Annotated in this window: 225 protein-coding genes, 3 tRNA genes and 1 other RNA gene (2 of these 229 cut by a window edge); 114 read left to right on the plus strand and 115 right to left on the minus strand. The window is 57.2% G+C overall.

The features are described from left to right. The 4 genes from K7H94_RS07605 to dgcQ form a co-directional block, all read left to right on the plus strand. Positions 1–896: the 3' portion of a DUF808 domain-containing protein gene (locus K7H94_RS07605; RefSeq protein ID WP_058757386.1), read on the plus strand. 16 nt of this gene lie to the left of the window's left edge; 896 of the gene's 912 nt are visible here — the last part of the coding sequence; its start codon lies off the left edge, out of view; its stop codon occupies positions 894–896. 36 nt (positions 897–932) lie between these two features. After that, on the plus strand, positions 933–1,067 hold the full coding sequence (locus K7H94_RS23140) for a hypothetical protein (protein WP_254919505.1): 135 nt from the start codon (positions 933–935) through the stop codon (positions 1,065–1,067). A 181-nt stretch (positions 1,068–1,248) separates the two neighbouring features. After that, positions 1,249–1,428, plus strand: a complete 180-nt coding sequence (locus K7H94_RS07610) for a YodC family protein (RefSeq protein WP_010618657.1) — start codon at positions 1,249–1,251, stop codon at positions 1,426–1,428. Positions 1,429–1,561: 133 nt separating this feature from the next. Continuing rightward, positions 1,562–3,214: a cellulose biosynthesis regulator diguanylate cyclase DgcQ gene (gene dgcQ, locus K7H94_RS07615; RefSeq protein WP_222951903.1), complete on the plus strand. Its 1,653-nt coding sequence runs from the start codon at positions 1,562–1,564 to the stop codon at positions 3,212–3,214. Here dgcQ and K7H94_RS07620 read toward each other — a convergent pair. The 3 genes from K7H94_RS07620 to K7H94_RS07630 all read right to left on the minus strand — a co-directional run bounded on the left by K7H94_RS07620 (position 3,211) and on the right by K7H94_RS07630 (position 5,849). Beyond that, positions 3,211–4,431, minus strand: a complete 1,221-nt coding sequence (locus K7H94_RS07620) for a glycosyltransferase family protein (protein WP_058757388.1) — start codon at positions 4,429–4,431, stop codon at positions 3,211–3,213. The two genes, dgcQ and K7H94_RS07620, sit on opposite strands and share 4 nt — an antisense overlap. A 26-nt stretch (positions 4,432–4,457) precedes the next feature. Then, positions 4,458–5,255 carry a mannosyl-3-phosphoglycerate phosphatase-related protein gene (locus K7H94_RS07625; RefSeq protein WP_222951904.1) on the minus strand — a complete coding sequence of 266 codons (798 nt, stop codon included), beginning with the start codon at positions 5,253–5,255 and terminating at the stop codon, positions 4,458–4,460. A 360-nt stretch (positions 5,256–5,615) separates the two neighbouring features. Further along, positions 5,616–5,849, minus strand: coding sequence for a YodD family protein (locus tag K7H94_RS07630; protein WP_058757390.1), 234 nt, complete (start codon positions 5,847–5,849; stop codon positions 5,616–5,618). Positions 5,850–6,165: 316 nt separating this feature from the next. On the opposite strand from K7H94_RS07630, the gene K7H94_RS07635 reads away from it, so the two are divergent. Both K7H94_RS07635 and dsrB read left to right on the plus strand, forming a co-directional pair. Continuing rightward, a complete protein-coding gene (locus tag K7H94_RS07635) occupies positions 6,166–6,324 on the plus strand; it encodes a YqaE/Pmp3 family membrane protein (RefSeq protein ID WP_021509855.1) in 159 nt (52 codons plus the stop codon). Positions 6,325–6,391: 67 nt separating this feature from the next. Beyond that, on the plus strand, positions 6,392–6,589 hold the full coding sequence (dsrB, locus tag K7H94_RS07640; protein WP_170264770.1) for a protein DsrB: 198 nt from the start codon (positions 6,392–6,394) through the stop codon (positions 6,587–6,589). 225 nt (positions 6,590–6,814) lie between these two features. Here dsrB and K7H94_RS07645 read toward each other — a convergent pair whose 3' ends face one another. The 15 genes from K7H94_RS07645 to fliF all read right to left on the minus strand — a co-directional run bounded on the left by K7H94_RS07645 (position 6,815) and on the right by fliF (position 20,699). Beyond that, complete coding sequence (locus tag K7H94_RS07645) at positions 6,815–8,518, minus strand: methyl-accepting chemotaxis protein (RefSeq protein WP_021509857.1); 1,704 nt, start codon at positions 8,516–8,518, stop codon at positions 6,815–6,817. Between the two features lie 163 nt (positions 8,519–8,681). Continuing rightward, positions 8,682–9,317: a transcriptional regulator RcsA gene (gene rcsA, locus K7H94_RS07650; protein WP_021509858.1), complete on the minus strand. Its 636-nt coding sequence runs from the start codon at positions 9,315–9,317 to the stop codon at positions 8,682–8,684. 627 nt (positions 9,318–9,944) lie between these two features. After that, a complete protein-coding gene (fliR, locus tag K7H94_RS07655; RefSeq protein ID WP_021509859.1) occupies positions 9,945–10,733 on the minus strand; it encodes a flagellar biosynthetic protein FliR in 789 nt (262 codons plus the stop codon). After that, on the minus strand, positions 10,733–11,002 hold the full coding sequence (gene fliQ, locus K7H94_RS07660) for a flagellar biosynthesis protein FliQ (protein WP_010618647.1): 270 nt from the start codon (positions 11,000–11,002) through the stop codon (positions 10,733–10,735). The genes fliR and fliQ overlap by 1 nt, the downstream gene beginning before the upstream one ends. Before the next feature lie 41 nt (positions 11,003–11,043). After that, positions 11,044–11,778, minus strand: coding sequence for a flagellar type III secretion system pore protein FliP (fliP, locus tag K7H94_RS07665; protein ID WP_031280176.1), 735 nt, complete (start codon positions 11,776–11,778; stop codon positions 11,044–11,046). Beyond that, positions 11,778–12,173 (minus strand): flagellar biosynthetic protein FliO, encoded by a 396-nt coding sequence (gene fliO / locus K7H94_RS07670; RefSeq protein ID WP_058757392.1) that lies wholly within the window; start codon positions 12,171–12,173, stop codon positions 11,778–11,780. The genes fliP and fliO overlap by 1 nt, the downstream gene beginning before the upstream one ends. Positions 12,174–12,175: 2 nt before the next feature. Further along, complete coding sequence (fliN, locus tag K7H94_RS07675; RefSeq protein ID WP_021509862.1) at positions 12,176–12,586, minus strand: flagellar motor switch protein FliN; 411 nt, start codon at positions 12,584–12,586, stop codon at positions 12,176–12,178. Next, entirely contained in the window at positions 12,579–13,586 is a 1,008-nt protein-coding gene (fliM, locus tag K7H94_RS07680; RefSeq protein WP_021509863.1) for a flagellar motor switch protein FliM, read from the minus strand. Before fliM ends, fliN begins: the two co-directional genes overlap by 8 nt. Positions 13,587–13,590: 4 nt before the next feature. After that, a complete protein-coding gene (fliL, locus tag K7H94_RS07685; RefSeq protein ID WP_021509864.1) occupies positions 13,591–14,076 on the minus strand; it encodes a flagellar basal body-associated protein FliL in 486 nt (161 codons plus the stop codon). A 130-nt stretch (positions 14,077–14,206) separates the two neighbouring features. Next, on the minus strand, positions 14,207–15,472 hold the full coding sequence (locus K7H94_RS07690) for a flagellar hook-length control protein FliK (RefSeq protein WP_058780713.1): 1,266 nt from the start codon (positions 15,470–15,472) through the stop codon (positions 14,207–14,209). Further along, positions 15,469–15,912: a flagellar export protein FliJ gene (gene fliJ / locus K7H94_RS07695; RefSeq protein WP_021509866.1), complete on the minus strand. Its 444-nt coding sequence runs from the start codon at positions 15,910–15,912 to the stop codon at positions 15,469–15,471. Before fliJ ends, K7H94_RS07690 begins: the two co-directional genes overlap by 4 nt. Positions 15,913–15,936: 24 nt before the next feature. Beyond that, positions 15,937–17,292: a flagellar protein export ATPase FliI gene (gene fliI / locus K7H94_RS07700; protein ID WP_021509867.1), complete on the minus strand. Its 1,356-nt coding sequence runs from the start codon at positions 17,290–17,292 to the stop codon at positions 15,937–15,939. Next, a complete protein-coding gene (gene fliH, locus K7H94_RS07705) occupies positions 17,292–17,996 on the minus strand; it encodes a flagellar assembly protein FliH (RefSeq protein ID WP_058757396.1) in 705 nt (234 codons plus the stop codon). Before fliH ends, fliI begins: the two co-directional genes overlap by 1 nt. After that, positions 17,989–18,981: a flagellar motor switch protein FliG gene (gene fliG, locus K7H94_RS07710; RefSeq protein WP_021509869.1), complete on the minus strand. Its 993-nt coding sequence runs from the start codon at positions 18,979–18,981 to the stop codon at positions 17,989–17,991. Before fliG ends, fliH begins: the two co-directional genes overlap by 8 nt. Further along, the gene (gene fliF / locus K7H94_RS07715; RefSeq protein WP_088516928.1) at positions 18,978–20,699 is read right to left on the minus strand and encodes a flagellar basal-body MS-ring/collar protein FliF; all 1,722 of its coding nucleotides are present in this window, start codon (positions 20,697–20,699) and stop codon (positions 18,978–18,980) included. The genes fliG and fliF overlap by 4 nt, the downstream gene beginning before the upstream one ends. 277 nt (positions 20,700–20,976) lie before the next feature. Here fliF and fliE point away from each other — a divergent pair, with 277 nt between their 5' ends. Next, entirely contained in the window at positions 20,977–21,288 is a 312-nt protein-coding gene (fliE, locus tag K7H94_RS07720) for a flagellar hook-basal body complex protein FliE (protein ID WP_021509871.1), read from the plus strand. Between the two features lie 45 nt (positions 21,289–21,333). On the opposite strand, the gene K7H94_RS07725 is transcribed toward fliE, so the two are convergent. Then, positions 21,334–21,507 (minus strand): hypothetical protein, encoded by a 174-nt coding sequence (locus K7H94_RS07725; protein WP_021509872.1) that lies wholly within the window; start codon positions 21,505–21,507, stop codon positions 21,334–21,336. A gap of 440 nt (positions 21,508–21,947) precedes the next feature. After that, positions 21,948–22,148 (minus strand): hypothetical protein, encoded by a 201-nt coding sequence (locus K7H94_RS07730; protein WP_222951905.1) that lies wholly within the window; start codon positions 22,146–22,148, stop codon positions 21,948–21,950. 537 nt (positions 22,149–22,685) lie between these two features. Between K7H94_RS07730 and K7H94_RS07735 the strand changes: the two genes are divergently transcribed. Further along, on the plus strand, positions 22,686–22,949 hold the full coding sequence (locus K7H94_RS07735) for a biofilm/acid-resistance regulator YmgB/AriR (RefSeq protein ID WP_031280177.1): 264 nt from the start codon (positions 22,686–22,688) through the stop codon (positions 22,947–22,949). A 278-nt stretch (positions 22,950–23,227) separates the two neighbouring features. After that, complete coding sequence (locus tag K7H94_RS07740; protein ID WP_022548626.1) at positions 23,228–23,413, plus strand: hypothetical protein; 186 nt, start codon at positions 23,228–23,230, stop codon at positions 23,411–23,413. Between the two features lie 38 nt (positions 23,414–23,451). On the opposite strand, the gene K7H94_RS07745 is transcribed toward K7H94_RS07740, so the two are convergent. Continuing rightward, positions 23,452–24,663: a diguanylate phosphodiesterase gene (locus K7H94_RS07745; protein ID WP_222951906.1), complete on the minus strand. Its 1,212-nt coding sequence runs from the start codon at positions 24,661–24,663 to the stop codon at positions 23,452–23,454. 243 nt (positions 24,664–24,906) lie between these two features. Between K7H94_RS07745 and K7H94_RS07750 the strand changes: the two genes are divergently transcribed. Beyond that, positions 24,907–25,155, plus strand: a complete 249-nt coding sequence (locus K7H94_RS07750) for a hypothetical protein (RefSeq protein ID WP_222951907.1) — start codon at positions 24,907–24,909, stop codon at positions 25,153–25,155. Between the two features lie 57 nt (positions 25,156–25,212). On the opposite strand, the gene K7H94_RS07755 is transcribed toward K7H94_RS07750, so the two are convergent. Further along, positions 25,213–25,848 carry a S24 family peptidase gene (locus tag K7H94_RS07755; protein WP_150058584.1) on the minus strand — a complete coding sequence of 212 codons (636 nt, stop codon included), beginning with the start codon at positions 25,846–25,848 and terminating at the stop codon, positions 25,213–25,215. 141 nt (positions 25,849–25,989) lie between these two features. Between K7H94_RS07755 and K7H94_RS07760 the strand changes: the two genes are divergently transcribed. From K7H94_RS07760 to K7H94_RS07770, 3 genes are all read left to right on the plus strand, one after another. Then, positions 25,990–26,379: a hypothetical protein gene (locus tag K7H94_RS07760; protein WP_031280179.1), complete on the plus strand. Its 390-nt coding sequence runs from the start codon at positions 25,990–25,992 to the stop codon at positions 26,377–26,379. After that, on the plus strand, positions 26,360–26,689 hold the full coding sequence (locus K7H94_RS07765; RefSeq protein ID WP_127834273.1) for a hypothetical protein: 330 nt from the start codon (positions 26,360–26,362) through the stop codon (positions 26,687–26,689). Before K7H94_RS07760 ends, K7H94_RS07765 begins: the two co-directional genes overlap by 20 nt. 82 nt (positions 26,690–26,771) lie before the next feature. After that, entirely contained in the window at positions 26,772–27,281 is a 510-nt protein-coding gene (locus tag K7H94_RS07770) for a hypothetical protein (RefSeq protein ID WP_222951908.1), read from the plus strand. 24 nt (positions 27,282–27,305) lie between these two features. Here the strand turns inward: K7H94_RS07770 and K7H94_RS07775 are convergent, their stop codons facing one another. Further along, positions 27,306–27,896: an acyltransferase gene (locus K7H94_RS07775; protein WP_245001407.1), complete on the minus strand. Its 591-nt coding sequence runs from the start codon at positions 27,894–27,896 to the stop codon at positions 27,306–27,308. A gap of 219 nt (positions 27,897–28,115) precedes the next feature. Here K7H94_RS07775 and K7H94_RS07780 point away from each other — a divergent pair, with 219 nt between their 5' ends. Continuing rightward, positions 28,116–28,382 (plus strand): hypothetical protein, encoded by a 267-nt coding sequence (locus K7H94_RS07780; RefSeq protein ID WP_021509881.1) that lies wholly within the window; start codon positions 28,116–28,118, stop codon positions 28,380–28,382. A 17-nt stretch (positions 28,383–28,399) separates the two neighbouring features. Here K7H94_RS07780 and K7H94_RS07785 read toward each other — a convergent pair whose 3' ends face one another. From K7H94_RS07785 to K7H94_RS07800, 4 genes are all read right to left on the minus strand, one after another. Beyond that, positions 28,400–28,639, minus strand: coding sequence for a DinI-like family protein (locus K7H94_RS07785; protein WP_021509882.1), 240 nt, complete (start codon positions 28,637–28,639; stop codon positions 28,400–28,402). Positions 28,640–28,976: 337 nt separating this feature from the next. Then, positions 28,977–29,300: a DUF6388 family protein gene (locus K7H94_RS07790; RefSeq protein ID WP_222951910.1), complete on the minus strand. Its 324-nt coding sequence runs from the start codon at positions 29,298–29,300 to the stop codon at positions 28,977–28,979. A gap of 73 nt (positions 29,301–29,373) precedes the next feature. Continuing rightward, positions 29,374–30,666: an ABC transporter substrate-binding protein gene (locus tag K7H94_RS07795; protein ID WP_222951911.1), complete on the minus strand. Its 1,293-nt coding sequence runs from the start codon at positions 30,664–30,666 to the stop codon at positions 29,374–29,376. 9 nt (positions 30,667–30,675) lie between these two features. Next, on the minus strand, positions 30,676–32,220 hold the full coding sequence (locus K7H94_RS07800; protein WP_222951912.1) for a methyl-accepting chemotaxis protein: 1,545 nt from the start codon (positions 32,218–32,220) through the stop codon (positions 30,676–30,678). 207 nt (positions 32,221–32,427) lie between these two features. Here K7H94_RS07800 and yedD point away from each other — a divergent pair, with 207 nt between their 5' ends. Continuing rightward, complete coding sequence (yedD, locus tag K7H94_RS07805; protein WP_104188863.1) at positions 32,428–32,889, plus strand: lipoprotein YedD; 462 nt, start codon at positions 32,428–32,430, stop codon at positions 32,887–32,889. 69 nt (positions 32,890–32,958) lie between these two features. On the opposite strand, the gene K7H94_RS07810 is transcribed toward yedD, so the two are convergent. The 4 genes from K7H94_RS07810 to fliD form a co-directional block, all read right to left on the minus strand. Further along, entirely contained in the window at positions 32,959–33,633 is a 675-nt protein-coding gene (locus tag K7H94_RS07810) for a class I SAM-dependent methyltransferase (protein ID WP_058757411.1), read from the minus strand. 178 nt (positions 33,634–33,811) lie between these two features. Continuing rightward, positions 33,812–34,171 carry a flagella biosynthesis regulatory protein FliT gene (gene fliT, locus K7H94_RS07815; RefSeq protein ID WP_088516921.1) on the minus strand — a complete coding sequence of 120 codons (360 nt, stop codon included), beginning with the start codon at positions 34,169–34,171 and terminating at the stop codon, positions 33,812–33,814. Between the two features lie 2 nt (positions 34,172–34,173). After that, positions 34,174–34,575, minus strand: a complete 402-nt coding sequence (fliS, locus tag K7H94_RS07820; RefSeq protein ID WP_021509889.1) for a flagellar export chaperone FliS — start codon at positions 34,573–34,575, stop codon at positions 34,174–34,176. 12 nt (positions 34,576–34,587) lie between these two features. Next, positions 34,588–35,994 (minus strand): flagellar filament capping protein FliD, encoded by a 1,407-nt coding sequence (gene fliD, locus K7H94_RS07825; protein ID WP_021509890.1) that lies wholly within the window; start codon positions 35,992–35,994, stop codon positions 34,588–34,590. A gap of 235 nt (positions 35,995–36,229) precedes the next feature. On the opposite strand from fliD, the gene K7H94_RS07830 reads away from it, so the two are divergent. The 5 genes from K7H94_RS07830 (at position 36,230) to K7H94_RS07850 (ending at position 44,445) form a co-directional block, all read left to right on the plus strand. Continuing rightward, entirely contained in the window at positions 36,230–37,162 is a 933-nt protein-coding gene (locus K7H94_RS07830) for a flagellin N-terminal helical domain-containing protein (RefSeq protein ID WP_058757414.1), read from the plus strand. A gap of 199 nt (positions 37,163–37,361) precedes the next feature. After that, positions 37,362–38,294: a flagellin N-terminal helical domain-containing protein gene (locus tag K7H94_RS07835; protein ID WP_058757414.1), complete on the plus strand. Its 933-nt coding sequence runs from the start codon at positions 37,362–37,364 to the stop codon at positions 38,292–38,294. 199 nt (positions 38,295–38,493) lie between these two features. Further along, the gene (locus tag K7H94_RS07840; protein WP_058757414.1) at positions 38,494–39,426 is read left to right on the plus strand and encodes a flagellin N-terminal helical domain-containing protein; all 933 of its coding nucleotides are present in this window, start codon (positions 38,494–38,496) and stop codon (positions 39,424–39,426) included. A 170-nt stretch (positions 39,427–39,596) separates the two neighbouring features. Next, positions 39,597–43,109, plus strand: coding sequence for a glycosyltransferase (locus tag K7H94_RS07845; RefSeq protein ID WP_222951913.1), 3,513 nt, complete (start codon positions 39,597–39,599; stop codon positions 43,107–43,109). A 184-nt stretch (positions 43,110–43,293) separates the two neighbouring features. Beyond that, positions 43,294–44,445, plus strand: a complete 1,152-nt coding sequence (locus K7H94_RS07850) for a DegT/DnrJ/EryC1/StrS family aminotransferase (RefSeq protein ID WP_222951914.1) — start codon at positions 43,294–43,296, stop codon at positions 44,443–44,445. A 32-nt stretch (positions 44,446–44,477) separates the two neighbouring features. Here K7H94_RS07850 and rfbD read toward each other — a convergent pair whose 3' ends face one another. The 3 genes from rfbD to rfbA are packed head-to-tail and all read right to left on the minus strand — an operon-like array spanning position 44,478 to position 46,760. Next, positions 44,478–45,359 (minus strand): dTDP-4-dehydrorhamnose reductase, encoded by an 882-nt coding sequence (gene rfbD / locus K7H94_RS07855; protein WP_222951915.1) that lies wholly within the window; start codon positions 45,357–45,359, stop codon positions 44,478–44,480. Beyond that, entirely contained in the window at positions 45,344–45,892 is a 549-nt protein-coding gene (gene rfbC, locus K7H94_RS07860) for a dTDP-4-dehydrorhamnose 3,5-epimerase (RefSeq protein WP_021509897.1), read from the minus strand. The genes rfbD and rfbC overlap by 16 nt, the downstream gene beginning before the upstream one ends. Before the next feature lies 1 nt (position 45,893). Beyond that, a complete protein-coding gene (rfbA, locus tag K7H94_RS07865) occupies positions 45,894–46,760 on the minus strand; it encodes a glucose-1-phosphate thymidylyltransferase RfbA (RefSeq protein WP_088517720.1) in 867 nt (288 codons plus the stop codon). Positions 46,761–47,080: 320 nt separating this feature from the next. On the opposite strand from rfbA, the gene K7H94_RS07870 reads away from it, so the two are divergent. From K7H94_RS07870 to K7H94_RS07905, 8 genes are all read left to right on the plus strand, one after another. Beyond that, positions 47,081–48,049, plus strand: a complete 969-nt coding sequence (locus K7H94_RS07870) for an HNH endonuclease signature motif containing protein (protein WP_088517721.1) — start codon at positions 47,081–47,083, stop codon at positions 48,047–48,049. A gap of 143 nt (positions 48,050–48,192) precedes the next feature. Further along, positions 48,193–48,915, plus strand: a complete 723-nt coding sequence (locus tag K7H94_RS07875) for an RNA polymerase sigma factor FliA (protein ID WP_021509900.1) — start codon at positions 48,193–48,195, stop codon at positions 48,913–48,915. 49 nt (positions 48,916–48,964) lie between these two features. Continuing rightward, the gene (gene fliZ / locus K7H94_RS07880; RefSeq protein ID WP_031280184.1) at positions 48,965–49,468 is read left to right on the plus strand and encodes a flagella biosynthesis regulatory protein FliZ; all 504 of its coding nucleotides are present in this window, start codon (positions 48,965–48,967) and stop codon (positions 49,466–49,468) included. A 131-nt stretch (positions 49,469–49,599) separates the two neighbouring features. Next, complete coding sequence (locus K7H94_RS07885) at positions 49,600–50,586, plus strand: D-cysteine desulfhydrase (protein WP_222951916.1); 987 nt, start codon at positions 49,600–49,602, stop codon at positions 50,584–50,586. Positions 50,587–50,734: 148 nt separating this feature from the next. Further along, on the plus strand, positions 50,735–51,535 hold the full coding sequence (gene tcyJ / locus K7H94_RS07890; RefSeq protein ID WP_021509903.1) for a cystine ABC transporter substrate-binding protein: 801 nt from the start codon (positions 50,735–50,737) through the stop codon (positions 51,533–51,535). Next, positions 51,535–52,203, plus strand: coding sequence for a cystine ABC transporter permease (gene tcyL, locus K7H94_RS07895; RefSeq protein WP_058757420.1), 669 nt, complete (start codon positions 51,535–51,537; stop codon positions 52,201–52,203). Before tcyJ ends, tcyL begins: the two co-directional genes overlap by 1 nt. Next, positions 52,200–52,952 carry an L-cystine ABC transporter ATP-binding protein TcyN gene (gene tcyN, locus K7H94_RS07900; RefSeq protein WP_058780700.1) on the plus strand — a complete coding sequence of 251 codons (753 nt, stop codon included), beginning with the start codon at positions 52,200–52,202 and terminating at the stop codon, positions 52,950–52,952. The genes tcyL and tcyN overlap by 4 nt, the downstream gene beginning before the upstream one ends. 412 nt (positions 52,953–53,364) lie before the next feature. After that, a complete protein-coding gene (locus tag K7H94_RS07905) occupies positions 53,365–54,447 on the plus strand; it encodes an acyltransferase family protein (RefSeq protein ID WP_222951917.1) in 1,083 nt (360 codons plus the stop codon). A 155-nt stretch (positions 54,448–54,602) separates the two neighbouring features. Here the strand turns inward: K7H94_RS07905 and putA are convergent, their stop codons facing one another. After that, on the minus strand, positions 54,603–58,547 hold the full coding sequence (gene putA, locus K7H94_RS07910) for a trifunctional transcriptional regulator/proline dehydrogenase/L-glutamate gamma-semialdehyde dehydrogenase (protein ID WP_222952034.1): 3,945 nt from the start codon (positions 58,545–58,547) through the stop codon (positions 54,603–54,605). Between the two features lie 446 nt (positions 58,548–58,993). On the opposite strand from putA, the gene putP reads away from it, so the two are divergent. The 7 genes from putP to K7H94_RS07945 all read left to right on the plus strand — a co-directional run bounded on the left by putP (position 58,994) and on the right by K7H94_RS07945 (position 66,824). After that, positions 58,994–60,478 (plus strand): sodium/proline symporter PutP, encoded by a 1,485-nt coding sequence (gene putP / locus K7H94_RS07915; protein WP_222951918.1) that lies wholly within the window; start codon positions 58,994–58,996, stop codon positions 60,476–60,478. Positions 60,479–60,734: 256 nt separating this feature from the next. Continuing rightward, the gene (gene efeU / locus K7H94_RS07920) at positions 60,735–61,568 is read left to right on the plus strand and encodes an iron uptake transporter permease EfeU (protein WP_021509909.1); all 834 of its coding nucleotides are present in this window, start codon (positions 60,735–60,737) and stop codon (positions 61,566–61,568) included. 51 nt (positions 61,569–61,619) lie between these two features. After that, on the plus strand, positions 61,620–62,738 hold the full coding sequence (efeO, locus tag K7H94_RS07925) for an iron uptake system protein EfeO (protein ID WP_104093194.1): 1,119 nt from the start codon (positions 61,620–61,622) through the stop codon (positions 62,736–62,738). A 2-nt stretch (positions 62,739–62,740) separates the two neighbouring features. Next, the gene (gene efeB, locus K7H94_RS07930) at positions 62,741–64,021 is read left to right on the plus strand and encodes an iron uptake transporter deferrochelatase/peroxidase subunit (protein ID WP_222951919.1); all 1,281 of its coding nucleotides are present in this window, start codon (positions 62,741–62,743) and stop codon (positions 64,019–64,021) included. A gap of 574 nt (positions 64,022–64,595) precedes the next feature. After that, on the plus strand, positions 64,596–65,384 hold the full coding sequence (phoH, locus tag K7H94_RS07935) for a phosphate starvation-inducible protein PhoH (protein WP_058757427.1): 789 nt from the start codon (positions 64,596–64,598) through the stop codon (positions 65,382–65,384). Between the two features lie 98 nt (positions 65,385–65,482). Then, on the plus strand, positions 65,483–66,487 hold the full coding sequence (locus tag K7H94_RS07940; protein ID WP_222951920.1) for an XdhC family protein: 1,005 nt from the start codon (positions 65,483–65,485) through the stop codon (positions 66,485–66,487). Between the two features lie 199 nt (positions 66,488–66,686). Beyond that, positions 66,687–66,824 (plus strand): hypothetical protein, encoded by a 138-nt coding sequence (locus K7H94_RS07945; RefSeq protein ID WP_021509915.1) that lies wholly within the window; start codon positions 66,687–66,689, stop codon positions 66,822–66,824. A 161-nt stretch (positions 66,825–66,985) separates the two neighbouring features. Here the strand turns inward: K7H94_RS07945 and hxlB are convergent, their stop codons facing one another. Further along, complete coding sequence (gene hxlB, locus K7H94_RS07950) at positions 66,986–67,546, minus strand: 6-phospho-3-hexuloisomerase (protein ID WP_141495307.1); 561 nt, start codon at positions 67,544–67,546, stop codon at positions 66,986–66,988. A 661-nt stretch (positions 67,547–68,207) separates the two neighbouring features. Continuing rightward, a tRNA-Ser gene (locus K7H94_RS07955) sits at positions 68,208–68,295 on the minus strand. Between the two features lie 245 nt (positions 68,296–68,540). Here K7H94_RS07955 and phoA point away from each other — a divergent pair. Further along, the gene (phoA, locus tag K7H94_RS07960) at positions 68,541–69,947 is read left to right on the plus strand and encodes an alkaline phosphatase (RefSeq protein ID WP_222951921.1); all 1,407 of its coding nucleotides are present in this window, start codon (positions 68,541–68,543) and stop codon (positions 69,945–69,947) included. A gap of 5 nt (positions 69,948–69,952) precedes the next feature. Here phoA and K7H94_RS07965 read toward each other — a convergent pair whose 3' ends face one another. Further along, the gene (locus K7H94_RS07965) at positions 69,953–71,128 is read right to left on the minus strand and encodes a YbfB/YjiJ family MFS transporter (protein WP_222951922.1); all 1,176 of its coding nucleotides are present in this window, start codon (positions 71,126–71,128) and stop codon (positions 69,953–69,955) included. Positions 71,129–71,214: 86 nt separating this feature from the next. Here K7H94_RS07965 and K7H94_RS07970 point away from each other — a divergent pair, with 86 nt between their 5' ends. Then, the gene (locus tag K7H94_RS07970; protein ID WP_222951923.1) at positions 71,215–72,009 is read left to right on the plus strand and encodes a helix-turn-helix transcriptional regulator; all 795 of its coding nucleotides are present in this window, start codon (positions 71,215–71,217) and stop codon (positions 72,007–72,009) included. A 38-nt stretch (positions 72,010–72,047) separates the two neighbouring features. Here the strand turns inward: K7H94_RS07970 and gap are convergent, their stop codons facing one another. The 5 genes from gap to K7H94_RS07995 form a co-directional block, all read right to left on the minus strand. Further along, positions 72,048–73,058, minus strand: a complete 1,011-nt coding sequence (gap, locus tag K7H94_RS07975; RefSeq protein WP_127834258.1) for a type I glyceraldehyde-3-phosphate dehydrogenase — start codon at positions 73,056–73,058, stop codon at positions 72,048–72,050. Positions 73,059–73,135: 77 nt separating this feature from the next. After that, positions 73,136–74,116 carry a GlxA family transcriptional regulator gene (locus K7H94_RS07980; protein WP_058757529.1) on the minus strand — a complete coding sequence of 327 codons (981 nt, stop codon included), beginning with the start codon at positions 74,114–74,116 and terminating at the stop codon, positions 73,136–73,138. 378 nt (positions 74,117–74,494) lie between these two features. After that, the gene (locus tag K7H94_RS07985; RefSeq protein WP_222951924.1) at positions 74,495–74,746 is read right to left on the minus strand and encodes a hypothetical protein; all 252 of its coding nucleotides are present in this window, start codon (positions 74,744–74,746) and stop codon (positions 74,495–74,497) included. Between the two features lie 420 nt (positions 74,747–75,166). After that, entirely contained in the window at positions 75,167–77,560 is a 2,394-nt protein-coding gene (locus K7H94_RS07990) for a glycoside hydrolase family 31 protein (protein ID WP_222951925.1), read from the minus strand. 11 nt (positions 77,561–77,571) lie between these two features. Further along, positions 77,572–78,873, minus strand: a complete 1,302-nt coding sequence (locus K7H94_RS07995; RefSeq protein ID WP_159378086.1) for an MFS transporter — start codon at positions 78,871–78,873, stop codon at positions 77,572–77,574. Between the two features lie 364 nt (positions 78,874–79,237). Here K7H94_RS07995 and uxuA point away from each other — a divergent pair, with 364 nt between their 5' ends. The 4 genes from uxuA (at position 79,238) to uxuR (ending at position 84,228) form a co-directional block, all read left to right on the plus strand. After that, positions 79,238–80,416, plus strand: coding sequence for a mannonate dehydratase (uxuA, locus tag K7H94_RS08000; protein WP_222951926.1), 1,179 nt, complete (start codon positions 79,238–79,240; stop codon positions 80,414–80,416). Between the two features lie 64 nt (positions 80,417–80,480). Then, on the plus strand, positions 80,481–81,962 hold the full coding sequence (locus tag K7H94_RS08005) for a fructuronate reductase (protein WP_222951927.1): 1,482 nt from the start codon (positions 80,481–80,483) through the stop codon (positions 81,960–81,962). Then, positions 81,959–83,377, plus strand: a complete 1,419-nt coding sequence (gene uxaC, locus K7H94_RS08010) for a glucuronate isomerase (protein ID WP_222951928.1) — start codon at positions 81,959–81,961, stop codon at positions 83,375–83,377. The genes K7H94_RS08005 and uxaC overlap by 4 nt, the downstream gene beginning before the upstream one ends. Before the next feature lie 74 nt (positions 83,378–83,451). Beyond that, positions 83,452–84,228 (plus strand): Uxu operon transcriptional regulator, encoded by a 777-nt coding sequence (gene uxuR / locus K7H94_RS08015; protein ID WP_031280188.1) that lies wholly within the window; start codon positions 83,452–83,454, stop codon positions 84,226–84,228. 103 nt (positions 84,229–84,331) lie between these two features. Here the strand turns inward: uxuR and ychF are convergent, their stop codons facing one another. Further along, the gene (gene ychF / locus K7H94_RS08020; RefSeq protein ID WP_021509931.1) at positions 84,332–85,423 is read right to left on the minus strand and encodes a redox-regulated ATPase YchF; all 1,092 of its coding nucleotides are present in this window, start codon (positions 85,421–85,423) and stop codon (positions 84,332–84,334) included. Between the two features lie 107 nt (positions 85,424–85,530). Continuing rightward, a complete protein-coding gene (pth, locus tag K7H94_RS08025; RefSeq protein WP_021509932.1) occupies positions 85,531–86,118 on the minus strand; it encodes an aminoacyl-tRNA hydrolase in 588 nt (195 codons plus the stop codon). Positions 86,119–86,379: 261 nt separating this feature from the next. On the opposite strand from pth, the gene ychH reads away from it, so the two are divergent. Further along, a complete protein-coding gene (gene ychH / locus K7H94_RS08030; protein ID WP_021509933.1) occupies positions 86,380–86,658 on the plus strand; it encodes a stress-induced protein YchH in 279 nt (92 codons plus the stop codon). Here the strand turns inward: ychH and K7H94_RS08035 are convergent. From K7H94_RS08035 to lolB, 4 genes are all read right to left on the minus strand, one after another. Beyond that, positions 86,655–87,824 (minus strand): GGDEF domain-containing protein, encoded by a 1,170-nt coding sequence (locus K7H94_RS08035; protein ID WP_222951929.1) that lies wholly within the window; start codon positions 87,822–87,824, stop codon positions 86,655–86,657. The genes ychH and K7H94_RS08035 overlap by 4 nt on opposite strands. A gap of 225 nt (positions 87,825–88,049) precedes the next feature. Further along, the gene (gene prs, locus K7H94_RS08040) at positions 88,050–88,997 is read right to left on the minus strand and encodes a ribose-phosphate diphosphokinase (protein WP_006118899.1); all 948 of its coding nucleotides are present in this window, start codon (positions 88,995–88,997) and stop codon (positions 88,050–88,052) included. A 137-nt stretch (positions 88,998–89,134) separates the two neighbouring features. Then, a complete protein-coding gene (gene ispE, locus K7H94_RS08045; RefSeq protein WP_222951930.1) occupies positions 89,135–89,992 on the minus strand; it encodes a 4-(cytidine 5'-diphospho)-2-C-methyl-D-erythritol kinase in 858 nt (285 codons plus the stop codon). Next, the gene (gene lolB / locus K7H94_RS08050; protein WP_058757488.1) at positions 89,989–90,615 is read right to left on the minus strand and encodes a lipoprotein insertase outer membrane protein LolB; all 627 of its coding nucleotides are present in this window, start codon (positions 90,613–90,615) and stop codon (positions 89,989–89,991) included. The genes ispE and lolB overlap by 4 nt, the downstream gene beginning before the upstream one ends. A gap of 216 nt (positions 90,616–90,831) precedes the next feature. Here lolB and hemA point away from each other — a divergent pair, with 216 nt between their 5' ends. Genes hemA through kdsA form a run of 6 tightly spaced genes read left to right on the plus strand, consistent with a single transcriptional unit; the run spans position 90,832 to position 96,138 of the window. Further along, the gene (gene hemA, locus K7H94_RS08055; RefSeq protein WP_021509939.1) at positions 90,832–92,088 is read left to right on the plus strand and encodes a glutamyl-tRNA reductase; all 1,257 of its coding nucleotides are present in this window, start codon (positions 90,832–90,834) and stop codon (positions 92,086–92,088) included. Positions 92,089–92,129: 41 nt separating this feature from the next. Continuing rightward, positions 92,130–93,212 carry a peptide chain release factor 1 gene (gene prfA, locus K7H94_RS08060; RefSeq protein ID WP_058780680.1) on the plus strand — a complete coding sequence of 361 codons (1,083 nt, stop codon included), beginning with the start codon at positions 92,130–92,132 and terminating at the stop codon, positions 93,210–93,212. Then, complete coding sequence (prmC, locus tag K7H94_RS08065) at positions 93,212–94,042, plus strand: peptide chain release factor N(5)-glutamine methyltransferase (protein WP_222951931.1); 831 nt, start codon at positions 93,212–93,214, stop codon at positions 94,040–94,042. Before prfA ends, prmC begins: the two co-directional genes overlap by 1 nt. Positions 94,043–94,051: 9 nt before the next feature. Further along, on the plus strand, positions 94,052–94,450 hold the full coding sequence (locus tag K7H94_RS08070) for a SirB2 family protein (RefSeq protein ID WP_222951932.1): 399 nt from the start codon (positions 94,052–94,054) through the stop codon (positions 94,448–94,450). Then, complete coding sequence (gene sirB1, locus K7H94_RS08075) at positions 94,447–95,256, plus strand: invasion regulator SirB1 (RefSeq protein ID WP_021509943.1); 810 nt, start codon at positions 94,447–94,449, stop codon at positions 95,254–95,256. Before K7H94_RS08070 ends, sirB1 begins: the two co-directional genes overlap by 4 nt. 27 nt (positions 95,257–95,283) lie before the next feature. Then, a complete protein-coding gene (kdsA, locus tag K7H94_RS08080) occupies positions 95,284–96,138 on the plus strand; it encodes a 3-deoxy-8-phosphooctulonate synthase (protein ID WP_021509944.1) in 855 nt (284 codons plus the stop codon). A 299-nt stretch (positions 96,139–96,437) separates the two neighbouring features. On the opposite strand, the gene K7H94_RS08085 is transcribed toward kdsA, so the two are convergent. Together K7H94_RS08085 and chaA are read right to left on the minus strand one after the other, a co-directional pair. Next, a complete protein-coding gene (locus K7H94_RS08085; RefSeq protein WP_222951933.1) occupies positions 96,438–97,127 on the minus strand; it encodes a hypothetical protein in 690 nt (229 codons plus the stop codon). A 691-nt stretch (positions 97,128–97,818) separates the two neighbouring features. Then, entirely contained in the window at positions 97,819–98,910 is a 1,092-nt protein-coding gene (chaA, locus tag K7H94_RS08090) for a sodium-potassium/proton antiporter ChaA (protein WP_021508693.1), read from the minus strand. A 369-nt stretch (positions 98,911–99,279) separates the two neighbouring features. On the opposite strand from chaA, the gene chaB reads away from it, so the two are divergent. Beyond that, entirely contained in the window at positions 99,280–99,510 is a 231-nt protein-coding gene (gene chaB, locus K7H94_RS08095; protein ID WP_222951934.1) for a putative cation transport regulator ChaB, read from the plus strand. Between the two features lie 238 nt (positions 99,511–99,748). Beyond that, positions 99,749–100,420: a gamma-glutamylcyclotransferase gene (locus K7H94_RS08100; protein ID WP_222951935.1), complete on the plus strand. Its 672-nt coding sequence runs from the start codon at positions 99,749–99,751 to the stop codon at positions 100,418–100,420. A gap of 2 nt (positions 100,421–100,422) precedes the next feature. Here K7H94_RS08100 and K7H94_RS08105 read toward each other — a convergent pair whose 3' ends face one another. The 8 genes from K7H94_RS08105 to K7H94_RS08140 form a co-directional block, all read right to left on the minus strand. Next, positions 100,423–101,832, minus strand: coding sequence for a serine/threonine protein kinase (locus tag K7H94_RS08105; RefSeq protein WP_059009785.1), 1,410 nt, complete (start codon positions 101,830–101,832; stop codon positions 100,423–100,425). Positions 101,833–101,898: 66 nt separating this feature from the next. Beyond that, positions 101,899–102,849: a hypothetical protein gene (locus K7H94_RS08110; RefSeq protein ID WP_058757494.1), complete on the minus strand. Its 951-nt coding sequence runs from the start codon at positions 102,847–102,849 to the stop codon at positions 101,899–101,901. Positions 102,850–102,863: 14 nt separating this feature from the next. Further along, positions 102,864–103,640, minus strand: coding sequence for a PP2C family protein-serine/threonine phosphatase (locus tag K7H94_RS08115; RefSeq protein ID WP_058771213.1), 777 nt, complete (start codon positions 103,638–103,640; stop codon positions 102,864–102,866). Further along, positions 103,637–104,767 carry a type VI secretion system-associated FHA domain protein TagH gene (gene tagH / locus K7H94_RS08120; protein ID WP_222951936.1) on the minus strand — a complete coding sequence of 377 codons (1,131 nt, stop codon included), beginning with the start codon at positions 104,765–104,767 and terminating at the stop codon, positions 103,637–103,639. Before tagH ends, K7H94_RS08115 begins: the two co-directional genes overlap by 4 nt. A gap of 33 nt (positions 104,768–104,800) precedes the next feature. Further along, positions 104,801–105,499 carry a type VI secretion system-associated protein TagF gene (gene tagF, locus K7H94_RS08125; RefSeq protein WP_058771215.1) on the minus strand — a complete coding sequence of 233 codons (699 nt, stop codon included), beginning with the start codon at positions 105,497–105,499 and terminating at the stop codon, positions 104,801–104,803. A gap of 13 nt (positions 105,500–105,512) precedes the next feature. Further along, on the minus strand, positions 105,513–107,627 hold the full coding sequence (gene tssM, locus K7H94_RS08130; RefSeq protein ID WP_222951937.1) for a type VI secretion system membrane subunit TssM: 2,115 nt from the start codon (positions 107,625–107,627) through the stop codon (positions 105,513–105,515). Then, a complete protein-coding gene (gene icmH / locus K7H94_RS08135) occupies positions 107,627–108,838 on the minus strand; it encodes a type IVB secretion system protein IcmH/DotU (protein ID WP_058757499.1) in 1,212 nt (403 codons plus the stop codon). The genes tssM and icmH overlap by 1 nt, the downstream gene beginning before the upstream one ends. 85 nt (positions 108,839–108,923) lie before the next feature. After that, a complete protein-coding gene (locus K7H94_RS08140; RefSeq protein WP_021509952.1) occupies positions 108,924–109,415 on the minus strand; it encodes a hypothetical protein in 492 nt (163 codons plus the stop codon). Positions 109,416–110,054: 639 nt separating this feature from the next. On the opposite strand from K7H94_RS08140, the gene flhB reads away from it, so the two are divergent. Genes flhB through flhE form a run of 3 tightly spaced genes read left to right on the plus strand, consistent with a single transcriptional unit; the run spans position 110,055 to position 113,693 of the window. Then, positions 110,055–111,206, plus strand: coding sequence for a flagellar biosynthesis protein FlhB (gene flhB, locus K7H94_RS08145; RefSeq protein ID WP_222951938.1), 1,152 nt, complete (start codon positions 110,055–110,057; stop codon positions 111,204–111,206). Then, positions 111,199–113,286 (plus strand): flagellar biosynthesis protein FlhA, encoded by a 2,088-nt coding sequence (gene flhA, locus K7H94_RS08150; protein ID WP_021509954.1) that lies wholly within the window; start codon positions 111,199–111,201, stop codon positions 113,284–113,286. Before flhB ends, flhA begins: the two co-directional genes overlap by 8 nt. Then, a complete protein-coding gene (gene flhE, locus K7H94_RS08155; protein ID WP_104188954.1) occupies positions 113,286–113,693 on the plus strand; it encodes a flagellar protein FlhE in 408 nt (135 codons plus the stop codon). Before flhA ends, flhE begins: the two co-directional genes overlap by 1 nt. Positions 113,694–113,736: 43 nt before the next feature. On the opposite strand, the gene argS is transcribed toward flhE, so the two are convergent. Further along, on the minus strand, positions 113,737–115,467 hold the full coding sequence (gene argS / locus K7H94_RS08160; RefSeq protein ID WP_222951939.1) for an arginine--tRNA ligase: 1,731 nt from the start codon (positions 115,465–115,467) through the stop codon (positions 113,737–113,739). 166 nt (positions 115,468–115,633) lie between these two features. Then, on the minus strand, positions 115,634–115,756 hold the full coding sequence (locus K7H94_RS23145) for a hypothetical protein (protein WP_007889544.1): 123 nt from the start codon (positions 115,754–115,756) through the stop codon (positions 115,634–115,636). A 313-nt stretch (positions 115,757–116,069) separates the two neighbouring features. Between K7H94_RS23145 and K7H94_RS08165 the strand changes: the two genes are divergently transcribed. After that, on the plus strand, positions 116,070–116,630 hold the full coding sequence (locus tag K7H94_RS08165) for a VOC family protein (RefSeq protein WP_058757503.1): 561 nt from the start codon (positions 116,070–116,072) through the stop codon (positions 116,628–116,630). On the opposite strand, the gene K7H94_RS08170 is transcribed toward K7H94_RS08165, so the two are convergent. Beyond that, complete coding sequence (locus tag K7H94_RS08170; protein WP_058757504.1) at positions 116,627–117,766, minus strand: MalY/PatB family protein; 1,140 nt, start codon at positions 117,764–117,766, stop codon at positions 116,627–116,629. The two genes, K7H94_RS08165 and K7H94_RS08170, sit on opposite strands and share 4 nt — an antisense overlap. An 85-nt stretch (positions 117,767–117,851) precedes the next feature. Here K7H94_RS08170 and cutC point away from each other — a divergent pair, with 85 nt between their 5' ends. The 3 genes from cutC (at position 117,852) to K7H94_RS08185 (ending at position 120,287) form a co-directional block, all read left to right on the plus strand. Further along, the gene (gene cutC / locus K7H94_RS08175; RefSeq protein ID WP_222951940.1) at positions 117,852–118,604 is read left to right on the plus strand and encodes a copper homeostasis protein CutC; all 753 of its coding nucleotides are present in this window, start codon (positions 117,852–117,854) and stop codon (positions 118,602–118,604) included. 168 nt (positions 118,605–118,772) lie between these two features. Continuing rightward, complete coding sequence (locus K7H94_RS08180; RefSeq protein WP_222951941.1) at positions 118,773–119,621, plus strand: hypothetical protein; 849 nt, start codon at positions 118,773–118,775, stop codon at positions 119,619–119,621. 45 nt (positions 119,622–119,666) lie between these two features. After that, a complete protein-coding gene (locus K7H94_RS08185; RefSeq protein WP_058757506.1) occupies positions 119,667–120,287 on the plus strand; it encodes a LysE family translocator in 621 nt (206 codons plus the stop codon). A 3-nt stretch (positions 120,288–120,290) separates the two neighbouring features. On the opposite strand, the gene cmoB is transcribed toward K7H94_RS08185, so the two are convergent. From cmoB to K7H94_RS08200, 3 genes are all read right to left on the minus strand, one after another. Then, complete coding sequence (cmoB, locus tag K7H94_RS08190; protein WP_021509962.1) at positions 120,291–121,259, minus strand: tRNA 5-methoxyuridine(34)/uridine 5-oxyacetic acid(34) synthase CmoB; 969 nt, start codon at positions 121,257–121,259, stop codon at positions 120,291–120,293. Next, positions 121,256–121,984 carry a carboxy-S-adenosyl-L-methionine synthase CmoA gene (gene cmoA, locus K7H94_RS08195; RefSeq protein WP_021509963.1) on the minus strand — a complete coding sequence of 243 codons (729 nt, stop codon included), beginning with the start codon at positions 121,982–121,984 and terminating at the stop codon, positions 121,256–121,258. Before cmoA ends, cmoB begins: the two co-directional genes overlap by 4 nt. Positions 121,985–122,062: 78 nt before the next feature. Next, positions 122,063–122,884, minus strand: coding sequence for a DUF72 domain-containing protein (locus K7H94_RS08200; RefSeq protein ID WP_222951942.1), 822 nt, complete (start codon positions 122,882–122,884; stop codon positions 122,063–122,065). Positions 122,885–123,114: 230 nt separating this feature from the next. Between K7H94_RS08200 and aspS the strand changes: the two genes are divergently transcribed. From aspS to ruvB, 6 genes are all read left to right on the plus strand, one after another. Further along, positions 123,115–124,896 (plus strand): aspartate--tRNA ligase, encoded by a 1,782-nt coding sequence (gene aspS, locus K7H94_RS08205; RefSeq protein WP_222951943.1) that lies wholly within the window; start codon positions 123,115–123,117, stop codon positions 124,894–124,896. Further along, positions 124,896–125,327 carry a dihydroneopterin triphosphate diphosphatase gene (gene nudB / locus K7H94_RS08210; RefSeq protein ID WP_059009760.1) on the plus strand — a complete coding sequence of 144 codons (432 nt, stop codon included), beginning with the start codon at positions 124,896–124,898 and terminating at the stop codon, positions 125,325–125,327. Before aspS ends, nudB begins: the two co-directional genes overlap by 1 nt. Positions 125,328–125,567: 240 nt before the next feature. Further along, a complete protein-coding gene (locus K7H94_RS08215) occupies positions 125,568–126,311 on the plus strand; it encodes a YebC/PmpR family DNA-binding transcriptional regulator (protein WP_021509967.1) in 744 nt (247 codons plus the stop codon). Between the two features lie 37 nt (positions 126,312–126,348). Then, positions 126,349–126,876 carry a crossover junction endodeoxyribonuclease RuvC gene (ruvC, locus tag K7H94_RS08220; RefSeq protein ID WP_021509968.1) on the plus strand — a complete coding sequence of 176 codons (528 nt, stop codon included), beginning with the start codon at positions 126,349–126,351 and terminating at the stop codon, positions 126,874–126,876. Positions 126,877–127,030: 154 nt separating this feature from the next. After that, positions 127,031–127,645 carry a Holliday junction branch migration protein RuvA gene (gene ruvA, locus K7H94_RS08225; RefSeq protein ID WP_021509969.1) on the plus strand — a complete coding sequence of 205 codons (615 nt, stop codon included), beginning with the start codon at positions 127,031–127,033 and terminating at the stop codon, positions 127,643–127,645. Between the two features lie 8 nt (positions 127,646–127,653). After that, positions 127,654–128,658 (plus strand): Holliday junction branch migration DNA helicase RuvB, encoded by a 1,005-nt coding sequence (ruvB, locus tag K7H94_RS08230; RefSeq protein WP_021509970.1) that lies wholly within the window; start codon positions 127,654–127,656, stop codon positions 128,656–128,658. Positions 128,659–128,664: 6 nt separating this feature from the next. Here the strand turns inward: ruvB and znuB are convergent, their stop codons facing one another. Both znuB and znuC read right to left on the minus strand, forming a co-directional pair. Continuing rightward, positions 128,665–129,450 (minus strand): zinc ABC transporter permease subunit ZnuB, encoded by a 786-nt coding sequence (znuB, locus tag K7H94_RS08235; RefSeq protein WP_021509971.1) that lies wholly within the window; start codon positions 129,448–129,450, stop codon positions 128,665–128,667. After that, entirely contained in the window at positions 129,447–130,202 is a 756-nt protein-coding gene (gene znuC, locus K7H94_RS08240) for a zinc ABC transporter ATP-binding protein ZnuC (protein WP_058757534.1), read from the minus strand. Before znuC ends, znuB begins: the two co-directional genes overlap by 4 nt. A gap of 77 nt (positions 130,203–130,279) precedes the next feature. Between znuC and znuA the strand changes: the two genes are divergently transcribed. The 3 genes from znuA to lpxM all read left to right on the plus strand — a co-directional run bounded on the left by znuA (position 130,280) and on the right by lpxM (position 133,696). Beyond that, a complete protein-coding gene (gene znuA / locus K7H94_RS08245; RefSeq protein WP_222951944.1) occupies positions 130,280–131,251 on the plus strand; it encodes a zinc ABC transporter substrate-binding protein ZnuA in 972 nt (323 codons plus the stop codon). 14 nt (positions 131,252–131,265) lie between these two features. Then, entirely contained in the window at positions 131,266–132,594 is a 1,329-nt protein-coding gene (gene mepM, locus K7H94_RS08250; RefSeq protein ID WP_031280193.1) for a murein DD-endopeptidase MepM, read from the plus strand. A 127-nt stretch (positions 132,595–132,721) separates the two neighbouring features. Then, positions 132,722–133,696 carry a lauroyl-Kdo(2)-lipid IV(A) myristoyltransferase gene (gene lpxM, locus K7H94_RS08255; RefSeq protein WP_058757512.1) on the plus strand — a complete coding sequence of 325 codons (975 nt, stop codon included), beginning with the start codon at positions 132,722–132,724 and terminating at the stop codon, positions 133,694–133,696. A gap of 44 nt (positions 133,697–133,740) precedes the next feature. On the opposite strand, the gene K7H94_RS08260 is transcribed toward lpxM, so the two are convergent. The 3 genes from K7H94_RS08260 to K7H94_RS08270 all read right to left on the minus strand — a co-directional run bounded on the left by K7H94_RS08260 (position 133,741) and on the right by K7H94_RS08270 (position 137,488). After that, positions 133,741–134,976 (minus strand): MFS transporter, encoded by a 1,236-nt coding sequence (locus tag K7H94_RS08260; RefSeq protein WP_058757513.1) that lies wholly within the window; start codon positions 134,974–134,976, stop codon positions 133,741–133,743. A 92-nt stretch (positions 134,977–135,068) separates the two neighbouring features. Further along, a complete protein-coding gene (gene pyk, locus K7H94_RS08265) occupies positions 135,069–136,511 on the minus strand; it encodes a pyruvate kinase (protein WP_222951945.1) in 1,443 nt (480 codons plus the stop codon). Between the two features lie 107 nt (positions 136,512–136,618). After that, positions 136,619–137,488 carry a MurR/RpiR family transcriptional regulator gene (locus tag K7H94_RS08270; RefSeq protein WP_031280194.1) on the minus strand — a complete coding sequence of 290 codons (870 nt, stop codon included), beginning with the start codon at positions 137,486–137,488 and terminating at the stop codon, positions 136,619–136,621. A gap of 373 nt (positions 137,489–137,861) precedes the next feature. Between K7H94_RS08270 and zwf the strand changes: the two genes are divergently transcribed. Together zwf and K7H94_RS08280 are read left to right on the plus strand one after the other, a co-directional pair. Further along, entirely contained in the window at positions 137,862–139,337 is a 1,476-nt protein-coding gene (zwf, locus tag K7H94_RS08275; protein WP_021509979.1) for a glucose-6-phosphate dehydrogenase, read from the plus strand. A gap of 279 nt (positions 139,338–139,616) precedes the next feature. Beyond that, on the plus strand, positions 139,617–140,264 hold the full coding sequence (locus tag K7H94_RS08280) for a bifunctional 4-hydroxy-2-oxoglutarate aldolase/2-dehydro-3-deoxy-phosphogluconate aldolase (protein ID WP_222951946.1): 648 nt from the start codon (positions 139,617–139,619) through the stop codon (positions 140,262–140,264). Between the two features lie 85 nt (positions 140,265–140,349). Here the strand turns inward: K7H94_RS08280 and purT are convergent, their stop codons facing one another. After that, positions 140,350–141,528 carry a formate-dependent phosphoribosylglycinamide formyltransferase gene (gene purT / locus K7H94_RS08285; RefSeq protein WP_031280195.1) on the minus strand — a complete coding sequence of 393 codons (1,179 nt, stop codon included), beginning with the start codon at positions 141,526–141,528 and terminating at the stop codon, positions 140,350–140,352. 161 nt (positions 141,529–141,689) lie between these two features. On the opposite strand from purT, the gene K7H94_RS08290 reads away from it, so the two are divergent. Both K7H94_RS08290 and K7H94_RS08295 read left to right on the plus strand, forming a co-directional pair. Then, on the plus strand, positions 141,690–142,331 hold the full coding sequence (locus tag K7H94_RS08290; RefSeq protein WP_222951947.1) for a tellurite resistance TerB family protein: 642 nt from the start codon (positions 141,690–141,692) through the stop codon (positions 142,329–142,331). 119 nt (positions 142,332–142,450) lie between these two features. Further along, complete coding sequence (locus K7H94_RS08295) at positions 142,451–144,514, plus strand: S9 family peptidase (protein ID WP_222951948.1); 2,064 nt, start codon at positions 142,451–142,453, stop codon at positions 144,512–144,514. Here the strand turns inward: K7H94_RS08295 and exoX are convergent. After that, positions 144,508–145,176: an exodeoxyribonuclease X gene (gene exoX, locus K7H94_RS08300; protein WP_021509985.1), complete on the minus strand. Its 669-nt coding sequence runs from the start codon at positions 145,174–145,176 to the stop codon at positions 144,508–144,510. The genes K7H94_RS08295 and exoX overlap by 7 nt on opposite strands. A gap of 3 nt (positions 145,177–145,179) precedes the next feature. Next, entirely contained in the window at positions 145,180–145,410 is a 231-nt protein-coding gene (locus K7H94_RS08305) for a DNA polymerase III subunit theta (RefSeq protein ID WP_010616356.1), read from the minus strand. 153 nt (positions 145,411–145,563) lie between these two features. On the opposite strand from K7H94_RS08305, the gene copC reads away from it, so the two are divergent. The 3 genes from copC to K7H94_RS08320 are packed head-to-tail and all read left to right on the plus strand — an operon-like array spanning position 145,564 to position 147,198. Next, positions 145,564–145,941: a copper homeostasis periplasmic binding protein CopC gene (copC, locus tag K7H94_RS08310; protein ID WP_222951949.1), complete on the plus strand. Its 378-nt coding sequence runs from the start codon at positions 145,564–145,566 to the stop codon at positions 145,939–145,941. Continuing rightward, the gene (gene copD, locus K7H94_RS08315; protein ID WP_222951950.1) at positions 145,941–146,822 is read left to right on the plus strand and encodes a copper homeostasis membrane protein CopD; all 882 of its coding nucleotides are present in this window, start codon (positions 145,941–145,943) and stop codon (positions 146,820–146,822) included. Before copC ends, copD begins: the two co-directional genes overlap by 1 nt. Positions 146,823–146,850: 28 nt before the next feature. Beyond that, entirely contained in the window at positions 146,851–147,198 is a 348-nt protein-coding gene (locus K7H94_RS08320) for a YebY family protein (RefSeq protein ID WP_104188982.1), read from the plus strand. 470 nt (positions 147,199–147,668) lie between these two features. On the opposite strand, the gene K7H94_RS22975 is transcribed toward K7H94_RS08320, so the two are convergent. Next, a complete protein-coding gene (locus tag K7H94_RS22975; RefSeq protein ID WP_150057898.1) occupies positions 147,669–147,893 on the minus strand; it encodes a hypothetical protein in 225 nt (74 codons plus the stop codon). 324 nt (positions 147,894–148,217) lie between these two features. Between K7H94_RS22975 and K7H94_RS08325 the strand changes: the two genes are divergently transcribed. The 3 genes from K7H94_RS08325 to ymcF all read left to right on the plus strand — a co-directional run bounded on the left by K7H94_RS08325 (position 148,218) and on the right by ymcF (position 149,138). Beyond that, the gene (locus tag K7H94_RS08325) at positions 148,218–148,376 is read left to right on the plus strand and encodes a hypothetical protein (protein WP_223815598.1); all 159 of its coding nucleotides are present in this window, start codon (positions 148,218–148,220) and stop codon (positions 148,374–148,376) included. A 379-nt stretch (positions 148,377–148,755) separates the two neighbouring features. Next, complete coding sequence (locus tag K7H94_RS08330; RefSeq protein ID WP_222951951.1) at positions 148,756–148,968, plus strand: cold shock domain-containing protein; 213 nt, start codon at positions 148,756–148,758, stop codon at positions 148,966–148,968. A 20-nt stretch (positions 148,969–148,988) separates the two neighbouring features. Next, entirely contained in the window at positions 148,989–149,138 is a 150-nt protein-coding gene (gene ymcF / locus K7H94_RS22980) for a cold shock small protein YmcF (RefSeq protein WP_223815600.1), read from the plus strand. A gap of 451 nt (positions 149,139–149,589) precedes the next feature. On the opposite strand, the gene K7H94_RS08335 is transcribed toward ymcF, so the two are convergent. The 3 genes from K7H94_RS08335 to K7H94_RS08345 form a co-directional block, all read right to left on the minus strand. Next, the gene (locus K7H94_RS08335; protein WP_215800925.1) at positions 149,590–149,760 is read right to left on the minus strand and encodes a hypothetical protein; all 171 of its coding nucleotides are present in this window, start codon (positions 149,758–149,760) and stop codon (positions 149,590–149,592) included. A gap of 69 nt (positions 149,761–149,829) precedes the next feature. Continuing rightward, positions 149,830–150,222, minus strand: coding sequence for a YgiW/YdeI family stress tolerance OB fold protein (locus K7H94_RS08340; RefSeq protein ID WP_058757753.1), 393 nt, complete (start codon positions 150,220–150,222; stop codon positions 149,830–149,832). 75 nt (positions 150,223–150,297) lie between these two features. Further along, positions 150,298–150,528 carry a hypothetical protein gene (locus tag K7H94_RS08345; protein ID WP_021510007.1) on the minus strand — a complete coding sequence of 77 codons (231 nt, stop codon included), beginning with the start codon at positions 150,526–150,528 and terminating at the stop codon, positions 150,298–150,300. Positions 150,529–150,914: 386 nt separating this feature from the next. Between K7H94_RS08345 and K7H94_RS08350 the strand changes: the two genes are divergently transcribed. Continuing rightward, positions 150,915–151,085, plus strand: a complete 171-nt coding sequence (locus K7H94_RS08350; protein ID WP_021510008.1) for a hypothetical protein — start codon at positions 150,915–150,917, stop codon at positions 151,083–151,085. Positions 151,086–151,127: 42 nt separating this feature from the next. Here the strand turns inward: K7H94_RS08350 and K7H94_RS08355 are convergent, their stop codons facing one another. Together K7H94_RS08355 and K7H94_RS08360 are read right to left on the minus strand one after the other, a co-directional pair. Beyond that, positions 151,128–151,889, minus strand: a complete 762-nt coding sequence (locus tag K7H94_RS08355) for a hypothetical protein (protein WP_088518139.1) — start codon at positions 151,887–151,889, stop codon at positions 151,128–151,130. A 232-nt stretch (positions 151,890–152,121) separates the two neighbouring features. Then, positions 152,122–152,853 (minus strand): class I SAM-dependent methyltransferase, encoded by a 732-nt coding sequence (locus K7H94_RS08360; RefSeq protein WP_141495361.1) that lies wholly within the window; start codon positions 152,851–152,853, stop codon positions 152,122–152,124. A 251-nt stretch (positions 152,854–153,104) separates the two neighbouring features. Here K7H94_RS08360 and K7H94_RS08365 point away from each other — a divergent pair, with 251 nt between their 5' ends. Then, entirely contained in the window at positions 153,105–153,752 is a 648-nt protein-coding gene (locus K7H94_RS08365; protein ID WP_127834766.1) for a metallophosphoesterase, read from the plus strand. A gap of 6 nt (positions 153,753–153,758) precedes the next feature. On the opposite strand, the gene rsmF is transcribed toward K7H94_RS08365, so the two are convergent. From rsmF to yebS, 3 genes are all read right to left on the minus strand, one after another. Continuing rightward, a complete protein-coding gene (gene rsmF / locus K7H94_RS08370) occupies positions 153,759–155,183 on the minus strand; it encodes a 16S rRNA (cytosine(1407)-C(5))-methyltransferase RsmF (RefSeq protein WP_420874727.1) in 1,425 nt (474 codons plus the stop codon). Between the two features lie 113 nt (positions 155,184–155,296). After that, positions 155,297–157,930, minus strand: coding sequence for a PqiB family protein (locus tag K7H94_RS08375; RefSeq protein WP_222951953.1), 2,634 nt, complete (start codon positions 157,928–157,930; stop codon positions 155,297–155,299). Then, entirely contained in the window at positions 157,899–159,143 is a 1,245-nt protein-coding gene (gene yebS / locus K7H94_RS08380; RefSeq protein ID WP_058771236.1) for a membrane integrity lipid transport subunit YebS, read from the minus strand. Before yebS ends, K7H94_RS08375 begins: the two co-directional genes overlap by 32 nt. Positions 159,144–159,361: 218 nt before the next feature. Between yebS and K7H94_RS08385 the strand changes: the two genes are divergently transcribed. The 4 genes from K7H94_RS08385 to htpX all read left to right on the plus strand — a co-directional run bounded on the left by K7H94_RS08385 (position 159,362) and on the right by htpX (position 163,791). Further along, positions 159,362–159,862 (plus strand): GAF domain-containing protein, encoded by a 501-nt coding sequence (locus K7H94_RS08385; RefSeq protein ID WP_150057907.1) that lies wholly within the window; start codon positions 159,362–159,364, stop codon positions 159,860–159,862. A gap of 96 nt (positions 159,863–159,958) precedes the next feature. Further along, on the plus strand, positions 159,959–160,639 hold the full coding sequence (proQ, locus tag K7H94_RS08390; protein ID WP_010616374.1) for an RNA chaperone ProQ: 681 nt from the start codon (positions 159,959–159,961) through the stop codon (positions 160,637–160,639). A gap of 20 nt (positions 160,640–160,659) precedes the next feature. Further along, positions 160,660–162,699, plus strand: coding sequence for a carboxy terminal-processing peptidase (gene prc, locus K7H94_RS08395; RefSeq protein WP_021510017.1), 2,040 nt, complete (start codon positions 160,660–160,662; stop codon positions 162,697–162,699). 210 nt (positions 162,700–162,909) lie between these two features. Then, entirely contained in the window at positions 162,910–163,791 is an 882-nt protein-coding gene (htpX, locus tag K7H94_RS08400; protein ID WP_021510018.1) for a protease HtpX, read from the plus strand. A 41-nt stretch (positions 163,792–163,832) separates the two neighbouring features. On the opposite strand, the gene K7H94_RS08405 is transcribed toward htpX, so the two are convergent. Beyond that, positions 163,833–165,215, minus strand: a complete 1,383-nt coding sequence (locus K7H94_RS08405) for an MFS transporter (protein WP_058774591.1) — start codon at positions 165,213–165,215, stop codon at positions 163,833–163,835. A 162-nt stretch (positions 165,216–165,377) separates the two neighbouring features. Here K7H94_RS08405 and kdgR point away from each other — a divergent pair, with 162 nt between their 5' ends. Continuing rightward, positions 165,378–166,169 carry a DNA-binding transcriptional regulator KdgR gene (gene kdgR, locus K7H94_RS08410; protein WP_058771238.1) on the plus strand — a complete coding sequence of 264 codons (792 nt, stop codon included), beginning with the start codon at positions 165,378–165,380 and terminating at the stop codon, positions 166,167–166,169. 40 nt (positions 166,170–166,209) lie between these two features. Here the strand turns inward: kdgR and K7H94_RS08415 are convergent, their stop codons facing one another. After that, positions 166,210–166,446: a YobH family protein gene (locus tag K7H94_RS08415; RefSeq protein WP_021510021.1), complete on the minus strand. Its 237-nt coding sequence runs from the start codon at positions 166,444–166,446 to the stop codon at positions 166,210–166,212. Positions 166,447–166,664: 218 nt separating this feature from the next. On the opposite strand from K7H94_RS08415, the gene K7H94_RS08420 reads away from it, so the two are divergent. The 5 genes from K7H94_RS08420 (at position 166,665) to rlmA (ending at position 169,812) form a co-directional block, all read left to right on the plus strand. After that, complete coding sequence (locus K7H94_RS08420; RefSeq protein WP_141495364.1) at positions 166,665–166,940, plus strand: YebO family protein; 276 nt, start codon at positions 166,665–166,667, stop codon at positions 166,938–166,940. An 18-nt stretch (positions 166,941–166,958) separates the two neighbouring features. Then, positions 166,959–167,957, plus strand: coding sequence for an MBL fold metallo-hydrolase (locus tag K7H94_RS08425; protein ID WP_222951954.1), 999 nt, complete (start codon positions 166,959–166,961; stop codon positions 167,955–167,957). 540 nt (positions 167,958–168,497) lie between these two features. Then, positions 168,498–168,572, plus strand: coding sequence for a DUF2627 domain-containing protein (locus tag K7H94_RS08430; protein ID WP_110866451.1), 75 nt, complete (start codon positions 168,498–168,500; stop codon positions 168,570–168,572). Between the two features lie 83 nt (positions 168,573–168,655). After that, positions 168,656–168,865 carry a transcription antiterminator/RNA stability regulator CspE gene (gene cspE, locus K7H94_RS08435; RefSeq protein WP_021510024.1) on the plus strand — a complete coding sequence of 70 codons (210 nt, stop codon included), beginning with the start codon at positions 168,656–168,658 and terminating at the stop codon, positions 168,863–168,865. A gap of 140 nt (positions 168,866–169,005) precedes the next feature. After that, positions 169,006–169,812 (plus strand): 23S rRNA (guanine(745)-N(1))-methyltransferase, encoded by an 807-nt coding sequence (rlmA, locus tag K7H94_RS08440; RefSeq protein WP_222951955.1) that lies wholly within the window; start codon positions 169,006–169,008, stop codon positions 169,810–169,812. On the opposite strand, the gene K7H94_RS08445 is transcribed toward rlmA, so the two are convergent. The 4 genes from K7H94_RS08445 to manX all read right to left on the minus strand — a co-directional run bounded on the left by K7H94_RS08445 (position 169,809) and on the right by manX (position 173,040). After that, positions 169,809–170,267, minus strand: coding sequence for a DUF986 family protein (locus tag K7H94_RS08445; RefSeq protein ID WP_222951956.1), 459 nt, complete (start codon positions 170,265–170,267; stop codon positions 169,809–169,811). The two genes, rlmA and K7H94_RS08445, sit on opposite strands and share 4 nt — an antisense overlap. 92 nt (positions 170,268–170,359) lie before the next feature. After that, positions 170,360–171,205 (minus strand): PTS mannose transporter subunit IID, encoded by an 846-nt coding sequence (locus K7H94_RS08450; RefSeq protein ID WP_021510027.1) that lies wholly within the window; start codon positions 171,203–171,205, stop codon positions 170,360–170,362. 14 nt (positions 171,206–171,219) lie between these two features. Next, the gene (locus K7H94_RS08455; protein WP_031280203.1) at positions 171,220–172,020 is read right to left on the minus strand and encodes a PTS mannose/fructose/sorbose transporter subunit IIC; all 801 of its coding nucleotides are present in this window, start codon (positions 172,018–172,020) and stop codon (positions 171,220–171,222) included. A gap of 57 nt (positions 172,021–172,077) precedes the next feature. After that, positions 172,078–173,040 carry a PTS mannose transporter subunit IIAB gene (manX, locus tag K7H94_RS08460; RefSeq protein ID WP_058757739.1) on the minus strand — a complete coding sequence of 321 codons (963 nt, stop codon included), beginning with the start codon at positions 173,038–173,040 and terminating at the stop codon, positions 172,078–172,080. A 92-nt stretch (positions 173,041–173,132) separates the two neighbouring features. Between manX and K7H94_RS08465 the strand changes: the two genes are divergently transcribed. After that, positions 173,133–173,306 (plus strand): hypothetical protein, encoded by a 174-nt coding sequence (locus K7H94_RS08465; protein ID WP_190286063.1) that lies wholly within the window; start codon positions 173,133–173,135, stop codon positions 173,304–173,306. Between the two features lie 244 nt (positions 173,307–173,550). Next, positions 173,551–175,119 (plus strand): TerC family protein, encoded by a 1,569-nt coding sequence (locus K7H94_RS08470; RefSeq protein WP_021510030.1) that lies wholly within the window; start codon positions 173,551–173,553, stop codon positions 175,117–175,119. A gap of 12 nt (positions 175,120–175,131) precedes the next feature. On the opposite strand, the gene K7H94_RS08475 is transcribed toward K7H94_RS08470, so the two are convergent. From K7H94_RS08475 to pabB, 4 genes are all read right to left on the minus strand, one after another. After that, the gene (locus K7H94_RS08475) at positions 175,132–176,694 is read right to left on the minus strand and encodes an EAL domain-containing protein (protein WP_222951957.1); all 1,563 of its coding nucleotides are present in this window, start codon (positions 176,692–176,694) and stop codon (positions 175,132–175,134) included. Between the two features lie 234 nt (positions 176,695–176,928). After that, positions 176,929–178,293: an L-serine ammonia-lyase gene (locus K7H94_RS08480; protein ID WP_222951958.1), complete on the minus strand. Its 1,365-nt coding sequence runs from the start codon at positions 178,291–178,293 to the stop codon at positions 176,929–176,931. 191 nt (positions 178,294–178,484) lie between these two features. Next, positions 178,485–179,054, minus strand: coding sequence for a CoA pyrophosphatase (locus K7H94_RS08485; protein ID WP_222951959.1), 570 nt, complete (start codon positions 179,052–179,054; stop codon positions 178,485–178,487). 1 nt (position 179,055) lies between these two features. Beyond that, positions 179,056–180,408, minus strand: coding sequence for an aminodeoxychorismate synthase component 1 (gene pabB, locus K7H94_RS08490; RefSeq protein ID WP_132462407.1), 1,353 nt, complete (start codon positions 180,406–180,408; stop codon positions 179,056–179,058). Positions 180,409–180,523: 115 nt separating this feature from the next. On the opposite strand from pabB, the gene K7H94_RS08495 reads away from it, so the two are divergent. Next, complete coding sequence (locus K7H94_RS08495) at positions 180,524–180,709, plus strand: YoaH family protein (protein ID WP_021510035.1); 186 nt, start codon at positions 180,524–180,526, stop codon at positions 180,707–180,709. A 13-nt stretch (positions 180,710–180,722) separates the two neighbouring features. On the opposite strand, the gene K7H94_RS08500 is transcribed toward K7H94_RS08495, so the two are convergent. Continuing rightward, complete coding sequence (locus K7H94_RS08500) at positions 180,723–181,067, minus strand: RidA family protein (protein WP_021510036.1); 345 nt, start codon at positions 181,065–181,067, stop codon at positions 180,723–180,725. Positions 181,068–181,192: 125 nt separating this feature from the next. Here K7H94_RS08500 and K7H94_RS08505 point away from each other — a divergent pair, with 125 nt between their 5' ends. From K7H94_RS08505 to rnd, 5 genes are all read left to right on the plus strand, one after another. After that, the gene (locus K7H94_RS08505) at positions 181,193–183,103 is read left to right on the plus strand and encodes a DNA repair helicase YoaA (protein ID WP_222951960.1); all 1,911 of its coding nucleotides are present in this window, start codon (positions 181,193–181,195) and stop codon (positions 183,101–183,103) included. A gap of 52 nt (positions 183,104–183,155) precedes the next feature. Next, entirely contained in the window at positions 183,156–183,857 is a 702-nt protein-coding gene (gene tsaB / locus K7H94_RS08510; protein WP_222951961.1) for a tRNA (adenosine(37)-N6)-threonylcarbamoyltransferase complex dimerization subunit type 1 TsaB, read from the plus strand. A gap of 60 nt (positions 183,858–183,917) precedes the next feature. After that, positions 183,918–184,511, plus strand: coding sequence for a Slp family lipoprotein (locus K7H94_RS08515; protein WP_222951962.1), 594 nt, complete (start codon positions 183,918–183,920; stop codon positions 184,509–184,511). Between the two features lie 208 nt (positions 184,512–184,719). Beyond that, positions 184,720–186,393, plus strand: a complete 1,674-nt coding sequence (fadD, locus tag K7H94_RS08520; protein WP_222951963.1) for a long-chain-fatty-acid--CoA ligase FadD — start codon at positions 184,720–184,722, stop codon at positions 186,391–186,393. Positions 186,394–186,498: 105 nt separating this feature from the next. Further along, entirely contained in the window at positions 186,499–187,620 is a 1,122-nt protein-coding gene (gene rnd / locus K7H94_RS08525; protein WP_021510041.1) for a ribonuclease D, read from the plus strand. A gap of 55 nt (positions 187,621–187,675) precedes the next feature. On the opposite strand, the gene minE is transcribed toward rnd, so the two are convergent. The 3 genes from minE to minC are packed head-to-tail and all read right to left on the minus strand — an operon-like array spanning position 187,676 to position 189,502. Beyond that, positions 187,676–187,945 (minus strand): cell division topological specificity factor MinE, encoded by a 270-nt coding sequence (minE, locus tag K7H94_RS08530; RefSeq protein ID WP_010616394.1) that lies wholly within the window; start codon positions 187,943–187,945, stop codon positions 187,676–187,678. Between the two features lie 3 nt (positions 187,946–187,948). Then, positions 187,949–188,761, minus strand: a complete 813-nt coding sequence (gene minD / locus K7H94_RS08535; protein WP_021510042.1) for a septum site-determining protein MinD — start codon at positions 188,759–188,761, stop codon at positions 187,949–187,951. A gap of 33 nt (positions 188,762–188,794) precedes the next feature. Next, on the minus strand, positions 188,795–189,502 hold the full coding sequence (gene minC, locus K7H94_RS08540) for a septum site-determining protein MinC (RefSeq protein WP_021510043.1): 708 nt from the start codon (positions 189,500–189,502) through the stop codon (positions 188,795–188,797). Positions 189,503–189,655: 153 nt separating this feature from the next. Here minC and K7H94_RS08545 point away from each other — a divergent pair, with 153 nt between their 5' ends. The 3 genes from K7H94_RS08545 to K7H94_RS08555 all read left to right on the plus strand — a co-directional run bounded on the left by K7H94_RS08545 (position 189,656) and on the right by K7H94_RS08555 (position 191,373). Continuing rightward, on the plus strand, positions 189,656–189,931 hold the full coding sequence (locus K7H94_RS08545; RefSeq protein ID WP_222951964.1) for a YcgL domain-containing protein: 276 nt from the start codon (positions 189,656–189,658) through the stop codon (positions 189,929–189,931). A 270-nt stretch (positions 189,932–190,201) separates the two neighbouring features. Continuing rightward, positions 190,202–190,861 (plus strand): fumarylacetoacetate hydrolase family protein, encoded by a 660-nt coding sequence (locus K7H94_RS08550; protein WP_021510045.1) that lies wholly within the window; start codon positions 190,202–190,204, stop codon positions 190,859–190,861. 65 nt (positions 190,862–190,926) lie between these two features. Next, on the plus strand, positions 190,927–191,373 hold the full coding sequence (locus tag K7H94_RS08555; RefSeq protein WP_222951965.1) for a YcgN family cysteine cluster protein: 447 nt from the start codon (positions 190,927–190,929) through the stop codon (positions 191,371–191,373). 57 nt (positions 191,374–191,430) lie between these two features. Here K7H94_RS08555 and dsbB read toward each other — a convergent pair whose 3' ends face one another. Next, entirely contained in the window at positions 191,431–191,961 is a 531-nt protein-coding gene (gene dsbB, locus K7H94_RS08560; protein ID WP_040679952.1) for a disulfide bond formation protein DsbB, read from the minus strand. Between the two features lie 309 nt (positions 191,962–192,270). Here dsbB and fadR point away from each other — a divergent pair, with 309 nt between their 5' ends. Then, positions 192,271–192,990, plus strand: a complete 720-nt coding sequence (gene fadR / locus K7H94_RS08565) for a fatty acid metabolism transcriptional regulator FadR (protein ID WP_058757728.1) — start codon at positions 192,271–192,273, stop codon at positions 192,988–192,990. Positions 192,991–193,314: 324 nt separating this feature from the next. Here the strand turns inward: fadR and K7H94_RS08570 are convergent, their stop codons facing one another. Further along, complete coding sequence (locus K7H94_RS08570) at positions 193,315–194,850, minus strand: SpoVR family protein (protein ID WP_222951966.1); 1,536 nt, start codon at positions 194,848–194,850, stop codon at positions 193,315–193,317. Between the two features lie 499 nt (positions 194,851–195,349). Between K7H94_RS08570 and K7H94_RS08575 the strand changes: the two genes are divergently transcribed. Continuing rightward, positions 195,350–196,651, plus strand: a complete 1,302-nt coding sequence (locus K7H94_RS08575) for a D-amino acid dehydrogenase (protein ID WP_058771249.1) — start codon at positions 195,350–195,352, stop codon at positions 196,649–196,651. A 21-nt stretch (positions 196,652–196,672) separates the two neighbouring features. Next, on the plus strand, positions 196,673–197,743 hold the full coding sequence (dadX, locus tag K7H94_RS08580; RefSeq protein ID WP_058757726.1) for a catabolic alanine racemase DadX: 1,071 nt from the start codon (positions 196,673–196,675) through the stop codon (positions 197,741–197,743). On the opposite strand, the gene K7H94_RS08585 is transcribed toward dadX, so the two are convergent. The 6 genes from K7H94_RS08585 to yeaG form a co-directional block, all read right to left on the minus strand. Then, positions 197,736–198,929 (minus strand): multidrug effflux MFS transporter, encoded by a 1,194-nt coding sequence (locus K7H94_RS08585; RefSeq protein WP_222951967.1) that lies wholly within the window; start codon positions 198,927–198,929, stop codon positions 197,736–197,738. The genes dadX and K7H94_RS08585 overlap by 8 nt on opposite strands. Positions 198,930–199,049: 120 nt before the next feature. Then, positions 199,050–200,516, minus strand: coding sequence for an undecaprenyl-phosphate galactose phosphotransferase WbaP (wbaP, locus tag K7H94_RS08590; RefSeq protein ID WP_058757724.1), 1,467 nt, complete (start codon positions 200,514–200,516; stop codon positions 199,050–199,052). A gap of 379 nt (positions 200,517–200,895) precedes the next feature. After that, positions 200,896–201,129, minus strand: a complete 234-nt coding sequence (locus K7H94_RS08595; RefSeq protein WP_021510054.1) for a DUF1480 family protein — start codon at positions 201,127–201,129, stop codon at positions 200,896–200,898. Positions 201,130–201,204: 75 nt separating this feature from the next. Then, complete coding sequence (locus K7H94_RS08600) at positions 201,205–202,932, minus strand: potassium/proton antiporter (RefSeq protein ID WP_021510055.1); 1,728 nt, start codon at positions 202,930–202,932, stop codon at positions 201,205–201,207. A gap of 231 nt (positions 202,933–203,163) precedes the next feature. Further along, complete coding sequence (locus tag K7H94_RS08605; RefSeq protein ID WP_058757723.1) at positions 203,164–204,438, minus strand: YeaH/YhbH family protein; 1,275 nt, start codon at positions 204,436–204,438, stop codon at positions 203,164–203,166. Between the two features lie 90 nt (positions 204,439–204,528). Further along, a complete protein-coding gene (gene yeaG, locus K7H94_RS08610; RefSeq protein ID WP_021510057.1) occupies positions 204,529–206,463 on the minus strand; it encodes a protein kinase YeaG in 1,935 nt (644 codons plus the stop codon). 409 nt (positions 206,464–206,872) lie between these two features. Between yeaG and K7H94_RS08615 the strand changes: the two genes are divergently transcribed. Both K7H94_RS08615 and K7H94_RS08620 read left to right on the plus strand, forming a co-directional pair. Further along, positions 206,873–207,622, plus strand: a complete 750-nt coding sequence (locus tag K7H94_RS08615; protein ID WP_059009705.1) for a MipA/OmpV family protein — start codon at positions 206,873–206,875, stop codon at positions 207,620–207,622. 83 nt (positions 207,623–207,705) lie between these two features. After that, complete coding sequence (locus K7H94_RS08620; RefSeq protein WP_152390960.1) at positions 207,706–208,554, plus strand: aldo/keto reductase; 849 nt, start codon at positions 207,706–207,708, stop codon at positions 208,552–208,554. 24 nt (positions 208,555–208,578) lie between these two features. On the opposite strand, the gene K7H94_RS08625 is transcribed toward K7H94_RS08620, so the two are convergent. After that, positions 208,579–209,454 (minus strand): D-hexose-6-phosphate mutarotase, encoded by an 876-nt coding sequence (locus K7H94_RS08625; protein WP_222951968.1) that lies wholly within the window; start codon positions 209,452–209,454, stop codon positions 208,579–208,581. A 74-nt stretch (positions 209,455–209,528) separates the two neighbouring features. Then, positions 209,529–210,527, minus strand: a complete 999-nt coding sequence (gene gapA, locus K7H94_RS08630; protein ID WP_021510061.1) for a glyceraldehyde-3-phosphate dehydrogenase — start codon at positions 210,525–210,527, stop codon at positions 209,529–209,531. Between the two features lie 338 nt (positions 210,528–210,865). Here gapA and msrB point away from each other — a divergent pair, with 338 nt between their 5' ends. Together msrB and K7H94_RS08640 are read left to right on the plus strand one after the other, a co-directional pair. After that, on the plus strand, positions 210,866–211,276 hold the full coding sequence (msrB, locus tag K7H94_RS08635) for a peptide-methionine (R)-S-oxide reductase MsrB (protein WP_021510062.1): 411 nt from the start codon (positions 210,866–210,868) through the stop codon (positions 211,274–211,276). Positions 211,277–211,278: 2 nt separating this feature from the next. Next, a complete protein-coding gene (locus K7H94_RS08640) occupies positions 211,279–211,560 on the plus strand; it encodes a YeaC family protein (RefSeq protein ID WP_222951969.1) in 282 nt (93 codons plus the stop codon). A gap of 35 nt (positions 211,561–211,595) precedes the next feature. On the opposite strand, the gene pncA is transcribed toward K7H94_RS08640, so the two are convergent. The 3 genes from pncA to sppA all read right to left on the minus strand — a co-directional run bounded on the left by pncA (position 211,596) and on the right by sppA (position 215,176). Continuing rightward, positions 211,596–212,204: a bifunctional nicotinamidase/pyrazinamidase gene (pncA, locus tag K7H94_RS08645; protein ID WP_058757718.1), complete on the minus strand. Its 609-nt coding sequence runs from the start codon at positions 212,202–212,204 to the stop codon at positions 211,596–211,598. 16 nt (positions 212,205–212,220) lie between these two features. Beyond that, positions 212,221–213,234 (minus strand): asparaginase, encoded by a 1,014-nt coding sequence (gene ansA, locus K7H94_RS08650; protein ID WP_058757717.1) that lies wholly within the window; start codon positions 213,232–213,234, stop codon positions 212,221–212,223. Positions 213,235–213,319: 85 nt separating this feature from the next. Continuing rightward, a complete protein-coding gene (gene sppA, locus K7H94_RS08655) occupies positions 213,320–215,176 on the minus strand; it encodes a signal peptide peptidase SppA (RefSeq protein WP_222951970.1) in 1,857 nt (618 codons plus the stop codon). A gap of 171 nt (positions 215,177–215,347) precedes the next feature. Between sppA and K7H94_RS08660 the strand changes: the two genes are divergently transcribed. The 4 genes from K7H94_RS08660 (at position 215,348) to K7H94_RS08675 (ending at position 219,336) form a co-directional block, all read left to right on the plus strand. Next, positions 215,348–215,899 carry an NAD(P)H nitroreductase gene (locus K7H94_RS08660; protein ID WP_058774609.1) on the plus strand — a complete coding sequence of 184 codons (552 nt, stop codon included), beginning with the start codon at positions 215,348–215,350 and terminating at the stop codon, positions 215,897–215,899. A gap of 153 nt (positions 215,900–216,052) precedes the next feature. Further along, positions 216,053–217,096 carry a selenide, water dikinase SelD gene (selD, locus tag K7H94_RS08665; protein WP_222951971.1) on the plus strand — a complete coding sequence of 348 codons (1,044 nt, stop codon included), beginning with the start codon at positions 216,053–216,055 and terminating at the stop codon, positions 217,094–217,096. Positions 217,097–217,117: 21 nt separating this feature from the next. Further along, entirely contained in the window at positions 217,118–219,040 is a 1,923-nt protein-coding gene (locus tag K7H94_RS08670; RefSeq protein ID WP_222951972.1) for a DNA topoisomerase III, read from the plus strand. Then, positions 219,040–219,336: a YnjH family protein gene (locus K7H94_RS08675; protein WP_021510070.1), complete on the plus strand. Its 297-nt coding sequence runs from the start codon at positions 219,040–219,042 to the stop codon at positions 219,334–219,336. Before K7H94_RS08670 ends, K7H94_RS08675 begins: the two co-directional genes overlap by 1 nt. Before the next feature lie 33 nt (positions 219,337–219,369). Here the strand turns inward: K7H94_RS08675 and xthA are convergent, their stop codons facing one another. The 6 genes from xthA to K7H94_RS08705 all read right to left on the minus strand — a co-directional run bounded on the left by xthA (position 219,370) and on the right by K7H94_RS08705 (position 222,422). Continuing rightward, a complete protein-coding gene (xthA, locus tag K7H94_RS08680; protein WP_222951973.1) occupies positions 219,370–220,176 on the minus strand; it encodes an exodeoxyribonuclease III in 807 nt (268 codons plus the stop codon). 360 nt (positions 220,177–220,536) lie between these two features. Further along, positions 220,537–220,663, minus strand: a non-coding RNA gene (locus K7H94_RS08685) — RtT sRNA. 39 nt (positions 220,664–220,702) lie between these two features. Beyond that, positions 220,703–220,787: transfer RNA gene (locus tag K7H94_RS08690), tRNA-Tyr, on the minus strand. Between the two features lie 44 nt (positions 220,788–220,831). Next, positions 220,832–220,916 (minus strand) — tRNA-Tyr (locus K7H94_RS08695). Between the two features lie 144 nt (positions 220,917–221,060). Next, positions 221,061–221,909, minus strand: coding sequence for a formyltetrahydrofolate deformylase (purU, locus tag K7H94_RS08700; protein WP_031280214.1), 849 nt, complete (start codon positions 221,907–221,909; stop codon positions 221,061–221,063). A gap of 57 nt (positions 221,910–221,966) precedes the next feature. After that, positions 221,967–222,422, minus strand: a complete 456-nt coding sequence (locus K7H94_RS08705; protein ID WP_040679954.1) for a YchJ family protein — start codon at positions 222,420–222,422, stop codon at positions 221,967–221,969. A gap of 96 nt (positions 222,423–222,518) precedes the next feature. Between K7H94_RS08705 and rssA the strand changes: the two genes are divergently transcribed. The 4 genes from rssA to K7H94_RS08725 form a co-directional block, all read left to right on the plus strand. Next, complete coding sequence (gene rssA, locus K7H94_RS08710) at positions 222,519–223,424, plus strand: patatin-like phospholipase RssA (protein WP_021510074.1); 906 nt, start codon at positions 222,519–222,521, stop codon at positions 223,422–223,424. 101 nt (positions 223,425–223,525) lie between these two features. After that, the gene (rssB, locus tag K7H94_RS08715) at positions 223,526–224,542 is read left to right on the plus strand and encodes a two-component system response regulator RssB (RefSeq protein WP_021510075.1); all 1,017 of its coding nucleotides are present in this window, start codon (positions 223,526–223,528) and stop codon (positions 224,540–224,542) included. A gap of 192 nt (positions 224,543–224,734) precedes the next feature. Beyond that, positions 224,735–225,643 carry a UTP--glucose-1-phosphate uridylyltransferase GalU gene (gene galU / locus K7H94_RS08720; protein ID WP_222951974.1) on the plus strand — a complete coding sequence of 303 codons (909 nt, stop codon included), beginning with the start codon at positions 224,735–224,737 and terminating at the stop codon, positions 225,641–225,643. Positions 225,644–225,666: 23 nt separating this feature from the next. After that, positions 225,667–226,548, plus strand: partial view of a UDP-glucose dehydrogenase family protein gene (locus K7H94_RS08725; protein WP_021510077.1) — the 5' portion only. Its footprint extends 459 nt past the window's final position; only the first 882 of its 1,341 coding nucleotides appear in the window; it begins with the start codon at positions 225,667–225,669; the stop codon falls past the right edge of the window.

A 226,548-nucleotide genomic window follows, 5' to 3' on the forward strand; every position in this document is an offset into this window, starting at 1 on the left:
TACTGACTCTTCTGGATGATATTGCCACGCTGCTCGACGACATTTCCGTCATGGGCAAAGTGGCGGCAAAAAAGACCGCCGGCGTGCTGGGCGATGACCTGTCGCTCAATGCGCAGCAGGTGACAGGCGTGAAGGCCAATCGTGAGCTCCCGGTGGTGTGGGGCGTGGCGAAGGGCTCGTTTATCAACAAACTGATCCTGGTGCCGCTGGCGCTGCTGATCTCCGCGTTTGCGCCCTGGCTGATTACGCCGCTGTTGATGATTGGCGGCGCCTATCTGTGCTTTGAAGGGGTGGAAAAAGTACTGCACAGCCTGCACCACGACAAAGCGGAGAAGAGCCCGGAAGCGCGGCAAAAGCGGCTGGATAATCTGGCGCAGCAGGATCCGCGCCAGTTCGAAAAAGATAAGGTGAAAGGCGCAGTGCGCACCGACTTCATTCTGTCGGCTGAAATCGTGGCGATTACCCTGGGCATTGTTTCGGATGCGCCGCTGCTCAATCAGGTGTTAATCCTGGCCGGTATTGCCATTCTGGTGACCATTGGCGTGTACGGTATTGTGGCGATGATCGTTAAGATTGACGATCTCGGCTACTGGCTGCGTGAGAAGTCTTCCACGCTGGCGCAGGCCACCGGCGGCGCGCTGCTGGCGCTGGCACCGTGGCTGATGAAAATCCTGTCGGTGGTTGGCACCGTCGCGATGTTCCTGGTGGGTGGCGGCATTATCGTGCACGGTATTGCGCCGCTGCATCATGCCATTGAAGAGTACAGCAGCGGCTTCCCGGGTGTGGTTTCCATGCTGCTGAGCAACGGCGCGAATCTGGTGCTGGGCTTTATCGTTGGGTCGATTGTGCTGTTAGTGGTAAATCTGGTTGCGAAGCTGCGCGGTAAATCGGTATAAAGCGCAGGAAATTTCTAATCACGGGTCAGGAGAACGATGATGAACGACGATATGTTTGAATTTGATATCGATGCACAGCTGGAGCAGGCGGAAGCCAAAGCGGCAGAAAAAGCCAGCGAAGTACCGGCGGATATCAGCGACGAAGCCGACTGCGAAGGCTGCAAAATCTGATTTTCCACCCGGGGAAATCGTTCAAAGCCGATAATAACTTTTATCGGCTTTGTTTATTTACGGCATTTTTCACTGCTTATTCCGAATTTGTCACAGTAATAGCAATATCCTATAGGCAAAAAACGCGCACAGCTGCTATACCTTAATCCGTTCAATCAACGGTGAGAAGGGAGGGCGCGGTATGACCTTTGCAATCAGTGACGAAGTTCAGCACAAACAGGGCGGACCCACCATGGTGGTGACCGGCTATGCCAGCGGAATGGTAGAGTGTCGTTGGTATGATGGCTACAGTGTACGCCGCGAAGCGTTCCGCAGTGATGAGCTGACGCATCTGTCGGCCGCGCGCCAGCTGGCCAGCTGAGTCCTTCGGGACGGTCAGCGCGCCGTCCCGATGTCATTGTCACTTTTCACGTTTTTCCTGATCTCTGCCTGTACGCCGTTTTCCCGCCTGACTACACTTCTTCAATTCGTTGTTATCCGGAGCCTGGCTACTGATGCCAATCTCGCCACTGTCATCACGCCGCATGACGCCTGCGCTGCGCGTGCATCTCTGTTTTCTGGCGGTCTTTCTCTTTTCACTTTTTCTCACCGTCCATGAAGCGCTGGAATTAAAAAGTAATTATCAGCAGCGGCAGCGCGCCCAGCTGTCGGAGATCCAGCGCAGCCTCGACAGCCGCTTTCAGGAGAGTCTGGACGAGCTTAATTACTATCAGCGGATGCTCAGCTACGCGCTGACGCACCCGCTGGACGCCGATTATGGTCAGCACGCCCTGCAGCGTTTTCAGCAGTTGCGCCATCAGCCGGTGTGGCAGTTGCAGATCGCTAACCTGCGCAGCATGCCAATTAACGGCGTCAGCGACGAATGGCTGCAGCGTGATGCGCTGCTGCAGCGCGATGATACTTATCTGTTGCCCGAGCTGCGCGCTGCGCTGGAGTTCAGCTTTATCATGCAGTTCAGCGATGAGGCGCAGGACTTTCATTCACGCTTCTGGTACACCTCGCGCGCGGGCTACTACATCAGCTCACGTCCGCCGCGCGACGCGCAGGAGCTGGCACAAAGTTACGCCACCATGACGCAGCGACCCTATTTTCGCGACCAGCAGCCGGGCCGGGCGCCGCAGACGCGATGGCACTGGACTGAAGCCTATCAGGGGGAGTTCAACGAAGGGTTGATGCTGACGGTGAGCGCGCCGGTGATCGCCCATCAGCACTGGTACGGCGTGTTATCGATGGATTTCACCCAGCAGCGAATTAATGCATTGCTGCACCAGTCGCGTCACAGCGTGCTGCAGGGCAAGCTGGTGCTCGAAGATCGCGCACTCAACGAGATCACCCGGCTGCCGGCACCGCACGATGTGGCATTGACCCCCGCGCAGCGCGGCCAGCTGATGCAGGCGATTCACCAGCAGCCGGCCGGAACATTGTGGCTGGGCAGTCAGCTGGCCAGCTGGGTTAAGTTAAAAAATGTCGATGCCTGGCTAATCAACGTGCAGAGCCTGCGCCAGGGGCTGGCGCAGGAGCTGGGGCGGGTAGCGCTGTTTCTGCTGGGCATGTGGCTGCTGTTCGTGCTGTTACTGGCGCTGGCGCATCAGGTGATTTTCCGCCTGGTACGGCGGCTGGAGGACCTCTCGGCGCGACTGGCCTGGCGCGCTAACTATGACGGCCTGACGCGCCTGCTTAATCGCAGCGCGTTTTTCGACCAGTTTATCGTGCTGGCGCGGCGCTGCGAACAGCAGCAACAGCCGCTGGCGGTGATCCAGCTCGATATCGATCATTTTAAAAAGGTCAATGATAGCTGGGGCCACCACGCGGGCGATCAGGCGCTAATGCGCGTGGCCGGCGTCATCAAACATACGCTGCGCCCTTACGACGTGGCCGGACGCATCGGCGGCGAAGAGTTTTGCATCGTGCTGCCGCACACCACGCTGGCTGAGGCGCAGGGCGTGGCGGAGCGTATCCGCAGCCGGCTGGCGGCCAAAACCATTCTGGTCAACGCCAGCACCACCTTTAGCGTTACGTTGTCGGCAGGTGTCAGCTGCAGTACTGAGCAGGGCAGTTACCATGCAGAAAGTCTGCAGGCGGTAGCGGACCGCCGCCTGTATCTGGCGAAAAGCGGCGGTCGCAATCGGGTGTGCGCGGCTGGTTAGACTTTGCCCTCGTTATCCTCTTCAACCGCCTGATAGATGCGCTGCAGGATATCAGGGAACGCTGACTGCACGCGGCTCCAGCTGGGGATAAACGGTTTCTCGTTTGGCCGCTCGATGAACGACTGGCCGGCGTCGAGAATCGCCTGAGTGAACATCTCGACCGCCGCTTCTTCAATGTGCTGATCAAACTTCAGTCCGTTCATGGTGGCTTCGTGGTTGTAGATCTCCATCATGTCCAGCGCGTTGCGATAATAGGTGGCCTTCAGCACGCGGAATGAGTCGCTGGTGAGCGGTACGCCCATTGTCGCCAGCTTACGCAGCAGCGACTGCACGATATCATTACTCATGCGTTTCAGGCCACCGGTGCCGTCCTCTTCCGCCAGCGGCTGATGCTTATGGTCGTAGTTGTCCGCGATTTCCACCTGGCAGGTCTGCCGCGTGGTGTAATTGCGATAGATCTCTGACAGCACGCCAATTTCCAGCCCCCAGTCGCCAGGGATTTTGATGCCGTTCAGCACGTGGGTGCGCATGGCAAACTCGCCGGACAGCGGATAGCGGAAACTGGTGAGATAGTCGAGATACTCCGAATGGCCGTAGACTTTCTGCAGCGAGCGCAGCAGCGGGCCCACCAGCAGACGCCCGACGCGGCCATTAAGCTTGCCGTCCGCAACGCGCGCATAGAAACCTTTGCAGAATTCATACTGAAACGCCGGGTTGGCCAGCGGGTAGAGCAGACGTGCCAGCATGCCGCGCTCATAGGTCACGATATCGCAGTCATGCAGCGCCACGCACTGCGAGCGGTCGGAGGCCAGCGTGTAGCCGGTGCAGAACCACACGTTGCGCCCCTTGCCGGGCTGGCTGGGCGACAGGCCCTCTTTATCCAGCTCGGCGTCCAGCGCTTTCAGCCGCGGGCCATCGTTCCACAAAATGCGGTGGCGCTGCGGCAGGCGCGAGAAAAATTCGCGCGCGAAAAGAAACTGATCGCGATCGGCACGGTCAAGGCCAATCACAATCTCCTCCAGATAGGGCACTTTCGCCAGTTCATTGACGATATTATCCAGCGCCGGGCCTTCCAGCTCGGAAAACAGCGAGGGCAGAATCAGCCCCATTTTGCGCTTGCGCGCAAAGCGCACCATCTCTTTTTCCAGCGACTCCACGCTGCGGTGGGTGAGATTATGAAAGTTGGTAATTACGCCGTTCTGGTAAAAATCACTCATCGTCTCATCCTTCTGGTCAGCTGCCGTTATTCAGGTTGGGCAAGAAAGTAATCCAGACCTTCGCGCCAGCCCTCAGGGCCAACGTGAGCGGTGTGGTAAACGTTGTGATGATCGCTGCGTTGCAGCACCACCGGGGTTTTACTGAAACCTTTAATCACCACGGCATAATCGACGCGTTCCAGCATCGGCGCATCGTTAGGGCCATCGCCCAGACCAATCGTGGTGCGCTTCGTGCCTTCCTGCTGCTGCAACTGCTGCAATAACTGTTCCAGCGCCACGCCTTTACCGCTGCCCGCCGGCATTACGTGCCAGAAACGTCCGCCCTGTGTCAGGGCCAGCTGATGCTGCGCCAGCGCCGCGCGGAAGGCGTCGAGCCGCGTTTCATCATCGCGCCATACGATGACTTCAGACGCATCGCGCAGTCGGCTCTGGCTGGCTTCCGTCAACGTCAGGCCGGTGAAACGGGCCACTTCTGCGTCGCTAAAGTCATGAAAGCCGGTGAAGCGAAAATCCGCCTGCAGGTTGCTGAGCGTGGCGCAGAGCGCAAGATAATCGGCGCCGGGCTCTTCGGCGATCTGTGCTTCCCCGCCGAAGGCGACGCGGGCACCGTTTTCCGCGATAAAGGGCGCACCGGCGATGCCCAGCCGCTTCTGCAGCGGAATAATTTCGGCTGCGGTTTTACTCGAACAAATCACCAGCGGAATCTGTTGCTGCTTAAGACGCGCCAGCCACTCGCTGGCGGCCTGCCAGTTATAGTCATGATGATCGAGCAGCGAACCATCGAGATCGGTCACGATCAGCAGGGAGGAATCTAACGGGATCATCAATACACTCCTTACGCCCAAAGGCATCCGTAAAGCGACGTGTAATCAGTATAATAGCGTAATCACGATCACACTTTTCCTTGCCGCCGGCGCGGCCACTATCCAGGATAATTCTTAAAACACCGCCCGGATACCGAAGCGGCTGCACGTTTTGTGCATGCAGAATGTCAGCCGTAGCGCGATGTTTTCGGTAACAGCAGTGCATGATTATGCAGATTTGTTCGAATTGCGTGCAGAATTGAGACTTGTCTTACTTCAGCTAAGGCGTACTCTGAAGCGGTGTTAAGATTTTCCTGGTGTAACGAATTTATTCTTTTTTCAACCCGGCCAGCGTGCCGGGTCTTTTTTTTGAAATCGATTTCAGCGGTTCACTTCGGTGATGGTGAAATCACGAATATCAAGTTCAAACGCCTCGGCCAGTTCGGTGTAAGAGTCAAACGCTTCGCCATTCACCTTCACGCGGTGCGCATCTTCAGCCTGCATAAACTCCTGCACTTCGCCTGACGTTTTTTTCTGAATCGCTTCCAGCAGCGCGTCCACGTCGATGTTCACTTCGCGCTGCACGTTATCGCTGTACTCTTTTGCTGTAGCCATGACAGCCTCCCGGAGGCAAACGGATTCCTGACAAGTATAGACGGTGACAGCGGGCGAGGGACGTGGACGGGAAACGGGCAAAAAAAAGCCCGCGCTGCGCGGGCAAAAATCCTTGTTACTTTTAGGTTGACTGCCCCTTTGGGGTTGGTGCAGTGCTGACAAGTGTACGAGGGTGCCGCGTCAAAAGTCTTTCCGGGAAACGTTAAGAAAGTGAAAAGCCCGGCTTTGACACTTCTTTACCCGCTGCATTCCCCATTCTGGCGTAAAGCAGCTATGCTTACAGCTGGTTGATTATTATGGTTATCAGGGAGTTAGTATGGATTTAATTCGGATTATTATTGCCATTCTGTTGCCACCGCTGGGCGTATTTTTACAGGTCGGCTTCGGCGGCGCCTTCTGGCTCAACATTCTGCTGACGCTGTGTGGTTACATCCCCGGCATCGTGCATGCGGTGTGGGTAATCGCCCGACGCTGATCGCGATCAGGCAGCGCTGACTATCTTCCGTTACACTATGCGCAGGACTGTTTCTGGAGAGAAATCAATGAAGGTCAATGACCGGGTAACGGTAAAAACCGACGGCGGCCCACGTCGCATCGGTACTGTGCTGGCTGTGGAAGGCTTTAATGAGGGCACCATGTATCTGGTGGCGCTGGAGGATTACCCGCTGGGGATCTGGTTCTTTAATGAGAGCGATCACGCCGAAGGCGTGTTTGTCGAGCCGTATGCGGGGGAAGGGTAGTCTGGTTTTGTGCTCAGATTGCCCTCATGTTGCTCTCAGGTTGCCCTCACCCTAACCCTCTCCCGCTTGCGGGAGAGGGAACCGTTCAGCGCAGATGCTTAGTAATAAGTTGTTCCTGAAGCGTTGTGTGAAAACCATACTCAACAGCCGCACGGACGGCCCCCTCTCCCGCAAGCGGGAGAGGGATGGGGTGAGGGAAAAATACCGCACCCCACCTCACTCCTCTTAAAACGTCTCCCAGTTATCATTGCCCGCTGCAGCCAGCGTCGGACGTGGAGCGAGCGCTGGCGCTTTCAGCGCTGGCTGCGGCGCAGCAGCCACCAGCGAGGCCGGCGTATCATTCAGGCGGAACACCGCCACCGCCTGCGTCAGTTTACCGGCCTGATCTTCCAGCGAAGCCGCGGCTGAAGAGGCTTCCTCCACCAGTGAGGCGTTCTGCTGCGTCACGTTATCCATCTCGGTCACCGCCAGGCTGACCTGCTGAATGCCACGGCTCTGCTCATCAGACGCTGCCGCAATCTCGGCCATAATGTCGGTAACGCGGCGCACCGCTTCGACAATCTCGCCCATGGTGCTGCCGGCTTCACCGACCTGATGCGAGCCGTTGCTGATCAAATCTACTGACTCGGCAATCAGCGACTCAATCTCTTTCGCCGCCTGCGCACTGCGCTGCGCCAGATTGCGCACTTCACTGGCGACCACGGCGAAGCCACGGCCCTGTTCCCCGGCGCGTGCGGCTTCTACTGCGGCGTTCAGCGCCAGGATATTGGTCTGGAAGGCGATACTGTTAATGACATTGGTAATCTCGGCGATTTTCTTCGAGCTGCCGGAGATGTTATTCATGGTTTTCACCACACCGCTCACCAGTTCACCACCGCTGCGCGCTTTGCCAGACGCATCGGCGGCCAGCTGGCTGGCGTGATGGGCGTTTTCGGCGTTCTGCTTCACCGTGGCGGTGAGCTGCTCCATGCTGGCGGCAGTCTGCTCCAGCGCAGAAGCCTGCTGCTCGGTGCGTGATGACAGATCGGTGTTACCTGCGGAGATCTCGCTGGAGCCCTGATAAATCGCCACCGCGCCTTCACGGACGGTGCCAACAGTGCGCACCAGCGACGCCTGCATCAGCTGCAGGTTGTGCAGCAGGCTACCAATTTCATTGCGACCATAGGCCTGCTCGGGGGCGGTGAGATCGCCCTGCGCGATGCGCTCAATGCGACCCACCGACAGGCGCAGTGGATTGATCACCACGCGGCGCAGGAATACGAAGGTGAGCAGCACCAGCAGCAGCGCGGCGGCAAAAGCCGCAGCCATCGCGATAAAACCGACGCGCGACTGATGCGCCGCTTCGGCGTTAATCGCTTCGGCGCGCTCGGTGCGGATCTTAATCGCCTTTAGCAGCACGGCATTATAGGCATCATCCAGCTTGCGGGTGACATCGGTCTCCTGCGCGACAATCCCCTCAAAGCTGCCCTGTTTCGCCGACTCGATCATCGGCTTCAGGCCTTTATCAATATAGGCGTTGAAGCTGGTGGTGAGCGGACCGTCGAGCGCCAGGTCAGCCGGCGTCTTCATTTTGCGATCCATATAAATTTTGAAGCCCTCGCGCGCCTGCTTAATGCGCGTTTCGGTGCGCGCCAGATCGGCACGATAGCCATCCATTTCACCGATGCGCGCCGCCGCGCCCGACTGCAGTACATTAAGGCGTGCGGTTCGCAGATGGTTTGAGCTGTTAGAAATGCCCATGCGCACCTGAATCTCATCGGTGGCGTCATTGAGGGAATTATTGCTCTGAATCAGAAAGTAGCTGGCGAGTCCAATGCACAGGGCAAAAAGCAGCAGAATGCCACCAAAGATCATGCTGAACAGAGGCATCAGGCGTAGGTTTTGCCAGATGCTGAGCTTATGTTGCTCATCTATCGATGCTGTTTTCATTTCCTTGCTCTCATAGTGGTAAGGGGTTCTGAAAACAAGCATCGGCAGCAGGGGATAAAGGCTTAGCGGGGAAGTGGGATCGCGCTCGCAAAACGCTCAAAAATAATCAAGGCCAGTCGCGGGGACTGGCCTTGATAACAAAGCGTATTATCGTAAGGTGAAATTATCGCACGTTGACATAAATGCCCGAGGTAACATTATCTGTCAGGCGCACCACATGATAAATAACCTGTTTATTGTGCGTTTTAATTTTGCGTTTAATATTGCCTTTATGTGACGAAACAGTCTTCGCTTTGATTTGCATCTTATCCGAAATCTGAATGGTGTCATGACCTGACATCCACATTTTCAGCATATTCGATTCAGTCTGGCTCAATGTCAGTGGATGAATATCCAGCCCGGCAGAAATGCGCGGTGACGCATTGAGTTTCTTTTGCAGGTAGGTGCCCAGCAGGGAGTCCAGTGTCGATGTTTTTATCGATTTTGACGTAATAATCAGGTTCTTACGAACGTAGAGGTATTCCTCAAAATGGATATTCGAGATCGCCATAAAAATAAAGAATAGCGTATCCGGATGCTGCATGATAATAGAACGAATGCGATCGCTGGAATCGGATTCATGAATAAAGCATTCTTCGTTAATAAATACTACGCCCGGTTTTAATTGCTCACACCGTTGTTGCAATTGTTCGATGTCAGACACGGAAGTAATATTTTTCTTTTTGACTCCTTTTGCCGACATATAGTCTGACAAACCCAGGCGTGTGTAGTTACATGAATCCATAATAATCGTTGGCATTATAGCGACCCTCACCAATTTGTTATCCGTTTAAATCAACGATGAATACGCGTTTGCGGTACGAGAGAGATTTCCAAAGACACTTTTTTATTCTGCTCAGCAGACTGGCGTAATGCATTCCTGCGCCATCTTGACTCGTCCCTGACCCGTTCTGCGAAGTTTATTGTGTTACTTCCACGTCACTCTTGTCCCCGCGATAGTGGGAATCGCCGGGAATTTGGTTTATGTGTTTCTTTCGCTCTGTTTTGAGAGCCCTGTCACTATCGCGCAAGTCACAGACAAATCTGATAGGACAATTCTTAAAAACATTTGAATCGCGAAAGTGTGACGTTTCAGCGAGTGTTGACAATGCCGGAAAAAAGGGATTTAGACAAGAAAAATCGCTGTAATATTTTTTTTGTTTAAAAACAGCCCTTTGAGCATTTTATCAACCGATTCACCGGCTTAACCGGCTTAGGAATCGTCTGACTAAAATACGCGAAGCGCCGTTTAATAAGAATAATTTTCACCATAAATGCGCATTTATCAGAATATCCTCAGTTGATTTCTGAAAAATATGGTTCGAAAAATGCACAGAATGTTTTTGATTACTTAACTATCGTATAAGAAGGTTAACAGTATCGTTAATCAACGGGCAGGGGAAAGTTCTGATACAAACTGCGCGAGTAAATCAAAGACTTCACCGAACAGATGTTCACAGAAAGGTGCAAGCAACGGCATCATCATACCCAGACTCAGGATCCCTACCGTTAAGGTGATTGGGAAGCCGATGGCGAAAACCGACAGCTGAGGTGAAACGCGGTTTAACAAACCTAGTGCCAGGTTTAGCGTGAGGAGCAGAATTATTAAGGGTAGCGCTAACATCATGCCATTAAGGAAAATTAAGCTGGCGGCTTTGGTCAGCGCCATGAAGGCGTTGGCGTTGAGTGGCTGATCGTTAATCGGCAATGTGTGAAAACTGTCCACCAGTAACGAGATCAACCACAGGTGACCGTTGAAGGTCAGGAACAGCAGCATCGCCAGCATGTCGAGAAAACGGGCCAGCAGCGGCATGTTGATCCGGCTGTTTGGATCGAGCAGGGTGGCAAAAGAGAGGCCCATCTGCAGACCAATCATCTCACCGGCCAGCCGCACGGCAGAAAAAGCCAGCTGCATGGTCAGACCAATCCCCACGCCAATCAGCAGCTGCTGCACCAGCATCCAGAAACCGGCCGGAGTAAACAGCGTCACTTCGACCGGCGGCAGCAGCGGCATCAGAATCCAGGTGGTGACTACCGCCAGTCCAATTTTGACCCGTTTCGGAATCGAACGTTCATTTAGCAGCGGCGCGCTGGCAAACAGCGCCAGCAAACGCACCATCGGCCAGAAGAATTGCGCCACCCAGTGCACCAGCTGGCTGCTGTCGAGGGTGACCATTAGCCGATGATGTAAGGCAGGTTGCTGAACAGGGTACGGATGTAGTCCAGCATCAGGTTGAGCATCCACGGTCCGGCCACCACGGCAGTGGCCGCCACGGCAAGAATTTTCGGGATAAACGACAGTGTCTGTTCGTTAATCTGCGTTGCCGCCTGCAGAATACTGATCAGCAAACCGCTCACCATCGCCACCAGCAGCAGCGGAGCGGCCATCATCAGGGCGATACGCATCGCTTCCTGGCCCATTACCATTACCGATTCCGGTGTCATGTTGCGCTCCTGTCGAGAGAAAGGTGAGGGCGGAAAGCCACTCAGGAGTAAAAACTTTGCGCCAGCGATCCCACCAGCAGCTGCCAGCCATCCACCAGCACGAACAGCATCAGCTTAAACGGCAGCGAAATCGTGGCCGGCGGCACCATCATCATCCCCAGCGCCATCAGTACGCTGGCGACCACCAGGTCGATGATCAGAAACGGAATAAAGACGGTGAAACCAATCTGGAAAGCGGTTTTCAGCTCGCTGGTGACGTAGGCGGGCAGCAGAATACGCATCGGCACCGCTTCCGGGCCCTGAATCGGCGCGCTGTTGGCGAGACGGGCGAACAGGGCCAGGTCGGCTTCGCGCGTCTGGCGCAGCATGAACTCACGCAGCGGCTGGGCACCTTTGTCGATCGCCACGTCCATGCTGATTTTGTCCTGGCTGAACGGCAGATAGGCATCGGTGTAAATCTTGTCGAAGGTCGGCGCCATGATAAAGAAGGTCAGGAACAGCGCGAGACCCAGCATCACCTGATTCGGCGGCGCGGACGGCGTGCCCAGTGCGTTACGCAGCAGACCAAACACAATAATGATGCGGGTGAAACTGGTCATCATCAGCAACACCGCCGGAATAAAGGTCAGCGAGGTAATGAAGACCAGCGTTTGCACCGGCAGCGACCAGCTCTGGCCGCCATTGGCCAGCGGCTGGCTGATCAAACCCGGCAGCTGCGCATGGGCAGCCGGTGCCAGCAGCATCAGCAGCGGCAGAAGAGGGAGCAATCGACGCATCATTGGGGTTTTCCGGGACGTTTAACCAGGTTCTGAAACAGCTGACGAAAATCCTGCGGCGCCGCGCTGACAGGTAGCGACGCTTCCGGTGGCAGCGGCGGCAGCGAGTGCAGATGGGTGATCTGCTGAGCGGTGACGCCCAGCACTAAACGCGCATCGGCGGTATCAACAATCACCACCCGCTCCTGACGGCCAACCTGCACGCTGGCGCTGACTTTCAGCGCCTGACCGCTCACCGCTTTCGGCGCAAAGCCGAGGCGTTTCGCCAGCCAGCCGCAGGCCAGAATCAGCAGCACGATCACCGCCAGCACGCTACTGACTTGCCCAACAACCGAACTGGTGGATACCACCGGCTGGGCGTGAGCGGGCTGAACGGTTTGCGCGTTTTTTAACATGATTAGCGGCTCAGACGACGCATACGTTCGGACGGAGTAATAATGTCGGTGATGCGCACGCCATATTTGTCGTTCACCACCACCACTTCACCCTGGGCGATCAGATAGCCATTGATAAGGATGTCCAGCGGCTCGCCGGCCAGGCCGTCAAGCGCCACCACCGAACCCTGCGTCAGGCGCAGCAGTTCTTTGATGGTCATCTTGGTACGGCCCAGTTCCACGGTCAGTTTGACCGGGATATCCATGATCAGATCGATGTCCTGCAGCGAGCCGCTGGCGGCGCTGGCCTCAAGCGACTTAAATACGTTATCGCCTGGCTCCGCTGCACTGCTGGTCGCCGCCTGCTCGTTCATCGCTTCAGCCCACAGATCGTCCGCAGAGATATCATCGGACGGTTTTTTGCTGTCACTCATTGGGCTGTTCCTCATTCAGCGAATTCAAAATCGGGTTAATCAGATGTTCTACACGCAGCGCATACTGGCCGTTGAGCGTGCCATACTGGCTCGTCAGTACCGGTACGCCGTCGACGTGGGCAATGATGCGGTCCGGCTTCTCAATGGGCAGGACGTCACCAGGTTTCAGTTGCAAAATACGTGACAGACGCAGCGACGTTTCAGCGAAGTGGGCAATCAGCTCCAGCTCCGAGTGCTGCACCTGTTTCACCAGATTGTCGCGCCAGTGGTTATCTTCCTGACGCGAGTTCTCCAGCGGTGGATTGACCAGCAGCTCGCGCAGCGGCTCAATCATCGAAAACGGAATACAGATATTGAACTCACCCACCAGGTTGCCAATCTCCACCTGGAACGGTGTGTTGACCACGATATCGTTCGGTGAGGTGGTGATGTTGGTGAACTTCACCTGCATTTCAGAACGCACGTATTCCACTTCCAGCGGATAAATGGCTTTCCATGCGTCGCTGTAGCCTTCCAGCGCCAGCTTGAGCATGCGGCGAATCACGCGCTGCTCGGTGTGGGTGAACTCACGGCCTTCCACTTTGGTCGGAAAACGACCGTCGCCGCCAAACAGGTTATCCACGGCGATAAACACCAGGCTCGGCGAGAACACCACCAGCGCAGTCCCCCGCAGCGGCTGCAGGTGAATCAGGTTCAGGTTGGTTGGCACCGGCAGGTTGCGGGCAAACTCATGGTACGGCTGAATCTTGATTGCCCCAACGCTGATATCCGGGCTGCGGCGCAGCAGGTTGAACAGCGCCATACGGAAATGACGGGCAAAACGCTCATTGATGATCTCCAGCGCCTGCAGACGCTCGCGCACCACGCGACGCTGGGTATTGGGATCATAGGGGCGGATATCGCCATCGGCCCCTTTGGAACTGTTCTCTACTTCCGCACTGTCACTGTCGCCATTGAGCAGCGCGTCAATCTCAGCCTGGGAGAGAATGCTATCGCCCATTAAGTCACCTCAAAATGAAGGCGGTAAACAGCACGTCACTGACTACCTGCGCAGGTTGACCTTTTACCAGCGGTGGCGCCAGCACCTGTTTGATCTGTTCAACCAGGGCCTGTTTGCCTTGCTCGGTTGCCAGCGCGCTGGCGCTCTGACGTGAAAGCAGCAGCAGCAAACGGCTGCGCACCTCAGGCAGGTAGTCATTCAGCCGACGACGGGTATCCTCATCCGGCAGACGCAGGGTAAAGCCTACGTACAGCACGCGATCGGGATCGTTGTCGGGATTGACCAGGTTAACCGTAAACGTATCCATTGCAAAAAATACCGGGGCGGGCGGCGGCTCCACTTTGGCAGCCTCCGGCTTGTCACCCTCGTGTTTATTCATCATTCGCCAGACTGCATAGCCTGCCACGCTGCAAGCGGCCAGCGTTACAATCAGTAACACCGGAATTAGTAATGAACGTTTGCGGCCTTTAGCTTTCGCGTTATCAGACATGTTTGCAGTTACTTCCTGTGAATTATGGGCAAGCCTCTCGGCTTACCTGGACAGATTATCCCGCGTCTTAAGTCAAACAATGGGAAGAAAAGACGCGGGTTTTACGCTTACCTTCAGCGTTTAGTCGCTGTCAGGCAAAGATATCGACAGCGCCGTTGCCGGTCGCGCGCGCCTGGAGGGCTGCCGGGACGGCAATAGGCGTTATCTCGTTGTCACTGTCCTGGGAGAGGGTAAAGCTGCCGTACTGGCCGTCGCGACGTCCTTCCTGCTGGCCCTGATAACTCTGGCCCTGTGCGAAGGCGTCGCTGTTGACGTTACTCTGTCCCAGGTTAATGCCGCTCTCCGCCAGCGCCGTACGCAGCTGTGGGAGGGCCGCTTCCAGCGCGGCCCTCACATGGCTGTGGCTGGAAACCATTGTTAACTGTGCCTGATCTTTATCCAGCGTCAGGCTGATCTGTATCGCGCCGAGGTCTTCCGGATGCAGACGTAATTCGGCGTTCTGCTGGCCGTTACGGCTGAACATCACAATCTGCTGGCTCAGCGCCTGCTGCCACTCGTTGCTGCCCAGCTGCGCATTCAGCATCGGCGTGGAAGGCGCGCTGCTGGTGCTGGCCGTGGTGCTGACCAGCGGACTGGTACTGCTCAGCGGGCTGCTGATGGCCGGCGCGCTGCTGTCATGGCTGCTGAGCATCTCGCGCCGCTCTTCCGGTTTGCTCAGCGTGCTCAGCACCTGCTGAAAACTCTCATCCAGCGTCATACCGCTGTTGCTGGCCGGCGTGCCGCTGGCGGCCGCGCTCTGCACCGGGCTATGGCTGACACCGGTCAGGCTGGTCAGCGCATCGCTGCCTTTAGATGGCTGGCCATCCGGCTTCGCCTGTTCCTCTTTCAGCGCACTTTGCAGCGAACTGTTAAGTAACGCAGCGTTTAAGCTGGTGCGCGCCTCACCCCGGGTCTCCAGTGCGGTGCTGTTATCCGCTGGCGGGCTGCTGCGGTTTTCGACCACCGCTGGCAACATGGCAAACAGCGCCTGCACATTCTGTAAGTCGCTGGCAGTTAACGAACTTGCTGCGCGCTTGTCATTATCATCGGCTGATTTCAGTCCGGCTTTAGTGTTTTCCGGCTGTAAAAGTGCGTTTAACGCCTCTGGTTTGTCCAGTGCCTGCAGCAGGGCGCTTAATGACGCTTTTGTGACGTTTTTCGCGTCAATTTCTGCCGCCAGATCAGCGGATTGCGCGCCATTCCCCTGCTGCTTAACCAGCGTCAGCAGGCGGTTGCCCAGCTCGGTAATAAATCCCTGCGGCAGGGTGTCAGCAGCGGACAGATTGTCCACTGCCGATGAAGGTTGCGCTTTGCCGGTTTTGGCAAGCTGTGTCAGCAGTGTTGGCAGCGTGTTCATTCGCCTTTCCTCAATGCGGCCCGTTGGGCAAATTCATCCATCCGTTTCTGATCGAGACGGCTTTCCTGTCGTAATGCGTTCTCTTCCGCGCGGGTAATCAGCGTCTGATAGGCATTCAGCTTCTTATGCTTTTCACGCCAGTTGCTCAGCGCCTGTTCCAGCCGCTGGTTCCACTGATTAAGCTGCTGGCGATGCTGTTCGATGGCTTTTTCCAGCGTCTGAATAAACTGGTGATAATTGCTCCAGCGCGTGCTGGCGATGCCGCCGGACATATCCTGATTGAGCTTATTACGGTACTCATCCTGGTAATCGAGCAGCATGCTGAGCTGCTGATCGGCCTGCTGCTGACCGCGACGCATGTCGCCGAGGTGGATCACCGCCTGTTCCAGATCCTGCTCCGCCAGGTCGCGCAGCGTATCAATCGCATTGGCTGTTTTCATCGCGTTACCTCAAGTCGGGCGGCGTTAGCCGAACATCGCCTGCAGGTGCAGACAGGCATCGTCATAATCGCTGCGTTCAAAAATGCCCTGCTGCAGGAAAGCTTCCATCTGCGGATAGAGCTTAATGGCCCGGTCCAGCATCGGATCGCTGCCTGCGGCATAAGCGCCGACGCTCACCAGATCGCGGTTACGCTGAAAGCTGGAGAGCAACTGCTTGAACTGGCGCACGCGCGCATAGTGGGTTTCATCAATCAGCGAGGTCATGGCACGGCTGATCGACGCTTCAATATCAATGGCCGGATAGTGACCGGCCTCCGCCAGGCGACGCGACAGCACAATGTGGCCGTCGAGAATAGCGCGCGCCGAGTCGGCAATTGGATCCTGCTGGTCGTCGCCTTCGGTCAGTACGGTATAGAACGCGGTGATTGAACCGCCGCCGTGAATGCCGTTGCCGGCGCGTTCTACCAGCGCCGGCAGCTTCGCGAACACCGAAGGCGGATAGCCTTTGGTGGCCGGCGGCTCGCCGATTGCCAGCGCGATCTCACGCTGCGCCATAGCGTAGCGGGTGAGGGAGTCCATAATCAGCAGCACGTGCTGACCGCGATCGCGGAAATCTTCGGCGATGCGCGTGGCATAAGCGGCCCCCTGCATACGCAACAGCGGCGAAACGTCGGCCGGCGCGGCGATCACCACCGAGCGCGCGCGCCCTTCGGCGCCAAGAATGTTCTCGATAAACTCTTTAACTTCGCGGCCACGTTCACCAATCAGGCCCACCACGATGACGTCGGCTTTGGTGTAACGCGCCATCATGCCGAGCAGCACTGATTTCCCCACGCCGGAGCCGGCAAACAGACCCATACGCTGGCCGCGGCCCACGGTGAGCAGGGCGTTGATCGCCCGCACGCCGGTATCCAGCACATCGTGGATCGGCGTACGCTGCAGCGGGTTGAACGGCGCGGTGATCAGCGGCGCGCGGTAGCCGGTTTCCGGCGCGGGCAGGCCATCCAGCGGTTTGCCGCTGCCGTCCAGCACGCGGCCGAGTAGCTCCGGCCCCAGCAGCAGCTGTTTACCGCTGTGATCGCCGTGCACGCGGGCATACACGCGCGCGCCGGGCAGGATGCCGTCGACCTCTTCCAGCGGCATCAGAAACAGTTTCTGTCCGTTGAAGCCGACCACTTCGCTTTCCACTTCGGTAATTGTGCCGTTGTCGTGGCGCTCAATAATGCAGGTGGCGCCCAGCGGCAGCTGCAGGCCAGTGGCTTCCAGCACCAGACCGGTGGCGCGCGTCAGGCGGCCGTAGCGGCGCACCGTCTGCACCTGACTGATGCGGTCTTCAAAACTGTCGAGCGCGCCCAGCCAGCGCGAAAGGCGTGACGTCATCAGAATGCTCCCGGTGCCGCCAGACGGCACAGCTCCTGCCAGCGCGTGGCGACGCTGGCATCCAGATCGCCGTCTTCGGCGCTGAGTTTACAGCCGCCGGGATGCAGCGAACTGTCGGCCAGCAACCGCCAGCCGTGTAAATCGAGCGTTGGGCCCAGCGTCTGCTCAACGCGCTGCAGATCGTCCGGGTGCACGCGCAGCTGCGGTTTGCCGCTGAACATTGGCTCCTGCTGAATCAGCTGCTGGATCTGGCGCAGCAGGGCGCTGCCATCCACCTGCGTCGCCTGGCCAATCACCGTGCGCGCCGCTTCCAGCGCCAGCTGCATCAGGCGCGACGCAATCACGCTATCCAGCGCTTCCAGTGTGTGATGGAACTCGGTGACCAGCTGCTGCATACGCGCCTGTAACGGCGCCTGCTGCTGCTGGGCATCGGCCAGTCCCTGCTGGAACCCGGCGTCATAGCCGTTTTGCTGTGCTTCGGCGAAGCCTTTCTGATAACCTTCGCTGTAGCCCTGCGTCTGCGCATCTTTACGCATCTGCTGCTGCAGACGTTCCAGCTGCTGCTGCTGTTCATCTTCCTCGCTCAGCACGAGGTCGCTGTCCGGCTCCTCTGCCAGCAGCAGTTCAGGCTCAGGCGGCTGCGGCGCGCCTAAATCTTCAGGCTGCCAGCGCTGCCATGCACGGGCGGAAAAGGCATCAGACATAGGTTTCCTCGCCACCACCAATTACCATCTCGCCTGCTTCCGCCAGACGGCGCACGATAAGCAGGATTGCTTTCTGTTCGTTCTCCACCGCGGACATACGCACCGGGCCACGGTTGGCGAGGTCGTCGCGCAGGATATCGGCGGCGCGCGCCGACATGTTTTTGAGGAATTTCTCGCGCAGCGGCTGCTCGGCGCCTTTCAGGGCAATCAGCAGCTGCTCGGACTCCACTTCCTGCAGCAGGCGCTGAATGCTGCGGTCGTCCACTTCCACCAGGTTTTCGAACAGGAACATCTCGTCGATGATCTTCTGCGCGAGCTCGCCATCGAAGTCGCGTACTGCTTCGATAACCGCTTCTTCCTGCTGGGTTTTCATCAGGTTGATGATTTCCGCTGCGGTTCTCACGCCGCCCATCTTCGCGCGCTTGAGGTTGGTGCCATCCAGCAGGCCATTGAGCACTTCGGTCAGCTCCGCCAGCGCCGCCGGCTGTACGCCGCCGAAGGTGGCGATACGCAGCATCACATCGTGGCGCAGACGCTCGTCGAACAGCGCCAGAATATCTGCCGCCTGGCCGCGCTTGAGGTGCACCAGAATGGTGGCGATAATCTGCGGGTGCTCGTCGCGGATCAGATCCGCCGCCGCCTGCGGTTCCATAAAGTTGAGGGTTTCCATGCCGCTGGTGGTTTCGCGCGTTTCGAGAATGTCCTCCAGCAGGCTGGAGGCGCGCTCTTCGCCCAGCGCCTTGATCAACACCGAACGCAGGTAGTCGTTGGAGTTAAGGCTCAGCGCAGCAAACTGTTCGGCATCAGTTTCGAACTCGCGCAGCACTTCGGTCAGCTGCTTGTGCGAAATCTGTTTCATGCTGGCCATCGCGGCGCTGAGGTGCTGCACCTCACGCTGGTTGAGGTGTTTAAACACCTCCGCTGCACGCTCTTCGCCAATGGTCATCATCAGAATGGCGCTCTTTTCAGTACCGGTCAGACTCATAGTTCGTTACTCATCCATTCGCGGATAACCAGCGCCACAACGCGCGGATCGTTTTCAGACATATCGCGGATGCGCTGGCTCATCACCTCGGCGCTCATGCGGTTGTTAGATTTGCGCTCCTGGTCCAGCTCGTCTTTGTTGATCTGGACGCTGTAAGCGGCTTCTTCCTCACGCGCGGCAGCACGGGCAGCGGCGGCTTCGGCGGCGGCTTTCTCGGCTTCACGCTTACGCAGCAGCTGCGGACGCACCATTTTGCGGTAGAGGATGAAGGCAACCAACGCCACCAGCAGCCAGCGACCGGCGGTCATCAGCTGATCAAAGAACGACTGCTGCTGCCAGAAGGGCAGGTCGCCGCCGGTTGGCTCGGTGGTGTTGAACTGCGAGTTCACCACGTTGACGCTGTCGCCACGCGTTTGCGAATAGCCCATCGCTTCGCGGGTCAGATCTTCAATCTGCTTAATCTGCTGATCGTTCAGCGCCACCGCTTTGCCTTTGCCGTCATCGCGGTAGTTGACCACCACGGCGACCGACAGGCGCTGCACGTCACCGACGTTGAGTTTGGTGTGACGAATGGTGCGATCCAGCTCGTAGTTCACCGTGTCGTTGCGGCTGGAGCTGCTCGGGCCGCTGCTCTGCGCGGTGCTGGTCGAGGTGCCGGCATTCTGCGCGTTGTTGTTGTTCTGCTGACCGTTAGCGTTGTTATTGTTCTGCTGCTGCGGGTTGGTGACCGGCGCGGTATTGGCCGGCGCAGGCTGATTCGACAGCGCACCCGGCACGCCGCCCGGATACGGGCTGCCGTTCTGATCGTTGGTACTGGTCTGGCGTGAGCGAATCGCCGTGTTATTCGGGTTCGCATTCGGCTGGTACTTCTCGTCCGTCTGCTCGCTGCGGTCAAAGTTAATCTGCGCGGTCACCTGCGCATGCACATTACCCTGACCGAGAATCGGATTCAGAATGGCTTCAATGCGCTGCTGATAGCGTGCTTCCACTTCGGAGGCGTATTTCAGCTGGGCATCGTTAAGATCGCGGCCTTCGCTGTCGGAGCGCGTCAGCAGACGACCCGCCTGATCGACCACGGTCACATTGCCCGGTGGCAGACCGGCTACGCTGCTGGAGACCATGTGCTGAATCGCCTGAATCTGGCCCTCATCCAGCGCACGGCCCGGTTGCAGGTTCAGCGTTACTGAGGCAGACGGGGATTTTTGCTCGCGCACGAACAGCGTCGGTTTTGGCATCGCCAGATGCACGCGCGCGCTCTTCACCGGTCCAAGCGTTTCGATGGTGCGCGCCAGCTCACCTTCCAGCGCACGCTGGTAGTTAATCTGCTCACTGAACTGGCTGATACCAAACTTCTCTTTATCCATCAGCTCAAAGCCTACTGAACCCCCTTTCGGCAGTCCCTGCTGGGCAAGGCGCAGACGCAGCTCATGCACTTTATCGGCGGGCACCATCAGGGCGCCGCCGTTTTCAGCGAACTGGTAAGGGATGTTCATCTGGGTGAGCTGGGTAACAATCGCGCCGCCATCCTCATCAGAGAGGTTGTTATAGAGAACGCGATAGTCGGGCGCTTTGGCCCACAGCACCAGCGCCAGAACCACGGCGATAGCGGCCGCGGCAGCAACGATTAATGGAATACGCGGATTTGCGCGCAGGCGGGCGAGAAGGTCATTAAAGCCTTTCTTTGCTGTATCCTGTGTGGCGGCTGCACTCGCATTCATGACCAATTCCTGCCTGACATAATTGACCGGGTGTATGTAGGTGACAAAACTGACTCCCTGATACGCATCCCCGCCCGTTGATGCCGTGTTGCTGGCCGACGGGGTAGGGGAAAAAATGAAATTCCAATCTAATGCCTGGCATTATTTGATGAATCGTGTCACTTCGATGGCTGGATAAGCCGGGTTTTTTGCAGTCATTTAGCGCCTTTGTCCTATTGACAGTGTGTTAACTTTTCCTCCGTGAAAAAAAGAACCCTTCATCTATGAGGTACAGGCAATGTCAATTCAGGCAATTGATGGCGTACTGCAGCAGCTGCAGCTGACGTCACTGCAGGCCAGTGGCAAACCGACCGAGTCCGCCAGTCAGCTCGATTTTGGTGCCACCATGAAAGCCGCGCTGGATAAAATCAGCGCCACCCAGACCGCTGCGCGCAGTCAGGCGCAGGATTTTGAGCTGGGTAAACCGGGCATCCAGTTGAATGATGTGATGGTCGATCTGCAGAAATCGTCGATTTCGATGCAGATGGGAATTCAGGTGCGTAACAAGCTGGTCAATGCCTACAGCGAGATTATGAGCATGCAGGTTTAGCGGCGCGCAATAAAAAACCGCCTGAAAGAGGCGGTTTCGTCAGGGTCAGGACAGTGACAGTTTCTCGCTGATCGCCCTGTAGCCTTGCTCAGCAAAACGTTGCTGACTGATGGCATCGTTTTTGGTGGGTTCAAACCAGGCACCGTCTTCACGGATAGAGAAAAACCAGATTTCGGGTTCTTCATCGCCACGCTGTACCCAATAAAATCCTTCCTGCATTATCATGTCCTCCTCACAGGAATATAGTTCAGCTACGCTGCGCTTAACAGCGTAACTGACAATATTCTCACCTGCAGACGAAAACTTAAGCAGAGTGTGACTCTTCCGGTGGCGTCAGTTTGCCACTCAGGAGTTTAAAACCGGCAGATTTAAAACGAGGCAGAGAAAGCGGTATCGGCTCCATCGGGCGATAAAAGCCGCGTCCAGCATCCCAGTACCATACCTCAGGCTCAGTTGTGCTGCTGCCTACCCAGTAAAAACCCGTTTCCATTAGTGCTCTCCAGAAATGAATGAAGGCACGCCTTCTCTAATTTCCGCAAAATAATGTCTTAATTAAACTCAATGATCAATCTCGGTTGCCGCTTCGCTTATTAACGCCAGCAGTCAGCGGCCGCGAAAATAACATCCGGTGGGTCGGTCCAGATATCATCGAAGGCAATTTACTGATCCTGATAAGGATCTTTTTTGTCATCCTGACTGTCATCGCGCGTACGCGGGATTTCACCGTGCTCACGAGCGTCATCCTGGGCTGGATGGTCATCCTCTTCATAAGCATTACCTGCATGCGGTGCGGCTTCCGGTAAACCTTTGTGCACCTCGCCCTCGTCTTTACGCTCCTTATTGGTTTCGTGTTGTTTCATCTCTCTCTCCAGCAGGGGTTTTGTTGTGATGAATTTTAGCTGATCGCTGGCCGTTTCTGGCGGCCGTAATCGTTTTCACACTCTACACGCAGAACGGCTAAATTGTACAGTTTTGCAAAGTTGTACAAGTTTATGGGGGCTGTATAGAAGTGTGTGAGTCAGCGAGGGGAGAAAAAAATTTGTTGAGCAGAAAGAGGGGGTTAGCACAGATTCTGATATTTTATTCAGGTTAACTGCATGATTTTTCCTGTGAAAATGGCGATTTATTGTGGGAAAGAATGGCGAAATTGTTGTGCAAATCTCCTCTGACCACACGAAATGCTAACGGAATTGTTGTACAAGTTTACCATCTTTGTATAACTTCTCGGTTGTGGCAGTCAGTCACACGTAACGAATGATGCTTTGCATCGCCTCTGAAGGTGTTGTGGATTTCCACTTTCAGAGGCTGCTTTTTTACCTGTGCTGATTCAAAAATTTAACCTGAGTAACCGATTAATCACTGCAGTTTGCACTGCAGCTCACCCGATGAGGCTTGTTATGGAACAGAATGCATTGGCGTCAACAGAGTCTCAATTGTCAGAATATTTCCAGCACGCGGATTCAGAATATGCCAGTGAAAAAGAGATCATTGCGCTGATTTATAAGCAACTGGCAGCGGTGAAACTGCGTGTGAGCAATAAAGATATTATTCTGGCGCTGCTGGAGCGATTAGAGTCTGAACATGACGTGGTTCAGCTGGATATTTATCGCCAGGCACTGGAACTTATTGTTCAGCGTACCCCTGACGATATTGCCTCCTGAATTCTTGTGTCTGCTGTTCTCCACTCCATTGCCGTAACACGGATGTTAGCTTGCCTGTCTGCTTCGCCCCTTAGCTTAGGGGCATTTATTCTTTTACCGCCTCGTTTATTATCTGAATAAGCCCAGCGTTAAGTGCCCGGTCGCTTCTCTTATCTGCTACAGTAATTAGCTGGAGTAAGCTTTCATGCAAGCAGGGTTACTCATTACGCCAGAGGGCGTATCACTTTATCGGGCACGCATGAATGTCTGATTCGCGGCGCAGGCCGCTGGGCAAACCTATGAATGATGGTTATTACTGGATTAAAGATGGCGAGCGTCATCCGGAAGTGTGGCTGTACCAGAAGCAGTTTGGCTGGTTCCGCCCGTGCAGCGCGGTGCCAATGACGCAGCGCACGTTTGAGCTGATGAAATACGTGGTGCTCAGTGAACGGCTGGAGGAACCGGCACGCGAGACTGAGTGTTAAGCGCGTGACCGCCGTAATTACGGCGGTCAGCGTGTGAGTTACTTGATCTCCGGCCAGGCCACTGCCGGAAAACCATTAAACTGCGGACGGGCAAACAGATAGCCCTGGAACTGACTGACACCCACCGCTTCCAGCCACATCCACTCCTCGGCTTTCTCCACGCCTTCAGCAATCACCGCGATCTCCAGCGAAGCGCAGCACTTAATAATGGCATGCACAATCGCCTGTTTTGGACCGCTTTTGTGCACGTCACTGATGATTTCCCGATCGATTTTGATCTTATCCGGCTGGAATTTAGACAGCAGCGACAAACCCGCAAACCCGGCACCAAAGTCATCCAGTGCCAGGCTGATACCCGCCGCCTTAAGTTTTCTTACTTCTGCTGTAAACTCTTCGGCACGCGAGATGATTTCATTCTCCGTCACTTCCACCACGATCTGCTCCGGTACCAGATCGTTGGCCGCGATTTCCTGCAGCAGGAAATCCACCGCATTCGGGACGGTGACCAGCGACATCGGCAGCAGATTGATGGTCAGCGTCTGCTCGCCGAGGCCGAGATTTTTCGCCAGGTTGAAGGCCAGACTCTTGGACTGAATATCGGCGTGGTAAATCGCATCACCGCCAAACGCAGAGAAGTACTCCTGCGGTGAACCGCCGTCCGGCGTGCGAATCAGCGCTTCATAGGCCGTGATACGCCGCGAGAAGGGATCGACAATCGGCTGAAACGCAAACCGGCAATCCTGTACATAGTGCTGCAGACTCTCCAGCTGACGCTGACTTTCCGCATCAGTAATAAATTCCCAGGTATTGGCCGGCGGGATCTCGAAATAGTTCTCTTTTTCCCGCGCCTCAACGAAGGTGCGCAGGAACTGCAGTGCACGGTCGTCATAGGTGAGCTGGTAACGCGAAGTGCCTTTATCCAGCACCGCCTGTAGCACGCTGGATTTGTCATGCTCGCGCAGGTCAAACAGCTCCATACCTACGTTACCAAAGCGCCGGGCTGGCGCGAAGTCATGCATCAGCTCCACCAGATTGTGATGGCGGGCGTCACGGCAGATACGGTCGTAAATGCCCTGAACGGCCTGATCGGGCCCTTCAAGCAGCTGGAAGAAATGTCGTCCATCAAACAACAGAATGCCGGTGACATCTGAAACTTCGTTTTTCTTATTGGCTTTGCCAACCATATCCTCCAGCGTTTTGATGGGAACGTGATCATAGAGGTGGCTGCGGTAAAGGATGGTAGTCAGCATGAGATTGTCCGGCGCTATCGTTATTTTGCCTTACATTAACAGCCAGACGGCAGGATCTGTCCAGCGCTGAGACGCGTGATCGTTAACTATTTTATAAAATTCCACTTAACCGAAGCGGCTGGCGGCTCACGCCAGGGGGAATTTTTACTCAACCGCTGGCCAGCGAGGTTAACGATAAATAAATTCGATTGAAAGGATAAATGAAAAGCGTATCGTTAGCCGGGTTAACCGGAGGTGATAAAGATGTTGCGTGATTATTTGAAGATTGATGAAAGCGATCGTTTAGTTGAGCAGAGCTTGTTAAGCCTGCATAACCGTGGACAGGAAGATGTCACCGAATGGCACATTGTCGGTGCCAACGGTGAGCACAAGGGCAGCGTGGCGCTGTTCGATAAACTGAGTAACCGTCGCTCTTATCGCGTTAGTTACCGTATAACGCAAACCGATCCCGAGGGAAGGGTGATCGTCGATCATCTCACCGACACGTTGTGATTTTTGCCGTAGTCTTTTGTTGGATTTGACCCGCCGCGTGGCGGGTTTTTTGCTGCTTCAGCGGCTGCCGCGCCGCCGCATTTCCACCAGCGTGCCAATCAGTTCCAGCGTACTTTTCTGACTCTGCTGCACGGGAAAATCTTCGTTCAGCGGCCGTAACGAGAAAATTTGCTCGTCGTGCATCCGAATAATTCGCACCATCGCGACGTTGTCTACCCGCGCCAGCACCACATCGCCCGGCTGGGGCACGCGTTGCGGATCAAAGATCAATCGGTCGCCGGCGCGATACGCCGGGTTCATGGCGTCATCTTCCAGCGTAACCGCCAGCGCACTGTCGCTCAGCGCTTCGTCACTGTAAAGAAAGCGGACGGCCTGCTGCTGCCACTGCAGTCGCTGCTCATCCAGCCAGTCCGCGGCCTGCACCAGCGTGACCAGCGGCACGGCAGTGAGAGCGGGGGAAGCGTGCGTACTGGCAAACGGCTGGCCGTCGCCATCAATAATCCACGCCGCGCTACACTGCAGCAACTCCGCCAGCCGCAGCAGATGCTCACCACGCGGCACCGTCTCTTCTTTCTCCCACTGCGAAACCGCAACGTGCGACACGCCAATGCCATTGGCCAGCGCCTGCTGCGTTAATTTCAGTGCCTTACGGCGCTGGCGAATGCGCTCACCACCAGATTCTTTTTTCATCATCTTGACAACTCCTCCAGGCTTGACTTAAGTATACTTAAAATCATTATTTAAAGTAAACTTAAATATGCCGCTGGCCGAGATACTGGCGAGGGAGGTCAGCGGGGTGTCCGGCTAACCCTCGCCAGGTGAGAGAGGTAGGGCATGGAGAGTAGTTTGGTCACCAGCGTAGGCGCACTGCTGCTTGGCGGTGGCGCGGCAGCGGTGTTCTGGAAACCCCTGATGGCGGGGATCGCGTCTATCGTCACCAGCAATCGCGCGGGCGGCGAGATCATCACCAGCTACAAAGAGCAGGTGCTGCTTCTCAAGGAGAGCCATGCGCTGATGCGCCAGGAAAACGATGAACTGCGTATCCGTCACGACAAAAACCTGCGGCGTATCTCATCGCTGGAGACCGATCTGCGTTTAATCAAGAACGCACTCGGTATCCTGCTGGCGACCACCGAAGCCGAGCACAGCGATAAGTTTCGCAGCCAGATAAATCAATTGATCACCACTCTGGAGGAGAACCGCGATGGTGCAGATAAACAGTGAACTGCTGGTGCGAAGCCACCGCCGTCATCTGATGCTGGGTGGCCTGCTGATGCTGTTATCGCTGCTGTGCGTGGCGATGACGATTCTGTTTCTTTACGTCAATAACGACGCCAACCGGCGCGTGGAGGAGATTCGCCAGCAGTACCGGGCGATCTCCGATCGACGCGAAGCAAAGGTCGCCGAACTGACCAGCCAGCTGGTTGAGCTGCAGAAAAAGCTGGATGCTCAGCCGCCGCGCAGCGCCAGCCACACCTCAACGCCCTCCACGCCGCCGGCCGGGCAGCAAACCGCGCCACAGCCGCGGCGCTAAGGAGGACCAGATGCGTATTACCGAGCGGATCGCAGTCCGTTTGCATCAACTGCGGTCTTTATTTAGCAATAAGGAGAAAATTATGAGCGATCAAACTGTCATCAACCCAACCAGCGCTGCGGCGCAACAGGCATTGTCACCGCTGGAGAGTTTTGCCAACGAAACGGCCAGCGCGCCGGCTGCCGCTAACAGCGCAGCTGATAGCGTTACCCAGCCAGCAACGCCGCCGGCAGCTGCAACGACAGCTGCGCAACCGGCAGCGCCCGCCAGCGCTGAGCAACCGTTTCATGCGGATGCCCCGGTCGATCTCGATCAGCAGCTGGCAACGCAGGATACGCTGGCGAACGGCTCGGCCAGCGCAGGCGCCTCGGCGGCCGCCACGCCTGGCGTGCGCAACGCGCAGACCGCCGCACCGGTTGTTGCCCCTGACGCGCCGGTGGCTGCGACCGCCGCCAGCGATGCGGTGGCGCAGGATATCAGCGCCGGGGTGAAGGACTTTGTCCAGGCCTTCAGCTTTGTTGAACAGGGCGTGCTGAAGCTGGGCAGCGCCGCGAAGGATGAACTGATTGCGCTGGCGAAGAAGTATCTGTAATTCAGACGGGCAGGGATGCCCAGGTCACCCGTTCGGTCGCGTGATCTGCTTTTCCAGTTCCTGCGGATTTCGCTGCCGGCTATTAATCTTTTTAGCGGGCGAGCCGAAGTAGATCGACCACGCTTCGGTATCGCGCGTTATCAGTGAATTGGCGCCTACCGCCGTTCCCTCTGCCAGCGTAAGGCCTGGCATAATAATGGATTGCGAACCGACGATAACATGTCGGCCCAGCACCACTTTCCCCGAGGTGACGCCGGTCAGGTGGGCAGGCACGGTGGGATTGGTCATGAATTCCCCACTGTAGTCATCACTTTTCGAGTAGATTTTTACGCCCTGTGAAAGCCCCGAGAAATCCGCCATTTCCACACCGGCACCCGCCAGTACGGCGCAGTAACTGCCAATATGAATGTAGGAGCCAAGCGTCAGATACCCATCGCCGGCAGCCACGAGGGTCGAGAATCCGTCGATGCGCACGTGATCGCCAAGGGTGATATTGTGCAGGCCAATAATGGTGCAGTTTTTTGCCACCATGACCTGCCTGCCGACGTGTTTGAAGCCGAAGCTGTTCAGCTCATGTTCGGTGTAATAACCAGGATTGAAAGGTTCTGTCGACACAGTGCATTCTCCGGATGATCGGGGCTGGGGTGCCATTATAGGTGCGAAGGCAACAGTCTGTAGCGGAAGAAAAGCGCTAAATCTAACGTCAATTCATCGCAATCAGCCACGAATGGAGACTAAGTTAAGATAATTCTGCAGGCGGCTTCGCTATTATCTGCTAACTTTAATTGCTCAGGCGTTATTTTAACTGGCTTTATCAGCAAAAAGGAAAATAGCATGAGTGATACAGAGGCAATCAAAACCAAAACTGACTACCTGCGTGATGTCACCTCACAGCTAAAAGAGATGCGTCACTATGCGCAGACCAACACTGAGACGCTTTCCAGCCACTGGCTGGCCTTTGATGCCGGGGAGTATAAGGATAAAGAGTACGCCACGCGTTTTGATGCGCTGATCAACAAGCAGGGACAGCTGCTGGATGATATCGATCAGGCGATTCAGGATCTGGAAATCGCCATCAATCACAGCGAGCAGGAAAGCTAAACGCGGCTGCTGGTGGCCTAATCGGCCACCAGCCACATCTCGGCTTCATCGAACATCTCTTCAACAATACGCGCAATCGTCGCCTTGTCGTTTTTACTCATATCGGTTTCGATGGCGTTTCGCTCCATCGGCTTAACCCGCACCTCCAGATCCGGAAAGACGCGCTGCACGCGTTTCTCCAGCTCCTGCAAAATCATTTCCCGCGCGCCCGGTAATCCGGCTACGTTGCGCTTGTCGTAAATCAGCTCCACAAACATCAGGGCATTCCAGTAATCAAAGTGGGAGCGTCATATTACTGTAAATAAAACCAGTGACAAGCGGCAGGGCGGCAATTATTTTCATACGGGTGAAACAGCGCGGCGTAAAGATGCAACGACAGGGGAGTAAAGCGGGCAAAAGCAGAGGGCGCACGCAAAAAATCGAACCTCTGGAGGTGGAAATCCAGCAACACCTCCAGAGGCGGTGCAATAGCACCTTTCGTTCAAGGACAATCGACGACAGTCGTCGTGAGTATTAAGTTATACAACTTTTCCCATCTTGTACAACTTTTTCCCCGGAAATTTCTCTCCGATCGCCTTTTTATCAGTACATCGCTTATAACTCGTTCTTAATACAGAACTCTTCCCACGTCATACCCAGTGCTTCCGCGTGAGATTTCAGATAGGTTTCAATCGCTTGTGCAGCAACCGCTTTATCCGGTTCCGCCAGCTGGATGGAGAACAGCATGCCGTCGAGCTTCTTCTGCCGCAGAAACGTGGCATAGATGCGCTCGGCGTGCCACGCGCGCAGTTCACGCAGGGACATATTGGCGGCGCGCGCATCACTCTCACTCAGTTCATCCAGCGCGGACTGAAAATCAGGGTGGGCGGTGAAAAACAGGCTGCGGGCCAGGGCGTAATACTCTTCAGGGGTTTTCATTCGGGGGTTCCTGCCGGTCAAATTGCGCGTTAGTGTAACCCGCACACGGCGACTTGTCAGGAACCCCGAATGTTTACTGCTGTGCGGCTTGCAGGCGCGTCACGTCCTGCTGATTTTTTTCCAGCGTTTGGTCCACCGTCAGCTTGCCCTGCAGCAGTGCTGCCAGATTCTGCCCGACGGCGTTACCCATCTGATCAAAGCCAGCAATACTGACGTACTGCACACCGGTGTAAGGTACGGTATTCAATGTCGGTTGATCGACGGTGGCGGATTCAATCGCGCTGCGCACCTGAGCGGCGTAAGGCGCCAGGCGCTGATAGTTTGGCTGCTGGTAGGTGGAGTTGCGGCTGCCGGGTGGCACCGCTCCCCAGCCGACGGTATCCGCAACCTGCTGAATACACTGCCGCGAGGTCGCCCAGCTGATGAAGTCCACGGCGGCGGCGCGCTGCGGTGAGTTAGCCGGTACCGCCAGCGCCCACGACCACAGCCAGTGCGAGCCGTTGCGCGTAATGCCGCCCGGCGCCGGCGCAAATGCCAGCTTGTCCGCTACCAGCGAAATCTGCGGGTTAATCAGCAGGCCGGCGGCGACGGTACTGTCGATCCACATCGCGCATTTTCCCTGTGCGGTAAGACGCAGGATCTGGCCAAAGCTATTGCTGGCCGTATCCGGCGGACCGTCTTGTTTCACCATCGCCAGATAATCGGTCAATACCTCACGCCACTCTGGCGAATTCAGCGTTGGCTGCCAGCGATCGTCAAACCACTGCGCACCATAGGCGTTGGCCATGGTGGTGAGCAGGGCCACGTTATCGCCCCAGCCGGGCTGGCCGCGCAGGCACAGGCCATTGATACCGTGCTGAGGATCGGTGAGTTTCGCCGCGAAATTTTTGATGTCGGTCCAGTCGGGATCGTCCGGCATGGTCAGCCCTTTCGCCGCAAACAGATCTTTGCGGTAATAGGTCATGCTGCTTTCCCCGTAAAACGGTAGCGCGTACAGCGTTTGCTGCCAGGACAGTGCTTTGCGCACCGGCGTCAGCAGATCGCCGCTGTCATACTCTGGCGGCAGGTTATTGAGCGGCGCCAGCCAGCCTTTTTTACCCCACAGCGGTGCTTCATAGGTACCCACGGTAATCACATCAAATTTTGCGTCACCGCTGTTCATGGCTGCCAGCACCGCCTGGCGCAGGGCGCCATCATCCATCACGTGCCATTGTAGTTTCACGTCCGGATGCTGCTGTTCGTAACGGCTCGACAGCTGCTGCATGATAGTCATGTCACCATTGGCAATGGTGGCGATATTGAGCGTGGTGGCGGCCTGGCTGAGCAGCGGCAGCGCGGCCAGCAGCGCGATTATGGTACGCTTCATGGCGGCTCCTTATGGCTGCTGCAGGCGGAAGAATGCCATTTTTTCCACCAGCAAACCGGCATGCTGGCTCACCGTCTGGCTGGCCGCGCTGGCCTGCTGCACCAGCGATGCATTCTGCTGGGTGGCGCCGTCCATCTGGATTACTGCGGTGTTCACCTGCTCAATACCGCTGGATTGCTGGCGGCTGGCCACGGCGATCTCGCCAACGATATCCACCATGCGCGCCACGCCGTGGTTGATGTCGTTGAGCATCTCGCCAGAGCGCTGCACCAGCGCGCTGCCGGCTTCGACTTTACCTACGCTGGCATCGATCAGCGCCTTGATCTCCTGTGCGGCACCGGCCGAACGCTGCGCCAGCTGTCGCACCTCTGACGCCACCACCGCAAAGCCGCGTCCCTGTTCCCCGGCGCGCGCCGCTTCCACCGCCGCATTCAGTGCCAGCAGGTTGGTCTGGAAGGCGATTTCATCAATCACGCGGTTGATATCCGCGATGCGCTTGCTGGAGGATTCAATCTCCTCCATCGCACTCACCGCGTCGCGCAGAACACCGCTGCCGCGCTCGGCCTGATGGCGCACATCGCTTGCCAGCTCGTTGGCCTGCGCGGCGTTGTCCGCGTTGTGTTTCACCGTGGCGGTCATCTGCTCCATACTGGCCGCAGTCTGCTCAAGCGAACTGGCCTGCGCATGGGTGCGCTCCGACAGATCGTCGTTGCCATCCGCCATCTGGCGTGCCGCATCGCTCAGTGCATGGGCACTTTCGCCCACCTCGCGCACGATCTCTGCCAGCCGCACATCCATGCGCAGCAGCGCCTGCATCAGTTCACCCATCTCATCGCGCGTTACCGTACCGATACGGTGATTGAGCTCGCCGCCGGCAATGGCATCCGCCAGTTCGCGCGCCTGGGCGATGGAACGGTTAATCGAGCGGATCAGCAGCCAGCCGGAGACCAGCGCCAGACTCAGACCCAACAGCAGGATGGCGATCAGGCTATTGCGTGCCAGCAGGTAGTCGTGGTTGCCCTGTTGCCAGGCCGTCTGCGCATGCTGCCGCATCAGCGCATCCAGCTGGTCAATGTCCTGCTGCAGCAACTGGCTGCCGCTGCGCAGGCGGGTTTCGATGACCACCAGTGCGGCGGACGGATTACCGCCTTTCAGCAGCTCACCGGCTTCATGCAGCGCACCCTGCCAGCCGTCGAGATGGGTCAGGAAGCGCTGGCTCAGCGGTTTGGTCTGCGCATCAAACGCCAGCTGCTGCCAGGTATGGCGATCGGCGTTGATTTGCTGACCGTACTGCGCAATGCGCGCCAGGCGTTTTTCCACTTCACTGCTGTCGGTCCAGTAGCGCAGCGCATCGAACAGGGTAGCGGATTGCTCCTGCACCATGCGGTACAGGCGTGAAGAGTATTGCAGCGGGAGCAGCTCGTTCTGATAGGCATTTTGCGCGCGCTGATCGGCAGCGCGCAGGCCGATAATTCCCCAGACGGCAGCAATAATCAGTAACAGGCACAGCAGGCTGACAATCGCAGCCAGACGTGCGCGAAGGGTCAATCGCATAACAGCGTTCTCCGAAACCAGGGTGAGTAAGTCGTCAATATTGTTATGGGTGCAGGTGCTTTAGACTTCACATCAGGTTATCGGCGAAGAGTTGAACAGCTTGAGGGCGCCGGAGAAAGAGAAGGGGGATTCCACCGCAGATACCTTGCGTCACGCCGGGAAAACATTATAACGTAGCCGCCATTGATGCGAGTGTAGGGACCGAAGATGAAAAAGTGGATGGTACTGGCCGCGCTGGCGCTGAGCGGCTGTGCGCAAATCAACAGTTATGACGAAGCGGTAAAAACCCCGGCACCGCTGGAACTGCAGGGTAACTGGCAGACGATGGGACCGCAGAGCAAGCTGATCAGCAGCGAGGCCATGGCCAGCCTGATCGTCAGCGCTGATGGCGCTACCCTTGACTGCCGCCAGTGGCAGCGGGTGATTGCCAAACCGGGCAAGCTGACGCGCCTGGATGATGACTGGGTTAACGTTAACCGTCAGGCGCGCGTGATGCCGCTCTCGCTGGAGAACGGTGAACTGCACTACGATGGCCTGACGCTGCGTAAAGTGGATCGCCCAACCGTCGAGTGCCAGCAGGCGCTGGACGAAGTGGCAAAGCGTCCTGGCGACGCGGTGATTCAGGATATTGAGCCGCAGATTCTCAGGCCGGTCACGGCAGAGAAATAAAGGACAGAGCTGAAATGCTTTTCTTCCTCTCCCGGCTGCGGGAGAGGACATTTCATCAGGCTGGAACGGTTATCGCTTCTGCAATAAATAGCTGTTTTCAAAGCCGGGCAAACTGCCAATCACATCGAACCCATTAAAATAGCCACCCGCGCGTAATAAATCCACAGCAGGACCGACCTGCGGTGAATACTGGTGATCGCGATAATCGTCAAAGACGATAAAGCCGCCTTGCACCAGGGTGGGCGAATATAACAGGAAATCGAGCAATACATGGCGGCCTTCGTGTCCGCCGTCAATATGCAGTAATACGGTACGCGGATTAAGGGCCTGCACCCGCTCAATACTTAATTCAGAGTAGCCACGGATGAGATTAACCTGGGGAAACAGCTTTTCGTGATAAAAGCGCAGCTCACTTTCCTGATTTGCCAGCTCCATGGGATCGATGCTGATAATGCGACGTTTATGCTGGCAAATCTCATTCATGAAAGCCGTCGATTTCCCTTTCCACACGCCGATTTCAATGATGTCACCCGCTACATTATTATGCTCGAGTAACCAGCAAAGATAACCCAGGCATTTTACATGGCTATGGAAAGAGAGCTCACGGCGCGCCATGGCCAGTTCTGCCGGTAATTCTGCCTGCGCCTGTGCCAGAGCATCACCGACCTTATCCCAGGTGTCATCGATGAGCTGCTGTATTTCAGGCTCCTGAAAAAAAACTTTTAAATCCGCGATATCGAGCATGTCGTTGCCTTATAAAGAGAGAATACAGCCGGCAAGGCTGAAAAGGTCTGCGTTAAATGTGCCACAGTTGCCATCATTCAAGGCGGTAATAAGGCTCAGTTTAAGGGGGTAATTAAACGCTTAGCATGGCGGGGGCGGTAAGAATCCAGGGAGAACAGCGTCTCCCTGACAGAGAGGATTATAAATCGCTGGGATAAAGCACCTGACTGGAAAAACGACCATACGCGTTGGTGACTTTCTGTTGCTGCGTGGTTTGCTGGACCAGCGAACGCAGTTCTTCCATGCGGGTCGCCATCAACTGCTTAATCTCAAGCTCATTGTCCATCACCTGCTTCAGCATGGGCCGTAACTGGACACGCAGCGCAGCAGGCAGGGCGGAGGTATCGCGGTCGCGCGCTACGTGCGTAACGCTGCTCACGTAAACTGCCTCATTGGCCACTAAATCATCCCAGTGCCCCTGGCGCGCCTGTTTCAACATCTGATTACTCAGGCTGAGCAAACGCTGATACCCCTGCAGCAGGTCGTTATCTGAAGTCATGGTTACGCTTCCTGGACGGCGTGTGGACCAATTTGTTTCCACGCGTCGGCAATGTTGCTTAGCAAGCGCTCAACTTCCGCAATCGCTGCCGGATCGTTGTGCAGGTTGGCTTCCAGCAGACGGCGGGTCATGTACTCGTAAAGATTATCCAGATTGGCAGAAATCTCTCCACCGGCTTCATGATTCAGCCCGGCGCGTAAGCCATTAGTAATGATATTAATTGCTTTCGACAGCGCCTGGCCTTTACCGGGAATGTCGCCCTGATCCATCAAAATGGTGGCTTTCTTCATGGCGCTGAGCGCGCCATCAAACAGTAAAACCACCAGCTGATGTGGGCTGGCGCTTAACACGGCACTTTCCAGACCGACCTGTGCGTAGGCCTGCGTTCCCGATTTAGCGTACATATTTAACTCCTGTTAACTGCTCATGTTCGCGAACTGCTGCGTCAGATAGTTCTGGGTCTGGGTCATGGATGAGACCAGCGTATTCAGGTTCGTGAACTGGGTCTTGTAGCGCGCCATAGTGGCGGTAATCTGTGCGTTTACCCGATCGTAATCGTCAGACAGTTTTTTCAGCGTTTTATTGATGCCGTCAGTGGCGTTCTGTACAGAGCCATTGCTGCCTAAAATCTGATCCAGATAGTTACTGGTTTGCGTCGCAAAGCCAGTGGTTTTGCCGTCACCGGACAGGAAACTGACCACATCCGCCGATTTTTCATCCAGCGCTTTGTTCAGTTTGGTGCTGTCGACGGTCAGCTTGCCATTCACATCCTGGGTAATGCCGATCTGTGACAGCAGGGAAATGCTGCCGCCGCTCTGGGCACTGGTGGACAGCTTAGAGCGCAGGCTGGTCTGAATGTTACGCAGCGTGCCATCACCTAACAGATCGCCATTGCTGGAGTCCTGCGAGGTACTGCCCTGATCCACGGCGGTGTATTTGGTCTGGTTACTGATGGTGGTCTGCAGCGAGTTGTACGCGTCAACGTAAGCCTGCACCGCGGCGATCATCGGCGCATTATCCTTGGTGACGGATAAGGTCTCCGGGCTGCCGGTGTTGGTTTTGGTCAGGTTCAGCGTGACGCCTTCCGGCGCATCAGTAATGGTGTTGCTGCTGCGGGTGATGGCGACGCCATTAATGCTCAGTTTGGCATCGGCCGCTTCCACCTGCTCCGTCATACCATTGCTGCTGCCACCTTTGGTAAAACCAATATACTGCGCCAGGGCGCTGTCATCGGTAGAAACCGTCATCTCATTGGTGGTGCCGGTATCACGCGAGGTCAGGGCCAGATAATAGGTATTGTCATCGGATTTGATGATACTGGCGGTAACGCTGCCCTGCTGTTTATTAATGGCATCTTTAATGTCCGTCAGGCTGGTTTGATCTTTGCTCAGCGTGATGGTCATTGGGTCTTTCTGACCCGGTTGCGTAATGGTGATGGTGCGCGAGGCGAGGCTGGAATCGCCTAAATCGCCATCTTTACTGGTCGCGCTTTTCGACAGCAGCGACTGCGCTTTAGCCAGTTGGGTGACTTCAACCGAAAAGTTACCGGCCGCCGCATCATTGGCCAGCGTGGCGGTGAACGCGGTGTTGGTGCTGCTGACTTTTGTTGAGGCAATTGCAGATGTGTCTTTGAGCGCAGCGGCAGCTGTCTGGACTTTTGCCAGTGCCGTTTGCACGACGCCCCATGCTGTCAGCTTGGCTTTATAAGAGGTTTGCTGATTTGTAATTGGCGTCAGGTTGGCTTTTTCTGCCGTTTCAAGCTGGTCATACAGATCGCTCAAACCCAGGCTATTACCAGCATTGAGGTTACTTACACTTGCCATGTTGTAATCCTTTATAGGTGGATAATCACTGAGGAGGGTATCGGCAGTGAGCGGAAAAATATTGGACAAAATATAAAAAAACAATGAGGCAAATAAAGAAGGGATAAGGGCCTGTTTTCGGGGTTTAAAAAAATAGCTAAGGTTTTCTCAGGCACCGACGATAACCAAAGCAAGCTGAATGGCCCCGGGCCAAAAGCCCGATAGAATCTCAACTCATTGACTCAAGGAATTTATCATGGCCGTTATCAATACCAACACATTGTCGCTGACCACGCAAAACAACCTGTCCAAGTCACAGGCTTCTCTGGGTACCGCTATTGAGCGTCTCTCTTCTGGTCTGCGTATTAACAGCGCCAAAGATGATGCTGCAGGTCAGGCGATTGCTAACCGCTTTACCTCCAACATCAACGGCCTGACCGTTGCTGCCCGTAACGCCAACGACGGTATCTCTCTGGCACAGACCGCTGAAGGCGCGCTGTCCGAGATCAACAACAACCTGCAGCGTGTGCGTGACCTGACCGTGCAGGCGCAGAACAGCTCCAACTCGGCTTCAGACATCGACTCCATCCAGGCTGAAGTTAACCAGCGTATGGAAGAGATCAACCGCGTAACGTCGCAGACCGACTTCAACGGCATCAAAGTGCTGAACACCGGTTCCGGCTCTACCGACTACAGCTTCCAGGTGGGTTCAAAAGATGGCGAAACCATCGCTATCACCATCAGCTCAAGCGATGGTTATAACCTGGCGAAAGCCGGCACCAGCGGCACCGCGCTGAACACCCGTGCGATGACCTCAGGCGATACCGTTAACGGTACCGCGCGCTCTACTGAAGCCGTTGGTTTTGACGTGCTGAAAGGCGCAGTCACCGGCGGCGCGTCTGGCGCAGCGTCCGGCACCACGCCACTGGCAGACATCGATGCGGCCATCAAATCTGTTGACTCACAGCGCAGCCTGCTGGGTGCTTCACAGAACCGCTTTGAGTCAACCATCACCAACCTGAACAACACCGTGAACAACCTGTCAGCTGCGCGCAGCCGTATTCAGGATTCTGACTACGCGACAGAAGTGTCGAACATGTCGCGCGCGCAGATCCTGCAGCAGGCAGGTTCTTCGGTGCTGGCGCAGGCCAACCAGGTGCCACAGACCATGCTGTCTCTGCTGCGTTAATTCTCTCGCGCACAGACCGGGCCCCGTATGGGGCCCTTTTTTATTTCTGCTGCTGAGATTTTCTTCGATCGTTCCTTACCGCTTAATTTTAATGAAATCATCATTAAAGCTTACGCAGCGGCTGCCGATAAATTTTGGCGACGGCGAGAACGCCACGGGTTTTCGACCTGAATTCATCATCAGTTAAGGAATAAACATCATGGCAGTCATTAACACTAACACCTTGTCGCTGACCACGCAGAATAACCTGTCCAAGTCACAGGCTTCTCTGGGTACCGCTATTGAGCGTCTCTCTTCTGGTCTGCGTATTAACAGCGCCAAAGATGATGCTGCAGGTCAGGCGATTGCTAACCGCTTCACCTCTAACATCAACGGCCTGACCGTTGCTGCCCGTAACGCCAACGACGGTATCTCACTGGCTCAGACCGCTGAAGGCGCGCTGTCCGAGATCAACAACAACCTGCAGCGTGTGCGTGACCTGACCGTACAGGCGCAGAACAGCTCGAACTCGGCCTCAGACATCGACTCCATCCAGGCTGAAGTTAACCAGCGTATGGAAGAGATCAACCGCGTAACGTCGCAGACCGACTTCAACGGCATCAAAGTGCTGAACACCGGTTCCGGCTCTACCGACTACAGCTTCCAGGTGGGTTCAAAAGATGGCGAAACCATCGCCATCACCATCAGCTCCAGCGATGGTTATAACCTGGCGAAAGCCGGCACCAGCGGCACCGCGCTGAACACCCGTGCGATGACCTCAGGCGATACCGTTAACGGTACCGCGCGCTCTACTGAAGCCGTTGGTTTTGACGTGCTGAAAGGCGCAGTCACCGGCGGCGCGTCTGGCGCAGCGTCCGGCACCACGCCACTGGCAGACATCGATGCGGCCATCAAATCTGTTGACTCACAGCGCAGCCTGCTGGGTGCTTCACAGAACCGCTTTGAGTCAACCATCACCAACCTGAACAACACCGTGAACAACCTGTCAGCTGCGCGCAGCCGTATTCAGGATTCTGACTACGCGACAGAAGTGTCGAACATGTCGCGCGCGCAGATCCTGCAGCAGGCAGGTTCTTCGGTGCTGGCGCAGGCCAACCAGGTGCCACAGACCATGCTGTCTCTGCTGCGTTAATTCTCTCGCGCACAGACCGGGCCCCGTATGGGGCCCTTTTTTATTTCTGCTGCTGAGATTTTCTTCGATCGTTCCTTACCGCTTAATTTTAATGAAATCATCATTAAAGCTTACGCAGCGGCTGCCGATAAATTTTGGCGACGGCGAGAACGCCACGGGTTTTCGACCTGAATTCATCATCAGTTAAGGAATAAACATCATGGCAGTCATTAACACTAACACCTTGTCGCTGACCACGCAGAATAACCTGTCCAAGTCACAGGCTTCTCTGGGTACCGCTATTGAGCGTCTCTCTTCTGGTCTGCGTATTAACAGCGCCAAAGATGATGCTGCAGGTCAGGCGATTGCTAACCGCTTCACCTCTAACATCAACGGCCTGACCGTTGCTGCCCGTAACGCCAACGACGGTATCTCACTGGCTCAGACCGCTGAAGGCGCGCTGTCCGAGATCAACAACAACCTGCAGCGTGTGCGTGACCTGACCGTACAGGCGCAGAACAGCTCGAACTCGGCCTCAGACATCGACTCCATCCAGGCTGAAGTTAACCAGCGTATGGAAGAGATCAACCGCGTAACGTCGCAGACCGACTTCAACGGCATCAAAGTGCTGAACACCGGTTCCGGCTCTACCGACTACAGCTTCCAGGTGGGTTCAAAAGATGGCGAAACCATCGCCATCACCATCAGCTCCAGCGATGGTTATAACCTGGCGAAAGCCGGCACCAGCGGCACCGCGCTGAACACCCGTGCGATGACCTCAGGCGATACCGTTAACGGTACCGCGCGCTCTACTGAAGCCGTTGGTTTTGACGTGCTGAAAGGCGCAGTCACCGGCGGCGCGTCTGGCGCAGCGTCCGGCACCACGCCACTGGCAGACATCGATGCGGCCATCAAATCTGTTGACTCACAGCGCAGCCTGCTGGGTGCTTCACAGAACCGCTTTGAGTCAACCATCACCAACCTGAACAACACCGTGAACAACCTGTCAGCTGCGCGCAGCCGTATTCAGGATTCTGACTACGCGACAGAAGTGTCGAACATGTCGCGCGCGCAGATCCTGCAGCAGGCAGGTTCTTCGGTGCTGGCGCAGGCCAACCAGGTGCCACAGACCATGCTGTCTCTGCTGCGTTAATTCTTTCTTACGCAGATCAGGCCCCCAACTGGGGGCCTTTTTTATGGGCGGGATTAACCGCTTTTTTAATGGATAATGGCGCGATTGTTTCCAGGCGCGCCGCGTATTCTGAGCTGAAAGAGACGTCACACAGACGTGAGTTATCGCCGAGGCTGAGGATACAACCGACAATGAACGCGAACGCACTGGTAAGCATAATCATCCCTGCTTATAAAGCCACCTGGTTTGAACTGGCGCTGAAAAGTGCATTAGCACAGGATTACCCTCATTGTGAAATCATCATTGGCGATGATTGCCCTGATGCAAAAATCGAGGATATTGTCAGTGCGTATCAGGTAAACAGTAAATTTCCCATCTATTACCAGCATCATCATCCCGCATTAGGCGAAATCGCCAACCTCAGTCAGGCAATACGTCGCGCCAAAGGCGAATACGTAAAATTCCTTTATGATGATGATGTACTTCTGCCGCAGGCCGTGTCGCAATTAGTCGCGGCGCTGTCGCAGATACCGCAAGCGGTGATGGCGACAGCCAGACGTAATCGCATTGATTCTGTCGGTAAGCTGATGGCAGACGAGATTTACAGCGTATCGCCGGTATTAGAAGACACGATTTTTCATGGTCAGGATATGGCCCGCTGGCAGGCTGATTTCCTGAACAACTTTATCGGTGAACCCAGTGCCGTATTAGTGCGCAGCGCGGCGCTGCACAAGCTGGTGGAGGAGCCGCGCGAGCTGCATGCGTTGATCGATGAAGGGCTACCGTTCATTGCCGATCTGGTGATTTACCTGCGCTTGTTACGTCAAGGTCATCTGGTCTATTTACCGCAGGTGCTGGCGCAGATTCGTATCTCGCGTGAGCAAACCAGTCAGGAAGCGCGCCTCGATGGCAATATAGCCAGTCAGTCTCACCAGCGCTTTCCGGAAGAGATCAAAAAACTGGGCTGGTATAATGAGCAGCTGCCGCAGGGCTGGATTCGTCACGCCACGCTGCGCAGCCAGCAGCACTTTCAGCCGTTTGACCTGACAACGGCGCTGCAGAATGCGCGGGTAGAGAGCCATTTTGCCGAGTGGTTCCGTCAACGCACGCTGCGGCCCATCGAACAACAGCTGATTGCACAGCATCTTGCCAGTCAGCCGGTCGCACGTATTGCCGTGGTGATTGATGTGCGCGACGCGACTGAGACCGAGTGGCTGCTGACACAGACCAGTCTGGATGTCGCCGTGGCCGGTCTGAGCCTGCAGCCGGTGGTGCTGGCGGCACCGTATCAATCGTTTATTCCGGCCTCTGTGCAGCGTATTGATGTGCGCGACAATCAGGTCGTTGCTGCGCTCAACACGCTGACCGAAGAGAGACATTTCGACTGGCTGATAGTATTACGGGCCGGCAGTCAGCTGTATACCTCAGGTTTGCAGGCGCTGGGAACGGTGCTGCCGGAGGTCGGTCATTGCCAGTTGATTTATGCCGATGAGGTGTATCCGGTCAATGGCCGTCCGGTTGGCGCATCCTTCCGCCCTGACTTTAATCTTGACCTGCTGCTCAGTAACCCATCGAGAATGGCCTGCCACTGGCTGTTCCGCCGCGAATTTTTGCAACAGACAGGCGGGTTTGCCACGCACTGGCCGGGCTGTTTTGAACTGGACGTGATTCTGCGCACCATCGAAAGCCAGCCTTTTAATGTGATTGGGCATCTGGCTGAGCCGTTAGTGCAGACCGCCTCATTACGACAGCCGGTGGATGAAGAGCGCGCCCTCATCCGCACCCACCTGCAGCACCGCGGCTACGCACAGGCCGATGTCAGCCTGAGCCCACATAATGTTTATCAGCTGCATTATGGTCACCCGCAGTCGGCCCCGGTTTCCATCATCGTTCTGGTGAGTAATCACCTCCCGAACCTGGTGAGTTGCGTCACCTCGCTGATGGAAAAAACCGCCTCACAGAATTATGAATTGCTCCTGGTTTCTGCTCAGGGCGGAAGTGCCGCCCAGGACGAATGGCTGCGCGGTATCGCTGAGATCGACCCGGCACGCATTCGCACATTGCAGATTGAGGGCGGTTTTCATCGCGCCAGAATGGTCAATGCCGCCGCCGCTGTGGCCAGAGGCGATTACCTGCTGCTGCTGAGTAGCGATTTGGCCATGCTTGATAACAGCTGGCTGGAAAACCTGCTTAACCATGCCCAACGTCCGGAAGTCGCTATTGTTGGCGCCCGGCAAATCTACGCAAATGGTCAGGTACGCCACGCCGGTTATGTGCTGGGGATTAACGGCCTGGTAGGTGAGCCGTTCTATGGTGAGAGCCATGAGACCGCGGGACACATGGCGCGTTTGCAAGCCGACCAGAACTACAGCGCGGTGTCAGGCGATCTGATGATGGTGCGTAGCGAGGTGTTTCGCGCCGTTGAGGGTCTGGATGAGACGCTGCAGCATTTCGACGATGTCGACTTCTGTCTGCGCGTGCGCGAAGCCGGGTTGATGACGGTCTGGACACCGTACGTGCGTATGCTGCGGCAGGTTAATCCTGAACTGACGATCGACACGCAGAGTCGAAGTCAGGAGGAAGATCGTCAGCTGCAGAAATGGCAGGCCATCGTGACCCAGGATCCGGCGTATAACCCCAACCTGACGCTCAATAACATCAACTTTAGCGTGTCCTCCGACAGCGAACTGACATGGCGTCCGCTTTCGTGGCGGCCTTTGCCGGTGGTTATGCCTTTCATGGCTGATTTTGCCGGTTGTGGTTACTATCGCATCATCAAGCCCTATGAGGCGATGCGTGATGCCGGCCTGGTGGATGGCAAACTCTCCTCCACGCTGATTAATGTTGCCGAGCTCAATCGCTTCGCGCCTGATAGCCTGATTTTCCAGCGCCGGATTGACGCGGAGTTCCATGAATGGCTGGAGAAAGTCAGTAAGCATACGCAGGCGTTCAAAATTTATGAGCTCGACGACTACCTGCCCAATATTCCGCTCAAAAACCATCATCGCTCACAGTTTGGCAACGATGTTAAAAAACTGATGCGGCGCAGCCTGAGTTATATGGATCGCTTTGTCGTTTCCACCGAACCCCTAGCCGAAGCGTTCGCGGATATGCACCACGATATTGTGGTGCGTAAAAACCGTCTTTCGCATGACTGGTGGGGCAAGCTGCAGTCGCTGCGCAATCAGGGAAAAAAACCACGCGTTGGCTGGGCCGGGGGCTCCAGTCATACCGGCGATCTGGAAATGATTGTCGATGTAGTGCGCCATTTTGCTAATGACGTGGAATGGGTATTTTTTGGCATGTGCCCGCCAAAGCTGCGGCCTTTTATTCATGAATATCACCACGGCGTAGAAATTGAGCGTTATCCGGCCAAACTGGCTTCGCTTAATCTCGACCTGGCGTTAGCGCCTGTCGAAGATAACTTTTTCAACACCTGTAAAAGTAATCTGCGCCTGATGGAATATGGTGCCTGCGGCATTCCGGTGATTTGCAGTGATGTGGCGTGTTATCGCGGTGATTTAACCGTCACGCGCGTGAAGAACCGCCACAAAGACTGGGTGGACGCCATCAATATGCATCTGCTGGACCCCGCAGCGAGTGCCCAAATGGGCGCCAGGCTGCAGCAGGAAATTCGCCAGGACTGGATGCTGGAAGGCGAGAACCTGCAAAGCTGGTCACAAGCCTGGACGCTGAAGCGTTAATTTTTGACCTGCTGCACCGCAGCAGGTCAATGCAGTTTCAATCTATCTGGATAACACCACACGCTGCGGTCATGCACCGCCTCATCGCTGGCTGAGGCGAATACCTGTTCTGCAGGGAATGACCCGGCTATCAACCTTCAAAGGTGAGTTGGTGTGAAAAGGCACTCTGCTGAGGTGAACGATTATGAATAATAAACCTGTGTATGTAACCAGCCCGCTTATGCCACCGCTGGAAGAGTTCATGCCTTACCTTGAACAGATCTGGCAGAATAAAGTCCTGACCAACGGCGGGCCCTTCCATCAGCAACTTGAACAGGAACTGGCACGCTATTTAGGTGTTGAGCATCTCTGCTTATTTACCAATGGCACGCTGGCATTGCTGACGGCGCTGCAGGCGTTGCGTATTACCGGTGAAGTCATCACCACACCTTATTCTTTTGTCGCCACCTCGCATTCTCTGTTGTGGAATGGGTTAACCCCGGTGTTTGTCGATATCGACCCGATAAGCTGTAATATTGATGCCTCCAAAATAGAGCAGGCCATTACACCGCAAACCACAGCCATTATGCCGGTGCACTGCTACGGCAATCCGTGCGACGTGGAGAATATTCAGCGCATCGCTGACCTGTACGGGCTGAAAGTCATTTACGATGCTGCTCACGCCTTTGGCGTACGTAAAAACGGCAACAGCATATTGAATTATGGTGACTTGTCGATTTTAAGTTTTCACGCAACGAAGGTTTTCAATACCATTGAAGGTGGCGCAATTATCTGCCCGGATGCTAAAACCAAAAAGCGCATCGATTACCTGAAGAATTTTGGTTTTGCAGATGAAACCACCATTGTGGCGACCGGCATTAACGGCAAGATGAACGAGGTGCAATCGGCCTTTGGCCTGCTGCAGTTAAAGCACATCGACCAGGCATTAGCGGAGCGGGCGCGTATTCAGGCGCACTATTATGATTTGCTCGCGGAAATCGATGGCATTACGCTGCCGCATATTCCGGCTGATGTTGAATGGAACTACTCTTATCTGCCGGTGATGGTAACGAAAGATTTTCCGCTGAGTCGTGATGAGCTTTATGCGCATCTGCGTGAGCACAACATTATTGCCCGCCGTTATTTCTATCCGCTGATCACCAGTTTCCCGATGTATCGTGGATTACCTAGCGCTGATGAAGCGGCCTTACCGATTGCACAACAAATGTCTCAGCGCGTGTTATGTTTGCCGGTCTATCCTGGCTTAGCATTGGCCGAAGTTGACAATATTGTGCAAATCATTCACCGCCTGGCTGAGCAAAAGCTAACAAGCCGCGCGTTACCTCTGGTGGGATAATAACAAGGCGTCTGAGACGCCTTGTTTTATATTTATTGCAGGGCGGTGATGTCAGGAACGGGCTGAACGGTGGCTGAATCACCGGCTAAGCAGGCGGATTGCACGCGGTTTTGCCAGTCCGATGCCTCACCCCCCAGCGCCGCTATCCGCGCGGTATTCATTACGCTGTTTGCCGGCCTTGCCGCCGCCATCGGATATTGCGCGCTGCCAATCCCTTTCACCAGCACATCCCGCTGCGCGGCCACAAAAATCGCCTGGGCGAATTCGCACCAGCTGACCGCCACATCGCCACAGTAATGATAAACGCCGGCGGCTTCCGCGCGGGATGCCAGGGTGATAATCACCTGTGCCAGATCGCCGGCATAGGTCGGGCAGCCAAACTGATCGTTCACCACGCTGATTTCGCTGCGGGTTTCTGCCAGCCGCAGCATGGTTTTGACAAAATTTGCACCGTACTCACTGAACACCCACGAGGTGCGAATCACTAAGGCGTCCGGCAGCACGGAGAATACGCGTTTCTCACCCTCCCATTTGCTCAGGCCGTAGAAATTGATCGGGCAGGGCAGATCGCTTTCGGTATAAGGCGTTTTTTTACTGCCATCAAACACGTAATCGGTGGAGAGATGAATCAAGCGGGCGCCCTGCTGGTGAGCGGCGATGGCGAGATTTTCCGGGCCGATGGCGTTGACCTTCATGGCGCGGATACGGTCGGTTTCAGCCTTATCGACCGCGGTATACGCGGCGGCATTGATGATCACATCGGGACGGAATTTCTTCACCACCCGTTCCACCGCCGGGCGGTCGGTAATATCTAACTCGGCAGAGCCACAGGCCAGCAGGATCCACTCTGCCGGCACCCGATCCAGTAAACAACGGCCAAGCTGGCCATAAGCACCGGTTAACAAAACGCGCATTGCACTAACTCCTGCAGGGAGAGTCCTTGTTGATCTTTTACCGATAGCAGAGGCGTCGCTACCGGCCATTGCACCGCAATTTCAGCGTCATTCCACATCAGGCAGGCTTCATCCTGTGGGTTGTAGTAATCAGTACATTTGTATTCGAAGTCAGCGACCTCGGAGAGCACCACAAAACCGTGTGCCAGACCCGGCGGGATCCACAGCTGGGTTTTGTTCTCTTCAGACAGCTCCAGCCCGGTCCATTGGCCAAAGGTGGGCGAATCCGCACGGATATCGACGGCAACGTCAAATACCGCGCCGCGTACCACGCGCACCAGTTTGCCTTGCGGCTGGGTTTTCTGAAAATGCAGCCCGCGTAGCACGTTACGCGCTGAACGGGAGTAGTTGTCCTGCACAAAATCCAGGTCGATATCCAGCAGTTGCTGATAACGCCGCTTCTCAAAGGTTTCGAGGAAGAAGCCGCGGGCATCGCCAAACACTTTAGGCTGGATAATTTTGACATCAGCAATTTTCGTGGTGATGACCTCCATCTCACTCCTCCACCAGCATCTTCAGATAGTGACCATACTGCGTTTTGCCGAGATAAGCGGCGCGCTTCAGCAGCGATTCGCTGCCAATCCAGCGCTTGCGCCAGGCGATCTCTTCCAGACAGGCAATTTTGAAGCCCTGGCGCTTTTCAATGGTATGAATGAAGTGTGACGCTTCGAGTAAGCTCTCGTGGGTACCGGTGTCGAGCCAGGCAAAGCCACGTCCCAGCACTTCGACGTTGAGCAACCCATCGTCGAGATACATCTGATTGAGGGTGGTAATTTCCAGCTCGCCGCGGGGAGAAGGGCGAACTTCCCGCGCCATGGCGCAGACGTTTTTATCGTAAAAATAGAGGCCGGTGACGGCATAGTTCGATTTTGGCTGTGGCGGTTTTTCTTCAATGGACAGCGCGCGGAATTGCTTATCAAACTCCACCACGCCGAAGCGCTCGGGGTCCATCACCTGATAGCCAAATACCGTAGCACCCTGCGGTCGCGCGACCACGTCTTCGAGCTTTTTACCAAAGCTTTGCCCAAAGAAAATGTTATCGCCCAGCACTAATGCGCAGCGCTCACCGGCAATAAAAGACTCACCGATGATAAACGCCTGCGCCAGGCCATCGGGCGATGGCTGCACCGCGAACTGCAGATTGACGCCGAAATGGCTGCCGTCGCCCAGCAAACGCTGGAATCCCGCCAGATCTTCAGCGGTAGTAATCACCAGGATGTCACGAATGCCTGCCAGCATCAGCACCGAAAGTGGATAGTAAATCATCGGTTTGTCATAAACCGGTAACAACTGCTTCGATACGCCGCAGGTTACAGGATGCAGGCGGGAACCTGTCCCGCCCGCCAGCACTATACCTTTCATCATTGCCTTCCTTATTACGCGTCTCTGCTCTCCACAGAGTCATGCTGTGAGCATACGAGCGCGCAGGAATAATTGATGGCGCGAATAACCGATAAAAAAGCGGGCATTGCCGGGGATAAGCGGAAGGAGAGAAAAGCAGCGCGTGGGCATTCCTGCTGAGCTAAATCAAATTGGGCTGTTGCGCGGCAGACGATTTCCCCTTGCGCATCATAACCTCAAAAAAGTAACCATCCTGTTACAGCCTGGGTGAGAACTGCCGATAACCCTCTTCAGAATCATTCCAATTTTTACGCTCTATTTTTCCTGTTTCTGGGGTGTCTATGCGCTTCAATTATGACTTGTTACCGGGTGAGCAACTGACCTTCGATGAGATCGCGCTGCGCTATGCGCAGCAGCATCCGGAGGAGAAGGAGCTCACCGCCCGCGGGTTGCTCAGCCCGTCAACCAGCTACCGCAACCTGGTGATCCGCGCACTGTTTGCGCAGGAGGAGCTGAACAGTCCGCTGGAGGATCTGCTGTTCGTCTCCGATGATAACGAGCGCAAAAACTACCTGCGCCGCTTCGAGCATTACCTTAAAAACCAGCAGGCGTTTCTCTATTTTCGTCGTAACGATGAAGCGCGTAAAAGCGGACGCTGGAAAGTGATCGGAGAAACCCGGGTGTACGCGATGCTCGATCCCCGCTCGGCGGAAGCGCAAAACCTGCTCAACAGCCGCGGTTTCAAGCTGGTGCTGATGCGTCAGACCGAAGAGGATGAGTACTGGCAGCTGTTCGATCCGCAGGCGCATCCCTGTTTCCCGCTGTCGCGCAAGATCCAGTTTTTAGTGGTGCTCAGCACGCCGCAGCAGAAAATGCCCAGCGCGGTGATGCCGGGTACCGAAGTGGGGCGGCGCGTCAAGGCGAAAGTGTTCCAGCGCGCCAGCCAGGCGGAGTTCAGCGCGGCGGTGAAAGCGCGCTATGGTGCCTGCATTATTACCGGCACGCGCTTAACCGAGCGCCACAGCTGGCCGTGGGTGGAAGCCTGCCATATCGACACCCAGGAGAATGAAGAGGGCTTTCTGGCGGATAACAGCGTCGACAACGGCCTGTTCCTGCGCAGCGACCTGCAGCGGCTGTTTATCAACAAAATGATTAGCATTGACGCAGAAACCGGTCAGGTGCTGTTTAATTCCGCGCTGGAATGCGACGAGTCCATTAGCCCTTTTTATCAGGCGCTTGAGGGCAAAACCTGTGCGCTGTGGGACGCCGTCCCGCCTGGCACAAGGCAGCGGCTGCGTAATCTGCGCTGAACCTGCGCACAATGGCGGTGCGATCCACCGCCATCCATAACAAATTTGAAATAACCTCGCTTTTGCCTGCCTATTCTGCCAATCGAAACCGCTACAGAATTGGATAATCATGCCGATAACTTTATTAACGCAGGGTAGTCAACGTGAACGATCTCTATACCGCCGATGGCGTGATGGATAAACATTCGCTCTGGCAGCGCTACGTTCCTCTGGTGCGGCATGAAGCGCTGCGCCTGCAGGTGCGTTTGCCAGCCAGCGTTGAGCTTGACGATCTGCTGCAGGCCGGTGGTATTGGCTTACTGAATGCCGTGGAGCGCTATGACGCGCTGCAGGGCACCGCCTTTACCACCTACGCCGTGCAGCGTATCCGGGGCGCAATGCTGGATGAGCTGCGCAGCCGCGACTGGGCACCACGCAGCGTACGTCGTAATGCGCGCGAGGTGGCCGGCGCTATGCATCAGGTAGAGCAAGCGTTGGGGCGCGCGGCTACCGAGCAGGAAGTGGCTGAGCGGTTGAATGTTTCGCTGGAAGAGTACCGGCAGATTCTGCTGGATACCAATAACAGCCAGCTTTTCTCGTACGACGAGTATCGGGAAGAACACGGCGACAGTGCGGAACTGGTCACGGAGGGGCATGAGGAAGCCAACCCGTTGCATCAGTTAATGGAAGGAAACCTGCGTGAACGCGTGATTGAAGCGATTGAGGCGTTGCCTGAACGCGAAAAATTGGTGCTCACACTGTACTACCAGGAAGAACTGAACCTGAAAGAGATTGGCGCGGTGCTGGAAGTGGGGGAATCCCGCGTCAGCCAGTTGCACAGTCAGGCGATCAAACGCCTGCGGGCCCGTTTGACGGGAGCGCGCTAACAGACTCAGTTCCTGGGGAACCAAAAATAAAAAAACCGGGGACTCAGCAATGGGAGCCAAAGTTAAAGCCAGACCGTTAAGTCGCTACCTTAAAGACTACAAACACAGCCAAAGCAACTGTTCACACTGTGGCAAAGTTTTAGACCGTATGGCGTTAGTGTTCCGCGGCCAGATCATCAATAAAGAGGCCATCGCACGCATGGACCAGATGATTGACGATCAGGTATGGATGAAACTGCAGCCGGAACTGACGGCGCTGTGCCGTTTCTGCAGCGATATTTTTTGTAATACCCATCCGAATTACTTCGATATCATGGCGTTCAAACAATATCTGTTTGAGCAGACCGAGATGAGTCACAGTACCATTCGTGAATATGTGGTGCGTCTGCGTCGTCTTGATGACATGCTGAAAGCGAAAAATTTCCCGGCAGAAAGGTTACGGGGCAACAGCTGGCATGAGTGTCTGCAAAACGATCTGCCCGATGCGGGCAACAATAACTACCGTATTGCACTGCGCAAATATGACCAGTTCTTAGGCTGGCAGCGCGGCTAAGGGTGATTCAGCCCCGGTTACTGGTGAGCATGCCAGCAACCGGGGCGCGTCGCGATCAATTCCGGATGCGACTTTTCTCATCTTCTGCAACACTGTAGGGATAACTGCACATTGCCCGAATGGAGGCTGCATTGTCCTTACATCTTCTGCACCAGTTTCCCCGTCTTGAACTGCTTGGCGCACCGACGCCGTTAGAGCATTTGCCACGCCTGTCTGATTACCTCGGACGCGATATCTTTATTAAACGTGATGACGTCACGCCGGTGGCGCTGGGCGGTAACAAGCTGCGTAAACTGGAGTTTCTCGCTGCCGATGCGCTGCGTGAAGGCGCCGATGTGCTGCTGACCGCTGGTGCGATCCAGTCCAACCACGTGCGCCAGACGGCAGCCGTGGCGGCGCGTCTGGGCCTGAAATGCGTGGCGCTGCTGGAGAACCCGATTGGCACCGACGCCGCCAACTACCTGAGCAACGGCAACCGCCTGCTGCTGGACCTGATGGATGTCGAGGTCGTGATGGTTGATGCGCTGCATAATCCGCCGCAGCAGCTGGCAGAGCAGGCAGAACGGCTGGAAGCGCAGGGCTTCCGGCCTTACATTGTGCCGGTGGGCGGCTCGAATGCGCTTGGCGCGCTCGGCTACGTCGAATGCGCGCAGGAGATCGCCCATCAAAGCGAAGGCGTGGTGGATTTCGCTGCGGTGGTGGTGGCGTCGGGCAGTGCCGGGACGCATGCCGGGCTGGCGATCGGTCTGGAACAGCTGCTGCCGAATAGCGAGCTGGTGGGCGTGACGGTGTCGCGCAAGGTCGAGGCGCAGCTGCCGGTGGTGGAGCGCATTCGCAGCGCGCTGGCACAGCAGCTGGAGCTGGAAGCGCGTGCGCCGCTAACCCTGTGGGATGACTATTTTGCGCCGCGCTACGGCGAACCCAATGACGAAGGCATGGAAGCGGTGCGCCTGCTGGCGCGGCTGGAGGGCATCATGCTCGACCCGGTCTATACCGGCAAAGCGATGGCGGGTCTGATCGATGGCATCAGCCAGAACCGTTTCCGCCGGGAAGGGCCGCTGCTGTTTGTGCATACCGGCGGCGCACCGGCGTTATTTGCTTATCATCCTTCGGTATGAGACAGCAGCAAAAAAAGGTTTATAATCCAGCGGTTATTACAAAGAGCACATGCCGGAGCGGTACCCTTTATTGCGAGATAAAGCGCCGCGCCCAAAATGAGCGTTAATTAACCATAAGCACACAACACATCACAATAATGGGGTAAACATGGCTTTCTCTCCGATTCGTCGCCAGCTGGTGATGGGAATGATGGCGGTCGCACTGGTGGCGGGCGTGAACGTAAAAAGCTTTGCGGCAGAAGATTTGCTGGCGCAGGTCAAGAGCAAAGGTGAGCTGCGCGTCGGGCTGGAAGGCACCTATCCGCCGTTCAGCTTCCAGGATGAAAACGGCAAGCTGACCGGTTTTGAAGTCGAGTTTGCCCAGGAGCTGGCAAAACACCTCGGCGTGAAAGCGGATCTCAAACCGACCAAATGGGACGGTATGCTGGCCTCGCTGGATTCCAAACGTATCGACGTGGTGATCAACCAGGTGACCATCTCCGACGAGCGCAAGAAGAAGTATGACTTCTCCACGCCGTACACCATCTCCGGCGTGCAGGCGCTGACGCTGAAGAAGAACGCGGGCTCCATCACCAAACCGGAAGATCTGTCCGGCAAGAAAGTCGGCGTGGGTCTCGGTTCTAACTATGAGCAGTGGCTGCGCGACAACGTCAAAGGCGTGGATATCCGTACCTATGATGATGACCCAACCAAATATCAGGATCTGCGTTCAGGCCGCGTTGATGCCATTCTGGTCGACCGCTTAGCCGCGCTGGATCTGGTGAAAAAAACCGGCAATACCATGGCGGTGGCTGGCCCGGCGTTCTCCCGTCTGGAAGCGGGCGTGGCGCTGCGCAAAGGCAATGAATCGCTGCTGAAAGCGATTGATGGTGCCATTGCCGACATGCAGAAAGATGGCTCGCTGAGCAAGCTGTCTGAGAAGTGGTTCGGCGCGGACGTCACGAAATAATGCAGGAAAGTTTACAGCTGGTGCTGGATTCAGCACCTTTTCTGCTGAAAGGCGCGCTGTTCACGCTGCAGCTGAGTATCGGCGGGATGTTCTTCGGCCTGATACTCGGCTTCGTGCTGGCGCTGATGCGCCTGTCACGCTTCTGGCCGGTCAACTGGCTGGCGCGTTTCTATGTGTCGATCTTTCGCGGCACGCCGCTGATCGCCCAGCTGTTTATGATCTACTACGGTCTGCCGCAGTTTGGCATTGAGCTCGACCCGATTCCGTCGGCGATGATTGGTTTGTCGCTCAACACCGCGGCCTATGCCTCGGAATCGCTGCGTGGCGCGATTGCGGCTATTGAGCGCGGTCAGTGGGAAGCGGCCGCCAGCATCGGCATGACGCCGTGGCAGACGCTGCGTCGCGTTATTCTGCCGCAGGCGGCGCGCACCGCGCTGCCGCCGCTCGGTAACAGCTTTATCAGCCTGGTGAAAGATACCTCGCTGGCGGCCACCATTCAGGTGCCGGAGCTGTTCCGGCAGGCGCAGCTGATCACCTCGCGCACGCTGGAAGTGTTCACCATGTATCTGGCGGCTTCGCTGATTTACTGGGTGATGGCTACGGTGCTGTCGGCGCTGCAAAACCGGCTGGAAGCGCACGTCAATCGTCAGGATCGGGAGGCAAGATGAGTGCAATTGAAGTCCGTCAGCTGGTGAAACAGTTTCACGGCCAGACGGTGCTGCACGGTATCGATCTCGATGTCGCGCCCGGCGAAGTGGTGGCGATCATCGGTCCGAGCGGTTCGGGCAAAACCACGCTGCTGCGCAGTATTAATCTGCTGGAAGTGCCGGAAAGCGGCCTGGTCAAAGTCGGTGACATCAGCATCGACGCCAGCCTCGGCCTGCACAAGCAGAAGGATAAAGTGCGGCAACTGCGCCAGCAGGTCGGCTTTGTGTTCCAGAACTTCAATCTGTTCCCGCACCGTTCGGTGCTGGAGAACATCATTGAAGGGCCGGTGATCGTCAAAGGCGAAGCGAAGGCGGAAGCCATTGCGCGCGCACGCACGCTGCTGGAGAAGGTCGGTCTGCACGGTAAGGAAGAGAGTTTCCCGCGCCGGCTTTCCGGCGGTCAGCAGCAGCGCGTCGCAATTGCCCGGGCGCTGGCGATGCGTCCGCAGGTGATTCTGTTCGATGAGCCAACCTCGGCGCTGGATCCTGAACTGGTGGGCGAGGTGCTCAGCACCATCCGCGCGCTGGCGCAGGAGAAACGCACTATGGTGATCGTTACGCATGAGATGAGCTTCGCGCGTGACGTCGCCGATCGCGCCATCTTTATGGATCAGGGGCGTATTGTGGAGCAGGGCCCGGCGAAAGCGCTGTTCAGTAATCCGCAGCAGGCACGCACCCGGCAATTTCTCGACAAGTTTCTCAATCAATAATCTCTCCGGGCCGGTTCGCTGGCCCGAATTATTTCCCCGCTAGCAAAATATTAAATGCCGCGCTTACCTTTTTGACGCATTATTAAATTTATTTTCCGGCGATATAATTAATGCTGGTTTACTCCGCTGCGGAATGTTCTTAATTTCCGTGCGGCAATACGTGCGCGGCGCACCGTCAAATTACGCCATGAATGCTTAAATAACAGTCGTTCACGGGCGAAAATCCGGGCGGTCAGTTTATCTCTGGTACTGTAAAGTATTGTTATATCAGGACCAGCGAAAAAGTTTTAGGAGTTTCGCTAGAGTCAGTCCCTGCTGCTTGTTGAATAATCGTTGAATAACCATAAAGGCTTCACTGCCTGATTCTTCATTCTTCTCCTTTAAGACCTACACCGCAGCAGGAGTCAAAAATATGAATAACGCCAGGAAAGAAGATATTGCATGGGTGAATACCCTGAAAGGGGTGTGCATATTGCTGGTGGTGCTGTATCACACCGTATTACCGGGCTTTGAAGGCACGGTTAAATATCTCAGCGCCGGCTGGATCCCGGCGGAAATATGGGTGCAGTTTAATACGGTGTTATCACCGCTGCGTATGCCCGCCTTTTTCTTCGTCTCCGGCCTGCTTGCCACCAACGGCATTCTCAACCGGCCGTGGAAACAGGTATTTACCAGCCGCATTACCAATCTGTTCTATCTCTACGTGCTGTGGGGCTTTATTCAGTGGTGGTCGATTGTCGGCATTTCGACTGAAATCACCGGCCAGCGTATCTCGCAGAATCTCAACGCGGCTTACGCCGGTTCGCTGCTGGAGTTCCTTAAGCTGACCTTCCTGGCGATGAGCACCTCGTGGTACCTGTACGGTCTGGCGATCTACTTCCTGTGCGCCAAAATCTTCCGTCAGCACAAAGTGGCGCTGCTGGTGGCGGCGGTGGTGCTGAATTATCTGGCGGTGGAGAAGATCATTCCCTACTGGGGACCGCAGAGCGTGGCACAGTATTTCCTGTTCTTCCTGCTGGGCGCGTTCTGGAGCCCGCTGATGTTGCGCCTGAGTCAGCTGTGCCGCGAGAACCTTCTGCCGTGGGCCGCGCTGGCAGCGCTGTCCGGCCTGCACGTGATTTTTGGTCTCGATAAGAGCCTGTTCATGTGCATCATCGCGGTGCTGGTGAGCGTGGCGGCATGCCGCTGGCTCAACGCGCACTTCAGCATGCGTTACTTCAACTGGATTGGCCGCAACACGCTGCAGATCTACGTTATCCACCGCATTTTTATTGAGTTCTTCGGCATGTCGGCGATTCTGTTTGCGCAGCGCCATCATCTGTTTGAGCAGGCGTGGTTTGCACTGCTGTGGGCGTGCTTCTATCCGCTGGCAATTGTCGGCATCTGTTCGCTGTGTTCGGTGGCGGTGTGGTCGCTGACCAACCGCGGGCTGGGGCAGTCGCTGTTTGTGTTCCCGACGCTGATTGGTTTGAAACGCAGTAAGTCGGTGGCGTGATGTGCGCAGGTAAGTTTTAAAGTGGTACAAAAACGACGGAACGTTTCGTAGCGGCGCGATTCATCGCACAATGAATGGCGCCGCTACGGCCTTGTTGCAACTTGCGGTGTCCTTCACCGCTCTCCATTACGCCATCCATGGCGATCCTGCTTTACTTAACCGATAGTCATCAGGCTGGCGTTGCCGCCGGCGGCCGCGGTATTGACGCTCAGCGAGCGCTCAATCAGCAGACGTTCCAGCAGCAGATTGGTCTCGCCGCGGGCAAAGCCCTGCACTGACACAATCGCGCCTTCGCGGGCGGCAATCTGTTCGCACAGGCTGCGCAGCTGATCGGCATCGCCGTGATAGATCACCGCATCAAACTCCGCCGCCAGCACATCTTTCGCCAGCGTGATGCGCGCCTGTACCGCGGCCGGCAGCGACTGGCGCAGCGTCCGGTGCAGCTCGTCATCCTGCCACAGTGCCTGGCTACCGACGCTGGTGACCGCCGCCAGCTGAATCAGCGCATCCTGCTGGTTATCTGCGATACACAGCACCCGATCGCGCGGCAGCAGCGTAAAGGTGTTGCGCTCACCGGTCGGGCCCGGCAGCAGTCGCACGGTCCCGGCCTGGCTCAGCGCATCGTAACGCTGACACAGCGCCATCAGCTCCGGCTTATCCTGTGCCCAGCTCTGCAATGCCTGATGCGCGCTCAGCAGCGAGGTGCGCACGCTGCTGTCCACCGGACGTTCGGCATCCTGACGATCAAAGGTGATGCGCAGGGCGCCGTCCGGACGATGTGCCAGCAGGCGGTAGAGATAGAGCGGACCGCCGGCTTTCGGACCGGTGCCCGACAGGCCTTCGCCACCGAACGGCTGCACGCCGACCACCGCGCCCACCATGTTACGGTTAACGTACAGGTTGCCGACTTTCGCCCCGGCTGTTACCTGCGCAATGGTTTCGTCGATACGGGTATGCACGCCAAGCGTCAGGCCATAGCCCGAGGCGTTGATCTGCTCAATCAGCTGCGGCAGGTTGTTGCGCGCAAAGCGCACCACGTGCAGCACCGGACCGAACACCTCTTTATCCAGATCGCTGACCTGATCGAGCTCAATCAGCGTCGGTTTGATAAAGGTGCCGCTGTGCCACTCTTTGCTATCCTGCGGATGCTCCTGCACCGCCTGATACACGGTAAAGCCTTTATTACGCATCGCCTTGATATGACGCTCGATGTTGGCTTTGGCTTCAGCGTCGATCACCGGACCGACGTCGGTCGACAGACGCTCCGGATTGCCCATGCGGCATTCGGCCATGGCACCACGCAGCATCTTCAGCGTGTGGTCCGCCACATCGTCCTGGATGCACAGCAGACGTAGCGCCGAGCAGCGCTGGCCGGCGCTGTCAAACGCGGACGCCACGATATCTACCACCACCTGTTCGGTGAGCGCTGAAGAGTCGACGATCATGGCGTTCATGCCGCCGGTTTCGGCGATCAGCGGCGTCGGGCGACCCTGCGGATCGAGGCGGCCAGCCAGGTTGCGCTGCAGCAGGGTGGCGACTGCGGTTGAGCCGGTGAACATCACGCCGCGCACCCGCTCGTCGCCGGTCAGCTGCGCACCCACCGTTTCGCCCTGACCGGGCAGCAGTTGCAGCACGCCGGCCGGTACGCCGGCATCCAGCATAATCTGCACCGCCTGCGCGGCAATCAGCGGCGTCTGCTCGGCGGGTTTCGCCAGCACGCTGTTGCCCGCCGCCAGGGCGGCAGCAATCTGGCCGGTGAAGATCGCCAGCGGGAAGTTCCACGGGCTGATGCACACTACCGGACCGAGCGGGCGATGAGTTTCGTTATCGAAATCGTCACGCACCATGCCGGCGTAGTAATAGAGGAAGTCCACCGCTTCGCGCACTTCGGCAATGGCGTTGTTGTAGGTTTTGCCTGCCTCACGCACCAGCAAACCAATCAGCTGCTGCATCTGGTCTTCCATCGTCTGGGCGGCACGTTCGAGGATCGCGGCGCGCTCCTGTGGCGGCGTGGCGAACCAGATCGGTCCGGCATTCACCGCGGCATCCAGCGCACAGGAGACCTCTTCAGGGGTGGCTTCCCGCACGCTGCCGACGATATCCGCCGGCGTGGCCGGGTTGATCACCGCGCGGCTGCTGCCGCTACCCAGCTCGCCATCAATGATCGGCTGAGCCTGCCACGGCTGGCTGGCGCTGGAGAGCAGGGCGCTGGAGAGCGACGCCAGGCGGTGTTCGTTGGCCAGATCCAGACCGGCAGAGTTAACACGCTTGTCGCCATACAGATCGCGCGGCAGCGGAATCTTCGGATGCGGCAGGCCAATGGCGCCTTCTGCGACACCCATTTTCTCCACTGCAGCCACCGGATCGGCCACCAGCTCGTCAATCGGCAGCGTGTTGTCAGCGATGCGGTTGACGAACGAGGTATTGGCGCCGTTTTCCAGCAGGCGACGCACCAGGTAGGCTAGCAGCGTTTCGTGGGTACCGACCGGCGCATAAATCCGGCACGGCCGGTTCAGCTTGCCATCGGCCACTTTGCCCACCACCTGCTCGTACAGCGGTTCGCCCATGCCGTGCAGGCACTGGAACTCGTACTGGCCAGGATAGTAGTTGTTGCCCGCCAGCTGGTAGATCGCCGCCAGCGTGTGGGCGTTATGGGTGGCAAACTGCGGATAAATCAGGTTAGGCACCGCCAGCAGTTTACGCGCACAGGCGAGGTAGGAGATGTCGGTGTACACCTTGCGGGTGTAAACCGGATAGCCTTCGAGGCCTTCCATCTGCGCGCGTTTGATTTCGCTATCCCAGTAAGCGCCTTTCACCAGACGGATCATCAGACGACGGCGGCTGCGCTGCGCCAGATCCACCAGCGCGTCAATCACAAACGGACAGCGCTTTTGATAAGCCTGAATCACGAAACCGATGCCGTTCCAGCCTTCCAGCTCCGGCTCAAAACAGAGTTTTTCCAGCAGATCGAGCGACAGCTCCAGGCGATCGGCTTCTTCGGCATCGATGTTAATGCCGATGTCATACGAGCGCGCCAGCAGCGTCAGCGATTTCAGGATCGGATAAAGCTCTTCCATCACCCGCTCATACTGCGCGCGGCTGTAGCGCGGATGCAGCGCCGACAGCTTGATGGAAATGCCCGGACCTTCATAAATGCCGCGCCCGTTGGAGGCTTTACCAATAGCGTGGATCGCCTGCTGATAGGAGATCAGATAGGCTTTGGCATCGCTGGCGGTGAGTGCCGCTTCGCCCAGCATGTCATACGAGTAGCGGAAGCCTTTCTCTTCCAGTTTGCGCGCGTTGGCCAGCGCCTCGGCGATGGTTTCGCCGGTGACGAACTGTTCGCCCATCAGGCGCATCGCCATATCCACGCCTTTGCGGATCAGCGGTTCGCCGCTCTTGCCGATGATGCGGTTCAGCGATTTAGACAGGTTGGCTTCATTGTGCGTCGAGACCAGACGCCCGGTAAACAGCAGGCCCCAGGTGGCGGCGTTGACGAACATCGACGGGCTGCGGCCCAGATGGGACTGCCAGTTGCCGTTGCTGATTTTATCGCGGATCAGCGCATCGCGGGTGGGCTTGTCAGGAATACGCAGTAGCGCTTCCGCCAGGCACATCAGCGCTACGCCTTCCTGAGACGAGAGCGAGAACTCCTGCAGCAGGCTTTGCACCATGCCGGCGCGTCCGGTTGCCCCTTTTTGGTGCCGTAGCTTGTCCGCCAGGCTGTAAGCCAGCTGGTGGGTTTTCTCTGCCAGCGGGGCAGGGAGACGCGCCTGCTCCAGCAGCATCGGCACCGCATCGGTCTCCGGACGACGCCACGCGGCGGTGATGGCCGAGCGGCTGACCGACTGCGGCAAAATGTGTTCGGCGAAGTCGAGGAAAGGCTGGAAACTCTCTTCCGGTACGCGCTCATCGTCTGCGGCATCATTCAGCTGCAGCGGGATCTCCGCCAGCGTTTCTCCCGCTTCCAGCTGGCCGAGATAGTTAAAAATTGCCTGCTTGATCAGCCAGTGTGGCGTGCGGTCAATCTTTTGCGCCGCCAGTTTAATGCGATCGCGGGTGGCTTCATCCAGCTTCACCCCCATGGTGGTGGTTCCCATGATTTCCTCGTCCTCAAAGTGTGAATCAACTTCAGCGTGGGCTGCACTATCACTCATGTTGCAACTTTGTGCAACCGTGTTAAATGTGACCTCGGTTGCACGTTTTTAACCGGCTTTTTTTGTTAACGCAGCAAAAGCGGCACGGAACTTGCTGCAAGAATCTCGCCAGAGTTGCAACCCACCGCAACAAAACGCATCCTGGCTGACATCAGGTGCAACTTAAAATGTGAACAGGCGCAACCTGTGAGCATGAAAAATGCAAAGTCAGGTGAAACCCAGGTAACAGCTGTGTTAAATGCATTGTGCGCGTCGCACCTTTGCGGCAGGATACCGCGCCTTATGAGAAATCGCTTTCTCTGGATGCGGTAAAGCCCTGACGTTATCCCGTTCCGGTAACGCAGGAAAAAGATTTCTCTTAAGAGATCAAATAATAAGTGGAGAGACAGATGACAGTAAGTACACCGATGCTGGTGACATTTATCATTTACATCCTCGGGATGGTGTTGATTGGTTTTATTGCGTACCGCTCAACCAAAAACTTTGACGACTATATTCTGGGCGGTCGCAGTCTGGGCAGCGTGGTAACCGCGCTGTCGGCCGGGGCCTCGGACATGAGCGGCTGGCTGCTGATGGGACTGCCGGGCGCGATTTTTCTCTCCGGGATCTCTGAGAGCTGGATTGCCATCGGCCTGACGATTGGCGCGTGGCTGAACTGGAAAATTGTTGCGGGTCGCCTGCGCGTGCAGACCGAGCATCACAATAATGCTTTAACCCTGCCAGACTTTTTCACCAGCCGCTTCGAAGACCACAGCAAAATTTTGCGCGTCATCTCGGCACTGGTCATCCTGATCTTCTTCACCATTTACTGTGCCTCGGGCGTGGTGGCGGGTGCGCGCCTGTTTGAAAGCACCTTCGGCATGAGTTATGAAACCGCACTGTGGGCTGGCGCGGCAGCAACCATTCTCTATACGCTGGTGGGCGGCTTCCTGGCGGTGAGCTGGACCGATACCGTGCAGGCCAGCCTGATGATTTTTGCGCTGATTCTGACGCCGGTGATTGTGATTATCGCTGTCGGTGGCCTGGATGATTCGCTGGCTGTGATTGAAGCGAAAAGCCTGGAAAACCTCGATATGCTGAAGGGCCTCAACTTCGTGGCGGTGATTTCACTGCTCGGCTGGGGGCTCGGCTACTTCGGCCAGCCGCATATTCTGGCGCGCTTCATGGCCGCAGACTCGCACCGTTCTATTCGTACCGCACGCCGCATCGGCATGGCCTGGATGATCCTGTGCCTGGCCGGCGCCGTCGCGGTGGGCTTCTTCGGCATCGCCTATTTCCAGAACCATCCGAATCAGGCAGCGGGTGTGAGCGAAAACGGCGAGCGCGTGTTTATCGAGCTGGCACGTATTCTGTTCAATCCGTGGATCGCCGGTATTCTGCTGTCAGCCATTCTGGCGGCGGTGATGTCGACCCTGAGCTGTCAGCTGCTGGTGTGCTCGAGCGCGCTGACCGAAGACCTGTATAAAGGTTTCCTGCGTAAAAATGCCAGCCAGAAAGAGCTGGTGTGGGTTGGCCGTTTGATGGTGCTGGTGATTGCGCTGGTGTCGATTGCGCTGGCCTCCAACCCGGAGAACCGCGTGCTCGGCCTGGTGAGCTACGCCTGGGCAGGCTTCGGGGCCGCATTCGGTCCGGTGGTGCTGTTCGGCGTGTGCTGGAAGCGCATGACGCGCAACGGCGCGCTGGCCGGCATGATTATCGGTGCCGCCACGGTGCTGATCTGGAAGCAGTACGCCTGGCTCAATCTGTATGAAATCATCCCGGGCTTCCTGTTTGCCAGCATCGCGATTGTTGTGGTGAGCCTGGCCGGTCGCGAACCGTCGGCTGAAGCGCAGCAGCGTTTTATTGCTGCCGAAGCGGAATACAACATCAAATAACGGTGATGGCCTGAGTAAAGCGGGGAGCGCGAGTGCCGTGCTCCCCGCACTGTTAGTGTCACGTCCTCTGCGCGCGATTCATCGCCTAATCTGTCACTCCGCTCTGACTTTCCCGCATCGCTACCTGACCCGCAAAAGCAAAATTAATTTCGCGCGGTGACTTGTATTTTCATCCGCGATAATGATAATCGATATCGTTCGCACTTTACGTATTTTTACCTAAGGTTTACCCTCCTTAACATTCAAGAGGTTGGTGATGTTCGTTCCCTTTCTCATTATGCTGCGCGAAGGTCTCGAGGCAGCGCTCATCGTCAGCCTGATTGCCAGCTATCTCAAACGCACCCAGCGCAGCCAGTGGTTCCCCGCGATGTGGGCTGGCGTGTTTATCGCTGCGGCGCTGTGCCTCGCGCTCGGTATTTTCATCAACGAAACCACCGGTGAATTCCCGCAGAAACAGCAGGAGCTGTTCGAGGGCATCGTGGCGGTGATTGCCGTGGTGATCCTCACCTCGATGGTGTTCTGGATGCGCAAGGTGTCGCGCAATATCAAAGCCACGCTGGAAAAATCCGTCGATCAGGCGCTGCAGAAGCCGGGCGGCAGCGGGTTGCCGCTGGTGCTGATGGTGTTTCTCGCCGTGGCGCGTGAAGGGCTGGAGTCGGTGTTCTTTCTGCTGGCGGCCTTCACCCAGGATGTCGGCTATGCGCCACCGATTGGCGCGGTGCTGGGTCTGGCGACCGCCATCGTGCTCGGCATGCTGATTTACTACGGCGGCGTGCGGCTTAACATGGCGCACTTCTTCCGCTGGACCAGCCTGTTCATCCTGCTGGTGGCGGCCGGACTGGCGGCGGGGGCGATCCGCGCCTTCCACGAGGCGGGACTGTGGAACCACTTCCAGGCGACCGCGTTTGACTTCAGCAACACGCTCTCTACCCATTCGATCTTTGGCACGCTGCTGGAAGGCATTCTGGGTTATCAGGAAGCGCCGAGCGTCAGCGAAGTCGCAGTATGGCTGATTTATCTGATCCCGGCGCTGCTGCTGTTTTTCTTCCCGGCGCGTCCGGCACCCAGCGCTGCACGTTCGGTGCGCTAAATTTTCGCAGGCGCGCGTGCGCCTGTACCTTCATGTAACAGGGATATGACTATGACGATTCGCTTCCGCCGTAAGGCGCTGTTGCTCTCAATGCTGGCGCTGTCCGGTGCCGCTTCTGCCGCTGCCGTACCGCAGGTCACGGTGACGGTCACTGACAAGCAGTGCGAGCCGATGTCGCTCAACGTGCAGGCCGGTAAAACCCAGTTCATCATCAAAAACAACAGCCAGAAAGCGCTGGAGTGGGAAATCCTCAAAGGCGTGATGGTGGTGGAAGAGCGCGAAAACATCGCGCCCGGCTTCAGCCAGAAGCTCACCGCCAACCTGGAAGCGGGTGAATATGACATGACCTGCGGCCTGCTCACTAATCCGAAAGGCAAGCTGGTGGTCAGCGGTGACAGCAAAACCGCCAGCAGCGGCAAGCCAGATGTGCTGCAGCTGGTCGGGCCGATTGCCGATTACAAAGTCTACGTGATGGCAGAAGTGAGCGCGCTGGTGGCCGGCACCAAAGCCTTTACCGACGCGGTAAAAGCCGGTGACGTGGAAAAAGCCAAAGCGCTGTATGCGCCGACGCGTGTGCACTATGAGCGCATCGAGCCGATTGCCGAACTGTTCTCTGACCTCGACGGCAGTATTGACGCGCGTGAAGATGACTTCGAGAAAAAAGCGGAAGATCCGAAATTTACCGGCTTCCACCGGCTGGAAAAACTGCTGTTCGCCGACAACACCACCAAAGGCGCGGACGCGTTCGCTGACCAGCTGTATAAGGATGTGCAGGATCTGCAAACCCGCGTCAGCGAGCTGGCCTTCCCGCCGGCGAAAGTGGTCGGTGGCGCGGCAGGCCTGATTGAAGAGGTAGCGTCCAGCAAAATCTCCGGTGAGGAAGATCGCTACAGCCGTACCGATCTGTCCGATTTTCAGGCCAACATCGACGGCGCACAGAAAATCGTTGATCTGCTGCGTCCTCTGCTGCAAAAAGCCAATCCGCAGCTGCTGGCGAAAGTGGACGCGAACTTTAAGAAGGTGGATGGCATTCTCAGCAAATACCGCACCAAAGACGGTTTTGCTTCCTATGAAAAGCTGACCACCAGCGACCGTAATGCGCTGAAAGGGCCCATCACCACGCTGGCGGAAGATCTCTCCCTGCTGCGCGGCACTTTAGGTCTTGATTAATCATGAGTAAAAAAAATGACGCGGCGCAACCGTCGCGTCGTCGTCTGTTACAGGGATTAGGCATGCTGGGTGGCGTGGCGGCACTGGGCGGCGGCTGTCCGTTCCATGCCGCCAGCGCGGCAGAGAGTTTCTCACCTGGCACGGTTGCACCCGACGCGCGCCAGCAGGCGCAACCGTTTTATGGCGCTCATCAGGCCGGCATTCTGACGCCGCAGCAGGCATCTATGATGCTGGTGGCGTTTGATGTGCTGGCCAGTGATAAAGCCGAACTGGAACGCCTGCTGCGGCTGCTGACGCAGCGCTTTGCCTTTCTCACCCAGGGCGGACCGGCGCCGGCGGTGCCCAATCCGCAGCTGCCGCCGCTCGACTCCGGCATCCTGGGTGCGGACATTGCGCCCGATAACCTGACCCTGACGCTGTCGGTGGGTGATTCACTGTTCGACGAGCGCTTCGGGCTGGCCGCGCATAAGCCCAGCCAGCTGCAGACGATGACACGCTTTCCCAACGATTCGCTCGACGCCGCACAGTGTCATGGCGACCTGCTGATTCAGATCTGCGCCAATACTCAGGATACGGTGATCCACGCGCTGCGCGATATCATTAAGCACACGCCGGATCTGCTGGCGGTGCGCTGGCGGCGCGACGGCTTTATCGCCGATCACGCTGCACGCAGCAAAGGGCGCGAAACGCCGATCAACCTGCTGGGTTTCAAAGATGGCACCGCCAATCCGGATACCCACAATGCGCAGTTGATGGACCAGCTGCTGTGGGTGACACCGGAACAGCAGGAACCGGCGTGGACGCACGGCGGCAGCTATCAGGCGGTGCGCATCATCCGTTTTCACGTTGAAATGTGGGACCGCACGCCGCTGGGCGAGCAGCAAACCATTTTTGGTCGTGAGAAGTTGTCCGGCGCGCCGCTGGGGATGCAGCACGAGCACGACGTGCCGGATTACGCCCGCGATCCGGACGGCGAGATCATCGCGCTGGATGCGCATATCCGGCTCGCCAATCCGCGCACGCCGCAAACCGACAGCAGCCTGATGCTGCGGCGCGGCTACAGCTATTCCTCGGGGATTACCGGGGCAGGGCAGCTGGATATGGGACTGCTGTTCGTCTGTTATCAGCACGATTTAAGCAAAGGCTTTATTACCGTGCAGAAACGGCTCAACGGCGAAGCGCTGGAAGAATATATTCGTCCCATCGGCGGCGGATACTTTTTTGTTTTGCCCGGCGTGGCGGACAAAAATCATTATCTGGGGCAGCCGTTGCTCGAAGCCTGATTAATTAATGTACAGCGCTTGTCCGCCGTTAGCGGTGCCGGGCGCTGCTGTTAAGCCCGCCTTAAATTTCTCCTGTCTCGCTGTGACGTCCGAATTTTCTGAAACAGTTTGTTAAGTTCTGAATTACCTATCTTACTGAATATTATTATTAATTTAATTTAAGCGCACCGAGCTAAGGCTGCGCCGCACGGGTTTTCTTTGCCATAAAGTAAAAATAGTGTTGCAAATCGGCGGAAATATGATGAACTTTAGTCATAGCGTCGTCAGTTGTGTGGCTAAGTCCACTGGAGTTCGCGCATGGCCCGGTCCTTATACGGACAGTTAAATACACTTCAGCTAGCGCAGTACGCTGCGGGGGATTGTCTCCCGCGTGAGAATCCTCTTCACTTTTCTTTTATCGCCTTCGAATTCTTTTCCGATGTTTACCGGTGCGCGGCAGCGTTTCGGCGTTGTTGCACACTTTTCTCACTGGCTCGATACGGCTTACAAGGAAGCCAACAAAACCTCTAAAGCGTTCAAATCATCGCCGCGGGTGATCCGCCGCGATAAATGAAACCAACTGTAAGGTGCCACTATGGGAAGACAGAAAGCAGTGATCAAAGCGCGTCGTGAAGCCCGCCGAGTGCTTCGCAGTGACTCTCGCAGTCATCGTCAGCGTGAAGAAGAATCGGTCACTTCGCTGGTGCAGATGGGTGGGCTGGATGCAATTGGCATGGCGCGCGATGTGCGTGACCGGTCACCAATTGAGGCCAGAAACGATGCTCAGGCGCACTATCTTAACGCCATAGAAACGAAACAGCTGATATTCGCGACCGGTGAAGCCGGCTGCGGTAAAACCTGGATCAGCGCTGCGAAAGCAGCCGAGGCCCTGATCAATAAGGACATCGAAAGGATCATTGTGACGCGCCCGGTTTTACAGGCGGATGAAGATCTCGGTTTCCTGCCAGGAGACATCTCCGAGAAATTCGCCCCCTATTTCCGACCGGTTTACGACGTTCTGGTTAAACGTCTCGGCGCTTCCTTTATGCAGTACTGCCTGCGACCCGAAATCGCCAAGGTAGAGATCGCGCCCTTCGCGTATATGCGCGGACGTACCTTTGAGAATGCGGTGGTGATTCTGGATGAGGCGCAAAACGTCACCGCTGCGCAGATGAAGATGTTCCTGACCCGCCTGGGCGAAAACGTCACCGTGATTGTCAACGGGGATATTACCCAGTGCGACCTGCCCGCCAGCGTCAAATCTGGCCTTGCCGATGCGCTGGCGCGCTTCGAAGAGGATGAGATGATTGGCGTGGTGCGTTTCGGTAAAGACGACTGCGTTCGCTCGGCACTGTGCCAGCGTACGCTGCATGCTTACAGTTAACCTTGAAAAAATAGCTAATCTCAACCCGGCTGCGGCCGGGTTTTTCATTGCTATGCTTACGGGAAGAAAATGGGCGGAAACGATGAGCGGAGAAAGTCATGCACTCTCTTGATGTGCAGGTGGTAAGGATGGCGCAGCAGTGGGCGGAAGCGCAGCCGGTGTGGCTGTGTACCGTGCTCAGCACGTACGGCTCCTCGCCGCGCCCGCCGGGCGCGATGATGGTGATTCGCGCCGATGGGCGCTACAGCGGTTCCCTTTCCGGCGGCTGCGTCGAGGAGAATTTTATCACCCGCGTTCAGCAGCAGGCGTTCTCTGCCGCCAGTCAACTGGTGCGCTACGGTGAGGGGGGCGACACGCCTGACCGCGCGCTGCCGTGTGGCGGCGTACTGGATATTCTGGTCGAACGGTTGCCTGCCGGGGCCGCCACGCTGCGCTATTTACAGCAGCTGGAGGATGCGCTGTCCGGCGCGCGTGCCATCACCAAACGCCTGACGCTGCCGCAGCCGTGTCACGCGCTCGAACCTGCGCCTTATACCCACCGCACCCGCACCCAGGTCACTGACGGTGAAATCGTTCTGACCCTGAGTGCCGCGCCGCGCCTGATCCTTGCCGGACTCTCCAGCGTCGCCGTGTACTGTGCCAACTTCGCGCTGGCGCTGGGATTCGAAACCATCGTCTGTGAACACCGTGAAGAGGTGCTGAGCAATATGGCGGCCGAACTGGCGCCGGACGTCAAACTGGTGCAGCAGTTTCCGGCGGTGTATCTGGAACGCGAGGGCTGTCATGCCGCCACGGCGATCCTCTCGCTGACGCATGATGCGCGTATTGACGATCTCACCATGATGGAAGCGGTCAATCTGCCTGCGTTTTATCTCGGTGCGATGGGCTCGCAGCGCAACAGCGCAAAACGCAAAGCGCGCCTGAGCGCGATTGCGGAACTGACACCGACGCAGTTGCAGCGCATTCACGCACCGGTTGGGCTGGATATCGGCAGCAAAACCCCGGCGGAGATCGCGCTGGCAATCATGGCGGATATTGTGCGTCACAAAAATGGGTTAGCGGCAACGGATGCGCTTAGCCCGGTGCACGCAGCGTCTGAATGATCACATCACTCATCCCACGAAAAACCCGGATGCACCAGGACGCCAGCAGACGGGCAAACGGCTATGCCAAATTTTCGCGCCGCAAATAATCAATAAGCTGTGCTTTATGTTTCATGATGTGATCAACGCTTGCGCTTTACCGGTAACATCTTATCTTCAGAGAAGCGTGTACAAACACCTGAACTGAGAAGGGGTATTTATGGCTAAGCGTCATTGGATTAAATCAATTGAAATTACAGCAATTATTGTCTTCGCGTTGGTGATCGCCTGGCTGGCCGTCACGGGCATCCTGTCATCAACCGGCCTCGATCATGCGTGGCCTTATCCACATCAATAACTGAGTCCGGCACCAGGGAAATCAATTACGCTTAAATATAAACAGAATAAATTATCTAACCTGCACACCCGTGTCAGCGGCGATACCGTATCACCACACAGGGTTTCGGTGTCAGATTTGCCGCGTATAAATCAGCGACGTTCGGGAAACACGTTATGCTGTTATTCGAAGTCCGCATGGCGGCTGAACATGCTCTCGCTGGTTTCACCGCACTGATGCATGATTTCAAGCACCATGGCGTCACAGGTGATGAAGCAAAGCTGCTCAAAGGCCGAGCCCATTGGCTGCGAGAATCGTCCGGCGCTGCGTGCGTTATCGGTTTTAACGTTGCCGGGTAACACCAACACGCATTTGGCCAGTCTGCCGATGCCTGAATCTGCTTTCAGGGTAATCAGCGCCACATCGACACCGCGCTCAACGGCGTTCAGCGCCAGCGCTTTCAGGCTCGCGGTTTCGCCACTGCCAGAACCAATAATCAACAAATCGCCAGGTCTGGAGTGGGGTGACGAGATTTCACCGACCAGGCTGACCGAGAAACCCAGATGCAACAGACGGTTAGCGAACGCGCGGATAGCAATGCCGCTGCGCCCGGCGCCCTGCAGGAAAATGTGTTTCGCGCTGCGAATATGTGCGATCAATGCCTGCGCCTGGCTCTCGTCTATCTGCCGGGCGTTGTGCGCGAGTTCGTTAAGAATATGGGATACGTTTGACTGAACGGCCATATCAACGCTCTCCCGTCAGGCAATGGTTCATCCGTCTCATTAAACAGCGAAAAGAGTGGCCGGAACATGGCTGGTGCTTTTTCAGTCTGGTCATAGTGCATTCCCTCTTAATTCAGCGACATCATCAGTGGATGAAAAGGATACCCTGCAGAATTTCCGGTAAGAGTACACGGTCCGCTGCCCACGCGATATTGCAGCGAAAGGGGATCTTTCGATTATGCGTCCTGTGGCACAAAAGCGGTGAGTGTGCAGAGTTGTTGGGCAGATTTGTGATGGATTGTGGCATCAAATGAGGTAGCGGGGTCGCCAGATCGCGGGGTCGGTGCTGCAAGGAGAATAAAAAATGAAAAAGCTCCTGTCGATAGTCAGAGGCTTTCATGGCATCAAAGTGCACGTGCACTTCACGTGCATTTTTTTGCTGATTTTGTAGAACTGTGTCTCTGTAATCAATTCACAAGCGGTTTCGTCCGCCTGAAGTCTTGTTACAAATGGTAGAGGGGATTGATGAGCTTCGCTCACCCTGCGGGCAGCGTCGCAGGCTCAGCTGTCCAACTGGCATGCGCCAGTTGTCGAACCCCCCATCGGGGATTCTCATCCCCCCACGTCTGGAGAATATAAATGAAAAAAGCCCGTACTTGCGTACAGGCTCTTCTCTGAATGATGGCGGTGAGGGGGGGATTCGAACCCCCGATACGTTGCCGTATACACACTTTCCAGGCGTGCTCCTTCAGCCACTCGGACACCTCACCACATTTTGTTTGCTGACCGCACTGGGTCAACGGGGCGCTACTATAGGGAGTTCAGCGATAAGGGTCAAGGGCTATTTTCTCCTTTTTTTCTATTCGCTTAACCTCTGCGCAGATTGCCTTAAGCCTCTCCACTTTGCCGGTTTTGTCATCAAAACATTCCTTAACTGACACAAAAGTGTCACCGCACTGTCGCAGACTTGTCGGCGGAAACATTTGGTTATATCTACGGATAAGGATGCTGATAAATGAAACGCTTACCTCTTTTCACGCTCTCTCTGCTGGCTTCACTCACCGCCACGTCCGCGCTGGCAGAGAGCGCCAGCTATCAACGCGCCGCCACCGGCGATATCACCCAGCACGGCGGGGCGCGTCGCCTGAGTGGCGACCAGACCGAGGCGCTGAAAGCCTCATTGAGCAATAGCACGGCGAAGAATGTCATCCTGCTGATTGGCGATGGCATGGGCGATTCCGAAATCACCGCGGCACGCAATCAGGCGATGGGGGCCGGCGGCTTCTTTCCCGGTATTGATGCGCTGCCGCTCACCGGCCAGTACACCCATTACTCGCTGGACAAGAAAACGCACAAGCCAAACTACGTAACGGATTCTGCCGCGTCGGCCACCGCCTGGGCCACCGGCACGAAAACCTATAACGGCGCGATTGGCGTCGATGTCAACGGCACAGATCAGGTCACGCTGCTTGAATTGGCGAAAGCAGCCGGTAAAGCCACCGGCAACGTCTCGACCGCAGAACTGCAGGATGCCACGCCGGCCGCGCTGATGGCGCACGTTACCTCGCGCAAATGCTTCGGCCCGGAAAAAACCAGCGAGCTGTGTCCGGGTAACGCGCTGGAGCAGGGCGGGAAAGGATCGATCAGCGAGCAGCTGCTGCAAACCCGTCCCGACGTCACCCTGGGCGGCGGTGCCAAATCTTTCGCTGAGCGGGCTAAAGCGGGCGACTATCAGGGCAAAACCCTGCGCGAGCAGGCCGAAATACGGGGGTTCCAGCTGGTCGATAATCTCGCCGCGCTGAATGCGGTACAGCAGGCGAATCAACAGACGCCACTGCTGGGGCTGTTCTCGGAGGACAACATGCCGGTGCGCTGGCAGGGGCCGAAAGCCAGCTATCACGGTAATCTGGATAAACCGGTGGTGACCTGTGAGGTCAACAAAGATCGTCCGGCATCAATGCCAACCCTGGCGCAGATGACGCAAAAAGCCATCGACCTGCTCAGCCACAACGACAACGGCTTCTTCCTGCAGGTGGAGGGCGCGTCGATTGACAAGCAGGATCACGCTGCTAACCCGTGCGGTCAGATTGGTGAAACCGTCGATTTAGATGAGGCGGTGCAGGTGGCGCTGGCGTATGCGCGCGAGCACGGCGATACGCTGGTAGTGGTCACCGCCGATCACGCGCACAGCAGCCAGATCGTCGAAAACGGCACTAAAGCGCCGGGTCTGACTCAGGCGCTCAACACCAAAGATGGCGCGGTGATGACCATCAGCTACGGTAACTCGGAAGAGGATTCCCAGGAGCACACCGGCACCCAACTGCGCATCGCGGCCTACGGTCCGCACGCGGCGAATGTGGTCGGCCTGACCGATCAGACCGACTTGTTCTTCACGCTAAAGCAGGCGATGGCATTGAAGTAAGCGCGTCAGTGCGGGCGGATGCGCAGCACCAGCAGTCCGCCCAGCACCAGTCCGCCAGCGGCCAGCAGCAGCGCGGGGTGCAGGGAAGCAAAAATCTGCACGCTGGCGGCGGAGATCAGCGGCCCGATTAGCTGGCCAGTGGCATAGCCTGACGTCAATATCGCCACGGTTTTTGCCACGCTGATATTGGAGACGGCGCGCGCCAGCTGCATCGACAGCTGCATAATCGAAAGAAACCCCAGCCCGACCATCACCGTTGAGATCAGCAGCCCGCTCACGCCCGGGATGAGCACGCCGCTGGCCACGCCCAACCCCTGCAGGATCATAACCCACGCCAGGCTGAGGCGCGTATTCAGGCGCGCAGAAAACAGCATAATCAGCACCACACCAGCCACTGCGCAAAGTCCAAACAGCGGCCAGAAAAGCGTTGCCAGCTGACCCTGCGCAAACAGGCTGTGCGCCATTTGTGACAGAAACGTCGCGGGCAAAATATAGCCGAAACCGGCCAGCGTATAGGCCAGCCATAGCCGTTTTACCGCACTACCCGGTGCCGCCGGCGCACTTTCCCGCTGCCGGGCGGGGAGCGACGCGGGCAGCGCGCGCCACAGCAGCAGCACGCCAGCCAGCGCTACCACGCCATAGCATTGCCAGGCGCGATCGTCATTCAGGTGTAACCGGGTGATAAGCCACGCCAGCACGCCGCTCAGAGTGATGCCAGCTCCCGGGCCGGCAAATACCGCGGCGGACATGCGCGGGGCCTGCTGCTGTGCCAGCACCATCTGCGTCCAGGATGTGACGATAATCAGGGCCCAGGCACCACCGATACCCGCCACCACACGGAACAGGCACTGCAGTACCCAGGCATGACTAAAGCCGGAGAGCAGGGTCACCAGCGCGGTGGCCAGCAAACCGGCCTTCAGGTAGCGCGCGTGATGGGCAGTGATGCGGCTCACGTGCAGTGCGCCCAGCAGGTAGCCGATGTAATTCATGGCCGCCAGCACGCCAGCGCTGGAGAGCGTCAGGTGACCGTTGGCGATCATCAGCGGGATCTGCGGCGTGAGTGAAAAGCGGCCGATACCCATTACCACAATCAGGGTCACCATGCCGGTGAGCATGGTGATCAGGCTCACCCGGGTGTGCCGGACTGCTTGCCGTCCGGCGGAAACTGAATCTGCTGACATACTTTGCTTTACTCCGCTGAGATACCTTACTCTGTCCGGTGATAGTAAATGTCAATCATTCAGTGAAAAATGGGGTGGTTTATCCTATGACTACAGGTCATACCCAGGCCGTCAAATCGCGTGGTGAAGATGTGAAAAACTTCCTTACCCGCCAGCGCGCGCGTATTGATCCGCAGATCTATGGCTTCAGCCGGCAAAACCGGCGCGTTAGCGGACTGCGGCGCGAAGAAGTGGCACAGCTGGCAGCAGTCAGCGTCAGCTGGTATACCTGGCTCGAGCAGGGGCGCGACATCAGTATTTCGCCCGCCGCGCTGCAGCGCATCGGCAAAGTGCTACAGCTCTCGGTTACCGAGCAGGAGTATCTTGAAGCGCTGGTGTTTGGTAACGCACACTCGCAACCCTTCAGTCATGAGTTGCCGCCTGAAGTAAGGGCGATGGTGGATGCGCTGGACCCGCATCCGGCATTTGTGCGCCGCGCCAACATGGATATTGTCTACTGGAATCCGGCAGCGCAGTCGCTGATTGTCGACTGGGCGGCCCTGCCGCCGGCGGATCGCAACTCGCTCAAGCTGATGTTCATCAGTGAAGCCTACCAGCAGCGCATTCATGGTTGGGAAGAGGCGGCGCGCCATACGCTGTCGGCGTTTCGCGCCGGTTATGCCGCCAGCAATCAGTCGCAGGAATTCGAGGTGGTGATCGAGGATTTGCTGGCGCGCAGCGCCGGGTTTCGCACGCTGTGGAATGACCATGATGTGGGGAAAATCGGCGCGGGCAATAAAACCCTGATTGATGTCGAAGGCAGGATGCAGACATATACCTTTACCTCGCTGCAAATTGAGCAGGCACCGGGAATGCATCTGATCTTCTATCTGGCGCATTAGCGCGGCGTGCGCGGGTCGGGCGCACGCCGCCGGGGAGATTACAGACCGCGCTGTGCCATCAGGCGTGCGAGGTCAACCAGACGGTTGGAGAAGCCCCATTCGTTATCGTACCAGGCAAGGATCTTCACCAGGTTGCCACCAATCACCAGCGTGGATAAGCCGTCGATAATCGATGAGCGCGCATCGCCCTGATAATCGCTGGAGACCAGCGGCTCATCGCTGTAGCCGAGGATACCCTGCAGCGGACCCGCAGCAGCAGCGGCTTTAAAGGCGTCATTCACCTCTTCGGCCGTCACGTCGCGTTTCAGCGTCACCGTCAGATCCACCACCGACACCACCGGCACCGGCACGCGCAGCGAGTAACCGGTTAAGCGGCCTTCCAGTTCCGGAATCACCCGGCCGAGCGCTTTAGCTGCGCCGCTGGAGTAGGGCACAATCGACAGCGCCGCCGCACGCGCGCCGCGCAGATCTTTCTCTGGCTGGTCATGCAGCGCCTGGCTGTTGGTATAGGCATGGGTGGTGTTCATCAGACCGTGCTCAATACCAAACGCCTGATGCAGCACCTGCGCGGCGGGCGCCAGGCCGTTAGTGGTACAGCTGCCGTTGCTCACCACATAGTGCTGCTGCGGATCGTAGCGCTGGTCGTTGACGCCCATCACAATCGTCAAATCATCATTTTTGCCCGGCGCAGAGATGATGACGCGTTTGGCGCCGCCGTGCGTGATATGCACCGCGGCCTTGTCACGCTCGGTAAAAAAGCCGGTGGCTTCGATGACGATATCCACGCCCACGTCACGCCAGCGAATATTGGCCGGATCGCGCTCGCTGAACACCCGCACTGGTTTGCCATCAATGCGCAGCTCGCCGTCGCCAGCGCTGACTTCTGCCGGCAGTCGACCCAGCAGAGAGTCGTGCTTCAGCAGATGCGCCAGCGTTTTGCTGTCGGTGAGATCGTTAATCGCCACAATATCGATGTCGCTGCTGCCCAGCGCGGCGCGGAATACGTTACGTCCGATACGGCCAAAACCGTTAATGCCTACCTTGATCATGACTGACTCCTTAGTGAAGTTACTGCAGTCACTGTAGGCCTGGCGTGCACTGGCGTAAACGACAAAAAAGGATCACTTTACGCCATTTTGCGGCTGTGAAAGCGCTGGCGATATTCGTTGGGCGTGAGATGCAACTGGCGCTCGAAGCTGCGCCGCAGGTTGATGCTGCTGCCAAAGCCGGTGGCGGTGGCGATGCGTTCCAGCGTCTCGCGCGTCTGCTCCAGCCGCTCGCGCGCCGCCGCCAGCCGCGCTTCTGCCACATAGCGCGCCGGTGAAACGCCGGTTTCGCGGCTGAACACGCGGGTAAAGTTACGCGGGCTCATCGCCACCTGGGCCGCCAGTTTCTCCACCGACAGGTCTTCCGCCAGATGGGCGGCGATCCAGCTCTGCAACTGAGCAATCGGCCCCGACTCGCTGACGGACTGCAGGTGAAAGCGGCTGAACTGCATCTGGCCGCCGGGACGACGCAGATACATCACCATATCCTGTGCGATGTCGCGCGCCACGCTGAAACCAAAATCTTCCTCTACCAGCGCCAGTGTCAGATCGAAGCCGGAGCTGACGCCGCCAGAGGTCCAGATTGGGCCATCCTGGATATACAGCGGGCCGCCTTCAACCTGCACGCGCGGATAGCTGGCCTGCAGCGTGTCCAGCAAACGCCAGTGGCTGGTGGCGCGCCGGCCATCCAGCAATCCCGCCTCCGCCAGCAGCATCGCCGCCCCGCAAATCGACACCACGCGGCGCGCCTGCGGGGCAGCCAGCTTAATCCAGTCCACCACCATGTTGCGTTCTTCGGGGTTATCACCGCGCCCGGTAATCATGATGGTGTCCCAGCGTTCACGCGGATCGAGTTCAGCCAGTTTGAGGTCGGCGAGCAGATTGAGGCCAGACTGGCCGTGGATCACCTGGTGCGGCTGCGTGGTCGCGATGCTGATGCGATAGCGTGCGCCAGCAACGCCCACCGGCAGGTGCAGGTTGGCGTGCATGAGGATGTCGGCGATACCCGCCGCTTCGAACAGCATGCCGCCGTCCGGGACAATAATCAGAAAGGTTTTCATGGCGTAAAATGTACCTGCGCCACGAAAGAAGTCAATGTGCGATGGGCGATCAGGCGCGCGAGCTGAATACCCGGCCGCGGCCATCAGACGGGGCATTTCCGGCGGCACCGTACAGGCGCTGATCGGCTCGGGCCTGTTGGTTCAGGCGCTATATTTATATAAAATCATGATGTCGCAAATGATGCTTATTTCCCTCATCGTGCAGTTAAAAATATCTGCAGACTGAAGCGTTGGATGCCAGATTAATCAGGTGCCTGTTATTTTGGAAGTGAAATGCCAGGATAGGTTAAGAGAAACACTGTTTTATAAAGCATTCCTTTGCCATGCAGTGATAATGACTACGATAATGAGCAGCTGAGTAAATCAGGCTTAAAACCATCAATTATATTCTACCTGCAGAAAAGTCAAACCACGCTCACGGATAATGCGCGCGGTGCCCAGCGCGTAAGGTAATTCACGCGCGGCACCATTAACCTGCAGGGTTTCGCTCTTTTTAATCCCTTCGCGCGTGCAGTTCAGCGAGACGCTGCGCGTCACGGCATAATCACAGGAGGGTTCAACGATCGCGCCGACGAACGTGATTTGACCGTCGGCGGCAAGGGTGGCGTGGCTGGCAAGTAAAGCTATCATCGGTAACAGCAATCTTTTCATCACAGAGGCCCTTTAAGAAGTCGGGAATTACCCGATTAATGTCGTCTTAATGACTAATAGCGCGCCACAGTTGAATATTGCTTAAACCGCGGCGTTTCCGTGTTAAGGCATATTATTACGATGGCTTAGCCAGTGCGTCGTCATGTTTTACGCAATCGCCTCAGCAATAAACGCTTATGCCTGCATTAAGCGCAGCTATTATATTAGTAAGCAACCAGGATTAATCGGGTGAGCAGGGTGGTGAAATAAGCGTATTAAACCGGATAGATTTATTCGCGGGATAACGTCGGGACAGAAAACGGGCAGATATCTTGGTGGTGTAAGCTGCTGAGGGAGAAAAAAGCGGGCTGCGATGAAGGTAATCAGGCGCACCCGACATCGGTGCGCTCTTGTGATTTATCAGCTGCGGGAAATCTGCGCCAGCGTCACGTCGGCTGACGCAGCGCCTGCGGCGACACCGTCGATAAACAGCGCACGCTGTTCACCGGCGGGCAGGGCAATCTGCAACGTTTGCCATGCCGGCTGATAGTCACCCTTGCGCCGTAGCGTAAGGTGAATGGCTGTGGCTTCGCAGCGCATTTCCCACTGCAGCCACAGCGCATTGCCCTGTTGATAGCCCCAGGACTCGCCATCATCTTCGAACAGTTCGCCGTGGCTAACGCCTTTGCCCTGCAACGGGTAGAGCTGCAGCGTGCGATGATCGTCTGCGGCGGCGTCGACGTGAGCAATACGCTCGCTGAGTGGCAGTGCCGCACCTGCGCGCACCAGCAGCGGCTGTGTTTCCAGGGGCGCAGGCAAGGTGATCCATTGACCCCCGCTGTACCACTGCTGCGTGGCGAAATCATACCAGCCGGTCTGGTTGTCGGGCAGCCACAGGCGGCGTTCACGCTGGCCGGGTTCCACCACGCTGGCGACCAGCAGATCGCGGCCGAGCAGGAATTCATCACACTCAGCAAAGGTCTGGGCATCGTGTTCATGATCAAGGAACGTCGGGCGCAGCATCGGTTCATCGTCCGCATGCGCCTGCCACAGCAGCGTGTAGAGATACGGCAGCAGGCGATAGCGCAGCGCGATGGCCGCCCGAATTGCGGGCGTGACCGAAGGATACATCCACGGCTCATTCACGGTGTGATCGTCATTCCATGAATGAATGGTGAAGCGCGGATGCATGACGCCATTCTGCACCCAGCGCACAAACAGCTCCGCGTCGGGTTTATCGCCCGAGAAGCCGCCGACGTCGTGACCGACGTTATACAAGCCGGACAGGCTCATGCCGAGGCCCATGCGAATGTTGTAGCGCAGCGAGGTCCAGTTGGTGCGGTTATCGCCGCTCCAGGTTTGCACGTAGCGCTGCATCCCGGCGCAGCCGGAGCGCGAAATCAGGAACGGTCGCTGTTCGGGGGCAAAGCGCTGTTGCGCTTCCATCGATGCGCGCATCATCAGCAGCGGCATCACCGGGCGAATATGCTTGATGGCAATCGGCGTGCCGAAGCCGTGACAGCGCGCTTCGCCGTCCCAGACTTCATACTCGTTGTTATCATTCCAGGTGGCGTCGATGCCTTTTTCCAGCAGCTGACGGGTGACGTTCTCCTGCCACCAGGCCACCGTTTGCGGATGGGTGAAATCGAGGTGCGATCCTTCATCATCCCAGAACACCGAGCGCTCTGGCACATCTTCTTCCGAATCGCGGATAAACAGTCCCTGAGCCGCGACTTCTTCATAGCGCGGGTGATCCTGCAGCAGGCAGGGTTTGATGTTGGCCGCCAGGCGCAGCCCGGCACCGTGAAATGCCTCGCTCATCGCTTCCGGCTGCGGCACTTTGTCGTAGTTCCAGTTGAACACATAACGCTTGTTATTGAGCGAGGTATAACCCGAAGAGAGCTGGAAGGAGTCGCACGGAATAGCGTGCTCCTCACACAGGCGGATGAAGTTCATCAGCTGGTTTTGCGCGTCCGGCGCATCGGTGTAGTGCATGGTCGAGCCGCTGTAGCCCAGACTCCATTTGGGGCCGAACAGCGTTTTGCCGGTCAGGCGCACGAAGGTTTTGGTGATATCCAGCACCCGCTTACCGACAAACAGGTAGTAATCGATATCGCCACTCTCCGCCTGCCAGCGGCGATACGGCTGGTGATAGTTATCCAGCTCGTTACCCAGATCGAACCAGCTGGTGCTGAGGTTATCGTAGAACAGGCCAAAGCTGACGTCGTTACGCCGCGTGAGGGTGAAGGGCACATGTTTGTACAGCGGATCGGTGGAGGAGGCGTTGTAACCCATAGCATCCAGATTACGCATCTCAAAGCGTTTGCCGTTGCGTTGCAGATCGCCAGTTTTTTCGCCCAGACCGTAGTAGCGGTCGTCCGCCATGCGGCGCTGATAGTGCGCCACGCCGTCGCCGTGTGCGTTGATCTGATAGGCGCTGGTGGGGCGATCGCCGGTCAGCAGTTGCCAGTCGCCTGCGGCATCACGGTACTGCCACTCCAGCGCCAGTGGCTGACGCACTATCACGCGCAGCGTGTCGGTACTGATGGTCAGACAATTGGCTTCTTCCTCCAGCGTAAAACCGGGCAGGCTAAACCCGGCCAGGCTGTCGCGCGGACGCCCTTCCCACGGAACATCCTGTTCCGGCGCAATGCTCCAGGTGCGGTCCAGACTGTAGTTGCCGTGGCGCTTGATCACCACGCGGAACAGACCTTTTTCCAGCACGTACAGGCACAGATGGTGTTTGCCATCAACGTTAAGCACCACATGGTGACGATCAGAATGGGCTAAAGACCAGTTTTTTAAGGTTTTCATCGTTACCTACTTCATTGGGTCGCTGAACGACGCTCAGCAATAAACGCAATCAGGAAGACTGCACCGATCAGGTCAAAGAAGCCCATGGCGACAAACAGCGGGTTAAAGCCGATTTTGTCAGCCGTTACGCCAATCACAAGCGAAAACAGGAAGCTGGAGATCCAGGCAAACGAGCCGCGCATGCCATTTACCGTGGCCATCTGGCCCTTATCAAATTTTTCCACCACTAGTGCGCTCAACATGCAGGAGATGATCTGATGACCAAAACCGCCAATCGAGATCAGGGCAATCGCGACATAGGGGTCTTTGGTCATCGCCACCAGTGCCAGCGACAGCATCAGAAAGGCGCCGGTGACCGAGCTGGCGACAACGGAATTTACCAGCCTGAAGCCAAACAGCCGGGTATAGATGCGCGTCAGGTAGCCGCTGGCTGCGCTGCCGAGATCCGCCGCGAGGAACGGCAGCCAGGCGAACATGGCAATCTGTTTCAGGTCCATTCCCAGGTCTTTTGCCAGATAGAGCGGTACCCAGAAGCTCAGCACGCCCCATGCCGGTTCAGCCATAAAAGCGGGAATGGCGATACCGTAAAAACGCTTGTTTCTGGAGACGGTTTTCAGGGCTTTGAAGAAAGGCAGTTTGACCGCCGGTGGTTCATTATCCTGACGAATAAAGGCCAGCTCATCGCTGCTGAGATTCGGGTTACGTTCCGGATCGCGATACAACAGCCACCACAGCACCACCCAGCCCAGAGCCAGACAGCCGGTAAACAGGAATGCGCCCTGCCAGCCGAACGAGGCGTGGGCAAAGTAGATAATGGGAGGTGCCAGCATAGCGCCAATCGAGAAGCCGACGCCGGCCCAGCCGGCCGCGATCGGACGCTCTTTTTTCGGGAACCATTCACCAATCACTTTGGCGTTGGCCGGCGTGGCGGCCGCTTCAGCTCCGCCCATGACAAAGCGCAAGATGGCGAGGTGCAACCAGCTGGCGGCGCCGGCATGGAACAGACAGGCCAGCGCCCAGATGGTGGCGCAGATGAAGAAGCCGAGTTTGAGGCCAATGACGTCAATCAGCCAGCCGCAGATCGGTTGAAAGAAGGTATAAGCCAGCTGAAAAGCGCCGACTATCCATGAATATTGTTCTGTGGTGATGCCGAGACTGGTTTTCAGCTCGGGGGCCAGAATGCCTAACGAGTTACGGGTAATGTAGTTGACGGTGACGCCGGCCAGAAACAGCACCAGCACCCACCAACGCAGATGACGGATGACGCGTTTCGTGCCGGTTGCGGCAATCCCTGGATTCAAACTGCGGTTCATCGGATTCTCCATTCATTATTAACAGCATGTGTGAGCAACGTCTGTGACTGCCTGGCCGGAGGTGGAGTCCATACCGGCCAGCGCATAACTCCCTGGCCCTTGATTGCCGGGCGTGGCGTGATGCGTCCTGTTTTAACTATCCGCCGGGAGTGAACCACAGTTAGGTCAGGTGGTCGCCAGCCTGATGCGGTATTTGTGATCTGGTTAACCAAAATCATTTATCAGGTTGACTTCTGCCGGTGAAAAGCCGAATTTGACGCTGCGCAGGCACTTTTTATGACTCATAAAGCGCTTTGCTTGTAAAATTGGTCAACCAAAATGGAGGGCTTTGAGAGTGATGCTCAGGCCCGCAGGAGAGAACGACATGAAGCAGACCTGGCGCTGGTATGGCCCTGACGATCCCGTTTCACTCGCCGATGCCCGACAGGCGGGCGCTACCGGCATTGTGACTGCCCTGCATCACATCCCTAACGGCGAGGTGTGGCCGGTGGAGGAGATTTTGCAGCGCAAAGCGATGATTGAGGCGGCCGGGCTGGCCTGGTCGGTGGTGGAGAGTGTGCCGATCCATGAGGAGATCAAAACCGGCAGCGGGGAGTGCCAGCAGTGGATCAGCAACTATCAGCAGTCGCTGCGCAATCTGGCGCAGTGCGGCATCCACACCGTGTGCTACAACTTCATGCCGATTCTGGACTGGACGCGCACCGATCTGGCGTTCGAGCTGCCGGATGGCGCGAAAGCGCTGCGCTTCGATCAGATTGAATTTGCGGTATTTGAGCTGCATATCCTGCAGCGTCAGGGCGCAGAAAATGATTACAGCACTGACGAGATAGCCCAGGCTGCTGCGCGCTTCGCCAGCATGAGCGAAGAGCACAAGCTGCGACTGACGCGTAACATCATCGCCGGATTACCCGGCGCGGAAGAGGGCTATACGCTGGCGCAGTTCCGTGCTCAGCTGGCGCGCTATGACGGCATCGACAAAGCCCGGCTGCGCGAGCACTTTGCCACGTTCTTGCGCGGCATTATCCCGGTCGCTGAAGAGGTCGGTATTCGCATGGCGGTACATCCTGACGATCCGCCGCGCCCGATCCTCGGCCTGCCGCGTATCGTCTCCAGTGCCGACGACCTGCAGTGGATGATCGACACCATCGACAGCCCGGCCAACGGCTTTACGATGTGTACCGGCTCCTACGGCGTACTGGCGGAAAATGATTTAGCCGGCATGGTGAAACGTTTTGGGCCGCGCATCTATTTTGCCCATCTGCGCTCAACCCGGCGTGAAGCCAACCCCAAAACTTTCCACGAAGCCGCGCACCTTGGCGGCGATGTCGATATGTTTGCGGTGATCAAAGCGATTGCCGAAGAGGAGCAGCGCCGTCGTAATACGGGGCAGGAAGACCTGATCCCGATGCGGCCCGACCACGGGCATCAGATGCTGGACGATCTGCATAAGAAAACCAACCCGGGCTATTCCGCGATTGGCCGGCTGAAAGGTCTGGCTGAGATTCGTGGCGTTGAGCTGGCGATACACCGCGCCTTTTTCTGACGCCGGTCGTCCTGTACCGCTTGCCCGGCGGACGCACAGTCGCGCCGGACACTGAGGAGTTCACATGCAACACAACCTTGCCGACGCCAGCATTAAAGTGGCGCGGCCCGCATGGCAGCAGCAGCGGCTGGTGCCGCGCATCGTGCACATCGGCTGCGGCGCGTTTCATCGCGCGCATCAGGCGCTCTATCAGCACCATCTGCTGGAGATAAGCGACAGCGACTGGGGCATTTGCGAGGTCAACCTGATGTCGGCCAGCGGCAGACAGCTGGTGGAACAATTGCGCGCGCAGAATTTGCTCTACAGCGTCACCGAGCAAGGCGCGACGCGTCATGACGTCAAAATCATTGGTTCCGTACACTCCGCGCTGCACCCGGCGCTGGACGGTTGTGACGGCATTCTTAACGCGCTTGCCCGCGCGGAAACCGCCATCGTCTCGCTGACGGTAACCGAAAAAGGCTATTGCACTCATGGCGCAACCGGCGAACTGGACAGTACTCATCCGCTGATCGTGCACGATCTGGCCCATCCCCGGCAGCCGAAATCCGCCATTGGCTTTATCGTTGAGGCGCTGCGCTTGCGGCGTGAAGCCGGGTTAGCGCCTTTTACCGTGCTGTCATGCGACAATCTGCGTGATAACGGCCACGTCGCGCGGGCTGCGGTCATCGGTCTGGCACAACGGCAGGATGCGGCGCTGGCGGCATGGATTGAGCAACAGGTTACATTTCCCTGCACCATGGTTGACCGCATCGTGCCGGCCGTGACGGAAGAGACGCAGCGCGAGATTACCGGGCTGCTGGGCATCGCCGATCCCTGCGGTGTCGCCTGCGAACCGTTTCGTCAGTGGGTGATTGAAGATAACTTCGTGGCGGGACGTCCCGACTGGCAGCGCGTTGGTGCGCAATTTGTTCCGGATGTCGCCCCCTACGAGTTGATGAAACTGCGTCTGCTGAATGGCACGCACTCGTTTCTGGCGTATCTTGGCTACCTCGGCGGTTGTGAAACTATCGCAGATACTATGCAGCTGCCCGCTTACCGTCAGGCTGCGCTGTCGCTGATGCTGACTGAACAGCGTGCCACGCTAACGATGCCAGCAGGCAGCGATCTGAACGCGTATGCGCATCAACTGCTTGAGCGCTTCAGTAATCCGTCGCTGCGCCATCGCACGGCGCAAATTGCCAGCGATGGCAGTCAGAAACTGCCACAGCGCATGCTGGATTCGCTGCGTTATCATCTGCACCACGGCAGTGACTGCCGGCATCTGCTGCTCGGCATCGCGGGCTGGATGCGTTATATCCTCGGCGAAGACGAGAAGGGCGAGCGCTACCCGGTGGCTGATCCGCTGGTCGCGAAGTTTGAGCGGATTAATCAGCAGTTTCCTTCAGGCCCCGCGCGCGTGCAGGCGCTGCTGGGCATTAACGAGATCTTTGCGGACGATTTACCCGCCAATCCGGCCTTTGTTGCCGCCCTGCAACACACCTATGACCGCCTGTGCCAGCAGGGTGCCAGAGTCGCGGTTGCATCCCTCAATCCGGAGGCCAAATGAAGCGCTTTATGGATGATGATTTTCTGCTGCACAGCGAGGTGGCGCGTCGCCTGTATCACGACGTGGCGGCGCAGATGCCGATCTATGATTACCACTGCCACCTCAATCCGCAGGAGATTGCAGAAGACCGGCAGTTTGCCAACCTCGGGCAAATCTGGCTGGAGGGCGATCACTACAAATGGCGCGCACTGCGCGCGGCGGGCGTAGAGGAATCACTGATCACCGGTAACACCACCAGCGATTACGATAAATACCTGGCCTGGGCGCAGACCGTGCCGAAAACGCTTGGCAATCCGCTCTATCACTGGACGCATCTGGAGCTGCGCCGGCCGTTCGGTATCACTGACACGCTGTTTGGACCTGAAACCGCACCGCGCATCTGGCATGAGTGTGCGGAGAAGGTGGCCACGCCTGAATTTTCCGCACGCGGTATTATGCGCCAGATGAATGTCCGCATGGTGGGCACCACCGACGATCCGGTTGATTCCCTGCAGTATCATCGTCAGATAGCTGAAGACAGCAGCTTTGATATTGAGGTGGCACCGAGCTGGCGTCCGGACCGGGTTTTCAAGATTGAACTGGAAGGATTCACTGATTACCTGACCCGGCTGGAAGCTGCCGCGGATGTCAGTATCGACAGCTTTGATGCGCTGCGTGTGGCGCTTCTGCGCCGTCTGGACCACTTTTCCGCCCATGGCTGCCGCGCCGCCGACCACGGCATTGAAACGCTGCGCTATGCTGCGGTGCCAGCCGACAGCGTGCTGGATGGCATTCTCGCCAGACGCCGCAGCGGTACGGCGCTGAGCGAGCTGGAGATTGCGCAGTTCAGCACCGCTGTGCTGGTGTGGCTGGGCGCGGAGTATGCCTGCCGTGGCTGGGCGATGCAATTACATATCGGTGCGATCCGCAATAACAGCACGCGCATGTTCCGTCAGCTCGGCCCGGACAGCGGTTTCGACTCCATCGGCGATCATCCTGTTGCCTGGCCGCTGGCGCGCCTGCTGGACGCGATGGACACCAATGACCAGCTGCCAAAAACCATTCTTTACTGCCTCAATCCGCGTGACAACGAAGTGCTGGCTACCATGGCGGGTAACTTTCAGGGCGCAGGGATGGCGGGCAAGATGCAGTTCGGCTCTGGCTGGTGGTTCAACGATCAGCGTGACGGGATGCTGCGGCAATTAGAGCAGCTGGCGCAGATGGGGCTGCTCAGCCAGTTCGTTGGCATGCTGACTGATTCGCGCAGTTTTCTCTCTTATACGCGGCACGAATACTTCCGCCGCATTCTGTGCAATCTGTTTGGCGAGTGGGTGCGTGACGGCATTGTGCCGCACGATGAAGCCGCGCTGGGCGCGATGTTGCAGGATATCTGCTTCGATAACGCCCGACGCTACTTCACCCTTAACCCACGGTGAAAATCACGCCCTGTGTTATAGTGCAGGGTAGAAAATTTGGCGGCCTAATGTCTGAACCAGCAGAAAAGAGCGTTATGAAACCACAAGCTTCAGCACAGCGACCCTATCAGGAAGTGGGCGAGATGCTTCGCAACATGATTACGCAGAAACAGTACGCGATTGGCGAGCGGTTGCCGCCAGAGCGTGAACTGGCGATGCTGCTGAACGTCACGCGCACGCTGGTGCGTGAGGCGCTGATTATGCTGGAGCTGGAAGGGTTGATTGAAGTGCGGCGTGGCGCAGGCATTTACGTGATCAACGACACGCCGGCACCGCGTGCCGCTGCGCAAACCGCCTGCAATGCGGCCGGTCCGTTTGAGATGCTACAGGCCCGCCAGCTGCTGGAAAGTAATATCGCCGAATTCGCTGCGTTACAGGCGACGCGCGAAGACATCATTAAAATGCGTCAGGCGCTGGCGCTGGAAGAGCGTGAGCTGGCGTCAGGCGCAGTGAACGACAGTGAAAACGGCGATCGTAATTTCCACCTGGCGATTGCCGAAGCCACGCATAACAGCATGCTGGTGGAGCTGTTCAAACAATCCTGGCAGTGGCGTGAAGACAACGTGATGTGGAGCCAGCTGCATCGGCATCTGATCAACACCAACTACCGCAAAAAGTGGCTCGACGATCATAAAAAGATCCTCGCCGCCTTAATCAAGAAAGACGCGCGCGCCGCGAAACAGGCGATGTGGCAGCACCTGGAAAACGTCAAGCAGCTGCTGCTGGAGTTCTCTGATGTGGACGACATTGATTTCGACGGCTATCTGTTTGAGTCATGGCCGCTGTATGCCACTAACGGATCGGATAATTAGCCTGCCGACAGGGCTTCAGCCATAAAAAATCCACGCAAATGCGTGGATTTTATTTTTGCGGGTTCATGAGATAAGTGGAACCTCATGACACCCTGGAAGCCAATCAGACGTTAAACAGGAAGTTCATCACATCGCCATCTTTCACGATGTACTCTTTACCTTCTGAACGCATTTTGCCGGCTTCTTTCGCACCCTGTTCACCTTTGTATGTGATGAAATCTTCGAACGCGATGGTCTGAGCGCGGATAAAGCCTTTTTCGAAGTCGGTGTGGATTTTACCGGCTGCCTGCGGTGCGGTGGCGCCAACCGGGATGGTCCAGGCACGCACTTCTTTCACGCCTGCGGTGAAGTAAGTCTGCAGGTTGAGCAGGGCATAACCGGCGCGGATCACGCGGTTGAGGCCCGGCTCTTCCAGGCCCAGCTCGGCCATGAATTCGTCGCGCTCTTCATCTTCCAGCTCGGCGATGTCCGATTCCACTGCCGCACAGACCGGCACCACTACTGAGCCTTCGGCTTCAGCAATCGCGCGCACCTGGTCGAGATACGGGTTGTTCTCGAAACCGTCTTCATTGACGTTGGCGATGTACATGGTCGGCTTCAGCGTCAGAAAGCTGAGATAGCGGATCGCGGCTTTCTCATCGGCGTCCAGCGCCAGCGAGCGCAGCATACCGGCGTTTTCCAGATGCGGCAGGCACTTCTCCAGCGCGGCCAGTTCCGCTTTAGCATCTTTGTCGCCGCCTTTGGCTTTCTTCTGGCAGCGCTGAATGGCACGTTCGCAGGTGTCGAGATCCGACAGCGCCAGCTCGGTGTTGATGACATCAATATCTTCTGCCGGGTTTACTTTACCGGAGACGTGGATGATGTTGTCGTTTTCAAAGCAGCGCACTACGTGGCCGATGGCTTCAGTTTCGCGGATGTTGGTCAGGAACTGGTTGCCCAGGCCTTCACCTTTCGACGCGCCTTTTACCAGACCGGCGATGTCCACGAACTCCATGGTGGTTGGCACCACGCGCTGTGGCTTAACAATTTCGCTCAGCTGATCGAGGCGCAGGTCAGGCATCGGCACCACGCCGGTGTTGGGTTCGATGGTGCAGAACGGAAAGTTGGCTGCTTCGATACCCGCTTTGGTCAGCGCGTTGAACAGGGTGGATTTACCGACGTTCGGCAGGCCCACAATACCGCATTTAAATCCCATGATCTTACCTTTCTCACTGAGTGTGCAGCGCTGGCAGACAGCGCCGACTGATTCAAAAATTTTCGCGCATTATACACAGAATTCCCTGCGGCGGCGCGGGAATTGGCTTAGCTGGCTTTGAAGGCGTGCAGACGGTTCATCGCCTTAATCTTATCTTCTTTTAGCCACAGTTCGGTGCAGCGCACCGCTTCGTCGACCGCCTCGTCAATCAGCTTCTGCTCGCTGGCCGGTGCCTTGCCGAGCACAAATCCGGTGACCTTGTTACGATCGCCCGGATGGCCGATACCGACGCGCAGGCGATGAAAATTGTTGTTATTACCGAGCTTGCTGATGATGTCTTTCAGGCCATTATGACCGCCATGGCCGCCGCCCTGTTTGAATTTCGCCACGCCCGGCGGCAGGTCCATTTCATCGTGTGCCACCAGAATCTCTTCCGGCGTAATGCGATAGAACGTTGCCATCGCCGCCACCGCTTTGCCGCTCAGGTTCATAAAGGTGGTGGGCACCAGCAGGCGCACATCCTCGCCGGCCAGCGACAGGCGCGCGGTGTAGCCGAAAAACTTCGGCTCCTCTTTGAGAGACTGATTATGGCGCGAGCAAAGTAAATCCACATACCAGGCGCCAGCGTTATGGCGCGTTGCCGCGTATTCAGCGCCGGGATTGGCCAGCCCCACAATCAGTTTAATGCTGCTCACGATGTTTATCCTGTCTCGCTGCGAAAGGGCGATAGTTTACTGCCTGCCGGCGGGGATGACAAAGGGCGTAATGGCAGATTAATGACCTGAGGTGACTAATCAATTTCTATCGAAATCAAGGTACTGGCGGTAAAGTTTTGTCAGACATTGTGAAGGATGTGTGATCCTGTACGCATCTTAACCGCCAGCCATTGCCTAAACTTATGACCAGTTAACCAAACGTGCTGTTTTCTGCGTTGCTGAAAAGGATGGAGGTGAATCATGAAACGTCAACACTGCCGCACCGTCGGTAATGGTTTGATGTGTCTCGGCTTGTTAACCATGGTGCTCGGAGTGGGTTATTCCATCATTAACCAGCTGCCGTCGGTCAACCTGCCACAGTTCCTCGCGCATGGAGCGATGTTCAGTATTTTCGTGGGTGCGCTACTGTGGCTGGTCGGCGCACGTGTCAGCGGGCGGGAGAGGGTAGAAGACCGCTACTACTGGCTGCGTCACTACGGTGACAAACGCTGCCGTCGCGATCACCACTCAACGCACTAACCGGCTTCAGCCATTGCCGCCTGCGGCGTCTGATAACCTTCGACGCGGTTACGTCCGGCGGCTTTAGCGCGATACAAGGCTTCATCAGCCAGCGCCAGCAGGGCGGGAAAAGCCTGATGCCGCTGGCTGGCAGTAGCAAAGCCAATGCTCACCGTATAACCGATGTCGTTGGGTAGCGACAGCTGTGTCGCCAGCCGGATACGCTCACATATGCGCTGCGCCTGCTCTCTGTCGCCAGGAAGCAACGCGGCAAACTCCTCACCGCCCAGCCGGGCAAACTGACCCTCAACCGGCATTAACGCTTTCACCACCTGACAAAAATCGACCAGCACCCGATCCCCCTGCTGATGGCCATAGCGATCGTTAATGCTTTTGAAATGATCGAGGTCGAACAGCACTGCACTGTAAATATAGGGCTGCGGCAAACGTGCGTGGCGCAGCAGCAGTTTTTCTGCGGCCTCAAACAATGCGCGCCGGTTCCAGACGCCGGTAAGCGGATCGTGCAGCGACGCCAGCTTATGGGCGATCTGCGTACGCTCATTGACCATCGCCAGGATAGTGAATGTCAGGCCGATGACGAAGAGGATCGACTCCAGAATCACATACACCGAAAAGCCGGACCCGCCAATGGCGCCCGGTACGGGGGTGGCTACCGCATCGTCAAGGAAAATGCGCGCCAGATGGAACAGTAAGTGGATCCACAGCAGTATCTGCGCGGGCCAGAAAGTGACGGTCAGCGAGGCGCGTGCCTGCCACAGCAGACGAATCAGCGCGGCGGTAAAGATGATGCACAGCAGGCACATGACCAGCACGCGTTTCGGCTGGCCGTGGTAGAACTGCGGAAAGGCACAAAGCAGCGCCCACAGTAGCGCGCCAGTGATCCAGCAAAAACCGAGTGGAAGGCGGCAAAAAGTACGAAAGGCGTTGAGCAGGGTGCCGTAGGCCAGCAGCATGATGACATTCCCGACTGCCACCGGCAAAAAGTGCAAACCGGCGCTGCGCAGGCTACTGAGCAGCACGGCGGCAAGCGTCAGTATTAGCGTCAGGGTGGTAAAACCCAGCACCCGGTCGTACTGCGCCCCGACCCAGGCAAAAATCAAAATAATGCTCAGAAACCCCAGCACGTAGAGCTCGCAAATAAACAACGTATAAATGTCGAGTGGCATGGTGGTCGGAGTTCTCAGCAAAAGTGTGGTGAAAAATATCACTAATCACTGGACCGCTAAAGCCCGGATGCGCTTGTCTGATAAAAAGAGTGGAAGGCGGGGAGATTGGCGGATTTTGAGGCCATTTATCGCGCAAATAGTGGCGGCGGAAGCGGCTTTATCGGGATGTTACTCCGCGCACAGGCAATAAAAAACCGGGCAGGGCGCCCGGTTTTTCGCGAACAATTAATGTTCGAACATCGCCGAAATCGATTCTTCGTTGCTGATACGACGAATGGCTTCGGCCAGCATGCCAGACAGCGTCAGCGTACGCACGTTAGGCAGTGACTTCATCTCTTCCGACAGCGGAATGGTGTCGCAAACAATCACCTGATCAATCACTGACTTGCGCAGATTTTCCACCGCGTTGCCAGAGAAGATTGGGTGGGTGGCGTAAGCGAACACGCGTTTCGCGCCGCGCTCTTTCAGTGCTTCAGCCGCTTTGCACAGCGTACCGCCGGTGTCGATCATATCGTCGACCAGTACGCAGTCACGACCGGCAACGTCACCGATGATGTGCATCACCTGCGACACGTTCGCACGCGGGCGACGTTTGTCGATGATGGCCATGTCGGTGTCGTTGAGCAGTTTGGCGATAGCGCGAGCGCGCACTACGCCACCGATGTCCGGCGAAACCACAATCGGGTTTTCCAGACCAATCTGCAGCATATCTTCCAGCAGAATCGGGCTACCGAACACGTTATCCACCGGGACATCAAAGAAGCCCTGGATCTGTTCAGCGTGCAGGTCAACCGTCAGTACACGGTCCACGCCGACGCTGGAGAGGAAATCAGCCACAACTTTGGCGGTAATTGGCACGCGGGCAGAACGCACGCGGCGGTCCTGACGGGCATAGCCAAAGTAAGGGATTACAGCAGTAATACGACCAGCAGAAGCCCGACGCAGTGCGTCGACCATCACAACCAGCTCCATCAAGTTATCATTGGTGGGGGCACAGGTGGACTGGATGATGAAAATATCACCACCGCGTACATTTTCATTAATCTGTACACTTACTTCGCCATCGCTGAAACGTCCGACAGCGGCGTCTCCGAGGCTGGTGTAAAGGCGGTTGGCAATACGTTGTGCTAGTTCCGGGGTGGCGTTACCAGCAAATAGCTTCATATCAGGCACGAGAAGAACCTCAGGCTTGGCGTCCAGAGAATGAACCGCTCAAAAATAACCGGCGAATACATTTGAGCCTGTTCATACGGGTGTGTTAATGCGTCACGTGCAGTGTCTGGAACAGGGTGACACTGTCACGTTTACGCTTAGAGCCCGGAAAGGGTACGCTGTAACGGCGAGAGATTAAGCCCACGCGCCACAAATCCGCACATCCATTTCGGGGCAAGCTCCAGCACCTGACGAGCAGCGGACTCGGTGTCAAATTCAGCAAACACACAAGCGCCGGTCCCTGTCAGGCGCGACGGCGCGTATTCTAGCAGCCAGGAAAGCAGCGCATCAACCTCACGAAAACGTTTTCTTGCTACCGCTTCACAATCATTGTGAAAAGGACGCTGCAACAGTTCATCTAATGTGCGTATTGGTGAATCGCGCGTCAGTTCAGGATCGCGAAACAGATCCGGGGTGGCGATGCTGACGCCAGGATGGGCCACCAGATACCATTTTTCCGCCGGAAACGCGGGCTGCAATTGCTCGCCGACCCCTTCGGCAAACGCCGCATGGCCGTGCACAAATACCGGCACATCGGCACCGAGACGCACGCCAAGCGTAGCCAGCTCATCCACGCTGAGTTGGGTGCGCCACAGATGGTTCAGCGCCACCAGCACCGTCGCTGCATCAGACGAGCCACCGCCCAGACCACCGCCCATCGGCAGGCGCTTCTCCAGCGCGATCCGGGCACCGGCCTGCGGCGGCAGCGTGCCTTTGTCCGCCGCTGCGGCACGCAGCGCCAGCGCCGCCCGCACGATCAGGTTGTCTTCATCGGCCACGCCGTCGAGCGGCGTCAGCAGGGTGATACTGCCGCTGTTATCCGGGGTAATCTCCAGGGTGTCGCCAACATCGAGAAACTGAAACAGCGTCTGCAAATTGTGGTAGCCGTCTGCACGACGGCCGGTAATGTAGAGAAACAGGTTGAGCTTTGCCGGCGCGGGCCAGGTGGTGATCATTGTGTGGTCCAGCTATCCATGCGCAGTTTGATGCGCTGACCGCCTTCGGTCAGTTCGAGGTTGGCCGGCAGCGGCGGGTTCACCTTGCTGTCGTAATCGCTGATAGTCACCTTCCACTGCTGGCCGTTGCGGCTGTAGGTCAGGCTTTGCAGCTGATAATTGTTGTTCAGCTGGTAGTCGCTGGCGTCGCCTGGCAGCCCCATCATCCACTGACGCAGGTTCGCCAGCGGAATATCCATGCCGGTGAGCTGGGAAATCATCTTCTCCGCGTCGTTGCTGACGTAGCGTTTGCCTTTGTTATCGACAATCTGCACCACCGAACCCTGCGCGTCGAGCTGCAGTTCTGTGCTGCCGAGCGGGTTAGTCAGCAGCAGACGGTAACGGTCTGCGGCAGTTTGCTGCCAGTTAAAACGGGCATAAACCTTCTGCTTATCCGACAGATAGGCAAACGCGCCGCGCGTCTGGTACTGGGTAATTTTCGCTACCGCCTGCTGGTGTTGCTGCCACTGCGGCGATGTCGTGCTGGGACCGGGACCTTGCTGGGGTTTGTTGATGCTACAGGCAGCCAGCAACACGCTGGCAAGGGGCAAAAGGCGCAACAGCTGGCGCGGGGGCAAATGCATCACGTGGTCGTCTCCTCAGACACGTTTTTACGTCGTAACCGGTAACGCTAACCATCCGTCTCTGTGCCGTCAATGGCGATGTCAGGATAATTGCGCACGATCAGTTTAATCTTATTACAGTCATAGGCTTTGTATGGCTTTTCTTGATCTGTTGCATCTTGTAGAATGCGCAGCACAAAACCTGACAATTATTGGGACTTCCCAACCCGAATCACCATGACGCTGCTTGCTCTCGGAATCAACCACAAAACCGCACCTGTTGCGCTGCGCGAACGTGTTTCGTTCACGCCAGACACGCTGGACCAGGCGCTGAACAGCTTGCTGTCTCAGCCGATGGTGCAGAGCGGGGTGGTGCTTTCTACCTGTAACCGGACGGAACTCTACCTCAGCGTAGAGCAGCAGACCGATCTGCAGGAGCAGCTGGTGCGCTGGTTGTGCGAGTATCACGACTTACGTGAAGAGGACGTGCGCAACAGCCTGTACTGGCATCAGGATAACGCGGCGGTCAGCCACCTGATGCGCGTGGCCAGCGGACTCGACTCGCTGGTGCTGGGCGAGCCACAGATTCTCGGTCAGGTCAAAAAAGCCCATGCTGACTCCTCGCGCGACCATGCGCTGAGCAGCGAGCTGGAACGCATGTTCCAGAAAACCTTCTCGGTGGCCAAGCGCGTGCGCACCGAAACCGAAATCGGCGCCAGCGCGGTGTCGGTCGCCTTTGCTGCCTGCTCCTTAGCCCGTCAGATTTTCGAATCACTTAGCAGCGTTAACGTGCTGCTGGTTGGTGCCGGTGAAACCATCGAACTGGTGGCGCGCCACCTGCGCGAACACAGCGTGCGCAAACTGATGATCGCCAACCGCACGCGTGAACGCGCACAGCTGCTGGCGGACGAAGTCGGCGCCGAAGTGATTGGCCTTGCCGATATCGAAACCCGCCTGGCCGATGCCGATATCATTATCTCCTCCACCGCCAGTCCGCTGCCGATTATTGGCAAAGGCATGGTGGAACGGGCGCTGAAGGCGCGCCGCAATCAGCCTATGCTGCTGGTGGATATCGCCGTGCCGCGCGATGTTGAGCCGGAAGTGGGCAAGCTGGCCAACGCTTATCTGTACAGCGTGGATGATCTGCAGGCGATCATCGAGCAGAACATGGCGCAGCGCAAAGCGGCGGCGGTGCAGGCGGAAAGCATTGTGGTGCAGGAGAGCGGTGAATTCATGGCCTGGCTGCGCGCGCAAAGCGCCGGTGAGACCATCCGCGAATACCGCGCGCAGGCTGACGACGTGCGCGCCGAGCTGCAGGATCGTGCGCTGGCGGCATTGCGTCAGGGTGCTGATGCCGAAAAAGTCTTGCAGGAGCTGGCACACAAGCTCACCAACCGTTTAATTCATGCACCAACCAAATCACTGCAGCAGGCCGCGCGCGACGGCGACAGCGAACGCCTGCAGATCTTACGTGACAGCCTCGGTTTAGAGTAATCTGGTCTGTCACGACCTATCACTGGGATACCCTCTATTAGATGAAGAGCTCGATTGTTGCCAAGCTGGAAGCGCTGCAGGAACGCCATGAAGAAGTTGAAGCGTTACTGGGCGATGCCGGCGTAATTGGCGATCAGGACCGTTTCCGCGCGTTATCACGTGAATATGCCCAGCTGAGCGACGTCACCCGTTGTTTCCGCGAATGGCAGCAGGTGCAGGAAGATGTCGAAACGGCTGAAATGCTGCTCGACGATGCGGAAATGCGCGACATGGCGCAGGAAGAGTTAAAGCTGTCGCGCGACAAGCGCGAGGTGCTGGAACAGCAGCTTCAGGTGCTGCTGCTGCCGAAAGATCCCGACGATGAACGTCCGTGTTTTATCGAAGTGCGTGCCGGTACCGGTGGCGACGAAGCGGCGATTTTCGCCGGCGATCTGTTCCGCATGTACAGTCGCTATGCCGAAGCGCGTCGCTGGCAGGTGGAGATCATGAGCGCCAACGATGGCGAGCATGGCGGCTACAAAGAAGTCATTGCGCGTATCACCGGTGATGGCGCCTATGGCCGCATGAAGTTTGAATCCGGCGGCCATCGCGTGCAGCGCGTGCCGGAAACCGAATCGCAGGGGCGCATTCACACCTCCGCCTGTACCGTGGCGGTGATGCCGGAGCTGCCGGAAGCCGAACTGCCGGACATCAATCCGGGCGATCTGAAAATCGACACCTTCCGCTCTTCCGGCGCAGGCGGTCAGCACGTTAACACCACCGATTCGGCGATCCGTATCACCCACCTGCCAACCGGCATCGTGGTGGAGTGCCAGGATGAGCGCTCGCAGCACAAAAACAAAGCCAAAGCGCTGGCGGTGCTGGGCGCACGTATTCACGCGGCGGAAATGGCAAAGCGCCAGGCGGCGGAAGCCTCAACGCGGCGTAACCTGCTGGGCAGCGGCGACCGTTCCGACCGTATTCGTACCTATAACTTCCCGCAGGGGCGCGTGACCGATCACCGCATCAACCTGACGCTCTACCGCCTCGACGAAACCATGGAAGGCAAACTGGATACGCTGATCGAGCCGATTGTGCAGGAGTATCAGGCTGACCAGCTGGCCGCACTGGCCGGGCAGGAGTGATGAACGTCCGGCGCTGGCTGCAGCAGGCGCAGGCTGCGTTGTGCGGAGGCGATAGCCCGAAGCGCGACGCGGAGATTCTGCTGGGTTTTGTCACCGGCAAATCGCGCAGCTGGCTGATAGCGTTTGACGACAGCCCGCTCGATGATGCGCAACTGGCGCAGCTGGAGACGTTACTGGCACGCCGCGTGCGCGGTGAGCCGATTGCGCATCTGGTGGGCGAACGCGAGTTCTGGTCGCTGCCGCTGCGCGTCAGTGATGCCACGCTGATTCCGCGTCCGGATACCGAAGTGCTGGTGGAGCAGGCGCTGCTGCGGCTGCCCGCGACGCCTTCCGCGGTGCTCGATCTCGGTACCGGCACCGGCGCCATTGCGCTGGCGCTGGCCAGCGAGCGGCCCGATTGCCAGATTACCGGCTGCGACCGCATCGCCGCCGCGGTTGCGCTGGCGCAGGACAACGCCCAGCGCCTGCACCTCACCAACGCCGGATTTGTGCGCAGCCACTGGTTCGACGATCTGCCCGCCCAACGTTTCGATCTGATTGTCAGCAATCCGCCTTACATTGATGCCGCCGATGAACATCTGCAGCAGGGTGACGTGCGTTTTGAGCCGCTCAGCGCGCTGGTGGCGGAGGAGGCCGGGCTGGCCGATTTACGATTAATCATTGAACGCGCGCCGCACTGGTTGCAACCGCAGGGTTGGCTGCTGCTGGAACACGGCTGGCAGCAGGGCGAGGCTGTACGCGCGCTGCTGACCCGTAATGGCTTTCAGGCGGTCACCACCGTTGAGGATTACGGCGGCAATCCGCGCGTCACGCTTGGACAACTTACTTAAGGAAGCACTATGGCCAGCTGGTATCCGCTGATAAAAAATTTCCATCTGCTGACGGTCGCGATCACCATCACGCTGTTTCTGCTGCGTTTTTACTGGCTGACCACCGGATCTGCCCAGCTGCAACGGCGCTGGGTGCGCATTGCGCCGCACGTCAACGATACATTCCTGCTGCTCAGCGGTGCACTGCTGGTGCTGATTACCCACTTTTATCCGTTTACCCCACAAGGAAGCTGGCTGACGGAGAAGCTGTTAGCGGTTATCATCTACATCGCCTTAGGTTCCGTGGCATTGAGTCGTCGCCCGCGCAGCATGGCGACCCGCTGGGTCGCCTGTTTAGTCGCCGTGGTCGCATTATTGCTGGTGATTAAACTGGCGATGACCAAAATGCCGTTATTGGGGATAGTATGACCTCGCCAGTGCAACTTGATTACAGTGAAACACCGTTAAGTGAAGCGGTGATTGGCGCGACCTGCGCCATACGCAATGATTTTTCCGCGCCTTCCGTCCAGCAGCAGCTGGCTGACCTGGTTGAAGAGGCGCGGCGCTATGTCAGTAGCGAACAGGATGCGGATCTGCAGCTGGAGAAGCTGCTCGATCTGTTTTACCAGCAGTGGGGCTTTGGCGGTGCCAGCGGCGTGTACAATCTGTCAGACGCGCTGTGGATCGATAAAGTGCTGAAGAGCCGGCAGGGAACGGCGGTGTCGCTCGGCGTGATTCTGCTGCACATTGCGGATGAGCTTGAGCTGCCGCTGATGCCGGTGATTTTCCCGACGCAGCTGATACTGCGTGCCGACTGGCTCGACGGTGAAATGTGGCTGATCAATCCGTTTAACGGTGAGACGCTCGACACCCACACGCTGGAAGTGTGGCTGAAGGGCAACATCAGCCCGACGGCAAAGCTCTATTCTGACGACCTCGACGAAGCAAAAACCGTCAGCGTGATGCGCAAAATGCTCGACACGCTGAAAGCGGCGCTGATGGATGAGAAGCAGATGGAGCTGGCGCTCAACGTCAGCCAGGTGCTGCTGCAAATCGACCCGGACGATCCCTATGAGATTCGCGACCGCGGTTTGATTTACGCCCAGCTGGAGTGCGAGCATATCGCACTGACCGATTTGACCTATTTCGTTGAACAGTGTCCTGAAGACCCAGTCAGCGAGATGATTAAAGTGCAGATCCACGCAATTGAACAGAAACAGGTGACGCTGCACTAAGCGTCCCCCGACATTTAAGGAAAGGGCATGACACAGAAAGTAGTGAGTATCGGCGATATCAAGGTCGCAAACGATCTGCCATTTGTTCTCTTCGGCGGCATGAACGTGCTGGAATCCCAGGATCTCGCCATGCGCATCTGCGAACATTACGTGAAGGTAACCGACAAGCTCGGCATTCCGTATGTGTTCAAAGCCTCTTTTGACAAAGCCAACCGCTCTTCCATCAAGTCTTACCGTGGTCCTGGCCTCGACGAAGGCATGAAAATTTTCCAGGCGCTGAAGCAGGCGTTCGGCGTGAAAATTATCACTGACGTGCACGAAAGCTGGCAGGCGCAGCCGGTCGCCGATGTGGTGGACGTGATTCAGCTGCCGGCCTTCCTGGCGCGTCAGACCGACCTGGTGGAAGCGATGGCGAAAACCGGTGCCGTGATCAACGTGAAGAAGCCGCAGTTCGTCAGCCCGGGCCAGATGGGCAATATCGTCGATAAGTTTGCCGAAGGTGGCAACGACAAGGTGATTCTGTGCGATCGCGGCAGCAACTTCGGGTATGACAACCTGGTGGTTGATATGCTCGGTTTCAACGTGATGAAGAAAGTCACTAATAACAGCCCGGTGATTTTTGACGTCACCCATGCGCTGCAGACGCGCGATCCGTTTGGCGCGGCCTCTGGCGGTCGTCGTGCGCAGGTTGCCGAACTGGCGCGTGCGGGCATGGCGGTAGGCATCGCCGGTCTGTTCATCGAAGCGCACCCGGAGCCGAACAGCGCCAAATGCGACGGCCCGTCCGCGCTGCCGCTTGATAAGCTGGAACCGTTCCTGGCGCAGATGAAAGCGATTGATGATCTGGTTAAAAGCTTCCCGGAGCTGGATACCAGTAACTGATTTGTCATAGCAACAGCAAAGGCACCCGCGGGTGCCTTTGTAATAGAATGGTTAATTCTGTCGCAGGCGCTTAACAACGAAGGGATTACATAAAGTATCAACTGAAATTGACCGTCAAAACCATCTAAAATATTTCACGTAAATAGCACCCATGGCAATGACCCACAGTAGAGTCAATAACAGCCCATAATGAGGGAAAAGCGCTGTCAAAAGTATTCCACCTGCTACCGCCGCAATCACCGGTATTAGTGAAAAAAAAGACTGACTTAACCATGCATAGAACCAGGAAAAGATTCGTTTCATTTTGTCAGTAACCGTTCTACTAATGCCAGTATTTGCTCATCATTTGTTGAGCCGGATTTCTTTAAGTAAATAATTTTAGACATTTCAGGCTCTATGAGATAATAAAGCATTTCTAATTTCTGTTGATACAGATCGAAATAATATTCCGGATCCGCAAATTTTAAATGCTGAGCTGCTGTTGCAGCGATTTGTATTTTCCCATAAAATTTTAAAACTGTGACACTATAAAGCGAGGTCTGGTCAATCACATCAACCAGCGAACTCTTAAAAACTTTAGATTCGGTAACTATGCGCGCGATAAGAAATGAAATGGTGAGTTTTGAAGCTTTACCGCTTGTATAATTAGCCGCCTTTTCAGCAAGTTGGCGCACCAGATTTTGAACATTATGTTCACTGAGACGCGCAAGTTTTTTTCTAAAGTAGATTTCAACCATATCAAGGATGACATCATGTCGTGAAAAAACCTGTGGCAGAGCTGAAAACATACGAACATCTTCATTTCTCAGTCGTTTACACACATCTTTGTAATCATCAAAAACGCAGGAACCATACCAGCTAACTCTTTCAATGCCCGAGGCAACTGTGATACTGGCGGTTCGCGTTTCTTCACGCAGTTGCGCCAGTGCTTTTTCAAAATTGAGTGCAATGGTACGATCGGCCTGAAGCTTCAATTTCAGATACGACATGGTTAATCATCCCTTACTGTAGAAATCCTTAAGAAACGATTATATACTTATCATATCTTGTTGCAAGGAGCATACATGAAATGAAACGGATACTATTACTAATTGTCTTAACGCTAGGCTACGCAATTATTATTCCTGAGGTCATGTTCAGGTTCCTTTCCGAATCATCGTATATGCTGTTAGGTAAATTAGTGAACCCTTTTCATGTTTTTTTATCGACCATTGATGCGTTGATTATCGCAACTATTTTATTATCTGCTTTTCTCTCATGGTTGACATTAAAGCTGATAGCGTCCATCGCTAAGCGGTAAGGTTTTAACGTACAAGCAGCATTTTGATACGGTGTCGGCGCTGAAAAGAATGTAAATCAATTGACGTATGGATTATTTACAGGCAATCATAAATAATGACTGGCAGCCAGAGTGCATGCGGTGAACATTTTAACTTCTTCGGGTAAACAGAAGATTTGCAATAAACTATTCGATTTAAGGCTTAATTTTTAGCAAATAGCTGGCAGGGCCAGATGTGCTAACGGCTGTTATTAAGCCGTAAAGATATCTTTATCCAGGTGCGCATTTATGCGCACCCTACATTGTACGGTCGCCGTTCATGACGACCGATACACCTGATGCGCATGAATGCGCACCCTGCGCTGTAGGGTCGCCATTTATGGCGACCACTTAATTCCACGTTACAGCATAATCGTCAGCAGATAGCCGGCAAACAGGGCCAGATGTGCTGCGCCGTTGAGCACGTTGGTGCGGCCCGTGGAGAACGATATGTGGCACAGAATCAGCACCGCGCTCATCACCACCATATGCGGCGGCTCAAGGCCGAAAATCAACTGCTGACCGGTCAGGGTGGCGATAATGGTCACCGTCGGCACCGTCAATGAAATAGTGGCCAGCACCGAACCGAAAAACAGGTTCATCGCGCGCTGCACCTGATTCATCAGCACCGCCTTGATTGCGCCCAGACCTTCCGGCGACAGAATCAGCAGCGCGACGAGGAAACCGGTAAACTGCTCCGGCGCGTTCATTTCAGTAAGCAGCATTTCCAGCGAGTTGGCGTTCATCTTGGTCACGCTGATCACCGCAATCAGATGCACAATCAGCCACGCGGTGTGCCACAGCGAGCTGTGCGCGGAAGGTTTGCCGTGATGCGGGTCGCCATCATCGCTCTCGTCTTCATGCTCGTAAACAAACAGGCTCTGGTGGGTTTTGGTCTGAATCAGCAGGAACACGCCGTACATCGCCGCAGAGATCGCCGCAATGATCAGCGCCTGCGCGGTGGTGAAATTGCCGCCGGGCAGGGCATTAGGAAACACCAGCACCAGAATCGCCAGCGGGAAAATGGCGATCATGTACTGCTTCACGCCGGCCAGGTTAACGTACTGGGTGGCAAATTTACGCCCGCCTAGCAGCAGGGCACAGCCCACCAGTCCGGCGGTAACGATCATGATGATGGAGTAGAGCGTATCGCGCATCAGCGCGGGCGCTGCATCGCCGGTCGCCATCAGCGCCGAAATCAGGCTCACTTCCAGAATTACCACTGACAGGCTGAGGATCAGCGAGCCGTAAGGTTCACCTAACCGGTGCGCCAGAACGTCGGCGTGACGTACTACGCTGAAGGCGCTGCTTAAAATCGCCACCAGCGCCAGCAGATTGATGCCGATTACCGGCAGAAGCGCTGTCTGGCCGCCAAAAAAGCTCAGCACCGCCAGCGCCAGAATCGGGAAAATCAGCGAATACTCGCTGTGTCGGGTCTTCTCATGTCCAGCCATGCGCCATCCTCTTCGGCAAAAAGAACAAAAACAGGCAATTGCTGCCTGATAAATATAGTGACTCATCTGACGAAGCGCAGTGTAACTTTTCACCACTGCTCACGCAGATTTTTTACGCGTTTTTACTTTTTGTCATTTTTACCTGAACGAAGTGAAATTAGCGCTAATCAGCGAATTAACCCTTTTCATCAGCAGGTTAAGAGTGCGTGTTTCTAATCTATCCTGCATGAAAGGAGTAAGAACAGAACTGAATCATCTGGCCTTATCCTCACTACCCGCCTTATTTGCTGGCAGAAGTATGAAATAGCAGGTTTGCGTTTTTGCCGTTCTCTTCCAGACTTATACAGGGAACCTGAAACAGGAGGAACTATGCCTTATTCATCGAACCGGGAACTGCCGGACAGCGTGCGCCACGTGCTGCCGGGCCATGCGCAAACCATCTACCAAAAGGCGTTTAACAGCGCCTGGGATCAGTATAAAGATGAAGACAATCGTCGCGGTGATGAATCGCGCGAGCAGGTGGCACACAAAGTCGCCTGGGCGGCGGTCAAAAAAGAGTACGCCAAAGGCGAGGACGACAAGTGGCATCCTAAACACTAGCTCACGCGCGGGCCACTGCGGCCCGCTTCACACTTCTCCGCGCTTCGTTCAAGAATCCTGCCAGGCAGCCGATGCTATTTACAGATAATTTCCCCTTTGTGATCGGGGTCAATCTTGAAACGTTTATGGCAAATGCATTACTGTCTTGTCTTAAGTCGACGCCGCGGGCGCCGCCTGTAAAATCGCAGATTCAGGGAGCTATATCGACAGGAAGGTCAGCGCAGTAGAGGAGATCGCAGTGTTAACCCGGGAATTCTTACTAAAAGCGGATTGCAAAACTTCATTTGGTGATATTGACGAAGCGCTGCTGTGGAGCTGTGAGAAGCGCGCCGCGTCGCTCTGCGCCACACTTGCCTGTCGTCCCGATCAAAGCCCGGTGTGGATCTTCGGCTACGGTTCCCTGATGTGGAACCCGGTCTTTGAAGCGGAAGAGGTGGCGACCGGACGGCTTGAGGGCTGGCACCGTGCTTTTTGCCTGCGGCTGACCGCCGGACGCGGCACCGTTGCCGCACCGGGACGGATGCTGGCGCTGAAAGAGGGCGGTTCTACCTGCGGTCTGGCGTTTCGCCTGCCGGAAGCGCGCCTGCATGAAGAGCTTGAGCTGCTGTGGAAACGGGAAATGATCACCGGCTGCTATCTGCCCACCTGGTGTGAACTGACGCTGGAGGATGGCCGCACGGTTACGGCGCTGGTGTTTATCATGGATCCGCGTCATCCGCTGTATGAAGCCGACTCCTGCCGCAGCACCATTGCTCCGCTGATCGCTCAGGCCAGTGGTCCGCTTGGCAGCAACGCGCAGTATCTGTTCTCGCTGGAACAGGAGCTGGGCAAACGCGGCATGCAGGAAGAGGCGTTAACGCGCCTTGCGGCCGAAGTGCGCGCGCTGCAGCAGAGCGCCGCGCGCGGCTAACCTCAATTACCCGGATTAATCAGCCAGGTGCCCGGCTGGTTAATCGTCAGCATCTGGCTGCGCACCTGGCTGCCGTGATGCACTTCAATACGATAGCTGCCTGCCGCCAGATTCAGCGAGGCGAAACCGCTGCTGGCGGGTTTCACATCCTTCGCTTCGCCGTTCAGCACGATATTTTCCCCTGCCTGCAACTGCAGATAAACCGTCGCCATGGTTGGTGCGCTGCTGGCGGGCGCGCTGCCCGCTGTTGGCGTCGCCGCCGGGGCGCTGCTGGCCGCCACCGGCGGTGCGTCGCTCGGGCGATTGGCTTTCCACACCACGACCACCACGGCAAGCAAGGCCACGGCAGCGGCGGCGAGCAGGGCAGGCGACAAACGGCGCACATTGCGTGGCGTCACCGGTTCAATCGCGGCGGCGGCATGATTCACCGCCATTACCTGCGGTTCCGGCACGGCCGCTACCGGCTCCGGCGCGGACTGGCTCTCCACCGGGAAGGTCGTCACCAGCGCTTCGACATCGCTCACCGGCAGATCGATCAGCCGGGCAAAAGCATCAATACTCTGTGGCCGGTCTTCCGGCTTCATCGCCAGCGCGCAGTCGATCGCGTGCAGCAGCGGCAGCGAATACCCCTCAGGCTTGCGCTCCACCAGCGGCTGGTAGTTATCTTCAATGCAGCGCACCACGCTGACCGGCGGCGCGTGGCCGGTGATCAGCGTATGCAGCACCGCGCCCAGCGCGTAGATATCGGTCCAGGGTCCCTGTTCGACTTCTCCCTCTTCGCTGTACTGCTCAATCGGCGCGAAGCCCGGCTTGAGCATGATCTCGGTTTCATCCGACAGGTTGCCAATCTCTTTGCGCGCCGAGCCAAAGTCGAGCAGCACCGGCAGCTGATTTTCCTGAATCTGAATGTTATCGAGCGAAATATCACGATGCAGGTAACCGGCGGTGTGAATGGTGTTGATGGCACCAAACAGCGGCGGTAACAGACGGCGAATCCACGCTTCGTCAATGCTGTCCGGGCTGGTGAGCTGCCACTCTTTCAGCGTCATGCCGCTGTAGTAGAGCGTGCCCATGTAAGCCGTGCCGTTCTCTTCCCAGAAGCGCAGGACATGCAGCAGACCGGGATGATTGAAGCGCGCCAGCAGCCGTGCCTCCTGAATAAAGCTGTTGCGTCCGGCATTAAACAGTTTCTGGAAGCGCTCGCCGCGCAGTTCCAGCGCCAGATCCGCACCGCGTACCGCCAGTGACACCGGCATGTACTCTTTGATGGCGATGGTGCGTTCCAGCTGATGATCCCAGGCGCGATAGACAATGCCAAAGCCGCCGCCGCCGATCACTTCCTTGATTTCAAACTCGTTAAACCGGTAGCCCGCAGGCAGGGCATTGGGGGTATGATTTTCGTTTGCCGACATAGTGAGCTCTCTGAACACGTCCTGTAGCGCCCCGTCACGCCGGTGACGGCGGGCAACAACCGCTAATTAATTAATGTTACGCCAGGCACCAATTGCCGGATCGGCCAGATCGGCGTGCAGGGTGTCAATCAGTAACACAGTCACTTTTTGCTGTGGCATAAACTGCGGCGACCAGATGCCGCGTAAGCTATCAACCCTCGATTTCACCGCTTCGCTATCCGTGCCGGTGTTTTTATCCATTTTAATCAGCAGCGTGCCGCTGAAGCGCCAGACGTGCTGCTGAGCATCAAACGGCAGCACCAGCCAGCTATCGCTGGCATCGGGCCGCGTGACAATCATGCGCTGTTTGTTCACCGCTACCACCTCCAGTGGCGTGCGGGTCAGCGTAAGATCGGCGATGGGATAACCCTGCAGGAAGGTTACCGTCTGGCTGCGCGTTTTGCCGTCACTCAGCAGCGTCATCGCCGCCGGACCTTCCAGCCAGCCCTCGGTTGAGCAATGCTGCTGCGGGTTCTCAGGGATAAACAGCGAACCGCCGTTTTCATCCCACCAAGTACGGAAATGGCAGCCGCCGGGCAGGGCGAAGTGTTGCAGCGGCGTGCTGTCGGCCGGACGCGATAAATCCAGCGGCGCTGCGGTATTGGCGCTGGCGCTGGCGGTCGCGTCGTTGAGGATGATCGGCCGCCAGTTCTGCAGTTTTGCCGCGCTGCCGTTAGCCAGCACGCTGCCCTCTTTGCTGGTCATCTGCCAGGGGATCTCATCCAGCAGGCCGCACTGGTTCGCCAGCAGCGTGCCGACGCGCGGCAGGAAGCTGGTAAGAATGCTGGTGTCGCTACTTTTGCCGGACACGATGCGCAGCGGCAGCGTCTCTTTACACCAGTCGTCGGGCGCATTACTGGCAACGTTATCGATATAGACTTCCAGCGACAGGCTGGGCGAGTAGACCACCCGGTAATCTTCCGCCTGCGCATTCAGGGCCAGTAACAGGGCGGCAACGCCCGGCAACCACAGTTTCATAATGATCCTTGCAATCAATAACGTGACGGCAGAAAACGTGCCGCATCAGCCTGGGAATAAAGCAGCGTCGCGTCCTGCGGTTCGCCAATCCAGATTGCCAGAGCGCTGAGATTGTCGCTTTTAACACTGCGGTTTACGGCCTGTTCCATCAATGCCAGCCACTCTTCGCAGGCGTTTACCATGCGCAGTGCCTGTTCCATTTCGTCTGTGGTGAGGTTGAGCCAGAAACCGTCGGTACAAACCAGAAATGCGTCACCATCGGTCAGCTCAATCACCTCGCTGAAGGTGGCCGGTCGGGCCGGCTCAATACCCAGCGCATTATAAAGTAAATTACTGTTAATGCCGGTATTTTCATAGCCGGCTTCGCGCAGCTGCTGCGCCAGACTGTGGTCACGCGTCACCTGATGCAGCACCCCGTGGCGGAAGTGATAAACCCGGCTATCACCGGCGTGCGCCCACCATGCGCGCTGCGTTGTGCGGTCAATAAACAGGGCGGCAAGGGTGGTGCTCATGCGCGAAAAATTCGGATTGTTCCCCTGGGCGCTGACCAGCGTTTGCTGACACTTTTCAATCGCCGCGCGCGTACTCTCCGGCGTGAACGTGTCGCTTTGCTGCAGCTGCGTCAGCAGGGTATCGCGCACCAGCTGGGCGGCATAATCGCCGCCGGGCAGACCGGCCACGCCGTCGCACACCAGAAAACAGGCTTTCTGTTCATCGACTTCGGCACCGGTGCGATCCTGGTTTTCGTCACGCATACCCTGCTGGCAGCGGCTGGCAAACTTCATCTTCATGCGTCTTCGGTCCGCGTCTGGGAATCTTTGTACTGATTCACTTCCATGTCGTAGGCATGCAGAAAGGCTTCACCAAACAGGGTGTGGAAGTCATCTTCAATCTCGCCCGCGGTGCGCTGATAGTGACGGAGAAAATAGTCCCACAGCGCCGCTTTGCGTCCGCCGCTGAACGGCATCTTAGGCAGCACGCCGTCTTTGCGCGCTTCCTCTTCCAGACGCTGCGGATTAAACGACTGCAGCATCGCGGCAATGATGGCGCGAATGCCGGCAATCATCCCCAACTGATGCGCCTGTAAATCCACCAGCGCATCGCGCACCGCTGCTTCCGGTGGCATGAAGCCAGGCATCTGGCTCTGGTACATCTGCATCAGCACGGTTTTGCCGGAAGGCAGAATTTTAAACGGGTTGTTGGCTTCGTTAAGGATCATCGTCATGTCGGCTTTCACGCCGCGCTTGAGGATGGAGCGCGAAGAGAGCAGGGCAACCGTACCCTGCGAAAACAGGCTGAGCATGCGGCCAGTGACGCGCATCTGCTCTTCGGTGATCGGCGTCTGGTGACCATTATTCAGGCCCATGCCTTCCAGCAGCGCGGCGATCAGTTTGTCCTGATCGGCGCCTGGCAGCACGGCTGGCACTACGGGCGCATCGCTTTGCGGATCGATCGCCAGGCGCGCGTCCGGGCGGCGTTCGTGACGCGGACTGTCGCTCTGTGACAGCACTTCCGGTTCCGGCACGCTTTCGTCCTGCTGCATACCCAGCGGATCGGCGGCGCTGTCAGCAAAAAACGCCAGCGGATCATCCTGCGGTGCGTTCTGACACGCCGGGTCGCGCACTTCCAGGCCATATTCGCCAATCTGCAGCGTATCGCCGTGGCGCAGCCGCACCTGCGAGCCGCGCTGCAGCGCCACGCCGTTCAGCACCACTGAAGTGACGCTGCCCTGATTGGTCAGGCGGCACTCGCCGTTTGGCGACAGGTGCACCAGCGCCTGCAGGCGCGAGATGGCGCGCGATTCGTCGGGCAGCACCAGGTCGTTATCCTGGCTGCGGCCGATGGTCCCGCCGGGCGGGCTAAACGCGACGGTTTTGGCGGGCACATCCGTATTGCACTGCACAATGGTAAATTGCATGAGTCATCCCGTTAACAAGGCAAGCGCACTGGCCTACTCAAACATCGGTGGATAGAGGCCATTACGTCCCGGCTGGGCACCCGCCGCCGGGTTAAACAATAACGAAAAAAGTTGCGCGGTGAGCGGGCCACTGTGTTTATGCGTGGCGTGGGCAAAGCCGTCACTGCGATTACTCCACCAGTAGCTAATGTGCTGTTGGGGATCAAAACGGTCGGCCACTTCACGCCAGCTCAGGGTGCAGGGCAAATCGTCAAAACCAATCACATCCATGATGTCGCTGCGCTGCTTATCCGGCAGCAGCAGCGGAGCCAGCTGCTGAATCTGCGTCTCCAGCGCGTCCGGGCTGTGGCGATCGCGCACCGCCTGCCACAGCAGCGCGCCGAGTTCCTGATACCAGTCGCCGGAGATCGCCAGCTGTGAAGCATGCCACGCGCTGAGCGGAATGCTGTGCAGCGCCAGCAGCGGCCACGCACGGCCGACGCGATCGCACGAGGGCAGCAGACAGCCCAGCTGCACTTGCTGGCGCAGCGGCGATAGCGGCAGGACAAAATTCCATACCGGCGCGCGTAAAAACTGTTGCGTACTGGCCTCTTCCTGCTGATGCCAGTGGATTAAGCCTTGTTGAAACCAGTGGCTCCACGGCGTCACCGTGGCTTCACTGAGCCGCTGGCGCAGAAAATCACCGGTGGCCGGTAATTTGCCATACCAGCCCGGCGCGGTGTAACTCGCCATGGTTACCTCACCATTACTCACTGTGTCCGGTCAATCGCTGCGATACGGGGTGTGGCGAAACCGCCAGCATACGGCCATTCTGACCGGCATTTTTCAGATTTTCCGCAAGCTTACGCATCATCAGCGCATTGTCGCGTGCATAAGGCGACGACTGAATCTGCTGATCGAGCAGCTGGCTCAGGTGCCAGTCAAGCTGCTGCAGATCGCGCGCGCTGACGTTGTCCGGCAGCGTGCGCTGCAGATTTTGCATCAGCCAGCCGCGCAGAAATTCGCCGTCGTAGTTACGCGGCTGATACAGCATCTGATAAGCGCGCAGCGCATTGCGGCTGTAGTCATTGTCGGTGCCGGGATCGTCACGCAGCAGGTTGGTAATTTGCTGGGCCACGCGCGGCAGCAGTAAAGACTTAAGCGCATTTTGATAAAGCACCCATGCGGCATCGCTCACCTGGTTACCGCGATACAGTCCAGCGCGCATGGTAAGCGGCGGATTGTCGAGAGAAAAATGCGCCGACAGCGGCAGTTTCACCAGGTTATTTAAGAAGGGTAGCAGATCAAAAATATTATCGGCTGGCTGATGAATAACCTGCTGACTTTGCGCGGTAATCGGCCCGATGCGCGCCGCGACCTGATCGAGATAACGCTGATTCTGCACGTAGCTGGTGAGCCACAAACCGGAGAGCAGCACCAGCGCGCCGGTGAGCGCGCCGTAACCGATCCAGTGCAGCAGCCGGTTACGATACTCCCAGTGACGGTTGCTGCCGGCGAGGCCGCTTTCGCGGAACACCAGGTCGCTTAACAGGTCGCGAATAAAGAAGCTCTGGCCTTTGGTACCCGGAATCGGATTGCTGCGGTTAACGCTGTCCCACGCGGCAAGGCTCGACTCGCCGGTGTGTGGCAGCTGTAGCTTACGGTTGAGTTCGCCCATGATGCGGTCAAACGGCAGGCCTTCCTGGGTACCGCTGGTGAAGAACAGGCCGCGCGCCGACCAGGCAATCTCATCCTCATGGCGGGAAAACACCACGTCGAGATATTCGTTAAGTAAAGGACGCAGCGAACTGAACTCCTGCGGGAACAGAAAGCTGTCTGCGCGCTGGGTGAGATCGCGCTCGCCGGCCATCACGTCGGCCAGCTGTTGCTGCAGACGCTGCTCCAGCTGCTGAAAGCGCTCGCTAAAGCTGCGGTGCCAGTCATCTTTATGCGGCTTGCCCGGTTCCCACGGGAAGGTGAAGCCCCAGATGGCATCGCGCTGCGGCTTACTCAGGTTGCCGTAAAAGCTCATAAACCCTTTCAGCAGGTCGGTTTTGGTGACCATCACATACACCGGGAAATGAATGCCGGTTTGCTGATGCAGCTCAACCATGCGGCTGCGCAGCGCGCTGGCCTGGGCGTGACGTGCCTCGGCAGAATCGGTCAGCAGGTCAGCCACGCTGATGGTCATGATCACGCCGTTGATCGGCTGGCGCGTGCGGTAGCGCTTTAGCAATTTAATGAAGTTATGCCACTCGGCACCGTCGCGCGCGCGCTGGCTCTCCTGCAGTGCGTAACGGCCCGCGGTGTCGATTAAGACTGCGCTGTCGGTGAACCACCAGTCGCAGTGACGCGTGCCGCCGACGCCGCGTACCGCCTCTTTGCCGAGGCTGTCAGTTAACGGAAACTCCAGGCCAGCATTCAGCAGCGCGGTGGTTTTACCGGCGCCGGGCGCGCCTATCATCACGTACCACGGCAGCTGATACAGATAGTGACTCTGAAAACGCGCCAGCCAGCTTTTCTGATGCCGGCGACCAAACTGGGTGCGTTTCAGCCGCAGCGCCGCTTCACTGAAGCGCTGGGTCAGCAGCGTCTCGGTCGCCTGGCGATCGGACGCTTCTTCGTGACTCATCTCCTGCAGGCGATTGAGCAGCTTGCTGTTAAACCAGCCGCGCCAGATGGCGGGAATAAACTGGAACAGCACCCAGCAGAAATAGAGCAGGCCGACCGCCAGCTGGCGCGGGAATACCGGCTCCAGTGGACGGGTGTCACCCCAGCTCCACAGCGGACCGAGCATCCACAGCACGCAGCTCAGTGCCGTGACGCCAATCAGGCCCCACAGCAGGCGATGGGTTAACAGATGTTGGAGTGATGCGCGCATCACTGGCCTCCCTGATGGTTGCCGAGGGTTTCCGGTGCCGCAAACAGGGTGATCTCCACCCGGCGATTGCGGGCGCGGTTTTCATTGCTGTCATTGGGTAACAGCGGATTGCTGTCACCGCGGCCTTCGGCTTTAACGCTGTGACCGTCCGCCAGCTGCGTATTCAGCAGTTGCGTAACGGCACGGGCGCGGGCGAAGGAGAATTCATAGCTGGAGGCGAAACGGCCATCCACCGGACGATTATCGGTATAGACCGATACCAGCACCGTGCCTTTTACCGTCTTCATCGCGCTGGCCACGTGCGCCAGCAGCGCGCGGCCAACCTGGTTCACCACCGTACCGTCCGGCGCAAACAGCTTGTCCGCAGGGATGATCACTTTGCTGCCAAAGGCACCGTCGCTCACTTCCAGCTGGCCTGCGGCAATCACGTCGTTAAGACGCTGATGCAGATCGAGCAGCGCCTGCGGTGAGGTGGGGCGGCGGCCCGGCATGATTTGCGGCAGCGGGGTCTGATAGATGGCGCGCAGCAGCGGTTCGGCCGCATTGCCCAGCCGCCAGTTGAGCCCGCTGTAGATCAGACAGGCAATCAGCGTAGCCAGCGTGACGCAGGCCCACAGCGGCACCATCGGTCGTGTCAGGGTGCTGACCAGCGGATGCACTTCCACCAGTGGCGCGCGCGGTGGTGCCGCCGGGCGGGTTTCCGCGATCAGCTGCGCCAGCCGTTTACGGATGCCTTCACACTGCGCGCGTCCGCTGTCGCTGCCGCGATAGCGCCCTTCGTAGCCCAGCAGCAGGCAGTAGTGAATCACTTCCAGCAGCCATAAATGCTGCTGCGGGCTTTGCGACACGCGCGACAGCAGCTGGAACACTTTTTCGCCGCCCCAGCTTTCGTTATGAAAGGTCACCAGCATGCCGTTGCCGGACCAGACGCCGCGCGTGCCCCAGGGAGTTTGCGCCGCCGCTTCGTCCAGCACGCTACACAGGCAGTAGCGTGCACCGATGATCATCTCAAACGGTAAACCCGCCTGTTTACAGCGTTGCTCGAACTGGCGGATCTCTTCAATCAGCAGCTGACGCAGGCCGGCGGGATCGTCGTGCGTCGCCGCCTGCCGTATACGCACGACGGCATTCAGAATCGGGGCTGCGGCATTCAGCAAAAGGTTATCGTTGCCCGCGACAATGCCATCGCGGGCAAGGGAGTCCTGAGTCATTAAATCTCAATTATCCTGGCAATAACGGAACGGTTAGCCCGCAAAGCAGCGGTGTGCTGCGGGCAATATGCGCCGGATTGCATCATCAGTCTAAGATCCAGGTCGCGGTATCATTGGTGCGGCATGCTTTACTGGCGCCGCCCACGGCCACGCAGACCTGTTTAGTACGACGGGGACGCGGCCGGTCGCTGCGCAGCGTGGCATCATAGCGGCTGCTCTCCACGCCAGCTTTGGGAGGCACGTAGCCAATCAGCTGACCGCTGGGTTCTTCTGCAATCGCCAGCCAGTTGTGCTCGACGCGACCCAGCACCTCAAAGGTTTGGGCGTTATCCAGATAACGCACCACTTTGCCGCCGTAATCCGGCAGGGTCATCACAGAGGCGGCATACAGCGCGCGAAAGCTCTCATTCACCGGGGTAAATTCACCGGGTGCTGCCACTGCATGACGATGAACCAGTTTTACGCCGTTCACTTCGCTGGTGACCAGGGTGTCATCCGTCACGGGCGGTGGAGGCGCTTTACATCCCGCCAGCGTTAAAGCCGCCAGCAGCGTTAGCAAGAGACTCTTATTCACCATGATCCTCAAATTTTCATCAGTATCGCTGCAGAGTTGTATCCGGCACGCACTCAGCGGGCGGGCAGATTATGCAGTGAGAAGGCCACTAAAAAACAGTCAAATTACAGAAAGATAGTGCTGACTTAAGTCTACCTAAGACTTTTGAGAATTCAAACCATTGCACCGCGGCAAATCCCGTGCTACCGGGCGAAAAAACGCCTTAACGGCACGCCGCGATCGTTCTGGCTGGGACGATAGATAAGCTGCATTAATTTATTTGCGTAAGCAAGCGCGGCTGGCGTGCGGCGCGACATTTGCCCCCTGATGGTGCTTAGGGGAATTGGTAAATAAGATTTATCTATTTTTTCAGATAAAAAAAGATTGCGCGGCGAAACAATTTTATGATTTTCGGAATTTCCGGGCGCAGCCGCGTCTGTAACCCAGCCAGTCCGGCACGGCTTTTGCTTGCTCCACCACTTAACCCGTATTGCGCAGCAAAGTCGCGGAACCGTTCGCTGGTGATTGGCCCGCACCAGGTTAGCGCAGGTCCTGATTTCACTTATGGCTAAATAAACCCATCTTTTTCTCGCTTAATCCGCGCTTTAGACCCGAAGGGTTTTGGCATCCTATGCTCAGAATTCCTGCCAGCTGAGGTATGTCGTGGCTGAAGAGAGCAACGAGGACAAAACAGAATCGCCCACCCCCCACCGACTTGAGAAAGCACGGCAGGAGGGGCAGATTCCGCGTTCGCGCGAGCTGACTTCGGTACTGATGCTGCTGGCCGGGCTGCTGATCATCTGGCTGGGCGGCCACAATATGGCGCAACGGCTGGCCAGCATGGTGGCCACCGGCTTCCGCTTCGACCACGGCATGGTCAACGACGATAAAATTATCGTCTCGCACATCGGCAACCTGGTGATGCAGGCGGTGATCGCGCTGCTGCCGCTGATGGCCGGGCTGGTGATCGTGGCCATCGCCGCGCCGATGATTCTGGGCGGAATCAACATCAGCGGAAAATCCATCAAATTCGATTTCAAAAAGCTCAACCCGTTACCGGGCATTGCGCGCATGTTCTCCGGTCAGACGTGGGCGGAACTGGTGAAGGCGATCCTCAAAGCGGTGCTGGTGGCGCTGGTGGCTGGCTGGTATCTGTGGAGTCACTGGCAGGAGATGCTGCGTCTGATGAGCGAATCGCCGGTGAATGCGCTGCAGCATGGCCTGTCGATGACCGCCATCAGCTGCGCGCTGGTGATGCTGGGTCTGATCCCGATGGTTGGCTTTGACGTGTTCTGGCAGCTCTACAGCTACTTCAAAAAGCTGCGCATGACGCGCCAGGAAATTCGCGATGAACACAAGCAGAATGAGGGCGATCCGCACGTTAAAGGGCGTATCCGTCAGGCGATGCGTGCCGCCGCCCGCCGCCGCATGATGGCCGACGTGCCGAAGGCGGACGTCATCGTGACTAACCCGACGCACTACTCGGTGGCGCTGCAGTATCAGGAAGGCAAGATGAGCGCGCCGAAAGTGATTGCCAAAGGCGCCGGTGACATTGCCCTGCGCATTCGGGAAATCGCTAAAGAGCACCGCGTACCGATTCTGGAAGCGCCGCCGCTGGCGCGTGCGCTCTATCGTCATACGGAAATTGGCCAGTTTATTCCCGGCGCGCTCTATGCCGCCGTGGCCGAAGTGCTGGCGTGGGTCTGGCAGCTGCGACGCTGGAAGCGCGAAGGCGGCCTGATTCCAAACAAACCAAAACATCTGCCGGTCCCGGCAGAGATGGACTTTGCAGGAGAGAACATCAACCATGGCTAATCTGGCCGAAAAGCTGCGTTTACCGGGCAATTTTAAAGACACGCAATGGCAGGTGCTGGCTGGTCCGGTGCTGATCATGCTGATCCTGTCGATGATGGTATTGCCGCTGCCGGCGTTCATCCTTGACCTGCTGTTTACCTTCAACATTGCGCTGTCCATCATGGTGCTGCTGGTGGCGATGTTCACCCAGCGCACGCTGGAATTCGCTGCCTTCCCGACCATTTTGCTGTTCTCAACGCTGCTGCGTCTGGCGCTGAACGTCGCCTCAACGCGTATCATCCTGCTGGAAGGGCATACGGGTGCTGATGCCGCCGGGCGTGTGGTTGAAGCCTTTGGTCACTTCCTCGTGGGCGGTAATTTCGCCATTGGTATCGTGGTATTCATCATCCTCGTGATCATCAACTTCATGGTCATCACCAAAGGTGCCGGACGTATCGCCGAAGTGGGCGCGCGTTTCGTGCTGGATGGTATGCCCGGCAAGCAGATGGCAATTGATGCCGATTTGAACGCCGGCCTGATTGGTGAAGACGAAGCCAAACGCCGGCGCACCGAGGTGACCCAGGAAGCGGACTTTTACGGCTCGATGGACGGTGCCAGTAAGTTTGTGCGCGGCGACGCCATCGCCGGCATCCTGATCATGGTGATCAACGTGATCGGCGGCCTGCTGGTGGGCGTGGTGCAGCACGGTATGGATCTCGGCCATGCCGGGGAAACCTATACGCTGCTGACCATCGGTGACGGCCTGGTGGCGCAGATCCCGGCGCTGGTGATCTCTACCGCTGCCGGTGTCATCGTTACCCGCGTCAGCACCGATCAGGACGTCGGCGAACAGATGGTGGGCCAGCTGTTTAACAATCCGCGCGTGCTGATGCTGAGTGCCGGCGTGATTGGCCTGCTGGGCCTGGTGCCCGGCATGCCGAACTTTGTGTTCCTGCTGTTCACCGCGGCGCTGCTCGGCCTGGCCTGGTGGCTGCGCGGCCGCGAAATGCAGCCGAAGAAGCAAAGTGAAGCCTCCAGCGTGGTGAAAACGCAGGAGACGCCGGCAACGGTCGAAGCCTCGTGGACCGACGTCCAGCTGGAAGATTCGCTTGGCATGGAAGTGGGCTATCGCCTGATTCCGATGGTCGATCATCTGCAAAACGGCGAGCTGCTCGGGCGTATCCGCAGTATCCGTAAAAAGGTGGCGCAGGAGGTCGGCTTCCTGCCGCCGGTGGTGCACATTCGTGACAACATGGAGCTGCCGCCGGCGCGCTATCGCATCCTGATGAAGGGCGTGGAGATTGGCAGCGGCGATGCTTATCCGGGACGCTGGATGGCGATTAACCCGGGCACGGCGGCGGGCACGCTGCCGGGTGAAGCGACGGTTGACCCGGCGTTTGGCCTTGCGGCCATCTGGATCGACAGCGCGCTGAAAGAGCAGGCACAGATTCAGGGCTACACCGTAGTGGAAGCCAGTACCGTGGTGGCTACCCACCTTAATCACCTGATCGGCCAGTACGCCAGCGAGCTGTTTGGGCGTCAGGAAGCGCAGCAGCTGCTGGACCGTGTCACCCAGGAGATGCCAAAGCTGACGGAAGATCTGGTGCCGGGCGTGATTACCCTGACCACGCTGCATAAAGTGCTGCAAAATCTGCTGACCGAGCGCGTCTCGATCCGCGACATGCGCACCATTATCGAAACGCTGGCCGAACATGCGCCGGTGCAGAACGATCCGCAGGAACTGACCAGCGTGGTGCGCGTCGCGCTGGGCCGCGCGATTACCCAGCAGTGGTTCCCGGGCAACGGCGAAGTGCAGGTGATTGGACTGGATGCCACACTGGAACGTCTGCTATTGCAGGCGCTGCAGGGCGGTGGCGGTCTGGAACCGGGTCTTGCCGATCGACTGCTGATGCAGGCGCAGGCCGCGCTGCAGCAGCAGGAGATGACCGGTGCGCCGCCGGTGCTGCTGGTTAACCATCCGCTGCGGGCGCTGCTGGCGCGCTTCCTGCGCCGTAACCTGCCGCAGCTGGTGGTGCTGTCTAATATGGAGCTGACCGATAACCGGCAGATCCGAATGACTGCTACTATAGGCGGCAAATAATGCGCGGCGTGACGCTCTCATGGCTGCTGGCGGCGCTGCTGGCGCTGCCGCTAACGGGCAAAGCCGCCAGCGGTGCGTGGCAGGCCAGCGCCAGCGGCCCAAGCCTCGGCGTGCGCGGCAACTGGCTGCTGTCGCCGGCGCTTAAAGCGCCCTCGGCGGCTCCAGGGACTATTTCGCTGGTGAACTGGCGCTACACGCTGAGCCGCCCGGCGCCATCCGGTCTGGTGGTGCGGCTGTGCGCCAGTCAGCGCTGCGTAGAGCTGGACGGCGCCAGCGGCAGCACGCGCGGCCTCGCCAACGTGGCAGCCGATGAAACGCTGCATCTGGCTTTCGGCTTTCAGGGGCAGGGCGCGTTGCCGCCGGGTCTGCGGGTGGTGAGCAGTGAAGTGATGGTCAATTATCAATAGCCAATAGCCAAAAAAAAACCCGCCGCAGCGGGTTTTTTTAGGCTTACATTCGCTCGACGGTTTTGATGCCCAGCGTATCCAGCCCCTGCTTCAGGGTTTTCGCCGTCAGCGCAGCCAGCTGCAGACGGCTATTGCGTACGTTTTCCTCTTCGGCGGAGAGAATCGGGCAGTGCTCATAGAAGCCCGAGAACAGACCGGCCAGATCGTACAGATAAGCACACATCACGTGCGGCGTGCCGTCGCGCGCGACCTGGGTGATGGTCTCTTCAAACTGCAGCAGACGGGTCGCCAGCAGCGCTTCGCGCTCGTCAGTCAGGATGATATCACCGTGCAGGCTGTCTGCCTCAATGCCCGCTTTACGGAATACCGAGAGCACACGCGTGTAGGCATACTGCATGTACGGCGCGGTGTTGCCTTCAAACGCCAGCATGTTGTCCCAGTCGAAGATGTAATCGGTGGTGCGGCTTTTCGACAGGTCGGCGTATTTCACCGCGCCAATGCCGACCACTTCCGCCAGTTCTTTCAGCTCTGCCGCGCTCATCTCCGGATTCTTCTCGCTCACCAGCGCATGGGCGCGCTCAACGGCTTCATCCAGCAGATCGGAAAGTTTGATTGTGCCACCGCTGCGCGTCTTAAATGGACGGCCATCTTTGCCCAGCATCATGCCGAACGCATGGTGCTCCAGCGGCACTGACTCCGGCACGTAGCCCGCTTTGCGCACGATGGTCCACGCCTGCTGCAGATGCTGATGCTGGCGGGAATCGATGTAGTACAGCACGCGATCGGCATGCAGCGTTTCGTAGCGATATTTGGCGCAGGCGATATCGGTGGTGGTGTAGAGATAGCCGCCATCCTTCTTCTGGATGATCACGCCCATCGGTTCACCTTCCTTGTTTTTAAACTCATCAAGGAAGACCACGGTGGCGCCTTCGCTGGTCACTGCCAGCCCTTTTTCGCGCAGATCGGCGACGATGCCCGGCAGCATGTCGTTATACAGGCTTTCACCCATCACATCCCTACGCGTCAGGGTGACGTTAAGGCGGTCATACACCTGCTGGTTCTGACTCATGGTGATATCCACCAGCTTTTTCCACATGGCGCGGCAATATTCGTCGCCACCCTGCAGTTTCACCACGTAACCGCGGGCGCGCTCGGCGAAGGCTTCGTCTTCGTCATAGGTGCGTTTCGCTTCGCGGTAGAAGGCTTCCAGGTCGGCCAGCGCGATATCTTCATGATGCTCGTTCTGCTGCTTCTCCAGATAGGCGATCAGCATGCCAAACTGTGTGCCCCAGTCACCGACGTGGTTAGCGCGGATGACGTGATGACCGAGAAACTCCTGGGTGCGCACTGCGGCATCACCGATGATGGTGGATCGCACGTGACCGACATGCATCTCTTTCGCCACGTTGGGCGCTGAGTAGTCAATCACGATAGTCTGAGGTGTCACCTCGCTGACGCCCAGGCGTGGCAGCTGCAGCGCCTGCGCGGCCTGCTGTGCCAGCCACTGGCGGTCGAGGAAGATGTTGATAAAGCCGGGACCGGCGATGTCGACTTTGCTGGCGATGCCAGCCAGATCCAGATGCTGAACTACCTGTTCAGCCAGCTGGCGCGGCACCTGACCGAGCTTTTTCGCCACGGCCATGATACCGTTCGCCTGGTAATCGCCGAACTGCACTTTTGCAGACTGACGAACCTGCGGTTCGCAATCGGCCGGTGCGCCTGCCGCCACCATCGCCTGACTGACTTTATCGGAAAGAAGAGCCTGAATATTCACCGCGTTACCTTCATATGCTGAAAAGGCCCGCCAGCTGAGGGCGAGCCGATGTCGTCATCCCGCGTGCGTGTCGGGACGGAAAAAATAAGAGGGGAAGTATACGTGAAATGTTGGGGTGCGTCAGCAATCGGTTATGGCTGCCGGTGGACGCAGGCCCGCGCGCCGGTTAACGGCGGCGCGGGTGGCGACGGGGATTTTTAACGCTTTTGTCTTCACGCACCTTCCAGTGGCGGGAAATTGCAAATCCCATCAAGGCTATCAGGACCGCGACAACAATGAGCATAGACATAGGGCCATTCCTTGTAGTTGTGAAACCCAAATTTATAAGAAAGGGTCAGCTACTGCAATTGATTGACTGGTAAATAAGAGTTATCTCATTGTATTAACTATTGTTAATAATAACAGTTGGTTAAGGCACTTTTATAAAGTAACGTGTGGACCTGATTACGCGATTAATCCGAAAGAGAGGGGCGATTTATGCGGTTTTTGAAGGTTTTTGGCGTGAAATCGGATGAATCCGAGCATTTTGTCAAGCGAAAGCTGCGGCAGCCCTGTTTTTTTATTGATTAAAAGATCTGAACTGAGTTTGAGGTATTTAACGTATGAATCTGGATTTTCCTTCAGAACTGAGTGATTTAAAACAAGACCTGTCCCGATTTGAACAGGCTTTGCAACACTTTGCGGCACGCCTCGGCCTTGACCTTACGCAGCACGAGGCGGACCACGTGGCGGTGCGCTGTCATCAGTTCGCCACGGCAGAACGCTGGAAAGCCGGCTTACTGCAAATCGGCGAGCAGTTTTCCGAAGCGATGATTAATGGACGGCCGATCTGCCTGTTTAAGCTGCATCAGCCGCTGCGGATCGCGGGCTGGCAGGTGGATGTGATCGAGCTGCCGTGGCCCGGTGAGAAGCTGTATCGCCATGAAGGCTGGGAGCATGTGGAAATTGTGTTGCGCGGCGAGCCGGAAACGCTGGGCATGCGTGCGATGGCGTTGCTGGCAGACGAGGCGCTGACGCAGCCGGGCATCGCGTTTAAAACCAGCACGCCGCAGGGCGAAAATGAACGTTTGCCCAATCCGACCTTAGCGGTGACGGACGGGCAAACTACCATCAAGTTTCATCCGTGGCGGCTGGAGGAGATCGTTGCCAGCGAACAGGCCTAGCGCCGCGCTGCCACCGCCTGCTGCAGGCGCGATACCGCCTGCTGCAGGGTGGCGTGCGTGCAGCCAAAGTTGAAGCGCACGAAGCGATCGTCGCCGAAATCACGGCCCGGCGAGAAACCGAGACCGTGTTTTTCGAAATACAGCGCCGGGCTGGCGACATCCAGCTGGCTGGCGTCAATCCAGCCGAGGTAGCTGGCCTCTGGCGCGACCATGCTGAGTTCCGGCAGCGCATTCACCTGCTGCACCAGCCAGTCACGATTGGCGCGCAGGTAAGCCAGCTGGTCTGCCAGCCACGCATCACCGTCGCGCCATGCGGCTTCCGCCGCCACCAGCGCCAGAATATCCACGCCCGGTACGATGCCTTCACGCACCTGCTTAAAGCGTTTCCGCAGTTCGGGATGAGGGATAATGGCCATGGACGCACCCAGCCCGGCGATGTTGAAGGTTTTAGATGGCGAAATCAGGGTAATGCTGCGCTGGGCGGCGTCTTCGCTCAGCGAGGCAAACGGAATGTGCTGTACGCCGGGCGTTAACAGCAGGTCACAATGGATTTCATCGGAGCACACCAGCAAATCGTGGCGTTGGGCAAAGGCCAGCTGCGCCTCCAGCTCATCACGGCGGTAGACGGTGCCGCCCGGATTCTGCGGATTGCACAGCATGAGCAGGCGCTCGTTGCCCTGCATCTGGCTGTCATCCAGCTGCATCACCCAGCGATCCTGCTGTAACTGCAATGGCAGATTGACCTGAGCGCGCTGCGCCAGCCGCGCCGCCGCGCGAAACGGCGGATAAATCGGCGTCGGTGCCACGGTGCTCTGCGACGACTCGGTAAATGCCCGGACCGATAAATTCAGTCCGCTCACCACGCCCGGCAGCAACACAATCCATTCCGGCTCAATCTGCCAGCCATAGCGCTGGGCTAAGCGGGAAATAGTGATATCAATCAAACCGTGCGGCGTCGCGCCGTAGCCGAAAACACCGTGGTCGGCACGCTGTTTAATGGCCTCAATGATGCACGGCGGCGAGCGAAAATCGGTGTCGGCAACCCACAAAGGCAGCACATCGCGATCACCATATTTGTGCCATTTCAAACTATCGCTGTGACGACGGTCTATCCCTTGATCAAAATCGAATGCCATAGTGCGCTTTCCACGTAAACTGTCTGAATGAGCAGACTAACTGATGCACTCCTCCCGAGCCAGCAGTCATGAAAAGGAGCAAGGTATGACGAAACTGGAAATTTGTTGCTATGGCATCGACTGCGCAATGACTGCGCAGGCGTCCGGTGCCGATCGCGTGGAGCTGTGCAGTGCTCCGCGTGAAGGCGGACTGACACCTTCGGCGGGTATGCTGGAAGCCGCACAGCGTGAACTGACCATTCCGGTCCACCCGATCGTGCGGCCGCGCGGCGGCGATTTTTGTTACACCGCACGCGAATTTGAGGTGATGAAATCGGACGTGGCGCGCATTCGCGAGCTGGGTTTTCCTGGTCTGGTGATTGGCATGCTGGACGAAGATGCGCACGTCGACACGGTACGCATGCAGCAGATTATGGCGCTGTGCGACGGCATGGCGGTGACTTTCCATCGCGCCTTTGATTTGTGCCACAGCCCGAAGCGTTCGCTGGAGGTGCTGACTGATTTAGGGATCGCCCGCATTCTGACTTCCGGTCAGCAGCAGAGCGCTGAAACCGGAATTGCATTATTACGGGAACTAAATGAATACAGCACCGGTCCAATCATTATCGCAGGGGCAGGCGTGCGCCTCAGCAATCTGCAAAAGTTCCTCGACAGCGGATTGCAGGAAGTCCACAGCTCCGCCAGCCGCGCCGTCGCGTCACCGATGCGCTACCGTAAAGCCGGTGTCTCGATGTGTTCTGAAGCGGAAACCGATGAATTCAGCCGCTCCTGTGTCGATGGCGATGTCGTCGAAGCCATGAAGAGCATGATGCAGATGAGCGTTGACCGGGTCGCCTGACCCGTACTAATTTTGCCGCGCAGCACGCCGAAAACCTGACGTGATGTTTGCAAGTACCAAACCCCAGTTCCTTGCTGGGGTTCTTTTTGTCTGCCGCTTCGCCATGAATAGCGCATTGGTGAAAAAGATGCTTTGATTACTCTATGGCTTAACGCGCGGATAACGCTGATGAAATCCCTCCCTTATGCTGTTGTGATTCTGCTGTTCCCCGTTGCCGGCGCGGCGCTGGCCGCCAGCAGCACCTGCCCGCCGCTGAGCAAAAACATCACCAGCAGCAACAACTGGATTATGCTGGGCGGCGATGCCAAAGGCGCGGTGCGCCAGGTGGTGGCCGGGGAGTTTGGTAAAGACGTCAACTCGCAGAAGCGCGTGCTCGGGCAGTTTGACCAGTGCGGCGATCTGATGGTGGCTGACATCACCTATGACAAAAGCGAAGGCAAGGTGGTGCTGAGCATGGAGCAGCACATCGCGCGCGTGCAGCGCGGCTGGGTGGCTGACTATGCTTATCTGGTTAAAGTGACCCGCGCGGGCAAAGAGGAAGTGGTGGATAACCGGCAGGGCACTATCAGCTGGCAGATGGGGCAACACGGCAACATCATCAGCGCCTCGGACAAATTCACCAGCATGGGGAAAGAGGGCTTTACTGATACCATTTACCGCTACGATAAACACTTCCGGCTGGAAAAAAGTATTGCGCGCGGCAGCGATGAACTGACCAACGGCGAGAATACCTGGCGCTGGAATCCGCAGGGGCTGGTGGTGGCATCCACCAGCGCGCGCAGCAAAGAGACCTACAGCTACGATAATCAGTGGCGCGAACTGCGGCTGCACGGCACCTCGACCACGCCGGTCAGCACTTTGCGCTCGGTGGATGAGTGCCAGTTGTGGGACGAGGTGGGCAATTGCACGCTGAGCTATTTGCATGAGACCGAAGTGTTTGCCAAAGGCACCATTGAGCGGCATCTGAGTTCGGCCTACAAATATCAGTACTGGGATCGTCCGGCGACGGACAATTGATGCGCCGTCGCGTATGCTGTTCTGTGCACAACCCGGGAGCCCATCATGACACTGATTATTTCATTCCTTTTCGCTATTACCCTGCTCACGCTGACACCCGGCTTCGATACCGCGCTGGTGCTGCGTTCAGCGGCTGCGCAGGGCTGGCAGCGTGCCTCGGCGACGGCATTGGGCGTTACGCTCGGCTGTCTGGTGTGGGGCGTGGCGGTCGGGCTGGGCTTAGGCGCGCTGCTGCTGGCTTCGGAAATGGCTTATAACCTGCTGAAAGGCATCGGTGCCGTGTACCTGCTGTATCTCGGCGTCAGACTGCTGCTCAACCCGCGCAGCACGGTGGCCAGCGGGCAGGAGGGGCAAAAGCGGGAAGAGCGCTATCTGACCTGCTTCGCGCGTGGCCTGACCGGTAACCTGCTCAATCCGAAAGTCGGGGTTTTTTACGTCACTTTTCTGCCGCAGTTTATCCCGGCCGGCGGATCGGTGGCGCTGTGGTGCACACTGATGGCGCTCACCCACATGGTGATTGGCTTAGTGTGGAACGCGGTATTGATTAGCGGCAGCCAGTACTTTGCTGGTCATCTGCGCCGTCCGGCAGTGTTAAAAGTGATGGATCGCCTGACCGGCTGCGTGTTTATTGGTTTCGCCGCGAAGCTGGCGCTGTCGCGGCGTTAAGCGTTACGGTTTGCGCGCCACCAGCACGGCACGCAGCGGGGCAGGATAGCCTTCAATCGTTTTGCTGCTGTCGTGCGGATCGAGGAACTCCGCCAGCGATTCGCTGGTCATCCAGTCGGTGCGACGCTGCTCTTCCACCGAGGTGATGGCGTAATCGGCAATGCGCACATCGACAAAACCGCACTTCTCAAGCCAGTTTTTCAGCGCCGCCGCAGACGGAATAAAGTAAACGTTGCGCATCTGCGCATAGCGTTCACCCGGAACCAGCACCGCGTTTTCATCGCCTTCAATCACCAGCGTCTCCAGCACCAGTTCGCCGTCGCTGACCAGCTGATTTTTCAGCTGCAGCAGATGGTCGAGCGGCGAACGCCGGTGATAGAGCACGCCCATGGAGAACACGGTATCGAACGCCTGCAGCGCCGGTAGTTGCTCAATGCCCAGCGGCAGCAGATGCGCACGGCGATCGTCACCCAGCAGCTTACGCACCGCTTCGAACTGGCATAGGAACAGCTGCATCGGATCGATACCGACCACCAGCTGCGCGCCGGCACCAATCATGCGCCACATGTGATAACCGCTGCCGCAGCCCACATCCAGCACGGTTCGACCGGCCAGCGAAGAGATATGCGGCAGCACGCGGTCCCACTTCCAGTCGGAGCGCCATTCGGTGTCGATATCGCAGCCGTAGAGCGAAAACGGCCCTTTGCGCCACGGCATCAGGTTACGCAGCAGCTTTTCGATGCCGGCGCGCTGGCGATCGGTTAACGCATCATGCTGCGCGCTGACGCTGTGCAGCAGATCGAGCTGCTGCGGCACCAGCAGCGGCAGATTGTCGACCGACTTCTCCCAGTTGCGAAAATGTCCGTGCAGGTTTTCACGCTGCCAGGCGGCGACCTGCGCTGGCAACACTTCCAGCCAGCTGGCGAGCGGGCCGGTGGCGATTTGCTGATAAAAACGGCCAAAATCAATCATTTCAACGCCACCAGTGAGCCAAAGTTAAAGCACTGGAACCACAGCTCGGCGTGGGCAAAGCCAGCGCTTTTCAGACGGGCTTTATGCGTTTCCACGCTGTCCGTCAGCATCACGTTCTCCAGCATGCTGCGCTTCTGACTGATCTCCAGCTCGCTGTAGCCGTTGGCGCGCTTAAAGTCGTGGTGCATGTTGAACAGCAGTTCGCCGACGTCGGCATCTTCAAAGCTGAACTTTTCCGACAGCACCAGCGCACCGCCCGGATTGAGGCCGGCGGCGATTTTCTGCAGCAGCGTCAGGCGCGCGTCCGGCTCAAGGAACTGCAGGGTAAAGTTGAGCACCACCAGTGAGGCGTTTTCGATGTGGACATCGCGGATATCCGCTTCCAGCACCTGCACCGGCGTAGCGGCGCGGAAGGCGTCGATGTGACGGCGGCAGCGTTCCACCATCGCCGGCGAATTATCGACGGCAATAATCTGGCAACCCGGTGCCTGAATATTGCGGCGCACCGCCAGCGTGGCCGCGCCCAGCGAGCAGCCGAGATCGTAAACCTGGCTGTTGGGCTGTACAAAGCGTTCTGCCAGCATGCCAATCATCGAAATGATGTTGGAGTAACCCGGCACCGAGCGCTGAATCATATCGGGAAAGACTTCAGCCACGCGCTCGTCAAAGGTCCAGTCGCCCAGTTTATCGATGGGCGCGGAGAATAGCGTATCGCGGTCAGACATAATGAATTATCCGGAGAGAAAACGGAAAGGGCGCTATTCTGGCAGAAACTGCCGCAGGCTGCACCCGTTTCCCTGCGTTTAGAACAGGCTGGATTGCTGTGGCCAGGCGGGCAGCGGGCGCAGCGTCGGCTCCAGCTGTTGCAGCTGCGGCCACAGCGCCTGTAGCAGCGGAAACACCGCGCCCATATCCGGCGTGTGGATGAACAGCAGCGGGTCGCTGTCGTGCTGCCAGTCCGCCAGTTTTTGCTGCCAGACATCAAACAGTGGCAGGCTCTCCTCCACGCTGTCGCTGCCGATAAAGCGCACCATCGGCTGTCCGGCAGTGCGCACCGCGTGCGTCGGCACGCGCGGCTTTTGCGCGCGCGCATGCACGGCGGCCGGGCTGAGCGAGGCAGAGGCGTGCACCGGACGGCTGTCGAGAATCACCCGATTAACCCCGCGCTGATGCAGGCCGCGATTCAGCGCGCGCTCGGCTTCGCCTTTGGCAAAAAAGGCCGCATGGCGCACTTCCACGCCATAGTGAAAGCTGCGCGGCAGGCGATCGAGAAACGCCCATAAATCTGGCAGCTGCGCCGGTGAAAAGGCGGCGGGCAGCTGCAGCCAATACTGGCCGATGCGCTGGCTGAGCGGATCCAGCAGGCGCAGAAATTCATTCACCAGCTCATCGCAGTTCTTCAGCGCCGCTTTGTGGCTGATGGTGTCAGGAAATTTAAAGCAGAAGCGAAAGGCGTCGTCAGTCATGTCATACCAGCGCTGCACCACTTCCGGTTTGGGTAGCGCATAAAGCGTGGTATTGCCTTCGACGCAGCCGAACAGCCGGGCGTAATCCGCCAGGGTTTCGATACCCAATACTTTCCAGTTGGCGTGCTGCCATTGCGGTAATCCAATACGAAGTGTCAAAACTGCTCCTGCCTGCTGTGGCGCGGAAAATGCGCCGTACGTTACCTGGTTTTGCCTCGGGCAGGAACCGATCGCGCGGCAAACGCTGACGATTTGTCCGCTTTGCGCGGGATCTGCTTATCCTGCCTGCCATTTTCCATTATAATAGCCGCCTTTTTTGCGGCAGCATCTCAGAAGGTTACGCGGCCTGATGCTGTCTGGCAGCAGCGGCGAAGTTAAAAGGATACGTTATGCGTACAGAATATTGCGGACAGCTCAATCTGTCTCATGTGGGTCAGCAAGTTACTCTCTGCGGCTGGGTCAATCGCCGTCGCGATCTCGGCAGCCTGATTTTTATCGACATGCGTGACCGCGAAGGTATCGCGCAGGTGTTTTTCGATGCCGATCATCAGCAGGCTTTCCAGCTGGCGTCTGAACTGCGTAATGAATTCTGTATCCAGATCACCGGTACTGTGCGTGCGCGTGAAGAGAAAAACCGCAACAGCGACATGGCCACCGGTGACATCGAAGTGTTCGCCCATGAGCTGAACATCATCAACCGCGCAGAACCGCTGCCGCTGGACTCTAACCAGACCAACAGCGAAGAAGCGCGTCTGACCTATCGCTACCTCGACCTGCGTCGTCCGGAAATGGCGCAGCGTCTGAAAACCCGTGCCAGAATTACCAGCTTCGTGCGCCGCTTTATGGACGGTGAAGGCTTCCTCGACATCGAAACCCCGATGCTGACCAAAGCCACGCCGGAAGGCGCGCGTGACTACCTGGTGCCGAGCCGGGTGCACAAAGGTAAATTCTACGCGCTGCCGCAGTCACCGCAGCTGTTCAAACAGCTGCTGATGATGTCTGGTTTTGACCGCTACTATCAGATCGTTAAATGCTTCCGTGATGAAGACCTGCGCGCAGACCGTCAGCCGGAGTTCACCCAGATCGACGTGGAAACCTCGTTCATGAGCGCTGAGCAGGTACGCAGCGTGATGGAGCAGATGATCCGTGAACTGTGGCTGGACATCAAAGGCGTCGACCTCGGTGACTTCCCGCAGATGACCTTCGCCGAAGCGATGAACCGCTATGGTTCCGATAAGCCAGACCTGCGTAACCCGATGGAGCTGGTGGACGTTGCTGACCTGCTGAAAAACGTCGAATTCCAGGTGTTCGCCGGCCCGGCAAACGACCCGAAAGGTCGCGTCGCGGCGCTGCGCGTGCCGGGCGGTGCCGCCCTGACGCGTAAGCAAATCGACGAATACGGCAGCTTTGTTGGCATTTACGGTGCCAAAGGTCTGGCGTGGATGAAGATCAATGCGCGCGCCAGCGGTTTCGACGGCGTGCAGAGCCCGGTGGCCAAATTCCTGACGCCGGCGATCGTTGAAGCTATTCTGCAGCGTACCGACGCGCAGGACGGCGACCTGATCTTCTTCGGCGCCGACCGTGCCAAAGTGGTGGCGGATGCACTGGGTGCACTGCGCCTGAAAGTGGGCCGTGATCTGCAAATCACCAATGATAAAGCCTGGGCTCCACTGTGGGTGGTCGACTTCCCGATGTTCGAAGAGGACGACGAGGGCGGCCTGGCGGCGATGCACCATCCGTTCACCTCGCCAAAAGCGCTGACGGCGGAACAGCTGGCGGCCGATCCGACGCAGGCGGTGGCGAACGCCTACGATATGGTGATCAACGGTTATGAAGTGGGCGGCGGTTCAGTGCGTATCCACAGCGGCAATATGCAGCAGACGGTGTTTAGCATTCTGGGCATCAGCGAAGAAGAGCAGCGTGAGAAGTTTGGCTTCCTGCTGGATGCGCTGAAGTTCGGTACCCCGCCGCACGCAGGTCTGGCATTCGGTCTTGACCGTCTGACCATGCTGCTGACCGGCACCGACAATATCCGCGATGTGATTGCGTTCCCGAAAACCACCGCGGCGGCCTGTCTGATGACCGAAGCGCCAAGCGAAGCCAACCCGGCGGCGCTGGCGGACCTCGGTATCCAGATCGCGCCGAAGAAAGTCACTCCAGAGACGAAATAATGGGCTATAAACACCCGGTATCGGTGCTGGTGGTGATTTTTGCGCAAGATACCGGCCGGGTGTTAATGCTGCAGCGGCGTGATGACCCCAGCTTCTGGCAGTCGGTTACCGGCAGCCTGGAGCCGGGTGAAACGCCGGCGCAAACGGCGCAGCGCGAAGTGGCTGAAGAGCTGGCGATTGATATCGCCGCAGAGGGGCTGGTGCTGGAAGATTGCCACAAACAGATTGAGTTTGAGATCTTTCCGCACTATCGCCATCGTTATGCGCCGGGCATCACGCATAACCGGGAACACTGGTTCCGGCTGGCGCTGCCCGCCGAACGCCAGCCAGTGCTGAGCGAGCACCTCGCCGCACAGTGGCTGACACCGGCCGCCGCCGCCGCACTAACCCGCTCGTGGAGTAATCGTCAGGCAATCGACGAATTTATCTGAATGCCCGCCACCGCGCGTTTTTCCGGTGGTTTATCGTTAAATTACAGACATACGGTGTAAGTCGAAAGATTTGCACCGCTAAAATAGAACAGTCAGGCGTCATCGGCGCAGCAAGGTTGTTCACCGCCAGCGCACAGCAACCGGAGCGTACATGAGTACGTGAGGATTGCGCGCACTGCCGGGGAACAAGATTGCCAGCAAGATAGCCTGCACCCTGTTAAAGATCGGAGAATATGTAAGATGGCTGGACATAGTAAATGGGCGAATACGAAGCACCGCAAAGCGGCTCAGGACGCCAAGCGCGGTAAAATCTTCACCAAAATCATTCGCGAGCTGGTGACAGCGGCCAAGCTGGGCGGTGGCGATGCCGGCTCCAACCCGCGTTTGCGCGCAGCGATGGACAAAGCACTGTCCAACAACATGACGCGTGACACCATGAACCGTGCTATCGCGCGCGGCGTCGGCGGTGAAGATGACAGCAACATGGAAACCATCATCTATGAAGGTTACGGTCCGGGCGGCTCTGCGGTGATGGTGGAGTGTCTGAGTGATAACCGTAACCGTACCGTGGGCGAAGTGCGTCACGCCTTCAGTAAAACCGGCGGTAACCTCGGCACCGACGGTTCGGTATCTTACCTGTTCAGCAAGAAAGGCGTGATCTCCTTCGCGCCAGGCCAGGACGAAGATGCTGTGATGGAAGCGGCGCTGGAAGCCGGTGCAGAAGATGTCGTGAGCTATGACGATGGCGCGATTGACGTCTTTACCGCGTGGGAAGAGCTGGGCAGCGTGCGCGATGCACTGGAAGCCACCGGTCTGAAAGCCGACAGTGCTGAAGTGTCGATGATTCCATCAACCAAAGCGGAACTGGATGCCGAGACGGCACCTAAACTGCTGCGTCTGATCGACATGCTGGAAGATTGTGATGATGTGCAGGAAGTTTACCATAACGGTGAAATTTCTGATGAGGTAGCGGAAACGCTGTAATGGCGTTACGCAATCCCCTGCAATACGGAGACGCGCTATGGCGATAATACTCGGGATTGACCCCGGCTCGCGCGTCACCGGCTACGGTGTCATCCGCCAGACCGGCCGCCAGCTCAGCTATCTGGGCAGCGGCTGTATCCGCACTAACGTCACCGATCTGCCTTCCCGCCTCAAACTGATTTACGCTGGCGTCAGCGAAATCATCACCCAGTTCGCGCCGGATTACTTCGCCATTGAGCAGGTGTTTATGGCGAAGAACGCGGATTCGGCGCTCAAGCTGGGGCAGGCGCGTGGCGCGGCAATTGTCGCAGCAGTCAACCTTGATCTGCCGGTGTTTGAGTATGCGGCCCGTCAGGTGAAGCAGACGGTAACCGGCATCGGCAGCGCGGAAAAAAGCCAGGTGCAGCACATGGTGCGCACGCTGCTCAAACTACCGGCCAATCCGCAGGCGGATGCCGCCGATGCGCTGGCCATCGCCATCACCCATTGCCACGTCAGCCAGAATGCGGCGCGCATGAGCGACAGCAAACTGGTGCTGACGCGCGGACGTTTGCGATCCGGTTAGCAAAAGCGTGGCCATTCAATAGGCTGGATATGCATCCAGCCTTTTTTATGATATACATAGCCGACATTTTACCTCCAGCAGGCGCGCGGTTGAGCGCGGTGTGGCAGGAGGCCGATGATTCAGACGCTTACACATACACTAAGGAATTGCTCAGGTGATTGGTCGTTTACGAGGCATTATTCTGGAAAAACAGCCGCCGCTGGTGCTGATTGAGGCGCACGGTGTGGGTTACGAAGTGCACCTGCCAATGACCTGCTTTTACGAGCTGCCGGACATCAACCAGGAAGCAATTATCTTCACCCAGTTTGTGGTGCGGGAAGATGCGCAGCTGCTGTTCGGGTTTAACAGTAAGCAGGAACGGGCGCTGTTCCGTGAGCTGATCAAAGTCAACGGCGTCGGGCCCAAACTGGCGCTGGCGATTCTTTCCGGCATGTCAGCGCAGCAGTTTGTCACGGCGGTGGAGCGCGAAGAGATCGCCTCGCTGGTGAAGCTGCCGGGCGTGGGCAAGAAAACCGCTGAGCGTCTGGTGGTTGAGATGAAAGATCGCTTCAAAGGTATGCACGGCGACCTGTTTGGCGGCGACTCGGCGTTTACCCTGACCACACCGTCGGCACAGCAGGATAACAATGACGCCGAGGCTGAAGCAGTTGCGGCGCTGGTAGCGCTGGGTTATAAACCGCAGGAAGCCAGCCGTATGGTCAGCAAGGTTGGCAAACCAGATGCGGATTGTGAAACCCTGATTCGCGAAGCCCTGCGCGCTGCTATTTGAGGTAATGCATGATTGAAGCCGACCGCCTGGTCTCGGGCAGTTCTTTCACTGAGGAAGAGAGCCTCGACCGCGCTATTCGCCCCAAACTGCTGACGGAGTATGTCGGGCAGCCGCAGGTGCGCGAGCAGATGGAGATTTTCATCCAGGCCGCCAAACTGCGCGGCGATGCGCTGGACCACCTGCTGATCTTTGGTCCGCCCGGGCTGGGCAAAACCACGCTGGCCAACATCGTGGCTAATGAGATGGGCGTCAATCTGCGCACCACGTCCGGTCCGGTGCTGGAAAAGGCCGGTGACCTGGCGGCGATGCTCACCAACCTTGAACCGCACGACGTCCTGTTTATCGATGAAATTCATCGTCTGTCGCCGGTAGTGGAAGAGGTGCTGTATCCGGCGATGGAAGATTATCAGCTGGATATCATGATCGGTGACGGACCCGCAGCGCGCTCGATCAAACTGGATTTGCCGCCGTTCACCCTGATTGGCGCTACCACCCGCGCAGGCTCGCTCACCTCACCGCTGCGCGATCGCTTTGGGATTGTGCAGCGCCTGGAGTTCTACAATGTGCCGGATCTGCAGCACATCGTCGGACGCAGCGCCGCCTGCCTGGGGCTGACGCTGAGCGAAGAGGGCGCGCTGGAAGTGGCGCGCCGTGCGCGCGGTACGCCACGTATCGCCAACCGCCTGCTGCGCCGTGTACGTGACTTCGCCGAAGTGCGCGCCAGTGGCAACATGAGTGGCGAAGTGGCCGCCAGCGCGCTGGATATGCTCAATGTGGACAATCAGGGCTTCGACTATATGGACCGCAAGCTACTGCTGGCGATCATCGACAAGTTCATGGGCGGTCCGGTGGGGCTGGATAATCTGGCGGCGGCGATTGGTGAGGAGCGTGAAACCATTGAGGACGTTATCGAACCCTTCCTGATCCAGCAGGGCTTTATTCAGCGCACGCCGCGCGGCCGGATGGCCACGCAGCACGCCTATAAGCATTTCGGCATCAGCCGCGAAGAGTAACCGGCGTCACGCCGCCGGTTTTTTTGCCATGCTGATAATGAACAGTACCGCAGCACACAGCACCACCGACGGACCGGCCGGGGTGTCGTAGCTGGCAGAGAAAGTCAGGCCACCAGTGACGGCAATGATGCCGATGAGCACCGCAAAGCCGGCCATCTGTTCTGGCGAACGCGAGAAGCGTCGCGCCGTGGCGGCCGGAATGATCAGCAGTGAAGTAATGATCAGCGCGCCAACAAATTTCATCGCCACACCAATGGTCAGCGCGGTTACCAGCATCAGCATCAGGCGGGTACGCTGAATGTTTACGCCGTCCACCTGCGCCAGCTCCGGACTGATGGTCATCGACAGCAGCGAACGCCATTGCCACGCCATCACCACCAGCACGATTGCCACGCCGCCCGCCATCAGCGACAAATCATCCGGGGTGATCGCCAGCAAATCGCCAAACAGATAGGCCATCAAATCAACGCGCACGCCCTGCATCAGACTGACCACCACCAGACCCAGCGACAGCGCGCTGTGCGCCATAATCCCTAACAGCGTATCGATCGCCAGATGCGGGCGTCGCTCCAGCCACACCAGCCCGAGCGCCAGGCACACTGTCACCAGAATCACCGCATAATAGGGGTTCACATTCAGCAGCAGACCAAACGCCACGCCGAGCAGAGAGGCGTGGGCGAGGGTATCACCGAAATAGGACATGCGGCGCCAGACGACAAAAGAGCCGAGCGGACCGGCCGCCAGGGCCAGCAATACGCCGCCCAGCCAGCCGGGTAATAACAGTTCAATCATGACGGGCCGTTTCCTTTGCGCAGAACAATGCGTCCCTGTAAATCGTGACGGTGATTATGGTGATGGCGGTAGATCGCCAGCTGCTGTGCGCCGCGCGGGCCAAACATGGCGATAAATTCCGGATGCTGCGAGACGGCTTCCGGCGTGCCGGAACAGCAGATGTGATGGTTGAGGCACAGCACTTCGTCGGTCTTTGCCATCACCAGATGCAGGTCGTGCGACACCATCAGCACGCCGCAGTTGAGCTCGCGTCGCAGTTGATCGATCAAGTCGTAGAGCGCCACCTGGCCGTTAACATCCACGCCCTGCGTCGGTTCGTCCAGTACCAGCAGCTGCGGCTGGTTGAGCAGGGCGCGCGCCAGCAGCACGCGCTGCGTTTCGCCACCAGACAGTTTTTGCAGCGGTGACTGCAGCAGATGGCCGGCCTGCACCCGCTTCAGCGCCGGCAGAATAGCGTCACGGCGACTGCCGCGCGTCAGACGCATAAAGCGCTCTACGCTGATCGGCAGCGTCGGATCGATGTGCAGCTTTTGCGGCACATAGCCAATACGCAGCCCCGGCGCGCGGCGGACGCTGCCGCTGTCTGGCGTGAGCAGGCCGAGTACCGTGCGCACCAGCGTGGACTTGCCGGCTCCATTGGGACCCAGCAGGGTGAGAATTTTGCCCGGCTGCAGCGACAGGCTGATGCCTGCCAGCACCGCGCGCTGGCCAAACTTCACCGAAATGTTTTCGAGTGTAACAAGTGACGACATGATATTTACGGGTTGCATTGAATTTCGAATGTTATAATATCACATTCCATCACCTGGTCACGATGGAATGACGCATTATGTTACACAATAAAAAGCGCCTGGCTTTTACCCTTTCTGCGGCGACGTTAAGCCTCGCCACCACGTTTTCCGCGCAGTCTGCGGTGGTGGCTTCAATCAAGCCTCTCGGATTTATCGCAGCCGCCATTGCCGATGGCATTACGCCGGTTGAAGTATTGCTGCCGGACGGTGCCTCAGAGCACGATTATGCCCTACGGCCATCCGATGTAAAACGTATTAAAAACGCTGACTTAGTGGTATGGACCGGTCCGGAGATGGAAGCCTTTCTGACGAAGTCCGCCGGGGAGTTACCGGCCAGTAAAAACCTCGAAATTGCCGCCTTGCCTGGCGTAAAACCGCTATTGATTAGCGGTGGTGAAGATGAGGACGAACATGAGCACGGTCACGATCACGACCATGACTCAGACAATTCTGAGAACCAGGACCCGTCTCATACTCATCATCACCACGGCGAGTTTAATATGCACCTGTGGATGTCGCCGGAGATTGCGAAACAATCTGCTGTTGCAATCCACGGAAAATTATTGGAACTTATGCCGCAAAGCAAAGCCAAACTTGACGCCAACCTGCAGCAGTTTGAGGCACAATTGGCGGACACAGACAAACGGATTGGCGCACAACTCGCGCCGGTACGGAACAGGGGTTATTTCGTTTTTCACGACGCTTACAGCTACTTTGAGAAACATTACGGTTTATCACCATTAGGTCATTTTACCGTCAATCCTGAGATCCAGCCGGGCGCCCAGCGTTTACATCAAATACGAACACAGTTGGTTGAGCAGAAAGCAGTCTGCGTTTTTGCTGAACCACAATTCAGGCCGGCGGTCATCGATGCCGTGTCTCGCGGAACCAGCGTGCGTAAAGGCACCCTCGACCCGTTAGGCATGGGAATCAGCTTAACCAAAGACAGCTACGTGAAATTCCTCTCACAGCTGTCAAGCCAGTATGCGAGCTGCCTGAATGGAGCATAGAGGAATAGGTAAAAGTGCAGCAGATAGCCCGCTCTGTCGCCCTCGCATTTAATAATTTGCCGCGCCCCCACCGCGTTATGCTGGGGTCACTTACCGTTGTTACACTGGCCGTCGCTGTCTGGCGGCCTTACGTCTATCATCCCCGCGATGTTGCGCCCATCGTGAAAGACATCACGCTGGACAAAAACGAGCTGCGCACGCTGCTGCCGGAAGCCAGTGAACCGATCGATCAAACCACGGCGGAACCGGAAGACGAGATACCGTCGGATGACATCGACAAAGACGTGCCGGTTAATCCCGATCAGCATGATTACACCGTTTCCTCAGGCGATACGCTGAGCAGCGCGCTTAATCAGTACGGTATCGATCTCGGTGACATCAACGCGCTGGTCAGCAGCGACAAGAGTTTGCGTAATCTGCGCGTGGGGCAGCAACTGAGCTGGACGCTGGATGCTGATGGCGCGCTGCAGGACTTCACCTGGGAGATCGATCGGCGTGAAACCCGCACCTATGCGCGTCAGCCGAACGGCAGCTTTAAGATGCAGCAGGAGATGCAGAAGGGTGAATGGCAGAACAGCGTTCTGAAAGGCGAAGTGCGCGGCAGTTTCGCCGCCAGCGCCCAGCGCGCCGGCCTGACCAGCGCCGAAACCAGCAGCGTGATTAAAGCCATGCAGTGGCAGATGGATTTCCGCAAACTGCGCGCCGGCGATGACTTTAGCGTACTGATGTCGCGCGAGATGCTGGACGGTAAAAGTGCGCAGAGCCAGCTACTCGGCGTGCGCCTGCGCACCGGCGGTAAAGATTACTACGCGTTCCGCGCGGAAGACGGCAAGTTCTACGACCGCAACGGCTCCGGTCTTGCGCGGGGCTTCATGCGCTTCCCGACGGTCAAGCAGTACCGTGTCTCGTCAAACTTCAATCCGCGCCGCCTGAATCCGGTGACCGGGCGCATCGCGCCGCACAAAGGCGTCGATTTTGCGCTGCCGATTGGTACGCCTGTGCTGGCCGTCGGCGATGGCGAAGTGGTGATCGCGAAAAACGGCGGAGCCGCCGGCAACTACGTCGCGATCCGTCACGGTCGCCAGTACATGACCCGCTACATGCATCTCAGCAAAGCGCTGGTGAAACCGGGACAGAAAGTGAAACGCGGCGATCGCATCGCGCTTTCCGGTAACACCGGTCGCTCCACCGGACCGCATCTGCATTATGAAGTGTGGATCAACAACCAGGCAGTCAACCCGCTGACGGCGAAATTGCCGCGCATGGAAGGGCTGACCGGTAAAGATCGCAGCACCTATCTGGCGCAGGTGAAGAGTTATCTGCCACAGCTGACGCTGAAATAACGTTAATTTCCGGGCAAACGCGCAAAAACCGACGGATTCTTCGTCGGTTTTTTGCTATCTGGCCTGTGAAGATTGCAAAATTACCTGCCGTCACTATTATTGAGCCGTCATTGTCAGAGGCGAGTGCATGGAAACCCGAAAAAAAAATAACAGTGAGTTTATTCCCGTTTTTCAACGTTCTTTTTTAAAGCCGAAATACTGGGGCAGCTGGCTGGCGATTGGTGCGCTGGCCGGTATGGCGATGCTGCCAGCCAGGGTGCGTGATCCGGTGCTGGGCGGGCTGGGTAAGTTTGCCGGCAAGCTGGCGAAAAGTGCGCGCCGCCGTGCGCTGATCAATCTCTATTATTGCCTGCCGGAGCTCAGCGAAGCGCAGCGCGAAGAGATTGCTGATCGTATGTTTGCCACCGCGCCGCAGGCGATGGTGATGATGGCCGAGCTGGGGATGCGTAATCCTGAACGCGTGCGCCAGCGCGTTGAGTGGCACGGCCGCGAGATCATTACGGCGCTGCAGGAGAATCATGAGAACGTGATTTTCCTCGTGCCGCACGGCTGGGGCGTGGATATTCCGGCGATGCTGCTGGCCTCGGAAGGTCAGATGATGGCGGCGATGTTCCACAATCAAAGCGATCCGCTGATGGATTATATCTGGAACACCGTGCGTCGCCGTTTCGGCGGCCGCATGCACGCGCGCAACGACGGCATCAAACCGTTTATCGCCTCGGTGCGTCAGGGCTATTACGGCTACTATCTGCCGGACCAGGACCACGGTGCTGAGCACAGCGAGTTTGTCGATTTCTTTGCTACCTATAAAGCGACATTGCCGGCGGTCGGGCGTCTGATGAAAGTATGCCGCGCGCGCGTAGTGCCGCTGTTCCCGGTGTATAACAGCGCGACGCACAAGCTGGAGATTTATGTGCGCCCGCCGATGGACGATTTGCTGGATGCCGATGACACCACGCTGGCGCGGCGCATGAACGAAGAGGTGGAAATCTTCGTGCGCCCGCATCCGGAGCAGTACACGTGGATTCTCAAACTGCTGAAGACGCGTAAAGAAGGGGATATTGAGCCTTACGCGCGGAAGGATTTGTACCCGCGTAAATAGCTAACGCGTGCTGAACCGTGCCGCCCGGCACGGTTCGTCATCACTCATTCGACGCTTGTCAGGCGACTGCGCCGCTTACGCTCGCGCAGGAACAGCGTCACCAGGCCAAACCACAACACGCCGGCGACGAAGTTGATTGCGCTGAACCACGGCGTACCGCCGCTGAAATAACCGCTTTTTGCCACTTCAATCCCTGCCGCCAGCGTCAGAATGCTGATCATCCCCAGCATGGCGGCGATGCTGCCTTTACCTTCGCTGCTGGAATAGAGCGTCAGCCGGTACAGCCCGGCGTTGACCATCCCGGCACCAAACGCATACAGGCTAAGGCCGGCGGTGAGCAGCAGGTAACTGTGGCTGTTGAGCAGGTTCGCCACCAGCGCGATGCTCAGGCCGAGCAGAATCGGCCAGGCGGCAAATTTAACCGGTTGCTCGATGGCCACGCGTCCCGCCAGTTTGCCCAGCGTCAGGTTACCGGCAATCATCGCCAGAAACACCGGTAATTGCAGCAATGCATACTGCAGGCGGGATAAGCCCTCTTCATGCATCAGAATCACCGGCGACAATGCCACCCAGGTAAGAATCGGGATGAACACCAGGCCGATAGCGAAGGAGCCGTACATCACCTGCTTATCGCGCGCCAGCCGTCCGTAGCCGCGCGCCAGGTTCGGTAACGCAATGGAGTGGCTGCGATCGCCGGCGGTTTCCGGCATGATGCGCCACAACACCACAAACGCCAGCAGGCTGCAAACCGCAAACAGCCAGAACATGCTGCGCCATTCGCCCACCGTGAGCCAGGCGGCACCGGCCAGCGGACCCGCCAGCGGTGCCAGCAGCGCCACGTTAGCCATCAGCGCCATCATGCGCACAGCTAACGCCTCGTCAAACGCCTCCTGCACTGCGGCATAGCTTACTGCGCCAATGAAGCACAGGCTGATGCCCTGGATAAAGCGCAGCGTAACGAACTGTTCGATGTTGCTCACCCAGGTGGTGAGAACACAGGCGGCGGCAAAGAACAGAATGCCGAACAGCAACACCGGACGCCGGCCATATTTATCCGACAGCGGACCGAGTAGCCACTGCAGCACCACGCCGCCCATCAGATAGGCAGTGAGTGAGGTGGATACCCATTCCGGGCCGACGTTAAACTCGGCGGTGACCAGCAGCATGCCGGGCTGAATCATGTCATGGGCGATGTAGGTCGCGAACTCAAACAACACCAGCGCGAGCGGAAACAGCAGCACGCGCCCGGTGAGTTGACTGATGGGTTGATAGCGGGCCATCTGGCCTCCTTGTCAGTGAAAAATAAAACGCGACTGCCAGGCAGTCGCGTTTGTCCATGTTGTTACAGCCGCTGTCAGGAGGTGCGTAAAACTCAGTCTACGCGCAGGACACGGCTGGTGTTGGTGGTGCCGGTGGTCGCCATCACGTCGCCCTGGGTGACAATCACCAGATCGCCGGAGACGAGGAACCCTTTGTCGCGCAGCAGATTAACCGCATCGTGCGCGGCGGCGACACCATCGTTGTTGCTGTCAAAGAACACCGGCGTCACGCCACGGTACAGCGCGGTCAGGTTCAGGGTACGTTCATGACGTGACATTGCGAAGATCGGCAGACCGGAAGTGATGCGCGACGTCATCAGTGCGGTACGGCCAGATTCGGTCATGGTAATGATGGCCGACACGCCCTGCAAATGGTTAGCGGCGTACATCGCCGACATGGCAATCGCTTCTTCGATGTTGTCGAACTGCACGTCCAGGCGGTGTTTGGATACGTTCACGCTTGGAATTTTTTCCGCGCCGAGACACACTTTCGCCATCGCCGACACGGTTTCCGCCGGATACTGACCGGCCGCCGTTTCCGCCGACAGCATCACCGCATCGGTGCCGTCCAGCACGGCGTTTGCCACATCCATCACTTCCGCGCGGGTTGGCATCGGATTGGTGATCATCGACTCCATCATCTGGGTAGCCGTAATGATGGTGCGGTTCAGCTGACGCGCACGACGAATCAATGCTTTCTGAATGCCCACCAGCTCCGGATCGCCAATTTCCACGCCGAGATCGCCACGGGCCACCATCACCACGTCGGAGGCGAGGATGATGTCGTCCATCGCTTCCTGCGTTGCCACCGCTTCAGCACGCTCCACTTTCGCCACCAGTTTGGCGTCGCAGCCGGCATCGCGTGCCAGACGACGCGCGTAGTTCATGTCTTCGCCGTTACGCGGGAACGAGACCGCCAGATAGTCGACGCCAATTTTCGCCGCGGTAATGATATCCAGCTTATCTTTTTCGGTCAGCGCTTCAGCCGACAGGCCGCCGCCGAGCTTGTTGATGCCTTTATTGTTGGAGAGCGGGCCGCCGACGGTCACTTCGGTGAAGACTTTCACCCCCTGAACTTCCAGCACCTTCAGCTGCACACGGCCGTCGTCCAGCAGCAGGATATCGCCCGGCACCACATCTTCCGGCAGGCCTTTATAGTCGATACCGACTTTCTCTTTGTCGCCTTCGCCTTTGGTCAGGTTGGCATCCAGCAGAAAGCGGTCACCGACATTGAGGAAAACTTTGCCTTCTTTGAAGGTTGATACGCGAATTTTAGGGCCTTGCAGATCGCCAAGAATGGCGACGTGACGACCGAGTTTGGCCGCAATCTGCCGCACTTTATCGGCGCGCAGTTGATGATCTTCCGGGGTGCCGTGGGAGAAATTGAGTCGCACAACGTTAGCGCCCGCCGCGATGATTTTTTCGAGGTTGTTGTCGCGATCGGTGGCTGGGCCGAGGGTTGTAACGATCTTGGTTCTTCTGAGACGTCTGGACATGAAGGACTCCGTTGACAAAGTATCGTGTCGATCACAAGTGACACGCAATGGTCACTCATTCTATATGATCGAGGGGCTGTGATTCGACTCACATTGTGAATGTGATGTTAATTATTTTGCTGTGCACGTGATTCCGGTGCCGGCTTTTCGAGGCGCGACGCTTTCAGCGCCTCTTTTACCCGCTTCAGATTCTCGCGGAAAGCGGTACCGCGCTCCAGGGTAAAACCGGTTGCCAGTACGTCAACCACGGTGAGCTGCGCCAGGCGGGAAACCATCGGCAGATAGATGTCGGTATCTTCCGGTACATCCAGCGTCAGCGCCAGCGTGGCTTCATCTGCCAGCGGCGATCCGGGCGAGGTGATAGCCAGCACGGTGGAAGCGTTTACACGCGCCAGGCGAGCCAGTTCTATCATATTTTTGGTGCGGCCAGTATGCGATATCAGAACAAACACGTCATTTGGTCCACTATTTATGCAACTCATGCGCTGGATCACAATATCCTCAGACCAGATGACGGGCAGATTAAAACGCAGAAATTTATTGGTGGCATCATGCGCCACCACCGCCGAGGCGCCAAGACCAAAGAAGGCCACTTTATGCGCCTGCGACAATGCCTGCACCGCCTGAGCCACCACTTGCATATCCAGCTGCTGACGCACGCGGCTGAGTCCCGCCAGCGCGGAATCAAAAATCTTGTGACTGTAGCGTTCTACGCTGTCATTTTCTTCGACATCGCGACTGACCCAGCTCGGTCCTTTGGCCAGACTCTGTGCCAGCTGCAGCTTGAAATCGGGAAAGCCGCGCGTGCCCATGCGGTGACAGAAGCGGTTCACCGTCGGTTCGCTGACCTGCGCCGCCTGTGCCAGCGTGGCAATGCTCGAGTGCATCGCCTGCTGCGGCGCGGCCAGAATCTGTTCTGCCACTTTGCGTTCTGATTTGCTCAGCGCGGCCAGCTGCGCCTGTATTTGATCCAGCATGTTGTTAACCCGATGACCATCAATCACTTTTTTGCGTTCACCCGTGCGTGAAATCGCTGCCAATTATGCGGAATATACCGTGTAATAGCCTGACGTACGCAGCGGCGGACAAATGTAACCGCGCTTTTTTTGTCATACTTTGATCGCTGCCGGGTTTTCGCCCGACAAACATCGAAACAGAAAAAGGCGCGTTAGCGCACTTCGCAACACGTTAAATGCGCCCCGGCGGTGCAGGATAATCACCTGTAACCGACCGCAGCCGGGTTGTCCTGGCGCGGTGAAAAAAGTACATTGTGCTGTAAGAAAATTACAATAAGGACCCGGCAGGATGAGGACGCTCAGGCCGGGTATATCCTGCAACGAGGAGAGGAAAATGGCGGTAACACAAACAGCCCAGGCATGCGATCTGGTGATTTTCGGTGCCAAAGGCGATCTTGCACGCCGGAAACTGTTGCCTTCACTGTATCAGCTGGAGAAAGCCGGTCAGATTCACGATACCACGCGCATTATTGGCGTGGGTCGCGCGGAGTGGGACAAAGAGGCCTACACCAAAGTGGTGCGTGAAGCGCTGGAAACCTTCATGAAGGAGAAGATTGACGAAGCGCTGTGGGACAAACTCAGCGGCCGTCTCGACTTCTGCAACCTCGACGTTAACGACACCTCGCACTTCTCGAAACTGGGCAAGATGCTGGATCAGAAAAACCGCGTCACCATCAACTACTTTGCCATGCCGCCGAGCACCTTTGGCGCCATCTGTGAAGGCCTGGGCGCCGCTAAACTCAACGCCAAACCGGCGCGCGTGGTGATGGAGAAGCCGCTCGGCACCTCGCTGGAGACCTCGCAGGAGATCAACGACAGCGTCGGTAAATTCTTCGATGAAAGCCAGGTGTTCCGTATCGACCATTACCTTGGTAAAGAGACGGTGCTCAACCTGCTGGCGCTGCGTTTTGCCAACTCGATTTTCGTCAATAACTGGGACAACCGCACCATCGACCACGTGCAGATCACCGTGGCGGAAGAGGTGGGTATCGAAGGCCGCTGGGGTTACTTCGATAAAGCCGGCCAGATGCGTGACATGATCCAGAACCACCTGCTGCAGATCCTGACCATGATCGCCATGTCGCCGCCGTCCGATCTCAGTGCCGACGCGATTCGTGATGAGAAGGTGAAAGTGCTGCGCTCGCTTCGCCGCATTGACCAGACCAACGTGCGCGAGAAAACCGTACGCGGTCAGTACACTGCCGGTTTTGTGCAGGGCAAAAAAGTGCCGGGCTACCTGGAAGAAGAGGGAGCTAACAAGCAGAGCAGCACCGAAACCTTCGTCGCCATCCGCGTGGATATCGATAACTGGCGCTGGGCGGGCGTGCCTTTCTACCTGCGCACCGGTAAGCGTCTGCCGACCAAGTGCTCAGAAGTGGTGGTGTACTTCAAAAACCCGGAAATGAACCTGTTTAAGGACTCTTACGCCGAGCTGCCGCAGAACAAGCTGACGATTCGTCTGCAGCCGGATGAGGGCGTGGATATTGAGATCCTCAATAAGGTGCCGGGTCTCGATCACAAGCACAAGCTGCAGACCACCAAGCTGGATCTGAGCTACTCCGAAACCTTCAATCAGTCGCATCTGGCGGATGCCTACGAGCGTCTGCTGCTGGAAACCATGCGCGGCATTCAGGCACTGTTTGTGCGCCGCGATGAAGTTGAAGCGGCGTGGACCTATGTCGATTCGATTATTGAAGCGTGGAATGCGGATGGCGACGCCTCCAAACCGTATCAGGCCGGCACCTGGGGCCCGGTCGCGTCGGTGGCGATGATCACCCGCGACGGCCGTTCGTGGAACGAGTTTGAATAACCGCTCCTGCATCGCTGACTAAGTGATTCATGATAACGCCCCTGCGCTCTTTGCCAGGGGCGTTTTGTTTTTAGTCAGCGAGGGTTTACCCTGGTCGCCATGAATGGCGACTCTGCAGACGGATGCGGAATGATGCGCACCAGGCAATCATTCAAAAATGAACCGCGGTTTCAAAAATTGATGATATCCAATAGACGTCCGTCCGGCCGATCTTGTATGGTAGGGCTCTCTTTCTGACAGCGTGACCGCGCGTCGGGCTGTCTCTCCTGAGGAAACGTAATGAAGAACTGGAAAACGAGTGCGGAACAGATTCTGACTACCGGCCCGGTTGTGCCGGTGATTGTCGTTAACAAGCTGGAACATGCGGTGCCAATGGCCAAAGCGCTGGTGGCAGGTGGCGTACGCGTGCTGGAAGTGACGCTGCGCACGCCGGTGGCGATGGATGCGCTGCGGGCAATGATCAAAGAAGTCCCGGAAGCGATTGTGGGTGCCGGCACGGTGATCAATACCCAGCAGCTGAAAGAAGTGACCGACGCCGGCGCGCAGTTTGTCATTAGCCCGGGGCTCACCGAACCACTGCTCAAGGCGGCGGTGGAAGGCCCGGTGCCGCTGATTCCAGGCGTCAGCACCGTGTCAGAACTGATGGTCGGCATGGATTATGGTTTGCGCGAGTTCAAGTTCTTCCCGGCAGAGGCTAACGGTGGCGTCAAAGCGCTGGCGGCGATTGGTGGTCCATTCCCGCAGGTGCGTTTCTGCCCAACCGGCGGCATTTCACCGGCCAACTATCGTGACTATCTGGCGCTGAAAAGCGTGCTGTGTATTGGCGGTTCGTGGCTGGTGCCAAACGATGCGCTGGAGAGCGGCGACTGGGATCGCATTACGCAACTGGCGCGTGAGGCTGTGGCAGGTGCGGCTTCACACCGCTGATCGCGAATAGCGCTGCCGCGTAACTGCAACGCGGCAGCGATCAAATTTTGCGGGTGGTGATGGCGCTGCGTCACCACCCGGGCAATCAGCCCTGAACCTGCACGGCTGCGGCGCTGGCAATGGCGCGGGCCACGGCATCATCGGTGCTGTCACCGGTCGCCAGCGCGACACCCAGACGGCGCTGCCCCGCGATTTCCGGCTTACCAAACAGGCGCAGCTGCAAACCGGCGCCAAGTGCGGCTTCCACATTCACGAACTGCACGTTGTGGCTATCGAGCTGTGGCAGGATCACCGCCGACGCTGCCGGTCCATACTGGCGAATGCCGCCAATCGGCAGGCCGAGGAAGGCGCGCACGTGCAGCGCGAACTCAGAGAGATCCTGCGAAATCAGCGTCACCATACCGGTATCGTGCGGACGCGGAGAGACTTCGCTGAACACCACCTCGTCGCCGCACACAAACAGCTCCACGCCAAACAGGCCGTAACCGCCGAGCGCTTTCACCACGTTAGCGGCGATATCCTGCGCGCGCTGCAGGGCCAGTTCGCTCATCTGCTGCGGCTGCCAGGATTCCCGATAATCACCGTCTTCCTGACGATGGCCAATTGGCGCGCAGAAGTGGATGCCGTCCACCGCGCTGATGGTCAGCAGGGTGATTTCAAAATCGAACTTCACGACGCCCTCGACGATCACCCGGCCCGCGCCCGCGCGTCCGCCTTGCTGCGCATAATCCCAGGCGTGATCCAGCTGGCTGGCTTCGCGAATGAAGCTCTGGCCTTTACCGGAGGAGCTCATTACCGGTTTCACGATGCAGGGGAAACCGATCTCATGCGCGGCCGCGACGAAACGCGCTTTGCTATCCGCAAACTGATAGGTTGAGGTCGGTAACGCCAGCTCTTCTGCCGCCAGACGGCGAATGCCTTCGCGGTTCATGGTCAGACGTGCAGCACGGGCCGTCGGCACCACTTTTTGCCCCTGCGCTTCCAGCTCCAGCAGTTTTTCGGTGGCGATGGCTTCAATTTCCGGCACCACAAAGTGGGGCTGCTCCTGCGCAATCAGCGCCGCCAGTGCATCACCGTCCAGCATGTTAATGACGTGGCTGCGATGCGCAACGTGCATCGCCGGGGCATCGGCATAGCGATCGACGGCGATCACTTCCACCCCGAGACGCTGACACTCCAGCGCCACCTCTTTGCCTAATTCACCTGAACCTAACAGCATGACACGCGTTGCGGCAGGACGCAGCGCGGTTCCGAGAGTCGTCATAATTTCACCTTAGCAGTCAAAATGCGCGCGCAGTATAAACGAAAACGTTTGCGTACTCACGCATTGCGCACGTCCGGCTTTGCCATACTTTGCCGGCTCTGACGTTAACTGACACAGCGTGCGGCAGCATAGTGAGCGGAAACTTAAACAGGAGTTAAACGATGAGTAACTGGCTGCAGCAAATTCAATCGGTTCTGGCAAAGAAGGGCGGTGACGGCAAATCAGGCGGCCTGAGCGATATGCTGGCACCCGGCGCGCTGGGTGGTCTGGCGGGTTTACTGGTTGCCAGCAAATCGTCGCGCAAGCTGTTAACCAAATACGGCGGCACCGCGCTGCTGGTCGGCGGCGGGGCGGCGGCAGGCGCGGTGCTGTGGAATAAATACAAGCAGCACGTGCGGGAAACCCATCAGGATGAGCCTGCGTTTGGCCAGCTGCAGACGCCGCTCGACCAGCGCGCGGAGCGACTGGTAACCGCGCTGGTGTTTGCTGCGAAAAGCGACGGGCACATTGACGATCGCGAGCGCACGGCCATCGAACAGAATATCCATCAGGCCGGTTACGGTGCGCAGGCGGAAGCGCTGATTCAGCAGGCAATGAACCGTCCGCTCGATCCGCAATGGCTGGCCGCCGACGTGAAAAACGAAGAGGAAGCGCTGGAACTCTATTTCCTTAGCTGTGCGGCGATCGATGTCGATCATTTCATGGAACGCAGCTACCTCTCCGCGCTCGGCGATGCGCTGAAAATCCCGCAGGACGTGCGCGACGGTATTCAGCGCGACATCGCGGCGGAAAAAGCGGCCTGAGTCACGCCGGAGGCGGTTGCGGCGGCCTCCGGTTACACTTCGCGTGCGTTTCCGGCTTGGCTTCCTCTGCCAGAAGTGCCACGCTTGCAGGATGTCGTCTTTCAGGGAGAAACTCTGTAATGAATCAGCCGCAAGCGAAAAAAATCCCCCACCACATGACGTTACACGGCGAAACGCGCACCGATAACTATTTCTGGCTGCGTGATGATGACCGGCAAAACCCCGAGGTACTGGCTTATCTGGAGGCGGAAAACCGCTACGGTAAAGCGATGATGGCCTCGCAGGATGCGCTGCAGGATCGGGTACTGAAAGAGATCATCGATCGGCTGCCGGCGCAGGACCACTCGGTACCGTACGTAAAACGCGGCTATCGCTACCAGAGCCGTTACGAAGCCGGCAATGAGTACGCAGCCTATTTCCGCCAGCCGGTGGATGCGCCCGCCGACCAGCCGTGGCAACTGCTGCTGGATGGCAACCAGCGCGCCGCGCACAGTGACTTTTACACCATGGGCACGCTGGATATCAGCCCGGATAACCAGGTGATGGCGCTGGCGGAAGATTTTTTATCGCGCCGCCAGTACGGTATCCGCTTTCGTAATCTCAACAGCGGCAGCTGGTATCCGGAGGTGCTGCGCGACGCGTCCTCCAGCGTGGCGTGGGCCAACGACTCACGCACCCTCTACTACGTACGCAAGCATCCGAAAACGCTGCTGGCTTATCAGGTGTGGCGTCACGAACTGGGGCATCCGCAGTCGGAAGATCAGCTGGTGTATGAAGAGCAGGATGAGTCTTTCCACCTTAGCGTGCATAAAACCACCTCGGAACACTTCATCCTGATCGCGCTGTTCAGCACTACCACCAGTGAAATTCTGCTGATTGACGCGGAATATCCGGACGCACAGCCGCAGGTGTTTTGTCCGCGGCGGCGCGATCATGAATACAGCATCGATCACTATGATCACCAGTTCTTCATTCGCTCCAACCGCGACGGCAAAAATTTCGGCCTGTACCGCAGCGCGTGGCTGGCTGAAGATCGCTGGCAAACCCTGATTCCGCCGCGCGACCACGTAGTGATGGAAGATTTCCAGCTGTTTCGTAACTGGCTGGTGGTCGAAGAGCGTCAGCGCGGGGTAAACACGCTGCGACAGATTAACTGGGCCAGCGGTGAGAGCTACGGTATTGCCTTTGACGATCCGGCCTATGTCACCTGGCTGGCCTACAACCCCACGCCGGAAAGTGACACGCTGCGCTACGGCTACTCGTCGATGACGACGCCGACCACGCTGTTCGAACTGAACATGGAGACCGGCGAGCGGCGCATTCTCAAGCAAACCCCGGTGCCGGGCTTTGACTCTGCCGACTACAAAAGTGAACACCTGTGGATCACGGTGCGCGACGGCACGGATGTGCCGGTCTCACTGGTTTATCACCGCAAACATTTTCAGCGCGGCGCCAATCCGCTGCTGGCGTACGGCTACGGCGCGTATGGCAGCAGCATGGAGGCCAGTTTCGGCACCAGCCGCATCAGTTTGCTGGAGCGCGGTTTCATCTACGCGATTATCCACGTGCGCGGCGGCGGCGAGTTGGGTCAGCAGTGGTATGACGATGGCCGGCTGCAACATAAAATGAACAGCTTCACCGATTTCATTGATGTCACTGAAGCGCTGGTGGCGAAAGGTTACGGTAACCCGCAGCAGCTGTACGCCATGGGCGGCAGTGCCGGGGGCTTGCTGATGGGCGGCGTGCTGAATATGGCGCCTCAGCTGTTTAACGGCGTGATCGCTCAGGTGCCGTTTGTCGATGTGGTCACGACCATGCTCGATCCGTCGATTCCGCTGACCACCGGTGAATATGATGAGTGGGGCAATCCGGAGCAGGCGGAATTCTATCGCTACATCCGCCAGTACAGCCCGTATGACAACGTGACGGCGCAGGCGTATCCGCACCTGCTGGTGACCACCGGGCTGCACGATTCGCAGGTACAGTACTGGGAGCCGGCGAAGTGGGTGGCAAAGCTGCGTGAGTTGCGCACCAACGATGCGCTGCTGTTACTCTGCACCGATATGGATTCCGGCCACGGCGGCAAATCAGGACGTTATAAATCCTATGAAGGCGTGGCGCAGGAGTTCACTTTCCTGATCGCCCTGGCGCAGGGCACGCTGCCGCCGCGCAGCGATTACTGAGTGTCCTTAACGTATTTGCGCAGCGTCTGCCGCAGCGGCGCGCGCAAATCACGCACGTTTTCCAGTACCCAGCGCAGATAGCCCGGATCTTTACGCGCGATGCTGCCGATGCTCTGACCACGATATTTACCAAACGGGAACACTTCGTCGCTGACCGGCGCCGGCTGGCAGCGACTCACCATCTCACTGGCGCTCCAGCCGGAGGTTTCCATAATGCGGATCAGCAGCGCGGCGGTGACGTAGCAATCGTACAGTGCGCGGTGCGCGTGCAGATCATCCGGCGGCGACACTTCAAGTTTGAGGCTGTGGCGCAGCGCCTGATTACCGTATTTAATGCCCGGCCACAGCTGGCGCGCCAGCGTCATGGTGCAGATCCATTCGCCTGGCATCGTCGGCAGCATGCGCCGGTCAAAGCTGGCGTTATGTGCCACATAGTGCGGGCTACCGTGATAGCGGCCAATCGCCTCTTCGATGGTCGGTTTGCCCACCACCATGGCTTCAGTGATGCGGTGCACCGCCATCGCCTGACGACTGATGGGCCGATCCGGGCAGATCAGATCGCTCATCGGATTGACGATCTGTCCGTCAATGACATCCACCGACGCCACTTCCACCACGCCGCCCTGCAGGCCACAGGTTTCCGTATCGATTACGCGTAACATAAATTATTTCTGCTTAGGTTCGTAGGGCAAGCGGGAGAGACTGAGCGATGCCTGGCGATAGGCCATCAGGCGCTGACGGAACCAGTCGCGCAGCGCTTCCGGCTGCTCGCGCTCCACCATCTCGGCGATCACCGGCATGTTGTAGCGCTCTTTAAACGCCACGCCAGCGGCGGCGAGATCGACGTTAACTTTGTCTTTCTCTTCCTGCGACAGCAGGGCAAGGTTTTGGCTCATGCTTTTCTCCTGATAAACAGGGGCAAAAATAATGGTTTCGCCCTGCTGGATCAAGGGAATTGGATCGCACCGCAAGTCTCGACAGCCTAAAAGCAGCGGCGTATCCTGCTGCCACATTTGCGGCGCAGTGCCGCAGTTAAAAGGGAAGACGTGATGATGAAAACTGCATCCAGGCGCGTTATCGCGCTACTGCTGGCGGGCGCGACGCTGGGCTTCAGCCAGCTGGCTCTGGCACATGCCCACCTGAAAGCCCCGGTGCCGGCGGATAACGCCGTGGTGGAGCGCGCGCCGCAGCAACTCACCATGACATTTACCGAAGATATTGAACCGGCATTCAGCGGCGTGGAAATGATCAACGCGCAGCAGCAACCGGTGGCGCTGGAGAAAGCCCAGCTGAATCCGCAGCAGCACGATCAGCTAATTGTGCCGATCGCCCAGCCGCTGGCGTCGGGCCACTATCAGGTCAACTGGCACGTGCTGTCAGTGGACGGCCACAAAACGAAAGGTAGTTACAGCTTCAGCGTGAAGTAATGAGTCTTAGCGCGTTATGGATCGGCCTGCGGGCGCTGCATTTTCTGGCGCTGTTTCTGCTGACCGGCAGTGCATTTTATACCGCGCTGCTGGCGCCGGCGCGCTACCGACCGGTGCTGGCACAGCGCTGGCGGCGGCTGATGGGATACAGCGCCGTGCTGAGTTTACTCAGTGCGCTGTTGATGCTGGCGGCGCAGACCGGGCTGATGAGCGGCGACTGGCGCAGTATCGCCAGCATCGACGTCTGGCTGGCGGTGCTGGGCACGCGCTTCGGCGCGGTGTGGCGCTGGGTTATCCTGTTTGCCCTGCTCAGCACGCTGGCGCTGCGCCTGCGTGGTAATTTGCGCCAGCAGGCGTTACTGGCGACTGCGCTGTTGCAGCTGGTGGCACTGGCGGGCGTCGGCCATGCGGCGATGCGCGACGGCATGGCGGGACTGCTGCAGCAGGGGAATCATGCGCTGCACTTGATCGCGGCCGCCTTCTGGGCCGGTGGTCTGCTGCCGCTGCTGCTATTAATGCGCGAGGCGCGTAACATTGCCTGGCGCACCGATGCCATTCGCAGCATGATGCGCTTTTCACGCTATGGTCATCTGGCCGTGGCGATGGCGATTGTTACCGGCACGGTCAACAGCCTGCTAATTGCCGGTACGCCGCTCAACTGGACCGCCACGCTGTGGAGCGAGCTGCTGGTGAGTAAAGCGTTGCTAGTGGCACTGATGGTGCTGATTGCGCTGCTTAATCGCTATCTGCTGGTGCCGCGTTTTCGCCTGGCCGCAAGCCGGGCACCGAAACTTTTTATCCGTCTGACGCAGCTCGAGCTGCTGCTGGCGTTGATTGTTATCGGGCTGGTGAGCGTGTTTGCCACGCTTTCGCCGGCCTGAGTCTGTTAAAAGATGAGATGAGGTCGAGATTTTGCTGAAGAAACTGATTCCAGCTGGGTTACTGATGGCGTTGTGCAGCCAGGCGTTCGCCGGGCAGATTATCACCATCAGCCGTTTTGAAATGGGCAAAGATAAATGGCCGTTCACCCGTGAAGAGGTGATGCTGACTTGCGAGAAAGATGGCGCGCTGTTTGCCATTAACCCCAGCACGCTGCTGCAGTATCCGCTCAATGATAAAGCGCTGGCGCGCGGCAATGCCGGGCAGGGCACATTGCAGTCCATCGATACCATCCTTGCCGCCGATAAAGCGCATCCCGGACAAAAGATGAGCCTGCAGCCGATCGTCGATCGCGCCCAGCAGCTGTGCGGTAAATAATCCCTGCATTTTCAGGCGTAGCGCACATTTTTGCCGCTGCGCCTGCCAGCCGTTAGTGCCAGCCCGATCACAGAGTTGGCAGCTTTTGCCGGCGGCGAAGCCCGCTGGCTGGAAAATCACCGATGCTGGTCTACCTTTAAAAGGCAAGGCGTCCTCGCCTGCAAAAATGCCAACTTTTAGCGCACGGCTCTCAACGAGCCATTTCCCTGGACCCGATACAGGAATCGTATTGGGTCTTTTTTTATCTATATGTTATTAAAGGATATTTTTCAGGCCTGTGCGAAGATGTCCGAAAATTTTCCGAAATATTCATGCTCAGGTTAAATCATCACGTATTCCTGACCGCGTCAATCCCGATACTTTTTGGTCCTGGACATGTTCTTATAGCCTGGCAACCTTTGCGCAAAATTTCCCTAATTCTCCGCTGCGTATAAGCGGCATGTATTTCACTGACACCAGACTCTTAGACGCTACTTATCGCTCCTGAATGCCAACCACTCTGCCCAGCAATTTTCAGGGTCTATATCCCGATAGCCGCGGCTCTCCGCCATCGCCAAAGCAGTTTCACTATCCAGACTGATAGCTGTCGCATCGTCTCTGATACTATTTACTTCATCCTCAGTCAGTGGGCTGCCTTTCTCACTCTCCCTGCTAAGTAGAAGCGTGATAAGCGGGGGAACAAAAATTATACTCATTTATACGCATCCTTATGATAAATCGGGTTGGTGTGCAGATTCTGGGTTTTTCTTGGCTTCATAATTTCGTCGTATATTTATTATCATGATGTAAAAGTCGTACAGCTCCTACGCGTCTTCTGCTTCATTTCATAAGGTAACGGTAATTGCAACTTAAAGATAAAACGGGTCAATGCCGCGCGGACACTGCAGCGCGATACTTCTGTAATGCTCCGGGTAAAGCATGGCATGAACGGTTGCATTTAAGTAAGTTTTTTATTGCCTCAAACTACATTATTTCTGCGCTAAGCGATTGTTGCAATTCATAATTGCTTTCAGCAAGTGGTGAAACGCGACGTTGCCGGTCGCTATATCATCAGCACCTTCGACCTCATCAAAGAACTTGACCGCCTGAGCTGGCATCAAACACTGCGGGTGGCCAATCAGTGGATCGAGATGCACACCACGGTGCTCCGAGACATCATGACCACAGCAAAACTCTAAATGCCATGTACATCTACTCTTTATCAGACAAAATGACAGTCGTGGCCGCAGCAAAATAATTATTTTAAATGCCTGAGGCTTTCAGCGATTAAAATAGTGACTGATTCTATCCACTTAAAACTTTAAACGCGGAGCGTTCACCGTTTCGTTACGCCTTTAATTGGCCATTAAATTTTATTACCCCTTGTGTTTATCCGCCAGACGTGCGTTAATGCGTCTCCGGTCTGATAAGCAGACAGTCCCATAGTTAGTTCGTTTTGTATCTCTCATCTGTGTTAGTGCCTTTCCTGTGCCTTTCTCTTTGAGTTTTATCTCAGGTTCTGATGTGTCGCTGCGGTTCAGCCTCTAATGCCATATGGCTCATTATCAAGGTATAAACATGTCAAATAAAATGCTCGGTACAGTAAAATGGTTCAACGCTGAGAAAGGTTTCGGCTTCATTTCTCCGGAAGACGGCAGCAAAGACGTTTTCGTCCATTTCTCTGCCATTCAGGGAACTGACTTCCGTTCACTCGATGACGGTCAGAAAGTTGAATTCTTTGTAGAAAACGGCCCTAAAGGTCCGTCAGCTGTTAACGTTACAGGTCTCTGATTATTACAGTAATTAATGCTATGAGATGCCCACAATGTCAGGGCTCTCAATATCGCCAGTCCGTTTTTGACAGGAACAGGCAAAATCCACTCGGCGCAAAATGTATTTTTTGTAAGTCGATTATGATTGCCATTGCCTCGTCGTTGTATGTGATGAAAGAAGCGAATTAATTCAGTTGTGTTATTCATGTGGCGAAATAAATTAATAACCACACCTGATGACTAACGCAGCGAGTACCCTATTATTGGTCACCTTCGGGTGGCCTTTTTTGTTTATCGCGTTAGCCGAGGGCAGGCGATAAGCAAAGCGTTAACCCATAACTAATTTACTTCTTACGCTTAATTCACAGATGCGTGATAAAACCGCCGGGCTGAAGGATAAGGGAACTAAAATAGTTATTACCCAATGTGGGGTATGGAGGTGCTTATGTCAGAACGACCCGATGATGTCACTCCGTTGCCTGATGATGCGCAGGTGCCCGGTGAAGAGCCGCTTGATGACGATGATGACACCGGCGAATACGATGGGCAGAAACCGATCTAGGTGATAAACCTCCTGCGGGAGGTTTTTTTCCTCTGATGCCGGTTTCTTATAAAGAGATATTGCTGATTTCTTCTGCGGTCAGGCCTGCGGCTGACCTACCGGCCCCTTACTCATTGGGCCGCCGGGCACCGGTTGTTCTGCAGGGACATTAGGGCGTCCGTCCGTACCAATTGGCCGTTCAGGTTGCTGACAGCCAGCCAGCGCGGTCAGGGTGGAGAGGATTAACAGACTGGCAAACAGGCTCTTCATGCAATGATTTCCTGCGAAGGGGATGATAATGTCCGCCGCACACGCGACGGCGGACCGGACGATAATGCATTAAGGTTCTTCGATACGTGCAACATCCACACGGGTATTCTCGCCCCGGCCATACACTTTGCCGCTTACCCGTACCTGATCCTCGGCGTTATAGGTTTTGCCTTTGAAGGTATCGGCTGCAGCCTTAATGGTCACGGTGCCGGTGCTGTCGCGAAACTGATAATTATCACCGCTTAACTTTTTAACGATATAACCTTCCAGCGTGACATAGCCGCCCTGACGAAAATCCCGAATCTGTTCGATATGTGTCTGGCCGGTATCTTCAGAACCTTTATAACCGGCGTCCTGTTGTTTCTGCGGCGGCGGGGTTTTACCGCCCTCAAAGCCGCCCTGTTCAGCGATAGCGCCCAGACTAAACACCATGAGCAGTGACGCCAGTACCGTTTTTTTCATCATAATCATTCCCTCTTGATTGCAACATTCCACAATGACTTAAGCCTGGCACAGGATCGCGCATCGCGGGAGCCGTTACGCTGAATCGTTATTTAGCACGCTGGCCGGAATGTCGATGCGATCGCCCAGCGACCAGCGTTTCTGCCCTAGCACGCGCTGCGGCGTGGTGTCCGGTACGTTGAAATAGTAACCGGCGGCGCCGTTATCGTCGGGCTGCGCTTCGAACAGCGTGTCCGGACGGATGCCCATCTCATTGAGGTCGTCGTCGCTTAACGCAAGGTAGGTGGCTAATGCAGACTGGCTCATGGCTTTCCTCCTGTCTTATGGGTACGTATTCAGTTAAGCATCGATTGGTATTTATGCCATCGGCTGCGCTTATTGCAGGCGGTGATGATTTGACGAACGCCAGATGCTGTTCTTGACTGAGTCGTACAGGCATTAAATTGAGGTCGCTACCATGACTGAGCTATTCCATATTATTTCCGTCGGTACCCTTGTTGCCGGACTTTATTTGCTCAATTAGCGCATTTATTAAGCGCAATAACATTGCGTGAGATAATACGCAAGTGACGTTGTCACATACGATGCATTGGCATGCTGAGCGCAACGCAGCGGATATTTGCAGCAGCCAGCCACAGCGAAAAATGGTATAACAGGGCGCATTGATTGATGGCCGCTTAACAGGATTTCGCATGGCAGCAAATACACACTATCTTCTCTGGGTAATGATTGGCACGCTCACCATTCTGAGCATTTTTATCGGCGCGATTGTCGGTCAGGCCAAAACGCCGCGCACCGGTTTGCTGACCTTTGCCGGTTTGTTTATCGGTTTTATGCTGGCGATCTTTTTAATCACGCGTTAGCCGGGATTCGTCATAGCCAACCTATGATTTTTAGCTGCGCCGTTACCAACTGCTGCCGTTGCGAATATGGCCCCAGCGCGGGGTGATATTCTGCTCCAGCTGATATATCAGCGCCAGAATCAGGTTGAGGTTATAGCGGGTCACCTCATTATGTTGCGTGATACAGGGTGATGACGATTCAATCAGATTGAAATTACTGTATTTTTCCAGCAGCCCGAGGTGCGGTAACACTTCCTGCTCGCGCTGATGATCGGCCAGTGCTGTAAACAGATAAATATTTTTCTGCGTCTGGCGATCGCGACGCACGGCATTGGGCAGGTATTTATTTAGCAACGCGACCGCAGCCGGGCTTATCTCTCCCATCATCGCTTTACCCACGCTGGGCCAAATCTGGCTTGCATAGTCACCGAGAAAAAACTGCGGTACTGCAGTAATAATGTTTCTGATGTTGTGGCGGATACCGAAGTAGAGCGCGGCACTGCCGCCTTTCGACGCGCCGAGAATGGTCACGTCAGAAGGTTGGGTTAGCTCAATCACCGCCCGGATGAGCTGGCTGACGCCGTGCTCGATGTTGAACTGAAGATTGTTACACAGGTAATACGCTGGCAAACCGTTGAAATCGTCTTTGATCCATAACACGGCTGCACGGGTGTGCTCCAGCAAAGTAAAATCATACACGGTAGGATCGGGCAGGTTAAACCCGGACATGACAATCAACAGATGCTGATTATCCAGACTGGCCGGTTTATAACGATAGTGCACATCCAGGCCATCCAGATAGTTAAAGGTGTAGTCAGTGATCATGCGGGCTCCTGTGAGATTTAGCAGACAGAAGCGACACAAACGCAACGGGCATTAACAGCGCGCCAGATCAATAGTTGAGAATGATAGTTAATATCATTTAACTTGTTCGGAATAATCTTAAGCGTTACAGTAGGTGCCGTCCCTTACAGAGCTAACACCTTGATTGAGTGCCGGAGATAAGCGCCGGGGGGAATTTTCACAGGGCTGCAGGATGCAGCCACTGCTGAAAACCTTACAGCGGCCTGCGCGCCGCCAGCAAAAACAGCATCGGACGCTCGCGCTCCTCTTCCAGCGCCGGATTCTCCGCTACCTGCTGTACATCCGGACCCCACTCATCCAGCCGTTCAATCACCAGACCGGCGGCAATCAGCGCATTGATCCACGTTGCCAGTTTGCGGTGCTGCTTCTTCACGCCGGCAGCAAACCAGTTGCTGACTCGTTCCCCTTCCTGCTGATACTGATTGACTGGCCAGCTGCGCTGCCCGGCATCATCAATGATCCACTCCTGCTGACGCGGAGCGGTATAAATCGGGTGCTCGCATGAAAACACCAGCGCGCCGCCGGGACGTAACGCATGAAAGATCGTGGCAAACAGGGCGTCGATATGGCTTAGATAGTGCAGCGCCAGCGAACTGTACACCACGTCAAAAGTGCTGCTGAGCTGCAGGGTTTCGAGATCAGCGCGCTGATAAGTGATGCCGGGCCGATCGGTCATGGCAGCGGCCTGCGCCAGCATTTTTTCTGACACATCCAGCCCCACAACTTCACGCGCGCCTTGCTGCTGCGCGTAACGACAAAACCAGCCGTAGCCGCAGCCCAAATCCAGCACGCGCTGGTCACGCAGCTCAGGCAGCATGGCCCGCAGCGCGGGCCACTCGGGCGCGCCGTCCAGTCCGTTGACCGAACGCGGCAGGGTGGCGTAGCCAGCAAAAAATTCGGGGTTATCGTAGATATTCTGACTCATGGAGACTCCTTTCAGTAAGACGCAAAGGAGTGTAAGCGTTTAGCGCGGCATGAAACACCGCTCAGCCAACAAAAAGCAGATGCACCAGGCGCGCGAGCGACTCCAGCAGCAGCAGGCTGCCAATAAAAATCATCACGAGGATGCCAACAAACTGTTTCCGACTGCTCACGCTGATGCCTCCGCGGCTACCCCTCACCGGACTATACTTTATGCCGGGTTTACTAAACTTCCAGTCAACCGGGGCAGATTACATGTTTTATCAGACGCTGCGTGCAAATAACTGGCGCAATATTTGGGTGGTCGGTGATTTGCACGGCTGCCGCGCGCAGCTTGATGCGCAGCTGCTGCGGCAGGGCTTTGATCGGCAACAGGATCTGCTGCTATCGGTCGGGGATTTAATCGACCGCGGGCCGGACAGCCTTGGCTGTCTGCAACTGCTGGAAGAGCCGTGGTTCCGCTGCGTGCGCGGTAATCACGAGCAGATGGCGCTCGATGCGCTGCAGGGCGACGATCCGATGCTGTGGATGATGAACGGCGGGGACTGGTTCTGGCAGCTGAGCGGTGCGCGGCTGATTGCCGCGCGTCATGCGCTGAAGCGCTGTGCCGAACTGCCGCTGATTTTACATCTGCAATTCGAGGAGCGCGTCATTGTCATTGCTCATGCCGACTATCCTGCCAGTGCCTACGCACTGGGACAGGATGTCGACTGGCATCAGGTCGTCTGGAGCCGCGACCGGCTCGCTCGCCATCAGCGCGGCCGCTCGCAGCCGATCGCCGGTGCCAGTGCGTTCTACTTTGGCCATACGCCGCTGGAGCAGCCGCTTAACGCCGCGAATCAGCATTACATTGATACCGGCGCGGTATTTGGCAACCGCCTGACGCTGGTGCAGTTGCAGTAATGCGTGTTAGCGGAACAGCCGACCGTCGCGCACCAGTTCACGCGGATAGCTGTTTTTGATGCGGCTTCCGACGCGTTTCGCCAGGCCCAGCGGCTGCTGCTGGTGGGTGACGATCACTTCATCGCGCGCGGGCGGCGTGTCGGGATGAATATCCTGACCGCGATACCAGCTTTCCGCCTGCGCTTCGTCCAGTTCGAACGCCAGCGCGCTGTCCGGTTGCGCCAGCGCCACCACCGCTTCATGCTGCCAGCGAAAGCCTTTCGGGAAGGTTTCCGCCAGTTTGAGACCGATACGCGAGAAACGCACTTTGCTGAGCCAGCTCTCCAGCGCCGCCGGGAACAGCCACAGCTCTTTGTCGCGCTGCCACAGTGTCAGGCTCTCATCCCAGTGCAGTCCCACCTTGTGCGCGGCCTGCGCCACCTCCGCCACCAGCTTGCGGCTGGCGGGCGAGAAGGGCAGCTTGCCGAGTTTGTAGGTCGGCGCCGGCAATGGCGGCACGCTGGCAGTTTTGCGCAGCCGCGCGACGAAAAAGCCTTCGCTGTCGAAGATATGCGGAAACACGTGCAGGAACCCTTCCGGCGTCAGCGCGCGTTCGGCACCAGCGAACAGATCGTTGAGCGGCACAATTTCCAGCGCCTGCGGATAGCGCTGCTGCAGCCAGGCAATCACCTGCTGGTTTTCGATAGTATTAAGCGTACAGGTCGAGTAAATCAGCGTGCCGCCCGGTTGCAGCGCGTGAAAAGCGCTGTCGAGTAAATCGCGCTGGGTGGCGGCGATGGCCTCGGTGCTGGCCAGCGTCCAGTTGCGCAGCGCGTCAGCATCTTTGCGCACCACGCCTTCGCCGGAGCAGGGCGCATCCAGCAGTACGGCATCGAACTGTTCCGGCAGCGCGGCACCAAAGACGCGCCCGTCAAAATGGGTCAGCGCCACATTGCTGACGCCGCAGCGGCTGATATTGGCATGCAGCACTTTCATCCGGCTGGCGGAGTATTCATTGGCGAGGATCGCGCCCTGATTGCGCATCAGCGCGGCCATTTGCGTGGTTTTAGAGCCCGGCGCAGCGGCCACGTCCATCACCTGGCGGGCATCCGGCGCGGCGTCAAACAGCGCGGTGACCGGCAGCATTGAGCTGGCTTCCTGAATATAGAACAGACCGCTGAGGTGTTCCGCGACGCTGCCGAGCGGCAGCGATTCGTCATCACGCGCAATCCAGAAGCCTTCCCGACACCACGGAATCGGCGTCAGCTGCCAGCCGTAGCCCGCCACGCGCGTGAGAAAATCCTCCACGCAGATTTTCAGCGTATTGACGCGCAGACTGCGGCGCAGCGGCTGCTGACTGATGGCGAGAAAGCGTTCGAGTTCGGCCTCGTCGGCCAGGCTGGCGCGCATCAGCGCGAGAAAATCTTCAGGAAAACGATCGGACACGGATATCTACCGGACTAACAAAGTGAGGGCGAAGTGTAACGCCGAGCCCGGCTCAGGTACAGCCGTGCGCAATATCCCTGACGCAAATAAGTCGGGCAGCCCGCAGGCTGCCCGTTGTCTTAGTTTGGCGACGGAATCGCCGTGCCCCAGTTGCGCCACTCTTTTGGCGCTTCATCCTGCAGCAGGAAGTGCTTGTCGGCACCGGCCTGCGGCGCCAGCGGCACCGTTGGTGGTGTGGCAAACTGGATGCCGCCGCGAATGAACTGCTGGAAGGTGCCGGTTTTCACCACGCCGCCAATCAGACCAAAGTCGAGGTTATAACCGGAGGCCAGCCAGAACACCGAGTTGTTACGCACCAGATGCTGATACTTCTTGCTGATGCGCAGCGCGATTTGCACGCGGTCGGCCATGTTACCCAGCGAAGTGCCGGTTACCGTGCCGACTTCTACACCGCGGAACAGCACCGGCGTGCCAATCGACAGCGAACCGGCTTCGGTGGTATCCACATAGATGTTCAGCCCGTTAAGGTAACGCGAATCGGTAATGGTGCTCTCCTGCAGTTCAAAGCTGCGCGCCAGCGCGCCTTTGCCCGGGTCCACGTTCACATACGGCTGCAGCAGCGTTTCCAGGTGATTAACGCCGGCGGGCGAAATCTCGGGCGAGACAACAGAGAAGCGGCTGCCGATGCGCGCGAAGTCCTGCACATACTCCGGATAGAGCACCGCTTTCGCCACCACCTGGTTGTTATCCTGGCTCAGCGCCAGCGACTCCACCTGACCGACGTTGATGCCGAGGTAGCGGATTGGCATGCCGGCCGACAGTTTGCTGGCATCAAAGGTGTGCAGGGTAATCTGGCTGCCGACCGCACGTGCGGCGGTTTCTGACGGATAGAGCACGCGCTTAACGCCTTTCGCTGCCTGCGCGCCCGTCAGGTTATCAAAGCTGATTGCGCCTTTTAGCGCGCGGTTCAGCGGCGAAGCCTGCACGGTCAGACCGCTGCCGTTGAGCTGGACTTTGGCACCGCCTTCAGCCCAGAACACGCTTTCGCTGGTCAGCAGCTTGCGATACTGCGGCTGGATATGGACCGAAATCTCAAACGCATCGGCGCGCGGCACCACATCCACCACTTCACCGACCTGGAACTTGCGGTACAGCACCACCGAGCCGGCCTGCACATCCGGCAGGCTGTTGGCGGTCAGTTTGAGCGTGGTCGGCGGCTGATCGCCGGTAATGCCTTCTGCCGCGCGCTCTGAGTCGGCGTACAGCGGATAGCGGCTGGACGGCTGACCTTTCGCACCCGGCACCAGCCGGACACCGCCGTCGACCCATTCGCGTGCGCTGGCGCCCAGCACCTGCATGCCGTCGAGGCCAAATTTAACGTCGAGACGGCTGTTAACGATGAACTTACTGTCGGCGTGTACCAGCTGGCGATGCTCCGGATTGATGGCCGCCACAAAGCTGATGCCGTTTTCATCCAGCCGGCGCGAAATAACCTGACCGATCTTCACGCCATACAGCATCACCGGCTGTCCGGCGTCGATACCGTAGGTTTCCGGCGCGCTGAGCTGAACGGTGAGCACATCCGGCTTCTGCAACAGCGTTTCGCTGGCCGGCAGCACGCTGAAGTGATCCTGCGGCTCACCTTCGCCCGGGACCAGTTCCAGCGTATTGCCGGTCAGCAGGCTGCTCAGGCTGGTGTCGGTCAGGCTGAGTTTCGGTGCGCGCATCTCAATCCGCGTGCCGCTGCGCATCAGGCCGGTAACGGAGGGATCGATCGTCAGCTCGCCGGACACTTTGCCGCCCGGCAGCAGCGTCAGTTTGGTCAGGGTGCCCACTTCCAGCCCCTGATACATCAGCGGCGTGCTGTCGGCTTTCAGGTTGTCGCCGTTGGGCAGATCGAGCGAAATCAGCACGCCGCGCTGGCTGTGCGCCAGATCCGAATAGAGCTGATAGTTTTGATCGCTGTTGGCCTGTTCGCCGCTGTCCGGCGAGTCAAAGGCAATCGCGCCATTCACCAGCGCGGCCAGGCTCTCCAGCTTCACTTTGGCGCCGCTCAGGCTGACATCGGCGTCAACGCCCGAGACATTCCAGAAGCGGCTCTGTTTTTTCACCAGGTTGGTAAAGCGCCGCTCAATCAGCACATCGATGGTCACGCCATCGGTATTACCGTTGATGCTGTAGTCATAGACGCGGCCGACCGGAATTTTACGGTAATAGACCAGCGAACCGGTGTTGAGCGAGCCGAGATCGGGCGCGTGCAGGTGAATCAGCAGTTCGCCGGTGTTTACCCGGTATTTTGGCTGGGTGTCCAGCGCGGTGAAGTGATCGCGCTCTTTGCCGTCGCCGGGCATCATGCCGATGTAGTTACCGCCCACCAGCGCATCCAGCCCGGAGACGCCCGCCAGCGAGGCTTTTGGCGTCACCAGCCAGAACTGGGTGTTCTCCCGTAGCGCATCGCGCATGTCGCTCTTGATGCTGGCTTTGATCTGAATGCTGCGATAGTCATCGCTCAGCACAATGCCCTGCACGGTGCCCACTTCCACGCCCTGATAGCGAATCGGCGTGCGGCCCGGCACGATGCCGTCCGCGGTCTGGAAGTTGATGGTGATGGTGGTGCCGCGCTCCTGATAATTGGTCCATAACAGCCAGCCGGCAATCAGCAGGGCGATAATGGGCAAAAGCCAGAACGGCGAAATCTTGCGTTTATTACGCAGATTAGCGCTAGTCGGTGTAGTCGGCGTTTCCTGTTGCATGTGCATCCCAGATCAGGCGGCTATCGAGCCACTCAACGGCCATAATGGTCAGGATGACTGCCGCGCCAAAGTAGAAGGCGGCAGGTCCCATGGTAAAAGCCAGCAGCTGGTCACGATTGACCAGCGACATGGTTAAAGCAATGACGAACAGATCCAGCATCGACCAGCGGCCCACCCAGGTGACGGCGCGCAGCAGACGGATGCGGGTTTTCAAACCCTGTTCACACTTAAAATGGATGCTGAGCAACAGCGTCAGCATCACCAACACCTTGGTAAACGGCACCAGAATACTGGCGATAAACACCACCGCGGCCACCGGCACGTTACCGGAGGCGAGGCCAAGAATACCGGAGAAAATGGTGTCTTCGCGCCGCGCACCGTTGACGTACACCACCGAAATCGGCAGCAGGTTAGCCGGGATCAGCAGCACAATCGAGGCGATCAGCGCCGCCCAGGATTTTTGCAGGCTGTGGCGGCGGCGAAAATCGAGCGGCGTATGGCAGCGCGTGCAGCGTCCGCGTTCATCGGGCATACCGGTATGGTGGCAGTTCAGGCAAACCTGCCACCGCTCGGGCGGTTCGTGCGGCACCGACTGCGGGTAATAATGTTCCCACAGCTCCTCCACGTTGAGATGAATCAGCGTCAGCAGGCTCATAATGGTTAGCGCGATATAGGCGACCAGCCCGTAGCCGACCTCCAGCGCGGCATAATCCTGCACCTTAATCGACGCCACCGCCACGCCGACCAGATAGATATCCAGCATGACCCACTCTTTGAGCTTCTCCAGCATCAGCAGGACCGGGCGCAGGTTCATGCCGAGCGCGTGGCCAATCCACAAATAGCAGATGCCGGCCACCAGCGTCACTGGCGCGCCAATCGTGCAAAACGCCACCATGGCGGCTGTCAGCACGTTGCCCTGTTGCGCCATCTGCAGCACGCCCTCCAGCAGGCTGGCGTTGATGCGCATGCCAAGCAGGCGGATATCCACCAGCGGCAGGCTGAAGGCGAACGGCATCAGTACGATCATCGTGACGGCCATGGCGGTGAGCCGCGTCATTGACCAGTCGCGACCGTTCTGAATACGGGCATGACAGCGCGGGCAATAAGCCGACTGATGCGATTTCACATCCGGTAAGGAAAAAAGGGTATCGCATTGCGGGCAACGCTGATAACGTGCGTGGGGCAACGTCTGGCTGATGGCGTGAATTTTCATAAATGACGCAAGGGGCCCATTGTTCGTTACAGTTACCGGCATGCGGAGCAGAGCTCGTCTGTCTGCATCAATCTATGGTACGAGAATAGTCTCAAGCATAGCGTGCTAAGGGTATAGTAACTAACACAATGATTCACCTTGTGGGGTTGGATTATTAGTGCTTATTTTAACAACTGAGTGACAACAAGGTCACGCCAGTGATGAGTTATGGTTAAACAATGAACAAAAAAGCCTTTTACGAGGATTTAAATCGCGATGTCCGCGCACTGTTAGCGGGCGAAACTTCTTTCCTGGCGGCGCTGGGCAACTGCAGTGCGCTGCTGTTTGAACGCCTGGAAGGGGTTAACTGGGCAGGCTTCTATCTGCTGACCGAGCCGGAGACGCTGGTGCTGGGTCCGTTCCAGGGCAAAATCGCCTGCGTACGCATTCCGGTGGGTAAAGGCGTATGTGGCACCGCGGTTGCGGAGGATCGCGTGCAGCGGGTTGAAGACGTGCACGCTTTCCCGGGGCACATTGCCTGCGACGCCGCCAGCAACGCGGAAATCGTGATTCCTCTGAAAGTGAATGGCACGATGGTCGGTGTTCTCGACATCGACAGTACGGTTTATTCTCGCTTCGATAGCGAGGATGAAGCGGGGCTGGTAGCCCTTACCGACGGGCTTTGTGCAGTGCTGGCGAACAGCGACATTGAAAAATTTCTTCAGCTGACGCGCAGCTAATCGACTGGATCACATAGCATTTGGCGATGTTGTCATTATAATGTCGCCTGTTCATGCCTGCTCTGGTCGGCAAACCCGTTGTAATCAGGAAATTTCATGGAAAATCAACCTAAGTTGAACAGCAGTAAAGAAGTCATCGCCTTTCTGGCGCAGCGTTTTCCGCACTGCTTTAGCGCCGAAGGTGAAGCGCGTCCGCTCAAAATCGGTATCTTTCAGGATCTGGTGGAGCGCGTTCAGGGCGAAAACAGCCTGAGCAAGACGCAACTGCGTTCGGCCTTACGCCTTTATACCTCAAGCTGGCGTTATCTTTACGGCATTAAAGCCGGTGCCACCCGTGTCGATCTCGACGGCAACGCCTGTGGCGTGCTGGATGAGCAGCACGTAGAACATGCGCGCAAGCAGCTGGAAGAAGCCAAAGCGCGCGTGCAGGCGCAGCGCGAGCAGCAAAAAGCGAAAAAACGTGAAGCCGGTGAAGAGACCGCTGAGCGTCGTCCGCGCAAGCCTGCTGCCCGTAAAGCGGCGGAGGGTGACGCACCGCGTAAGCCACGTCCACAGGCGCCGCGTGCTGCGGCCGGTGAGCGTCAGGCTGCTCCGCGTCCACCGCGGGCAAAACCCGTCACTGACACTTCAACGTTGCAAGCGGGTCAAAACATCAAAGTCAAAGCAGGCAAAAGTGCAATGGACGCTACCATCCTGGAAATTACCAAAGATGGCGTCCGGGTCCAGCTCGCTTCCGGCCTGGCAATGATTGTGCGCGCAGAACACTTGCAGTTCTGAAACGGAGGCCCGACCCTGGCATGAACAGCATTTTTAAGATCGGTATGATCGCGGGCCTGCTGCTGGCAGGCCCCACCTTTGGCGCGGACAACATTACCCGCGCCGACCAGATTCCCCAGTTACACGAAGAAGCACAGCATCCTACCGTCAGTGAACGCGTCACTTCGCGTTTCACCCGCTCTCACTATCGTCAGTTCGATCTGAATCAGGATTTTTCGGCGAAAATTTTTGACCGCTACCTGAATCTGCTCGATTACAGCCATAACGTGCTGCTGGCGTCGGACGTGGCACAATTCGCCGACAAGAAAACCACGCTCGGTGATGAGCTGCGCAGCGGCAAGCTGGATGTGTTTTACGATCTCTATAATCTGGCGCAGAAGCGCCGCTTCGAGCGCTATCAGTATGCGCTCAGCGTGCTGAACCGCCCGATGAACTTCACCGGCAATGACACCATCGATATCGATCGTGCCAAAGCACCGTGGCCGAAAAGCACAGATGAGCTAAACGCGCTGTGGGATGCCAAGGTGAAGTATGACGAGCTGAGCCTGAAGCTGGCCGGGAAAGATGACAAAGAGATTCGCGAGACGCTGACCAAGCGCTACAACTTTGCCATCCGTCGTCTGGCACAAAGCAACAGCGAAGATGTGTTCCAGCTGGCGATGACCGCGTTCGCGCATGAAATCGACCCGCACACGAACTATCTGTCACCGCGCAACACCGAGCAGTTCAACACCGAAATGAGCCTGTCGCTGGAAGGTATCGGTGCCGTGCTGCAGATGGATGACGATTACACGGTGATCAACTCGATGGTGGCCGGTGGTCCGGCGGCCAAGAGCAAATCCATCAGCGTGGGCGACCGCATTGTGGGCGTCGGCCAGCCGGGCAAGCCAATGGAAGATGTGATTGGCTGGCGTCTGGATGATGTGGTGTCCAAAATCAAAGGGCCGAAGGGCAGCAAAGTGCGCCTCGAGATCCTGCCAGCCGGCAAGGGCACCAAAACCCGTACCGTGACGCTGACGCGTGAGAAAATCCGTCTGGAAGATCGCGCGGTGAAGGGCACCGTGCACAACGTCGGCAAAGAGAAAGTCGGCGTGCTGGATATCCCGGGCTTCTACGTTGGCCTGACCGATGATGTGAAAGTGCAGCTGCAGAAACTGCAGAAGCAGAACGTCGACAGCATCGTCATCGATCTGCGTACCAATGGCGGCGGCGCGCTGACCGAAGCGGTATCGCTCTCCGGCCTGTTTATTCCGAGTGGTCCGGTGGTGCAGGTGCGTGACAATAATGGTCGTGTGCGAGAGGACAGCGACAACGACGGCATCGTTTACTACAAAGGTCCGCTGGTGGTGCTGGTCGATCGCTTCAGCGCCTCGGCGTCGGAAATCTTTGCCGCGGCGATGCAGGATTACGGCCGCGCGCTGATTGTCGGCGAACCGACCTTTGGTAAGGGCACGGTGCAGCAGTATCGCTCACTCAACCGCATCTACGATCAGATGCTGCGTCCGGAATGGCCGGCGCTGGGCTCAGTCCAGTACACCATTCAGAAGTTCTACCGCATCAACGGTGGCAGTACTCAGCGGAAAGGCGTCACTCCAGACCTGCTGATGCCGACCGGTGTGGAAGCGGCAGAGACCGGCGAGAAGTTTGAGGATAACGCGCTGCCGTGGGACAGCATCAACGCGGCGACCTATACCAAAACCGGCGATATCACGCCGCTGGTGCCGCAGCTGACCAAAGAGCACGCCGATCGCATCGCCAAAGATCGCGAGTTCCAGTACATCATGAAAGACATCGCGCGTTTCAACGCGATGAAGGACAAGCGTAACATCGTGTCACTGAATCTGGCTCAGCGCGAGAAAGAGAACCACGAAGAAGATGCGCTACGTCTGGAACGTATCAATGCGCGCTACCAGGCGGAAGGCAAAGCGCCGCTGAAGAGCCTGGACGATCTGCCGAAAGACTACAAAGAGCCGGATCCGTATCTGGATGAAACGGTGAAAATCGCTAACGATTTGGCCCAGCTGGAAAAAGATCAGCCAGCGCCGGCGGCAGCGAAGTAACCTTTCGGCCTGAAATTACAGCACCGCTGCGGCGGTGCTTTTTTTTGCCTTGAAATCGCCGCCCGGCAGGCTGCACCTGCTACCATTACCAAATGTAAAGTTATGTCTTTTTAGGCACTTAAAGATTAAGGTCGCTTGAAAAGCGCCACAATGGACATAGGATGTATATCCGCGCATGAGCGCGAGCACAACTGAGGAAGATTAACGTTTATGATGCGTATTGCGCTTTTCCTGGTCACCAACCTGGCGGTGATGTTGGTATTCGGACTGATTCTGAGTCTGACAGGAATCCAGTCAAGCAGTGTTCAGGGTCTGATGATTATGGCAGGTCTGTTTGGCTTTGGCGGTGCGTTTGTTTCACTGCTGATGTCCAAATGGATGGCGTTACGCTCGGTCGGCGGTGAAGTGATTGAACAACCCCGTAACGAGACGGAACGCTGGCTGATGGAAACCGTCGGCCGCCAGGCTCAGCAGGTCGGCATTGCGATGCCGCAGGTGGCGATTTACCACGCGCCCGATATCAACGCCTTTGCCACCGGCGCACGCCGTGACGCCTCGCTGGTAGCGGTGTCCACCGGTTTGCTGCAGAACATGAGCCGCGACGAAGCGGAGGCGGTGCTGGCGCACGAGATCGCCCACATCGCGAACGGTGACATGGTCACCATGACACTGATTCAGGGTATCGTGAACACCTTCGTGATCTTCATTTCGCGTATCATTGCGCAGGTGGCGTCTGGCTTCCTGTCCGGCAACCGCGACGGCGAAGAGAGCAGCAACGGCAATCCGCTGGTCTATTTTGCCGTGGCGACGGTGCTGGAACTGGTGTTTGGTATTCTCGCCAGCATCATCACCATGTGGTTCTCGCGCCATCGCGAATTCCACGCCGATGCCGGCTCAGCGAAGCTGGTGGGTCGTGAAAAGATGATTGCCGCGCTGCAGCGCCTGAAAACCAGCTACGAACCGCAGGAACCCAGCAGCATGATGGCGTTCTGTATTAACGGTAAAGGTAAGTCGCTGAGCGAGCTGTTTATGTCGCACCCGCCGCTCGACAAGCGTATCGAAGCGCTGCGCAGCGGTGCTTATCTTAAGTAAGCCATATAGAAATGAACAGGGCGCCTGCGGGCGCCCTTTTTTTATGACTCTGCCGGCTGACGGCTTTGCGTCATGCGCAGCATACTGACGATCGCCGCCACGCTGGCAAAGGTTCCGGCCAGCAGCAGCGAGGCATGCGTGCCGCTGTCGTTGAACAGGTTAAACATCAGCGCCACCAGCGCGGCGCCGGTGCTTTGCCCGACCAGTCGCGCGGTGCCGAGCATGCCGCTGGCACCGCCGCTACGCTGGCGCGGAGCCGACGAGATGATTGTGTGATTATTGGGTGACTGGAACAGCCCGAAGCCGGCACCGCACAGCATCATGCGCCAGATAATATCGGCATCTGTGGGTTGTGCAGGCAGCAGCGCCAGCAGGAACAGCCCGGCGGCAAACAGCGCCAGCCCCAGCCCACCCAGCAGCCCGGCATGAAACTTCTCGATCAGACGGCCGGCAATCGGTGCCATCACCATGGTAGCCAGCGGCCACGGCGTCAGCAGCAGGCCGGTCGCGACCTCATCCCGGCCCAGTACGTTTTGCAGGAAAAACGGCAGCGACACCATCGCCAGCATTTGTGCACAGAACGAACAGATCGAAGTGCCGATCGACAACGAAAACACCGGAATGCGCAGCAAATCTACTGGCAGCAGCGGCACCGGCATCGCCAGCTGACGCCGCACAAACACCACGCCGATCAGCAGCAGCGCCAGCAGCATACCCGCAATCAGCCAGCCATTTTCTCCCTGCGCGAAGCCGGTCAGCGCTGAAATCAGCAGGCCAAAAAACAGCGCATTCATGATGGCGCTCGGCACATCAAATTTCTGCTGCTTCGCTTTCTGCGTGTTATCCGGCAGGAAGCGCAGCGCTAGCCACAGCGCCACCACACCGAGCGGCACGTTGATCAGGAACAACCATTTCCAGCTGGCGATGGAGAGAATCGCGGCCGCCACCGTGGGACCGGCGGCACTGGAGACGGCCACGATCAGCGAGTTGATGGCCATGCCGCGTCCCAGGAAGCGCTGCGGGTAAATAATACGGATTAGCGCCGTGTTGACGCTCATCAGCGCCGCACCGCCGAAGCCCTGCAGCACGCGCGCCACGGTGAGCATATTCAGCGACGAGGAGAGGGCGCAGAACAGCGAGGTGAACACAAACAGCACCAGCCCGACCTGATAGACGCGCCGGTAGCCGAACATATCGCCAAGAAACGACAGCGACAGCAGCGAAATCACGATAGCGATTTGATAGGCGTTGACGATCCAGATCGATTCCGCCGGGCTGGCGTTCAGCTCACGCGCAATGGTCGGCAGCGCCACGTTGGCAATCGCGCCGTCCAGCACCGCCATCATGATGCCAAGCGCAATGGTAATTATCGCGCCGTAACGCTGTGGAACGGGTAATCCATCCTGAGACACGGTAGGAGACATAAACAGGGAGAAGTGAAGTAAGTGAATATCATCATGCTAATCAATTTTCTGCCTGAAATCACCGCATTAATGGACAAAAATTACAAGTGGATGTGTCGTTGCCGCCGTCCGGCTGTAACCTCTATACTGGCGTTTTTTGCAAAAGCGTTAAGGAAGTCCCGCATGGCGAGCCGCGATAACGATAAACAGCCGGATGCCGTTTCATCGGTGATGAAAGTGTTTGGCATTCTGCAGGCGCTGGGTGAAGAGCGCGATCACGGCATCACCGAGCTTTCGCAGCGGGTTATGATGTCGAAAAGCACGGTCTACCGCTTTCTGCAGACCATGAAATCGCTTGGCTACGTGGCGCAGGAGGGCGAGAGCGAAAAATATTCGCTGACGCTCAAGCTGTTTGAACTTGGCGCGCACGCGCTGCAGAACGTGGATTTAATTCGCAGCGCCGATGTGGAGATGCGCGAACTGTCGCGCCAGACCAAAGAGACCATTCATCTCGGTGCGCTGGAAGAAGACAGCATCGTCTATATCCACAAGATTGACTCGCTGTATAACCTGCGCATGTATTCGCGCATCGGCCGGCGTAATCCGCTGCACAGTACCGCCATCGGCAAAGTGCTGCTGGCGTGGCGTGAGCGCGCGGAGGTGAACGACATTCTGCGTGAAGTGGAATTCCGTCGCAGCACCGCTAACACTATCGTCAACGCGCAGGCGCTACTGCCGGTGCTGGATCAGGTCAGGCAACAGGGCTTTGGTGAGGATAATGAAGAGCAGGAAGCGGGGATTCGCTGTCTGGCGGTACCGGTGTTTGATCGCTTCGGCGTGGTGATTGCCGGCATGAGTCTCTCTTTTCCGACGGTGCGCTTCTCCGAACCGGCAAAAAAAGAGTATGTGGCGATGCTGCATCGTGCCGCGCGTAAGGTGTCGGAGCAAATGGGCTATTACGACTATCCGTTCTGAATCCTGCCGGGCTGACGTGCAGCCCGGCAGGCGGCTTAACTTAGTTGTCGACCACTTCGCCGCTTTTCTTCAGCAGTGGACAATCGGTAACGCCAACAATGCCGCTGTCGGTGTGCAGATACTGTGCGGTAATCATGCCGCGCGCGGTCAGGTAGCTGCACTGTAAGCCCAGCCCGGCTGCGTTTTTATTGCTGCCGGTTAACACGCCGTAGCCGGTAAACAGCATCGCCAGCCACAAGACTGCCAGCACCATCACCGCACGAATCAGTAGTTTCATTTTTATCTCCTTGTGTTACATAACGCAGCTGTTCCCGCATTGCTGCGAACTCTATAGTAGCAGCATGCCTCGCTTTTCTCGCCGGATCGATCAGAGATAACTGAAAGCGGCACGCAGGCGGGATAATCTGCTTTATCTCCGCAACCATATCTTTTCCGCACGCAACGAGTAGAATCAGCGGCGATGTACCTGAATGATGTTTGAGGATTGATGCAGTTATGAACGAATTAGCCGCCAGTACCGGTCCGCTGTTTAACTATGGCGTGCTGGCCATCATTGTGATTGTGGCCTTTATTGCCTGGTTTTTTGTTAACCGGGCCAGCGTGCGCGCCAGTGAACAGCTTCAGCTGCTGGAAGCGCTGCTGGAAGAGCAAAAGAAACAGAACGCGCTGCTGCGCCGTATCGCTGAGGCGCAGCCGGTGGCCGAAAAAGCGCAGGATGAGCAGGATACCGGGGACAAGCGCGACTTTATTCGCCTGATCCCGGAACGTTAAGCACACAACGGAGAGGCCATGGCCTGGCAAAATCCCTGGTATGACGCTTCGCTGGCCCATCATACGCCGCATGGCTTTCGTAACCCGGAAGAGGAGTTGCGTCAGCCTGGCGATTTACAGCGCTGGCGGCGCGAGCGTAAGCAGCAGAATCTGCCGCTGCCACCGCAGTCCGGCTATGCGGCCTTTACCGCTAGCTGGTGCCAGCAGGCCGACCTGAGCGGTGAAGATGACCGTGTCTGGTGGCTGGGCCATGCCGCGCTGCTGCTGCGTCTCAATCAGCGCTATATTCTGATCGACCCGGCGCTGTCGGCACGCGCTTCGCCGCTGCCATTTGCCGGGCCGCAGCGTAAAACCCCGGCGCCGCTCAGCGTGGCGCAGCTGCCGCATCTTGATTATGTGCTGATCTCGCATAACCATTACGATCACCTTGATCGGCCTACGGTGAAACGCATCGCCCGCCGCTTTCCTGCCGCGCACTTTCTGGTGCCGTTGGGGATGGCCGACTGGTGTCGCCGCCGTGGCGTGCGCACCGTCACCGAACTGGACTGGTGGCAGCAGGTGCAACTGGACGACATCAGCTTCACAGCCGTTCCCGCGCGCCACTGGAGCATGCGCACCTTCTGGGATCGCAACCGGTCGCTGTGGTGCGGCTGGGTAGTGCGTAATGCGCAGCTCAATTTCTGGTTCTCCGGCGATAGTGGCTATAGCGATAATCTCTCAGCCATCGCGCAGCGGCTGGGGCCGTTTAATCTGGCTGCGTTGCCGATAGGTGCCTATGCACCAAAATGGTTCATGCGCGGCCAGCACATGGACCCGGATCAGGCGGTACAGCTCTGGCAGCAGATAGGGCGACCGCTGGCGATTCCCATTCACTGGGGCGTATTTGAGCTGGCGGACGAGTCGCTTGACGATCCGCCGACGGTGCTGGCGCAAGCATTGCTGCAGGCGGGCGAGGTCGATGCGCCTTTTACCCCATGGCGAATTGGCGAGAGCCGCAGCCTGATGAATTACGATTAAGATTTATCCTAAGCCATTTTTGTTAAATGCCAGCGGCTTCCGCGTTTTTTTAACATTTAATTGTTGGGTGTTTAGAAAAAAATGAGATAAATGCCAGCGTGCAGTCTGCCTATATTTGGGGCAACGGCGATTATATTTTCCTGATTTTGGTGCAAAACTATTTTTAACTTGTACTGCCAGCAATTTATTGTACAAGATTTGAGCGCTGCGCAGTTATGTCGCTTATTGCACAACGGCCAGTGAAATAGCTTATCTGTGCCATATTAATGCAATATTTTTTGCCTAAACTTATTCGGTTTAAATGTGAAACAGCAGCGTTTACCGCTGCGCTTGACGAAACGCGAGTCTGGCGCTAACTATACTGACACATAGACTTTTTTTGCACACGTTGAGGCGTTGCTGTCAATAACGTTATCCACCTTTCGCTGCCGGTTTCAGGCAATTATGTGCGGCATGTCGATCACTGTTTAAAAATGGCTTGCCATTAATTAGCGGATATGTGATAACGAATCGTGGGTCAAACGAGGTACAGTTCTGTTTATGTATGGCATCTTCAGTAAAGAAGTTACGAGTAAAGACGTTGACGTTGAATACCGCTTCCTTGCCGAACCTTAAATTAGTGCCTCATTCAGTAATGTCTCTGGTTTCTCTGTAAGACTGCCTGCGGGCAATATAAACACTCTAAGGAATTTGCAAAAATGGCAAAGATTAAAGGTCAGGTTAAGTGGTTCAACGAGTCTAAAGGTTTTGGTTTTATTACTCCTGCTGACGGCAGCAAAGACGTGTTCGTTCACTTCTCTGCTATCCAGGGCAACGGTTTTAAAACCCTGGCCGAAGGTCAACAAGTTGAGTTTGAAATTCAGGACGGCCAGAAAGGCCCGGCAGCAGTTAACGTTACTGCTATCTGATTTCGCACTCAGGCTCGGTGTCATGCACCGCTGAATCGAATCTTAAAAGCCCTGCTCAATGAGCGGGGCTTTTCTTTATCCTTTCTGTTACCGGATGATCAGGGTAAACTGCGCCGCGAATCGCTAACCCGGAGTTATCTATGTCGTTGATTTGCCCACTTTGCCACCTCGCTTTGCACCTGCACGCCAGCAGTTATCGCTGTGCGTCCGGTCATCAGTTCGATCGGGCGAAGGAGGGGTACGTCAACCTGCTGCCGGTGCAGCACAAAGGTTCACGGGAACCGGGCGACAGCGCAGAGATGCTTCAGGCGCGCCGGGCCTTTCTGGATGCCGGACACTATCAGCCGCTGCGCGATCGGGTGGCGCAGCGTCTGGCTCAGCCGCTCACGAACCGGCCCACGCAGCTGCTGGATATCGGCTGTGGCGAAGGCTATTACACCGCCGCCCTGGCTGCCGCGTTGCCCGACAGCCAGCTGTACGGTCTGGATGTGGCCAAAGCCGCGGTGCGCATGGCGGCAAAGCGCTATCGCGCGGTTAACTTTTGTGTCGCCTCCAGCCAGCGCCTGCCGTTTGCCGATAGTTCACTGGACGCCATCGTGCGCATTTACGCGCCCTGTAACGAGCAAGAGCTGAGCCGCGTCATCAGGCCTGGCGGCTATTTGCTGACGGTGACACCGGGGCCGCACCATCTGCAGCAGTTTAAGGCGTTGATCTATCGCGAAGTGCAGCTGCATACGGCGGAAGAGAAAAAGTATGCGGGATTTGAGCAGATCGATCAGCAAAACCTTCACTACACGATGACGCTGAACGGGGCGGAAGCGGTGAGCCTGCTGCAGATGACCCCCTTTGCCTGGCGTGCGCGTGAAGCGGTGTGGCAGCAGCTGGCCTCCAGCGCCACCTTTAGCTGTGACGCGGATTTCACCCTGACGCTGTGGCAGCGCGTTTAACGCGCCTCCACCAGCGTATGATAGATTTTCTCCAGGTCGTCGAGCTGTTTCACCGCAATCAGCAGGCGACGCTGCTCCAGTTGCATCACCAGAATGCCATCCTCTGACAGGTTCATACTCTGAATACGCCGGTAATCGATCCACACGCTGGCGAAAAACAGGCCGTCATTTTTCATCAGCAGCCGCGGGCTGCGGATCCAGAACAGCCAGATAGCCATAAAGCACAGCACCATTAGCAAAGTGGTGGTGAGCTGCGGGCCAAGATGGCTGACGTTGTTCCACAGCAGAATCAGTAGCAGCACGATAAAGATGCCGCTGTCGATTTTATGGCGGCGGCGCAGGGTGACGCGCAGTCGGGTCGGTCCATTGCGGCGGGGCAGGATGACATCGTCGTAAATCGCAAACAGGGCGAGAGCGGCGATCAGCAGGGCAATCAGGGCGTCAGTCAGTGACATACAGGCTTCTTCCTCAACCGAAGTGACCTCAGCGTTGGCGCTCAGGTCACGCCGTTCAAAAAACGCCGGGAGTCTGACTCCCGGCGGTGAGATTACAGACCGAGCAGGCCGATCCAGTAACCAAAGATACCGATGGCAAAGAAGCCAACGATGATCCACAGCGCGTTAACTTTACGGCGCAGCAGCCACATACAGCCAAAGGTCAGCAGCAGTGGAATCAGGCCGGGCATCAGCTGGTCGAGAATCGACTGCACGGTGGTGACCGTGGTTTTGCCGGTCTGGTCGGTGATGCGGGATACCACCAGCGGCACATTGACGTGCGTCCACTTGTTGACCAGCGCCCCCATGACAAACAGGCCGAGTATCGATGCCCCCTCGGTCAGTTTTTGCAGGAAGCCGCCGCCCATATCGCTGACGATATCCACCCCTTTGCGATAGCCATAGGCCACGCCGTAATAGCGGGTCAGCATGCGCGCAATGTTAAACAGGAAGAAGAACAGCAGCGGACCGAGCAGGCTGCCGCTCATCGCGATACCGGCACCCAGTGCGGCGAACACCGGACGCACGGTCCCCCAGAAAATCGGGTCGCCCACGCCAGCCAGCGGCCCCATCAGGCCCACTTTGATGCCGTTAATGGCACCGTCATCGATCGCTGCCCCGTTGGCGCGCTGCTCTTCCATGGCCATGGTCACGCCGAGCACTGGCGCGGCCACGTAAGGATGGGTGTTGAAGAACTCAAGGTGACGCTTAATCGCCTGCTTGCGTTCGTCGTTGTTTTCCGGATACAGGCGACGGATCACCGGCACCATTGAGAAGCAGAAGCCCAGCGCCTGCATGCGTTCAAAGTTCCACGAACCCTGAAACAGGTTGGAGCGCAGGAACACACCGCGCACGTCACCGGGGGTGAGTTTCTTTGGAGTATTGGTTGTATCTACCATGATGTCACCTGTTCCTAGTCGAGTTCGTTGTCGAGGTCGTTGTTAGCCGGGCCCGCCGAGGCAGCGCCTGCGACGCGGTTGTATTTTGGCGCCAGCTGGATGTACAGCACCGCCATTACCACGCCAATCACGCCCAGCGCCACCAGGTTAAAGTTGGTGAACGCGGCGGTGACAAAGCCAAGATAGAAGAACGGCATCAGATAACCGGCACGCATCATGTTGATGACCATCGCGTAACCGACCACCACGATCATGCCGCCGGCGATGTTCAGACCATTGGTGACCACTTCCGGAATCGAACTCAGCAGGCTGTGTACCGCGCTGGTACCGACCGAGACCGCCACAATCAGCGCCGGGATAGCGATACGCATCGCCTGCAGCAGCAGGGCAGAGACGTGGATCCATGAAATCGCCGTCAGATTGCCTTTCTCCGCAGCTTTATCCGCGGCGTGCTGGAAGGCGACAGTGATGGTACGCACGATGATGGTCAGCACCTGACCAGCTGCGGCCAGCGGGATGGCTAGCGCAATACCGGCACCGACGCTTTGACCGCCGGCAATGACCAGAATCGTAGAGATGATGGAAGCCAGCGCCGCATCTGGCGCCACAGCCGCACCGATGTTCATCCAGCCCAGCGCGATCATCTCCAGCGTACCGCCGATGATGATGCCGGTTTTCATATCACCCAGCACTGCACCAATCAGGGTACAGGCCACCAGCGGCCGGTGGAACTGGAACTCATCGAGAATCGATCCCATCCCGGCAATACAGGCCACAATAAATATCAACACTATTTGTAGCGAGGTTATTTCCATTGCATTTTTCCTCAGCAAGATCAGAACTTTTTGCCCACGCGCGCAGGCACAGGCGAATCAGGCATTGACCTTCGCAATCAGGTCCATCATTTTCAGTTTCGGGTCGTTGGAGACTTTACGCACTTCCAGTTCGATACCGCGCTCATTCAGCTTGCGGAAGGCAGCGATGTCCTTCTCATCCACCGACACCGCGTTATTAACCTGCGTTTTCCCCTGACGGAAGGCCATGCCGCCGATGTTCACCGACTTGATATCCACGCCTTGCTCCACCACGCGCTCAACATCGGTCGGATTGGTAAACAGCAGCATCACGCGATCGGAACCGTACTTCGGGTTGTTCCACACGCGGATCATCTTGGCGATATCCACCACGTGGGCGGTCACGCCCGGCGGCGCCACCTGAGTCAGCAGGGTTTTGCGAACGTGATCGTTGGCCACTTCATCACTAACGACGATGATGCGCGTCACGTTGGTCTCTTTGGTCCAGCGCGTGGCCACCTGGCCGTGGATCAGACGGTCATCGATACGGGCCAGGCCAATTTTCATATGCTCGCCCGGTGCCAGCGGCTTCTGCGGCTGGGCAGGGGCTTTCGGGGCCGGTGCGGCCGCTGCCGGCGCGGCGGATTCGGTTTTGAGCGCTTTCACCCCCTCGCGGCCGGCCTCGACGGCGATGTGGATTAGCTCTTCCAGCGATGGGTCGTCATCGCGCCCCATCAGGGTTTCCACCAGCATGGGAATGTTGACCCCGGCAATAACGTCATAGCCCGGTTTGTCCACCACGATGCGGCTGGCGGCGTTGAACGGGCTGCCGCCCCAGGTGTCCACCAGAAACAGCACGCCTTTCGACGTGTCGAGTCGGGCGAGCTGCGCCTGATATTTTTCGATTAGCGTTTCTGCATTTTCGCCGGGCACGAAATCAATCCATCCGACATTTTCCTGCTCGCCCAACAGCATTTCTGCTGTTTTCAGCAGCTGTTCTGCCGCCCAGCCATGTGTACCAATTACAAGCGCAATGGTCACTTGCTACCTCCGTTCGCATGAGAGTTCCCGACCTTGGCCGGGAATCATTGAGAATTACCGTTGTTATTTTCTGTGGATCGCCCGGGACTAAAATGAAGAAAGTCATCAGGAAAAGGCCCAAAACATTCCGCGATACAGCAGTAAGGTCGCGATTTATTTTAGTGAGCGAAAAAATAAAATATGTGACGTTGCTCTGCTATTCAGAGCGTACCGGCGGCAACGGGCATTTTTATGGCAGTTTCTTGCGCTGGCGCAGTTATTTGTAAATGTAAGAAAATTTTTTGACGTTGTTGATGTAACTGATACATTAGCTTTCTGTTTATTACTCAGGAGTACCGGGCTTTAGCTCACCTCTATGGACCGTCACCGACGTCGCTTCACTTGTTCTCCGCGCTGCTCAACGCGCACCCTGACACCTGCCGGTGTTGCCTCATCCGTTAACGCTCTCTCGTCTCGCCTTCCGGCGCAGGCTCAGTCGCGTTCGCCCTTACGTTTAGCAAGGAGTCATTGATGGAATTTCTCTTCGACCCCTCAATCTGGGCGGGTTTACTGACGCTGATCGTGCTGGAGATTGTGCTCGGCATCGATAATCTGGTGTTTATCGCCATTCTTGCCGACAAGCTGCCACCGAAACAGCGCGATAAAGCGCGCCTGATTGGTCTGTCGCTGGCGCTGGTGATGCGCCTCGGCCTGCTGTCGCTGATCTCCTGGATGGTGACGCTGACGCGACCCCTATTCAGCGTAGGCGATTTCAGCTTTTCCGGACGAGATTTAATTCTGTTGATTGGTGGTTTGTTCCTGTTGTTTAAGGCCACCATGGAACTGCACGAGCGGCTGGAAAACCGCGGCATGGAGCATCAGGGCAACAAAGCCTATGCCAGCTTCTGGGCGGTCGTGACGCAGATTGTGGTGCTGGACGCGGTATTCTCCCTGGATGCGGTGATTACCGCCGTCGGTATGGTGAACCATCTGCCGGTGATGATGACGGCGGTGGTGATTGCCATGGGCGTGATGCTGCTGGCCTCAAAACCGCTGACCCGCTTCGTTAACGCGCACCCAACGGTGGTGGTGCTGTGTCTGAGCTTCCTGCTGATGATCGGTCTGTCGCTGGTGGCGGAAGGCTTTGGTTTCCATATTCCGAAAGGCTATCTGTACGCGGCAATTGGCTTCTCGATTCTGATCGAGCTGTTCAACCAGATTGCGCGCCGGAACTTTATCCGTCATCAGGCGCACCGTCCGATGCGTGAACGTACCGCCGAAGCGATTCTGCGTCTGATGGGCGGGCGCCAGCGTAACCAGCCGGCGCATACCGAAGAAGCGTCACTGACGGAAGCGATGCCGCAGGAAGCGTTTAAAGACGAAGAGCGTTACATGATTAACGGCGTGCTGACGCTGTCACAGCGTTCGATTCGCAGCATCATGACGCCGCGCGGCGATATCTCATGGGTTGACGTCTCGCGTCCGCTGGATGAGATCCGCATTCAGCTGCTGGATACGCCTCACAGTCTGTTCCCGGTGTGTCGTGGCGAGCTGGATGAGATCATCGGCGTGGTGCGCGCGAAAGAGCTGCTGGTAGCGCTGGAGCACGGTATGGATGTCGCGACCTTCGCGGCCAACACGCCGCCAATTGTGGTGCCGGAAACGCTGGATCCGATCAACCTGCTGGGCGTATTGCGTCGCGCTAAAGGGAGCTTCGTCATCGTTACCAACGAATTTGGCGTGGTGCAGGGCCTGATTACGCCGCTGGACGTGCTGGAAGCGATTGCCGGTGAGTTCCCGGACGAAGACGAAACGCCGGATGTGGTGGCGGATGGCGACGGCTGGCTGGTGAAGGGCGGTACCGATCTGCACTCGCTGCAGCAGCTGCTCGACCACCATGAGCTGGTCGATCCGGATGAAGATCACGCGTCGCTGGCCGGCCTGCTGATTGAGCAGAAGGGACAGCTGCCGCTGCCGGGCGAGATTATCGATTTGCCACCGCTGCACTTCCAGATTATCGAAGCCACGGATTACCGTATCGATCTGGTGCGCGTCACCAAAGACAAGCCGCACCATGACGAGGAAGAGGGCGACGCCTGATGTCGTCCGGCATCAGGCGCCCAGCTGCGCCTGATGCTGCGCCAGCCATTGCGGGAAGTCCTCAATCGGCATCGGGCGCGCATAGTAGTAACCCTGCAGATGATCCACGCCGCGCTCGCGCAGATAATGCGCCTGCTCGGCGGTTTCCACTCCCTCCGCGACCAGCGCGATATTCAGCCGCTGCGCCAGTGAAATCACCATATCCGTTACCGTGGCGTTGATCGCGTCAGTACCAATCGCGGCGGTAAAAATTTTATCGATTTTCAGTACGTCCGGCTTCAGGTCCTTCAGATAGGCCAGCGAACTGTGGCCGGTGCCGAAATCGTCAATCGCCAGCCGCACGCCAATTTCATGCAGCTGCGCCACGACCGTCTGGTCGATAACTGGCAGCGCATCGCGCTCGGTGAGCTCCACCACCAGTTGCGGCAGGGGATTGGCGGGCCACCAGTAGCGCTGTAAATCCTCAACAATCAGGCGATCGCGGAAGTGGCTGGCCGCGACGTTAATCGCGATATGGAAGGCTGGGCACTGTGGCAGATTAGGCAACTCCGCGACGACTCTGGCAATCACAAAGCGCGTCAGCGGTGCAATCAGGTTCTGGCGTTCGGCCAGCGGAATAAATACGTCCGGGGCAATCCAGCCCTGACGCGGATTGTGCCAGCGCAGCAGCAGCTCGATACCATCGCAGTCGCCGCTGCGGGCATTGATCAGCGGCTGGCAGTAGACCATAAATTCGTTAGCGGTGATGCCATAGCTGATTTGCCAGCTCAGGCTCATGCGATTGGCGGTGGCCAGCCAGACGATATAGCCCAGCAGCAGGCTCAGCAGTACCGCCAGCGGCAGCTGAGACGGCAGAGTGTTGAGCGCCAGTCGCGCCGGAGAGGGGCCGTACAGCGTAATGCTGTAGGGATAACGCAGCGAGGCCTGATCGTACGCCACTTCGTCATCGGACGGCACGGTATGCTCGATCAGCGGATTACCGTACTCGAGGCTCTGTCCGCCTACGTTAAAGATCGCGCGCTCCACCCACGGCAGCTGCGGCTCCAGCAGATAGTTGGTCATCAGTTCAATGTTGATGATCTGCAGCAGGCCGTCCTGGTTATCCAGCGACTTTGGCGTCCACAGCAGCAGCACCGGTGAACCTTTCAGCAGGTAGTCGTCGGTGGACAGCATCATGCGCTGGTTGTTGATCGCCAGCTCGGGATAGGTCTGGCTGAACGAGATGTGGCGCGGACCATAAATACTCGAACAGTAGATGGTATCGTCCTGCACCAGCAGCACGGTACGCACGGTTTGCAGCGCGGCGATCTTCTCAATCAGCGGATAGCGCACCTGCGTGCAGGGCACGCCCACCAGCCCCAGCGTATTGTTGGCGGAGACGTCCAGCGGCGAAAACATGCGGTCAAAGCGCTCAATCGCGCGGGTGGCAAAGTTAAGGGACTGCTGCTCAATGCGTGACTTCTCTTCGATGTAGCGAAAAATCAGCGTAAGAATGAGAACCAGCGACGCGATCACCAACGCAATAAGCAGGCGCTTACGGCGAAATTGACCCACAAATTGCTGGGGAAGGAGCATCAGTAACCACCTTGCTAAGACAAAGAATGAGGCCAAATTAACGTGAAGGTTATCGGCATGGCGGCGGCCAAATTTAGCGCGGCTGGAGAAAAAAAGCGGCACTAAAAAATCGCGCGACCGGTAGAGGTCGCGCGCAAAAATAATGTATCTGGTTTGATAACGCGGAGGTAGAGGCCATTGCAGAAATAATGGCCGATCGCTGCAATTGTCAGCAGCGAAACGCGACGTTGCCGGTCAGTCGCACTGCACCTTGATCGCCAGACCGCCGCGCGAGGTCTCACGATATTTAGCGTTCATGTCTTTGCCGGTCTCGTACATCGTCTCGATCACCTTATCCAGCGATACACGCGGCTCGCTGGTGCGGCGCAGCGCCATTCGCGCGGCGTTGATCGCTTTCACCGAAGCAATGGCGTTGCGTTCAATGCACGGCACCTGTACCTGACCGGCGACCGGATCGCAGGTCAGTCCGAGGTTGTGTTCCATGCCGATTTCAGCGGCAACACACACCTGCTCCGGGCTGGCTCCCAGCAGTTCAGCGAGGCCAGCGGCGGCCATTGAGCAGGCCACGCCCACTTCACCCTGGCAGCCGACTTCGGCACCGGAAATCGAAGCGTTCATTTTATACAACACGCCAATCGCGCCCGAGGCGAGGAAGTAGCGGATGAAGATATCTGGCGTGACCGTTTCGATGAAGTGATCGTAATACGCCAGCACCGCCGGCACGATGCCGCAGGCACCGTTGGTCGGTGCGGTGACCACACGACCACCGGCCGCATTCTCTTCATTCACCGCCAGCGCAAACATATTGACCCAGTCGATGACGTTCATCGGATCGTTGGAGTGTTTGGTCGAGGAGATCAGCAGACGTCGCAGCGACGCCGCGCGGCGCGGCACGCGCAGCGGCCCCGGCAGCACGCCTTCGGTATTCAGGCCACGATCGATACACGCCTGCATGGTTTGCCAGATGTTGCCAAAATAGGCGTAAATCTCGTCACGGCTGTGCAGCGCCAGTTCGTTTTTCATCACCAGCCCGGAAAGCGACATGCCGGTATCGCGGCAGTGGCTGAGTAACTCTTTGGCTGAATGGAACGGGTAGGGTACGGCGACCTCATCCAGCACTGACTGACCAAAGTGCGCTTCGTCGACAATAAAGCCACCGCCAATCGAGTAATAGGTTTTGCGCTCAAGCAGCCGATCGCCGGCAAAAGCGTACAGGGTCATGCCGTTTTCATGCAGCGACAGGTTTTCGCTGCGGAATACCATGCCGCCGTCACGCGGGAAGTCGACCTCGCGCGCGCCCTGTGCCAGCAGCAGCCGCTCACGCGTTTCGACATCTTTGATAAACGCCGGAATGCTGTCGATGTCGACGCTGGCAGGCTCAAAGCCGGCCAGCCCCATAATGATGGCAATGTCGGTGTGGTGTCCTTTCCCGGTGAGCGACAGTGAGCCGTAGACGTCCACCGCCACGCGCGTCACGTCCTGCAGCTTGCCCTGTTCGATCAGCAGATCAACAAACTGCTTGCCCGCTTTCATCGGGCCAACGGTATGCGAACTGGACGGGCCGATACCCACTTTGAACATGTCAAAAACACTTATCACCGGTGACGCTCCTCACAAATCTTCTTTTCTACGGCGCAGGCCGTTAATGCGGCTAATAGTAATCGCCAGCGGGCGGCAGCGAGCAGCTTTTCGCATGAAATAAACTAATTATAAACCACAGAAATAGTTATCCGTATCCCCGGATGTGAACGGGATCAATTTTTTCGGCCAGGGTGAAACGGGACGGGGGATCAGGGCAGGGCGATCTGCTGGCCGAGCGCGCGCAGGATACCGGCGGTCATGCCCCAGATAAAATAATCTTCATACCACGACAGCCACACCTGATGCTGACGATGACCGTGGCGCAGCGTCAGTCCGCTGTAGCGCCCCAGCCGCAGCGCCTCAGCGAGCGGCATGGAAAACGCGCTTTCAACTTCATCCGGGTTGAGCCGCAGCGGCAGGTGCGGCGGGATGATGCCGACAACGGGCGTGACGGCGAAACCGGTACTGCTGGTGACCGGCGGTAACACGCCGACCACCCGCACCTGCTGCGGTGCGATGCCCACTTCTTCCTGTGCTTCACGCAGCGCGGTGGCGATCAGCGAATCGTCAGTGGTATCCATCATGCCGCCGGGGAACGCCACCTGCCCGGCGTGTTTGCGCAGCAGCGCGGAGCGGCGGGTCAGCAGCAGTTCGGGCTGGTCGCCATCAATCACCGGTACCAGCACCGCGGCACGGCGTCCGCTGATCACGCTGTGCGCGCTCGCCAGCGGCGGCTGCAGCACAAAGCGACTGAGAAACTGCGCCAGCGTCAGCTCCATATCACGCCTCATCACGCAGACAGGGCAGAATACGGTTGAGCTTGTGCAGCGTCTCCTGGTATTCCGCCTCAGCCTCGCTGTCAGCCACAAGACCGCCGCCCGCCGCGCAGTATAGCTGCTGGTTTTCGGCAATCAGCGTGCGAATGGTAATGCTGCTGTCCATACGCCCGCACAGGCTGATGTAGCCGATACTGCCGCACCACGCATTGCGCCGCTGCGGTTCGAGTTCTTCGATGATCTCCATGGCGCGGATCTTGGGCGCGCCGGTAATGGAGCCGCCGGGGAAACAGGCGCGCAGCAAATCGGTAGCGGAGAGCGCGTCTGGCAGTCTGGCCCGCACCGTGCTCACCAGGTGATGCACCGCCGGGAACGGCTCCACCACAAACAGCTCCGGCACGCTGACGCTGCCCGGCTCGGCGACGCGGCCAATATCATTACGCAGCAGGTCCACAATCATCAGGTTTTCCGCCCGATCTTTTTCGGCGCTGGCCAGTTTCTCCGCCTGCAACCGATCGGCCTGCGGATCGGCCAGGCGCGGCAGCGTGCCTTTAATCGGCCGGGTTTCAATCTGCTGCTGCTGCAGAGAGAGAAAACGCTCCGGCGACAGGCTCAGCACGGCACTGTGCGGCAGACGAAGGAAGGCGCTGAACGGCGCGCGGTTGGCGCGGTTGAGACGTAAGAACGCCTGCCACTCATCGCCGCGATAGCTGGCCTGAAAACGCTGTGCCAGATTAACCTGGTAGCAGTCGCCCGCCTGAATGTAAGCCTGCACTGCCTGGAAGCGCGCGGCGTACTGCGCATAGCTCATATTGGCCTGCCAGTCGCTGGTCAGGGCAAAAGGTTTAGGCTGCGGGACCGCCAGCGCCTGTAGCCACTGCCAGCGCTGCTCCGCGTCGTGCAGGGCAATCAGCGTCAGCGTCTGGCGATGGTGATCGGCAATCAGCGCCCAGTCATAAATGCCCACCGCCATGTCCGGCGTGTGTAAATCCTGCTGCGCCCGCTGCGGCAGCGTTTCGAAACGGCGACCGAGGTCATACCCAAACAGACCCAGCGCGCCGCCCTGAAACGGCAGATTTGCATCAAACGCCGGCCGGATGCCCAGCGCGTCCAGCTGCTGCTGCACCAGCTGCAGCGGATCGGCGTTGGAGTGACTGATGCCGGTGCCGTCGTCGATGGCGGTGCTGTCACCGCGCGTCGTCAGGGTCACCCGCGGGTCGGCGGTGAGAATATCGAAACGGTTATCCGCGTGCTCGGCATGACCAGAGGTCAGCAGCATCGCCCACGGGCGGTGCGCCAGCGTGGAAAAACGGTGTAAAAGTGTATCGGGCGTATACTGTAGCGAGAGGGTTTTCACGTTCGTTTGGCTAAATCAGTTCAGCAGGCAGGCGCGTAGCCTGGCATATTTTTTTGCTGCTGGCACCTGTTTGTTCAGCGTGGAATAATGCGTCCCCCCATTACAGGAGTGCATCATGTTTTCAGGTCTTCCGGCTTTATCGCACGAACAGCAGCAGCAGGCAGTGGAACGTATTCAGGAACTGATGGCCGGCGGCATGTCCAGCGGGCAGGCAATTGCGCAGGTGGCGCAGGAAATTCGCCAGAACCATCAGGGCGAAGCGATTCGGGCGCGCTTCGAAGAGGACGAAGACGACGAATAGCGCCCGGCGAGCGTTATAGCGCGGCGATGATTTTGATTTCCACTTTATAGCGCGGATTCATCAGGCCGGCCTGCACCGTGCAGCGTACCGGCGCATTACCCGGCGAGACCCACGCATCCCAGGCGCGGTTCATCGCGGCAAAGTCCTCTTTGTCCACCAGGAAAAGGGTGGCGTCGAGAATTTTGCTTTTATCCGAACCCACGCGCGTCAGGATGCGGTCAATCACCGCCAGCGCGTTGGCGGTCTGCGCTTCCGCATCGTCATCCAGATTCTCCGGCACGCTGGTGTAATACACGGTCTGGTCATGTACAACCGCTTCGGACATGCGGTGCTCGGCATCAATACGCGTAATGGTCATGCTGTTCTCCTTTATTTTTGCTGCGTTAGCCTGCCATATCCCATGGCCGGCTGTCATCTGTTGTGGTCGCCTGCGGTGAATCCTGACATAATTACAGGTGTTTTAAGAGCAATCGGTGAGGATGTGTGGCAGACGATTTTGCAGCGGATGGCGCGTTAGCGCAGGCGATTCCCGGCTTTAAGCCGCGCGCGGCACAGCGCGAAATGGCGCAGGCAGTGAGCGAAGCGGTGCAGCAGGCGGGCGAGCTGGTGGTCGAGGCCGGCACCGGCACCGGTAAAACTTATGCGTATCTTGCACCGGCGTTGCGGGCGAAGAAAAAAGTCATTGTATCGACCGGTTCCAAAGCGTTGCAGGATCAGCTCTACAACCGCGATCTGCCGACCATTGCCCGTGCCCTGGCGTTCAGCGGCAAAACCGCGCTGCTGAAAGGGCGCTCCAACTATCTGTGCCTGGAACGGCTGGAGCAGCAAAATCAGACCGGCGGCGATCTCAGCGTGCAGGCGCTCGGCGATCTGATTAACGTGCGCAGCTGGTCTTCGGAGACCGTTGATGGCGACGTCAGCAGCTGCGCCGGCGTCGCGGAAGACAGCCCGATCTGGCCTTACGTTACCAGCACCAACGATAACTGCCTCGGCAGCGATTGCCCGCTGTATAAAGATTGCTTCGTGGTGAAGGCGCGCAAAAAAGCGATGGATGCGGATGTGGTGGTGGTGAACCATCACCTGTTTCTCGCTGACCTGGTGGTGAAAGAGGGGGGATTTGGCGAGCTGATCCCGGAAGCCGACGTGATGATCTTCGATGAAGCGCACCAGCTGCCGGATATTGCCAGCCAGTATTTTGGTCAGCAGCTGTCGAGCCGGCAACTGCAGGATCTCGCCAAAGACATTATCCTTGCCTACCGCACCGAGGTGCGCGATGTGCAGCAGCTGCAGAAATCCGCCGACCGGCTGGCGCAGTGCGCACAGGATTTCCGCCTGACGCTGGGCGAGCCCGGTTTTCGCGGCAATCTGCGTGACCTGCTGAGCGACAACAACATCATGCGCATGTTTACGCTGCTGGATGATGCGCTCGAGCTGTGTTACGACGTGATTAAGCTGTCGCTGGGCCGTTCCGCGCTGCTGGACGCTGCCTTCGAGCGTGCCGCGCTGTATCGCACCCGGCTCAAGCGTTTACGCGCGATTGATGAACCGGGCTTCAGCTACTGGTACGAATGCAGCAGCCGGCACTTTACGCTGGCGCTAACGCCGCTGTCGGTCGCGGAGCGCTTCCGCGAAGTGATGGACGGACGCAAAGCGGCGTGGGTATTCACCTCGGCGACGCTGGCGGTCAACGAACAGATGAGCCACTTCGCCAGCCGGCTCGGCGTGGATAATGCCCGCACCCTGATCCTCGAAAGTCCGTTTGATTATGCGCAGCAGGCCTTGCTGTGCGTGCCGCGCAACATGCCGGAACCCAACTATCCCGGCGGTGCGCGTCAGCTGGCACGCATGATGAAACCGCTGATTGAAGCCAACAAAGGGCGCTGTTTCTTCCTGTGCACCTCGCACAAAATGATGCGTGAGCTGGCGGCGGAGTTCCGCGCCTCCATGACCTTACCGGTGCTGTTGCAGGGCGAAACCAGCAAAGGCCAACTGCTCAAACAGTTTCTTGACGCCGGCAATGCACTGCTTGTGGCCACCAGCAGCTTCTGGGAAGGCGTTGACGTGCGCGGTAATGCGCTGTCGCTGGTGATCATCGACAAGCTGCCGTTTACCTCGCCGGAAGATCCGCTGCTGAAGGCGCGCATGGAGGATTGCCGTCTGCGCGGCGGCGATCCGTTCAACGATGTGCAACTGCCGGACGCGGTGATCACCCTCAAGCAGGGCGTGGGCCGTCTTATTCGCGATACCGACGATCGCGGCGTGCTGGTGATTTGTGACCAGCGGCTGGTGTCGCGTCCGTATGGCGGTCTGTTCCTTAATAGCCTGCCGCCGACACCGCGCACCCGCGATTTACAGCGTGCGATTGACTTTGTGCGTCCGCCAGAGCAGCACTAATTTGTGCCAGGCTGTGGTAAGATGCGCGCCATTTTGATTCTCTGAGGTTGTTATGTCCGCCCGAATTTTAGCCCTGGACACCGCGACAGAAGCCTGTTCTGCCGCGCTGCTGAATCAGCAGCAGATCGATGCCCGCTTCGAAATCGCGCCCCGCGATCATACTCAACGTATTCTGCCGCTGGTGCACGAATTGCTGCAGGCGCAGTCGCTGGCGCTGGACGCGCTGGACGCGCTGGCGTTTGGCCGCGGGCCCGGCAGTTTTACCGGCGTGCGCATCGGCATTGGCATCGCGCAGGGCCTGGCGCTGGGCGCAAATCTGCCGATGATTGGCGTATCCTCGCTGGCCACCATGGCGCAGGGCGCCTGGCGTTTGACCGGGGCAACGCGCGTGCTGGCGGCGATTGATGCGCGCATGGGTGAAGTCTACTGGGCAGAGTATCAGCGTGATGAGCAGGGCGAGTGGCAGGGCGCTGAGAGCGAAGCCGTACTGAAGCCGGAAGCGGCACAGGCGCGCATCGCGCAGCTGAGCGGCGAGTGGGCCACCGTCGGCACCGGCTGGCAGGCTTATCCGCAGCTGCTGGCTGGCACGAGCGGGGCACAACTGCTGACCACCACGGTCACGCTGCCTGCCGCAGAAGATATGCTGCCGCTGGCGCTCAGCGCCTGGCAGCGCGACGATAGCGTGGCGGTGGAAAATGCTGAGCCGGTTTATCTGCGCAATGAAGTGGCATGGAAAAAATTGCCGGGGCGCTAGGCGCCTACGCAACTTATTTTTGCGCCTTCAGTCTAACGGAGAAATAACAGGAGAAGTGCTATGCCAATTAGTCGTAAAGGGATGTCTGGCGCTCTGTTAGCCTGTGCGCTGTTGCTCAGCGGCTGCGTGTCAGTGCCGGATGCCATTAAAGGGAGTTCTCAGCTTCCACAGCAGGATTTATTACGCGTGATGAATGCGCCGCAGCTGTATGTCGGCCAGGAGTCGCGCTTCGGCGGCAAAGTCGTGAAGGTGACCAACCTCAACGGCCTGACCCGGCTGGAAATTGCCACTCAGCCGCTGGATGACAGCGCGCGACCGCGCCTCGGTGCTACCTCAATTGGCCGCATTTATGCTGACATTCATGGTTTTGTTGATCCGATCGACGTCAATAATCAGTACGTCACGGTACTGGGCAACATCAAAGGCACTGAGAAAGGGGAAATTGGCAAAGCCAGTTACAACTTTGTGGTGATTGATGTGCGCGGTTATCAGCGCTGGCATCTGACTCAGCAGGTGATGACGCCGCCGCAGCCGATCGATCCGTGGATTTGGTACGGGCCGACGCGTCGCCATCCCGGCTATTGGGGTCCTAACCCCTACTGGGGCATGAACACCGGCGGTCCGGCGCAGGTTGAGACCATTCTTACCGAATAGCGCTAAACAGGTTTTTTTACGGCCCGGTCGCGGTGCTCGCGAACGGGCCTTTTTATTGGGCGCGCAACCGATGCGCGAAATTTAGTGATGCGCCTCGCAACCTGAAAATGCCGGAACAGGCAAACTGGTACAATCAGTTAAAATATTGTTAACAACACTGATTGCAGAGGCGGCGATGGCTACGCAACAAGAATATCGGGGTGAATCTTTGAACAAGGTTTGGCTGAAACGCTATCCGCCAGATGTACCAGCGGAAATTAACGCAGACCGTTATCCCTCTTTGGTCGATCTTTTCGAACACGCAGCGCAACGTTATGCCGATCAGGTGGCTTTCATTAACATGGGCCAGCCAATGACTTACCGCCAGCTGGAGCAGCAGAGCCGTGCTTTTGCGGCCTGGCTGCAACAGGGATTAGGCTTGCAGCAGGGCGACCGCGTCGCGCTGATGATGCCGAATTTGCTGCAGTATCCGGTGGCGCTGTTTGGCGTCCTGCGTGCCGGTATGGTGGTGGTGAATGTTAACCCGTTGTACACGCCGCGCGAGCTAAAGCACCAGCTTAACGACAGCGGTGCCAGTGCGATTGTCATTGTCTCCAACTTCGCCCATACGCTGGAAAAAGTGGTCGCGGAAACCCCGGTTAAGCACGTGATGCTGACGCGCATGGGCGATCAGCTGGCGCCGGTAAAAGCCACGCTGGTGAACTTCGTCGTTAAATATGTGAAAAAGCTGGTACCGAAATACCATCTGCCAGGGGCGGTACCGTTTCGTCATGCGCTGCAGCAGGGCGAGCAGATGAGCTATCATCGTCCTGTGATCAATAATCAGGATCTGGCATTTCTGCAGTACACCGGTGGCACTACCGGCGTGGCGAAAGGCGCCATGCTGACCCACGGCAACATGCAGGCTAATCTGGAGCAGACCAAAGCCACCTACGGTAAACTGCTGCGCGCCGGACAGGAGCAGGTGGTAACCGCGCTGCCGCTTTATCACATCTTTGCTCTGACGGTGAACTGTCTGCTGTTCCTCGACCTGGGCGGCACCAACCTGCTGATTACCAACCCGCGTGATATTCCCGGTTTCGTTAAAGAGCTGAGTAAATTTCCCTTTACCGCCATCACCGGTGTTAATACGTTGTTCAACGCCCTGCTGAACGATGCCAATTTTAACCAGCTGGACTTCTCCACACTGCGTCTGTCTGCCGGTGGCGGCATGGCGGTGCAGAAAGCGGTGGCCGAGCGCTGGGAGAAACTCACCGGGCACTATCTGCTGGAGGGCTACGGACTCACCGAATGCTCACCGCTGGTGTCGGTTAATCCTTATGATATTACCTGCCACACCGGCAGCATCGGTTTGCCGGTTCCGTCCACCGACGTGCGTATTGTCGATGATGAAGATCGCGACGTACCGCCGGGTGAACCGGGTGAACTGTGCATCCGCGGGCCGCAGGTCATGATTGGCTACTGGCAGCGGCCGGATGCCAGCGAGGAAGTGCTGAAAAATGGCTGGCTGCACACCGGTGATATTGTTACCGTGGACACGGAAGGGTTTATCCGCATCGTCGATCGTAAAAAAGACATGATTCTGGTGTCCGGCTTTAACGTGTATCCTAACGAAATCGAAGATGTGCTGATGCAGCACGCCAAGGTGCGCGAAGCGGCGGCGATTGGCGTGCCGAGCGATCTCTCCGGCGAAGCGGTGAAAGTGTGCATCGTGAAAAAAGATCCGTCGCTGACGAAAGAGGAAGTGCTGGATCATTGTCGCCGTCAGCTCACCGGCTATAAAGTGCCGAAGATTATCGAGTTTCGTGATGAGCTGCCGAAGACCAACGTCGGTAAAATTTTACGTCGCGAATTGCGCGACGAGGCGAAGCGTGAAGCGTAGTACTGGCTTCCGCTGAATGCTCAGGTTAACGCCGGCACCGTCCGGCGTTTTTATTGCTTTTAACATGGAGCGCTGTGCGAGGTTTGTCGCAGCGAGAAAGACAACGTGAATTACACCCTGATCGACCACAATGACCAGCTGGCCGCCGTATGCCAGCAGGCCCGTCAGCATCGCGCCGTGGCGCTGGATACCGAATTCGTGCGCACCCGCACGTACTATCCGCAGCTTGGCCTGATCCAGCTCTTCGATGGCGAGCAACTGGTTCTGATCGATCCGTTAACCATCAGCGACTGGGCGCCGTTTGTTGCGCTGCTGCAGGATCGTCAGCTGACCAAGTTCCTGCACGCTGGCGGGGAAGACCTCGAAGTCTTCCTGCATCGTTTCGGCTGTCTGCCGGAGCCGATGATCGATACGCAGATTCTGGCCGCTTTCGCCGGGCAGCCGCTGTCGTGGGGCTTTGCCGCGATGGTCAATCATTTCAACCAGATTGAGCTGGATAAGAGCGAAGCGCGCACCGACTGGCTGGCGCGTCCGCTTACCGAGCGGCAGTGCCAGTACGCTGCAGCCGATGTGGCTTACCTGCTGCCGATCGCCCATCAGCTGGTGGCGCAAACCGAAGCGGCAGGCAACATGGCGGCGGCGCTGAGTGAGTGCGCTACGCTGTGTCAGCGCCGTCTGGACGTGCTGCAGCCGGAAGAGGCGTGGCGCGATATCACCAATGCGTGGCAGCTGCGTCCGCGCCAGCTGGCGGTGCTGCAGCGCCTGGCCGCGTGGCGTCTCAACCTCGCACGGCAGAAAGACATGGCGGTGAATTTTGTGGTGCGCGAAGAGAACCTGTGGAAAGTCGCGCGCTTTATGCCCGGCAGCCTTGGCGAGCTGGATCATCTCGGCCTGAACGGTCACGAAATCCGCTTCCACGGTAAGGCGCTGGTGGCGATGGTGGCAGAGGCGCAGGCGCTGGATGAGGCCGCGTTACCGCCGCCGTTGCCTAATCTGATTGACCACGCGCATTACAAGCAGGCGTTTAAAGCGATTAAAGCGCTGGTACAGCAGGTGAGTGAGCAGACCGGTTACAGTCAGGAGCTGTTAGCATCACGGCGCCAGATTAACCAGGTGCTGAGCGTGCACTGGGGACTGAAAAGCGCCACGCGTCCGCCGGAACTGCTGGCAGGCTGGCGGGGTGAGGTGTTGAAAGCCGGGATCGACGAGATTTTACACACGCTGTAAGCGGAACGTTTTCCCCTGCGCAACCACGCAGGGGAAAATCAGGAACCCGCTACAATCATTTAGGAACGTCTTCCGTCTCCGGCAGCGTCACGTTGAGCTCGAGGATAGAGATGTCATCCCCTTTCTGATCCAGCTGCACCGTGACCATGTCCGGGTCAATTTTCACGTATTTACAGATCACTTCCAGGATATCGCGCTTCAGCTGCGGCAGATAGTGGGGCTCACTGTCGCCCCTTCTGCGTTCGGCCACGATAATCTGCAGCCTTTCCTTGGCTATGTTGGCTGTGTTCTTCTTACGGGATAAAAAGAAATCAAGTAATGCCATTGGTTATCCCCCGAACAGGCGTTTCAGGAAACCCTTCTTCTCTTCTTCGATAAAGCGGAAGGGGCGTTCTTCGCCAAGCAGGCGATCTACGGTATCAGCGTAAGCTTTACCGGCGTCAGAGTTTGCATCGAGGATCACGGGCTCACCCTGGTTAGACGCGCGCAGCACCGACTGATCTTCCGGAATCACGCCGACCAGAGGAATGCGCAGGATTTCCAGCACGTCTTCCATGCTCAGCATGTCGCCACGCGTTACGCGTCCCGGGTTATAGCGGGTCAGTAACAGGTGCTCTTTTACCGGCTCTTCGCTGTTTTCAGCGCGACGTGATTTCGACGAGATGATGCCGAGAATACGGTCTGAGTCACGCACGGAAGAGACTTCCGGGTTGGTGGTAATGATTGCTTCATCCGCGAAGTACAGCGCCATCAGCGCACCGGTTTCGATACCGGCCGGCGAGTCGCAGACGATAAAATCGAAGTCCATTGCCGCCAGGTCGTTCAGCACTTTTTCCACGCCTTCGCGGGTCAGGGCATCTTTATCACGGGTTTGTGAGGCGGGCAGAATGTAAAGCTGCTCGGTGCGCTTGTCGCGAATCAGTGCCTGATTCAGCGTCGCATCGCCCTGGATAACGTTGACAAAGTCATACACCACGCGGCGTTCACAGCCCATGATCAGGTCGAGGTTACGCAGACCGATATCGAAATCGATCACCACGGTTTTTTTGCCTTTCTGCGCTAACCCTGTGGCGATGGCCGCGCTTGACGTGGTCTTGCCAACGCCCCCTTTACCCGATGTAACTACAATGATGCGTGCCATAAATGTTGATTTCCTTAACGAAAGAAAAGGGGCCTAATTAAGTGTCTGGATGGTGAGCGCGCCCTCTTTAAGGCACAGGCGCGCGGCTTTACCAAAGAATTCCGCCGGAATCTGGTCCATGATCCAGTATTCGCCGGCAATGGAGACCAACTCTGCTGACAGGTTGGTGCAAAAAATCTGGCAGTCGCGATCGCCGCTGGCACCGGCCAGCGCGCGGCCGCGCATCATGCCGTAAATATGAATGTTGCCGTCAGCCACCAGTTCGGCACCGGCGCTGACGCTGCTGGTGACGATCAAATCGGCGTTGCGCGCGTAAATCTGCTGACCGGAACGCACTGGCGTATTGATGATCCGCGTTTTGCTGGCCGGTTCGCTGACCGGCGGCGCGACCGCTTCCGGCTCCGGCGCGGGCGCATCAGCGCGTTTGCGGTTCTCTTTACCCTCTGACAGCACCGGCAGGCCAGCGCGGGCAATCATCTTTTTCAGGGCTTCATCTTTACAGCCGCTCACGCCCACAATGCGTAAGCCGGTGGCGCTGACGGCCTGCTGCATCTGCTTCCAGTTGATGTCACCGTTCAGGGCTGACACGTTCAGCACCACCGGCGCGTTGTGCAGAAAAGCCGGGGCCTGGTCGATTTTGTCCTGCAGCGCCTGACGAATCACCTCGGGTTGCGAATGGTGCAGATGAACAACTGACAGGGTAAAACTGCTGCCCTTGAATTCGATTGGCGATTGCGACATCTGTCCTGACTCAGTCCTGTTTTACGACCCTGAAGTAAACGCCGATAAAATCGTCATTAACACCCGCGGGTCAATATTCGAAGTTCTGCAAGCATGTTATAGTTACTGCTATATTCAGGCAAGTGACGCCCTTAGTTAATTCGAGTAAAAAATATGTTTTGTGTGATCTATAGAAGCCCGCAACGCGACCAGACTTATCTGTATGTAGAAAAAAAAGGCGATTTTTCGCGCGTCCCGGAAGAACTGCTGCGCGGCTTTGGCAAACCGCAGCTGGCGATGGTGCTGTCGCTCGACCAGCGCGACAGGCTGGCCAACGCTGACATCAATAAAGTTAAGCAGGGTTTAAGCGAACAAGGTTATTATTTGCAGATCCCACCACCGGTTGAAAGTCTGCTCAACATTCATCTTGAACAGGGTAAAAAAGTTTAATTCAGATTCATCTGTAAAAATATATCCTGTAAATATAATCAGTGCTTCGGCATTAATTTAATTGCTCACCTTAACCCATTATTGTGGGCAATAATCGTTGTCTTAAGCGGAGGACCTGATGAACAGGGGAACGGCTTTTGCCGCTTTCCGTCACGTGCGCCGCGATAAACCCGCTAATATAGTGCTCAGCAGCCTGCCACGTTCCGGCGGCTGATGAGACATCTTCGCCAGCGCGGCTGGCACCTAACACAACTCAAGCAGGGGATTAGCATGTATCAGCATCGTAACTGGCAGGGCGCGCTGTTGGATTATCCGGTTAGCAAAGTGGTGTGCGTCGGCAGCAACTATGCAAAGCATATTAAAGAGATGGGCAGCGCCACCCCGAGTGAGCCGGTGGTGTTTATCAAACCGGAAACCGCGGTGTGCGATTTGCGGCAGCCACTGTCGATCCCGGCCAGCTTTGGTGAGGTGCATCATGAAGTGGAGCTGGCGGTGCTGATTGGTGCCACCCTGAAGCAGGCCAGTGAAGAGCACGTGGCAAAAGCGATTGCCGGTTATGGCGTCGCGCTGGATTTAACGCTGCGCGATCTGCAGGCCGGGTTTAAGAAAGCCGGTCAGCCATGGGAGCGCGCCAAGAGTTTCGATAACTCCTGTCCGCTGTCCGGGTTTATTCCGGCGGCTGAATTCAGCGTCGATCCGCAGGATGCCGAACTCAAGCTGGTCATTAACGGCGAGGTGCGCCAGCACGGCACTACGGCAGATATGATCCACAAAATTCTGCCGCTGATTGCTTACATGAGCCAGTACTTCACGCTGCGCGCCGGTGACGTGGTGCTGACCGGTACGCCTGAAGGCGTGGGCCCGCTGCGCTCCGGCGATAAGCTGGAAGTGTCGCTGGCCGGTCACGGTATCAGCACCCGCGTACTGTAATACTTGCATCACCGCACCTGAAGCTTTATAAGGTGCGGTCTTGTTGCTCAACCCGGACCGCTATCATGACCGACCAACCTTTCTGGCAGACCAAACGCCTGGACCAAATGAACGACCCAGAGTGGGAATCGCTGTGCGACGGCTGTGGACAGTGCTGTCTGAATAAGTTGCAGGATGCGGATACCGATGAGATTTACTTCACCAATGTCGCCTGCAATCAGCTCAACATCAAGACCTGTCAGTGCCGCAATTATGAGCGTCGCTTCGAGTACGAAGAAGATTGCATCAAGCTGACGCGCGAGAATCTCACCACCTTTAACTGGCTGCCGCGCACCTGCGCTTACCGGCTGTTGGGGGAGGGTAAAACGCTGCCGGCGTGGCACCCGCTGATTGCCGGGTCGAAGAAGGCGATGCATGCTCAGCGTATTTCGGTGCGATACATCGCGGTGCGCGAGAGTGAAGTGCGCGACTGGGAAGAACACATTATTGACCGGCCGGATCGGAACGGCTGATAACGCAACAGGCAGCCGCGGCTGCCTGTTTTGTCTGAGACTTAGTTTGACTGGAACTCAGCGACCAAACAGATCGCGACGTTTTGCTTTGAACGGTTGCGCAATCAATACCAGAATGCCCACCAGCAGATAAGCGGCAAAAATCACGATCATCCACTGCGGCATGCTCCAGGTCAGGAAAGTCCATCCGCGTTCGGCGCAGTCACCGCTGGCGACAAATACCGCCGGCAGCCATTTATCCAGCGGCAGCCAGCTCGGGAAGCGAGCAGCAAAATCGCAGGTCACAAACGGGTTGGGATGCAGCTGAATCATGGTGTGCTCATAAGAGAGGCGTACCCCTTCATAAGCGCTGTAGAGCCAGATGGCGATGGCCGCCCAGCGCAGCGGCGTTTTAGGCGCAATTGCACCCACCAGGCCGGCGCCCATGACGCCAAACAGCGCACAACGCTCATAGATACACATTACGCAGGGTTGCAGTCCCATCACGTGCTGAAAGAACAGCGCAACCAGTTCAAAAACCAGGGCGGTCAGGGCCATTAATAACCAGGCACCGCGTCCGCGTGAGCATTGATTCAAGTATCGCAACATATTGCTTTTCCCGTAGCCGTTAATGCATCGCAGTGTAAACCAAAAGCGTACCCGTGCCAGCCAGGCAGGCGGAAAAAATCATGTATAAAAATGACTTATCCCTGATCCACGCCAAAAAATCGTGGCTTTTAGCACACGGCATCAAAAGCGCCCACGCAAGCGCAGCGTAACCCACGGCTTTTTTCGCTGCGCAGCTGCTGAATTTTGCGCCAGCGCGCGCTTTTAATCCGCTGGCAGGCTATTTCCGCTATGACCCCTCTGGTATGATGAGTGCTATTACGACAAAGAAAGCAACGAGAAATAAATGCTATGGTGATTAAGGCACAGAGCCCTGCAGGATTCGCTGAAGAGTACATAATTGAAAGCATCTGGAACAGCCGTTTTCCGCCGGGATCGATTCTTCCTGCCGAACGTGAGCTTTCTGAACTGATCGGCGTGACCCGCACCACTCTGCGTGAAGTGCTGCAGCGGCTGGCTCGTGATGGCTGGCTGACCATTCAGCATGGTAAACCCACCCGCGTCAATGATTTCTGGGAAACGTCTGGTCTTAATATCCTCGAAACGCTCGCCCGTCTTGACCACGACAGTGTGCCGCAGTTAATTGATAACCTGCTGTCAGTGCGCACAAATATCGCGTCTATCTTTATCAGCCGCGCGCTGCGTCATCATCCGGATAAGGCGCGTGAAGTGCTGGAGAGTGCGCTGAGCGAGGAAGATCAGGCTGAAGCCTATACCGAGCTTGATTACCGCGTGTTTCGCGGCCTGGCCTTCGCTTCCGGCAACCCGATTTACGGCCTGATTCTCAACGGTCTGAAAGGGCTGTACACCCGCGTTGGCCGCCATTACTTCTCAAATCCGGAAGCGCGTGAACTGGCGCGTAACTTTTATCGTCAGCTGGCGGATCTGTGTGGCAAACAGCCGACGCAGGATCAGATCGTCGACAGCGTGCGTAACTACGGCCGCCGCAGCGGTGAAATCTGGCACAGTATGCAGAAAAGCATGCCGGATGATTTGAGCAGTAAGCGTTAACAGCGTACAAACGTTTTACGGGTTCCTGTCCCGGACAGCCAATATCCGCTGCTGCCGGGCTGCTCCTCGCGCCGCTTACGCGGTACCTTCGGCGTTCACGTTGCGCCTGACGGACCGGCCGGTATCGGTCTTCCTGACCGGCCCGGCCTGATTCCCGCCTCCCCGCGGGAATCTCCTGGCGCAACGTAAAAGCCTCAGCGCTGCGAATAGCCCGCCGCATCAGCGGATACTGACTGTCTGTGAAGTTGGTGCAGGATTATCTGTGAGATTAGGGGCTTACAACGCAGGATGATAAATGCTCGTCCCTGAGCATGGAGATTTTGTTTAAAGCGCTGGTCCGCGCGCCGGGCAGCGATCCAGCAGCTCCACGCTGCCATCTTCGTTCTGCTGTTCCAGATTGACATCAAAACCCCACAGCCGATGCACATGCTTCAGCACATCGCGACGGCTCTTATCGAGCGGGGCGCGCTGCTGCGGCACATAGCGTAGCGTCAGAGAACGGTCACCGCGCAGGTCAACGTTGTACACCTGAATATTGGGCTCCAGATTGCTCAGATTGTACTGCGCCGACAGCTGCTGACGAATCGCGCGATATCCCGCCTCATCATGAATGGCGGCAATCTCAAGATAGTTATTACGATCGTCGTCCATTACCGTAAACAGACGGAAATCCCGCATCACTTTCGGCGACAGGAACTGGCTGATGAAACTCTCGTCTTTAAACTCGCGCATGGCGAAATGCAGCGTCTTCAGCCAGTCGGAGCCGGCGATGTCCGGGAACCAGTAGCGATCTTCTTCGGTTGGCGACTGACAGATGCGCTTGATGTCCTGGAACATGGCAAAGCCCAGCGCATACGGGTTGATACCGTTATACCACTGGCTGTTATACGGCGGCTGATACACCACGTTGGTATGGCTGTGCAGGAACTCCATCATAAAGCGCTCCGACACTTTGCCCTCATCGTACAGGTGATTCAGGATGGTGTAGTGCCAGAAGGTCGCCCAGCCTTCATTCATCACCTGGGTCTGTTTCTGCGGGTAAAAATACTGGCTGACTTTACGCACAATGCGCAGCACTTCACGCTGCCACGACTCCAGCAGTGGCGCGTTCTTTTCCATAAAGTACAGCAGGTTTTCCTGCGGCTCAGAGGGATAGCGCGCCGCCTCGACCTGGGTAAACTCTTTCTCTTTACGTGGCAGGGTGCGCCACAGCGTATTGACCTGACTTTGCAGATACTCTTCCCGGCTTTTCTGCCGCGCTTTCTCTTCCTGCAGCGAAATCTTTTGCGGGCGTTTATAGCGATCGACGCCATAGTTCATCAGCGCATGACAGGAGTCCAGCAGCCGCTCGACCTCTTCCACGCCATAACGCTCTTCACAATCAGAGATGTAGTTACGCGCGAACAGCAGATAATCGACAATTGAGCTGGCATCGGTCCAGCTGCGGAACAGGTAGTTGTTTTTGAAGAAAGAGTTGTGGCCATAGCAGGCGTGCGCTATCACCAGCGCCTGCATGGTCATGGTGTTCTCTTCCATCAGGTAAGCGATACAGGGATTCGAGTTAATGACGATCTCGTACGCCAGTCCCTGCTGGCCATGTTTATAGCGCTGCTCGGTTTCGATGAACTTCTTGCCGAACGACCAGTGGGCATAATTGATGGGCATCCCCACGCTGGAGTACGCATCCATCATCTGCTCGGAGGTGATCACTTCGATTTGGTGCGGGTAGGTATCGAGCCCATAGCTTTTGGCCACGCGGTCGATCTCCGCCAGGTAGACATCAAGCAGTTCAAAGGTCCAGTCGGGACCGTCACTGAGTCGTTTGCTGTTGCGGGTTGGCTCGTCAAACATTGTCGTCATAGCGCACCTCTGTTTTGCAAGCGGCAGGCAACAGAGTGTCACCTGTCACGATCGTTTAAGGCTTCATCCTGAGAAAGACAGCCCAAAAAAACTGAGCGAACACTTCAATGATAGTCCACTGTCGCTTATCCGATGCGGGAACTCAATCGAATTCTTTTGGTACAAAATCATCATAATAGGCGTGCTTTGGTAGCTAATAAGGTTATGTGTTATCTGAGTGATAAATTGCAGCATTAAATCCTGTTTATAAGCGCGCGATATGACTGCGGCGCTTTCTCCTGAAAAAAGTGAGATGCTCTGCCTTTCGCATAATAATTCGCTGGTTAACGCTTTTAAGGCACAAAAAACTCTGATTTTGGCGCGACCGCATGATTTCAGTGTGCAGTTAAGTGAAAAACATGTGAAATGAAAGGGTCGAATGTAATATCAGTTCAGCCATCGGGTTATGCTAAACCCGATGGTGATACCAGTTAATTATGCTTTTCGCGATGAGGGGCTTATGCGCGTAGTCATTCTGGGTAGTGGTGTCGTAGGGGTAGCCAGTGCGTGGTATCTGGCGCAGGCGGGGCATGACGTCACCGTAATCGATCGCCAGCCCGGCGCGGCGCTGGAAACCAGTGCCGGCAATGCCGGGCAGATTTCGCCCGGCTATGCGGCACCCTGGGCGGCGCCCGGTGTACCGCTTAAGGCGGTAAAGTGGATGTTTCAGAAGCATGCGCCGCTGGCAGTGCGACTCGACGGCAGCAAATTCCAGCTGGAGTGGATGTGGAACATGCTACGCAACTGCGACATGCGTCACTACCAGGAAAATAAGGGCCGTATGGTGCGTATCGCCGAATACAGCCGCGACTGCCTGAAGGCACTGCGCAGCAGCACCGGTATCGCCTATGAAGGGCGCCAGGGCGGCACTTTGCAGCTGTTCCGCACGCAGCAACAGTTTGACAGCGCCAGCAAAGACATCGCGGTACTGCGTGAAGCGGGGGTGCCCTATGAGCTGCTGGAAGCGCATCAGCTGCACAGCGTGGAGCCGGCGCTGGCGGGTACCGCGCACAAGCTGACCGGCGGCCTGCGCCTGCCGAATGACGAAACCGGTGACTGCCAGCTGTTTACCCAGCGTCTGGCGGCGATGGCAGCCGCAGCCGGCGTCACTTTCCGTTATGACACGTCGGTGGATCAACTGTTGCGCGAAGGCAATCGCATCTATGGCGTGAAGTGCGGCGATGAGGTCATCAAAGCCGATGCTTACGTCGTGGCGTTTGGCTCTTACTCCACGGCGCTGCTGAAAGACATCGTGTCGATTCCGGTCTATCCGCTGAAAGGCTATTCCCTGACTATCCCGATCAAAGATCCGCAGGGCGCGCCGGTCTCCACCATTCTGGATGAAACCTATAAAGTGGCGGTAACACGCTTCGATGACCGCATTCGCGTCGGTGGCATGGCCGAAATCGTTGGTTTTAACACCAAACTGTTGCCGGCACGACGTGAAACGCTGGAGATGGTGGTCCGCGATCTCTATCCTGAAGGCGGGTATGTTGAACAGGCTACGTTCTGGACCGGACTGCGCCCGATGACGCCGGATGGCACGCCAATTGTCGGGCGCACGCCGCTGACCAATCTCTGGCTGAACACCGGGCACGGTACGCTGGGCTGGACGATGGCCTGTGGTTCCGGCCAGTTGCTGGCCGATCTGATTTCGGGACGTAAACCGGCCATCGCCGCCGACGACTTGTCGGTGCTGCGTTATCTGCCGGGCTTTGCGGCCCCGGCATCGCCGCTGCGTAATGCCAGCGCGACGCGCTGATACTTCAGGGAGAGTAAAAACATGTCACGTCCTACGGGTGCCACCATTAATCAACAGGCGCTGCGCCACAATCTGGCGATTGTGCGTCAGGCGGCACCGCACGCGCGCGTCTGGTCGGTGGTGAAGGCCAATGCCTACGGCCACGGCATTGCCCGCGTATGGCAGAGTCTGGCGGAGACCGACGGTTTCGCGCTGCTGAATATGGAAGAGGCGATCCTGCTGCGCGAGCAGGGCTGGAAAAAGCCAATTCTGCTGCTGGAAGGCTTCTTTCACGCCGATGACCTGACGCTGATCGATCGCTATCGCCTGACCACCAGTGTACACAGTAACTGGCAGATTCAGGCGCTGGCGAAGGCGCAGCTGTCGGCGCCAGTCGATGTTTATCTGAAGATCAACAGCGGCATGAACCGTCTCGGTTTTCGTCCGGAACAGGCACAGGCGGCCTGGCACAAGCTGCGTGCGTTGCCCAACGTGGGGGAAATGACGCTGATGGCGCACTTCGCCGATGCGGAAAACCCGCAGGGGCTGGTGGAACCGATGCAGCGCGTCGAACAGGCGGCGGAAGGGCTGAACTGTCCGCGTTCGCTTGCCAACTCAGCGACTACGCTGTGGCATCCGCAGGCGCATTTTGACTGGGTGCGGCCCGGGATTATTCTTTATGGCGCGTCACCGAGCGGCGACTGGCAGGATATCGCCAGTACCGGTCTGCAGCCGGTAATGACGCTCAGCAGTGAAATTATTGGCATACAGCAGATCGGTGCCGGCGAGGGCGTTGGCTACGGTTATCGCTACCACGCGGCCGCGCCACAGCGTATCGGTATTGTGGCCTGTGGCTATGCTGACGGCTATCCGCGCCATGCGCCGACCGGTACGCCGGTCAGCGTTGATGGCATCCGCACGCAAACGCTTGGGGCGATCTCGATGGACATGATGATGATTGACCTCGAACCCTGCCCGCAGGCGGGTATCGGATCGCGCGTGGAGCTGTGGGGTAACGAGGTGAAAATTGATGAGGTGGCGAAAGCCGCCGGAACGGTAGGCTACGAGCTGATGTGCGCGCTCGCGCCGCGCGTCCCGGTCACGCTTAGTTAAGCGCCGTCACTGTACCACGCATGTTCTTACTGCAGCGCCAGGCGATCAGCGCCAGCGCTGCACCCACCAGCATCATCAGCGCTAACGCTGATTTCTCTGCCACCGGCAGCGCCACCATCGCCAGGCTGCCGCCCGCACCACCCGCCATCTGAATAAATCCCTGCAACGCCGCCGCCACACCCGCCTGCTGCTGATACGGCTCCAGCGCATAACTAGTGGCCGGACCGACGGTGAAGGCCAGGCCGGCCACCGAGATCGCCACCGGAATCATGTACAGCGACCAGTGTGTTTGCCAGGCCGCAGGTAACAGCGTCATCCCCGCCACCAGCAGCAGCGCACCGAGCAGCATGGTGACAAACCCCATGGCCAGACAAAACGGGCGGCCCGCTTTACGAATGGTTTTATTGACGAAGGCACTGACCAGCATGATCCAGAAACCGTTGGCGCCAAAGGCAAAGGAGAATTGCAGCGGCGTCAGGCCACCTTCGGTCATCAACACGTGCGGTGCCAGCGAAACGTAGGTCAGCACCATGCCGAGCGCGCCCGCGTTGGCAAAGGCGAAAGCGAGAAAGCGCGGCTGCCGGGCGATGGCAGCATACTGCGCCAGCGGCAGCCCTTTAACGCGCAGCGTGTCCGCCGGACGCGTTTCCGGCAGTGCGACCACCACAATAACGGCAATCACCAGCGCATAGCCGCACAGGAACCAGAAGGGCGCACGCCAGCCATAGGCTTCCGCCAGAATACCGCCGAGCAGCGGTGCCAGCGCTGGCACGATGTTCAGCGCGCCATTGAGGAAACCATAAGCCCGCGCCGCGGCATCGCCGCTCAGCCGATCGCGCACGCCGCTAAATGCCACCACCGCACTACAGCATACCGCACAGCCCTGAATCAGGCGCGCCAGGAAGAACACCGGCCAGACGGTGGCGGTTGCGGCCACTGCGCTGCCGATGATATAGAGCGCGAGGCCGATCAGCGCGATCGGCTTACGGCCAAAATTATCCACCAGCGGACCAGTAACCAGCTGACCGATACCCATCACCAGCAAAAACAGCGGAATGGTGGTCTGGATCAGACTGACCGGGCTGTTAAGACCGTCGGCAATCTGCGGCAGCGTGGGGAGATAGAGATCGATGCCCAGCGGTGCCAGCAGCACCAGGCTCAAAAGGAGTAGGGTAAACTTTTGCATTACGAACCAGTAACGTCCTGTTAAACAGGCGAGAAGGGTAATGAGTCTGCGGCCAAAAAGAAAGGGCTAAAACGAAAAGGCGATGTCTGCCGGCACAGCGCAGACATCGCGTCGAGGGTATCAGTAAGCACCGTCGCGGCGCAGCACCACGCCAGCGGTTTTGAACAGGATGGCGATGTCAGTCCACAGCGCCCAGTTCTTCACGTACCAGGAGTCAAAATAGACGCGCGTGTCGTAGTCGATATCGTTACGCCCGCTGACCTGCCACAGACCGGTCATGCCCGGTTTGGCCATCAGATAGTAGTCGACATCGCCGGCGTAGCGTTCCAGCTCGGCTTCAATCACCGGACGCGGTCCCACCAGACTCATTTCGCCACGAATGACGTTCCACAGCTGGGGCAGTTCATCCAGGCTGGTTTTCCGCAGGAAGCCACCGATTTTGGTGATGCGCGGATCATTCTTCAGTTTGAAATCACGATCCCACTCAGCGCGCGCTTCGGCACTGGTGGCCAGCAGATTCTGCAGCACTTCCTGTGAGTTGGTCACCATTGAACGGAACTTCAGGCACTTAAACTTCACGCCATCCTGACCGACGCGTTCGTGGCCGTAAATGGCATTCCCGCCATCGCGCTTCACCATCCAGCACAGCAGACCGAACACCGGGGCAAGAAACAGCAGCAGCAGGGAGGCAACCACTACGTCGAAAGTGCGCTTGAGGAAACGCGAGGAGCGTTTCGCCAGGTTGTTACTTACGCGCAGGATCATCACTTCATGGCTGAAGATAAACGACATATCGGTGCCATACAGCGGCACACCGCGCAGCGTAGGGATAACCGAAATTGAGCGGCATTTCATTTTGGACAGAAACTTCAGCCATTTATCGCGCACCACCTGCTGTTCAAATTCGGTGGCGACGATAAATTGCGTGTTGTCACGGTCCATGGTTTGCCAGTTGATGTCTTTCCAGGTAATAACCGGCACACCGTTAACACTTTCCTGGTGAGGCTCATCATCCAGCGAGATAAACGCCTGCACGTTATAGCCCAGAATCTCCTCGCTCTGCAGCGCTGCGTAGGCTTCCATGGCGTTTTTACCGGAGCCGATGATAATGGTCTCTTTTTGCCACTGGCCAGCGCGATTGATGGCACGCTTCACGCCGGCTCGCATCAGCGGCAGCAGCAGCAGGGCATAAGTCCAGCTAAATACCCACACCATGCGCGAGAAGTCCCATTTGGAAAAGGCAATCAGCGCCAGATCCAGCAGCGAAAACACAAACAGCGTTTTGACGATTTCTTTCAGCTCAAACCAGAACGGTTTGCGGTAGGTGTAGTGACGCATACGCACCCAGAACCAGGCCGTGCACAGCACTGACAGACCTAACTGTGCGACAAAGCGGTATTCAATTTGCTGCGGCGGAATAAAACTGTCCAGTTCTCCCCAAATACCCTGGACGGTGGCCGCGGATAAAAATAATGCCAGGTTCAGTGCAATTAAATCCGAAAAGCTGAGTGCCACTTTCGCGATGAGATTTTTGCGCAGTCCGCTCCACGAGCGGGTTGCATCGTTCATTACCAATGTACTTGCCATAAAACCTGCTCTCTTTTCTTAAGTAAAAGATGGCCTGACCAGAATCAAGTACGCGCTCAGGAGTCGTCCGCTGAAAGCAGAAATAAAATAATATTCAGCGAGATATGAGTCAGTGCTGCCATAAGCGCTGCATGGAAAGGGCCGTTTGAGACGTGATTTACGTCACGAAAAGCTGCAGCAACGTTTAAGAGTATGCAGGAGTTATTTGACAGAGTTAATATGGAAAGAGTCTGAAAAAACAATATTTGATTAAAGTATAAACTGCCTAATCTGTTGAAAAATAATATTAAAAGTAAAAGGTGCCATAAAAATAACAGACTATTTTAAGACTACTTTTCGGAATGACCGCCAGTCAAAGTGAATGGCGGTGAGGAAAATATCAGGCCGGTTTTTTCAATACCCAGCGGTCTTGCTGCTTGTCATAGTGGCCGATTTGCAGATCGACCGGTTCGCCATCAATCCACGCCGGTACGCTGGTTTCATGATCCCAGCCGTCGAGCTGATAACTCAGGCCGGGGTTGGTATGGCAGGGGATGCCGACGGTATCCAGCTTCTCCACATCCATTACTGCATCGACGATCTCGTAACGACCAATCTTCACCACGTGTCCCATCATCTTCTCCCGTTTGCTGGGTGGAATAGTGATCATAGACGCTGACACGCAGTTTACGAGCGATACGGCCTCAGATTATTCCTTCTCTTCCCGCACGCGCACCCCGATTTTGACGATTTGGTTATCCTCTTTTTCCGCCACCGTCCACGTCAGCTGGTTCCACTCGACCTGATCTCCCACCACCGGCGTGCTGCCGAGCAGACCCATAATCAACTGGCCGAGCGACTGCTGATCGTTGGTCTCTTCGTCGAGCTCCAGGCCATAGATCTGCGCGACATCGCGCAGGCGCGCCTCGGCATCAAGGATAAAGTCACCAAAGAAGCGCTGATCCAGCGCCACCGGCGGCGTCTGGCTGAACATTTTGCCCAGCGCCGGCAGATCGCGCTCACGGCCAATCACGCACAGCACGTCACCCTCTTTCAGACGCGTATTGCCGTTGGGGTGCATCAGCGCGTTATCGCGGAACAGGGCGGCAATGCGCGTTTCGCGCGGCATTTGTAAATCGCGCAGCGCGGCGCCGACGCACCATTTGTCGGCGCTGAGCTGATAAACGAACTGTTCCCACGGATTTTCCGGATGGATATCCAGCCCGACGCGGCTGATGGGCGACGCGGTCGGCGGTACCACCACCTTAGCCCGTTTAGCGGCATAGCCCAGTGACGTGCCCTGCAGCATCAGAGATACCAGAACCACGAAGAAGGCGATATTGAAGTAGAGTTTTGAATTCTCCAGCCCGGCCATCATCGGGAACACCGCGAGGATAATCGGCACCGCACCGCGCAGGCCTACCCAGCTGATAAAGATGCGTTCACGTCCGGTAAAGCCTTTAAACGGCAGCAGCCCGACCAGAATCGACAGCGGACGCGCCACCAGAATCAGCCACAGTGAGAGAATCATCGCCGGCAGCGCGATATGCCACAGGTCAGACGGCGTCACCAGCAGGCCGAGCACGATAAACATACCAATCTGGCTCAGCCAGGCCATGCCGTCGAAAGTCTGCAGAATGCCGTGGCGGTTACGAATCGGGCTGTTGCCCAGCAGAAAACCACACAGATACACCGCCAGAATGCCGCTGCCTTCCATCACCGTGGTCAGGGCAAACACGATAATGCCGCCGCTCAGCGCCAGCAGCGGATAGAGCCCTTGCGCCAGGCTGATGCGGTTGATCAGTTGCTGCAGCGCCCAGCCGCCGCCCAGTCCGAGCACAATGCCCAGGCCGAACTGTTGCACCAGATGCACCACAAACATCCAGCTCAGGCCGCTCTGCCCCTGCTGGATCATGTCGATCAGCGTAATGGTAAGAAACACCGCCATCGGATCGTTGCTGCCTGATTCAATCTCCAGCGTGGAACTGACACGCTCGTTAAGCCCTTTGTCGCCCAGCAGTGAAAACACCGCTGCGGCGTCGGTCGAGCCGATAATGGCGCCAATCAGGAAGCCCTGCATCAGATCGAGCTTAAACAGCCAGGCGGCAGCCAGACCGGTGAGGCCGGCGGTAATCATCACGCCAACGGTGGCCAGCGACAGCGCCGGACCAAGCGCCACCTTGAACGAGCTGGCCTTGGTGCGCATGCCGCCGTCGAGCAGAATAATCGCCAGCGCCAGGTTGGACACCAGATAGGCCACCGGATAGTTATCAAAGGCAATACCGCCGATGCCGTCCACGCCGGTCAGCATCCCCAGCGCCAGGAAGATCACCAGAATCGGGATACCGAGACGCGACGAGAAGGAACTCAGCAGAATACTTGCTGCGACCAGCACGGAACCAATAATGAACAAACTGTAAATCATGCTGGCATTCAACGGCGTTCTCCTGCGGCGGGGCATAAAAAAGCAAATTGCGGGCAATTCACACAGACAAGGTCAAAAGATAATGCCTTATCAATAGCTTGTCAGCGGTTAATTGCACATTTTTTCATTCTGTGACGTGCTATCCCATAGAAGGTTAAATCCGCACAGAAAAACAGCAGAGTTTTCAGAGGGGTTAAGCCGGGCGGGGTAAAGAAAAAGCCGGTCGGTGACCGGCTGGTAAACTCAGGCTTCAGCGACCTGTTTATGGAAAAGCTCACGAAATACCGGGTAGATGTCTTCCGGCTCGCGGATGTGCTGAATGGCAAAGTTATCAAACATCGCCTGCAGATGCTCATACTCGCGCCACAGGGTCTGGTGCGCCCGTCGGGTAATCTCAATGTAGCTGTAGTAGCGCACCACCGGCAGAATATGCTTCGCCAGAATTTCATGACACAACGGTGAGTCATCCGCCCAGTTATCGCCGTCCGAGGCCTGCGCCGCATAGATATTCCACTGCGACGGGTCATAACGCTCTTTCACCACTTCATCCATCAGCTTAAGCGCGCTGGAGACGATAGTGCCGCCGGTTTCCTGCGAGTAGAAGAACTCCTGTTCATCGACTTCTTTCGCCTGAGTATGGTGACGGATATACACTACATCGACGTTTTTGTAAGTCCGGCTAAGGAACAGATAAAGCAGGATATAAAAGCGTTTCGCCATATCCTTGGTTGCCTGGTCCATCGAGCCGGAAACGTCCATTAAGCAGAACATTACCGCCTGGCTGGACGGTTCAGGCCGCTTCTCGAAATTCTTGTAACGCAGGTCAAAGGTGTCGATAAACGGCACGCGCTCAATGCGCGCCCGCAGTTCCGCAATCTCTTTACGCAGCCGCTCCTCTTCCAGCAGTTGCGCCGGCTCGCTGTTTTCGACTTCACTCAGTGTGGCTTCCAGTTCGTGCAGCATGCGACGCTTGCCTGCGGTCATGGCGGTTCGTCGCGCCAGCGAGTTTTGCAGCGAGCGCACCACGCTGATATTGGCCGGCACGCCATTCGAGGTGAAGCCCGCGCGGTGAGTTTTGTACTCATTGAGCTGGCGATGCTGATTTTTGCGCAGGTTAGGCAGCGCTAAATCTTCAAACAGCAGGTCGAGGTACTCATCCTTCGATATCTGAAACACGAACTCGTCCTGACCTTCTCCGTCCTGGCTGGCATTGCCCTGACCGCTGCCGCCACCACCGCCGCCCTGCGGCCGCTCAATGCGGTCGTTTTGCACAAAGTGGTCGTTCCCCGGATGCACGCGATGGCGGCTGCCGCCGCGCCCCTGATGGAAAATCGGCTCGTTGATGTCGTCGATAGGAATCGACACCGATTCGCCACTCTCCACGTCGGTGACCGAACGCTTGTTGATGGCCTCGGAGATCGACTGTTTGATTTGCGACTTATAACGGCGCAAAAAGCGCTGCCGGTTGACCGCACTTTTATTCTTGCCGTTAAGACGCCGATCGATGAAATAGGCCATAAATTCCCCCAAACTACGCTGTAAGCCAGGCCGGAACGGGTCCGGCCTCCTCAGGCGGCATGTGGATGCCGCGTAGCTTACCGCTGTCGATTATGACGATTTGCGCACGCGCAGATACCATTCGCACAGCAGACGCACCTGCTTGCGGGTATAGCCTTTTTCCATCATGCGATCGACAAAATCGTCGTGTTTTTTCTGTTCGTCCGTGGATGTTTTGGTGTTGAACGAAATCACCGGCAGCAACTCCTCGGTGTTGGAGAACATTTTCTTCTCGATCACCGTGCGCAGTTTTTCGTAGCTGGTCCAGTTTGGATTGCGTCCGTTATTCTGCGCTCGTGCGCGCAGCACAAAGTTGACAATCTCGTTACGGAAATCTTTCGGGTTACTGATCCCGGCAGGTTTCTCGATCTTTTCCAGCTCGGCATTGAGTGATTCACGATCAAACAGCTGGCCGGTATCCGGATCGCGGTACTCCTGATCCTGAATCCAGAAATCCGCATAAGTGACGTAGCGGTCGAAGATGTTCTGACCATACTCCGAATAGGATTCGAGGTAAGCGGTCTGAATCTCTTTGCCAATGAACTCCGCATATTTCGGAATCAGATAGCCTTTCAGGTGTTCCAGATACTTCTCCGCCTGATCCTGCGGGAACTGCTCGCGCTCGATCTGCTGCTCCAGCACGTAAAACAGGTGTACCGGGTTAGCCGCTACTTCGGCATGGTCGAAGTTAAACACGCGTGACAGAATCTTAAAGGCGAAGCGGGTCGACAGGCCGTTCATGCCTTCATCCACACCGGCGTAATCGTGATACTCCTGCCACGATTTCGCTTTCGGATCGGTGTCTTTAAGGCTTTCACCGTCATAGACGCGCATCTTCGAGTAGATGCTGGAGTTTTCTGGCTCTTTCAGACGCGACAGAATCGAGAAACGTGCCAGCGTTTCCAGCGTGCCGGGTGCGCAAGGTGCGGTAGTCAGCTCACTGTGGTTGAGCAGTTTTTCATAAATTTTGATCTCCTCGGACACGCGCAGGCAGTAAGGCACCTTCACGATGTATACACGGTCAAGGAAAGCTTCGTTGTTCTTGTTGTTACGGAATGTCACCCACTCTGATTCGTTGGAGTGCGCCAGAATAATGCCGTTAAACGGCAGGGCGGAAATCCCTTCGGTACCGTTATAGTTACCTTCCTGAGTGGCGGTCAGCAGCGGATGCAGCACTTTAATGGGTGCTTTGAACATCTCCACGAATTCCATGATGCCCTGATTGGCGCGGCACAGCGCACCTGAATAGCCGTAGGCATCCGGATCGTTCTGCGCGTGGTTTTCCAGCTTACGGATATCCACTTTACCCACCAGCGCTGAAATATCCTGGTTGTTCTCATCACCCGGTTCGGTTTTGGCGATAGCCAGCTGTTCCAGAATTGACGGCCACACTTTCACCACTTTGAAGCGGGTGATGTCGCCGCCAAAGTCATGCAACCGTTTTGCCGCCCACGGCGACATAATGGTGCCAAGGTAACGCCGCGGCACGCCGTACTCTTTTTCCAGAATATTGGCGTCTTCCTGCGGATTAAACAGGCACAGCGGATGGTCATTGACCGGGCTGCGTTCACCGTCGGCACTCAGCACATAGATCGGCACGCGCTGCATCAGCGCTTTAAGCCGTTCGGCCAGCGAGGATTTACCGCCGCCCACCGGGCCGAGCAGGTACAGAATCTGTTTCTTCTCCTCCAGCCCCTGCGCGGCGTGTTTCAGGTAGGAGACGATCTGCTCAATCGCTTCCTCCATACCGTAAAACTCTTCAAAGGCCGGGTAGCGTCCGATGACGCGGTTCGAGAAGATACGGGAAAGGCGAGGCTCCTGGGCAGTATCGACCATCACAGGCTCACCGATGGCCATCAATAGTCGTTCTGCCGCGTTGGCGTATGCACTGCGATCCTGCTTACAGATGGTGAGGAATTCCTGCAGTGTGAACTCTTCGTCCTTGGCAGCTTCATAACGCTGACGATAGTGATCGAATATATTCATAGCGATGCCCGTCCTTTCGTTTTTAGCACAGGTAAAGGAGCGTAATAAGATGCTCTTGCAGCTCCCGGAAGATATTCTTTATTGAGTACAGCAACCCTTATGCCAACCTGACGATTTTTTATCGGGATTCACAATTCTTATGGTTACTCTGCTCGTACAAAAAATTCTCGTCTTACTTTTACTGTAGAAGGCAATCAGAAAAATTGCTCCGTCTTTTCTCCTTATTTAGCGATATATCAATAACAAAGTCTCATAAGCGCTAAGGCCGTCACGCCCTTGCGGCAACAGGTGCGCTGCGTCTCAGACGCTTCTGACAGGATAAAAAGGAAATCAACATTAAAAGTTAAACCAGTGGCAAAATTTGGTTAGACTCTGCGTGTGATTGTTATATTAATGGAATGAATAAATTGTGAACCATTTCAAACTTAAAGCGCTTGCTCTGATGTGTCCTTGCTATTTTGCGGCGTTCAGCACTTACGCTGAACCCTTGTCACTTGGGGCTTCGGTTATTTATGCCCAGTCGCCGTACCGCGGCGGCCAGGACCGTTATCTGCCGATCCCGGTCATCAATTATGAGGGGGAAAACTTTTGGTTCCGCAGCCTGCAGGGCGGTTATTACCTGTGGAAAGACCCGCAGAATCAGCTGTCGTTAACGCTGCTGGGCTCGCCGCAGCAGTATGACCCGAAAGATAACGATCTGGGCGATATGAAAGGGCTGGACAAGCGTCGCATGACGCTGATGGCCGGCGCGACTTATCGTCACGTTGCTGACTGGGGGATTGTGCGTACCGCGCTGCTGGGCGATGTGCTGAATAACAGCAACGGCATGATTTGGGACCTGACCTACCTGTACCGCTTTGATTTCGGCGCGTTCAGCCTGACGCCGGGCATTGGCGCAATGTGGAACAGTGCCAACCAAAACCGCTATTACTACGGCGTTTCCGGCCACGAAAGCGCGCGTACCGGCATCGATCGCTATCACCCGGACGACAGCTGGTCGCCTTACGTCGAGATGAACGCCAGCTACCAGATCAGCGAGAGCTGGAACGCCAGCCTGTCAGGCCGTTACACCCGCTTCGCCAGTGAAATCAAAGACAGTCCGATGGTAGATAAAGACGGTCAGTTTACGCTGTGGACCGGCGTCAGCTACAGCTTCTGATGACCGCACGAACGCCTCATAATGAGGCGTTTTTGTTACCTTGCACCAATATTGCGCCCCGTAATGGCGCAACAGGAGGTGAGATGAAGACGATTCAGTTTAACGACGATACGCCGTTACCGGCTATCGGCCAGGGCACCTGGTATATGGGCGAAAATCCGGCACAGCGGGCGCAGGAAATCGCTGCGCTGCAGGCTGGACTGGACGCCGGACTGAAACTGATCGATACCGCTGAGATGTATGCCGAAGGCGGCGCGGAAGAGGTGGTCGGCGCAGCGCTGCGCGGACGGCGCGATCAAGCCTGGCTGGTATCAAAAGTTTACCCGTGGAACGCCGGTGAGGTCGATGCGATTGACGCCTGTGAGCGCAGTCTGCGCCGTCTGCAGACGGACTATCTCGATCTTTATCTGTTGCACTGGCGCGGTAATGTACCGCTGGAAGAGACCGTGCGCGCCATGCAAACGCTGCAGCAGCAGGGCAAAATTCGCCACTGGGGCGTCTCCAATTTTGATAGCGACGATCTGCAGGAGCTGTGGAGTGAAGCCGGTGGTATGGGCTGCGCGACTAATCAGGTGCTGTACCATCTGGCTTCACGCGGTATTGAATTCGATTTACTGCCGCTCTGTCAGCAGCACCATACGCCCGTCATGGCTTACTGTCCGCTGGCGCAGGCCGGACGGCTGCGTCAGGCGCTGTTTGACGATGCGACTCTGCAGCAGATTGCACAACAGAAGGGCATCAGCATCGCTCAGTTGCTGCTTAGCTGGGTGATTCGCCAGCCGGGCGTAATGGCCATTCCCAAGGCGGGCAGCGTGGCGCACGTGCAGGAGAATGCGGCGGCCCTGAATATCACCCTGACCAGCGATGAGCTGGCGCTGCTGGATCGCGCTTTTCCGCCGCCGCAGCACAAACTGGCGCTGGATGTGGTGTAAACGGCGCGCACGCGCCGTTCAGCATTACTTATTGCGGATTCTCAGCGTGACGCCAAGGCGGGCAGGGGTTTCTCCGGCACTTTTCATCGGCTTGTTAATCCGCGCCGTCTCCACGCACACCATGGTTTTATAACCATCATTAGGCATATCGGCCATGCTGCAGGATAGTTCCGGGCCAGGATTCCAGGTGACAACGTCACTTTGATAATGGTGGTAGACTTCAATCTGTCGTTTACCGGCGCGATCGTGAATCACGCTGCAGTCTTCCGCTGCGGTATGAATGCGATCAACCCGATCGGGATAGGTTTGTTTACCGTCCGCTGCGCTGCCGATGGCATTGTCCTGCACCTTATCGATGTAGCTGTTGCCGAGCCCGCTGACTTCAACCTGCGCAATGTCCGCCACCTGAAAATAGCTGTGCAGCGCGGCAGTGGCTTCATAATCGCCCCAGGCTTCCAGCTCAATCTCACAGTGTTCAGCAATGCGGAAGCGCGCCAGCAGTGTGAAATCGTGCGGCCACAGTTTTTTCGTTTGTGCATTACTTTCCAGCGTGAACGTCAACATTACCGCATCTTCGTTCTCATCATGCGCCGTCAGCGTCCACGGCTGATTACGGGCAAAGCCATGCGCAGGTTCACCTGCCGGACCAAACCACGGCCAGCAGACCGGCACGCCGCCGCGAATGGCTTTGCCGCTGATGAACGGCGTCTTGTCGCTGAGCCAGATGGCGGGCTGCTGACCGGCCGGCTGCCATGCCAGCAGGTGCGCACCCTGCAGGGCAATGGCGGCGCGTACTTTCGGATGGCTGATCACCAGAATCGGCAATTCACCCATCTGACGCTGCGACAGGTAAGGGGTGATCTGCGTCACCACGGGCAAGTTAAAGAGCGAATTGTGCATTGTCAGACCTTCTCTCATCCAATCGAAAAAAAAGGGGCGACCGAAGTCACCCCTTGTCTGTTTAGCTGGTTAGCTTACTTAGCAGCAACCAGTGCAATCAGATCCAGAACCTTGTTGGAGTAACCGGTTTCGTTATCGTACCAGGAAACCAGTTTCACAAAGTTGTCGTTCAGAGCGATACCGGCTTTCGCGTCGAACACGGAAGTCAGCGTTTCGCCGTTGAAGTCGGTAGAAACCACGTCGTCTTCGATGTAGCCCAGCACGTCTTTCATGTCACCTTCAGCAGCGGCTTTGATGGCTGCACAGATGTCTTTATAAGACGCTGGTTTTTCCAGACGAACGGTCAGGTCAACCACAGACACGTTTGGCGTTGGTACGCGGAACGCCATACCGGTCAGTTTACCGTTCAGCTCTGGCAGAACTTTGCCTACTGCTTTCGCTGCGCCAGTAGAAGATGGGATGATGTTCTGCGCTGCACCGCGGCCGCCGCGCCAGTCTTTGTGAGACGGGCCATCAACGGTTTTCTGGGTGGCGGTGGTGGCGTGAACAGTGGTCATCAGACCTTCAACGATACCGAACTTGTCGTTGATTACTTTAGCCAGCGGTGCCAGGCAGTTGGTGGTGCAGGAAGCGTTAGACACGATGTCCTGGCCGGCATATTTGTCGAAGTTGGCACCACGAACGAACATTGGGGTGTCATCTTTAGACGGGCCAGTCAGAACCACTTTCTTCGCGCCGGCAGTGATGTGTTTACGTGCGGTTTCGTCGGTCAGGAAGATACCGGTTGCTTCAGCAACAACGTCAACGCCCACTTCGTCCCATTTCAGGTTAGCCGGGTCTTTCTCAGCGGTAACACGGATTTTTTTACCGTTAACGATCAGCGCGCCATCTTTCACTTCTACGGTGCCGTCGAAACGACCGTGTGTAGAGTCATACTTCAGCATGTAAGCCATGTAATCGGCGTCGAGCAGGTCGTTGATCGCGACGATTTCGATGTCAGAACGCTGCTGAGCAGCACGGAAAACGATGCGACCGATACGGCCAAAACCGTTGATACCTACTTTGATAGTCATATATTCCACCAGCTATTTGTTAGTGAATAAAAGGTTGGCTGTAAAATTACAAAAACCTTACCAGGCGTCAAGCGGAATCGTGTCAATTGTTGCGACAGGTCAATTCCAGCGCCAGGAATAATTGGGTGCGCAAACGCTTGCGCAGCGCCCTTATTGCGCACCTATCTTACGCCGAATGCAGACTAAAAAGGGATGACTGTTGCAAAGAGTGATCGTCATCACAAAATTGCGCAGTGCTGGTCGGGGCAAAAGCATCCGCACGAAAAAAGACCCGGAAGATGTTGTTCGTTTGTTAGAATACTAGACGATTTTTACAGAATGACACTCCGGAACTCAAAATGGCTAAAGACACCGCACCCGAGGCAAAAATTGCCCAGCTGTCGGAAATGCAGCGCTACGTCACTCAGCATCGTGGAACCGAACCGCCTTTCACCGGCGCGCTGTTGCACAACAAGCAGGAGGGCATCTATCACTGCCTGGTCTGCAACGCACCGCTGTTTCTCTCCGAAACCAAGTATGACTCCGGCTGCGGCTGGCCGAGCTTTTACCAGCCGTATAACGATGAAGCTATCCGCTATCTGGAAGATGACTCGCACGGTATGCACCGCGTCGAAATCCGCTGCGGTAACTGCGACGCCCATCTGGGCCACGTCTTCCCGGATGGCCCGCAGCCAACCGGTGAGCGCTATTGTGTCAACTCAGCGTCGCTGAACTTTACCGACGAGCAGGGCAATCAGCACGAGGGCTGAGCATGAAGCAGGAACTGGAAGCAATGCTGGCGGCGATGACGCCGGAAGTCTACGAGCGCCTCGCCACTGCGGTGGAAACCGGCAAGTGGCCAGACGGCGTGGCGCTGACGCAGGATCAGAAAGAAAACTGCCTGCAGCTGGTGATGCTGTGGCAGGCGCGGCACAACGACGAACCGCAGCACATGACCATCGGTAAAGGCGGCGAGATGGTGATGAAGTCGAAAAAACAGCTGAAGGAAGAGTGGGGAATCGAGTCCGACGTGACGCGCATCAACCTGCATTAACCGGCTGCAGGGCTGGAGAGTTCCAGCCCTGATTTTCAGATAATGACCGCACCCTGCGCCTGCATCTGCGCGATCGCGATCTCGCTGTCGTCCGGATTGAGATTGACGCCACGGCAGCCTTCCTGCACCACCTCAACGTGATATCCCAGTTCCAGCGCATCCAGCACGCTGTACTTCACGCAATAATCGGTCGCCAGGCCGAGCATCACCAGGTGAGTAATGCCGCGCTCGCGCAGCCAGCTGTCGAGCTCGGTTTTGCGGCGGTGCCCGTTATCGAAAAAGGCGCTGTAGCTATCCACATCCACATCGCCGCCTTTATGGAACACCGCATCAATCAGGCTGCGATCGAGATCCGGATGGAAATCCGCGCCGTGTGAGTGCTGCACGCCGTGATCCGGCCACCATATCTGTGCCAGACCATTCAGTTCACCGAGGGTATACACCGGCTCGCCAGAGACCGAGGCAAAGCTGCCGTGATTGGCAGGATGCCAGTCCTGCAACGCCACCACGCATTCACCGCGCGCGCGGAATTCGCGTGCATAGCGATTAGCAACGGCAACCGTCTGGTCACCTTCACGCACGGCCATCGGGCCGCCGGGGCAAAAATCGTTCTGAATATCGATGATTATCAATGCCCGCTTCATGGGATTTTGCTCCGTATCAGTCTTCGGTCAGTTCGCCACGTAAATTCTGCTGCATTTTGGCACGAATTTCAGCGCTGGTGAGGTTCTGGCTTAACAAAAAGTGCAGTTTAGTCAGGGTGGCCTCGACGGTGAGATCAAAACCACTGATCACGCCGGCGTGTTCCAGTGCGTTGCCGGTGGCGTAACCGCCCATGTTGACCTTGCCGGACATGCACTGCGTCAGGTTCACCACCACAATGCCGCGCTCGCTGGCCTGCTGCAGTTCGGCAAGAAACTCGGCGTTTTGTGGCGCGTTGCCCACACCGTAAGATCGCAGAATCAGCGCTTTGACCGGCTGACGCAGGAAATTGCGCACCACGTCGGCAGAGATGCCTGGATAGATGGTCACCACGCCAATCGGCTGAGGCGTGATCGGATGGACGATCAGCTCACCGCTGCCGCGCGGTGCCGGCGGCGTATTAAGACGGCGAATATGGATGCCCGCTTCCAGCAGCGGCGACAGGTTCGGTGAGGCAAACGCATTAAAACCGTCGGCGTGGGCTTTGGTGGTGCGGTTACCGCGGAACAGCGTGTTGTTGAAGAACAACGCCACTTCATTAATCGGATAGTTGGCCGCGACATACAGCGAGTTCAGCAGGTTCTGCTGACCGTCTGAGCGCAGCTCGGCCAGCGGGATCTGCGACCCGGTGACGATCACCGGCTTGGCCAGGTTCTCCAGCATGAACGACAGCGCCGACGCGGTGAACGCCATGGTATCGGTGCCATGCAGAATGACGAAACCGTCATAGCGATCGTAGTTCAGCTGGATGTCGTCAGCGATTGACTGCCAGTCCTGCGGCGTCATATCCGAGGAGTCAATCAGCGGGTGGTATTCGTGGATGGTAAAATCCGGCATTTCCGGACGGTGAAACTCTGGCATCATCGCCAGCTGCTGCTGCAGATGGCCAGAGACCGGAATGTAACCCTGCGCGGAGCGTTGCATACCGATGGTCCCGCCCGTGTAGGCTACATAGATATTTTTCTTTTGCATGAATGGACTCAGACTTGCCGTAAAACGCGCAGTATAAGGGGATTAGCGGGGAAAAGCAGCCCGACCAGCGGCCGGGCTGTAAAGATTAGCGTACGTTGCCGCAGGTCAGGCAGAACGCGTAACGGTTTTGCGGATCGTTGAGATTATTCATCAGGCCCGGCTGCGCCTGCAGCGCGCCCATCACTTCGCTGACCGGTGCCGGCAGCCACACTTTCAGCGCGGCCGGCAGCACGGCCTGCGCCGACGCATTCATCTGGTTAAGCAGCAGGTCGATCATCCCCGGATCGTCCTGATACCAGCTCAGTTCAGGTTTCGCGACCTTCGCCAGCTCGGCGGCTTTGGCTACCGCATCGTCGAAGTCGCCCAGCGCATCCACCAGCCCGTTGGCTTTGGCATCGCTACCGGTCCAGACGTGACCCTGCGCAATGGCATCAATCTGCTGTGGCGTTTTATGGCGTGACGCCGCCACCAGACCGACAAAGTTGCGATAACCGTTTTCAATGGTCAGCTGCATCAACTGCTGCACTTCCGTCGGCAGCGCTTTGGTGGTCGACACATCCGCCAGCGGCGAGGTGGCAACGCCATCGCTGTGCACGCCGATGCTGCTCAGGCTATTCTCCACCGTATTGATCACGCCAAAGATGCCGATCGACCCGGTCAGGGTGCTCGGCGCCGCGACGATGTAGTCGGCCGGCGTAGAGATCCAGTAGCCGCCCGATGCCGCCATGCCGCCCATCGACACCACCACCGGCTTGCCGGCGTCGTGCGCCGCCGCCAGCTCTTCACGGATGGCTTCAGAGGCCGTTACGCTGCCGCCCGGGCTGTTGACGCGCAACACGATGGCTTTGATTTTGTCGTCGAGGCGGGCGTCACGGATTTGCGCAGCGGTGGTGTCGCCACCGACGTTGCCGGCGCTCTCTTCGCCGTCCATGATGGCGCCGCTGGCGAGAATCACCGCAATGTTGCCATCCTGCTGCGTCGGTTGTTTGACGTTGTAGTCATAGATGCTGACGTTGCGGTAGTCATTGCTGGCTTTATCCCAGCCAAAGGTTTTCACCAGCTCGCGATCGGCGGCAGCGCGCGAATCCAGCACATCCACCAGTTTGTTATCCAGGGCATATTTAGCGGTATCGCCCTGAACGGCCTGCAGACCGCTGATGATGCCCGCCGCCCCCGGGAACAGCTGCTGCGGCGTGATTTGCCGGTTGGCGGACACCGTGTTGAGGTAGTTCTGCCACAGCTGGCCGACCCAGCGGCCATCAGCATCGCGCGCTTCCGGCGACATATCATCGCGCAGGAAAGGTTCAACCGCGGACTTATAGGTGCCGACACGGAACACGTGTGAGCTGACTTTCAGCTTATTCAGCAGGGATTTGTAATAGAGGCCGTTGGTGGCGAAACCGTGCAGATCTACCGTGCCCTGCGGCGACAGATAGACCTTCGTGGCGTAGCTGGCGAGATAGTATTGCGCCTGGCTATAGCTGTCGCCGAGGGCAAAAATGGGTTTGCCCGCGTCGCGGAATTCGCGCAGCGCCTTACCCACGTACTGCAGCGAAGGCTGATCGCCGCCGGCAAAATCGCGCAGATCCAGCACCATGCCGGTGATATTTTTATCGCTCTTTGCCTGGCGAATGGCATCGACCACATCAAACAACGAATTTTCCTGCAAACGATCGCTGCTGGCACCCAGCAGCTGGCGGCTGATGCGGCTCAGACGATTGCTGACCGACGGTTTATCCACCAGCACGCCGCTCAGATCGACTTTCAGCGCACCCTGCTGCACTGGTTCACTGCTGCTGGCGCTGGATAGCTGCAGCCAGATGCCGACGCCGGCCAGAATTAACACAATCAGGAACAGATTCAGGATAAATTCCCGGATAAAATTCAGCACCCGCCAGCTCCAGCGGAACAGGCCAGCAATAATTCGCCACAATGTGCGCATAAACTCTCCATATTCACGTAGCCAGGGCAGCCGGTATGCGGTCTGCCCCGATGTCGGGTTCATCCTAAAGAGCAGCGTGCGAAAAGTCAGCAGGAAATCGCGCCAGACTGTTACAAAAGATCGCGCTGTGCCAGGATTAGCCCACGCTTTGTTAATCACGGGAGAATCAAGATGGATGCACTGGAATTACTGGTAAACCGTCGTTCAGCGTCGCGCCTGACCGAGCCGGCACCGGCCGGTGAGGTGCTGCAGAATATTCTGCACGCGGGTATGCGCGCACCGGATCACGGCACGCTGCAGCCGTGGCGCTTCATCATTATTGAAAATGAGGGGCGCGAACGCTTTAGCCATCTGCTGGAGCAGGCCGCACGCGACAGCCAGCTGGATGACAAAGCCATCGAGAAGGCCCGGACGTCACCGTTCCGCGCGCCGATGATCATCACCGTTGTCGCGCACTGCGAAGCCTCCGCCAAAGTGCCGCGCTGGGAGCAGGTCGTGTCCGCGGGTTGCGCGGTGATGGCGATGCAAATGGCGGCCGTCGCGCAGGGCTTTAACGGTATCTGGCGCAGCGGGCCATGGACCGATCATCCGCAGGTACGCGCCGCCTTTGGCTGCCGCGAGCAGGATGCAATTGTGGGTTTCCTCTACCTCGGTACGCCGCAGCTGAAAGCCAATACCACCGTGGTTGCGCCCGACAGCGAGGCGTTTGTCAGTTATTTCTGACAGACAGCAGCGGGTTTCTGCGGCAAGGTGCATACAACGACACTGATTGCACAGTCGCTGTGCGAAAGATCGCGCTTAGCGGCGACAGCGCTTACCAGCAGCGGGCAGCCAGGCTAACATAGCCCTCTCTGTTCAGCGCACAAGGAACCCGCCATGAGTGAACCGCTTCGTTTGACGCAATACAGCCACGGCGCTGGCTGCGGCTGTAAAATTTCACCTCAGGTGCTTGAGACCATTCTGCACAGCGAACTGGCTGCCTTTCACGATCCGCGACTGCTGGTCGGCAATGAAACCCGTGACGATGCTGCCGTGTACGATCTTGGCAACGGCACGGCGGTGGTCAGCACCACTGATTTCTTCATGCCCATCGTTGACGATCCGCACACCTTTGGCCGTATCGCGGCCACTAACGCCATCAGTGATATTTACGCCATGGGCGGCAAACCGATCATGGCCATCGCTATTCTCGGCTGGCCGGTTAATGTGCTCGACGCGAAAGTGGCACAGCAGGTGATTGAAGGCGGTCGCGCGGCCTGCCAGGCGGCCGGCATCGCGCTGGCGGGGGGGCACTCAATTGATGCGCCGGAGCCGATTTTTGGCCTTGCCGTTACCGGCATCGTTGACGTGGCGCGCGTGAAAAAGAACAGCGCCGCGCAGGCGGGCTGCGAGCTGTTCCTCACCAAACCGCTCGGCATCGGAATTCTGACTACCGCAGAGAAAAAAGGGCTGCTGCGTGCGGAGCATCAGACGCTGGCGGCGCAGGTGATGTGCCAGCTCAATAGCGCAGGGGCGGAATTTGCTAAACTGCCCGGCGTCAGCGCCATGACCGATGTCACCGGCTTTGGTCTGCTGGGGCATCTGAGTGAAATCTGTCTGGGCTCCGGCCTGCGCGCACATGTGCAGGCCGCACAGGTGCCGCGTCTGCCCGGCGTGGACCAGTACATTGCGGCCGGCGCGGTGCCGGGCGGCACCAGCCGCAACTTCGCCAGCTACGGCGAGCACATTTCTGCGATGGATGAGGCCACGCGCGCACTGCTGTGCGATCCGCAAACTTCCGGCGGGCTGCTGGTGGCGGTGCAGCCTGACGCTATTGCGGCGTTTCACGCGTGCGCCGTGCAGGCTGGCGTCGAGGCCACGGTGATCGGCTCGCTGCTGCCGGCCGACCGCGCCCATCCACTGATTACTGTAGTCACCTGACGTAAAGGAACGACGCCATTCATGCGTTTGTTTATTGCTGAAAAACCCAGTCTGGCGCGCGCCATCGCCGATGTGCTACCCAAACCGCATCGACGTGGCGACGGCTATATTGCCTGTGGTAATGACCAGGTTGTGACCTGGTGTGTCGGGCATCTGCTGGAGCAGGCGCAGCCTGACAGCTATGACAGCCGCTATGCGCGCTGGAATCTGGCGGATTTACCTATCATCCCGGATAAATGGCGCCTGCAGCCGCGCCCGTCGGTAGCGAAGCAGCTCAAAGTGATCGAGGGCTTACTGCAGCAGGCCAGCGTGGTGGTGCACGCCGGTGACCCGGATCGCGAAGGACAACTGCTGGTCGACGAAGTGCTCGATTATCTGCAGCTGCCGGCTGAAAAGCGCCAGCAGGTGCAGCGCTGCCTGATTAACGACCTCAACCCTGCGGCGGTCGAGCGCGCGGTGAGCCGTTTGCGCGAGAACCGTGAATTCATTCCGTTGTGCGTCTCGGCACTGGCCCGGGCGCGCGCTGACTGGCTGTATGGCATCAACATGACGCGCGCCTGGACGCTGCTGGGCCGCAACGCCGGTTACGACGGCGTGCTCTCGGTCGGACGCGTTCAGACGCCGGTGCTGGGACTGGTGGTGAGGCGCGATGAAGAGATCGAAAACTTTGTGCCGAAGGATTACTTCGAAGTCAAAGCGCACATCGTCACCCCAAAAGAGGAGCGCTTCGTTGCCAGCTGGATCCCCAGCGATGCCTGTGAACCGTGGCAGGATGACGAGGGCCGTTTGCTGCATCGTCCTCTCGCTGACCACGTGCTTGAACGTATCAACGGCAAACCGGCGTGGGTTACCGGTTACAACGATAAGCGGGAGTCAGAAACGGCGCCGCTGCCATTTTCCCTCTCCAGCCTGCAAATCGAGGCGGCGAAACGTTTTGGCCTCAGTGCCCAGACGGTACTGGACGGCTGTCAGCGTTTGTATGAAACCCATAAGCTGATTACGTATCCGCGTTCAGACAGCCGCTATCTGCCAGATGAACATTTTGCCGGACGTCATGCGGTGCTGAACGCCATTCAGGCGCATCAGCCGGACGTGTCGCTGCCAGCGGATTTCAATGCGGATCAGAAAAATCGCTGCTGGGACGATAAAAAAGTGGATGCGCACCATGCCATCATTCCTACGGCGCGCGCCAGCAAGGTGAACCTGAGCGACAATGAAGCCAATATTTACGCTCTGATTGCGCGCCAGTATCTGATGCAGTTTTGTCCCGACGCGGTATTTCGCAAATGCGTCATCGACCTCGATATCGGCGGTGGCAGGTTCGTCGCCAAAGCACGTTTTCTTGCCGAAGCCGGCTGGCGTGCGCTGCTGGGCAGTAAAGAGCGCGATGAAGAGAATGACGGCACGCCGCTGCCGGTGGTGAGCAAAGGCGATGAGCTGTTGTGTGAGCGTGGTGAGGTGCTGGCGAAGCAGACTCAGCCGCCGCGGCCGTTCACCGACGCCACGCTGCTGTCGGCCATGACCGGTATTGCCCGCTTTGTGCAGGATAAAGAATTAAAGAAAGTGCTGCGTGCGACCGATGGTTTAGGAACGGAAGCGACGCGTGCCGGCATCATAGAATTGCTGTTCCGCCGTACATTTCTGGTGAAAAAAGGTCGCTATATTCACTCAACCGAGGCGGGCAGGGCGCTGATTCATGCGTTACCTGAGATGGCCGCGCGGCCGGATATGACGGCGCACTGGGAGTCAACGCTTACCCGCATCAGTGAAAAAGCCTGTCGCTATGATGAGTTTATGCAGCCGCTGGTCAATACCTTGATCGGACTGATCGGTGAGGCGCGCCAGAGGCCGTCGCTGCAGGCTTTTCGTGGATTAGCCGCGACCGGAGCGAAGACGCGCAGTAAAGGCAAAACGCCCCGGCGCAAAACGAAGGAGACGGAATAATGCGTTACGCAACGCTGTTGCTGAGTGGGCTGCTGCTGTGCAGCCATGCCGCGCTGGCTAATCGCCAGCCGGAGCCCGCGCGAATGGGCAATACCGATGTGGTGGTGGATATGCCGCCGGAAGTGTGGACGCAGGGGCAGAATCGTCAGCAGAACAACTGCCTGCAGTGCTGTATCTATGAAAACCGCAGCTATTCTGAAGGTGCGGTTGTAAAAGCGGAAGGCGTACTGCTGCAGTGTGCGCGTGACGAAAAAGTGCTGGGTACCAATCCGCTGATCTGGAAAATCATTAAATAAGCGGGCGTGGCGCGCAGGCGCCACGCTGTTCAGTTACAGCCTGAAACTGGACCACACTGGCGCGTGATCGGACGGCTTTTCCATACTGCGAATGTTGTAGTCGATGCCGCTGTCGATGCAGCGTGATGCCAGCGGTGGGCTGGCCAGCAGCAGATCGATGCGCAGACCGCGGTTGTCATCAAATCCTTTTGAGCGATAGTCGAACCACGAGAAGCGATCGGCGGTTTCCGGGTTTTTCTCACGCCACGTATCGACCAGTCCCCACTGCAGCAACCGGTCCATCCACTCGCGCTCTTCCGGCAGGAAAGAGCATTTGCCGGTGCGCAGCCAGCGCTTGCGGTTCTCTTCACCAATACCAATGTCCAGGTCGGTACTGCTGATGTTCATATCGCCCATGATCAGCACCGGCTTGTCGGCCGCCAGTTGCTGCTCGAGATAGCTTTGCAGGTCGCGATAGAACTTCTCTTTGGCCGGGAACTTGATGGGATGGTCACGGCTTTCCCCCTGCGGGAAGTAACCGTTGATGACGGTGATATCGCCAATCGGGCTGGGAATTTCTGCCATGATCAGACGTCGCTGGGAATCTTCGCCGTCATCAGGAAAACCGCGTCGAACTGTTACCGGCTGCGTCTTGGTCAGCAGCGCCACGCCGTAATGGCCTTTCTGGCCGTGATAAAACACGTTGTAACCGAGCTTGCTGACCTCTTCCAGCGGGAACATGTCATCGTGCACTTTGGTTTCCTGCAGGCCGATGACATCCGGTTGATGCTGTTCAACCAGCGCCGCCAGCTGATGAGGGCGTGCGCGCAAACCGTTGATGTTAAAAGAGACAAATTTCATTTCGCTGCCATTTTTCGTCGCAAAAGGTTGCGGCGATGGTAACCAGGTTTGCGGCAAAAGTCATGGCTTGCGTCATAAGAGCGTGACGATAAGAGCGAGAGGCAGAACGCAGGTGATTTGTGGTGGTGGACGCAGGATAGCGGGGTAAGACAGGCGATGACGTTCAGCTGGGGGCGTTGATGTGAATATCCAGGTGCGCATTAATGCGCACCCTACAATCCGGGTGACAACTGGGACGATGAGAATAGAAACCGGTCACATGGGTAACACTTGAGTCCGTATCACTGTAGGGGCGCCATTGATGCCGGCCTGGCATCGCGTAAATTCAGATGTCGGTCTGGTGAAAAGTGCAGCATGAAAGGGTGGCGGGAGAAGGATTATTCGCCGCAAGCGGCTCACCCTGCGGGCCGCGCTGCGCGCGTTGTCTCACTGCGTTCGACCCGAACCTTCGGTCGAAGCTTCTCATCCTTCTCCGGATGTTATTTATTGGTTTTTCTATCGGCTGGGGGAGATGTGCAGCATGAAATGGTGGCGGGAGAAGGATTCGAACCTTCGAAGTCGATGACGGCAGATTTACAGTCTGCTCCCTTTGGCCGCTCGGGAATCCCGCCAGGGATATGAAGCTCAGAAGATTCAGGCGCAGAATGGATTCAGATGGTGGCGGGAGAAGGATTCGAACCTTCGAAGTCGATGACGGCAGATTTACAGTCTGCTCCCTTTGGCCGCTCGGGAATCCCGCCACTGGCCTGAATCTTTATGCCTGAAAGCGGGGCGCATCATACCAAATGCGTTCAGTCTGTAAAGCGCCCGCAGTAAAAAACTCAATCGTTTGCCCACTTTTTACGCGTGGCGCTGAAGAGTTGCGCAAATCAGCGCCGCAGTGGTTAAAGAATGATCGTGCGGTTGCCGTAAACAAACACGCGCTGGCCCAGCACTTTATACAGCGCGCGGCTCAGTACATTCTTTTCCACGTCGCGTCCGGCACGCATCATCTCTTCAGCGGTATAGCTGTGATCGACGTTAATCACGTCCTGCATGATGATCGGGCCTTCATCCAGGTTGTCGTTCACGTAGTGCGCTGTGGCACCGATGATCTTCACGCCGCGCTCATAGGCCTGATGATAAGGACGGGCGCCAATAAAGGCTGGCAGGAACGAGTGGTGAATATTGATGATCTGGTTGGGATAACGCTGCACAAACGCCGGCGTCAGCACGCGCATGTATTTCGCCAGCACCACGTAATCCGGCTGATAGCGATCGATCTCATCCGCCATGCGGTTATCGTGCTCTTCGCGCGTCAGGCCTTCATGGCTGACCAGCACGAACGGGATGTCAAAACGCTCGACCAGCGAACGCAGCGTTTCATGGTTACCAATAACGGCGGCGATTTCCATGTCCAGACCACCAAAAGCGCTCTTCATCAGCAGATCGCCCAGGCAATGCGCCTCTTTGGTGACCAGAATCACCACGCGGCGACGTCCGGCGCTGTGCAGCTCACGTACCGAACCGGTCGGCAGCGCGCTGTCGAGGTCAGCCAGTAGCGTGTTGTCGTTGAAAATGCCTTCCAGCTCTGTGCGCATGAAAAAGCGCCCGGTACGGTGATCGACGAACTCATTGTTCTGCACAATGTTCAGTTCGTGCTTGTAGCAAATGTTGGTGATCTTGGCGATCAGACCTTTGGCATCGGGGCAAATGGTCCGTAAAACTTTTCGTTGCATGGTTTGCGCTTGCATCTCGATCAGAGTCCTGTCAAAGCGATGAATGGTGAAGCTGTTGGGCATCTGTCCAGATTAGCCACAACATTTTTTGTATTTTTTATCGGAGCCACAAGGACAGCGATCGTTACGCCCTAACTCCGGCGTTGTTCCGTCGACATAGTACCAGCGTTGATCCTCGCGAAGAAAGCGTGAACATTCATACAGGCTGCAGGTACGGCCTTTTTCGAGATAACGCGCAAAAAAAGTCACGAAGGCTTCATTCTCATGGCTTCCGTGATTACAACGGGTTACATTCAGGCCAAGCCATTCTGTGGTGGCGAAACTTTCGGATAATAGCGTCTCCAGTCCGGCCACGCGCTGGCTGGGATGCCAGGTTTCCACCAGCCAGGCGGCGTTTTGCTTAACGTAAGCGCTGTAACGCGAGCGCATTAACTGTTCAGCGCGCTGTGGCGTTTGTTGCCCGTTCAGAAAGGGCTGACAACATAGGCTATACTGCTCTCCGCTGCAGCAGGGGCACTTTTCGGACACATCATCTCCTGAGAGTGATTAAAGTTAATGAAAGTGTGCGCTATGTTAGCCGACTGGCCAGCGTGAAGCTACGCATCAGGTTGATCACGAGGTGAGATGAGAAAAGTCAGGATTGGGCTGGCCCTGGGATCGGGCGCTGCCAAAGGCTGGGCGCATATCGGTGTCATTAACGCGCTGGAGCGCGCCGGTATTGAGGTGGATGTCGTTGCCGGCTGTTCCGTCGGCGCACTGGTGGGTTCTGCCTACGTCAACGGCCGTCTGGCGTTGATGGAGAAGTGGGTCAGCGCATTTCGCTACTGGGATGTTATCCGTCTGATGGATCTCTCATGGCAGCGTGGCGGCCTGCTACGCGGCGACCGGGTGTTTAGCCATATCCGTCAGCTGATCCCTAACGAGCTCATCGAAGACGCGGACAAGCGCTTTGGCGTGGTGGCAACCAACCTCAGCACCGGACGCGAGCTGTGGCTGACCGAAGGGGATTTGCACCAGGCGGTGCGTGCATCGTGTAGTATGCCAGGCTTATTGCCTCCGGTTGGCTACAATGGTTATTGGCTGGTGGATGGTGCGGTGGTCAATCCGGTGCCGATTTCGCTGACCCGCGCGCTGGGCGCTGACATTGTGATTGCCGTTGACCTGCAACATGATGCGCACCTGATGCAGCAGGATCTGCTGTCGGTCACGCCGCAGAGCGGTGAAGAGGCGGCAGCGGCAGAAGCACTGAGCTGGGGCAAGAAACTGCGCCAGCGTCTGATGGGGTTAACCCATCGGCGCGCCAGCCAGTCTCCAGGCGCGATGGAAATTATGTCAACGTCAATCCAGGTATTGGAAAATCGCCTGAAACGTAACCGTATGGCAGGCGATCCGCCGGATGTGCTGATTCAGCCTTTTTGTCCGCAGATTTCAACGCTGGACTTTCATCGGGCTGAAGAGGCCATTGCGGCAGGCAAGGCCGCCGTGGAGAAAAAAATGGATGAACTATTACCGCTGGTCCGTAGCAGATAATCAGTTGTTCATTCACGGGGGTTGTGACTTCAGCCAATTCTGAAAGGCGCAACGGCGTTTTATGAACCACTATTGAAATATCTGGTACGCAGGGGGAGAGAATGGAAAAACCGCTAATCGGCAAAAAGATACTCATTGTCGAAGATGAGGTCGTTTTCCGTTCATTGCTGGACACATTGTTAACTGGCCTCGGAGCCAGCACGTTCGAAGCGGGCGATGGACTCGACGGCCTGAATTTACTCGCCGCGCAGTCGGTGGACCTGGTCATTTGCGATCTGGAAATGCCGCGCATGGGCGGTATTGAGTTTGTCGAGCGAATTCGTACACGTGGTAATAGCGTGCCCATCCTGATCATCTCCGCCACGCAGAACATGGCCGATATTGCCCACGTGCTGCGCCTTGGCGTGCAGGACGTGCTGCTCAAGCCGCTAAAAAACCTGGAACGTTTCCGTGAAGCGGTGTTTGAGTGCCTCTATCCTTCGATGTTCACCTCGAAAGTGGAAGAAGATGAACAGCTCTTTCAGGACTGGGATGCCCTGGTGCGCGATCCGCTCGCTGCCGCCAAGCTGCTCAAACAGCTGCAACCGCCCGTCCAGCAAACCATCGCCAGCTGCCGCATAAACTATCGTCAACTCACCATGGCGGAACAGCCGGGGCTGGTGCTGGATATTGCCGCGTTGTCGGACAAAGATCTGGCGTTTTATTGCCTGGACGTGACGCGTGCCGGCGACAACGGCGTGCTGGCTGCATTATTGCTCAGAGCACTGTTTAACGGTTTATTGCAGGAGCAACTGTCCGGGCAAAAGCAGCGTCTGCCGGAACTCAATGGTCTGCTGCGTCAGGTGAATATGCTGTTGCGTCAGGCCAACCTGAACGGTCAGTTCCCGCTGCTGGTGGGCTACTATCATCGTCAGTTGAAAAATCTGATTCTGGTTTCAGCCGGCCTGAATGCCACGCTGCACATCAATACTCAGCAAATCCAGCTCAGTAACGGCGTGCCGCTTGGCACTATGGGCAGCACCCATCTTAATCAAATCAGCCAGCGCGCCGATGCCTGGCAATGTCACGTCTGGGGAGCAGGCGGCCGGCTTCGCCTGATGTTATCGTCCGAAGAATAGCCACTCAGATTTATATTTTCCGCGGGTTAAAGACAGGGCCAAAGCTTAGCTTTACACTTGGGTAATAGTCTTAAATTCCGTGGATTAACTCCATCCAGGATAAATCCGTCTGACACTAACTGATATACTCATTTCGTTTTTAAACCGACATATCAAGTATTAACTTGAACGGCCTATTAAGAGAGGTATTTGATGTCTGCCTATAAGTCTAAAGTAAAAAAAGCGGTAATCCCGGTTGCAGGTCTGGGTACGCGTATGCTGCCTGCCACCAAAGCTATTCCAAAAGAGATGTTACCGCTGGTCGATAAGCCGTTGATCCAGTATGTCGTGAACGAGTGTATTGCTGCGGGTATTAATGAGATCGTGCTGGTTACGCACTCCTCAAAAAACTCCATCGAAAACCATTTTGATACCAGTTTCGAACTGGAAGCGATGCTGGAAAAACGCGTGAAGCGTCAGCTGCTGGATGAAATCCAGTCCATCTGCCCGCCACACGTCACCATCATGCAGGTACGTCAGGGTATCGCCAAGGGCCTCGGTCACGCCGTGATGTGTGCTCATCCGCTGGTCGGTGATGAGCCAGTCGCGGTGATTCTGCCAGACGTGATCATTGATGAGTACGAATCTAACCCAACCAAAGATAACCTGGCAGAAATGCTGACGCGCTTCGAAGAGAGCGGTCGCAGCCAGATCATGGTTGAGCCAGTTGACGATGTCACCGCTTACGGCGTGGTTGACTGCCAGGGCGCAGAGCTGGCACCGGGCCAGAGCGCACCGATGGTGGGCGTGGTTGAGAAGCCAAAAGCCTCGGAAGCGCCATCTAACCTGGCGGTAGTGGGGCGTTACGTGCTGTCTGCGGACATCTGGCCTCTGCTGGCGAAAACCCCTCCGGGTGCCGGCGGCGAAGTGCAGCTGACCGACTCCATCGCCATGCTGATGGAAAAAGAGACCGTAGAAGCTTACCACCTGACCGGCGTGAGCCACGACTGCGGTAACAAACTGGGTTATATGCAAGCTTTTGTTGAGTATGGCGTGCGTCATCCGGTGCTGGGCAAAGATTTCGCTCAGTGGCTCGACGGCGTTGCAGGCAACAAAAAGTAATTCATTAAGCACAGGATAATTCAATGAAAGTCACTGTATTTGGTATCGGCTATGTCGGTCTGGTTCAGGCTGCGGTGTTGGCCGAAGTCGGACATGACGTTCTCTGTATTGATGTCGACGAAAAGAAAGTCGAAAACCTGAAAAAGGGCATCATCCCAATTTTTGAACCGGGTCTGACGCCACTGGTTATGTCGAACTATGAAGCGGGGCGTCTGAAATTCAGCACCAACGCAGAAGAGGGCGTAAACCATGGCGTAATGCAATTTATTGCTGTGGGCACGCCGCCGGATGAGGATGGCTCTGCCGACCTGAAATATGTGACTGCGGTTGCGCGTACTATCGCGCAGCACATGAACGATCACAAAGTCGTCATCGACAAATCTACCGTACCGGTAGGCACCGCTGACCGCGTGCGCGCGGTGATGAGCGAAACGCTGAAGCAGCGTGACGCCAATATTGCGTTCGATGTGGTCTCCAACCCGGAGTTCCTGAAAGAGGGCGCCGCAGTTAACGATTGCATGCGTCCTGAACGTATCGTGGTGGGCACCGACAATGATGAAGTGGTCGAACTGCTGCGTGAACTGTACGAGCCGTTTAACCGTAATCACGACCGCATGATTCTGATGGATATTCGCAGTGCAGAGCTGACCAAATATGCAGCTAACTGCATGCTGGCGACCAAAATCAGCTTCATGAACGAGATTTCCAACCTTGCGGAACGCCTGGGTGCTGACGTGGAAAAAGTACGTCAGGGCATCGGTTCTGATTCACGCATCGGTTATCACTTTATTTATCCGGGCTGTGGTTACGGCGGTTCCTGCTTCCCGAAAGACGTGCAGGCGCTGATTCGCACTGCAGAGTCAATCGGCTACACTCCGCGCCTGCTGCAGGCGGTAGAAGATGTC

The sequence above is a fragment of the Pantoea dispersa genome (genome assembly GCF_019890955.1).
Taxonomy (GTDB): domain Bacteria; phylum Pseudomonadota; class Gammaproteobacteria; order Enterobacterales; family Enterobacteriaceae; genus Pantoea; species Pantoea dispersa.

What these genes read in the sequence shown, in the direction of transcription:
- K7H94_RS23140 (WP_254919505.1), top strand. Translation starts at nt 933, where the DNA reads ATGATGAACGACGATATGTTTGAATTTGATATCGATGCACAGCTGGAG.
- K7H94_RS07610 (WP_010618657.1), top strand. Translation starts at nt 1,249, where the DNA reads ATGACCTTTGCAATCAGTGACGAAGTTCAGCACAAACAGGGCGGACCC.
- dgcQ (WP_222951903.1), top strand. Translation starts at nt 1,562, where the DNA reads ATGCCAATCTCGCCACTGTCATCACGCCGCATGACGCCTGCGCTGCGC.
- K7H94_RS07620 (WP_058757388.1), bottom strand. Translation starts at nt 4,431, where the DNA reads ATGAGTGATTTTTACCAGAACGGCGTAATTACCAACTTTCATAATCTC.
- K7H94_RS07625 (WP_222951904.1), bottom strand. Translation starts at nt 5,255, where the DNA reads ATGATCCCGTTAGATTCCTCCCTGCTGATCGTGACCGATCTCGATGGT.
- K7H94_RS07630 (WP_058757390.1), bottom strand. Translation starts at nt 5,849, where the DNA reads ATGGCTACAGCAAAAGAGTACAGCGATAACGTGCAGCGCGAAGTGAAC.
- K7H94_RS07635 (WP_021509855.1), top strand. Translation starts at nt 6,166, where the DNA reads ATGGATTTAATTCGGATTATTATTGCCATTCTGTTGCCACCGCTGGGC.
- dsrB (WP_170264770.1), top strand. Translation starts at nt 6,392, where the DNA reads ATGAAGGTCAATGACCGGGTAACGGTAAAAACCGACGGCGGCCCACGT.
- K7H94_RS07645 (WP_021509857.1), bottom strand. Translation starts at nt 8,518, where the DNA reads ATGAAAACAGCATCGATAGATGAGCAACATAAGCTCAGCATCTGGCAA.
- rcsA (WP_021509858.1), bottom strand. Translation starts at nt 9,317, where the DNA reads ATGCCAACGATTATTATGGATTCATGTAACTACACACGCCTGGGTTTG.
- fliR (WP_021509859.1), bottom strand. Translation starts at nt 10,733, where the DNA reads ATGGTCACCCTCGACAGCAGCCAGCTGGTGCACTGGGTGGCGCAATTC.
- fliQ (WP_010618647.1), bottom strand. Translation starts at nt 11,002, where the DNA reads ATGACACCGGAATCGGTAATGGTAATGGGCCAGGAAGCGATGCGTATC.
- fliP (WP_031280176.1), bottom strand. Translation starts at nt 11,778, where the DNA reads ATGCGTCGATTGCTCCCTCTTCTGCCGCTGCTGATGCTGCTGGCACCG.
- fliO (WP_058757392.1), bottom strand. Translation starts at nt 12,173, where the DNA reads ATGTTAAAAAACGCGCAAACCGTTCAGCCCGCTCACGCCCAGCCGGTG.
- fliN (WP_021509862.1), bottom strand. Translation starts at nt 12,586, where the DNA reads ATGAGTGACAGCAAAAAACCGTCCGATGATATCTCTGCGGACGATCTG.
- fliM (WP_021509863.1), bottom strand. Translation starts at nt 13,586, where the DNA reads ATGGGCGATAGCATTCTCTCCCAGGCTGAGATTGACGCGCTGCTCAAT.
- fliL (WP_021509864.1), bottom strand. Translation starts at nt 14,076, where the DNA reads ATGTCTGATAACGCGAAAGCTAAAGGCCGCAAACGTTCATTACTAATT.
- K7H94_RS07690 (WP_058780713.1), bottom strand. Translation starts at nt 15,472, where the DNA reads ATGAACACGCTGCCAACACTGCTGACACAGCTTGCCAAAACCGGCAAA.
- fliJ (WP_021509866.1), bottom strand. Translation starts at nt 15,912, where the DNA reads ATGAAAACAGCCAATGCGATTGATACGCTGCGCGACCTGGCGGAGCAG.
- fliI (WP_021509867.1), bottom strand. Translation starts at nt 17,292, where the DNA reads ATGACGTCACGCCTTTCGCGCTGGCTGGGCGCGCTCGACAGTTTTGAA.
- fliH (WP_058757396.1), bottom strand. Translation starts at nt 17,996, where the DNA reads ATGTCTGATGCCTTTTCCGCCCGTGCATGGCAGCGCTGGCAGCCTGAA.
- fliG (WP_021509869.1), bottom strand. Translation starts at nt 18,981, where the DNA reads ATGAGTCTGACCGGTACTGAAAAGAGCGCCATTCTGATGATGACCATT.
- fliF (WP_088516928.1), bottom strand. Translation starts at nt 20,699, where the DNA reads ATGAATGCGAGTGCAGCCGCCACACAGGATACAGCAAAGAAAGGCTTT.
- fliE (WP_021509871.1), top strand. Translation starts at nt 20,977, where the DNA reads ATGTCAATTCAGGCAATTGATGGCGTACTGCAGCAGCTGCAGCTGACG.
- K7H94_RS07725 (WP_021509872.1), bottom strand. Translation starts at nt 21,507, where the DNA reads ATGCAGGAAGGATTTTATTGGGTACAGCGTGGCGATGAAGAACCCGAA.
- K7H94_RS07730 (WP_222951905.1), bottom strand. Translation starts at nt 22,148, where the DNA reads ATGAAACAACACGAAACCAATAAGGAGCGTAAAGACGAGGGCGAGGTG.
- K7H94_RS07735 (WP_031280177.1), top strand. Translation starts at nt 22,686, where the DNA reads ATGGAACAGAATGCATTGGCGTCAACAGAGTCTCAATTGTCAGAATAT.
- K7H94_RS07740 (WP_022548626.1), top strand. Translation starts at nt 23,228, where the DNA reads ATGAATGATGGTTATTACTGGATTAAAGATGGCGAGCGTCATCCGGAA.
- K7H94_RS07745 (WP_222951906.1), bottom strand. Translation starts at nt 24,663, where the DNA reads ATGCTGACTACCATCCTTTACCGCAGCCACCTCTATGATCACGTTCCC.
- K7H94_RS07750 (WP_222951907.1), top strand. Translation starts at nt 24,907, where the DNA reads ATGTTGCGTGATTATTTGAAGATTGATGAAAGCGATCGTTTAGTTGAG.
- K7H94_RS07755 (WP_150058584.1), bottom strand. Translation starts at nt 25,848, where the DNA reads ATGATGAAAAAAGAATCTGGTGGTGAGCGCATTCGCCAGCGCCGTAAG.
- K7H94_RS07760 (WP_031280179.1), top strand. Translation starts at nt 25,990, where the DNA reads ATGGAGAGTAGTTTGGTCACCAGCGTAGGCGCACTGCTGCTTGGCGGT.
- K7H94_RS07765 (WP_127834273.1), top strand. Translation starts at nt 26,360, where the DNA reads ATGGTGCAGATAAACAGTGAACTGCTGGTGCGAAGCCACCGCCGTCAT.
- K7H94_RS07770 (WP_222951908.1), top strand. Translation starts at nt 26,772, where the DNA reads ATGAGCGATCAAACTGTCATCAACCCAACCAGCGCTGCGGCGCAACAG.
- K7H94_RS07780 (WP_021509881.1), top strand. Translation starts at nt 28,116, where the DNA reads ATGAGTGATACAGAGGCAATCAAAACCAAAACTGACTACCTGCGTGAT.
- K7H94_RS07785 (WP_021509882.1), bottom strand. Translation starts at nt 28,639, where the DNA reads ATGTTTGTGGAGCTGATTTACGACAAGCGCAACGTAGCCGGATTACCG.
- K7H94_RS07790 (WP_222951910.1), bottom strand. Translation starts at nt 29,300, where the DNA reads ATGAAAACCCCTGAAGAGTATTACGCCCTGGCCCGCAGCCTGTTTTTC.
- K7H94_RS07795 (WP_222951911.1), bottom strand. Translation starts at nt 30,666, where the DNA reads ATGAAGCGTACCATAATCGCGCTGCTGGCCGCGCTGCCGCTGCTCAGC.
- K7H94_RS07800 (WP_222951912.1), bottom strand. Translation starts at nt 32,220, where the DNA reads ATGCGATTGACCCTTCGCGCACGTCTGGCTGCGATTGTCAGCCTGCTG.
- yedD (WP_104188863.1), top strand. Translation starts at nt 32,428, where the DNA reads ATGAAAAAGTGGATGGTACTGGCCGCGCTGGCGCTGAGCGGCTGTGCG.
- K7H94_RS07810 (WP_058757411.1), bottom strand. Translation starts at nt 33,633, where the DNA reads ATGCTCGATATCGCGGATTTAAAAGTTTTTTTTCAGGAGCCTGAAATA.
- fliT (WP_088516921.1), bottom strand. Translation starts at nt 34,171, where the DNA reads ATGACTTCAGATAACGACCTGCTGCAGGGGTATCAGCGTTTGCTCAGC.
- fliS (WP_021509889.1), bottom strand. Translation starts at nt 34,575, where the DNA reads ATGTACGCTAAATCGGGAACGCAGGCCTACGCACAGGTCGGTCTGGAA.
- fliD (WP_021509890.1), bottom strand. Translation starts at nt 35,994, where the DNA reads ATGGCAAGTGTAAGTAACCTCAATGCTGGTAATAGCCTGGGTTTGAGC.
- K7H94_RS07830 (WP_058757414.1), top strand. Translation starts at nt 36,230, where the DNA reads ATGGCCGTTATCAATACCAACACATTGTCGCTGACCACGCAAAACAAC.
- K7H94_RS07835 (WP_058757414.1), top strand. Translation starts at nt 37,362, where the DNA reads ATGGCAGTCATTAACACTAACACCTTGTCGCTGACCACGCAGAATAAC.
- K7H94_RS07840 (WP_058757414.1), top strand. Translation starts at nt 38,494, where the DNA reads ATGGCAGTCATTAACACTAACACCTTGTCGCTGACCACGCAGAATAAC.
- K7H94_RS07845 (WP_222951913.1), top strand. Translation starts at nt 39,597, where the DNA reads ATGAACGCGAACGCACTGGTAAGCATAATCATCCCTGCTTATAAAGCC.
- K7H94_RS07850 (WP_222951914.1), top strand. Translation starts at nt 43,294, where the DNA reads ATGAATAATAAACCTGTGTATGTAACCAGCCCGCTTATGCCACCGCTG.
- rfbD (WP_222951915.1), bottom strand. Translation starts at nt 45,359, where the DNA reads ATGCGCGTTTTGTTAACCGGTGCTTATGGCCAGCTTGGCCGTTGTTTA.
- rfbC (WP_021509897.1), bottom strand. Translation starts at nt 45,892, where the DNA reads ATGGAGGTCATCACCACGAAAATTGCTGATGTCAAAATTATCCAGCCT.
- rfbA (WP_088517720.1), bottom strand. Translation starts at nt 46,760, where the DNA reads ATGAAAGGTATAGTGCTGGCGGGCGGGACAGGTTCCCGCCTGCATCCT.
- K7H94_RS07870 (WP_088517721.1), top strand. Translation starts at nt 47,081, where the DNA reads ATGCGCTTCAATTATGACTTGTTACCGGGTGAGCAACTGACCTTCGAT.
- fliZ (WP_031280184.1), top strand. Translation starts at nt 48,965, where the DNA reads ATGGGAGCCAAAGTTAAAGCCAGACCGTTAAGTCGCTACCTTAAAGAC.
- tcyJ (WP_021509903.1), top strand. Translation starts at nt 50,735, where the DNA reads ATGGCTTTCTCTCCGATTCGTCGCCAGCTGGTGATGGGAATGATGGCG.
- tcyL (WP_058757420.1), top strand. Translation starts at nt 51,535, where the DNA reads ATGCAGGAAAGTTTACAGCTGGTGCTGGATTCAGCACCTTTTCTGCTG.
- tcyN (WP_058780700.1), top strand. Translation starts at nt 52,200, where the DNA reads ATGAGTGCAATTGAAGTCCGTCAGCTGGTGAAACAGTTTCACGGCCAG.
- K7H94_RS07905 (WP_222951917.1), top strand. Translation starts at nt 53,365, where the DNA reads ATGAATAACGCCAGGAAAGAAGATATTGCATGGGTGAATACCCTGAAA.
- putA (WP_222952034.1), bottom strand. Translation starts at nt 58,547, where the DNA reads ATGGGAACCACCACCATGGGGGTGAAGCTGGATGAAGCCACCCGCGAT.
- putP (WP_222951918.1), top strand. Translation starts at nt 58,994, where the DNA reads ATGACAGTAAGTACACCGATGCTGGTGACATTTATCATTTACATCCTC.
- efeU (WP_021509909.1), top strand. Translation starts at nt 60,735, where the DNA reads ATGTTCGTTCCCTTTCTCATTATGCTGCGCGAAGGTCTCGAGGCAGCG.
- efeO (WP_104093194.1), top strand. Translation starts at nt 61,620, where the DNA reads ATGACGATTCGCTTCCGCCGTAAGGCGCTGTTGCTCTCAATGCTGGCG.
- efeB (WP_222951919.1), top strand. Translation starts at nt 62,741, where the DNA reads ATGAGTAAAAAAAATGACGCGGCGCAACCGTCGCGTCGTCGTCTGTTA.
- phoH (WP_058757427.1), top strand. Translation starts at nt 64,596, where the DNA reads ATGGGAAGACAGAAAGCAGTGATCAAAGCGCGTCGTGAAGCCCGCCGA.
- K7H94_RS07940 (WP_222951920.1), top strand. Translation starts at nt 65,483, where the DNA reads ATGCACTCTCTTGATGTGCAGGTGGTAAGGATGGCGCAGCAGTGGGCG.
- K7H94_RS07945 (WP_021509915.1), top strand. Translation starts at nt 66,687, where the DNA reads ATGGCTAAGCGTCATTGGATTAAATCAATTGAAATTACAGCAATTATT.
- hxlB (WP_141495307.1), bottom strand. Translation starts at nt 67,546, where the DNA reads ATGGCCGTTCAGTCAAACGTATCCCATATTCTTAACGAACTCGCGCAC.
- phoA (WP_222951921.1), top strand. Translation starts at nt 68,541, where the DNA reads ATGAAACGCTTACCTCTTTTCACGCTCTCTCTGCTGGCTTCACTCACC.
- K7H94_RS07965 (WP_222951922.1), bottom strand. Translation starts at nt 71,128, where the DNA reads ATGTCAGCAGATTCAGTTTCCGCCGGACGGCAAGCAGTCCGGCACACC.
- K7H94_RS07970 (WP_222951923.1), top strand. Translation starts at nt 71,215, where the DNA reads ATGACTACAGGTCATACCCAGGCCGTCAAATCGCGTGGTGAAGATGTG.
- gap (WP_127834258.1), bottom strand. Translation starts at nt 73,058, where the DNA reads ATGATCAAGGTAGGCATTAACGGTTTTGGCCGTATCGGACGTAACGTA.
- K7H94_RS07980 (WP_058757529.1), bottom strand. Translation starts at nt 74,116, where the DNA reads ATGAAAACCTTTCTGATTATTGTCCCGGACGGCGGCATGCTGTTCGAA.
- K7H94_RS07985 (WP_222951924.1), bottom strand. Translation starts at nt 74,746, where the DNA reads ATGATAGCTTTACTTGCCAGCCACGCCACCCTTGCCGCCGACGGTCAA.
- K7H94_RS07990 (WP_222951925.1), bottom strand. Translation starts at nt 77,560, where the DNA reads ATGAAAACCTTAAAAAACTGGTCTTTAGCCCATTCTGATCGTCACCAT.
- K7H94_RS07995 (WP_159378086.1), bottom strand. Translation starts at nt 78,873, where the DNA reads ATGAACCGCAGTTTGAATCCAGGGATTGCCGCAACCGGCACGAAACGC.
- uxuA (WP_222951926.1), top strand. Translation starts at nt 79,238, where the DNA reads ATGAAGCAGACCTGGCGCTGGTATGGCCCTGACGATCCCGTTTCACTC.
- K7H94_RS08005 (WP_222951927.1), top strand. Translation starts at nt 80,481, where the DNA reads ATGCAACACAACCTTGCCGACGCCAGCATTAAAGTGGCGCGGCCCGCA.
- uxaC (WP_222951928.1), top strand. Translation starts at nt 81,959, where the DNA reads ATGAAGCGCTTTATGGATGATGATTTTCTGCTGCACAGCGAGGTGGCG.
- uxuR (WP_031280188.1), top strand. Translation starts at nt 83,452, where the DNA reads ATGAAACCACAAGCTTCAGCACAGCGACCCTATCAGGAAGTGGGCGAG.
- ychF (WP_021509931.1), bottom strand. Translation starts at nt 85,423, where the DNA reads ATGGGATTTAAATGCGGTATTGTGGGCCTGCCGAACGTCGGTAAATCC.
- ychH (WP_021509933.1), top strand. Translation starts at nt 86,380, where the DNA reads ATGAAACGTCAACACTGCCGCACCGTCGGTAATGGTTTGATGTGTCTC.
- K7H94_RS08035 (WP_222951929.1), bottom strand. Translation starts at nt 87,824, where the DNA reads ATGCCACTCGACATTTATACGTTGTTTATTTGCGAGCTCTACGTGCTG.
- ispE (WP_222951930.1), bottom strand. Translation starts at nt 89,992, where the DNA reads ATGATCACCACCTGGCCCGCGCCGGCAAAGCTCAACCTGTTTCTCTAC.
- lolB (WP_058757488.1), bottom strand. Translation starts at nt 90,615, where the DNA reads ATGCATTTGCCCCCGCGCCAGCTGTTGCGCCTTTTGCCCCTTGCCAGC.
- hemA (WP_021509939.1), top strand. Translation starts at nt 90,832, where the DNA reads ATGACGCTGCTTGCTCTCGGAATCAACCACAAAACCGCACCTGTTGCG.
- prfA (WP_058780680.1), top strand. Translation starts at nt 92,130, where the DNA reads ATGAAGAGCTCGATTGTTGCCAAGCTGGAAGCGCTGCAGGAACGCCAT.
- prmC (WP_222951931.1), top strand. Translation starts at nt 93,212, where the DNA reads ATGAACGTCCGGCGCTGGCTGCAGCAGGCGCAGGCTGCGTTGTGCGGA.
- K7H94_RS08070 (WP_222951932.1), top strand. Translation starts at nt 94,052, where the DNA reads ATGGCCAGCTGGTATCCGCTGATAAAAAATTTCCATCTGCTGACGGTC.
- sirB1 (WP_021509943.1), top strand. Translation starts at nt 94,447, where the DNA reads ATGACCTCGCCAGTGCAACTTGATTACAGTGAAACACCGTTAAGTGAA.
- kdsA (WP_021509944.1), top strand. Translation starts at nt 95,284, where the DNA reads ATGACACAGAAAGTAGTGAGTATCGGCGATATCAAGGTCGCAAACGAT.
- K7H94_RS08085 (WP_222951933.1), bottom strand. Translation starts at nt 97,127, where the DNA reads ATGTCGTATCTGAAATTGAAGCTTCAGGCCGATCGTACCATTGCACTC.
- chaA (WP_021508693.1), bottom strand. Translation starts at nt 98,910, where the DNA reads ATGGCTGGACATGAGAAGACCCGACACAGCGAGTATTCGCTGATTTTC.
- chaB (WP_222951934.1), top strand. Translation starts at nt 99,280, where the DNA reads ATGCCTTATTCATCGAACCGGGAACTGCCGGACAGCGTGCGCCACGTG.
- K7H94_RS08105 (WP_059009785.1), bottom strand. Translation starts at nt 101,832, where the DNA reads ATGTCGGCAAACGAAAATCATACCCCCAATGCCCTGCCTGCGGGCTAC.
- K7H94_RS08110 (WP_058757494.1), bottom strand. Translation starts at nt 102,849, where the DNA reads ATGAAACTGTGGTTGCCGGGCGTTGCCGCCCTGTTACTGGCCCTGAAT.
- K7H94_RS08115 (WP_058771213.1), bottom strand. Translation starts at nt 103,640, where the DNA reads ATGAAGATGAAGTTTGCCAGCCGCTGCCAGCAGGGTATGCGTGACGAA.
- tagH (WP_222951936.1), bottom strand. Translation starts at nt 104,767, where the DNA reads ATGCAATTTACCATTGTGCAGTGCAATACGGATGTGCCCGCCAAAACC.
- tagF (WP_058771215.1), bottom strand. Translation starts at nt 105,499, where the DNA reads ATGGCGAGTTACACCGCGCCGGGCTGGTATGGCAAATTACCGGCCACC.
- tssM (WP_222951937.1), bottom strand. Translation starts at nt 107,627, where the DNA reads ATGCGCGCATCACTCCAACATCTGTTAACCCATCGCCTGCTGTGGGGC.
- icmH (WP_058757499.1), bottom strand. Translation starts at nt 108,838, where the DNA reads ATGACTCAGGACTCCCTTGCCCGCGATGGCATTGTCGCGGGCAACGAT.
- K7H94_RS08140 (WP_021509952.1), bottom strand. Translation starts at nt 109,415, where the DNA reads ATGGTGAATAAGAGTCTCTTGCTAACGCTGCTGGCGGCTTTAACGCTG.
- flhA (WP_021509954.1), top strand. Translation starts at nt 111,199, where the DNA reads ATGGCTAATCTGGCCGAAAAGCTGCGTTTACCGGGCAATTTTAAAGAC.
- flhE (WP_104188954.1), top strand. Translation starts at nt 113,286, where the DNA reads ATGCGCGGCGTGACGCTCTCATGGCTGCTGGCGGCGCTGCTGGCGCTG.
- K7H94_RS23145 (WP_007889544.1), bottom strand. Translation starts at nt 115,756, where the DNA reads ATGTCTATGCTCATTGTTGTCGCGGTCCTGATAGCCTTGATGGGATTT.
- K7H94_RS08165 (WP_058757503.1), top strand. Translation starts at nt 116,070, where the DNA reads ATGAATCTGGATTTTCCTTCAGAACTGAGTGATTTAAAACAAGACCTG.
- K7H94_RS08170 (WP_058757504.1), bottom strand. Translation starts at nt 117,766, where the DNA reads ATGGCATTCGATTTTGATCAAGGGATAGACCGTCGTCACAGCGATAGT.
- cutC (WP_222951940.1), top strand. Translation starts at nt 117,852, where the DNA reads ATGACGAAACTGGAAATTTGTTGCTATGGCATCGACTGCGCAATGACT.
- K7H94_RS08180 (WP_222951941.1), top strand. Translation starts at nt 118,773, where the DNA reads ATGAAATCCCTCCCTTATGCTGTTGTGATTCTGCTGTTCCCCGTTGCC.
- K7H94_RS08185 (WP_058757506.1), top strand. Translation starts at nt 119,667, where the DNA reads ATGACACTGATTATTTCATTCCTTTTCGCTATTACCCTGCTCACGCTG.
- cmoB (WP_021509962.1), bottom strand. Translation starts at nt 121,259, where the DNA reads ATGATTGATTTTGGCCGTTTTTATCAGCAAATCGCCACCGGCCCGCTC.
- cmoA (WP_021509963.1), bottom strand. Translation starts at nt 121,984, where the DNA reads ATGTCTGACCGCGATACGCTATTCTCCGCGCCCATCGATAAACTGGGC.
- aspS (WP_222951943.1), top strand. Translation starts at nt 123,115, where the DNA reads ATGCGTACAGAATATTGCGGACAGCTCAATCTGTCTCATGTGGGTCAG.
- nudB (WP_059009760.1), top strand. Translation starts at nt 124,896, where the DNA reads ATGGGCTATAAACACCCGGTATCGGTGCTGGTGGTGATTTTTGCGCAA.
- K7H94_RS08215 (WP_021509967.1), top strand. Translation starts at nt 125,568, where the DNA reads ATGGCTGGACATAGTAAATGGGCGAATACGAAGCACCGCAAAGCGGCT.
- ruvC (WP_021509968.1), top strand. Translation starts at nt 126,349, where the DNA reads ATGGCGATAATACTCGGGATTGACCCCGGCTCGCGCGTCACCGGCTAC.
- ruvB (WP_021509970.1), top strand. Translation starts at nt 127,654, where the DNA reads ATGATTGAAGCCGACCGCCTGGTCTCGGGCAGTTCTTTCACTGAGGAA.
- znuB (WP_021509971.1), bottom strand. Translation starts at nt 129,450, where the DNA reads ATGATTGAACTGTTATTACCCGGCTGGCTGGGCGGCGTATTGCTGGCC.
- znuC (WP_058757534.1), bottom strand. Translation starts at nt 130,202, where the DNA reads ATGTCGTCACTTGTTACACTCGAAAACATTTCGGTGAAGTTTGGCCAG.
- znuA (WP_222951944.1), top strand. Translation starts at nt 130,280, where the DNA reads ATGTTACACAATAAAAAGCGCCTGGCTTTTACCCTTTCTGCGGCGACG.
- lpxM (WP_058757512.1), top strand. Translation starts at nt 132,722, where the DNA reads ATGGAAACCCGAAAAAAAAATAACAGTGAGTTTATTCCCGTTTTTCAA.
- K7H94_RS08260 (WP_058757513.1), bottom strand. Translation starts at nt 134,976, where the DNA reads ATGGCCCGCTATCAACCCATCAGTCAACTCACCGGGCGCGTGCTGCTG.
- pyk (WP_222951945.1), bottom strand. Translation starts at nt 136,511, where the DNA reads ATGTCCAGACGTCTCAGAAGAACCAAGATCGTTACAACCCTCGGCCCA.
- K7H94_RS08270 (WP_031280194.1), bottom strand. Translation starts at nt 137,488, where the DNA reads ATGCTGGATCAAATACAGGCGCAGCTGGCCGCGCTGAGCAAATCAGAA.
- zwf (WP_021509979.1), top strand. Translation starts at nt 137,862, where the DNA reads ATGGCGGTAACACAAACAGCCCAGGCATGCGATCTGGTGATTTTCGGT.
- K7H94_RS08280 (WP_222951946.1), top strand. Translation starts at nt 139,617, where the DNA reads ATGAAGAACTGGAAAACGAGTGCGGAACAGATTCTGACTACCGGCCCG.
- purT (WP_031280195.1), bottom strand. Translation starts at nt 141,528, where the DNA reads ATGACGACTCTCGGAACCGCGCTGCGTCCTGCCGCAACGCGTGTCATG.
- K7H94_RS08290 (WP_222951947.1), top strand. Translation starts at nt 141,690, where the DNA reads ATGAGTAACTGGCTGCAGCAAATTCAATCGGTTCTGGCAAAGAAGGGC.
- K7H94_RS08295 (WP_222951948.1), top strand. Translation starts at nt 142,451, where the DNA reads ATGAATCAGCCGCAAGCGAAAAAAATCCCCCACCACATGACGTTACAC.
- exoX (WP_021509985.1), bottom strand. Translation starts at nt 145,176, where the DNA reads ATGTTACGCGTAATCGATACGGAAACCTGTGGCCTGCAGGGCGGCGTG.
- K7H94_RS08305 (WP_010616356.1), bottom strand. Translation starts at nt 145,410, where the DNA reads ATGAGCCAAAACCTTGCCCTGCTGTCGCAGGAAGAGAAAGACAAAGTT.
- copC (WP_222951949.1), top strand. Translation starts at nt 145,564, where the DNA reads ATGATGAAAACTGCATCCAGGCGCGTTATCGCGCTACTGCTGGCGGGC.
- copD (WP_222951950.1), top strand. Translation starts at nt 145,941, where the DNA reads ATGAGTCTTAGCGCGTTATGGATCGGCCTGCGGGCGCTGCATTTTCTG.
- K7H94_RS22975 (WP_150057898.1), bottom strand. Translation starts at nt 147,893, where the DNA reads ATGAGTATAATTTTTGTTCCCCCGCTTATCACGCTTCTACTTAGCAGG.
- K7H94_RS08330 (WP_222951951.1), top strand. Translation starts at nt 148,756, where the DNA reads ATGTCAAATAAAATGCTCGGTACAGTAAAATGGTTCAACGCTGAGAAA.
- ymcF (WP_223815600.1), top strand. Translation starts at nt 148,989, where the DNA reads ATGAGATGCCCACAATGTCAGGGCTCTCAATATCGCCAGTCCGTTTTT.
- K7H94_RS08335 (WP_215800925.1), bottom strand. Translation starts at nt 149,760, where the DNA reads ATGAAGAGCCTGTTTGCCAGTCTGTTAATCCTCTCCACCCTGACCGCG.
- K7H94_RS08340 (WP_058757753.1), bottom strand. Translation starts at nt 150,222, where the DNA reads ATGAAAAAAACGGTACTGGCGTCACTGCTCATGGTGTTTAGTCTGGGC.
- K7H94_RS08345 (WP_021510007.1), bottom strand. Translation starts at nt 150,528, where the DNA reads ATGAGCCAGTCTGCATTAGCCACCTACCTTGCGTTAAGCGACGACGAC.
- K7H94_RS08350 (WP_021510008.1), top strand. Translation starts at nt 150,915, where the DNA reads ATGGCAGCAAATACACACTATCTTCTCTGGGTAATGATTGGCACGCTC.
- K7H94_RS08355 (WP_088518139.1), bottom strand. Translation starts at nt 151,889, where the DNA reads ATGATCACTGACTACACCTTTAACTATCTGGATGGCCTGGATGTGCAC.
- K7H94_RS08360 (WP_141495361.1), bottom strand. Translation starts at nt 152,853, where the DNA reads ATGAGTCAGAATATCTACGATAACCCCGAATTTTTTGCTGGCTACGCC.
- K7H94_RS08365 (WP_127834766.1), top strand. Translation starts at nt 153,105, where the DNA reads ATGTTTTATCAGACGCTGCGTGCAAATAACTGGCGCAATATTTGGGTG.
- K7H94_RS08375 (WP_222951953.1), bottom strand. Translation starts at nt 157,930, where the DNA reads ATGCAACAGGAAACGCCGACTACACCGACTAGCGCTAATCTGCGTAAT.
- yebS (WP_058771236.1), bottom strand. Translation starts at nt 159,143, where the DNA reads ATGAAAATTCACGCCATCAGCCAGACGTTGCCCCACGCACGTTATCAG.
- K7H94_RS08385 (WP_150057907.1), top strand. Translation starts at nt 159,362, where the DNA reads ATGAACAAAAAAGCCTTTTACGAGGATTTAAATCGCGATGTCCGCGCA.
- proQ (WP_010616374.1), top strand. Translation starts at nt 159,959, where the DNA reads ATGGAAAATCAACCTAAGTTGAACAGCAGTAAAGAAGTCATCGCCTTT.
- prc (WP_021510017.1), top strand. Translation starts at nt 160,660, where the DNA reads ATGAACAGCATTTTTAAGATCGGTATGATCGCGGGCCTGCTGCTGGCA.
- htpX (WP_021510018.1), top strand. Translation starts at nt 162,910, where the DNA reads ATGATGCGTATTGCGCTTTTCCTGGTCACCAACCTGGCGGTGATGTTG.
- K7H94_RS08405 (WP_058774591.1), bottom strand. Translation starts at nt 165,215, where the DNA reads ATGTCTCCTACCGTGTCTCAGGATGGATTACCCGTTCCACAGCGTTAC.
- kdgR (WP_058771238.1), top strand. Translation starts at nt 165,378, where the DNA reads ATGGCGAGCCGCGATAACGATAAACAGCCGGATGCCGTTTCATCGGTG.
- K7H94_RS08415 (WP_021510021.1), bottom strand. Translation starts at nt 166,446, where the DNA reads ATGAAACTACTGATTCGTGCGGTGATGGTGCTGGCAGTCTTGTGGCTG.
- K7H94_RS08420 (WP_141495364.1), top strand. Translation starts at nt 166,665, where the DNA reads ATGAACGAATTAGCCGCCAGTACCGGTCCGCTGTTTAACTATGGCGTG.
- K7H94_RS08425 (WP_222951954.1), top strand. Translation starts at nt 166,959, where the DNA reads ATGGCCTGGCAAAATCCCTGGTATGACGCTTCGCTGGCCCATCATACG.
- cspE (WP_021510024.1), top strand. Translation starts at nt 168,656, where the DNA reads ATGGCAAAGATTAAAGGTCAGGTTAAGTGGTTCAACGAGTCTAAAGGT.
- rlmA (WP_222951955.1), top strand. Translation starts at nt 169,006, where the DNA reads ATGTCGTTGATTTGCCCACTTTGCCACCTCGCTTTGCACCTGCACGCC.
- K7H94_RS08445 (WP_222951956.1), bottom strand. Translation starts at nt 170,267, where the DNA reads ATGTCACTGACTGACGCCCTGATTGCCCTGCTGATCGCCGCTCTCGCC.
- K7H94_RS08450 (WP_021510027.1), bottom strand. Translation starts at nt 171,205, where the DNA reads ATGGTAGATACAACCAATACTCCAAAGAAACTCACCCCCGGTGACGTG.
- K7H94_RS08455 (WP_031280203.1), bottom strand. Translation starts at nt 172,020, where the DNA reads ATGGAAATAACCTCGCTACAAATAGTGTTGATATTTATTGTGGCCTGT.
- K7H94_RS08465 (WP_190286063.1), top strand. Translation starts at nt 173,133, where the DNA reads ATGAAGAAAGTCATCAGGAAAAGGCCCAAAACATTCCGCGATACAGCA.
- K7H94_RS08470 (WP_021510030.1), top strand. Translation starts at nt 173,551, where the DNA reads ATGGAATTTCTCTTCGACCCCTCAATCTGGGCGGGTTTACTGACGCTG.
- K7H94_RS08475 (WP_222951957.1), bottom strand. Translation starts at nt 176,694, where the DNA reads ATGCTCCTTCCCCAGCAATTTGTGGGTCAATTTCGCCGTAAGCGCCTG.
- K7H94_RS08485 (WP_222951959.1), bottom strand. Translation starts at nt 179,054, where the DNA reads ATGGAGCTGACGCTGGCGCAGTTTCTCAGTCGCTTTGTGCTGCAGCCG.
- K7H94_RS08495 (WP_021510035.1), top strand. Translation starts at nt 180,524, where the DNA reads ATGTTTTCAGGTCTTCCGGCTTTATCGCACGAACAGCAGCAGCAGGCA.
- K7H94_RS08500 (WP_021510036.1), bottom strand. Translation starts at nt 181,067, where the DNA reads ATGACCATTACGCGTATTGATGCCGAGCACCGCATGTCCGAAGCGGTT.
- tsaB (WP_222951961.1), top strand. Translation starts at nt 183,156, where the DNA reads ATGTCCGCCCGAATTTTAGCCCTGGACACCGCGACAGAAGCCTGTTCT.
- K7H94_RS08515 (WP_222951962.1), top strand. Translation starts at nt 183,918, where the DNA reads ATGCCAATTAGTCGTAAAGGGATGTCTGGCGCTCTGTTAGCCTGTGCG.
- minE (WP_010616394.1), bottom strand. Translation starts at nt 187,945, where the DNA reads ATGGCATTACTTGATTTCTTTTTATCCCGTAAGAAGAACACAGCCAAC.
- minD (WP_021510042.1), bottom strand. Translation starts at nt 188,761, where the DNA reads ATGGCACGCATCATTGTAGTTACATCGGGTAAAGGGGGCGTTGGCAAG.
- minC (WP_021510043.1), bottom strand. Translation starts at nt 189,502, where the DNA reads ATGTCGCAATCGCCAATCGAATTCAAGGGCAGCAGTTTTACCCTGTCA.
- K7H94_RS08545 (WP_222951964.1), top strand. Translation starts at nt 189,656, where the DNA reads ATGTTTTGTGTGATCTATAGAAGCCCGCAACGCGACCAGACTTATCTG.
- K7H94_RS08550 (WP_021510045.1), top strand. Translation starts at nt 190,202, where the DNA reads ATGTATCAGCATCGTAACTGGCAGGGCGCGCTGTTGGATTATCCGGTT.
- K7H94_RS08555 (WP_222951965.1), top strand. Translation starts at nt 190,927, where the DNA reads ATGACCGACCAACCTTTCTGGCAGACCAAACGCCTGGACCAAATGAAC.
- dsbB (WP_040679952.1), bottom strand. Translation starts at nt 191,961, where the DNA reads ATGTTGCGATACTTGAATCAATGCTCACGCGGACGCGGTGCCTGGTTA.
- fadR (WP_058757728.1), top strand. Translation starts at nt 192,271, where the DNA reads ATGGTGATTAAGGCACAGAGCCCTGCAGGATTCGCTGAAGAGTACATA.
- K7H94_RS08570 (WP_222951966.1), bottom strand. Translation starts at nt 194,850, where the DNA reads ATGACGACAATGTTTGACGAGCCAACCCGCAACAGCAAACGACTCAGT.
- K7H94_RS08575 (WP_058771249.1), top strand. Translation starts at nt 195,350, where the DNA reads ATGCGCGTAGTCATTCTGGGTAGTGGTGTCGTAGGGGTAGCCAGTGCG.
- dadX (WP_058757726.1), top strand. Translation starts at nt 196,673, where the DNA reads ATGTCACGTCCTACGGGTGCCACCATTAATCAACAGGCGCTGCGCCAC.
- K7H94_RS08585 (WP_222951967.1), bottom strand. Translation starts at nt 198,929, where the DNA reads ATGCAAAAGTTTACCCTACTCCTTTTGAGCCTGGTGCTGCTGGCACCG.
- wbaP (WP_058757724.1), bottom strand. Translation starts at nt 200,516, where the DNA reads ATGGCAAGTACATTGGTAATGAACGATGCAACCCGCTCGTGGAGCGGA.
- K7H94_RS08595 (WP_021510054.1), bottom strand. Translation starts at nt 201,129, where the DNA reads ATGGGACACGTGGTGAAGATTGGTCGTTACGAGATCGTCGATGCAGTA.
- K7H94_RS08605 (WP_058757723.1), bottom strand. Translation starts at nt 204,438, where the DNA reads ATGGCCTATTTCATCGATCGGCGTCTTAACGGCAAGAATAAAAGTGCG.
- yeaG (WP_021510057.1), bottom strand. Translation starts at nt 206,463, where the DNA reads ATGAATATATTCGATCACTATCGTCAGCGTTATGAAGCTGCCAAGGAC.
- K7H94_RS08620 (WP_152390960.1), top strand. Translation starts at nt 207,706, where the DNA reads ATGAAGACGATTCAGTTTAACGACGATACGCCGTTACCGGCTATCGGC.
- K7H94_RS08625 (WP_222951968.1), bottom strand. Translation starts at nt 209,454, where the DNA reads ATGCACAATTCGCTCTTTAACTTGCCCGTGGTGACGCAGATCACCCCT.
- gapA (WP_021510061.1), bottom strand. Translation starts at nt 210,527, where the DNA reads ATGACTATCAAAGTAGGTATCAACGGTTTTGGCCGTATCGGTCGCATC.
- msrB (WP_021510062.1), top strand. Translation starts at nt 210,866, where the DNA reads ATGGCTAAAGACACCGCACCCGAGGCAAAAATTGCCCAGCTGTCGGAA.
- K7H94_RS08640 (WP_222951969.1), top strand. Translation starts at nt 211,279, where the DNA reads ATGAAGCAGGAACTGGAAGCAATGCTGGCGGCGATGACGCCGGAAGTC.
- pncA (WP_058757718.1), bottom strand. Translation starts at nt 212,204, where the DNA reads ATGAAGCGGGCATTGATAATCATCGATATTCAGAACGATTTTTGCCCC.
- ansA (WP_058757717.1), bottom strand. Translation starts at nt 213,234, where the DNA reads ATGCAAAAGAAAAATATCTATGTAGCCTACACGGGCGGGACCATCGGT.
- sppA (WP_222951970.1), bottom strand. Translation starts at nt 215,176, where the DNA reads ATGCGCACATTGTGGCGAATTATTGCTGGCCTGTTCCGCTGGAGCTGG.
- K7H94_RS08660 (WP_058774609.1), top strand. Translation starts at nt 215,348, where the DNA reads ATGGATGCACTGGAATTACTGGTAAACCGTCGTTCAGCGTCGCGCCTG.
- selD (WP_222951971.1), top strand. Translation starts at nt 216,053, where the DNA reads ATGAGTGAACCGCTTCGTTTGACGCAATACAGCCACGGCGCTGGCTGC.
- K7H94_RS08670 (WP_222951972.1), top strand. Translation starts at nt 217,118, where the DNA reads ATGCGTTTGTTTATTGCTGAAAAACCCAGTCTGGCGCGCGCCATCGCC.
- K7H94_RS08675 (WP_021510070.1), top strand. Translation starts at nt 219,040, where the DNA reads ATGCGTTACGCAACGCTGTTGCTGAGTGGGCTGCTGCTGTGCAGCCAT.
- xthA (WP_222951973.1), bottom strand. Translation starts at nt 220,176, where the DNA reads ATGAAATTTGTCTCTTTTAACATCAACGGTTTGCGCGCACGCCCTCAT.
- purU (WP_031280214.1), bottom strand. Translation starts at nt 221,909, where the DNA reads ATGCAAGCGCAAACCATGCAACGAAAAGTTTTACGGACCATTTGCCCC.
- rssA (WP_021510074.1), top strand. Translation starts at nt 222,519, where the DNA reads ATGAGAAAAGTCAGGATTGGGCTGGCCCTGGGATCGGGCGCTGCCAAA.
- rssB (WP_021510075.1), top strand. Translation starts at nt 223,526, where the DNA reads ATGGAAAAACCGCTAATCGGCAAAAAGATACTCATTGTCGAAGATGAG.
- galU (WP_222951974.1), top strand. Translation starts at nt 224,735, where the DNA reads ATGTCTGCCTATAAGTCTAAAGTAAAAAAAGCGGTAATCCCGGTTGCA.